This window comes from Sorangium sp. So ce119 (assembly GCF_051524405.1).
GTDB lineage: Bacteria > Myxococcota_A > Polyangia > Polyangiales > Polyangiaceae > Sorangium > Sorangium cellulosum_G.
This window is the reverse complement of record NZ_CP150310.1, coordinates 8,926,738-9,157,423: the sequence shown is the minus strand read 5'-3', so window position 1 is coordinate 9,157,423 and position 230,686 is coordinate 8,926,738. Positions and strand designations below refer to the sequence as shown.

General features: G+C 71.8%; 167 protein-coding genes and 1 pseudogene (2 of these 168 running past the window's edge). 74 read left to right on the top strand and 94 right to left on the bottom strand.

Translation table 11 applies throughout. The features are described 5' to 3' along the window. A protein-coding gene (locus tag WME76_RS34540; RefSeq protein WP_437956463.1) for a hypothetical protein crosses the window boundary here: on the top strand, nucleotides 1-493 show its 3' portion. 134 nt of this gene lie to the left of the window's left edge; only the last 493 of its 627 coding nucleotides appear in the window; its start codon lies beyond the left edge, outside the window; its stop codon occupies nucleotides 491-493. A gap of 90 nt (nucleotides 494-583) precedes the next feature. Here the strand turns inward: WME76_RS34540 and WME76_RS34535 are convergent, their stop codons facing one another. Next, nucleotides 584-1,138, bottom strand: coding sequence for a DUF4142 domain-containing protein (locus tag WME76_RS34535; protein ID WP_437956462.1), 555 nt, complete (start codon nucleotides 1,136-1,138; stop codon nucleotides 584-586). Nucleotides 1,139-1,386: 248 nt separating this feature from the next. Between WME76_RS34535 and WME76_RS34530 the strand changes: the two genes are divergently transcribed. Continuing rightward, on the top strand, nucleotides 1,387-1,662 hold the full coding sequence (locus tag WME76_RS34530) for a hypothetical protein (RefSeq protein ID WP_437956461.1): 276 nt from the start codon (nucleotides 1,387-1,389) through the stop codon (nucleotides 1,660-1,662). A gap of 40 nt (nucleotides 1,663-1,702) precedes the next feature. Here WME76_RS34530 and WME76_RS34525 read toward each other — a convergent pair whose 3' ends face one another. From WME76_RS34525 to WME76_RS34495, 7 genes and pseudogenes are all read right to left on the bottom strand, one after another. After that, on the bottom strand, nucleotides 1,703-2,059 hold the full coding sequence (locus WME76_RS34525) for a 2Fe-2S iron-sulfur cluster-binding protein (protein ID WP_437956460.1): 357 nt from the start codon (nucleotides 2,057-2,059) through the stop codon (nucleotides 1,703-1,705). Next, the gene (gene hscA / locus WME76_RS34520) at nucleotides 2,059-4,080 is read right to left on the bottom strand and encodes a Fe-S protein assembly chaperone HscA (protein ID WP_437956459.1); all 2,022 of its coding nucleotides are present in this window, start codon (nucleotides 4,078-4,080) and stop codon (nucleotides 2,059-2,061) included. The genes WME76_RS34525 and hscA overlap by 1 nt, the downstream gene beginning before the upstream one ends. Next, the gene (gene hscB, locus WME76_RS34515; protein WP_437956458.1) at nucleotides 4,077-4,613 is read right to left on the bottom strand and encodes a Fe-S protein assembly co-chaperone HscB; all 537 of its coding nucleotides are present in this window, start codon (nucleotides 4,611-4,613) and stop codon (nucleotides 4,077-4,079) included. Before hscB ends, hscA begins: the two co-directional genes overlap by 4 nt. Before the next feature lie 55 nt (nucleotides 4,614-4,668). Then, on the bottom strand, nucleotides 4,669-5,148 hold the full coding sequence (locus tag WME76_RS34510) for a HesB/IscA family protein (RefSeq protein WP_437956457.1): 480 nt from the start codon (nucleotides 5,146-5,148) through the stop codon (nucleotides 4,669-4,671). Nucleotides 5,149-5,271: 123 nt separating this feature from the next. Then, nucleotides 5,272-5,655: pseudogene (iscU, locus tag WME76_RS34505) on the bottom strand (Fe-S cluster assembly scaffold IscU); the annotation flags it as partial. Nucleotides 5,656-5,727: 72 nt separating this feature from the next. Beyond that, on the bottom strand, nucleotides 5,728-6,945 hold the full coding sequence (locus WME76_RS34500; RefSeq protein WP_437962188.1) for an IscS subfamily cysteine desulfurase: 1,218 nt from the start codon (nucleotides 6,943-6,945) through the stop codon (nucleotides 5,728-5,730). A 17-nt stretch (nucleotides 6,946-6,962) separates the two neighbouring features. Further along, complete coding sequence (locus tag WME76_RS34495) at nucleotides 6,963-7,589, bottom strand: MerR family transcriptional regulator (RefSeq protein WP_437956456.1); 627 nt, start codon at nucleotides 7,587-7,589, stop codon at nucleotides 6,963-6,965. Between the two features lie 631 nt (nucleotides 7,590-8,220). Between WME76_RS34495 and WME76_RS34490 the strand changes: the two genes are divergently transcribed. From WME76_RS34490 to WME76_RS34480, 3 genes are all read left to right on the top strand, one after another. Next, nucleotides 8,221-8,685, top strand: coding sequence for a serine O-acetyltransferase (locus tag WME76_RS34490; protein ID WP_437956455.1), 465 nt, complete (start codon nucleotides 8,221-8,223; stop codon nucleotides 8,683-8,685). 606 nt (nucleotides 8,686-9,291) lie between these two features. After that, on the top strand, nucleotides 9,292-10,869 hold the full coding sequence (locus tag WME76_RS34485; RefSeq protein WP_437956454.1) for a glycosyltransferase family 4 protein: 1,578 nt from the start codon (nucleotides 9,292-9,294) through the stop codon (nucleotides 10,867-10,869). 56 nt (nucleotides 10,870-10,925) lie between these two features. Next, nucleotides 10,926-11,672 (top strand): class I SAM-dependent methyltransferase, encoded by a 747-nt coding sequence (locus WME76_RS34480; protein ID WP_437956453.1) that lies wholly within the window; start codon nucleotides 10,926-10,928, stop codon nucleotides 11,670-11,672. Between the two features lie 42 nt (nucleotides 11,673-11,714). On the opposite strand, the gene WME76_RS34475 is transcribed toward WME76_RS34480, so the two are convergent. Together WME76_RS34475 and WME76_RS34470 are read right to left on the bottom strand one after the other, a co-directional pair. After that, entirely contained in the window at nucleotides 11,715-13,250 is a 1,536-nt protein-coding gene (locus WME76_RS34475) for a heparinase II/III domain-containing protein (protein WP_437956452.1), read from the bottom strand. After that, nucleotides 13,247-14,512, bottom strand: coding sequence for a glycosyltransferase family 4 protein (locus WME76_RS34470; protein WP_437956451.1), 1,266 nt, complete (start codon nucleotides 14,510-14,512; stop codon nucleotides 13,247-13,249). The genes WME76_RS34475 and WME76_RS34470 overlap by 4 nt, the downstream gene beginning before the upstream one ends. 89 nt (nucleotides 14,513-14,601) lie before the next feature. On the opposite strand from WME76_RS34470, the gene WME76_RS34465 reads away from it, so the two are divergent. Further along, a complete protein-coding gene (locus tag WME76_RS34465; RefSeq protein WP_437956450.1) occupies nucleotides 14,602-15,837 on the top strand; it encodes a hypothetical protein in 1,236 nt (411 codons plus the stop codon). A 151-nt stretch (nucleotides 15,838-15,988) separates the two neighbouring features. Further along, on the top strand, nucleotides 15,989-17,092 hold the full coding sequence (locus WME76_RS34460) for a glycosyltransferase family 4 protein (RefSeq protein WP_437956449.1): 1,104 nt from the start codon (nucleotides 15,989-15,991) through the stop codon (nucleotides 17,090-17,092). A 207-nt stretch (nucleotides 17,093-17,299) separates the two neighbouring features. Here WME76_RS34460 and WME76_RS34455 read toward each other — a convergent pair whose 3' ends face one another. The 3 genes from WME76_RS34455 to WME76_RS34445 all read right to left on the bottom strand — a co-directional run bounded on the left by WME76_RS34455 (nucleotide 17,300) and on the right by WME76_RS34445 (nucleotide 22,140). Beyond that, nucleotides 17,300-18,154, bottom strand: a complete 855-nt coding sequence (locus WME76_RS34455; protein WP_437956448.1) for a hypothetical protein — start codon at nucleotides 18,152-18,154, stop codon at nucleotides 17,300-17,302. A 107-nt stretch (nucleotides 18,155-18,261) separates the two neighbouring features. After that, nucleotides 18,262-19,839 (bottom strand): O-antigen polysaccharide polymerase Wzy, encoded by a 1,578-nt coding sequence (wzy, locus tag WME76_RS34450; protein WP_437956447.1) that lies wholly within the window; start codon nucleotides 19,837-19,839, stop codon nucleotides 18,262-18,264. A gap of 12 nt (nucleotides 19,840-19,851) precedes the next feature. Next, entirely contained in the window at nucleotides 19,852-22,140 is a 2,289-nt protein-coding gene (locus WME76_RS34445) for a GumC family protein (RefSeq protein WP_437956446.1), read from the bottom strand. A 402-nt stretch (nucleotides 22,141-22,542) separates the two neighbouring features. Between WME76_RS34445 and WME76_RS34440 the strand changes: the two genes are divergently transcribed. After that, on the top strand, nucleotides 22,543-25,872 hold the full coding sequence (locus tag WME76_RS34440) for an FG-GAP-like repeat-containing protein (RefSeq protein WP_437956445.1): 3,330 nt from the start codon (nucleotides 22,543-22,545) through the stop codon (nucleotides 25,870-25,872). Here WME76_RS34440 and WME76_RS34435 read toward each other — a convergent pair. Next, complete coding sequence (locus WME76_RS34435; RefSeq protein WP_437956444.1) at nucleotides 25,869-27,134, bottom strand: hypothetical protein; 1,266 nt, start codon at nucleotides 27,132-27,134, stop codon at nucleotides 25,869-25,871. The two genes, WME76_RS34440 and WME76_RS34435, sit on opposite strands and share 4 nt — an antisense overlap. A 57-nt stretch (nucleotides 27,135-27,191) precedes the next feature. Beyond that, entirely contained in the window at nucleotides 27,192-29,930 is a 2,739-nt protein-coding gene (locus WME76_RS34430) for an O-antigen ligase family protein (RefSeq protein WP_437956443.1), read from the bottom strand. Between the two features lie 64 nt (nucleotides 29,931-29,994). Between WME76_RS34430 and WME76_RS34425 the strand changes: the two genes are divergently transcribed. Then, entirely contained in the window at nucleotides 29,995-31,323 is a 1,329-nt protein-coding gene (locus tag WME76_RS34425) for a phage head spike fiber domain-containing protein (RefSeq protein ID WP_437956442.1), read from the top strand. A 40-nt stretch (nucleotides 31,324-31,363) separates the two neighbouring features. Then, nucleotides 31,364-31,999, top strand: a complete 636-nt coding sequence (locus WME76_RS34420) for a phenylalanine--tRNA ligase beta subunit-related protein (RefSeq protein WP_437956441.1) — start codon at nucleotides 31,364-31,366, stop codon at nucleotides 31,997-31,999. A 93-nt stretch (nucleotides 32,000-32,092) separates the two neighbouring features. Here the strand turns inward: WME76_RS34420 and WME76_RS34415 are convergent, their stop codons facing one another. Both WME76_RS34415 and metK read right to left on the bottom strand, forming a co-directional pair. Continuing rightward, nucleotides 32,093-33,373, bottom strand: a complete 1,281-nt coding sequence (locus WME76_RS34415) for a hypothetical protein (RefSeq protein ID WP_437956440.1) — start codon at nucleotides 33,371-33,373, stop codon at nucleotides 32,093-32,095. A gap of 322 nt (nucleotides 33,374-33,695) precedes the next feature. Next, on the bottom strand, nucleotides 33,696-34,943 hold the full coding sequence (metK, locus tag WME76_RS34410; RefSeq protein ID WP_061610635.1) for a methionine adenosyltransferase: 1,248 nt from the start codon (nucleotides 34,941-34,943) through the stop codon (nucleotides 33,696-33,698). Nucleotides 34,944-35,320: 377 nt separating this feature from the next. Here metK and WME76_RS34405 point away from each other — a divergent pair, with 377 nt between their 5' ends. Continuing rightward, nucleotides 35,321-35,716, top strand: a complete 396-nt coding sequence (locus tag WME76_RS34405; protein ID WP_061618585.1) for a YbjN domain-containing protein — start codon at nucleotides 35,321-35,323, stop codon at nucleotides 35,714-35,716. 21 nt (nucleotides 35,717-35,737) lie between these two features. Here WME76_RS34405 and WME76_RS34400 read toward each other — a convergent pair whose 3' ends face one another. After that, the gene (locus WME76_RS34400; RefSeq protein ID WP_437956439.1) at nucleotides 35,738-36,106 is read right to left on the bottom strand and encodes a PDZ domain-containing protein; all 369 of its coding nucleotides are present in this window, start codon (nucleotides 36,104-36,106) and stop codon (nucleotides 35,738-35,740) included. Between the two features lie 243 nt (nucleotides 36,107-36,349). Between WME76_RS34400 and WME76_RS34395 the strand changes: the two genes are divergently transcribed. Continuing rightward, nucleotides 36,350-36,925, top strand: coding sequence for a CDP-alcohol phosphatidyltransferase family protein (locus WME76_RS34395; RefSeq protein WP_437956438.1), 576 nt, complete (start codon nucleotides 36,350-36,352; stop codon nucleotides 36,923-36,925). Here the strand turns inward: WME76_RS34395 and WME76_RS34390 are convergent. Then, the gene (locus WME76_RS34390; RefSeq protein ID WP_437962187.1) at nucleotides 36,819-37,232 is read right to left on the bottom strand and encodes a thiamine pyrophosphate-dependent enzyme; all 414 of its coding nucleotides are present in this window, start codon (nucleotides 37,230-37,232) and stop codon (nucleotides 36,819-36,821) included. The two genes, WME76_RS34395 and WME76_RS34390, sit on opposite strands and share 107 nt — an antisense overlap. A gap of 322 nt (nucleotides 37,233-37,554) precedes the next feature. Beyond that, on the bottom strand, nucleotides 37,555-37,875 hold the full coding sequence (locus WME76_RS34385; protein WP_061618582.1) for a 2Fe-2S iron-sulfur cluster-binding protein: 321 nt from the start codon (nucleotides 37,873-37,875) through the stop codon (nucleotides 37,555-37,557). 59 nt (nucleotides 37,876-37,934) lie between these two features. Here WME76_RS34385 and WME76_RS34380 point away from each other — a divergent pair, with 59 nt between their 5' ends. After that, a complete protein-coding gene (locus WME76_RS34380) occupies nucleotides 37,935-39,218 on the top strand; it encodes an NAD(P)/FAD-dependent oxidoreductase (RefSeq protein WP_061618581.1) in 1,284 nt (427 codons plus the stop codon). 35 nt (nucleotides 39,219-39,253) lie between these two features. Here the strand turns inward: WME76_RS34380 and WME76_RS34375 are convergent, their stop codons facing one another. The 4 genes from WME76_RS34375 to purQ all read right to left on the bottom strand — a co-directional run bounded on the left by WME76_RS34375 (nucleotide 39,254) and on the right by purQ (nucleotide 42,597). Next, nucleotides 39,254-39,610 carry a hypothetical protein gene (locus WME76_RS34375; protein ID WP_061618580.1) on the bottom strand — a complete coding sequence of 119 codons (357 nt, stop codon included), beginning with the start codon at nucleotides 39,608-39,610 and terminating at the stop codon, nucleotides 39,254-39,256. 110 nt (nucleotides 39,611-39,720) lie between these two features. Continuing rightward, the gene (locus WME76_RS34370; RefSeq protein WP_437956437.1) at nucleotides 39,721-41,100 is read right to left on the bottom strand and encodes a DNA methyltransferase; all 1,380 of its coding nucleotides are present in this window, start codon (nucleotides 41,098-41,100) and stop codon (nucleotides 39,721-39,723) included. Then, on the bottom strand, nucleotides 41,078-41,878 hold the full coding sequence (locus WME76_RS34365) for a zinc ribbon domain-containing protein (protein WP_437956436.1): 801 nt from the start codon (nucleotides 41,876-41,878) through the stop codon (nucleotides 41,078-41,080). The genes WME76_RS34370 and WME76_RS34365 overlap by 23 nt, the downstream gene beginning before the upstream one ends. Continuing rightward, nucleotides 41,875-42,597 (bottom strand): phosphoribosylformylglycinamidine synthase subunit PurQ, encoded by a 723-nt coding sequence (purQ, locus tag WME76_RS34360; RefSeq protein WP_061613707.1) that lies wholly within the window; start codon nucleotides 42,595-42,597, stop codon nucleotides 41,875-41,877. The genes WME76_RS34365 and purQ overlap by 4 nt, the downstream gene beginning before the upstream one ends. A gap of 93 nt (nucleotides 42,598-42,690) precedes the next feature. Here purQ and WME76_RS34355 point away from each other — a divergent pair, with 93 nt between their 5' ends. Beyond that, entirely contained in the window at nucleotides 42,691-43,287 is a 597-nt protein-coding gene (locus WME76_RS34355) for a CPBP family intramembrane glutamic endopeptidase (RefSeq protein ID WP_061613708.1), read from the top strand. A 76-nt stretch (nucleotides 43,288-43,363) separates the two neighbouring features. Here the strand turns inward: WME76_RS34355 and WME76_RS34350 are convergent, their stop codons facing one another. Continuing rightward, nucleotides 43,364-44,701, bottom strand: coding sequence for a response regulator (locus WME76_RS34350; protein WP_437956435.1), 1,338 nt, complete (start codon nucleotides 44,699-44,701; stop codon nucleotides 43,364-43,366). Between the two features lie 187 nt (nucleotides 44,702-44,888). On the opposite strand from WME76_RS34350, the gene mnmA reads away from it, so the two are divergent. The 7 genes from mnmA to ftsH all read left to right on the top strand — a co-directional run bounded on the left by mnmA (nucleotide 44,889) and on the right by ftsH (nucleotide 53,942). Further along, on the top strand, nucleotides 44,889-46,016 hold the full coding sequence (gene mnmA / locus WME76_RS34345) for a tRNA 2-thiouridine(34) synthase MnmA (protein ID WP_061617876.1): 1,128 nt from the start codon (nucleotides 44,889-44,891) through the stop codon (nucleotides 46,014-46,016). Beyond that, the gene (locus WME76_RS34340; RefSeq protein WP_061617875.1) at nucleotides 46,013-46,666 is read left to right on the top strand and encodes a hypothetical protein; all 654 of its coding nucleotides are present in this window, start codon (nucleotides 46,013-46,015) and stop codon (nucleotides 46,664-46,666) included. Before mnmA ends, WME76_RS34340 begins: the two co-directional genes overlap by 4 nt. Nucleotides 46,667-46,856: 190 nt before the next feature. Beyond that, a complete protein-coding gene (locus WME76_RS34335; RefSeq protein WP_437956434.1) occupies nucleotides 46,857-49,103 on the top strand; it encodes a protein kinase domain-containing protein in 2,247 nt (748 codons plus the stop codon). Beyond that, nucleotides 49,100-50,497, top strand: coding sequence for a class I SAM-dependent RNA methyltransferase (locus WME76_RS34330; protein WP_437956433.1), 1,398 nt, complete (start codon nucleotides 49,100-49,102; stop codon nucleotides 50,495-50,497). Before WME76_RS34335 ends, WME76_RS34330 begins: the two co-directional genes overlap by 4 nt. Nucleotides 50,498-50,574: 77 nt before the next feature. Further along, entirely contained in the window at nucleotides 50,575-50,832 is a 258-nt protein-coding gene (locus WME76_RS34325) for a hypothetical protein (protein ID WP_061613583.1), read from the top strand. Next, nucleotides 50,829-51,830 (top strand): tRNA lysidine(34) synthetase TilS, encoded by a 1,002-nt coding sequence (tilS, locus tag WME76_RS34320; RefSeq protein WP_437956432.1) that lies wholly within the window; start codon nucleotides 50,829-50,831, stop codon nucleotides 51,828-51,830. The genes WME76_RS34325 and tilS overlap by 4 nt, the downstream gene beginning before the upstream one ends. Before the next feature lie 165 nt (nucleotides 51,831-51,995). Then, nucleotides 51,996-53,942, top strand: a complete 1,947-nt coding sequence (ftsH, locus tag WME76_RS34315; protein WP_061614758.1) for an ATP-dependent zinc metalloprotease FtsH — start codon at nucleotides 51,996-51,998, stop codon at nucleotides 53,940-53,942. 146 nt (nucleotides 53,943-54,088) lie between these two features. On the opposite strand, the gene WME76_RS34310 is transcribed toward ftsH, so the two are convergent. From WME76_RS34310 to WME76_RS34300, 3 genes are all read right to left on the bottom strand, one after another. Beyond that, nucleotides 54,089-55,546 carry an alginate export family protein gene (locus WME76_RS34310; RefSeq protein WP_437956431.1) on the bottom strand — a complete coding sequence of 486 codons (1,458 nt, stop codon included), beginning with the start codon at nucleotides 55,544-55,546 and terminating at the stop codon, nucleotides 54,089-54,091. 185 nt (nucleotides 55,547-55,731) lie between these two features. Further along, nucleotides 55,732-56,580, bottom strand: coding sequence for a hypothetical protein (locus WME76_RS34305; RefSeq protein ID WP_061614760.1), 849 nt, complete (start codon nucleotides 56,578-56,580; stop codon nucleotides 55,732-55,734). Beyond that, nucleotides 56,577-59,510: a GYF domain-containing protein gene (locus WME76_RS34300; protein WP_437956430.1), complete on the bottom strand. Its 2,934-nt coding sequence runs from the start codon at nucleotides 59,508-59,510 to the stop codon at nucleotides 56,577-56,579. Before WME76_RS34300 ends, WME76_RS34305 begins: the two co-directional genes overlap by 4 nt. Before the next feature lie 329 nt (nucleotides 59,511-59,839). Between WME76_RS34300 and WME76_RS34295 the strand changes: the two genes are divergently transcribed. The 3 genes from WME76_RS34295 to WME76_RS34285 all read left to right on the top strand — a co-directional run bounded on the left by WME76_RS34295 (nucleotide 59,840) and on the right by WME76_RS34285 (nucleotide 63,371). Continuing rightward, nucleotides 59,840-60,400 (top strand): ComF family protein, encoded by a 561-nt coding sequence (locus WME76_RS34295; protein WP_437956429.1) that lies wholly within the window; start codon nucleotides 59,840-59,842, stop codon nucleotides 60,398-60,400. Nucleotides 60,401-61,463: 1,063 nt separating this feature from the next. After that, entirely contained in the window at nucleotides 61,464-62,468 is a 1,005-nt protein-coding gene (locus WME76_RS34290; RefSeq protein WP_437956428.1) for a polysaccharide deacetylase family protein, read from the top strand. Between the two features lie 189 nt (nucleotides 62,469-62,657). Beyond that, entirely contained in the window at nucleotides 62,658-63,371 is a 714-nt protein-coding gene (locus WME76_RS34285) for a hypothetical protein (RefSeq protein WP_437956427.1), read from the top strand. Nucleotides 63,372-63,449: 78 nt separating this feature from the next. Here the strand turns inward: WME76_RS34285 and WME76_RS34280 are convergent, their stop codons facing one another. Beyond that, nucleotides 63,450-64,463: an endonuclease/exonuclease/phosphatase family protein gene (locus tag WME76_RS34280; RefSeq protein ID WP_437956426.1), complete on the bottom strand. Its 1,014-nt coding sequence runs from the start codon at nucleotides 64,461-64,463 to the stop codon at nucleotides 63,450-63,452. Nucleotides 64,464-64,528: 65 nt separating this feature from the next. On the opposite strand from WME76_RS34280, the gene WME76_RS34275 reads away from it, so the two are divergent. Then, nucleotides 64,529-64,978 (top strand): hypothetical protein, encoded by a 450-nt coding sequence (locus tag WME76_RS34275; RefSeq protein ID WP_061620544.1) that lies wholly within the window; start codon nucleotides 64,529-64,531, stop codon nucleotides 64,976-64,978. Between the two features lie 64 nt (nucleotides 64,979-65,042). Here the strand turns inward: WME76_RS34275 and WME76_RS34270 are convergent, their stop codons facing one another. Continuing rightward, nucleotides 65,043-66,404, bottom strand: a complete 1,362-nt coding sequence (locus WME76_RS34270) for a hypothetical protein (RefSeq protein WP_437956425.1) — start codon at nucleotides 66,402-66,404, stop codon at nucleotides 65,043-65,045. A gap of 178 nt (nucleotides 66,405-66,582) precedes the next feature. Here WME76_RS34270 and WME76_RS34265 point away from each other — a divergent pair, with 178 nt between their 5' ends. Next, a complete protein-coding gene (locus WME76_RS34265) occupies nucleotides 66,583-67,626 on the top strand; it encodes a hypothetical protein (RefSeq protein ID WP_437956424.1) in 1,044 nt (347 codons plus the stop codon). A 44-nt stretch (nucleotides 67,627-67,670) separates the two neighbouring features. Here WME76_RS34265 and WME76_RS34260 read toward each other — a convergent pair whose 3' ends face one another. Further along, complete coding sequence (locus tag WME76_RS34260; RefSeq protein ID WP_437956423.1) at nucleotides 67,671-69,083, bottom strand: DUF4331 domain-containing protein; 1,413 nt, start codon at nucleotides 69,081-69,083, stop codon at nucleotides 67,671-67,673. 32 nt (nucleotides 69,084-69,115) lie between these two features. Then, nucleotides 69,116-70,198 (bottom strand): hypothetical protein, encoded by a 1,083-nt coding sequence (locus tag WME76_RS34255; protein ID WP_437956422.1) that lies wholly within the window; start codon nucleotides 70,196-70,198, stop codon nucleotides 69,116-69,118. 282 nt (nucleotides 70,199-70,480) lie between these two features. Here WME76_RS34255 and kbl point away from each other — a divergent pair, with 282 nt between their 5' ends. Further along, nucleotides 70,481-71,671: a glycine C-acetyltransferase gene (kbl, locus tag WME76_RS34250; protein WP_437956421.1), complete on the top strand. Its 1,191-nt coding sequence runs from the start codon at nucleotides 70,481-70,483 to the stop codon at nucleotides 71,669-71,671. Between the two features lie 5 nt (nucleotides 71,672-71,676). Here kbl and WME76_RS34245 read toward each other — a convergent pair whose 3' ends face one another. The 4 genes from WME76_RS34245 to WME76_RS34230 form a co-directional block, all read right to left on the bottom strand. Further along, nucleotides 71,677-72,846 carry a zinc-binding dehydrogenase gene (locus WME76_RS34245; protein ID WP_437956420.1) on the bottom strand — a complete coding sequence of 390 codons (1,170 nt, stop codon included), beginning with the start codon at nucleotides 72,844-72,846 and terminating at the stop codon, nucleotides 71,677-71,679. Between the two features lie 117 nt (nucleotides 72,847-72,963). Further along, nucleotides 72,964-73,641, bottom strand: coding sequence for a hypothetical protein (locus tag WME76_RS34240; protein ID WP_437956419.1), 678 nt, complete (start codon nucleotides 73,639-73,641; stop codon nucleotides 72,964-72,966). 182 nt (nucleotides 73,642-73,823) lie between these two features. Next, entirely contained in the window at nucleotides 73,824-75,278 is a 1,455-nt protein-coding gene (gene lepB / locus WME76_RS34235; RefSeq protein ID WP_437956418.1) for a signal peptidase I, read from the bottom strand. Between the two features lie 221 nt (nucleotides 75,279-75,499). Then, nucleotides 75,500-76,573, bottom strand: a complete 1,074-nt coding sequence (locus WME76_RS34230) for a hypothetical protein (protein ID WP_437956417.1) — start codon at nucleotides 76,571-76,573, stop codon at nucleotides 75,500-75,502. Between the two features lie 107 nt (nucleotides 76,574-76,680). Here WME76_RS34230 and WME76_RS34225 point away from each other — a divergent pair, with 107 nt between their 5' ends. The 4 genes from WME76_RS34225 to WME76_RS34210 all read left to right on the top strand — a co-directional run bounded on the left by WME76_RS34225 (nucleotide 76,681) and on the right by WME76_RS34210 (nucleotide 83,264). Next, complete coding sequence (locus WME76_RS34225; protein WP_437956416.1) at nucleotides 76,681-77,679, top strand: NAD(P)H-dependent glycerol-3-phosphate dehydrogenase; 999 nt, start codon at nucleotides 76,681-76,683, stop codon at nucleotides 77,677-77,679. Nucleotides 77,680-77,762: 83 nt separating this feature from the next. Then, nucleotides 77,763-78,812 carry a hypothetical protein gene (locus WME76_RS34220; RefSeq protein ID WP_437956415.1) on the top strand — a complete coding sequence of 350 codons (1,050 nt, stop codon included), beginning with the start codon at nucleotides 77,763-77,765 and terminating at the stop codon, nucleotides 78,810-78,812. 49 nt (nucleotides 78,813-78,861) lie between these two features. After that, complete coding sequence (locus tag WME76_RS34215) at nucleotides 78,862-80,808, top strand: sigma 54-interacting transcriptional regulator (RefSeq protein WP_437956414.1); 1,947 nt, start codon at nucleotides 78,862-78,864, stop codon at nucleotides 80,806-80,808. After that, nucleotides 80,808-83,264: an endonuclease MutS2 gene (locus WME76_RS34210; RefSeq protein ID WP_437956413.1), complete on the top strand. Its 2,457-nt coding sequence runs from the start codon at nucleotides 80,808-80,810 to the stop codon at nucleotides 83,262-83,264. The genes WME76_RS34215 and WME76_RS34210 overlap by 1 nt, the downstream gene beginning before the upstream one ends. 54 nt (nucleotides 83,265-83,318) lie before the next feature. Here WME76_RS34210 and nusB read toward each other — a convergent pair whose 3' ends face one another. The 8 genes from nusB to WME76_RS34170 form a co-directional block, all read right to left on the bottom strand. Beyond that, nucleotides 83,319-83,741: a transcription antitermination factor NusB gene (gene nusB, locus WME76_RS34205; protein ID WP_061608535.1), complete on the bottom strand. Its 423-nt coding sequence runs from the start codon at nucleotides 83,739-83,741 to the stop codon at nucleotides 83,319-83,321. Nucleotides 83,742-83,757: 16 nt separating this feature from the next. Next, nucleotides 83,758-84,267 carry a 6,7-dimethyl-8-ribityllumazine synthase gene (ribH, locus tag WME76_RS34200; protein ID WP_437286392.1) on the bottom strand — a complete coding sequence of 170 codons (510 nt, stop codon included), beginning with the start codon at nucleotides 84,265-84,267 and terminating at the stop codon, nucleotides 83,758-83,760. Between the two features lie 104 nt (nucleotides 84,268-84,371). Then, nucleotides 84,372-85,559, bottom strand: a complete 1,188-nt coding sequence (gene ribB / locus WME76_RS34195; RefSeq protein ID WP_437956412.1) for a 3,4-dihydroxy-2-butanone-4-phosphate synthase — start codon at nucleotides 85,557-85,559, stop codon at nucleotides 84,372-84,374. 37 nt (nucleotides 85,560-85,596) lie between these two features. Next, the gene (locus WME76_RS34190; RefSeq protein WP_437956411.1) at nucleotides 85,597-86,340 is read right to left on the bottom strand and encodes a riboflavin synthase; all 744 of its coding nucleotides are present in this window, start codon (nucleotides 86,338-86,340) and stop codon (nucleotides 85,597-85,599) included. A 17-nt stretch (nucleotides 86,341-86,357) separates the two neighbouring features. After that, nucleotides 86,358-86,729: a PilZ domain-containing protein gene (locus WME76_RS34185; protein WP_061616482.1), complete on the bottom strand. Its 372-nt coding sequence runs from the start codon at nucleotides 86,727-86,729 to the stop codon at nucleotides 86,358-86,360. A 6-nt stretch (nucleotides 86,730-86,735) separates the two neighbouring features. Then, nucleotides 86,736-89,378, bottom strand: a complete 2,643-nt coding sequence (locus tag WME76_RS34180; protein ID WP_437956410.1) for an Rne/Rng family ribonuclease — start codon at nucleotides 89,376-89,378, stop codon at nucleotides 86,736-86,738. Between the two features lie 468 nt (nucleotides 89,379-89,846). Next, on the bottom strand, nucleotides 89,847-90,398 hold the full coding sequence (locus WME76_RS34175) for a hypothetical protein (protein ID WP_437962186.1): 552 nt from the start codon (nucleotides 90,396-90,398) through the stop codon (nucleotides 89,847-89,849). 307 nt (nucleotides 90,399-90,705) lie between these two features. Beyond that, nucleotides 90,706-92,271, bottom strand: a complete 1,566-nt coding sequence (locus tag WME76_RS34170; RefSeq protein ID WP_437956409.1) for an acyl-CoA carboxylase subunit beta — start codon at nucleotides 92,269-92,271, stop codon at nucleotides 90,706-90,708. A gap of 704 nt (nucleotides 92,272-92,975) precedes the next feature. Here WME76_RS34170 and WME76_RS34165 point away from each other — a divergent pair. Next, the gene (locus tag WME76_RS34165; protein WP_437956408.1) at nucleotides 92,976-95,636 is read left to right on the top strand and encodes a protein kinase domain-containing protein; all 2,661 of its coding nucleotides are present in this window, start codon (nucleotides 92,976-92,978) and stop codon (nucleotides 95,634-95,636) included. A 9-nt stretch (nucleotides 95,637-95,645) separates the two neighbouring features. Here WME76_RS34165 and WME76_RS34160 read toward each other — a convergent pair whose 3' ends face one another. The 3 genes from WME76_RS34160 to pyrH form a co-directional block, all read right to left on the bottom strand. Then, nucleotides 95,646-96,884 carry a KamA family radical SAM protein gene (locus tag WME76_RS34160; protein ID WP_437956407.1) on the bottom strand — a complete coding sequence of 413 codons (1,239 nt, stop codon included), beginning with the start codon at nucleotides 96,882-96,884 and terminating at the stop codon, nucleotides 95,646-95,648. After that, entirely contained in the window at nucleotides 96,871-97,932 is a 1,062-nt protein-coding gene (locus WME76_RS34155; RefSeq protein WP_437956406.1) for a peptidylprolyl isomerase, read from the bottom strand. Before WME76_RS34155 ends, WME76_RS34160 begins: the two co-directional genes overlap by 14 nt. 128 nt (nucleotides 97,933-98,060) lie before the next feature. Then, nucleotides 98,061-98,822: a UMP kinase gene (pyrH, locus tag WME76_RS34150; RefSeq protein ID WP_437286382.1), complete on the bottom strand. Its 762-nt coding sequence runs from the start codon at nucleotides 98,820-98,822 to the stop codon at nucleotides 98,061-98,063. A gap of 181 nt (nucleotides 98,823-99,003) precedes the next feature. On the opposite strand from pyrH, the gene rpoZ reads away from it, so the two are divergent. Together rpoZ and WME76_RS34140 are read left to right on the top strand one after the other, a co-directional pair. Then, the gene (rpoZ, locus tag WME76_RS34145; RefSeq protein ID WP_437956405.1) at nucleotides 99,004-99,246 is read left to right on the top strand and encodes a DNA-directed RNA polymerase subunit omega; all 243 of its coding nucleotides are present in this window, start codon (nucleotides 99,004-99,006) and stop codon (nucleotides 99,244-99,246) included. 114 nt (nucleotides 99,247-99,360) lie between these two features. Beyond that, nucleotides 99,361-100,236, top strand: coding sequence for a class I SAM-dependent methyltransferase (locus tag WME76_RS34140; RefSeq protein ID WP_437956404.1), 876 nt, complete (start codon nucleotides 99,361-99,363; stop codon nucleotides 100,234-100,236). A 175-nt stretch (nucleotides 100,237-100,411) separates the two neighbouring features. On the opposite strand, the gene WME76_RS34135 is transcribed toward WME76_RS34140, so the two are convergent. Then, a complete protein-coding gene (locus tag WME76_RS34135; RefSeq protein ID WP_061611099.1) occupies nucleotides 100,412-101,149 on the bottom strand; it encodes a metallophosphoesterase family protein in 738 nt (245 codons plus the stop codon). A 322-nt stretch (nucleotides 101,150-101,471) separates the two neighbouring features. Here WME76_RS34135 and WME76_RS34130 point away from each other — a divergent pair, with 322 nt between their 5' ends. Together WME76_RS34130 and tssM are read left to right on the top strand one after the other, a co-directional pair. Continuing rightward, nucleotides 101,472-102,155 (top strand): hypothetical protein, encoded by a 684-nt coding sequence (locus WME76_RS34130; RefSeq protein WP_437956403.1) that lies wholly within the window; start codon nucleotides 101,472-101,474, stop codon nucleotides 102,153-102,155. A 120-nt stretch (nucleotides 102,156-102,275) separates the two neighbouring features. Further along, nucleotides 102,276-105,188, top strand: coding sequence for a type VI secretion system membrane subunit TssM (gene tssM, locus WME76_RS34125; RefSeq protein WP_437956402.1), 2,913 nt, complete (start codon nucleotides 102,276-102,278; stop codon nucleotides 105,186-105,188). Between the two features lie 15 nt (nucleotides 105,189-105,203). On the opposite strand, the gene rimI is transcribed toward tssM, so the two are convergent. The 6 genes from rimI to WME76_RS34095 all read right to left on the bottom strand — a co-directional run bounded on the left by rimI (nucleotide 105,204) and on the right by WME76_RS34095 (nucleotide 110,394). Beyond that, nucleotides 105,204-105,728 carry a ribosomal protein S18-alanine N-acetyltransferase gene (gene rimI, locus WME76_RS34120; protein WP_437956401.1) on the bottom strand — a complete coding sequence of 175 codons (525 nt, stop codon included), beginning with the start codon at nucleotides 105,726-105,728 and terminating at the stop codon, nucleotides 105,204-105,206. Then, complete coding sequence (locus WME76_RS34115) at nucleotides 105,725-106,918, bottom strand: vWA domain-containing protein (RefSeq protein WP_437956400.1); 1,194 nt, start codon at nucleotides 106,916-106,918, stop codon at nucleotides 105,725-105,727. The genes rimI and WME76_RS34115 overlap by 4 nt, the downstream gene beginning before the upstream one ends. A gap of 69 nt (nucleotides 106,919-106,987) precedes the next feature. Beyond that, on the bottom strand, nucleotides 106,988-108,268 hold the full coding sequence (gene alr / locus WME76_RS34110; protein WP_437956399.1) for an alanine racemase: 1,281 nt from the start codon (nucleotides 108,266-108,268) through the stop codon (nucleotides 106,988-106,990). Between the two features lie 96 nt (nucleotides 108,269-108,364). Then, entirely contained in the window at nucleotides 108,365-108,919 is a 555-nt protein-coding gene (locus tag WME76_RS34105) for a hypothetical protein (protein ID WP_437956398.1), read from the bottom strand. 390 nt (nucleotides 108,920-109,309) lie between these two features. Continuing rightward, nucleotides 109,310-109,900, bottom strand: coding sequence for a GTP-binding protein (locus WME76_RS34100; protein ID WP_012239857.1), 591 nt, complete (start codon nucleotides 109,898-109,900; stop codon nucleotides 109,310-109,312). 11 nt (nucleotides 109,901-109,911) lie between these two features. Continuing rightward, nucleotides 109,912-110,394 (bottom strand): roadblock/LC7 domain-containing protein, encoded by a 483-nt coding sequence (locus tag WME76_RS34095; protein WP_012239856.1) that lies wholly within the window; start codon nucleotides 110,392-110,394, stop codon nucleotides 109,912-109,914. A gap of 755 nt (nucleotides 110,395-111,149) precedes the next feature. Between WME76_RS34095 and WME76_RS34090 the strand changes: the two genes are divergently transcribed. The 4 genes from WME76_RS34090 to WME76_RS34075 all read left to right on the top strand — a co-directional run bounded on the left by WME76_RS34090 (nucleotide 111,150) and on the right by WME76_RS34075 (nucleotide 118,627). Continuing rightward, on the top strand, nucleotides 111,150-114,962 hold the full coding sequence (locus WME76_RS34090) for a DUF3857 domain-containing protein (protein ID WP_437956397.1): 3,813 nt from the start codon (nucleotides 111,150-111,152) through the stop codon (nucleotides 114,960-114,962). A gap of 163 nt (nucleotides 114,963-115,125) precedes the next feature. Further along, nucleotides 115,126-115,323: a 50S ribosomal protein L35 gene (gene rpmI, locus WME76_RS34085; RefSeq protein ID WP_437481252.1), complete on the top strand. Its 198-nt coding sequence runs from the start codon at nucleotides 115,126-115,128 to the stop codon at nucleotides 115,321-115,323. Between the two features lie 26 nt (nucleotides 115,324-115,349). Further along, on the top strand, nucleotides 115,350-115,712 hold the full coding sequence (gene rplT / locus WME76_RS34080; protein ID WP_061611106.1) for a 50S ribosomal protein L20: 363 nt from the start codon (nucleotides 115,350-115,352) through the stop codon (nucleotides 115,710-115,712). Nucleotides 115,713-116,689: 977 nt separating this feature from the next. Next, on the top strand, nucleotides 116,690-118,627 hold the full coding sequence (locus WME76_RS34075; protein ID WP_437956396.1) for a sigma-70 family RNA polymerase sigma factor: 1,938 nt from the start codon (nucleotides 116,690-116,692) through the stop codon (nucleotides 118,625-118,627). A 149-nt stretch (nucleotides 118,628-118,776) separates the two neighbouring features. On the opposite strand, the gene dacB is transcribed toward WME76_RS34075, so the two are convergent. After that, entirely contained in the window at nucleotides 118,777-120,369 is a 1,593-nt protein-coding gene (gene dacB / locus WME76_RS34070; protein ID WP_437956395.1) for a D-alanyl-D-alanine carboxypeptidase/D-alanyl-D-alanine endopeptidase, read from the bottom strand. 148 nt (nucleotides 120,370-120,517) lie between these two features. Between dacB and WME76_RS34065 the strand changes: the two genes are divergently transcribed. Both WME76_RS34065 and WME76_RS34060 read left to right on the top strand, forming a co-directional pair. Next, nucleotides 120,518-121,036, top strand: a complete 519-nt coding sequence (locus WME76_RS34065) for a hypothetical protein (RefSeq protein ID WP_437956394.1) — start codon at nucleotides 120,518-120,520, stop codon at nucleotides 121,034-121,036. Then, nucleotides 121,033-121,515 carry a hypothetical protein gene (locus WME76_RS34060; protein WP_437956393.1) on the top strand — a complete coding sequence of 161 codons (483 nt, stop codon included), beginning with the start codon at nucleotides 121,033-121,035 and terminating at the stop codon, nucleotides 121,513-121,515. Before WME76_RS34065 ends, WME76_RS34060 begins: the two co-directional genes overlap by 4 nt. Nucleotides 121,516-121,552: 37 nt before the next feature. Here WME76_RS34060 and WME76_RS34055 read toward each other — a convergent pair whose 3' ends face one another. Beyond that, complete coding sequence (locus WME76_RS34055) at nucleotides 121,553-122,452, bottom strand: fumarylacetoacetate hydrolase family protein (protein ID WP_437956392.1); 900 nt, start codon at nucleotides 122,450-122,452, stop codon at nucleotides 121,553-121,555. 474 nt (nucleotides 122,453-122,926) lie between these two features. On the opposite strand from WME76_RS34055, the gene WME76_RS34050 reads away from it, so the two are divergent. Then, a complete protein-coding gene (locus WME76_RS34050; protein WP_061617703.1) occupies nucleotides 122,927-124,612 on the top strand; it encodes a CTP synthase in 1,686 nt (561 codons plus the stop codon). 162 nt (nucleotides 124,613-124,774) lie between these two features. On the opposite strand, the gene WME76_RS34045 is transcribed toward WME76_RS34050, so the two are convergent. After that, on the bottom strand, nucleotides 124,775-125,737 hold the full coding sequence (locus WME76_RS34045; RefSeq protein WP_437956391.1) for an acyl-CoA desaturase: 963 nt from the start codon (nucleotides 125,735-125,737) through the stop codon (nucleotides 124,775-124,777). 119 nt (nucleotides 125,738-125,856) lie between these two features. Beyond that, nucleotides 125,857-126,846, bottom strand: coding sequence for a diacylglycerol/lipid kinase family protein (locus tag WME76_RS34040; RefSeq protein ID WP_437956390.1), 990 nt, complete (start codon nucleotides 126,844-126,846; stop codon nucleotides 125,857-125,859). Nucleotides 126,847-126,943: 97 nt separating this feature from the next. Between WME76_RS34040 and WME76_RS34035 the strand changes: the two genes are divergently transcribed. Beyond that, nucleotides 126,944-128,266 carry a hypothetical protein gene (locus WME76_RS34035; protein ID WP_437956389.1) on the top strand — a complete coding sequence of 441 codons (1,323 nt, stop codon included), beginning with the start codon at nucleotides 126,944-126,946 and terminating at the stop codon, nucleotides 128,264-128,266. Between the two features lie 42 nt (nucleotides 128,267-128,308). Here WME76_RS34035 and WME76_RS34030 read toward each other — a convergent pair whose 3' ends face one another. The 3 genes from WME76_RS34030 to WME76_RS34020 form a co-directional block, all read right to left on the bottom strand. Continuing rightward, nucleotides 128,309-130,324, bottom strand: a complete 2,016-nt coding sequence (locus WME76_RS34030) for a DUF6029 family protein (protein ID WP_437956388.1) — start codon at nucleotides 130,322-130,324, stop codon at nucleotides 128,309-128,311. 104 nt (nucleotides 130,325-130,428) lie between these two features. Beyond that, the gene (locus WME76_RS34025) at nucleotides 130,429-130,953 is read right to left on the bottom strand and encodes a TlpA disulfide reductase family protein (protein ID WP_061617698.1); all 525 of its coding nucleotides are present in this window, start codon (nucleotides 130,951-130,953) and stop codon (nucleotides 130,429-130,431) included. Nucleotides 130,954-131,096: 143 nt separating this feature from the next. Next, nucleotides 131,097-131,624, bottom strand: a complete 528-nt coding sequence (locus WME76_RS34020) for a TlpA family protein disulfide reductase (RefSeq protein ID WP_437956387.1) — start codon at nucleotides 131,622-131,624, stop codon at nucleotides 131,097-131,099. A gap of 350 nt (nucleotides 131,625-131,974) precedes the next feature. Here WME76_RS34020 and WME76_RS34015 point away from each other — a divergent pair, with 350 nt between their 5' ends. The 3 genes from WME76_RS34015 (at nucleotide 131,975) to WME76_RS34005 (ending at nucleotide 136,749) form a co-directional block, all read left to right on the top strand. After that, entirely contained in the window at nucleotides 131,975-133,306 is a 1,332-nt protein-coding gene (locus WME76_RS34015; RefSeq protein ID WP_437956386.1) for a hypothetical protein, read from the top strand. Between the two features lie 150 nt (nucleotides 133,307-133,456). Continuing rightward, complete coding sequence (locus tag WME76_RS34010) at nucleotides 133,457-134,557, top strand: Mrp/NBP35 family ATP-binding protein (RefSeq protein ID WP_437956385.1); 1,101 nt, start codon at nucleotides 133,457-133,459, stop codon at nucleotides 134,555-134,557. A 128-nt stretch (nucleotides 134,558-134,685) separates the two neighbouring features. After that, nucleotides 134,686-136,749, top strand: coding sequence for a S1 RNA-binding domain-containing protein (locus WME76_RS34005; protein WP_437956384.1), 2,064 nt, complete (start codon nucleotides 134,686-134,688; stop codon nucleotides 136,747-136,749). A gap of 82 nt (nucleotides 136,750-136,831) precedes the next feature. Here WME76_RS34005 and WME76_RS34000 read toward each other — a convergent pair whose 3' ends face one another. From WME76_RS34000 to WME76_RS33985, 4 genes are read right to left on the bottom strand one after another with little or no spacing between them, the layout of a single operon-like run. Next, nucleotides 136,832-138,064, bottom strand: a complete 1,233-nt coding sequence (locus WME76_RS34000) for an ABC transporter permease (RefSeq protein WP_061620998.1) — start codon at nucleotides 138,062-138,064, stop codon at nucleotides 136,832-136,834. Continuing rightward, nucleotides 138,061-139,281 (bottom strand): ABC transporter permease, encoded by a 1,221-nt coding sequence (locus WME76_RS33995; RefSeq protein WP_437956383.1) that lies wholly within the window; start codon nucleotides 139,279-139,281, stop codon nucleotides 138,061-138,063. The genes WME76_RS34000 and WME76_RS33995 overlap by 4 nt, the downstream gene beginning before the upstream one ends. Beyond that, the gene (locus WME76_RS33990; RefSeq protein WP_061611120.1) at nucleotides 139,278-140,075 is read right to left on the bottom strand and encodes an ABC transporter ATP-binding protein; all 798 of its coding nucleotides are present in this window, start codon (nucleotides 140,073-140,075) and stop codon (nucleotides 139,278-139,280) included. The genes WME76_RS33995 and WME76_RS33990 overlap by 4 nt, the downstream gene beginning before the upstream one ends. 6 nt (nucleotides 140,076-140,081) lie before the next feature. Next, nucleotides 140,082-141,302, bottom strand: coding sequence for an efflux RND transporter periplasmic adaptor subunit (locus tag WME76_RS33985; protein WP_437956382.1), 1,221 nt, complete (start codon nucleotides 141,300-141,302; stop codon nucleotides 140,082-140,084). A 324-nt stretch (nucleotides 141,303-141,626) separates the two neighbouring features. On the opposite strand from WME76_RS33985, the gene WME76_RS33980 reads away from it, so the two are divergent. The 7 genes from WME76_RS33980 (at nucleotide 141,627) to WME76_RS33950 (ending at nucleotide 146,084) form a co-directional block, all read left to right on the top strand. Beyond that, complete coding sequence (locus WME76_RS33980) at nucleotides 141,627-142,226, top strand: FKBP-type peptidyl-prolyl cis-trans isomerase (protein WP_437956381.1); 600 nt, start codon at nucleotides 141,627-141,629, stop codon at nucleotides 142,224-142,226. Between the two features lie 41 nt (nucleotides 142,227-142,267). Next, complete coding sequence (locus WME76_RS33975; RefSeq protein ID WP_061611123.1) at nucleotides 142,268-142,498, top strand: hypothetical protein; 231 nt, start codon at nucleotides 142,268-142,270, stop codon at nucleotides 142,496-142,498. After that, nucleotides 142,495-142,797, top strand: coding sequence for a DUF1844 domain-containing protein (locus WME76_RS33970; protein WP_437956380.1), 303 nt, complete (start codon nucleotides 142,495-142,497; stop codon nucleotides 142,795-142,797). The genes WME76_RS33975 and WME76_RS33970 overlap by 4 nt, the downstream gene beginning before the upstream one ends. Then, complete coding sequence (locus tag WME76_RS33965; RefSeq protein ID WP_437956379.1) at nucleotides 142,794-143,945, top strand: S1C family serine protease; 1,152 nt, start codon at nucleotides 142,794-142,796, stop codon at nucleotides 143,943-143,945. The genes WME76_RS33970 and WME76_RS33965 overlap by 4 nt, the downstream gene beginning before the upstream one ends. A 254-nt stretch (nucleotides 143,946-144,199) precedes the next feature. Continuing rightward, nucleotides 144,200-144,865, top strand: coding sequence for a sigma-70 family RNA polymerase sigma factor (locus WME76_RS33960; protein WP_437962185.1), 666 nt, complete (start codon nucleotides 144,200-144,202; stop codon nucleotides 144,863-144,865). Next, nucleotides 144,862-145,566 (top strand): anti-sigma factor family protein, encoded by a 705-nt coding sequence (locus tag WME76_RS33955; RefSeq protein ID WP_437956378.1) that lies wholly within the window; start codon nucleotides 144,862-144,864, stop codon nucleotides 145,564-145,566. The genes WME76_RS33960 and WME76_RS33955 overlap by 4 nt, the downstream gene beginning before the upstream one ends. Continuing rightward, nucleotides 145,566-146,084, top strand: coding sequence for a hypothetical protein (locus WME76_RS33950; RefSeq protein WP_437956377.1), 519 nt, complete (start codon nucleotides 145,566-145,568; stop codon nucleotides 146,082-146,084). Before WME76_RS33955 ends, WME76_RS33950 begins: the two co-directional genes overlap by 1 nt. Nucleotides 146,085-146,149: 65 nt before the next feature. Here the strand turns inward: WME76_RS33950 and WME76_RS33945 are convergent, their stop codons facing one another. The 7 genes from WME76_RS33945 to WME76_RS33915 form a co-directional block, all read right to left on the bottom strand. Further along, nucleotides 146,150-147,349, bottom strand: coding sequence for a sensor histidine kinase (locus tag WME76_RS33945; RefSeq protein ID WP_437956376.1), 1,200 nt, complete (start codon nucleotides 147,347-147,349; stop codon nucleotides 146,150-146,152). Beyond that, on the bottom strand, nucleotides 147,346-149,373 hold the full coding sequence (locus WME76_RS33940) for a PAS domain S-box protein (protein WP_437956375.1): 2,028 nt from the start codon (nucleotides 149,371-149,373) through the stop codon (nucleotides 147,346-147,348). Before WME76_RS33940 ends, WME76_RS33945 begins: the two co-directional genes overlap by 4 nt. 103 nt (nucleotides 149,374-149,476) lie before the next feature. Continuing rightward, nucleotides 149,477-150,499 carry a Holliday junction branch migration DNA helicase RuvB gene (ruvB, locus tag WME76_RS33935; RefSeq protein ID WP_437956374.1) on the bottom strand — a complete coding sequence of 341 codons (1,023 nt, stop codon included), beginning with the start codon at nucleotides 150,497-150,499 and terminating at the stop codon, nucleotides 149,477-149,479. Between the two features lie 92 nt (nucleotides 150,500-150,591). Continuing rightward, entirely contained in the window at nucleotides 150,592-152,514 is a 1,923-nt protein-coding gene (locus WME76_RS33930) for a sensor histidine kinase (protein WP_437956373.1), read from the bottom strand. Further along, nucleotides 152,511-154,067, bottom strand: a complete 1,557-nt coding sequence (locus tag WME76_RS33925; RefSeq protein WP_437956372.1) for a sensor histidine kinase — start codon at nucleotides 154,065-154,067, stop codon at nucleotides 152,511-152,513. The genes WME76_RS33930 and WME76_RS33925 overlap by 4 nt, the downstream gene beginning before the upstream one ends. 87 nt (nucleotides 154,068-154,154) lie before the next feature. Continuing rightward, a complete protein-coding gene (locus WME76_RS33920) occupies nucleotides 154,155-154,730 on the bottom strand; it encodes a GNAT family N-acetyltransferase (protein ID WP_437286346.1) in 576 nt (191 codons plus the stop codon). A gap of 4 nt (nucleotides 154,731-154,734) precedes the next feature. Continuing rightward, nucleotides 154,735-157,452, bottom strand: coding sequence for a protein kinase domain-containing protein (locus tag WME76_RS33915; protein WP_437956371.1), 2,718 nt, complete (start codon nucleotides 157,450-157,452; stop codon nucleotides 154,735-154,737). A 636-nt stretch (nucleotides 157,453-158,088) separates the two neighbouring features. On the opposite strand from WME76_RS33915, the gene WME76_RS33910 reads away from it, so the two are divergent. The 3 genes from WME76_RS33910 to WME76_RS33900 all read left to right on the top strand — a co-directional run bounded on the left by WME76_RS33910 (nucleotide 158,089) and on the right by WME76_RS33900 (nucleotide 161,416). Next, nucleotides 158,089-158,427 carry a P-II family nitrogen regulator gene (locus tag WME76_RS33910; protein WP_012239819.1) on the top strand — a complete coding sequence of 113 codons (339 nt, stop codon included), beginning with the start codon at nucleotides 158,089-158,091 and terminating at the stop codon, nucleotides 158,425-158,427. A 154-nt stretch (nucleotides 158,428-158,581) separates the two neighbouring features. Beyond that, complete coding sequence (gene glnA / locus WME76_RS33905; RefSeq protein ID WP_437956370.1) at nucleotides 158,582-159,994, top strand: type I glutamate--ammonia ligase; 1,413 nt, start codon at nucleotides 158,582-158,584, stop codon at nucleotides 159,992-159,994. 339 nt (nucleotides 159,995-160,333) lie between these two features. Then, nucleotides 160,334-161,416 carry a serine/threonine-protein kinase gene (locus WME76_RS33900; protein ID WP_437956369.1) on the top strand — a complete coding sequence of 361 codons (1,083 nt, stop codon included), beginning with the start codon at nucleotides 160,334-160,336 and terminating at the stop codon, nucleotides 161,414-161,416. A gap of 58 nt (nucleotides 161,417-161,474) precedes the next feature. On the opposite strand, the gene WME76_RS33895 is transcribed toward WME76_RS33900, so the two are convergent. Both WME76_RS33895 and WME76_RS33890 read right to left on the bottom strand, forming a co-directional pair. Further along, nucleotides 161,475-163,409, bottom strand: coding sequence for a permease (locus tag WME76_RS33895; RefSeq protein ID WP_437956368.1), 1,935 nt, complete (start codon nucleotides 163,407-163,409; stop codon nucleotides 161,475-161,477). 219 nt (nucleotides 163,410-163,628) lie between these two features. Beyond that, on the bottom strand, nucleotides 163,629-164,081 hold the full coding sequence (locus tag WME76_RS33890) for a Fur family transcriptional regulator (protein ID WP_437956367.1): 453 nt from the start codon (nucleotides 164,079-164,081) through the stop codon (nucleotides 163,629-163,631). Between the two features lie 759 nt (nucleotides 164,082-164,840). Here WME76_RS33890 and WME76_RS33885 point away from each other — a divergent pair. After that, entirely contained in the window at nucleotides 164,841-165,749 is a 909-nt protein-coding gene (locus WME76_RS33885) for a zinc metalloprotease (protein ID WP_437956366.1), read from the top strand. A 102-nt stretch (nucleotides 165,750-165,851) separates the two neighbouring features. Here the strand turns inward: WME76_RS33885 and WME76_RS33880 are convergent, their stop codons facing one another. The 6 genes from WME76_RS33880 to WME76_RS33855 form a co-directional block, all read right to left on the bottom strand. Further along, nucleotides 165,852-166,643 (bottom strand): hypothetical protein, encoded by a 792-nt coding sequence (locus tag WME76_RS33880; protein ID WP_437956365.1) that lies wholly within the window; start codon nucleotides 166,641-166,643, stop codon nucleotides 165,852-165,854. Nucleotides 166,644-167,047: 404 nt separating this feature from the next. Further along, complete coding sequence (locus WME76_RS33875; RefSeq protein ID WP_437956364.1) at nucleotides 167,048-167,884, bottom strand: type II CAAX prenyl endopeptidase Rce1 family protein; 837 nt, start codon at nucleotides 167,882-167,884, stop codon at nucleotides 167,048-167,050. Beyond that, the gene (locus tag WME76_RS33870; protein WP_437956363.1) at nucleotides 167,866-169,014 is read right to left on the bottom strand and encodes a peptidase MA family metallohydrolase; all 1,149 of its coding nucleotides are present in this window, start codon (nucleotides 169,012-169,014) and stop codon (nucleotides 167,866-167,868) included. Before WME76_RS33870 ends, WME76_RS33875 begins: the two co-directional genes overlap by 19 nt. Beyond that, on the bottom strand, nucleotides 169,011-169,901 hold the full coding sequence (locus WME76_RS33865; RefSeq protein WP_437956362.1) for a hypothetical protein: 891 nt from the start codon (nucleotides 169,899-169,901) through the stop codon (nucleotides 169,011-169,013). The genes WME76_RS33870 and WME76_RS33865 overlap by 4 nt, the downstream gene beginning before the upstream one ends. Nucleotides 169,902-170,019: 118 nt before the next feature. Then, nucleotides 170,020-171,009, bottom strand: coding sequence for an NAD-dependent epimerase/dehydratase family protein (locus WME76_RS33860; RefSeq protein WP_437956361.1), 990 nt, complete (start codon nucleotides 171,007-171,009; stop codon nucleotides 170,020-170,022). A gap of 124 nt (nucleotides 171,010-171,133) precedes the next feature. After that, nucleotides 171,134-172,270, bottom strand: a complete 1,137-nt coding sequence (locus WME76_RS33855) for a hypothetical protein (RefSeq protein WP_437956360.1) — start codon at nucleotides 172,268-172,270, stop codon at nucleotides 171,134-171,136. 152 nt (nucleotides 172,271-172,422) lie between these two features. Here WME76_RS33855 and WME76_RS33850 point away from each other — a divergent pair, with 152 nt between their 5' ends. Beyond that, entirely contained in the window at nucleotides 172,423-174,666 is a 2,244-nt protein-coding gene (locus WME76_RS33850) for a cyclic nucleotide-binding domain-containing protein (RefSeq protein WP_437956359.1), read from the top strand. Between the two features lie 66 nt (nucleotides 174,667-174,732). Here WME76_RS33850 and WME76_RS33845 read toward each other — a convergent pair whose 3' ends face one another. After that, a complete protein-coding gene (locus WME76_RS33845) occupies nucleotides 174,733-176,385 on the bottom strand; it encodes a serine/threonine protein kinase (RefSeq protein ID WP_437956358.1) in 1,653 nt (550 codons plus the stop codon). 149 nt (nucleotides 176,386-176,534) lie between these two features. Next, the gene (locus WME76_RS33840) at nucleotides 176,535-177,524 is read right to left on the bottom strand and encodes a serine/threonine-protein kinase (RefSeq protein WP_437956357.1); all 990 of its coding nucleotides are present in this window, start codon (nucleotides 177,522-177,524) and stop codon (nucleotides 176,535-176,537) included. A 418-nt stretch (nucleotides 177,525-177,942) separates the two neighbouring features. Here WME76_RS33840 and WME76_RS33835 point away from each other — a divergent pair, with 418 nt between their 5' ends. Beyond that, nucleotides 177,943-178,659, top strand: a complete 717-nt coding sequence (locus WME76_RS33835; protein WP_437956356.1) for a helix-turn-helix domain-containing protein — start codon at nucleotides 177,943-177,945, stop codon at nucleotides 178,657-178,659. Between the two features lie 110 nt (nucleotides 178,660-178,769). Here WME76_RS33835 and WME76_RS33830 read toward each other — a convergent pair whose 3' ends face one another. Further along, the gene (locus WME76_RS33830) at nucleotides 178,770-179,288 is read right to left on the bottom strand and encodes a hypothetical protein (RefSeq protein WP_437956355.1); all 519 of its coding nucleotides are present in this window, start codon (nucleotides 179,286-179,288) and stop codon (nucleotides 178,770-178,772) included. A 744-nt stretch (nucleotides 179,289-180,032) separates the two neighbouring features. Here WME76_RS33830 and WME76_RS33825 point away from each other — a divergent pair. After that, nucleotides 180,033-181,520: a hypothetical protein gene (locus tag WME76_RS33825; protein ID WP_437956354.1), complete on the top strand. Its 1,488-nt coding sequence runs from the start codon at nucleotides 180,033-180,035 to the stop codon at nucleotides 181,518-181,520. A 23-nt stretch (nucleotides 181,521-181,543) separates the two neighbouring features. On the opposite strand, the gene WME76_RS33820 is transcribed toward WME76_RS33825, so the two are convergent. Continuing rightward, the gene (locus tag WME76_RS33820) at nucleotides 181,544-183,373 is read right to left on the bottom strand and encodes a PE-PGRS family protein (RefSeq protein WP_437956353.1); all 1,830 of its coding nucleotides are present in this window, start codon (nucleotides 183,371-183,373) and stop codon (nucleotides 181,544-181,546) included. Nucleotides 183,374-183,818: 445 nt separating this feature from the next. On the opposite strand from WME76_RS33820, the gene WME76_RS33815 reads away from it, so the two are divergent. After that, nucleotides 183,819-184,799, top strand: a complete 981-nt coding sequence (locus WME76_RS33815) for a vWA domain-containing protein (RefSeq protein ID WP_437956352.1) — start codon at nucleotides 183,819-183,821, stop codon at nucleotides 184,797-184,799. A gap of 289 nt (nucleotides 184,800-185,088) precedes the next feature. Continuing rightward, nucleotides 185,089-187,410: a hypothetical protein gene (locus WME76_RS33810; RefSeq protein ID WP_437956351.1), complete on the top strand. Its 2,322-nt coding sequence runs from the start codon at nucleotides 185,089-185,091 to the stop codon at nucleotides 187,408-187,410. A 108-nt stretch (nucleotides 187,411-187,518) separates the two neighbouring features. Here the strand turns inward: WME76_RS33810 and WME76_RS33805 are convergent, their stop codons facing one another. Continuing rightward, on the bottom strand, nucleotides 187,519-188,040 hold the full coding sequence (locus WME76_RS33805) for a hypothetical protein (protein ID WP_437956350.1): 522 nt from the start codon (nucleotides 188,038-188,040) through the stop codon (nucleotides 187,519-187,521). A gap of 616 nt (nucleotides 188,041-188,656) precedes the next feature. Between WME76_RS33805 and WME76_RS33800 the strand changes: the two genes are divergently transcribed. The 5 genes from WME76_RS33800 (at nucleotide 188,657) to WME76_RS33780 (ending at nucleotide 194,991) form a co-directional block, all read left to right on the top strand. Continuing rightward, nucleotides 188,657-192,766, top strand: coding sequence for a hypothetical protein (locus tag WME76_RS33800; RefSeq protein WP_437956349.1), 4,110 nt, complete (start codon nucleotides 188,657-188,659; stop codon nucleotides 192,764-192,766). A 92-nt stretch (nucleotides 192,767-192,858) separates the two neighbouring features. Continuing rightward, nucleotides 192,859-193,599 (top strand): Crp/Fnr family transcriptional regulator, encoded by a 741-nt coding sequence (locus WME76_RS33795; protein WP_437956348.1) that lies wholly within the window; start codon nucleotides 192,859-192,861, stop codon nucleotides 193,597-193,599. An 82-nt stretch (nucleotides 193,600-193,681) separates the two neighbouring features. Next, nucleotides 193,682-193,993 (top strand): hypothetical protein, encoded by a 312-nt coding sequence (locus WME76_RS33790; protein WP_061618613.1) that lies wholly within the window; start codon nucleotides 193,682-193,684, stop codon nucleotides 193,991-193,993. Between the two features lie 120 nt (nucleotides 193,994-194,113). Further along, complete coding sequence (locus WME76_RS33785) at nucleotides 194,114-194,494, top strand: dihydroneopterin aldolase (protein WP_061618612.1); 381 nt, start codon at nucleotides 194,114-194,116, stop codon at nucleotides 194,492-194,494. 107 nt (nucleotides 194,495-194,601) lie between these two features. Next, nucleotides 194,602-194,991, top strand: coding sequence for a YidH family protein (locus WME76_RS33780; RefSeq protein ID WP_437956347.1), 390 nt, complete (start codon nucleotides 194,602-194,604; stop codon nucleotides 194,989-194,991). 34 nt (nucleotides 194,992-195,025) lie between these two features. Here WME76_RS33780 and WME76_RS33775 read toward each other — a convergent pair whose 3' ends face one another. The 5 genes from WME76_RS33775 to WME76_RS33755 form a co-directional block, all read right to left on the bottom strand. Further along, nucleotides 195,026-198,889 carry an AAA family ATPase gene (locus tag WME76_RS33775; protein WP_437956346.1) on the bottom strand — a complete coding sequence of 1,288 codons (3,864 nt, stop codon included), beginning with the start codon at nucleotides 198,887-198,889 and terminating at the stop codon, nucleotides 195,026-195,028. A gap of 116 nt (nucleotides 198,890-199,005) precedes the next feature. Continuing rightward, nucleotides 199,006-200,040: an MvdD family ATP-grasp ribosomal peptide maturase gene (locus tag WME76_RS33770; RefSeq protein WP_437956345.1), complete on the bottom strand. Its 1,035-nt coding sequence runs from the start codon at nucleotides 200,038-200,040 to the stop codon at nucleotides 199,006-199,008. Then, nucleotides 200,037-201,035 (bottom strand): MvdC family ATP-grasp ribosomal peptide maturase, encoded by a 999-nt coding sequence (locus WME76_RS33765; protein ID WP_437956344.1) that lies wholly within the window; start codon nucleotides 201,033-201,035, stop codon nucleotides 200,037-200,039. Before WME76_RS33765 ends, WME76_RS33770 begins: the two co-directional genes overlap by 4 nt. A gap of 45 nt (nucleotides 201,036-201,080) precedes the next feature. Next, a complete protein-coding gene (locus tag WME76_RS33760; RefSeq protein ID WP_437956343.1) occupies nucleotides 201,081-201,314 on the bottom strand; it encodes a microviridin/marinostatin family tricyclic proteinase inhibitor in 234 nt (77 codons plus the stop codon). Between the two features lie 290 nt (nucleotides 201,315-201,604). Next, nucleotides 201,605-201,823 (bottom strand): microviridin/marinostatin family tricyclic proteinase inhibitor, encoded by a 219-nt coding sequence (locus WME76_RS33755; RefSeq protein ID WP_437956342.1) that lies wholly within the window; start codon nucleotides 201,821-201,823, stop codon nucleotides 201,605-201,607. A gap of 166 nt (nucleotides 201,824-201,989) precedes the next feature. On the opposite strand from WME76_RS33755, the gene WME76_RS33750 reads away from it, so the two are divergent. Genes WME76_RS33750 through WME76_RS33740 form a run of 3 tightly spaced genes read left to right on the top strand, consistent with a single transcriptional unit; the run spans nucleotide 201,990 to nucleotide 208,260 of the window. Then, on the top strand, nucleotides 201,990-203,156 hold the full coding sequence (locus WME76_RS33750) for an HlyD family secretion protein (protein ID WP_437956341.1): 1,167 nt from the start codon (nucleotides 201,990-201,992) through the stop codon (nucleotides 203,154-203,156). Further along, the gene (locus WME76_RS33745; RefSeq protein ID WP_437956340.1) at nucleotides 203,153-206,035 is read left to right on the top strand and encodes an ATP-binding cassette domain-containing protein; all 2,883 of its coding nucleotides are present in this window, start codon (nucleotides 203,153-203,155) and stop codon (nucleotides 206,033-206,035) included. The genes WME76_RS33750 and WME76_RS33745 overlap by 4 nt, the downstream gene beginning before the upstream one ends. Next, nucleotides 206,032-208,260 carry an ATP-binding cassette domain-containing protein gene (locus tag WME76_RS33740; protein ID WP_437956339.1) on the top strand — a complete coding sequence of 743 codons (2,229 nt, stop codon included), beginning with the start codon at nucleotides 206,032-206,034 and terminating at the stop codon, nucleotides 208,258-208,260. Before WME76_RS33745 ends, WME76_RS33740 begins: the two co-directional genes overlap by 4 nt. 47 nt (nucleotides 208,261-208,307) lie before the next feature. On the opposite strand, the gene WME76_RS33735 is transcribed toward WME76_RS33740, so the two are convergent. Together WME76_RS33735 and WME76_RS33730 are read right to left on the bottom strand one after the other, a co-directional pair. Then, on the bottom strand, nucleotides 208,308-208,781 hold the full coding sequence (locus tag WME76_RS33735) for a hypothetical protein (RefSeq protein WP_437956338.1): 474 nt from the start codon (nucleotides 208,779-208,781) through the stop codon (nucleotides 208,308-208,310). Nucleotides 208,782-208,893: 112 nt separating this feature from the next. Beyond that, nucleotides 208,894-209,310: a hypothetical protein gene (locus WME76_RS33730; protein WP_437956337.1), complete on the bottom strand. Its 417-nt coding sequence runs from the start codon at nucleotides 209,308-209,310 to the stop codon at nucleotides 208,894-208,896. 621 nt (nucleotides 209,311-209,931) lie between these two features. Between WME76_RS33730 and treZ the strand changes: the two genes are divergently transcribed. Together treZ and WME76_RS33720 are read left to right on the top strand one after the other, a co-directional pair. Next, nucleotides 209,932-211,878: a malto-oligosyltrehalose trehalohydrolase gene (gene treZ, locus WME76_RS33725; protein WP_437956336.1), complete on the top strand. Its 1,947-nt coding sequence runs from the start codon at nucleotides 209,932-209,934 to the stop codon at nucleotides 211,876-211,878. Next, the gene (locus tag WME76_RS33720; RefSeq protein ID WP_437956335.1) at nucleotides 211,868-213,940 is read left to right on the top strand and encodes an amylo-alpha-1,6-glucosidase; all 2,073 of its coding nucleotides are present in this window, start codon (nucleotides 211,868-211,870) and stop codon (nucleotides 213,938-213,940) included. The genes treZ and WME76_RS33720 overlap by 11 nt, the downstream gene beginning before the upstream one ends. A 24-nt stretch (nucleotides 213,941-213,964) precedes the next feature. On the opposite strand, the gene WME76_RS33715 is transcribed toward WME76_RS33720, so the two are convergent. Continuing rightward, a complete protein-coding gene (locus WME76_RS33715; RefSeq protein WP_433929482.1) occupies nucleotides 213,965-215,224 on the bottom strand; it encodes a metallophosphoesterase family protein in 1,260 nt (419 codons plus the stop codon). Between the two features lie 313 nt (nucleotides 215,225-215,537). Between WME76_RS33715 and WME76_RS33710 the strand changes: the two genes are divergently transcribed. Beyond that, entirely contained in the window at nucleotides 215,538-216,827 is a 1,290-nt protein-coding gene (locus WME76_RS33710; RefSeq protein WP_437956334.1) for an NTP/NDP exchange transporter, read from the top strand. 57 nt (nucleotides 216,828-216,884) lie between these two features. Here the strand turns inward: WME76_RS33710 and WME76_RS33705 are convergent, their stop codons facing one another. Next, nucleotides 216,885-230,686: the 3' portion of a protein kinase domain-containing protein gene (locus tag WME76_RS33705; protein WP_437956333.1), read on the bottom strand. 4,066 nt of this gene lie beyond the right edge of the window; the window shows 13,802 of its 17,868 coding nt (coding positions 4,067-17,868); its start codon lies off the right edge, out of view — the gene reads right to left on this strand; it ends in the stop codon at nucleotides 216,885-216,887.

Below are 230,686 nucleotides of genomic sequence, written 5' to 3'. Positions count from 1 at the left end.
GGGGCAGATCACGCTCGTCCAGGAGAAGGAGCAGAGCCGGCTCAAGGGCGCGGCGCCGAGCAGCGCCCCCGAGGCCCACGAGGCCCTGCGCCAGGGCAAGCTCCCCTCGCAGGCGCGCGTCCGCGTCACCCGCGGCGAGCTCGAGTATGCCTTCCTCTTCAACGCCGACGCGTTCGCGCTCTCCGGCGTCAAGATCCCGAGCGTCGTCAAGGACGCCGCCGACGAGCAGTTCTACGAGCGCATGTACCTCATCGAGGAGCTCGAGACGCTCTTCACCGCGCTTTACGGCGAGTTCCTCGCCCTGCGCCTCTCGACCTCGTGGGAGCCCGCGGTGGCGCCGTTCCTCCGCGCCTGGGTCCGGGGCGAGCCGGTCGACGTCGCCGCCTACCAGAAGCTCAAGGCCAGGCTCGCGCCCGTCCGCGGCGCGGCGAGGTCGAGGACGACCCCGCCGCCCGCGGAGGCGCCTCAGCGCGCGGCGCGCGGCGTCGCCTGAGCCTGAGCCCGTCGGCGCCGCGCGCGGCGAAGCCGGCGGGCGGCCGGCGCTCGGGCCGGCTCGCCGCGCGCCACCGGCGCCCTCGCGCCGCTATTTCCCCTTCGCCTTGTCGTGGATCTGCCTCGCCTGCGCGAGGTGCTCCCGGAGCTTCGGGAGCGTCCCGGCGGCGAAGCTCTTCAGGTCGGCGTCCTTCGCCTCCTTCGACGCCTTCTCGAACGCCTTGATGTCATTCTCGTGGTCGTCGACCATCTCGCTCGTGTACGCGCGGTCGAAATCGGCCCCTGCCTTCTTGGACAGCTCGTCGACCTTCTCGCGGTGCTTCTGATCGAGCTCCTTGGGCACGAGCACGCCCTTGCGCTGCGCGAGCTCCGCGAGCCGCTTGTTCACGGCCGAGTGGTCGTCGATCATCCGCTGTCCGAAGCTCTTCACGTCCGGGCTCCCGGCCCGCTGCTGCGCGAGCTGCCCGAGCCGCACCTCCACGAGCCCTCCCAGCGCCGCCTCCTCGACGAACTCCCGATCCGCCTTGCTGAGCGTGGCCTTGCCGGCCTGGGTGGTTTGCCCTCCCGTCGCGTCCTGCCCCTGCGCCGCCGTCGCGGCCGACAGGAACGCTGCGAGCATCGTCGTCAATAGAACAGGCTTGACCATGTCACTCCCCTCCTTGTCTCGAGCGGGCGATCGCGCCGATCCTGCGGCGGAGCCGGGGCGATCGGCCTCTGCGGCCAGGCGCCTCCACCCGAACCGCGCGCTTCGTTTGTCGTGAGCCCCCCGCGCGCCGGCAAGGGGTGAAGAGCATGGGGCGGTCCGGCCGCGCAGCGCGCTTTGCGGTCCAGCGCGTGCGCTTGAATACCCGAGAACTGGGCCCCGGCCGCGCGCACCCTCTACCCTCGGCGCCTGTGGTCGGCGATTTCTTCAAGCGCCTCACGAACGGCGTCGTGTTCCTCCTCGCCGCCCTGACCTTCTTCCTCGTCCCCATCGGCAGGAAGACGGCCGCGCAGCACCTCGTCGCGATCTTCTCGACGCCGCCGGCCAGGGAGGCCGCCTCCGCCTTCGCCCACATCGCCCGCCGCATCACCACGGAGGCGCGCACCGAGCTCGACAAGCTCCGCAATCCGCCGCCCGCGCCGCGCGAGCCGAAGCCGCCGACGGCGAAGGTGAGGCCGCCGTCCTAGGCCGGCGCGCCCAGCCCGCTCGGGCGGGCGCGCGGACGGCTCAGGCCTTGCGCGGATCCTTCACGTTCGGGTGCTCGTTGTAGAACGCGTCGAGGCTCTCCCGGGAGACCTCCGCCTCGATGTCGCCGTCTCTCAGGATCTTCGCCTGACAGCCGAGGCGGCTGGTCGATCGCACGTCGAAGGCCTTGTCGAGGATGTCCTCCTCGTCCTCCTCGGCCTCGCTGAGGAGCTCGCGCCCCTTGGTGACGTAGACGTGGCACGTGGAGCACGCGCAGACGCCGCCGCACGCGTCGCCCTCGGGGGCGCCCACGGCCTTCGAGGCCTGGAGGACGGTCGAGCCCACCGGGACCTCGCTCTCCCACGCCCGGCCATGCGCCAGAAAACGGACCTTGGCCATCAGCTCCTCCTCGCCTCCACGCCCGCCGATGGCTGGCTCACGCCGCCCGCCTCGGCCGGCGCGCGGCTCGCGTCGTTCCCTGCGTGCTCGGCCAGGTGCGCGTCCACGCCCCTCGCCGCGGCGACCGTCGCCTCGACGTCCTCGACCTGCTTGCCCGCGATCGCCCGGGCCACCGCGCGGTCCATCCGCCGCCCCGCCCACGCGCGCGTCGCCTCGTCGAGCGCCTCCGTGCGCGCCTGGATCAGCCCCGGCCTGTCCCCGCGGATCGCCGCGTCGAGCGCGCTCAGCGCGCCCTCGATCGCCTCGCGCTCGCCCGGCCCGAGCAGGTCGGCGTCGGCGGAGAGCGCCTTGCGCGTCGCCATCGACACGCGCTCGCCCTCGACCCGCGCCTCGACGAGCCGCCGCTTGAGCAGGTCCTCCTCCCCGTGATCCAGCGCCGCGAGGAGCATGTTCTCCACCTCCTCGTCGGTCAGCCCGTAGCTCGGCTTGACCTCGACCTTCTGCTCGACCCCGGTGGTCAGCTCGCGCGCGGTCACCCCGAGCAGGCCGTCGGCGTCGACGCGGAACGTCACCTCGAGCCGCGCCATGCCCGCCGGCATCGGCGGGATCCCCTTCAGCACGAAGCGCGCGAGCGACCGGCAGTCGACGGCGAGCTCCCGCTCGCCCTGCACGATGTGCAGGTCGAACCCGGTCTGGTTGTCCGCGTAGGTCGTGAAGACCTGCCGCGCCCCCGCCGGGATCGTCGTGTTCCGCGGCAAGATCTTCTCGGCGACGCCGCCCATCGTCTCGATGCCGAGCGACAGCGGCAGCACGTCGAGCAGCAGCACCTCGTCCGCGCGCTCCATCGAGCCGGCCAGGATGTCGGCCTGGATGGCCGCGCCCAGCGCGACGACCTCCTCCGGATCGATGTCCTTGAGCGGCTCCTTGCCGAACAGCTTCGCCACGTACTCGCGCACGTACGGCACGCGCGTCGCGCCGCCCACGAGGATCACGCCGTCGACGTCCCGCGCCTCCACGCCCGCGTCGCGCAGCGCGCGGCGGCAGGCGACGCCGGTGCGCTCCAGCAGCGGCGCGATCAGCGCGTCGAGCTCGTCGCGCGTGACGGTGACGACCTTCGACGCCGCGCCGCCCGTCGCCCCGGCCTCGCCGTGGCCGCCTGATTGCACAGGCAGCTCGATCTCCACCCGCTCCGCGTCGGTCAGCGCGTGCTTGATGCTGCGGGCCGTGTCGAGCGCGAGCCGCACCACCTCGGGCGTGCGCCGGGTCGCCCCCATCTCCGCGAGCAGCCGCTCCGCGAGCGCCCGGTCCATGTCGTCGCCGCCGAGCGCGCTGTCGCCCCCGGTCGACTTCACCTGGAACACCCCGTTGTCGAGCAGGAGGACGGTGATGTCGAACGTCCCGCCGCCGAGGTCGTACACCGTGAACAGCCCGTTCTGCTGCTTGTCGAGCCCGTACGCGAGCGCCGCGGCCGTCGGCTCGTTGAGCAGGCGCAGCACCTCCAGCCCGGCCAGCCGGCCGGCGTCCTTCGTCGCCTGCCGCTGCGCGTCGTCGAAGTAGGCCGGCACCGTGATCACCGCGCCGCCCACGGACCGGAGCTCGCGCTCGGCCGAGGTGCGGAGCTCTTTCAAGATCTCCGCCGACACCTCGACGGGCGTCACGACCTGCTCGCGCACCTTGAAGCGCACGCTCTTCGCGTCCTCGGCGCCCTTCGGCTCCACGAACTCGTACGGCCCGAGCCGCCGCGTCTCCGGGTCGTTCGCGCCGCGGCCCATGAAGCGCTTCACGCTGACGATCGTCTCGCGGGGGTGGCCCTGCGCGAGCCGCCGCGCGCTGTGGCCCACGATGGCGTTGCCGCGCTCGTCGTAGTGCACCACCGACGGCACGAGGCGCTCTCCGTTGCAGTCGTCGATGACCATCGGGCGGCCGTCACGCACGCGGGCGACGAGCGAGTTCGTCGTCCCGAGATCGATGCCGATCGGGCTTGGCCTGGCCTTGGGGTCGAAAATCTCGAGGAGGGTCATGTCTGAACCGTGAGTTCTTCTTCGATTGCGCTCACTTCATCGAGGAAGCGCCGGATGTAGCGGAGCTCGCTCAGCAAGGCGAGCACGCCCTTCAGCTTGTCGGGATCGCCCCCTGCGGCCGCGAAGGCGCCCTGGATCGCGGCGAGGCTCGCCTGCTCGCGCGCCCGCATCGCCTCGCCGAGGCGCGCGATCCGCGCGCTGTCGCTCCGCTTCGCCGCCTCCGAGAGCTCCTCGCGCGACTCCATCATCTCCATGAGCAGGGCGGGGGAGGCCTTCTGCCCGGCCTCCTCGCCCCGCGCGAGCCCCGCGCGCTGGAGCAGCGCCTCGGCCCGGCGGATCGGATCCCTGAGCACGCGCAGCGCGTCGTTCGCCTCGATCGCGCGCCCCAGCGCGAGCCGCCGCTCGGCCGCGGGCGCGCCCGCGTAGCGATCCGGGTGGAGCGCGCGCGAGAGATCGCGGTGGCGCTGCTCCAGCGCGCGCAGGTCGAGGTCGAACCGAGGCTCGACGCCCAGGGTATCGAAGGGATCGGTCATGACGTGCTCGGGGGAGGCGCCTCGGCGGCGGGGGCGGGCGCGAGCGGCGGCCGGCTCAGGCCACCGTGAACGAGTGCCCGCAGCCGCAGCGCGTCGCCTCTTGCGGGTTCTTGAACTTGAAGCCCTGGTACATGAGCGTCTTCTCCCAGTCGAGCACCGAGCCGCTCAGGTAGATGATGCTCTTCTTGTCGCAGAGGACGCGCACCGTGGCCTTGCCCGGCTCCGCGAACTCCAGCACGAGATCGCCGGACCGGGGTGGCCGGTCGTCGAACTCGATGACGTAGGAGAACCCGGAGCAGCCGCCGCCGCGGATGCCGACCCGGATGGCGCCCTCGGGCGTGCCGCGCTTGGCGAGCTGGCCCCGGATGGCCTCGACCGCGGCGTCGCTCACCGCGAGCGTCCGCTTCGCCTTGGCCTCTGCCCCGCCCGGCGCGCCGCCGTCGTGCGCGTGCCCGGCGTCCGCCGTCGCGACCGGCGCGGGGTAGCTCCCGCTGTCCGCCGCCGTGGTCGTGGTCGTCTCCTCGTTGCTCTGCATCGCGTTGCTCCTCTCCGGTGCCGTGGGCGGCCTCCGCCCGGAGGACCGGCGCTGTTACTCCGCGCTCGCCGTCGCGGCGCTCTCCGGGCTCCCCGTGGTCGCCGTCGCGCCGGAGATCGCCTTCTTCGCCTGCTGCTTGGCCCGGAAGTCGGCGATCGCGCTCTTGATGGCGTCCTCGGCGAGGACCGAGCAGTGGATCTTCACCGGCGGCAGGTGGAGCTCCTCGGCGATCATGCTGTTCTTGATCGTCTCCGCCTCATCGATCGTCTTGCCCTTCAGCCACTCCGTGGCGAGCGACGACGACGCGATGGCCGATCCGCAGCCGAACGTCTTGAACTTCGCGTCCTCGATGACGCCGCCCTCGCCGACCTTGATCTGCAAGCGCATGACGTCGCCGCAGGCCGGAGCGCCGACGAGCCCGGTGCCGACGTGGTCGTCGTTCTTGTCGAGCGTCCCGACGTTCTGCGGGTTCTCGTAGTGCTCGATGACCTTGTTGCTGTATGCCATGGCTCTCTCCTCGACCGTTCCCTTCTTCTCTTGAAACCTTGACCTGACGGAGGGGCGCCTGCGCGCCGCTCGTCAGTGGGCCGCCCACTGCACGCTGTTGATGTCGATCCCCTCTTTGTGCATCTCGTAGAGCGGCGACATGTCGCGCAGCTTGTTCACCTTCCGGATCACGAGGTCGGCGACGTAGTCGACCTCCTCCTCGGTGGTGAAGCGCCCGAGCCCGAAGCGGATGGAGGAGTGGGCGAGGTCGTCGCCGATCCCCATCGCGTGGAGGACGTACGAGGGCTCCAGGCTGGCGCTCGTGCACGCCGAGCCGCTGGAGACCGCCACGTCCTTGATCGCCATCATCATGGCCTCGCCCTCGACGAAGCTGAACGACACGTTGAGGTTGCCCGGCAGCCGTCGATCGGGCGAGCCGTTGAGCTGGATGGCGTCGAGCTCGGTCCAGAGCCGATTCCGGAGCCGCTCGCGCAGCGAGAGGATGCGCGCCGACTCGGCCTCGCCCTCCTGGAGGAGGATCTCGGCCGCCCTGGCGAACCCGACGATGCCGGGCACGTTGAGCGTCCCGGATCGCATGCCGAACTCGTGTCCCCCGCCGTCCATCTGCGAGGTGATGCGGACGCGCGGCTTCGACCGGCGCACGTACAGGCAGCCGATGCCCTTCGGGCCGTAGATCTTGTGGGCCGTCACCGACGCGAGGTCGACCCCCATCTGCTCGACGTTGAACGGGATCTTGCCGACCCCCTGCACCGCGTCGCTGTGGAGGAGGATGCCCTTCGCTTTCGTGATCTTGCCGATCTCCGCGATGGGCTGGATCGTGCCGACCTCGTTGTTGGCGAGCATGATCGAGACGAGGATCGTCTTGTCGGTGATCGCCCTGGCGACGTCGTCCGGATCGACCATCCCGTACTTGTCGACCTTGAGGTAGGTGACCTCGTAGCCCTGCTTCTCGAGCCGCTTGCAGGTGTCGAGCACCGCCTTGTGCTCGATGACGCTCGTGATGATGTGGTTGCCCTTGTCCTTGTAGAACTCGGCGACCCCTTTGATCGCGATGTTGTCGCTCTCGGTCGCGCCCGAGGTGAAGATGATCTCCTTGGGGTTCGAGGCGCCGATGAACCTGGCGAGCGTCTCGCGCGCGTGGGTCACCGCCTCCTCGGCCGTCCACCCGAAGACGTGGCTCCGGCTCGCGGCGTTGCCGAACTTGCTGTTGAAGTACGGCAGCATGGCGTCGAGGACACGCGGATCGACCGGCGTCGTCGCGTGATAATCCATGTAGATCGGAAGTTGGATACCCATGGTGTTCTCGTTCAGCGGTGATTCGAGCCCTGGCGGCAATGCCCATTGCCGCCGCGGATCCCGGCGACGAGCTCAGGCTCGGCCTGGCTCTTGTCGTGGAGGTTACAGTGCGTGCAGGCGGCCACGAGCTCTGCCGGATCGCACGTCTCGCAGGTGTCCAGGTAGGCCAGGCTCGCGATGAGCTCGTGCTCGAGGGTCTCGAGGTGCGCGATCTGCTCTCGCACCTCCTCGAGCTTCTGCTGGTAGACGTCCCGGATCCGCGACATCGCGCCGGGGGCCGACGAGGACGACTCCCACGTCGAGACGATCTGCTGGATCTGGCTCAGCGACAGGCCGAGGTCGTGGAGCTTGCCGATCCACCGGACCCGCGTGAGGGCCGCGTTGTCGTAGAGCCGGTAGCGCCCCTTGGAGCGGGCGTGCGGCCTGAGCAGCCCGACCTCCTCGTAGTGGTGGATGGCCCGCACCGTCTTCCCGGTCGCCTTGGCGATGTCCCCCACCTGAAGGAGGCGGTCCTCCTCCTCGGCGGGGTCGGGCGCCCCCAGCGGTGCGTCCGCTCGGGACGTGCTGGACGCGAAGGGCCCACCGATGCTTTGCTCGCGGGCCTCGTGGGCGACGGGGAGATGGTGCCGGATTGTCATCGCGGGGACCCTGACCCTTACGTATGCGTTAGGGTTGGGGACCTTGTAGGGCGCCGGGCCAAGCCTGTCAACCAGGTTGTACGGGGGCCTGCGTGACACAGCGGAAGGAGGCGGAATCGGGCGCGGCTCGACATGCTGGAGGAGCGTCCTTTCCGCGGCGAGCTCTGCAGTTATCGGGAGCGCTCCCTCCGTCGAGGTGTCATCCGGGGGTCGATGGCGCCGGCCGCGGGGTCCGCAAGCGCTCCGACGTCCGCGGTCCTCCGCGGTGACCGAGCGAGCTCGCGTGTCAAGGGCTCGCGTAGGAAGGGGCGCAGCGGTGGGCGTCGGGGCCCAAGCTTGCTGGAGAGAACCGCGTAGATGTATGTTGTTGCTCGGAAATGACGGATAAGAAGCGACTCCTGTTCGTCGGCTCGTTCACCCCCCCGGCGGACGGGAGGATCGGTGGGCAGCACGTTGCTTGTCGCTCTCTGATCGAGGGCGATCGGAAGCACGACTTCGATTTCCTGCTCGTCGACTCCTCCCTCCACGCTGTGGCTCCGGGAGTCCTCGCGCCGCTCGGTCGAGCGGTTGAAGCAGGCCAACCGGCTCTGGACGACGCGATCACCAGGTTCAGACCGCTGCTGTCGACGCCATGAAGAACCCGTCTGTCTTGCTGTACCGGATCGGTAATTTCTTCTACCGGAACAAGCTGTCCCTCGTGGCCAGGCTGATCACGTGGCTGAACCGCTTCCTGTTCTCGGTCTACATCCCGTCGTCGGCCACGATCGGGGCGAATTTCAGGCTGGGTTACTGGGGGCTGGGGGTGGTGATCCATGCCCGGGCGGTCATCGGCGACAACTGCCTCGTCGGACAGAACGTCACGATAGGCAGGAACTTCGGGAGCCAGGGTGTCCCGCGGCTGGGCAACGACGTCTATGTGGGGGCGGGGAGCGCCGTCTTCGGCGACATCACCATCGGGGACAACGTGATCATCGGCGCGAACAGCGTCGTGAACAAGGACGTGCCCTCCAACACCGTGGTGGCAGGCAATCCGTTCAGGATCCTCGCATCCGGCAGGACGCAGAAGTACTACGAGCTGGACGACCCGGACGCCTGACCCGAACGCGGCCGCGCTCGCGCCGACCCGGCCCGCTCTCGCCCTCGGATCCCGCGCGCTGCCCCGTCCACCCGCGCTGCGCCCGGGCCGGTCCGCCCCCGCTGCCTTGCTGTGGGTGCCCGACGCACGCGGCCTGGTCCCCGCGCCGAACCCGTCACGCCCCCCTACATCTTCTGCCTCGCCGAAACAATGGATGTCGCGGACTCGTCACACATGGAATCGGCGGTCGGGGGGTGTCGCGTCAGGAACAGCATGACTGCTTGAGGAAACTCACTACGTGCACCAGTCCAAGCGCCGTAGTGACGCTCGGAGCACCGGCGAGGCAGGCCAGATCCCCAGGGCTGAGCAGATGAAGCCCACGCCGGTCTCGCGATAGGCCCGCAGGCCCGGATCGGCGGAGTTTGGCAGCCAACGTCCCCGGGACGGCTCAGCGCACTCTCCTAGCGGTGCAGTTCTTACAGCCGTACTGTAAATTGATGGGGGCGATGACGATGCGTGCGGGTTACAGAGCGGTTTTCTGGCCCGTCCTCAGGTTGTCCGGGGCGCTTACTTGGGGTAGTAGGGACGCACCAACGACGGGCTTGCCTGCATGTTGACGAGCTATGAATGTCGCGCGCCGCGCCGCATCTTAGCCAGGGTGCGGGAGTCCCCGAGGAGGATGAGGAACGAGCGATGGTAAGTACGCTCACGGCGGTAATTCTTGCGCTGGTGATTTCGTGGGCGGCGACGCCATTCGTGCGTCGTCTCGCGGTCACCATCGGCGCGGTCGACGAGCCGACCGCGCGGCGCGTGCACACCCGGCGCATCCCGCGCCTGGGCGGGCTCGCGATCGTGGCCGGCTTCATGCTGCCGCTGTTCATCCTGGTCGCGATGGGGACCCAGATCGGGCTGATGTGGTTCTCGCAGCACGCGCTCGTGGTGGGGCTGCTCCTGGGCGGGCTGGTGATCGCGGCGGCGGGCGCCTGGGACGACACCCGGGGAATGCGCGCGCGACACAAGCTGCTTGCGCAGATCCTCGCCGCGTCGATCGCCTGGGGCTTCGGGCTTCGCCTCGAGTGCGTGACGCTGCCGTACTTCGGGCACGTGTCGTTCTGGCCGCTCTCGTTCCTGGTCACGATTCCGTGGTTCGTCGCGATCATCAACGCGGTCAACCTGATCGACGGCCTCGACGGGCTCGCGGCGGGCGTGGGCTTCTTCGCCTGCGTCGCCAACTTCATCACCGCGTACCTCGGCGGCTACCCCGGCAACCTGGTGATCTGCCTCCTCGCGGCGACGCTCGCGGGCGCCATCGTGGGGTTCCTGTTCCACAACTTCCACCCCGCGACGATCTTCATGGGCGACACCGGGAGCATGTTCCTCGGGTTCATGCTGGCCGCGATCCCGCTCTTCGGCGTGGGCACGCACAAGGGCGGCACCGCGCTCGCCGTCCTCGTGCCGCTGCTCGCGCTCGGCCTGCCGATCTTCGACATGATCTCGGCGATGGTCCGGCGCTACGTCGCTCGCCGGCCGATCTTCTCGGCCGATCGTTCGCACATCCATCACAAGCTGCTCGACAAGGGCCACTCGCATCGCAGCGCGGTGCTGATCCTGTACGGGCTCAGCCTCGTGTTCACCGTGGTCGCGCTGGTGGCCTATGTCGGCCGCTCGCACGAGATCGGCCTTGCGCTCGTGGCCTGCAGCCTGGTGCTGTTCATCGTGGTGCGCACGGCGGGCTCCTTCCCGTTCTTCGGGGCGCAGCGGAGCGACGCTCGTCGCGTGCGCGAGGCCACGGTGGAGGCGCTGCGCCGCGCCGTGCCGCGAGCGCTGCTCGAGCTCGAGACCGCGAGCGGGGCGGAGAGGCTGCGCGTGGTCCTCGAGCGCTTCGCCGAGGAGGCGAAGCTCATCGCCCTCGAGGTGAGCTCCGCGGGCGCCAACGGCAGCGCGCGCGTGAAGCCCTGGAGCTGGATGCACGAGACGGCGACGCCGCAGCGGCTCCGCGAGTCGGTGATCGCGGTGTTCACGTTCCAGCAAGCGAGCGAGACGGTGGAGCTGCGCTTCCGGTGGGACAGCGAGGAGTGCGCGGTCAACCCGCAGGCGGAGATGCTGCTCCAGCTCATCGTGGACTCCGCCGAGCGCCTGCTGCTGCGCCGGCCGCCGGCGCTCACGCTCGAGCGGCGCTCGCAGGGGAGCCTCTCGGTGATGTGAGGCCCTCCTCCCGCCGCTGACGTCCTCGCGCCGCCGGGAGTCACCAAGGAGACATCGTGGGACTTGCCCGCCGGATCGTTGGCTTCAATGAGAAGACAAACGAGTGGTATTCTCGCTTCAGCGGCCACGCGCATTACTGGGAGATCTACCAGGGCATCGTGGACGAGGCGGTCACACCGGCGAAGGTCATCATCCACCTCGGCTGTGGGGCGCTGTGGTTCGGACAGGTCGCGACGGTGTCGCTCGAGGGCAAGACCATCTACGCGGTCGATCCGGACGAGGAGGCGCTCTCGCGCAACCCGGCGCCGCACCGGCTCTGCGCGGTTGGCGAGTCGATCCCGCTGCCGGACGGCTGCGCCGATGTGATCGTCGCGGACCATCTCTTCGAGCACCTCGAGGAGCCCGAGGCGCTGCTGCACGAGGCGCACCGGCTCCTGCGCCCGGGCGGTCGATTCGTGTTCACGTCGCTGAACCTCTTCTCGTATTCGGGGCTCGCGACGCACCTGACACCGCATTGGTTTCACACGTTCACCATGGGCCTGCTGCGCGCCTCGTCGGGTAGCAGCAACGCCAGGCCGTGCCCGACCTACTTCCGCATGAACACCCTGTGGACCGTGGAGCGCATCGCCAAGGCGACGGGCTTCCGCGTGGAGAAGATCCATACCGGGATGGATCACCCGTGCTCCACGGCGCTCTTTCCGGGGTTGCACCAGGCGTTCATGGCGCTGCACCTGGTGCTCGAGAAGGTCGAGGCGCTCGCGCCGTTCCGCATCACGCTCACCGGCACCCTCGTGCGCGAGTGAGCCGGTCTGGCGAGCGCCGCGCGGGCCCGGCGCGGCGACTGGCTACCAGCGCAGGCGAAAGCCGCCGCGCCAGCCGTCGCGCACCTCGCCGCGGCCGGAGAACACGACGGCCGCGCGCGGCTGCCGGAAGCAGGGGTGCCAATCACCCGCGCTCCGCTCCGGCGCGAGCTGGATGCCGTCGATCGAGATCGACCGGCGCTGCAAGGCCGCCTCGTCGAGCCTGAGCCGCGAGCACGCGCTCGTCCTGCCGCCCACGATCTCGTCGCGGATCACGAGCTCCCGCTCGGAGAGCTCGAGCGCCCGTCGATGGAGGGGGGCTCCCGGGAGAAAGCGGTATCCATCGTGCTCGGCCTCCACGGCGAGGTGCGAGGGAGACCGGTCGATCCGGCGCACCTGGGCGCGAGCCCGGCGGCCGACGCGGAAGGCGCTCCAGACCTCGCTGGAGTCCACGCCGCCGAGCTCGACCGTGTTGTGCGCGCGCGTGGCCCGGGTCTCCTCCCGGTCCCGGTCCGCGATGTAGCTGGATACGCCGTGATCGACGACGGCGCGCTCGCCCTCGATCCACAGCTCGAACGTGAGCGCGTCCGCGTGCACGTGCCCGGGCTGGTACGCGGCGCCGTCCATCCCCGCGTCCAACGCGAGCCACGCGCGCTCGCCGGATCGGAGGATCACCCAGCCGGTCGCGGCGAGGTGCAGGAGCGCCTGCGGCCCGTCCGGCGTCGATCCAGGCGTCTCGCCGGCGTCGTGGAGGCCGAGCGCGGCGCCGAGGGCGAGGACCTGATCGATCTCGGGCGCTGCGTCGAGGGCAGCATCGTTGAAGAGGGGATAGGTCCCGTCCGGCGCGCGGACGGCGGCGGCCCAGGCCAGCGCCTTCTGCGCCGTGACCCGCCAGAGCTCGGGCACCTCGCGCCCCGCCGCCTGCGCGAGCTCGACCGCCTCGAGCAGCCCGGCGGCGAGCGCGAGGTGGTACGAGGCGGAGAGCTCGAAGTGGCCGCCATCCTCGAGGAACTGCTCCGGGAGCTGCCACGACAGGAGCCTCGATCCGAGCCGCCACCAGGCCTCGGCCTCGAGCCCGCGCGCCACCGCGCCGCCGCACACGAGGCCGATCGCGTTCTCGAGCAGGTGGTTGCCCAGCAGGTGCAGCTCGAGCCCGAGCGCGATGGCCCGGCACGCGCGCGCCAGCTCGGCCGCGAGCCCCGGGCGGCCGAGCCGCGCCGCGACCGCGAGCCTGCGGGCGCGCACCGAGGCAGGAAACGGGTGTGACGCGACAGGGCCCTCCCACGCCCCCGGGACAGGGACGGTCGGATCGGCCCCGAGCTCGTAGCCATAGGCGCTCTCGTACGCGTGGAGCAGCGAGCCCTCGGGGATGGCGGCCAGGCGCGCGCGCCCGCGCGCCCGCTCGGCGTCGGCGAAGGCGACGAACGCCGCGCTCGGCGGGGCGAAGTCGGACCGGACGCGCGGAGGCTGCGCCGCGGTCGGCCCCCGGCCGAGCGCGCGCCCCCCCAGCGCGATCGGCCGGGCGAGCACCTGCAGCGGGTGAAGCTGCGCCAGCGTGCGAGCGACCCGCGGCAGGTTCATCTCGCGCCCCCGCCGCCGTCTCCGCGGGGCGCCGCGCGGCGGAGCACGCGCTCCAGCACGTCGAGATACTCGTGCGCGAGCGTATCGCGGTCGAACGAGCGGATCACATGGGCACGCCCCGCCTCCCCCATTCGCCGCCGCCTGTCCGGATCGGCGGCGAGATCGAGGATGGCCCGCGTCATGGACGGTACGTCCTCGGGGGGAGCGAACAGGCCGGCGTTCGCCTCCTCGACGATCGACCGCGCCTCGCCGTCGACCGAGATCACGATCGGCCGTTCCATGGCGAGGATCTCGAAGATCTTGGAGGGGATGACCGTCTGGAAGAGCTCTGTCTTGCGCAGGGGAACGAGGCAGATGTCGGCGGTGGCGTACACCTCGTTCATCGCGTCGCGCGGGCGCGCGCCGAGGAACGTCACGTTGGACAGCCCGAGCTCCCGCGCGCGCGCCTCCAGGCTCGCCCGCTCGGCCCCCTCGCCGACGAACAGGAAGCGGATGTCGTCGCGAGAGAGGAGCCCATGCGCCACGTCGAGCACCGCGGAGAGGCCGTGCGCCATGCCGTGCGTGCCGACGTAGGCCACGACAAGGCGATCTCCGAAGCCGAGCTCCGCCCGCAGCGGCGTGTCGCGTGAGGACGGCTTGAAACGGCCGAGGTCGACGCCGTTGCGGATGACGTCGATCTTGGCTTCGGGCACGCCCCGCTCGACGAGCCGCTCGCGGAAGCTCCGCGTGACGACGACGATCTCATCGGCCGCGCGGTAGAGGTGCTCCTCGACGACCGTGAGCCCTCGTACGACCGCGTGCCCCTCGGGGAGGGCGCCCACCGCCACGATCGACTCGGGCCAGAGATCGCGCACCTCGAACACGAACGGCGTCCCGCGGAGCCTGGCGATGCCGTAGCCGGCGACCGCCGTGAGGAACTGGGGGCTCGTCGCGATGAGCACGTCGGCCGCCGGCAGATCGCGCTGCGCCAGCGTGAGCGCGGACAGGGCGAACGACCCGTATGCGAGCGAGCGGCGCACCTTGCCCCGGTTGGCGGCGGCGTAGATCCAGGTGCGGAGGACGCGCACGCCGTGAAAGTCCTCCTCGACGCGGAGCCGACCCCGGTATTCGGGCGGGATTACCCCCGTCGGGTGGTTCGGCATGCCCGTGAGGACCGTGACCTCGTGTCCGGCGCGCCGCCAGGCTCGGGCGAGCTCGGACACCCGCGCGGCCGGGGCCCCTGGCTCGGGCGGGAAATAAGGAGAGACGTAGAGGATGCGCATGGGCCGCGTGGCTCCGGGGGGAGTCGCTTGGGCCGGCACAATGGCTGGCTGGCGCGCGCGACGTCAACTCCTTTCGCCCACCGGGAATCATGGTATTCCCGTCAAGCACCATGCGCTTCCTGGCGAAACACGGGGCGTTCTTCGGCCTCTTTGCCGCCCTGCAGCTCCCCGCGCTGCAGCCCTTCGCCAAGTTCGCGCCGGCGCCAGGGATCGCTGTTCCAGCCTTTCTGCTGGCCGCGGCCATCGGCCTGTGGCTGCTGCTCGACCCCCCGGAGCGCCTGCGACGGTGGCTCGACACCGCGTGGCCCAGCGTGTCTCTGGTGGGGCTCCTGGCGCTCGTGGCGGTGTTCATCTACCCCATGGCCGACGGCCTCAAGCAGCGCGGCGCCGGCTCCGACGCCGACGATGCCATGATCCTGGCAGGGCGGGCGCTGGCCGAGCTGCACAACCCTTATGCGTCGACGACGTACCTGGGAAACCCGTTCAGCCCCGGTCCCGGGTGGGTGGCGCTCTGGGCGCCGCTCTCGGCGCTCGGCGCCTATGCGTTGATCTCCGCGCTGGCCCTGGCGGCCACCGTCCTCGCGCTGCGGTTCACCCAGCATGGTTGGTCCCAGATCAACACCTTCGTCCTCGCCCTGTTCAGCTGCGTGCTGCTCTGGGAGCTCGCGGCGATAGGCAACGATCTGCCGGCCTGGGGGCTGCTCGTGCTCTGTGCGGCGCTGGTCCTGGAGCAGCCCCGCGTGTCAAAAGGCTTGCTCGTCGCGCTCACCGCGCTGCTCGGGTGCCTGGCCACCGCGCGGATCGCCTTTTCTCATGTGCCGCTGCTGATCGGCCTCAGCCTGCTCCCGGTGAAGCCGCGACGCGCCCTGGTCGTGGCCGTCGGAGGGACGGCGATAGCCCTGCTCCTTCATGCCGTCTTCTGGGGGATGAACCCGCGATGGTATCCGCCACTTCACCTGATGGGCCAGGCGCGGTGGCTGCTGTCCGGCCCGTCTCTGTTCATCGCGCTGGGCTTCCTCGGCGCCGTGGCGGCGTGGATGCTCCGCCGCTGGCGCGCCTGGCCGCCGCCGCTGCACCTGGCCTGGGGCCTCGGGGCGCCCATGCTCGTGCTCGCGGCGGCCGATCTGCTCCAGCGCGGGAGCCTGCCGCGCTGGAAGGGGGCGACGTACCTGGTGACGAGCCTGCCGGTCGTGGCGTATGCGCTGCTCGGTCGCATCCGGCGCGACCACCCGCGTGCGGCGACGGCCGGCGCGACGCCTGCAGGGCAGATCCCGTCGCCGACCGGCCGAGATGCGCCGCGTGCTGCACCGGCCGACCGTGGTTGACAGGTGCTCGTGTGATGCAAGCGGCAAATGACAGCGGAGCTGGATTTCGCCGCCGCGGCTCCTCCAGGCGAGGCGCCGGACCGCACGGGGAGGGATAGCTACCCAGCGCGGCGCGAGAGTGGTACGGTCGCCGCGGGCGGAATTGAACGACATGGCTGAAAAGAAGCGAATTCTGTTCGTGGGCTCATTCAAGCCCCCGGCCGACGGGAGGATAGGCGGCCAGTACTTTGCCTGCCGCTCTCTGATCGACAGTGGCCTGGGAGATGAGTTCGACTTCCTGCTCGTCGACTCCACCATTGACTCGATCCGGGTCCGGTCGCCGCTCCACAGGATGCACACCGCCGTGCCGAGGGTGCTCCGGTGCATCAAGGACCTCCTGTTCTCGCGGGTAGATGCCGTCCTCCTGTTCTCGAGCTCCGGGATGAGCTTCGTGGAGAAGGGCTCGGTCGGGCTCCTGGGCAAGCTGCTCGGGAAGAAGGTCGTCATCTTCCCGCGCTCGGGGCCTATCGTCGATAACGTGGCCAGGAACAAACTCTATCGAGAGTATCTGAGCCTCGTCGTCAGGTCCTGCGATGTGGTGATATGCCAGAGCGAGCACTGGCGGAGCTTCTTCTCGAGCTTTGTGCCCGAGGAGCGCGGCGTCGAGCTGCTCGTCATAGAGAACTGGCTGCCCGATTCGTATTTCGCCAGAGGTGCGGCGAAGAGCTATCCCCAGAACATGGATAGACCCCTGAAGGTCCTCTACTACAACCGTATCGAGAGGAGAAAGGGCATCTATGATTTTCTGGAAGCCATGCTCCTCTTGCAGAGCGAGAATGCTTCGGTCGAGGCCAGGATCTACGGGGACGGGAGCGAGCTGGACAACGTCAAGGCGTTCATCCGCGAGCGCGGCCTCAGGAACACCGAGTATGCGGGCTGGCTCTCCACGGACAAGATGGATGTGATCCCTTCCTTTGACCTGTGCGTGTTCGCCTCCCACAGCGAAGGGTTCCCGAACGCGCTGCTGGAGGTCATGGCGCTGGGCGTGCCGGCCGTGGCCAGCAGGGTTGGCGCCGTCAACGACCTGATCGCCTCCGGTGTCAACGGTATCCTGGTGGACGTCGGCCGCCCGGCACAAATCGCCGAGGCCGTCCGTACAGTGCTCCGCGAGCCAGCGTTGCTGGAGCAGTTCTCGCGTCGCTCGCTCGAACGGACCAGCCAGAACAGCGTCAACCATGCTGTGAGCAAATTCATGTCGATGCTGTCGGAGCTATGAAGTCCCCGGCCGCGCTGGGCTACCGATCCCGCTGAACCACCGCGCGCTCGGGAAGATGACCTCGACGCTCACGTTCGACGATCGCCGCGCGCGGGAGGCGCTCGGGCGGCGCCCGTCGCGGGGCGCGACTGCGCCGCGGAGCTCGTCGCATGAAGCGAGGGAGGTCTCCGCGTGCGTGGGGGGGCGCTCTCGAGGAAAACGGCGGATTCAGCAGCTCAGGACGAGCGGTCGGATCTCCGTTCCACCATGGATGCTGTCGATGTGCCGGAAGCCGCTCTCCGTGCGCGCGAACAGCGAGGCTCTCTCGATGTCGCGGTTGTCGATCACGAGGAGCAGCCCGTCGGGCGCGAGGGCGCGCCAGAAGTTGCTGATGGCCTGGCGGAGCTGGTCGTCGGAGAAGTAGGCGCGATTCAGCAGGTTCGCCGCCTTGATGACCGTCGGCGCAGGGCCGTCCCATGGCTGGAAGATGTCGTGGGTCCTCAGGACCACGCGCGCGTCGCGGCGCGCGAGCTCCTGGAGGCGCGGCTGGACGAGGGACACCTCCGGGGACGCGGGGTCGTACGGCGGGATGCCGCCCTGCAGCCAGGATGACGCCCAGCGCGGCAGCCTTCGCAGACCTTCCGCTGCCGGATAGAACAGCAGCCGCGGGGTGGCCGCGAGGACGCAGGCGCCGTCGGCGTCGTAGAAGAAAGCGCGCCCGCGGTCGTCGGTGCGCACGCGCAGCGAGAGCGCCCTGTCGGTGACGAAGTAGGACGCGAAGGCGTCGCCGAGCGTGGTCAGGAGATCGAGCGCCGTGCTGCCGTCGGAGGCCCCGACGTCGAGGATGACGGGGCGCTGCTGCCCGAGCGCCTTCACGAGGAGAGCATCGCTCTGCCGGTGCCTGCCGGGCCGCGTCGTCTTGCGGGTGCCGCTGAGCAAGAGGATGGAGACCCGCTCCGAGAAGATCTCGGGCGCGGCGATCTGCTCGGGCCGGAGCAGGTCCCGCGGGTCCGGAAAGCAGATCCTGCGCGGCAGCCCCAGCGAGGGCCAGCCTGCTCGGTTCAGACGAAGGGGGATTCTCATGGTGAGGGGGGTCTAGCCTTTCCCGTGGTTGAGGGCCTTTTAACGCCGCGCCGCGCCGCACGGTACATCCTCGACGTCGCTCGGGGGGCTCGGGGCCCCACACGCGGCTACGGCCGGCGCGACGCCTGCAGGGCCGAGCCCGCCGGCGTCCGGCCGAGATGCGCCGCGCGCTGGCCCCGGGCAGGTCGCCCCGGCGCTGGCTGCCGGTTGATGAGCCACTGGCGGAGCAGCTTGAACACCGAGGTGAGCAGGACGATCCCGACCACGCCTACCCCCAGGGAGACCGCGATCTTGAGCAGCGCGGTGAGCTCGCCCCGAAACTGGTTGTAGGCAAATGCGGAGAGGGTTGCGGCGGACGCGCGGACGAGGGGGGTCGCGTCGCGCGCGCCCGCCATGAGGAGCGGCAGCATGAAGAAGAGCCCGCTCATGACCCCGACCTGGATCGCCGCGCCGAGGAGGCCGAGGTTGAGGTAGCCCTCGGCGGCGGCGCTCATCGCGAAGCCGGCGCCGTGGCGCGCCATATCGGGTGCCTTCCACCACGCATACCGCTGTCCAAGGCTGAGCGGCCGATCGCTCCAGAGCGGCCTTGGAATCAGGATGAGGAACGCGTTGATCCAGCTCTCCCCGGCGTAGGTGACGATGGGCGGCCGCTCGTTCACGATGTTGACGAGGTTGGAGTGAATCATCCTGAGCTCGCCGATCTCCAGCGGGTTCTCGATCGTCTCGAGGCGGCTCATCGCCGACGTGATCTGCGCGTCGAACCCGTGGCCCTGGCGGGCCCGGGCGCCCTCGACGGCGATGCCGTAGAAGAGGATGCACACCATGCCGGCGGCCAGCCACATGCGCCGGATCTGGATCCCGTAGGCGTGCAGGGTGAGCCCGATGGCGAGGACGGTCCAGACGAGCGGCCCACGCCGCCCCATGATCGTGGTGAGGAGGAGGGTCGCGAAGAAGAATGACCCGGCGATGAGGAGCGTCTTCGGGACGGGGAGGCCTGCCTTGCGGACCGAAGCGACCCTGAGGAAGAGATACGCGACCACGAGCTTGACCGGATACCAGCCCGAGGTCAGCAGGCCCTTGCCGTCCTCCACGAGGTGGTTCGAGGCGTAGTCCATCGTGAAGAACTGCCCCACGCCGATCGAGGCGATCCACCCGATGACGAGCGCGAACCCGAACAGCCCGACGAGGATCGCCGCCCAGTCCCGGTCCAGCATCGCCGTCGGCCTGTGCACCGGGACCACCCGCTCCAGGTTCGGGCTCTCCGGCAGGCGGCTCAACGCCGTGCACGCGAGGGCGCAGCCGATCGCGCCGGCATAGCTCACCTCCATGGCTGCCGCGTCGTAGCTCGGCAGGTGGAACCCATAGGACGTCAGCAGCTTCAGGATGGGCGTGTAGCCGACGGTGAGGAAGTAAGCCGCCGGGATGTAGGTCTCCGGATCCAGCGGATGGAAGCGGGGACCGCCGGCGCGCGCGAGCGACGGCGCCACGAGCAGCAGCAGGAGACCTATCGTCCACCCGCGCCCGTCGCCCAGCGAGCTTTCCAGGATCGGGCCGACCGTGGCCAGCGTCGCGACGAGGAACACCGCCACGAGCCGGCCCCGCGGCACCATCTTCCGCTTCCTGGTCGGGGCTGGCTGGGCAGCGCGGCGGGCGCCGCCCGCGGGGGGGAGTCTCGGGGACAGCAACGGCGGAGCTCCTCAGTTCGGCAGGGGAGGCGGTGGGGCGTCCGCGTCGTCGGGCGGCGCGACCTCGGTCGTCGCGGGGTAGTACCCGTCCTTCTTGTCTCCGTAGTAGCGGTACGCGCCGTACTCCCGGCGGTTCAGGTCGGCGGCGTTCAGCACGACGCCCACGGTCTGGCCACCGACGTCGAGCAACGCCCGGATCCCGTGGCGCGCGAAGTCGTGCGTCGTGGCCGCGGCGCGTACGACGAGCACGGTGCCGTCCACCAGCGTCGACAGCACGGCGCCGTCGGTGACGGCGCCGATGGGCGGGCTGTCGATGATCACCCGGTCGAAGCGGCCCTGGAGCTTGCGGAGCAGCGCCTTGAATCGATCGCTGTGCAAGAGCTCCGCCGGGTTCGGCGGAATGGGGCCGGCAGGGATGACGTAGAGGTTGTCCACCTCGGTCTTCAGCGCGTTCTCGTCGTCGATCACGGAGTCATCGAGCAGCGCGCTCGTCACGCCGATCTCCGGTCCCTTGTCGAAGATGGCGTGGAGGCGCGGCCTGCGGAGGTCGCAATCCATGAGGACGACCCGCTGCCCGGCCTGCGCCATGGCGACGGCGATGCAGCAGCCCACCGTCGTCTTGCCCTCGGCGGGGCCGGCGCTCGCGATGAGGAGCGTCTTGTAGGGCTGGTCGGGCGACATGAAGAGCAGGTTCGTCCGGATCGCCCTGGCTGCCTCCGCGATCCCGCTCTTCGGCTGCTCGTGGACGATGAGCTCGGGCCGGCTCGCCGAGACAGCGAGCTTGCCCCGGCGGCGCGCCTTGCCGGAGAGAGCCTCGGCCCTGTCCTTCCGGTCGAACTCCGGCAGGAGGCCCAGGAAGGGCAGCCCGAGCTCCCGCTCGACCTCGTCCGGCGTCCTCATCGTGCGATCGAGCATCGCCCGCGCCAGCGCCGCGCCGATCCCGAGGAGCAGCCCGGCGAGGATGCCGATCGCGATGTTGAGCGCGACGCGGGGCCGGATCGCCTCGAGCGGCAGGTTCGGCCTGTCGAGGACACGGATGTTGTTCACCCGCATCATCCGCTGGAGATCGCTCTCCTTCGTGCGCTCCAGGACGATCTGATAGAGCTTCTCCGTGTTCTCCTTCGTCCTCCGGAGCCGGTCGTACTCGATCTTGAGGGAGTTCAGCTCGAAGGCCTGCTTCTTGGCGCCCTCGAGCAGCCCCGCGAGGCCCGTCTCCTGGCGTCTCACGATGGCGAGATCGCGGTTCACGGCGCCCTGAACATTCTTGATCTCGGCGATCAGCGAGTTCCTGTTGGCGGCCACCCGCTCGGTCGCGGCGCGGACGTCGGGGTGGTTCTCCCCCTTGCCGGAGCCGATGAGCGCGTCGCGCTCACGGACGCACTCCTCGTGGCGAGCGCGCAGCGTCTGGAGCACCGGGCTCTGGATGAGCTCGGAGGCGGGGAGCTCGAGCGGGTTGTTCGGATCGACCTTCGCCAGCTCCTGGCTGCGCGCGGCGAACTCCTCGCGCCTCGTGCGCACGGCCGTGAGGGCGTCGTTGATCTGCTTCATCTCCTCGCGGAGGAGGTTCGTCTTGTCCTCGAAATCGATGTCGAGGATGTTGTTGCTCTTCTTGTACTCGTGCAGCGACGTCTCGCTGGTCTCGAGATCGTTCTTCAGCTTGTCGAGCTGCGTCCGGAGCCAGTCGACGGCAGAGTTCGTCGAGGTGAGCGCGTCGTCGAGGTTCTGCTCGATGTAGACGTCCATCAACATGGAGAGGACGCGCTGCGCCCGCTCGCGATCGGCGTCGTTGAAGCGGATGATGGCGAGGCGGCTGTCCTTCACCGGCTCGACCACGAGCCGCTCGCGGAGCTCCTCGGCCGCCTCCTCCGGGCTCACGCTCATCGGCGCGGGGGCCGCGGCGTCCCTCGGTAGATCCTTCAGAAAATACGCGTCGTTATGGAGGTTGAGCTGGGCGACGACCGCCAGCGCCACCCGCATCGACCGCATGACCTTGTACTGGGTCTCGTAGTACTCGCGGTTGTTCCAGTACGAGCCGGCGCCCATGTCGACGACGGTCTCGACACCGCGGCCGAGGGGCCGCGGCGGGTTCGGATCGAACTGCAATGTCGACGTCGACTGGTAAATCTTCTTCTGCCCGAGCGTGTAGAACGTGACGCTGAGGGCGACGAAGATCATCGTCGTCAACGCGATGGCCCAGTGCTTGCTGACCGTTCGCCAGGTGGCGACGAGGTCGATGGCGCGCTCGCCAGGGGCGTCGGAGCGGGCGGCGGTCGTGGGAGGAGCTCTGAGTTCGTCAGCCATAAGTCATGCGCTCGAGGCGCTACCATCCAGATAGGGGTGCGGCGGAGGGCTAAGGTGCCCGCCAGGCCCCCAAAATTCAAGCTGGCCCGCGGAAGGGGGGGACGATGTGGTGCGGTGTGCGCCGCTGGTGTGGCCGCTCACGGCCCGACCGCGGTACGGCCAGGTGCAGCGGGCTGTGCGCGATGCTACCTCGGTGACGATCGCGTACGCTGCCGCCGAGCGGCTGACAGCGCGCCCTTCGGGAAGTTCAGCATGGAACGATCGTCCTCCGTAAGGCGCCGTGCGGTAGCGAGCGCGGTTTGCTCCGCGCTCCTGCTCCACGGAACCCTGGCCGCCGGCGACTGGGCTTCTGCGCGGCACGATCCGCAGCGCACGGGCGCCACGCAGTCCACGAGCAATATCGTGAAGCCCGCGCCCTACTGGCGGGCATACCTCGGCGGCGTGCTCTCGCCGAACAAGATGCTCGCCGACGACGTGAACCAGGATGGCGAGCTCGACATGCTCTTCGTGGCCGGCGGGCGCCTGGTGCTGTCCGATCCGCAAGGGTTCATCCACTGGAGCACCCCTTCCCTGGGGTTCCAGGCGCTGCACGCGCTCGACGATCTCGACGGCGACGGGCGGCTCGAGGCGGTCGTGCTCAGCGGGGCGGGAGCGGCCGTCGTGGCCGGCGACAGCGGGGCCGTCCTCTGGCGCGAGGAGGCCTCGGAGCTCGGGACGCTCGGCTCCGCGCGCCTCGCCGATCTCGACGGCGACGGCCACCTCGATCTCTTCCTCGACGAGTGCGGATGCTGCGGCGTGCGCACGGACAGCCCCGGGGTGATCTACAGCTTCGCGCGCGGGTTCGACGCGGTGGAGAGGCTGCCCGCGCCCCCGCAGCGCTTCCACTGTGGCGCGACGGTCAACACGGTGGGCGACTGGGATGGCAACGGCATCGCGGACCTCCTGGTCTCCTCGCACGATCGGCTGTTCTTCGTCTCGGGAACGGGGACCGTGTTCGCGGAGTCGGCGAGCATCGCCGGGTACATCGGCGGCGCGCTGTGCGAGGCGGTGAGCCTGGGCGACCCTTCCACACCTGGCCAGCACGCGCTCTGCTTCCAGAACCGCGTCATCTCCCAGCAGGGCGCGCGCGAGGTCACCCTGCTCGCGTACAGGCCGGGCGAGAGCCCCTCGCTCGCCGTCGTGTGGCGCAAGACGCTCGCCCCCAACGAGGGCGGAGACGCCCGCGCCCCGACGCAGCTCGCGTGGGATCTCGACGGCGACGGCGCGCTCGAGGTGGTGGTGAGCAGCAGCGTCGGGGACACGTGGACGTCCTTCGTGTTCGACGCGGCCACGGGCGACGAGCTCGCCGTCATCCCGGACGAGATCGCGCGGGGCGCGGTCGCGGGGAGCTCCGGCGCCGAGCGGTGGATCCTCACGTCGCGCGAGGAGCGCGTGTCGGCCTTCCGGTTCAGCCGCCAGGGCGGCGGAGGGGTCGAGCTGCTCTGGTCGCTCGACGGAGAGCAGATCCGCACGCGCACGGACTGGGCGAGGGCGCGCAGGACGGGCCTCATCTACTCGCTGGTCACCCAGGATCTCACCGGGGACGGGCGCGACGATCTCGTGCTCGAGTCGACCTCGGAGCCCGTGGCGGTCACCGCCTACGAGCTGTTCGAGGGGGGGCCGTCGTCGGCCGCCATCCATCCCATCGAGCGCGGCGTCGACGTCGCGGCGTTCGATGTCCTGCCAGAGACGTCTCCGGGGTCACCGCGGCTCGTCGTCTCCCGCGACGACGGGTTCGTCACGCTGCTCGACGCCTCGCTCGCGCCCACGAACCTCGTGCAGGAGGGGCGGGACATCCTGCCCGGGCTGCGCGTCGGCGGCTACAGCACCGGTCCGGGCGCTTACGTCGACTTCGGCCGGGCTCCGCTCGCGGCGAGGCTCGCCCCCGGCGACACGGCCGACAGCGTCGTCGTGGTCGACAGCCGGGGTGACCTCATCCGGATCGACTCCGAGGGGGCGAGCAACGTCGCGCCCGCCAAGGCGGCCTGGCGCGTGATGGATGCGTTCGGCGCCTCCATCGCGCCCGCCGAGGGCGGCGCGCCGGCGACCCTCGCGTGCTTCAGGCGGCAGCACCCGATCACCGAGCCGGCGCGGTACTCGGTCGCGATGCTCGACGAGGGCGGCAGGCAGAGGCTCGAGGTCCCGCTGGAGAGGCCGCCGAAGTGGGACGTGCTGCACGGCGATCTCGACGGCGACGGCGCGCCCGAGCTCGTGGCGCTGACGGTCGACCACAACATGCGTACCGACCTCCTCGCGATCGAGCGGAGCGGCGGGGTGCGCTGGACCCAGCGCATCGCCGCGCGGGACGGGACCCAGGCCGCCGCGATCGCGGACTGGAACGGCGACGGGGCGCAGGACGTCGCGCTGGCCATCAACAAGGCCCGGGTGTTCTCGGGCCGGGACGGCAGCTCCCTCGGCGAGAACGCCGAGGTGATCTCCTACTTCATGCCGATCCTCGCCGACGTGTCGGGCGATCCGCAGCTCGAAATGACGCTGCACGGCGGGTTCCTCCCTGCGCGGACGCTGTCGCACGACCTTCGCGCCGCGCTCTGGAGGGGGACGGAGGACAACCGCCCGTATCCGCACGGCGCGATCGCCACGTGCGAGGGCCGGTCGATCCTCGTCGAGGGCTCGTTCATGCAGCCGGCGCGCCTCACGTTCACCGAGCTAGACGCCCCCCTGGCCGGGCGGACGAGCTCGATCGTCCTCGCGGGCGACGCCGTGTTCGCGGACGAGCAGGCCGCGCGGCAGGCGGACGCCGCCATGGGCCAGCTCGGCGACGTGGCGGTCTCACGGAGCATCACGGGCCTCTCGCCCGCCGGGAGCTCCGTCGTGGTCGGCTCCACCAACGGCTTCCTCTATGCCGTCGACACGTGCTCGCGACGCCTCCTCTGGTCCCATCATTTCGGCAGTCCCGTCGGCGCGCCGATCCTCGCGGACACGGACGGCGACGGGAACGACGACATCGTGGTGAGCGTCGCGGATGGCTACCTCTACAACCTGCGGCACGAGATCCTGCCGGCGCCCGAGTTCGTGTGGGATGCCGACCCGAGCAACCCCGGCGCGGGCGAGGACGTCGACGAGATCATCACCAGAGACACGCTCCACGTGAGATGGTCGAAGGTGCCGTCGGCCACCTCGTATCAGGTGGCGGTCGTGGGCCAGGGGGATTACCTCGGCTCGCCGGCATGGCGGGACGTCGGCGACGTCTCCGAGGCATCGATCGGCAGGCTGCCGCTGCTCGACGGGGCGAAGTATTATGTCGGCGTACGCGCGGTCTCGGCCGCCGGGCTCTCCCCGGATCGCGCGTCGGACGGCGTGATCGTGAGGATGCCGCAGGGCGAAGGGGGCGGCGGGGCCGGAGGGACCGGTGGAAGCGGCGGCGGGGCTGGCGGAAGCGGCGGCGGGGTCGGTGGAAGCGGGGGCGGGGCCGGTGGAAGCGGCGGCGGGGGCGGCGCCGGCGGCGGGGGCGCTGGCGGCGGTGTTGCCGGGGGCGCACCAGAGCTGGACGACACGCTCCTTTACGGTCGCGGCTGCGCTTGCACCGAGGCGCCGGGGCAGCCCGGGACCCCGTGGGCGGCCGGCCTCGGAGCGATCGCCGCCGCGCTCCTCGTCGAGGCGCGCGCCCGCGCCAGGGCGGTCGCTCGGGCGAGCCGCCGTGGCGTGCCGCGTGCGCGCGACGCGCGCCGCTAGACGCCCACGCCTCGCCCCAGCGCCAGCGCGAGTCCGAACGCCGAGACCAGCAGGAACAACGTTCCCAGCGCGTACCGCCGCACGGGCGCGTCGGTCAGGAAGGCGAGCCGCGCCATGCTGACGAGCGCGGACGGGCCGAACACCCCGAAGTGCCGGACCAGGGGCTCGGGCGCCAGCAGCAGAACGCCGGCCACGCACGCGCTGCTCACCACGCTGCCGATCGGGAGCACGCGGCGGGACCGCGGGCCGCTGAAGTAAATGCACATGGCGTCGGTGAGGATCGGACACACCCCCGAGACCAGCATGGTCAGCGTCATCGCCTCGCGCGCGGCGCCGGCGAAGGGGAGCCAGGGGATCGGGACGGCGAAGAGCGCGAAGATGATCGCGCCGACGACCGAGAGCGCCGCCCCCGCGGGCAGCCAGGCGCGTATGGCGCGCGCGTACCAGTCGGCCTCGCCGCCCCCCGACGCGAGCGCGTTCGTCACGGCGCGCGCGGCGAACGTCTGCGAAAGCTGCGAGAGGGCCGCGAAGAACGACCAGTAGAGCACCTGCTGCCCGACGCGATGATCGCCGAGGAGCGGCTGGCAGGCGCTGAGCGAGAGCGGGTAGACGACGACCGTCGAGAAGCTCGCGAGCGAATAGGGGAATGAGTGCCGGACGACGAGCAACGCGTACCGCGCAGCGCGCTGGATCTGGATGGGGCGCACGAGGAGCATCGCGGGCGCGGCGCTGGCGAGCCCGAGCGCGACGGCCACTGCGGCGGGGCTGCCCGCCAGCGCGGCCGCCATGGCGGCGCAAGGCGAGAAGAAGACGACCGCCGCGAGCACCTGCAGGAGGCGCCCCTGGAGCTGCCAGATCGGCAGGACGCTCTTCGACGCGGCGGCGAAGAGCGAGCACGCGCTGAAGAACGCGGTGACCAGCGCCGCCACGACGCCGAGCCCCGACCCTAGCTCGTGGGCGAGCGTGACGCTGAAGGCGACGGAGGCGATCATCGCGATCGCGCCGCCGGCGAGCGCGCGCCCGGCCCTGGTCGTCATCGCGCGCGCCCGGCGCGTCAGGGTCGGCGGAAGTCCGCCGGAGACGAGCGCGACGACGACGACGCCTCGGTACATGTAGTTGGCGAGGGCGGCGAGCTCCGCCGGCCCGGCCACGAGCGCGAGCGCCCACTGGGCGGCGAACGAGGCGACGCGCGGCAGCATGACGGCGGCCGCGAGACCCATGCCCCCGCGCGTCAGGGCGCGCAGCAACGAGGACAGCTTCACGAACCGCTTCGCTCGAGGGAACTGGACGCGCGCAGGGGCACGAGGGGCACAGTCTACCTACGGCGCCAGCGGCGACGCCAGCGCCTTCGCCTTCTCCTCGACGACCCGCTTGCGCAGCTCGGGATCGTCGCCGCCGCGCCGCTGCAGGAGGCGCTCCAGCGCGTTCGACGCCTCGACGTGCGCGCCCGCCTGGCTCGCGGTGTCGGCCAGCTTGAGGAGCCGCTCCTCGGTGGGCTCGTCCTGCGCCGCGCGGGCGTAGTAGGTCACGGCCGACGGGTAGTCCTTCCGCGCCACGAGCAGGTCGCCGGCCCACGTCGCCGCCGACGCGCACGCCGCGAGCGAGCTGCACGACGCGGAGAGCAGCTCGCGCGCCGCGGGGGCGAACCGCTCGGGAGAGGCCATCTGCGCCGCGGCCTGGACCCGCAGGCGGAGGCAGCCCACCCGGTTGTCCAGCCGCTCGCAGCGCTCCGCGAGGAGCTGCTCCGCCTCGGCGATCTTCCTGTGCAGCAGGAGGAGCCGCGCCCGCAGCTGGACCGCGAAGAACGAGCTCTCCTGCTGCTGCTCGATCGCCGCGGCGTGCGCCTGGATCTGCCGCTCGCAGTCGGCGCGCCTCTCCTCGCCGCCCTCCGGGCCGCCGCAGCGCGGTGAGCTCGGATCCTCCAGCAGCGTGAGCAGCACGTCGCCCGCGGCCCAGCGGGCGGCGACGCGCTCGGGGGCGCGCGCGATCGCCTCCTCCGCGCAGCGCAGCCGCAGCTCCAGCGCGTCCCGGCGGTCGCCCGCGGTGGCCATCCGCTCGAGCATCTCGGCGCCGGCCTCGCCGTCCGGCACCGCGCGCGCGATCTCGTCGAAGCTGTCGGTCCACTGCCGCGCGAGGAGGGCCGCGGCGCCGGTCACGCCGCGGTCGTCCTCCACCGCGAGCCGGAGGCTCAGCAACGCCTGCTCCCTGGCGCCGCGCGACGCCAGCACCTCCGCGAGCAGCAGGTGGGCGCGGCCGTGGCGGCGCGAGCGCTCCAGCGTCCGCTGCAGCCACGGGATCGGGCTCTCGCTCCGGCCTTGCAGCGCCACGACCGCGCCGAGCAGCGGGAAATAGGGCTCTCCCGGGTGGCGGAGCATCGCCGCGCGGAGCTCTGCGCGGAAGCTCGGCCAGCCGGCGCCCGTCGCCGCGCCTGCCTCGCTCAGCGCGCGCAGCGACCGGCGGTCGTGATCGACGTCGCGCCAGCCGAAGCGCAGCATCAGGGCGACCAGCGCGAGCCCGGACGCCGCGGCGTACGCGGCGAGCCGCCACGCGCGGCGCCCCTCGGCGCTCGCGCCGTCCGCCGGGGCCTCGTGCAGCGGCCGCTCGTGGTAGGCCTCGCCCCAGAGCGCGCCGAGCGTCGCCGTGAGCGCGATCGCGACGCCGGGCACCTCGAGCCCGAGGTCGAGCAGGTTCTGGGCGAGGAGCACCACGCTGCCGACCCAGGCGCCGACCGCCGCCGTGCTCCCCTTCAGGGCGATCTTGCCGGGCCGGAACGCGACGCCGAGCGCGATGAGCGCCGCCGCCGCCGCCGGGATGCCCCACTCGGCCGCCCACTGGATCACGAAGTTCTCCGCGTGCGTGAACACGATGTTCCCCGGCGACTGGCGGTAGGCAGGGAACACCGTCTCGAACGCGCCGCGCCCGACGCCGAGCAGCCAGTGGTCCGCGAGCATCGGGAGCGTCGAGCGGAACAGCGACAGCTTGTCGAGGTTGTCGTCCGCGATCTCGGTGAGCGTGCGGTTCGTGGCGGCGAGCGCGGCGAGGAGCGCGCCGCCGCCGATCGCGACCGTGAGCAGCCAGGCCGCCGGGCCCTGGCTGCGGCCGCCCGGGCGGTGCTTGCCGCGCCGCCACCGCGAGAGCAGCGCGAAGAGGGCGAGGCCGAGCGGCAGCACGAGCAGCCCTCCGCGGGACGACGAGATGATGCTGACGCCCACGATCGTGGCGAGCCCGACGCCGGTGACCCAGGACGGCAGGAGCGGCCTGCTCGTGAGCAGCAGACCGACGCCGGAGAGGACGCCGAGGTTCAGGTAGCCGGCGAGGTTGTTCGGGTTGAGCAGCGGCCCGACGTGCCAGGGCGCGACCGAGAACCGCGGCTGGTACAGGCCGAAGACCTCCTTCGCGCCGAGCAGCCCGTGGGTGATCGTCGTGAGGGCGGCGAGGAACGCGCTGCTGAAGACGAGGGTGATGACGAGCCTCGCGCCGCGCCGCGCTCCGACGAAGGCGGCTGTGACGAACACGCCGGCATACGTGAGCCATTTCGTGGCCTCGACCAGCGTGGCCCCCGGGTCGAGCGAGATGCTGGCGTAGCGCGGCGCCGCCTCGCCGAGCGGCATCAGGGCGCGCGACCAGACGTCGGCGCTCGCCGGCGAGAGGAGCTCGAGCCATGAGAGCGGGAGCGGCGCGGCCTGCAGCAGCGTATACGCCGTCAAGCCGAGCAGCGTGAGCATCGGGAGCGATCTCAGGTGAGACTCCCGATCCGCGAGCGCGCTCGCGCGGAGAGCGAGCGCGGCGGCGACCGCCGTGATCGACGACACGAGGGCCAGCGTGGGCGTATGGACCGCGCCGATCGCGAGCACGGACCCGGCGATCGCCGCCGCGAGCAGCCACGGGATCGCGCGCTCGGCGAGCGGCGCGGCCCGCGCCGGGCGGCTCCGCGCCGCGGCGCCCATCGGGCGACGGCGCTCCCCCGGCGACCTCGGCTTCAGGCGTGTGTAGTCCCGCTCCACGGCCAGCCAGGGTAGTCGATCTTCGTCGCCTGGGGACGGGATAGCTAAGGGCATCAGCGAATCGATCTGCGCACTCCCGGCGTTGACAGGGGGAGTGTGGGAGGACAAACATCCGGCGATGAAAGCCGCAGCTCGCCGCTTCGCATTAACGGACCTTCCGTTGGTGATCCTCGCGGCGAGCGCGGCGTCGACATGCACGCTCGATTTGCAGGGAACGGGCGAGCGGAGCCGCGAGGGCGGGACTCGGTCGGACGGCGACGGCGATGGCGGTTCCGGCGCCGAAGGGGGCGTCGACGGCCTGCCGAACGGGATGCTCACCCGGTGGGCCGCGGGCGCCCCGGCGCAGCCGGGGATCTACGAGCTTCCGCGCTGGCTGACGCTGGAGAGCCCCACGCCGGACAAGACCGTGCAGATCGGCGAGAGCGCCGTCGTGAGCGGGATACCGGCGGATGTTCCCCGCGCGCGCCGGACCGGCGACGACAGGCCCTGGGGGCTCAGCCTCGAGGGCGCGCGCGAGAACCGGATTCCGCTCTCGACGCCGGGACAGCGGCCCTGGCGCGTGATCTACGACGCCAGCCTCGCGGCGGCGCGCGGGCCGGATGGAACGATGTCCGCCGGGCGTGTCTCCGATGAGGACACGGAGCAGGCGTCGGCGGCTTATGTCCCGGTCGACCGCAGCGACGGATCGACATCGACCCTCTCCGGGTGGGTGGGCGACATCGACGGAGAGAAGGGCGATTTCGCGTGGATACGGGCCTTTGCGTTCGATGATGCCGCGCAGGCCGACGCGCGCACGAAGGTGCTCGCGCCGGCGCGCGCGTGGCGCCGCATCGACTTCACCGGCGTCGAGACCGATCGCGCCGGGCAGATCTGGCTCTATCCCGCGGCGGGCGAGGCGCCGCGGTTGAGCGCGGCGAGCTTCGCGTTCCTGAACCTCGAGTCGGCGCGATACCCGTCGTCGGCCATCCCGACCACGGGCAGCGCGCGGCGGCGCGAGGCGGACGTGCTGTACGCGAACAACGCCGAATGGCTGATCTGGAAGGGGTGGTTCAAGGCGCTCATCGAGCTCGCGCCCAGCTACGCCTCTGGCGAGCAGCTCGCCGATCACGACCTCCTCTACATCGATCCCGGAAACAGGGTGTTTCTGCGGGCCTCGGACGGCGCGCTCGTGATGACCGCGACGGGCCCCCGCGGCGCCGCGACCCTGGCCACAGAGGGCCTCTCGTGGGAGCGCGAGCAGGCCCTCCTCGTCGAGATCTCGAGCTCGCCCGCCGGGCTGTCGCTGCAGGTCGCCCTCGATGGGGAGCAGGAGATCTCGGTCGACGCACCGGCGGCGGTGGGCGCCATCTCCGTCCCCGGGTCGGGTCGCATCCACATCCTGGGAGACCCAGGCGGCAGCCAGGAGTGCGCGGATCTACGCCGCGTCGAGTTCTACGAGGTCCACTGACGCCGTCGCGCGGCCCCGCCGGTGGTGTAGAGTGCGCCGCGTGCTCACGATCTCGGCACATCCTCTGCTCGACGCCGCCGCCTTCGTCACCACCTTCCCCGCGCCGCTCGGCGAGCTGCCGGCGAGCGAGGCGCTGCGCGGCCTCCTGTCCGACAAGGCCGCGGCCCCGTTCCGCTCGGACGACGCCGTGCGCGCGGCCGTCCGCGACCTCCTCCGGCACGGCGGGTACAAGCCGACAGGCCGGGGCAAGCCGGCCTCCGAGTACCTCATCCGCGCCGCCGCGGACGGCTCGCTCGGGCCCATCAACGCGGCCGTGGACGCGTGCAACGCCGTGTCGCTGCACTCCGGGCTGCCCATCAGCGTCATCGACCTCGACCGCGCGATCCCGCCGCTCCGCATCGGCGTGGCGCCCGCGGGCGCCCGCTACGTGTTCAACGCCTCGGGGCAGGAGATCGACCTCGAGGGGCTCCTCTGCGTCTTCGACGCGGAGGGCCCGTGCGCGAACGCCGTGAAGGACTCGCAGCGGACCAAGACGCACGCCGGGACGAAGCGCACGCTCTCGGTGCTCTGGGGCAGCCGCGCGCTGCCGGGCCGCGCCGCCGAGGCGGCCGCCTGGTACAGGGAGCTGCTCGCCGGCGTCGGCGCGGCGACCTCGGACGCGCCGATCGTCCCCTGAGCCGCTCGGCGCGGCGGCGGCGCGCGACGCCGCTGCGCGCCCGCCGCCGCCCGCCCCGAGCGCGCTGCCGGCGCGACGCGCGCCAGCGCCTCGTCAGAGCGCGGGCCGGTCCGCCACCGTCACGACGCGCACGCCCTCCTCGGTGAGCCACCGCCAGTTGTCGACGAGCCCTGTCGAGTCGAGCTCGTGATCTCCGGCGTCGTACGCTCCCCACCGGATCTTGATCTCCTGGTTCGGCTCCACGGGCGCCGAGGTGAGGAGCCAGCTCGTCCCGGCGCGGTTCTCGAACCCCGTCCCGAGCAGCTCCAGCGTCCCGCGGTCGCAGTCGTACTGCACGCCGTCGATGTTGCAGGGCCGCTCGCCCTCGCAGGTACAGACGTCGATGAACGCGTTGTTGATGCTCATCGCGTTGTTCTGGGCGTCGAACAGGATGTGGCCGTCGATGAGATCAGGCGGCCGCGGCGAGAGCAAGGCGATGAAGTAATCGTTGAAATCGGTGCACGCATACGGCCAGTCGAACGTGGCGTAATTGACGTGGAACGAGAAGCCGTGGACGTTCGACGGGACCCGGATCGTGATCTCGATGGCGGTCGGATCGGACGGCTTCGCGGGCACGAGATCGCCGCACTCCCGGGGGTGCTTCGGGAAGCCGGCGGGAAAGTCGCTCTCGTACTTCTTGTCGAAGCCTTGCGGGCTCTCGTACCCCTCGTCCTGCTGCTGCCGCGCCGCGCCGCTCGAGAGGGCGAGCAGGCGCGCGCCCCCCCTCGGCGTCACGTTGGGCCCGAACCCGGGCAGGAGGCCGTGGCCGCGGTGGAAGTTGGCGCGCAGCTCCTCGCCTTCCGGGGGCGGCGAGCCGTCGACCATGACCCACTTCGCGGAGACCACGCCCCAGTCGCCGGGCCCGGACGACATCTTGCACAGCTCGACCGCCTTCGCGGCCTTGTACGGATCGTCGTCGTCGAGCAGGAGCCCGTCGTCGCAGATCTCGGGCACGTAGTCGTCGGGCATGCCGCTGCAGTCGTCATCCACGGGCTCCGGCGCGGCGCCCCCATCCCCGCTGACGGTCGGGGGGTCGATGGCATTCGGGTTGACCGCCGCGTTGCAGTCGTCGCAGTCGCCCTGGAGCTCCGAGAAGCCGTCGCCGTCCGCGTCGTCGTCCGGCAAGCCGCTGCAGCCGACGCTCCCCGTCGCTGTGGACGTGCTGATGGCCGCGTCGGCCGTCGTGGGCGCGCCGCCGCCGCTGCCGACGCCGGAGCCGCCGCCCGTGCCGCTGCTCCCGGTGTCCCCGCCGACGAGGTCGAGCACCGGCCCGATGTTCCCGGTGCAGGCCACGCCCAGACACCCGGCCGCTGCCATGACGCTCAAGAAATTCAACCAAGCTCTCATCGGTGCTCCTCGAGGTCGCATGGAACCGAGGGAGGTTCAGATCGATCCGCGATACGGGAGTCGTCGATGATTTTATCAGCAGAAGCGGCAGCAACAGTCAGCCCATCCCGGCGAAGGGCGGTGCTTTTTTGTGAGTCCGGGGCCCACATCGTGCACCGGCTTCCCGGTCCGGGCCGGCGTCCGCGGCGCTCGAGGCGGGGAGCGCCGCGTCGACAAAACGCCGAGCGCCGGCGCTTCCACAGCGCCGGCGCTCTCGACCCCTCGCGGGGGTGCCTGGTCCGCCCCGATCGCGTCGGGGCGTTCTGGACGATCAGGCCTCGGCGCCCACTTCCTTCTTGCCCTTGCGCTTCGGCTCCTTCTTGGCGGAGCCGTTCACTTTCTGGGGCACCGCCGAGAGCGTCGGGCGCAGCAGATCCTCGGCCATCTTGGCCGCGCGGTTCGTCTTCTCCCAGCTGAACTCGTCGCGCCCGAAGTGGCCGTACGCGGCCGTCTTGCGGTAGATCGGCTTGAGCAGATCGAGCTGCTCGATGATCGCCTTCGGCCGCATGTCGAAGTTCTGCATGATGTACTTCTCGAGCACCTCGTCGCCCACGCGGCCGGTGCCGAACGTGTTGACGTGCACGCCGACGGGCTGCGCGACGCCGATGGCGTACGCGATCTGCACCTCGCAGCGCGCGGCGAGCTTCGACGCGACGACGTTCTTCGCGACGTAGCGCGCGTAGTAGCAGGCGGAGCGATCGACCTTCGTCGGGTCCTTGCCGCTGAAGGCGCCGCCGCCGTGCCGGCCCATGCCGCCGTAGGTGTCGACGATGATCTTGCGGCCGGTGAGGCCGGCGTCGCCGAAGGGGCCGCCGACGACGAAGCGGCCGGTGGGGTTCACATAGATCTTCGTGTTCCGGTCCATCAGCTTGGCCGGGACGCACTTCTCGATGATCATGCTCCGCACCGCGTCGACGATCGTCTTGTGCTTGACCTCGGGGCCGTGCTGCGTCGACACGACGACCGCGCTCACGCGCACGGGCGTGTGCTCCTCGTACTCGATCGTGACCTGGGTCTTGCCGTCGGGGCGCAGCCAATCGAGCTTCTTCGACTTGCGGAGATCGGCGAGCTTGCGCGCGAGGCGGTGGGCGAAGCTGATCGGGGCGGGCATCAGCTCGGGCGTCTCGTCCGTCGCGAAGCCGAACATGAGCCCCTGATCGCCGGCGCCCTGCTCCTTGAAGAGGCCCTCGCCCTCGGTGACGCCGCGGGAGATATCGGGCGACTGCTTCTCGATCGCCGTGAGCACCGCGCACGTCTCGTAATCGAAGCCCATCGAGGCGTCGGTGTAGCCGATGTCCTTGATCGTGTTGCGCACCACGACCGGCATGTCCACCCACGCCGAGGTCGTGATCTCGCCGGCCACGACGGCCATGCCCGTCTTCACCAGGGTCTCGCAGGCGACGCGGGCCGTCGGGTCCTTCTCGATGATCCCATCGAGGATGGCGTCGGAGATCTGGTCGCACACCTTGTCGGGGTGTCCTTCGGTGACGGACTCGGATGTGAACTGATAACGGCGCATGAATCGCTCCTTCGGCGGACTCGAAATACGGACCCGTACGCATAGTTCGAGCGCGAGGCACCGTCAACGCGAGCCGCGGCCTCGCGCGGACAAAAGCGCCGGCCGGACGAGCTGCTGTCAGGTCGGGTTCCTCCGCGTGTGTCTCCCTTCGGCGCGTGGTCGGCCTTCCTTCCCGCGCCGCCCCGCGCGCCTTCCTTCCCGCGCCCGCGGGCTCCCGCCCCGCGCGGCGTCCCGCGCCCGCGCGCGACCTTCGCGCGCGTTCCCGCGCGGCCTTCGCTCCTCGTCGAGGGCCGCCCCCCAGACCGGACGAGCGCGGCGCGAGGTTCCGATCGGGCGCACTCCCGGAGGCGCGTCTTCAGCGGCTATGATGCCGCGCCATGACGTTCGACGAGATCAGGACCTGCCTCGAGCGCGAGGGCTGGGCTGTGGAGGTCGTGTCCAGCGACACGATGCGCAGCGACTTTCAGGGAGCCGAGCGCCTCTTCCCCCTGTTCGTGCGGCTCTCGCCCCCCTTCGTCGTGTTCGCGGTGATCCCGTTCGTGCGGCTCCCGATGGAACCCGAGGAGGGCGAGGCGATCGTGCGGCGCCTCCTCCGGCTGAACCGCGAGATCAACATGGCCAAGCTCTCGGCCGACGAGGAGGGCGACGTGATCCTGAGTGTCGAGTACCGCCTTGAGGACCTCGACCCCAGCGAGGTGCGCGACGCCGTCGACGTGCTCTCGTTCTATGCGAACAAGCATTATGCCGAGCTGCAGGAGCTCGCGGCGCCGTGAGGCCCGCCTCACGACCGGCCATCACGGCAGGATCCGCTCTTCTCTCGGCTTGATCCCTTCCAGCGCCTTCAGCGCGCCGCGCACGACCCGGACGCGCCGCACGTCGCGCCCGCGGACGACCGTGAGCTCGACGGCGCTGCCGACGTCGCCGCGGAGCCGATCGCGCACCTCGGCCGAGGAGAGATCCCGGACATAGACGCCATCGATCATGAGGACCTCGTCGCCGGGGATCAGCCCGGCGCGCTCGGCGGCGAGGCCCGGCGGCACGTCGCGCACGTAGAGCGCCTCCGACTCGTTGTCTCTCCCCAGGACGGCCCCGATGGAGCCCACGCTCGCGCTGCAACCGGCGGCGATGAGCAGGAGCGCCGCGCTCCAGGACGTGCTTGCCACGGCGACACCATAGCGCCCCGGGCGCCTGACAGGGCGCGAAGCGTCCTTCTCGGCGTGGCCTCCGGAGCGCATGCGACCACGCGGTTCTTCGACGGCCCGCAGCGGACGTCTGCGCCCCGCACGGCGCTGCGCCCGGGGGCTCGAGCGTGCAAGACGACGGCGCGCCTCGGGAGGCCGCCCGCGCGCTCACGATCCAGTCGGGCTCCGGGGGAGGCTGCTCTGGATTCCGGGCCGGAACCGCCGATGTCTGCGCCGTGCGCTGCCACCGAGAGCTCGACGCCTGCCGCTCAGTCCGGCGGCGTGCCCGGAGGCCGGAAGATGCGCATGGAGGATCCGCTCAATCGCTATTACCGGTACACGATCGCGCGCTGGATCGTGCGGGCGCTGATGAGGACGCCGGTCACCCCCGACCAGGTGACGCTGGTCCAACCGCTCTTCGCGGCGCTCGCCGGATACCTGGTGATGTTCGATGATCCGCGCGCCCTCGTCGCCGGCGCGCTCGCGTTCGAGCTCCGCTCCATCCTGGACTGCGTGGACGGCGCGCTGGCGCGGGCGAAGAGCATGGTGAGCCCGGCCGGGCACGCCATTGACGCCCTGGCGGACTGGCTCGGTGTGACCTTCCTTTGCGCGGGCATCTTCTGGCACTTTCCCCTTCACCCGCCGCCGGGGGCCCGTGGAGCGCCGGCGCGGCCCGCGGCGAGCAGGATCGCCCTCATCGGCGCGCCTCCGCCGCGAAGCGGGCGGCGAGCTCCGGCGGGGTCTCGGCGACGCGGCCGATGCCCTTCACGGCGCCGCCGTCGACCAGGGCGAGGACCATGACCGGGCCGGGCTGCACGAGCGCGGCGCGCAGCGACGCGTCGAACGAGTCGACGGAGTCGGCCCGGTGCGTGGCGCGGTAGCCGACCGCGCTCGCCACCGACTCGAGCTTCACGTCGCCCGAGATCGTCCGCTGCCCGCCCGTCGAGGCGTGGGACCGGTCGTCGAGGACGACGTGCACGAGGTTCACCGGCCGCTCGCTCCCGACGCTGGCGAGGGCGTTCATGCCCATGAGGACGTTGCCGTCGCCGTCGAGCACGAAGACCCGCTTGCGCGGCTGCGCGAGCGCGAGGCCGAGGCCGATCGACAGGCCGAGCCCCCGAACTCGGGCGCGTACGATTTGCCTGAACCGTGGGACATCGGCTCACTCCTTGATCAGCGCCCAGGCGCGACGGTAGTCCTCGAACGTGTCGATCACGAGCCACCGCTTGTAGACGTCGATCGCCTGCACGTCCGCGCCGCGATCGATGAGCTCCTGGAGCACGTCGGTGAACGTCGCGCTGCGGAGCGACTCGGCCTCGTGGAAGCGCGCACGACCGCGACGTCCTCGACGCGCTCGAGCGGCGCGACCTCGTCGTCGACGCCGCCGGTGTACATCGATCGAAGAGCCGGGCCTCAGGGCGTGGCGAGCCTTAACACCGTTCTCCAGTTCCGCCAATGACGCTGCGCAGCCGGATCAGCCCGGGGCCGGCGCGGAGCACGGCCTTGCACGCGAGGCGGAGCCGCGGCGGGGCGCCGAGGCGATCGAGCAGATCGCGCTCGCCGCGCGCGGGCGGATCGAGGAGCTGTTCGCCCTCGACGACCTCGACGCGGCAGGTGGCGCAGCGCGCGTCGCGGCACGAGAACGCGACCGGCGCGCGTGCGTCGTCGCAGATATCGATGAGCCTGCCAGCCCCGGCCTCCGCGGTGACGGCGGGGCCGAGCGCGCTGGCCTCGAACACGACCGTGGGCATCGCCGCTTCCTCCTGGAGCGCATTTTCTCGGGCGTCCTCACGCACTATACGACGGGCTCATGACGGATCGCTGGGACGCAATCATCCTCGGCGGAGGGCCGGGGGGATCCACGCTCGCCGCCTCGCTGGCGAGGCTCGGCCGCAGGGCGCTCGTGCTCGAGCGCGAGAGGTTCCCTCGCTTTCACATCGGGGAGTCGCTGCTGCCTCACTCCCGCGAGGTGTTCTCGCGGCTCGGGCTCGAGGAGAAGCTCGACGCGCGCTTCCTGCGCAAATACGGCGCCCGGTTCCTGTGCTCGTCGACGGGGCGGACGCGGACGTACAGCTTTGCCGACGCGTTCGACCCGAGGTTCGAGTTCGCCTACCAGGTGCAGCGCGACGCCTTCGACGAGCTGCTGCTCCGGCACGCGGCGGAGCTCGGGGCGGAGGTGCGCGAGTCGTGGGAGGCCGTCGAGGTGGTGTTCGAGGGCTCGCGCGCGGTCGGGGTGCGCGCGCGGCCTCGCGCGCGATCCGGCGACGCCGCGCCGGGGGAGGCCGCGCGCGCCGACGCGGGCGACGTCGTCGAGCTCCGGGCGCCGGTGATCGTGGACGCGACGGGGCGGGACACGCTGCTCGCGTCGAGGATGCGGCGCAAGGCGCAGCTCGCCGAGCTCGACAAGACCGCGCTCTTCGCCCACTACGAGGGCGTGGTGCGCGAGGAGGGGATCCTCGAGGGCAACATCCAGCTGGTGATCTTCGAGCACGGCTGGTTCTGGTTCATCCCGTTCCGCGGCGCGCTGACGAGCGTCGGGGCGGTGGTCTCCTCGAGCTGGATCCGGGGCCGCAGGAAGGGCGAGAGCCTGGACGATCTCTTCGATCGCACGGTCGCGCAGAGCGGCTGGGCGCGGGAGTTCCTCGCGAACGCGCGGCGCACGAGGCCCGTGGGGGCGCTCGCCGACTTCTCCTACCGGATCGATCAGCTCGCCGGCGACGGCTGGCTCTTCGTGGGGGACGCCGGCGGCTTCCTCGACCCGCTCTTCTCCACGGGCGCGCACCTCGCCGTCAAGGGCGCCGATCTCGCGGCCACGGCGATCCACCGCGCGCTCGAGTCCGGGGACACCTCGCGCGCCGCGTTCGCGGGCTACGAGGCGGAGGTCCGCTACGCGGTCGACCTGTTCCTCGGCGTCGTGCAGGGCTTCTACAAGGGCCACTTCCGCGAGATCCTCTTCGAACAGAACCAGCGGCCCACGATGCGCAAGCTCATCACGAGCATGCTCGCGGGCGACGTGTTCCATTCCGAGCGGCGGCCGCAGTGGGCGTCGTTCCTGCGGCAGCAGTACCCGCCGGACCTGCCCGACTTCGCGTGACGCGCGCCGGGCGCGCCCTGTCGATCCGCCGATCCTCAGCCGCCGCACGGGGCGCGGTCCAGGACCGCGTCGCGCATCTGCTTGCAGGCGGCCTCGAGGGCGCCGCGCGCCTCCGCCCGCGCGTCGCCCTCGAGCGCGTCGTCGTCGGCCTCCGCCCTGGCGGCGAGCGCGTCGCGCGCGATCGAGATGGCGGCGTCCTGGCTCTCCCGGGTCTCGGCCGGCAGCTTGCCGGCGCAGGCGACCATCGCGGCCAGGTAGCCGTCGCACGCGTCGACCCCTGTGCTCTCGAGGCCTGCTCGCCCCGCGTTTCCGCCGGCCTTGCCGCAGCCGAGCACGGCCGAGCCGCACAGCAGCCCGCACAGCAGGAGACGTGGAAGGAGAGCTCTCGCCATTCGTCGCGCGCCCGGGGCGTCGCCGGCGGCCACTGCCGGCCGCCGCGCGCGCCCTGAACGACGCCGTCGACCCTGCCACAGGCCGGCGTCGCGGGGCAATTTTCGGCGGGTCAGCCGCGGATCAGCAGGATGGCGTGCTCGTGGCGCGGGCGGCGCTGGAAGGCGCGCGCGGTGGGGCGGTGGAAGTGGGGGCGCGGCTGCGATGCGACAGCGCGGACCGCGAAGCGCGCGCCGGGCGCGCCGGACGCCGCCGCCCGGACCACGTCGACCGCGTAGACCGGCGCGCCGGCCACCACGCTGTCGGCGATGAGCAGCACGAGCGGCGCGCCGCTGCGGAGGACGCGCGCGAGCGAGCCGAGCACGCCGCCGAGCTCCTCGCGCCAGCGCGCGCGGCCGGCCTCGGGGCCGAGCGGATCGAGGTGACGGCGGGCGCCGATCTCGTCCTGCTCGAAGCGCGCGCTGCGGAGCCGGAGCCAGCGCAGCCTCGCCTCGTGGTGGGCGAGGTAGTCGTACACGCCCGGGTAGGGCGGCGACGTGACCGCGAGGTGGACCGAGCCGGGGTCGACACCGCGGAGCACGCGCGCGTCGCCCTCCTCGACGATCGCCGGCGGGCTCGCGGCGAGCGGCGCCGCGACGTCGGCGAGGCGCTGGGCGAGCTCCTCGGCCTTGCGGACGAAGAGCCTCGCCGGGTAGCCGGCGGCGATGCGCCGCGGCAGCTCGTGCTCCGACGTGTCGGACGCGCGGCGGCTGAGCTTCGTGAGGATGGACGAGAGGACGAGCTCGAGGTCCTCGCGCAGCGCCTCGGCGCCGTGGCCGGTGAGGCGATCGAGGCCGACGCGGAGCCCGTCGAGCTCGAGCAGCACGTGCGGCTCGAACAGGGCGACGTCCTCGGGCCCGTACCGGCGGCTCGGACCGGCGCGCGCCTTGCGGCGCTCGTCGGCCGCGGCCGCGACCTCGCGGGCGGCGGCGACGAGCCGCTCGCGCTCGCCCGGGGTGCTGCCCTGCACCTTGAGCCGGGCCAGGCGCACGGCGAGCGGGTTCGCGTCGACGCCGATCGCCGCCCGGCCCGCGAGGCGGGCCTCGACGAGGACGGTGCCGCTGCCGCAGAACGGGTCGAGCACGCGCTCGCCCGGGCGCGAGAGCCCCTCGATGAGGCGGCGGGCCGTGTCCGGGTGCATCCGGGCCGGGTAGCTGTGGAACCCGTGCACGTGGGCGCGGGCCGCTTCTTCCGCCGTGCTCGAGCTGGCCACGTCGAGCGCGTGGGAGAGCATCGCGGCGGCGGCCGGATCGCCCTCGAGCACCGTCGCGCCGCCGACGTTGGTCAGGGCGCGGCGCTCCGGTGGAGCGGCCGCGGCGCGGCGCTCCGGCGGCGCAGGCCGGACCGCGTCCGCCTTGTGCCGCAGCCCCTGCTGCGGCGGCCCCTGCCGCGAGGGGCCCTGCCGCGAGGGGCCCGGCTTCCGCTTGGGATCAGCGCTTCGTGGGGTCGACATGGGCGGTCCGTTGCGCCAGCGGCTCGGCGGCCTGTCCGGCGGCGAAGGCTTCCTCCTCGGCGAGCGCGTGCGCCGCGGCCTCGGTCTCGCCCGCCGGCGCCGCGCCGACGCGCAGCTTCGGCGCGTAGCCGAACTCGCCCGCGGGGCTCACCGCGCCGCGCACGACGTCGTTGACCTCGAGCAGCGCGAGCAGCTCCTCGGCCTGCGGCTCGCCGATGCGGAGCGTCGAGGCGAGCCCGCCGGCGGTGAGCGGGCGCTCGGTCTGCCGGGCGACGTCGGACGCGACGGAGACCCAGGCGGCGTCGAGCGCGGGCGCGACGTCCTGGCCCCGCGACTTCGCCCGCCGGAACGCCCAGAGCGCGAAGAGGGCGACGGGCGCCATGGTGAGCAGGCCCGCGGTGAACAGCCCCACGCTCGCGCTGAGGATGAGCAGCAGCACGGCGAACAGGAGCAGCTCGAAGCCGAAGAGCGCGCTGGCCGCGATCCCTGCGGCGCGCCAGACCGAGCGCGCCGAGGCCGCCGCGCGCGCCTTCTGGAGCAGCGGCACCTCGCGGCCGGACCGCTTGACGCGGGCGTCGGCGACGGGGACGCGCGGGCCGCCGCAGACGTCGCACCGGAAGCGCAGCTCCGGGTGCGCCGAGACGCCGGCCACGCCGCCGCAGTGCGGGCACGCCTCGGCGCGCTGGTCCGCGCCGCACTGCGGGCAGCGATCGCTCCCCGGCGCGAGCGCCGCGGCGCACACGCGGCAGCGGGCGGCGCCGGACGCCGTCTGGCTCACGGCGCGCTCGCGGCGGCGGACGCCGCGCGGGAGCCGCTCACGCTGCGCAGCATGGCGTCGAACAGGGCGCGCCCGTCCGCGCAGCCCTGGAAGGCCTCGCTCATCCGCTCGGGGTGCGGCATCAGCCCGAGCACGTTGCGCCGGGGCCCGCCGTAGATGCCGGCGATGTCCATGGCCGAACCGTTGGGGTTCGCGTCCCCGCCGACCAGCCCCTCCCGGTCGCAGTACTGGAGGGCGATGGCGCGCTCCTCGACGAGCTTCTCGAGCGTCTCCGGATCGGCCTGATACCGCCCCTCGGCGTGGGCGATCGGCAGGCGGAGCACCCGGGGCAGGCCGCTCGTGAACGGCCCGTCCGCGCGCGGCGTCACGAAGATGTCGCGGCACTCGAAGCGGAGGTGCGCGTTGCGGGTGAGGGCGCCGGGCAGGAGCCCCGCCTCGGTGAGGATCTGGAACCCGTTGCAGACGCCGAGCACCAGCCCGCCGCGCTCCGCGTGCCGCCGGATGGCCGGGACGATCTGGCTCGTGCGCGCGATCGCGCCGCAGCGCAGGTAGTCGCCGTAGGAGAACCCGCCGGGGATCGCGACGAGGTCGGTGCCTGCGGGGAGCTCGGCGTCGCGGTGCCAGGCGGTCGACGTGCGCACCTGCAGCACGTTGCGGAGGGTATGGATCATTTCGGCATCGGCGTTGGAGCCCGGGAAGATGACCACGGTCGCGTGCATGGCCGTCCACGTAGTCCGGTTGCCGGCGGTCGGCCAGGGGTCCTGACGCCGCGCGCCGCTTCACCGGCTTCCGGCGGCGTGCCATCATGGGGCATGGCGTCGCGATGGGCGCGGACCGGCCGAACCGACGCGACGTTGCGGGTCGCGTCCGGCTACCTCGTCCTCGCGGCGCTGGCGACCGCGCTGGCCGTGGGCCTGCAGGATGGATGGCCCTGGATCCACCCGAGCCCGTGGCTGTCCCTGCGCCCGCCTGCCGCGCTGCTGGTGAGCGCCGCGCTCGGCCTGACGCTGGCGGCCGGCGTCGTCGTGATGACGCGCGTCGCCGTGGCCCGGTTCGACTGGGCGCGCCGCCTGCACGCCGATCTCCGCCCGGTCGCGCGGGAGCTCTCGCTCGGCCAGATCCTGCTCCTCGCCGGCCTATCGAGCCTCGGTGAGGAGCTGCTCTTCCGCGGGCTGCTGACGCCGCTCCTCGGCGTATCGCTGAGCGCGCTCGTCTTCGGCCTGGTGCACCAGATGCGCGGCCCGAGCCGCTGGGTGTGGGTGGGCTGGGCCGTGGCTGTCGGCGCGGGCCTCGGCGCCATCTTCGCCGCGACGGGCTCGCTCGTCGGGCCGCTCCTCTCGCACGCCCTCGTGAACGCCGTGAACCTGAGCTACCTGCGCGACCACGACCCGGACCACGTGGAAGCCTGACTGGGCGCCGGCTGTCCGTGCAGCCCGTCGGCCGTTCGCGCGGCTCGCGCGGCTCGCGCGGCTGCCCGCTTCCCGCTCAGCGCTTCTTCGTCTCCGGCCGTGGCGGCCTGGGCGGCACCGGCCGTGGCGGCTGCGGGGCGGCGCTCGTCCGCTGCCCGCCGTCCCGGCTCGCCGGCCGGGTGGCCGGGGGGGCGAGGGTCCCGCGGGAGGGGGCTTCCATCTCGGCCATCTCCGGCTGGCCCTCGCGTCCGGGCGAGGCCGGCGGCGCGGTCGCCCGGCCGGACGGAGGTCGTGAGGACGAGGCGGAGGTCTGGCCCGGGCCGCGCGGCACCGTGGGCGGCTCGCTCTCCGGGCCGCGCTCCGGGCCGCGCCGGCTCGACGGCGGCTTGGCCATGCGGGCCAGCGAGCGCAGCGTGGGCGGCGTCACCGGCGGCGCCGCCTCGAGCTCGAAGCTCAGCTCGAGCGACGGCGGCCCATCGGAGATCGTCACCGCGCCGTCGGACGCCCGTCGCGGCGCGACGCCCGGCCCGAAGCGCAGGCGCTCCTCGAGCGGCGCGCGCGACGACGGCGGCGCCACGTCGTCCAGGATGGACGACGGCCCGCCGAGCGCCGTCGTCCCGATCCGGGGCTCCGTGCGGCGCCGCGACGGCGGGAGCTCCAGCTCGACGCGGGTGCTCTCGTCTTCCAGCCGGGTCGCCTCGAGCAGGTAGGCGGCGATCGACTTTCGCTCCGACGGCACCGGGCGGCTGCCCGGGATGAACGCGAACCGCCCGACCTTCCAGCTCAGCATGGTGCGGAGCGCGGCGAGCGCCGAGACGCGCGTGCCCCCCACGGTCCCCTGGACGATGCACCCCTCGGCGATGTCGAGCTGCGCGCGCCGCTTCTTGCTGGTCACCTCGAACACGCCCGACCGCCGCTCCATCTCCAGGACGGTGAGGACGGTCGCGATCGACATCTGGCTGAGGTCGCCCTCGATCGCGGTCTGGTCGACGGAGGCCGGGATGGACATGAGGCTGTCCCGCCGCTGGCGCAAGCGCGACGCCATCTGCACGAGCGCGCCGATCTGGGCGACGACCTCGCCGACCCGGAACGGCTTGGTCATGTAGACGTCGGCCCCCACGTGGAAGCCTTCGAGGCGGGACTGCTGGTCGTCGAGCGCGGAGAGGAACAGGAACGGGGTCACCGACACCCGCGACGGCTGGGTGCGCACGTTGCGCGCGACCCAGTAGCCGTCGTGGTCGGGCAGGCCGATGTCGCAGACGATGCACTCGGGCTCCAGGGTGCAGGCGGTCGAGAGCCCGGCCTCCGCGGTGGAGCAGAAGATGACCTCGTAACCCGCCTCGCGGATCGAGGTGGCGAGCAGGTCCGCGACATACTCTTCGTCCTCGATCACGAGCACGACCCCGCTCGGCATCTGGCAGACGGTACACGCGCGCCGCGGGGGTGGCCAAGGGTGAATGGCGGAGAGCCGGTCTGATCATCAGAGCCCGCTTTGCCTCCGGCGCGACCCCGCCCGCGCTTTCGCCCGCGGCGCCCGACCGCGGCCGGGGATTCACGCTATAAGAACGGAAATGGCAAGTCCTGTCCGAGAGGCCGACGGCATGGTGCGGCCCGGCGAGCGGGCCTCCCCGGGGGCTCGCGTCTTCATCGCGATGAGCGGCGGAGTCGACTCCTCCGTCGCCGCGGCGCGCCTCTGCGACGCTGGCTACGAGGTCGTCGGCGTGACGCTGCACCTCTGGGACTACCCCGACGACGGCAGCGTCAAGAGCCGCTGCTGCGCGCCCGAGGATCAGCACGACGCGCGCCGGGTCGCCGACCACCTCGGGATTCCGCACTACACGTTCGACCGCCGCGCCCTGTTCCGCGAGCACGTCGTCGATCCGTTCGTCGACGCCTACCTCGCGGGCGAGACCCCGAGCCCGTGCGTCGCCTGCAACCGCTCGGTCAAGCTCCGGGAGCTGTTCCCGCTGGCGGAGCGGCTGGGCGTCTCGTGGGTCGCGACGGGCCACTACGCGCGCGTCGTCGTGGAGGAGGGCGAGGCCCGCCTCTACCGCGGCCGCGACCGGCACAAGGATCAGAGCTACTTCCTCCACATGCTCCGGTCGGACGAGCTGTCGCGGCTCCTCTTCCCCCTGGGCGACTCGACCAAGGACGAGGTGCGCGCCGAGGCGATCGCCCGCGGGCTCCCGGGCGCCGACAAGGGCGAGAGCCAGGAGCTCTGCTTCATCCCCTCCGGCCGCTATGCGCCCTTCGTGGCCGAGCGCGCCGCGGACCGGCTCCGGCCCGGCCCCATCGTCGATCGGGACGGCCGCGTCGTCGGCTCGCACGGCGGCGTGCACGGCTTCACGGTGGGCCAGCGCAAGGGCATCGGCGTCTCGCTCGGCCGCCCCGCGTTCGTCGTGGGCCTCGACGCGGCGTCGGGCGCGGTGCGCCTCGGCGACGAGGGCGATCTCTACGCCGCGGGCGCCGAGATCACCGACGCGGTGTGGTGCGACGACGCGGTCTTCCCGCTGGAGGCCGAGGTCCGGGTGCGCGCGCGGCACGAGGCCGCGCCCGGCGTCGTCGAGCGGCGGCGCGACCCTGCGACGGGCGCGGAGCGCTTCGTGGCGCGGTTCGCCAGCCCCGTGCGCGCCGTCTCCCCCGGCCAGATGGCGGTCGTCTACCGGGGCGACCGCGTGCTCGGCGGCGGCCGCATCACGGCCGCCCTTCGCCCGGAGGCGCTGTCGTGAGGGCTCGCGCGCTCGCGCCGCTCGCGTGCGCCGTCACGCTGGGCTGCTCGCTCGGGCAGGGCGAGGGCGAGGTCTACAGCTCGCGGCTGCGCGCGGCGAACTGCTGGGACGACAGCTACGACATGCGCCCCGACTTCTTCGCCGCGGTCCCCTACCGCTCCACGCTCCAGATCCGGGTGCAGCGGGGCAGCGATCTGCAGGAGGTCTCCGACGGCCTCACGGTCCTGATCGACGACGTCAACGCCATCCGCGGGGACGGGGACGTGAACAAGCTCGACGTCGATCTGAGCGTCGGGCTCCCGCCCGGCGTCGAGCTGCCCGGCTCGCCGCCCCCGACGCCGAAGCCGGCGGGGCTCGCGCCGCTCGTGCACATGGCGCTGTACCTCCAGCGGTCCTGCCACAACCAGAATGTCGTGCTCTACGCCGTGGACGGGACCATCAAGTTCCAGGCGTTGTTCAGCGGCGATCCGAACGAGACGGACGCGGCCGACAAGTACACGGACGCGACGTTCGACGTCTGGGTCGGCGACCCGCGCGACGCCGGGCTCGGCAATCCAGCGGACGCCATCCCACAGGAGCTCCTCTCGCGGGTCACCGGGGCTTTCCGCTTCTACTTCGAGCGGGGTCAACCCGGTCAACCGTTCCCTTGAGCTCGCCGCTGCTCCGTCCTGGGTCTCTGGTCGTGTCCTACCTGTCAGGACAACAACCTTCAGCGCCCCTGTGGATTGAAGCTGACCATCTGCCCGGTCTCTCGGCCGAGACGACATGGCAAAGCGCCGCGAACTCGCGGTAAAGTAGTGACCGCTCATGCCCCAACCGCCGCCTCGACCCGCATCACGAATGGGCGGACCTCCAAGCCCCGGGTCGACCAATTCATCGCCTGACGCACGCGCGAAGGAGCCCGAGAAGCAGCAGGGGACCTACTTCCTGGGCCGTTACCGCGTGGTCGACGAGATCGGGGTGGGCGGAATGGCGAGCGTCCACCTCGCTCGCATGGATGGCCCGGGCGGCTTTCAAAAGTGGGTCGCGATCAAGCGGATCCACCCTCATCTGGTCGAGGACGATCAGTTCGTCGACATGTTCCTCGACGAGGCGCGTATCGCGGCTGGCATCAACCACGCCAACGTCGCGCAGGTGTTCGATCTCGGGAAGGACGACAACACTTACTGGATCGCCATGGAGTACCTCCACGGCGAGCCGCTCCGGGAGGTGATGCGCCGCGCGGAGGAGCGACGGCTGCGCATCTCGCCCGAGCTCGCTGCGCGCATCTGCTCCGATGCCGCAGAGGGCCTCCACGCTGCCCACGAGCTGCGTGGGAAGAACGGCCAGCTGCTGGGTCTGGTGCACCGCGACGTGACCCCGCACAACCTGTTCCTGACCTACGACGGCTACACGAAGGTCGTCGATTTCGGCATCGCCAAGGTGGCCGATCGGCTGTCGTCGACCCGGGCGGGAACGCTGAAAGGCAAGTTGGCCTACATGTCTCCCGAGCAGGTGCGCGGCAACGACGTCGATCGCACGACCGACGTCTTCGCGCTCGGGGTCGTCCTCTGGGAGCTCACGACGAACCAGCGTCTCTTCCGGATGGATACGGATCTCGACACCCTCGAGAAGGTCCAGGCCTGCGTCGTCCCGCCGCCGTCCACGATCGTGCCCGACTATCCGATCGAGCTGGAGAGCGTCGTCATGAAGGCGCTCGCCAAGCACAGGCACGATCGCTTCCAGACAGCGCGCGAGTTCTCCCGGGCGCTGCAGAGCTTCCTGATGAGGAGCGGCGTGTTCGTCGGCTCCGAGGAGGTCGCTCAGTTCGTGCAGCAGGTGTTTGCCGACCGCATCCAGAAGCGCGAGGCCCACCTCGCGTGGGCGGCGGAGGTGACGTCCACCATCAACGTCGAGCAGGTGCGCGGGCGCCTGTCGACGACGGCCACGGACAGCGTCGGGCTCCGCAGCCGCGGCCGGGACCCCGAGCCGCAGCGGCTCACGCCGCCGCAGCTCCTGCGGCACCACGCCGCGCCGGCGAGCGGGATCGCGCCGGTCGGGCGCGCCCAGCCGAGGGACGCCGCCGACAAGCAGATGGTGGCCACGTCGCTGATGGACGACGACGAGGACGTCCCGACGACGGTCGCGACCCGCGAGCACGCCGAGCCGGCGCGGCCCCCTCTGCACGAGCGCCCGACGGTGCGTCCGGCGGCCGGCATGACGTCCGGGCCGGCGGCCGTGACGCCCCCTCCTCTCGCCGTCCAGCCCGCCCCGGCGGGGCGGCCCGATGCTCCGCCGCCTTATCCGCAGGCCCCGGCGCGCGCGCAGGGCGGTCACAGCCCTCGCGCGCAGGGCGGTCACAGCCCGCCCTCGCTGCCGCAGCCGTCGACCCCGTTCCCGCCTCCGCTCGATCTCGACACGGGCGAGCTCGCGCCGCTCCCCCCGCGGGGGCTCCTCGACAGGGGGATGGACAGCCCGCTCGCGTCCACGCTCGCGCTGCCGCCGCAGGCCTCGCCCCCGGCCGCTCCGGTGTCCAAGGCGGTGAGCGAGGCTTCGCGTCACGCGCACGCGAACAGGGCGCTGGCCTACGGCGCATCGCCGCACGGGCATGGCGCCGCGCCGTCGTACGCGCTCCCGCGGAACGGCCAGGGCTATGCGCCGGCGCCTCCGCTGCCTGGCGCCCCGCCGGCGCCGGCGTTCCCGCCGCCGCCCTCGACGACCCTGGCGCAGGCTCAGCCGTTCACGGCCGCCGCGCCGGCGCAGCCACCCCAGTCGCAGATCGAGACAGCGCTCTCGCTGCCGCGCCCCGACCCAGCGGCCATCTGGGCCGCCACGCAGGACGCGGCGTCCAAGGGGAACGGCAGGAACACGCTCGTGCTGGTGGCCGTCATCGCCCTCACCGCGCTGTGCGTCATCGGCATCGGCGCGCTGATCTACATGAAGACGAGGACCGTGCTGCCCTTCCCGGCCCACGGGGGCGACGTGCTCCCCGCGCCGGCCCCGGCGACCGGCGCGGCGACCACGGGCGAGCTGCATTCCGGCGTGCGCACGTGGACCGCGGGGCCACCCCGGCCAGACGAGCCTGCGCGCGGTACGATGAGAGGATGAAGGCTGTTCACCGCCGCTCGAGCGGCCCCGGGGCGCGGCCCCGGACCGGCGAGCGAGCTCAGCTACGTATCGACGCGCTGGCCGCAGGCGGCGCGGGGGTCGGCAGGATCGCGGGCGAGGTCGTCTTCGTGCCCGCGACGGCGCCGGGGGACCTCGTCGAGGTCGAGCTCGACCGGAGCGCGCGCCCGGCGAGGGGCAGGCTCCTCCGGGTCGTCGAGCCGAGCGCCGACCGCGTCGCTCCGCCCTGCCGCTTCGCGGACACCTGCGGCGGCTGCGACTGGATGCACGTCCGCCTCGAGGCCCAGCAGGCCGCGCACGAGCAGATCCTCCGGCAAGCGATCGCGCGGGCGACCTCGCTCGCCGAGGCCGATCTGCCGCCGATCCAGGTCCATCCGGCGCCCCTGCCGCTCGGCTACCGGTCGCGGGCGCGGCTGTTCGCGCGCGCCGAGCGCGGCGAGGTGCGCGTGGGCTACCGCGCGCCGAGGACGCACGCCGTCGTGGCTGTCGATCGCTGCCTCGTGCTGGGCGACGCGATCGCGCCGCTCTCCGGCGAGCTGCCCGGCGTGCTCCGCGGGGCCGTGGGGGAGGGCGATGTCCTGATCTCGCACGGCGCCTCGGGCCGCCCTGTCGTCGAGATCCAGTGGCGCGGCCAGCTCCCGCCGGCCGCGTGGAAGCAGCTCGACGAGCGCACGGCGCGCGGCGCGTGGGCCGGCGCCCGGGTCACGCTCGACGGCGCCCGCGAGGCCGCTTCGTTCGGGGATCCGCGGACGACGATCCTGGGCGCGGACGGCGTGCCCCTGCTCCTTCCGCCGGGCGGCTTCGGGCAGCCGTCCGAGGAGGGCGCCGCCGTCCTCGCCCGCCGCGCTGCCGAGCTCGCGCACCTCGACTCCACCCGGCCGCCGCACCTCGTCGAGCTGTTCGCCGGCAGCGGGACGCTCTCGGTGCTCCTCGCGCGCGGCGCGCCGCGCTCTGCCGCGGTGGCCGGCCCCGTCGATTCCGCCGCCCCGTCCGCCTCGGGGCTCGCCTCGTTCACGGCCGTCGAGCTCTCGCCCGAGGCGGTCGCCTGCCTGCGCCAGAACCTCGCCGCCCGCGGCCTCGCCGGCAAGGTCATCGAGGCGGACGCCGATCAGCAGCCGCTCCCGGCGCGCGCCGACGTCGTGGTGCTGGACCCTCCGCGCAGCGGGGCGCCCGGCGCGGCGCGCGCGATCGCGGCCTCGGGCGCGCGCGTGGTCGTCTACGTCTCGTGCGACCCGGCCACGCTGGCGCGCGACCTCGGCGTCATCCTCCGCGGCGGCTTCGAGATCACGGACATCGAGGCGGTCGAGCTCTTCCCGCAGACGAGCCATATCGAGTCGATCGTCCGCCTCTCGCGCGCCCGGCGGCCTTCGCGCTGAGCGGCCCCGGGCGCGGCCGGAGGACCGCGCGTGCCGCGCGGGATCTCCGCCCGGCGGCTTGCGCTACGCTGCCGGGGATGATTCACCCCCTCGACGATCGTCTCCGCGAAGAGGCGCGGCGGTATCGTCTCGTGTTCGCCTGCCCCGACTGCGCCTCGTTCGATCCGGCAGACGCTGGCGAGGGCGGTGATCGGGACGAGCGCGACGCTCGCGGCGCCGCGCCCCCCGGCCGCGCGCCGCGCTGCTCGCTCGGCTACCCGGTCGCGCCGCACGTGAGCCGGTCCCTCGACGATCGCGACGAGGTCATCTTCTGCAAGGCGTTCGAGCTCCGATGAGCCCTTCCCCCGGGCCCCTCCCGCCGCCCCGGCGGGGCCGATCGCACCCCCCGTCGCTGATCCGCCTGGCCGAGCGGCTGATCCGGGACGAGCGGCTGCTCTCGCGCGGCGACGTGGTCCTGTGCGCCTGCTCTGGCGGCCCCGACTCGAGCGCGCTGCTGCACGTCCTCGCGGTGCTCCGGCGCCGGATCGGCCACGAGGTCGTCGCGCACGGCGTCGATCACGGCCTCCGCGCCGCGGCAGCGGCCGAGCTCTCGCTGGCGCGCGAGCTGGCCGAGCGGCTCGGCGTCCCGTTCTCGACGACCCGCGTGAATGTCGCGCCCGGCGCGAACCTCCAGGCGAGGGCGCGCGCCGCCCGGTTCGCCGCGCTGGCGGCGGCCGCGGCGGCGCACGGCGCCCGCGCGATCGCGACCGGCCACACCGCGGACGACCGAGCCGAGACGCTGCTCCTGCGCTTGCTGCGGGGCGCCGGGCCGCGGGGCCTGGCCGTCCTGCCGCCGCGCGCGCCGCTCCCGCGCGCGGCCGCCGCCGCGGCGCGCGGCGGAGAAGCGCCGGGCCCGGCAGCGCAGATCGAGCTCCTCCGCCCGCTGCTCCTGGCTCGCCGCGTCGACGTCCTGGCCCACCTCGACCGACACCGGCTGGCGTTCGCGGAAGACCCCAGCAACACCGACCCACGCTTCACCCGCGTCCGCGTCCGCCGCGAGCTGCTCCCGCTGCTCGAGGACCTGTCACCGGCGATCGTCGAGCACCTCTGCGCGCTCTCGGACATGCTCGTCGCCGGCCGAGAGCGCCCGTCGGACGACGATCCGGCCGTCCTCGACGGCGGCGAGCCGCTCTCGATTCCGCTCGGTCGGGCGCAGCGCTTCGCGATCGAGCGGGCTCGCAAGCTCGGGCGTCCGCTGCGCGTCCGCGTTCGCGGCGGCGGGGAGATCGCGCTGGGCTTTCCAGAGGAGTCCAGCGTGCTTATCGAGGACAGGCCCACACGTCGCGGGGCCTGACCGCATGCACCCCCACCCGCGGCCGCTGTCGAGATCCCCTTTTTTCGCTGTGTCACCGCGGGGAGTACCTGCGGTCGACGACCGAGCTGACGGGTGGCATGCTGACCGGAACACGCGTACAATTTCGGTACACGCCGGCTCGCCGCGCGAGCCTAGAGGGTCCTCGTGAAGCAATCGCACAAGACGCTGCTGCTCTGGGTTCTGCTGATCATGATGTTCTTGGCGATCTGGCAGTTCTTGAGCCCGGATCGCCCGCCCGCCACGCCTGTCGCGTTCAGCGAGTTCATGGCCCAGGTCCAGGTCGAGGCCAAGGACAAGGATCCGCACGTCGAGTCGGTCACGATCAAGGACCGCGAGTACACCTTCTGGGTCAAGGACCCGAAGAGCGGAGCCAAGACCAAGAAGGTCACGATCGGGCCTGACAACGCCGACGAGATCACGAAGACGATCGTCGACAACAAGGTCGCCGTGTACTTCGAGAAGGAGGAGGCGTCGCCCTTCTGGCCGGGGGCGATCATGTACCTCCTGCCGACGATCTTCCTGCTCGTGATGTTCTACCTGTTCATGCGCCAGCTCCAGGCCGGCGGGGGCAAGGCGATGAGCTTCGGCAAGTCGCGCGCCCGGCTGCTCAGCGAGGCGCAGAACAAGGTGACGTTCGCCGACGTCGCGGGCATCGACGAGGCGAAGGACGAGCTCGAGGAGATCATCGCGTTCCTCAAGGACCCGAAGAAGTTCCAGAAGCTCGGCGGCCGGATCCCGAAGGGCGTGCTCATGATGGGCCCCCCCGGGACGGGCAAGACGCTCCTCGCGCGCGCGATCGCCGGCGAGGCGGGCGTGCCGTTCTTCTCGATCTCCGGCTCGGATTTCGTCGAGATGTTCGTCGGCGTCGGCGCGAGCCGGGTGCGCGACCTGTTCGAGCAGGGCAAGAAGCACGCGCCGTGCATCATCTTCATCGATGAGATCGACGCGGTCGGCCGCCACCGCGGCGCGGGCCTCGGCGGTGGTCACGACGAGCGCGAGCAGACGCTGAACCAGCTCCTCGTCGAGATGGACGGCTTCGAGTCGAACGAGGGCGTGATCATCGTCGCCGCGACGAACCGCCCCGACGTCCTCGACCCGGCGATCCTGCGGCCTGGCCGCTTCGACCGCCGCATCGTCGTGAACCGCCCCGACGTGCGCGGCCGCGAGGGCATCCTCCGGGTGCACACGAAGAAGGTCCCGCTCGGCACGGACGTCGACATGGAGATCCTGGCGCGCGGCACGCCCGGCTTCGTGGGCGCCGACATCGAGAACCTGGTCAACGAGGCGGCTTTGCTCGCGGCGCGTCAGGACAAGGACGTCGTCACGATGGTCGACTTCGAGATGGCCAAGGACAAGGTGCTGATGGGCGCCGAGCGCCGCAGCATGGTCATCAGCGACGAGGAGAAGCGGACCACGGCCTACCACGAGGCCGGGCACGCGCTGGTCGCGAAGCTGCTCGAGAAGTTCTCGGATCCGGTCCACAAGGTGACGATCATCCCGCGCGGGCCGGCGCTGGGCCTCACGCAGCAGCTCCCGAAGGAGGACCGGCTCAGCATGTCGCGCGACTTCGCCAAGGCGCGCCTGTCGGTCCTGATGGGCGGCCGCGTGGCGGAGGAGATCGTGTTCGGCCAGTTCACGACGGGCGCGGGCAACGACATCAAGCAGGCGTCGAACCTGGCGCGGCGCATGGTGACCGAGTTCGGCATGAGCGACGTCATCGGGCCGATCTCGTACGGCGCGGACGAGGAGAGCGTCTTCCTCGGGCGCGACTTCACGAGCCGGCGCCGCGACTACTCGGAGACGATCGCCAACCAGATCGACGACGAGGTGCGGCGGTTCATCCTCGACGCCCACGCCGAGGCGCGGCAGCTCCTCACCGACAACCGCGAGATCCTCGAGCGGCTCGCCACGGCGCTCCTGGAGCGCGAGACGCTGGACGCCGAGGAGGTCGACGCCATCGTCTCCGGCCGCGAGCTGCCGCAGCGCCAGCGCGTCGTGATCCCGAGCTACAGCGATCGCGATCGGGCCGCCAAGGAGAAGCGCCGCGCGGCCAGCATCTTCGGCACCCCGAAGCCCGCCCCGAGCACCTGAGCCCGGGAAGCGCGGGGGCAGCGCCCGACCTCGGGCAAGAGCCCCCGCGCCGCCGGCGCCGCGCGCACGGCGCGGCGCACGAGACGCCTCGAATCCTCCTCCCATCAGAGCAGCGATGCGCGCGGCCTGCGCGCCCCCGGTTCGTCTCAGGGGGCGCGCAGGGTCGCCTGCAGGAACGCCCAGTGCTGCAGGTCCGCTGGGCGGCCGTCCTCGTGGGCGCGGTTCGCGCTCCTGAAGATCGCCTGGGCGCCGTCGCCGAAGAGGAACAGGCCGTAGCCGACCGTGAAGCGCGCCGGCTCCCACGGCTGGAGCGAGAGGGAGACGTCGATCTCGTGGCCCAGCGTCCGGCTCTCGTTGTCCTCGGCGGCGCCGACGGGGAGGAGGCGCGAGGTCACCCACCTGCCCCCCGGCGAGGCGAGGCCGACGAACGCATATCCGGCGGCGATGGTCATCGTGTCGAACGGCGCGGCGCGGACGCCGCCGCCCGCCTCGATCACGTTCGACCACGCGTAGAGCCCCATCGGGCCGTGGTTGGCCTGCGCGTCGGGCAGGATCGGATCGAAGCGGCGCTGCGTCTCGCCCACCTCGAGCGCGCCATCGTCGCCCGTGGCGTAGGCGCCGCGGGCGTTGAAGGTGAGGTGGGCGGGGAGGGCCGTCTCGAGCTCGGCGCGCGCGGCGGCCGCGAACCCGCCGAGCGGGCGGTCGGCCGAGAACGTGGAGACGCGGCCGAGCTCGTAAGCCCCTTCGACCGCGTAGCGAAAGCCCCGGCGGTCGCCGGAGACGCGCGCGTCGAGGACGACGGTGTCTCCGGGCGTGAGCCAGCTCGGGCGCGGCTCCCGCGCGATGCGCGCGAGCGCCGTGGCCTCGAGGTGGAGCAGGGGAGCGACGTGCCAGATCGCGTTCAGGCCGTAGAGCTGGGTCCCCGTCCCGGCGGAGATGGGCTTGCGCGTCCCGCCCACCTCGGGCGGGGCGCCGCCCGGCGCGGCCAGGAGCACGGCGATCGCCTCGAGGTCGACGTTGCCGAGCTGCACCCCCGCGCGCACCCCGTCGAGCGAGCGCGCGGCGAGCGTCTCGTCGTTCGCCCCGAGCAGCCGACCATCGCCCCACGCGATCCGCTGCCGGCCCAGCCGCACGAAGGCGCGGCGTCCGGAGCGCGTGTGCAGATCGATGTAGGCCTCGTAGGGCGCCGTCTCCGGGAGGGCCGGCTCGCCCGCCCCGACGAAGATCGCGTCGTCGCTCCCCCAGAGCCGCGCGTCCTGCAGCGTGAGGACGCCCGTGATGGGCCCGTGATCGACGGCCAGCCCGAGGCGCGCGCGCTGGGCGACGAACCACTGGGTCCTGACGACGTTGCCGGTGTCGAGGAGCGGCGGCAGCGCGCCCCCGAAGCCCTCGGCGAGCACCGCGTTCGAGCTGTAGATGTCGCCGCCCGTGTCCACCGGGTACCGGCGGAATTCGCTGCGCAGCCGGAGCTCCACCGACGGACGGAGCGTGAACGCGCCGAGGGGCACGCCTTCCGACTGCGGCGACGCCTGGGCCGCCGCGGTCCGGGGCGCGAGGAGCGCCGATCCCAGAGCGATGGAGGCGAACGACAGGGATCGGATCATCAGCAGGGAGGGCCGGAGCGCGGGGTCGTCGAACGGCAGGTGTGCGGTCTGGCGCGCGGTGTTCAGGCGGGCCGCGCTCGCGGAGGATAGGCGTCCGGGCGCTCGTCGGACAAGTGGGGAAGCGGCGCTGCTCCTGTCCGACGGCGCCTGATCCTGACGGGGCGACCCCTTGCGCCGCGCCGGCGTCAGGGATCGAAATCGTCCCCGCCGGGCGAGGGTGGGGGCGGCGGATTCGGCGGCCTGGGCGCATTCCCTCCGCTGCTCCTGCGCACCGGCGGCGCCTTCGCGCTGCCGGCGGGCTGCCTCGTCGGCGGTCGGCTGGTCGAGCCGCGCCGCGCGGGCGCAGCGCCCGCGTCGATCGCGAGCACCAGATCGAGCGCGAGCTTCGACGCCCTGCCGGCGTGCCGCTCTGCGACGGCGCTCGCCTCGGCGAGCACGCGCTCGGCCGCCTCGAGCTCGCGCTTCACCTCGCGGCGCCGCGGGTCGCCCGCGAGCGCATCGGCCGACCCGGCCGCGAGCGACGCCCGCTTCTTCTCGAGCTCCGCGGCGCGCCGCGACAGCTCGCCGAGCTGCTTCGACGTCGCGACGGAGCTCTTCAAGGAGGCCTCGACGGCCTCGACGAGCTTCCTGTCGTCCGCGTCGAGCGAGCGTCCGCCGCGGGCGTTCACGAGCCGCGCTTCCGGCGCGAGCTCGACCCGGAACAGCACGCCCGACGCGCGGAGCTCGGCGGTGCGCGCGCGCGCCGCTTCGAGCACCGCGTCGTCCGTCGACCTCGGATCGAGCCCCACCGCGCGCGCGAGGTCGGCGCGCGCCGCGCGCGCGAGCTCCTCGGCCTTCAGCGATTCCTCGCGGACCTCCCGCGTGGCCTCGAAGAGCTCGTCATAGGGCTGCTTGCCCGTGCGGAGGGCTCGCCCTTGCTCGATCTGCGACGGCTGCGCAGCGCACGCGGCGAGCAGGGGCGCGTGCGCCGCGACGAGCAGCAGCGCGAGCGCGGCCGCGCGGAGGCGGCCCGCGCGATCCGCGGTCCTCGTCATCCACATTGGAGGATGACCCCCCAGAGCTCGTAGCTCGCGGCGGGCTTCGAGAGGAACACCACGCCCACGTAGCCCGATCGCGGCGCGACGCCGAGCACGCCCTGCCCGAAGTTCCCGGCCGGGGGAGAGAGCGCGATCGGATCCCCGATCGGGGCGAGGCTGGAGGAGAGCGTCTGCGCGCGCATGGCGCGGCTCCCCGGGGGGCCTTCGGTCCACACGAGGAGCCAGCGCCCGTCGCTGAGCCCCGCGATGTCCGGCGCGAACGCGTCGCCCCCGGGGCCCCCGGAGGGCAGCGGGATCACCTCGGTCGACGTGGGGATGGTGCCCGCGGGGGCCTGACCGGCGCGGATCTCCCATCGCCCATCGGCCGGTCGGTCCGCGAACACGACGGCGAGATCGCGCTCGTTCCAGCCGAGCGACGGCTTGCCGACCGCCCCTCCGGAGCCCGCCACCCGGCCGAGCTCACCGACGGGCTTGCGCTCGGCGTCGAGCCAGCCTGCCCACACGGCCTTCTCGCGGCGGAACGCGACCGCGTGACCGCGCGACCCGGCCGCGATCGCGCGCGGCGCCTCGAGCGGCTCGTCGCCCTGCACCGGCCACAGCGTGAGGGGCGCGGCGGAGGGGTTGTCGGCGGCCACGACGGCGCCGTCCGCCAGGCCGACGACGAACGGGCTTGGCCCCGGGACGTTGACCGGCGAGCGGATGGCCTGCTGCGCTGCCGTGAGCACGGTGAAGCTGTCCTCGACGGGCGAGATGCTCACGATGTCGGCGGCCTCTCGGTTCGAGAAGCGCTCGTTCCGCTCTCCGGTCGCGGGATCGATCTCGAGGCCGACGGCCTCCAGGGAGCTCTTGGCGTAGCCCACGACGAGCTTGCCGCCCTTCGTCGCCGTGACCTCGAAGGGGATGCTCTTCGCCACGAGCGGCGCCCATTGCTGCGGCTGGCGCGCCACCCAGCAGGGCTTCGGCGGGGCGGGGATCGCGGCGCGCGCGGCGTCCTGCGCGGCGCCGAGCGCGGCGCGCGCGGTGCCGACCGGCGCGCCCCGGGTGGAGGCGACGGAGTGTCGGCCCGCGAAGAAGGCGACGATGCTCATGAGCAACGCGACCCCGCCGAGGCCGACGAGCGAGGAGACCGGCACGGGTACCGCCGCGGAGAACGGCTTACCGTTGCCCTGCGCAAGCGAGCTCGGACCGCCGGTGCGCGCGGGCTGAGCGCGCCGCGCCGCGAGCGCGCGGGGGTCGAGCGCTCGCGGGCCGTTGCTCGATCCCGTGCCGGCGCTGCGATCGTCTCGCTGGCCCGGCGTCGGGGGGGCATCGGCGCCTGCCGCGTCGCGCTGCGGGCCCTGGAGCCCGGGCAGCAAGCCCGGCCACGATCGCGCCGCCGAGCGCGGCTGCGGTGCGCCTGCGCCGATGCCGGCCGACGGGATCGTCGCGTACTCGCGGCGCCCCTCGGCGCTCTCCGCGGTCACGGGGGCGCCGGGCAGCGGCGAGCGCTTCGTCTCGTCGGGCGCGGCGGGGCGCTCCCTGGTCTCGCTGTGCTGCACCGTGGTCGACGCCGGGCCCGCGCCGAGCGCACGGCTCGCCGACGGATCCCGGGCGTCGCTCGCCGTCGTGTCCTCGGCGCTGCGGGGCAGGGGACCGTCGGCGGGCGGCGCGGGGCTCGCGGGTCGAGGTCCAGGGGACGCGACCGCCGTGGCAGCGGCGCTCGAGGTGTGTGCTGCATCGGATGGGGGCGCCGGGGCGGTCAGGGGAGGCGCCGGGACGGGCTGCGGCGTCGCGCGGGGAGCCTCCGCAGGGGGGCGCGGCGGCGGCGCGGGCAGCGTCCCGAGGCGGACGAGGGCCTTTGCGCCGGCCGCCACCTGTGTCGGGGTTTCAGGCGCGCGCGCGACCGCCGGCTTCTTCGCTGTCACCGCGGGGAACCGTACCGGAACGGGTGGCGGCGGCACCGAGCGCCCCGCCGCGGGCGCGGGTCGTCTCGTCGCCCCGCTGGAGCTCGATGGCGGCGTCGGAGCGGGCTTGCCGGCGCCTTGCTCCGCGCCGCCCGTCGCGCCGTCGCGTCCGATGTTGCTCGGTGCAGCGCCGGCGGGCGCCGCATCGCGACCGGGGAGGGGCGGGGGCTGGGGGGGTCTCGCCGCGGCGCGCGACGCCAGGCTGCCGGCGGCCCTCGGCGGCGCGCCCGGCCTGCTGGGCGCGGCTGCGCCTGGAGCCCGCACCGGCGCAGGTCCGTCGTCTGCCGTCGCGCCGGCGCCGCCCGCGGCGATGCCGGCGTCCGCGGCCGGACGATCGCCGGCCGAGGTCTCCTCGCGTTCTTCTGACTCCGAGGGGAGCTTCGGCGCGCGGGGGATCACGGGGGCCCCCTGGTCGCCCGCGGAGGTGCTGTCGTAGCGGGGGAGCTGCGTGATCGCGCGGGCGACGCCCGCGTCGAACGTCCCCCCGGCCGACGGCACGACGATCGGCGCGCTCGGTCCGCTGGCCGGCGCGTCGGCCGGCGCATCGACACCCGTGAGCGTCCTCATGGACTCGCGCTTGCGCGGCGGTGGGGGCGGCGGGTGAGGTCGCGACGTCGCCCGGCCCGGCCGCGTCGTCGGCTTCCGCTCGTTCGCGGGGGCTGGGCCGACGCGCTGAGCGCCGCGGGCGGGCGCCGGCCCCAGCTCCTCGACGAACTCGAGATCCAGCTCCACGCCGCTCTCGCGAGCGGCCTCCTTCAGGGAGGCCGGCTTCTCGGGGGCAGCGGCGCCCGCCTCGGGTTTGCGCCGGAGCTGCGCGGCGTCGGCGAGCTCCGGCTGCCTGGACGCAGGCGCCCACGCATCCATGCCCTGGCGCCACACCAGCGTGGAGCCCGGGATGACCCCGGCAGCCAGCGCGCTGCGCAGCTCAGCGGTGCTCACGAGCCGCTGGACGCCGCGCTCGTCCGTCCACCTCCACGCGCTCAACGGGAGCCCCTCCTCCAACGGCGGGAGCGCCGGAATTCCAGGACGTGATCCACGACGCGGCGATCGTACCGCGCGTCGTTTGCAAAGAGATCTTCTTTCGTCCGCTCACGCAACTGTGCCCCCGCGTCCGACGAAGATCGCGCTCGTAGCCCATGAGCCCCGCCCGTGTCGTCGTCGCCGCAGCCCGCGTCTTGGCCGCCGTCGCTGCGCGCGCGCTCAGCCCGTCGTCCTGCGCCGGCTGTGACGCCCCTGTCGCGGGTGCCGCGGTGTTTTGCTGTGACTGCGCGCGTACCGCCGTGCCTTACGCGGAGCGCGCGTCACAGGGGGCGGTGGGCTCTGGCGCCGCCGACGGCCCTCTCATCGCGTTCGCCCCGTTCCGCGGGGCGCTGGCGGACGGAATCCGGCGTTTCAAGTACGGGGATCGGCCGGATCTCGCGCGTCCGTTCGGCCGGCTGTTGCTCTGCGCGGCGCGCGATGCAGGGCTGCGCGCGGACCTCGTGGTCCCGGTCCCGCTTCATCCGCGCCGCCTGGCCGAGCGCGGCTACAACCAGGCTGCATTGCTGGCCGCGCATGTGGCTGACGGACTCGCGGCTTCGTTTGCTCCGCGGGCCCTCTGTCGTATCCGGTCCACGGCGCAGCAAGCGCAGCTCCCGCGCGACCGTCGCCTGGAGAACGTGGCGGGGGCGTTCCGCGCTCGCGTGCCGGAGCGCGTCCACCGGCGGAGCGTCGTGCTCATCGACGACGTGGCCACGACGGGCGCCACGCTCGCGGCGTGCCGTGACGCGCTCCTCGGCGCGGGAGCTGCTTCGGTGACCTACCTCGTCCTGGCTGCGGCCGAGAGCGGAGCGGACGAGCTCAGAAGCTTTCCTCCGTCAGCGCGCCGCACTTGACGCGCACGCTCCTGCCCTCGACGAGCCACCGCGTGCCGTTGGGCGTCGGCTCGCCGACGCGTACGAAAAAACGTCCGCACCGCACCTCGATGGGCTGGTTGCTGGGGCCTACTGCAACGCCCATGACATAGACGGTCGCATCCCGAGCGAAGTTGAGCCTGAGAAGGCCGCGTCCGCTCCGCGGGGACGGGGGAGCGGGGGCGGCAGCCTGGGCGACGGGTTGCGGTGGGGGGGGCGGGGGAGCCTCGGCGGGTGGGGGAGCGGGCGAGGGAGCAGCCTCGGCGGGTGGGGGAGCGGGCGAGGGAGCAGCCTCAGGGTCTGACGGCGGGGAGGCGCCTTGCGTCGCCTGCGTTCCGTCCTGGGGCGCACTCGCCGGGGGCGGAGTTGCTGTCTGCACAGGAACGGTCCTTTGCCTCGACAAGGCCGCGGCGGTGCTCGTAGGTCCACCGGTCGCCGAAGTCGCTGGCAGAGCTTGTCGGCCGGATGCCGCCAGTCCGGGCAGGGCTGTCTCGATTGTGCGGATCCCCAGTGCAAACACGACGGTGGCCGTCGTGAGCGCAATCCCGATGGTGCTCAACGGCGAGAGCGGTTTCGACGGAGGGTCCTGCGCCAGCCCAGGTTGAGGCGCGGCCGCCGACCCGGTTTGGGGCTCGGGCGGCACCGACCCAGGTTGGGGCTCGGGCGGCACCGACCCAGGTTGGGGCTCGGGCGGCACCGACCCAGGTTGGGGCTCGGGCGGCACCGACCCAGGTTGGGGCTCGGGCGGCACCGACCCAGGTTGGGGCGCGGCCGCCGACCCAGGTTGGGGCTCGGGCGGCACCAACCCAGGTTGAGGCGCGTCCGCGTCCGTCGAGAACATCGGCCGTCAGTCTAGCGGCATCGCCCCCCTGCTGAAGCGGGCTCTCCCGCTCGGCGGCCCACCAGAGCGTTCCTGCCGGATCCACGCTCGAAGCAAGCGCAAACCACATCCGTGTGCTGGAATACATTCGTGTACGTCGTCGCACATCCACTGACGTGGATTCGCAGGAGATCGCCGCTCGGTCGTCGTGCGTTGGCCGCCGCCATGCTTGACACCCTCGGGCTCCTGGACCGGTTCCTGTGGCTGCGCGCGAAGCTCCGGCTGCCCGTGCTCTCCGTGTTCACCTACCACCGCATCGCGGAGCCCTCGGACGTCGCCGAGCTCGATCCCGGCGTCGCCGAGGTGAGCCCACGCGAGTTCGAGGAGCAGCTCGCGGTCATCAAGACGCACTGCACCGTGGTTTCGCTCCGGGATGTGCGCCTCCTCGCCAAGGGCCGCAAGCCCCCGCCGAACCCCGTCATGGTCGCGTTCGACGACGGCTACCAGGACAACCACGACGTCGCGCTGCCCATCCTGAAGCGCGCAGGCGTCACGGCCACCTTCTTCATCGCCACCGACTACCCCGACAGCGGCCGCCTCTACTGGTGGGATCGCGTCGCCCTCCTCATGCACCGGTGCCGGCGCCCGCGCGTCGACATCGCCTACCCCGCGACGCTCCTGCTCGAGCCCGTGCGCGACCCCATCGGCTCGGCGACGCGGGTCTGCCAGGCCATCAAGCGCACCTCCGGCCTCGACCTCGAGCGCCTGTGGGATGAGCTCGAGCGCGCCACCGGGGTGTCGATCGACCTCTGCGAGGAGCGCGCGCTCGCGGCCAGGACGATCATGGACTGGAAGCAGATCGCGGCGCTGCGGCGGGCCGGCATGGACGTGCAGTCGCACTCGCACAGGCACCGTGTCCTTCAGACGCTGTCGCCCGAGGAGGCCACGCGCGATCTCGCGCGCTCCCGCCGCGTGCTCTCCGAGGCCCTGAACGAGGCCGTACACGCGGTCGCGTACCCCGTCGGATACAGCCTGTGCGGCGCGTTCCATCGCGCCGTGAGGGACGCGGGCTTCGAGCTCGGCTTCACCAACAACTCCGGCCTTTGCATGCTCTCGTCCTTCGACCCCCTGAATTTCCCGCGCGTCGCGATGGACCGCGGGCAGATCGGCGCGCTCTTCAAGCTGAAGCTGCTCATCGGCCAGCGGCCCGGCTCCCGCGCCGCCCGCTGACCGAGCAGCGCCCGCGCAGCGCCGGGCGCCGCGCTCGCCGGGCGCCGCCGCTCGCTCGCGGCTGCCCCGCCCGACGCGCTCGTGGCCTGGGCTGTGCACGTGCACCGTCGCTGGGCCGGCTCTGCACGCGCATGGCGTCGATGGGCCCGGAAAACCTGCTCCGCAGCCTGTTCGACGAAGGAGGCTCTCGTGAAACGCACGATCCGTGGTCCCAGCTTCCACGCCGCCGCCTGCAGGCGCGGCGTGGCCTCGCTGATCGCCGCAGCCCTCGCTTCCGGATGCGGCGGCTCGCCGCCGCCCGCGGCCTCCGCGAAGGCGCCCGCGCGGCCCGCCCCGGCGGCCCGCGACGGGCAGGGGGCGCGGACGGCGGCCGTCGAGCAGCGCGAGCAACGCGAGGCGCAGCGCGCGTGGTGCGTGTACCTCGAGGAGCTCTACGAGCGGGCCTCCGAGCAGGCGAACGGCTGGCCGAAGTTCGAGGAGTGCACCCAGCGGACGACGATGGCCTCGCCGAGGATGCTCCGCGCCACCTCGGAGTGCTCGCTGGCAGCGCTGCGGCGGTTCGAGGGCGATCCCTTCACCCCGGCCTACGCGGAGGAGGTGAGCCGCTGCGGCGCCGAGGCGATGACGGCCACCACGCTCCCCCGCTCCGATCTCGCGCCGTACATGGCCGTCCTCTGCGGCCGCCTCGCCGGCTGCGGCGACCTCGACTACGCCACGTGCCGGCAGAGCCTCGAGGACGGGCTCGGCCCGCAGCTCGAGCGGGCGATCGGCGCGATGAACAACCGCGGCCGGCAAGAGGTACGCGCCTGCTTCGGCAAGCTCGCGTGCGGCGGCGACCTCGGGCCTCAGATCTCCGCGTGCCTCGAGCCCATCATGGACGACCTGCTCTGGCTGCCGGGGTGAGCGGCCCGCGCCGCGCGGCGCGGCGATGGACCCGAACACGGCGCCCAGCCGAGCGCGGCGGGCGACCCGAACGCGGCGTCAGCCCGAGCTGCCCGGCAGGCGGCAGCGCGCGATCAAGGGGACGTGATCCGACAGCCCGGCGAAATCGCCCTTGTGCCCGAACGGGTGCGTGCCCGTGAAGTCGATCCACTGGAGCCGCTCGGACGAGTACACGTGGTCGAGGTGCATGCGGAGGTTCATGAAGCCGGCCGTCGGGAAGGAGCGCGCCTCGCTCGCGGAGAGGCAGCGCACCTTGGCGAACGCGTCCACGAAGCCGATCTCCTCGCGCAGGAAGCGGTCGACCGGCGAGCCCGGCAGCGAGTTGAAATCGCCGACCACGACGAAGTTGTCGCTCCGCCGCTCGCGGCCGACGAAGTCGGCGAGCACCCTGGCCTCCTCGAGCTGGTTCGGCCCGAACCCCATCCGCGCCTCGCCGGTCCAGAACTCGCGCGAGAACACGCTCGGCAGGCTGAGGTGCGTGTTGAACACATCGAAGCTCTGCCCGCTCTCGTGCTCGAACGACACGTGCGCGCAGATGCGCGTCTGCTTCAGGCTCTTGACCCTCCGCCGGTGGGTGATGTCCTGCGGGCGCTCCGCGTTGTGGTGCCCGATGCGGAACGTGTCGCGCGCGATCACCGCGAGCCCGGTCGTGTAGATGTTCGTCCGCGATGTGAGCCGGTACGTGTGCGCGGGGAAGTAGTAGGCGACGTAGCGCTCGCGCCGCTGTCGCTGCGCCAGCGCCGCGTGCAGCTCGGTCATCAGGCGATCGAGCTGCGTCTCCTCGGGGTGCCACCGCCGGTTCATCGTCGAGGAGCGCAGCGACTGCGTCTCCACCTCCTGGAGGCACACGAGATCGGGCAGCGGCGACAGCCGCGCCAGCGTCGTCGCGATCCGCGTGATCGCGGCGCTGGTCGACGCGATGCCCCGCGTGCCGTGCCCGAAGTAGCGGACGTTATAGGTGATGATCCGGAGCGGCGTGGCGACGCCGTCCGGCGGCTCCGCGCTCTGGCGAGCGCCCGGCGCCGCGCTCGTGGAGGCGCGTCCGGGCGTCATATGCTCGGGTGTTGGGCCGTTCGAACCAGGTGGGAGGCGCCGCTCGGTCATGTATCCTCTCGCCCATGGGCAAGAACATCATCGTTTCCGAGGATACCATTCGTGACCTGCTGGAAGCGCATGCCTCCCTCTCCGCCTGGTACTACGAGCTCTGGTCGGCGCTGCGCGTCGCGAAGGCCTCGGCGACCGCCCCGGATGATGCGGCCCGTGCAGCGTTTGTCGAGCGGATGGCCACGAGCTTCCCGGAGGTCGCCTCGATCGCCCGCTCCATCCGCGTACCACGGATGTTCGTCCCACCCCCGCCCGCGGTGAGCGTCCCCCCCGTCGCGACCCCGGAGGCCATGGAAGAGGCCCCTACAGCGGTCGAGCCCGCTCCCGCCCGCCTCCGGGAGCTCCAGGCGCCCAGGAGCCAGCCGGGCGTGGACCCCGCCGACGAGCCCCCTCCCGCGCCCTCGCAACCGGCGATCGTTCCTCCACCTCTGGTGGTCCCATCGACGGTGAAATACGACACCTAGCGCGTATCGAGCCGACTCGCGAGCTCAGCAATGAGCCGTATCGCGGGCCGCCCCGCGACGCTGGTCAGCGAGCCGAGCCGAGAGGGCGCTTGCGCCGCGTCAGGAGCTGCTCGGCCTCGGCGGCTCCTGTCATGTCGAACCTGGGGTTCAGCTCCAGCGCGGCCCGCACGAGCCGCTCACCTTCCTTCAGGTCCCCGAGGGCGATGCGGATGGCCCCCGCGTGGTAGAGCAGGCGCGCATCGCGGGTGCCGAGCGCCAGCGCCCTGTCGCTCGCGGCGCGCGCGTCCGTCAGCTTGCCGGCGCGGTACAGGGCCCAGGCGTGCGCGTCCTCGGTGTAGATGTCGGCGCGCAGCGCGCTCTCCTCGGCGGCCAGCCGCAGCGCTTCCTCGCGCTCCAGGCCCTTGGTCGCGTAGAACAGCGCGAGCGTCCCGCGGTCCGACCGGCGCCCCGCGTCGACCACGCTGGCGTACGCCTGCGCCGCGCCGGCGTGATCGCCTGCGGCCGTCCTGGCGTCGCCGAGCAGCCACGCGGTCGTCGGCTCCGGGCTCTGCCGGTGGGCCCGCTCGAGGAGCTCGATCGCGCGCCCCCACGCGCCGCGGGCCAGCGCGACGCGCGCCCTGCCGGCGAGCGCAGGCGGATACTCGCTCGCCGCGGCGAGCGCCCGCTCGAAGCCCCGGTCCGCGGCCTCGTGGTCGCCCTCGTGCCAGCCCATCGTGGCCGCCTGCGTCAGCGTCCACGCGAGCGCCTCGGGCTCGCGCGGGTCGCCGGCGCCGATCGCGAGGCCGATGAACCGCTGCGCGGTCGTCGCGTCGCCCTGGAGCCAGCGCAGGTGCGCGGCCCGCGCGTAGGACGGGAGGCCGGGCCGCAGATCGACCATCCGCTGCGCCGCCGCGGCCGCGGCCTGGAACAGGCCGAGCTCCAGCGCGGCGTCGCTGAGGGTCCCGAGCGCGAGCGCGTCGCCCTCGTCCCGCGCGAGGATCTGCTCGGCGAGGTCGCGCGCCTCGGCGAACCTGCGATCGTGGAGCAGCACGAGGCCGCGCAGGTTGAGCGACGCGCGATCGCCGTCCGCCAGCGCGAGCGCGATGTCAGCGCACGCGCCCGCGCGGGCGTGGAGCGACGGGTCCCCCGAGGCGCGCGCCTTTCTGATCCAGGCGTAGCCCAGCGCGCTCCACAGATGGGCGGCCCCGGGCGCCTTCTCGAGCCGCCGCGACAGCGCCGCGATCTCGCGGTCCACGGCGCCTGCGCCCGCCGGGGCCGCGAGCGCGAGCCGGCGCGCGGCGTCGAGGCTCGGCGGCGACGGCGCGGCGGTGGCGCGCGCGGTCGCCGCGGGCGCGGCCGGGCCGGGCTCGGAGCGCGAGCGCTCCGAGCAGCCGGGGCTTCCGCTCAGGGCAGCGCAGGCGAAGAGGCAACCCGTTCGTCGCAGCATCGGAGCGATGACCTCGTGGCGCGCTGGATCTCCGCCCGGGGCGCGCCGCGCTCCTCGCCGAGGCGCCGCGTGCGCGATCCGAGCGCGAAAGAGCTTGCCGCGTCGGTCAGCGCCGGCAAGCTCGCCGCTCCAGCGCCTCGCTCGAAGAACAGCAGCGCGCAGCGCGGAGGGGATCGCATTGCCTGTCTCGACGGATGGCGACCGCCTGCGGCGGCTCTGCGCCGCGGCGCTGGTGCTGCAGCTCGGCGCCGCGTGCTCGCGCGCGCAGCGAAGCTCGTCGGACGCCGGCGCGACCGCGGCGTCCGACGAGGATGCCGGCGCGACCGCGGCGTCCGGCGAGGGTGCCGGCGCGACCGCGGCGTCCTCCCCGGCATCTGCCGGCGACGGCCCGGCCGGCGACGTGATCGCCCCCGTCTACCCGAAGGCCGACGGCGCCCCGGAGCCGCTCGCGGCGCGGCTGTGCGACGCGCTGCACGCGCTGCCCGCGCGGCGCAAGGCGGCGTGCTGCGGCGGCCGCGCGGGCTTCCACGCCGCGGCGGAGTGCGCGCGCGCGCTGAGCTCCGCGGCGCGCGCGAAGGCGGTGACGCTCGCGCCCGACGACGTCGGCCGCTGCGTCGAGGCCATGGAGCGATCGCTCGAGGGGTGCGACTGGGTCGCGCCGCTCGCCGCCCCGGCTCCGCCCGCGTGCGAGGGGATCGTGCGGGGCGCGCTCGGCGAGGGGGCGCGGTGCCGGTCGTCGCTCGAGTGCGCGGACGGGCTGCGCTGCGACGGCGCCGGCCCCACCGACGCGGGCATCTGCCGCGCCCCGCGCGCCGCGGGCCCCTGCGGCCACTCCGTCGATGGGCTGGCCGCTGTCACCCGCCAGACGCGCCTCGCCGACGCGCACCCCGAGTGCCGCGGCTACTGCGCCGGGCGCGCGTGCGCGGACGACGTCCCGCTCGGCGGTCGCTGCGAGGCCCACGCCGCCTGCGGGCGGGGCCGCCGCTGCGTCGACGGGCGCTGCAGCGATGCGCCGCTCCCTCCGGCCGGCGCCGCCTGCCTCGGCGGGCTCTGCGCGCCCGGCGCGCGCTGCGTGGACGGTCGCTGCGCGACCCCGAAGGCCGAGGGCGAGGCCTGCGCGCGCGACGGCGAGTGCCGCGCAGCGTGCGTTCGTCCTGACGGGCGCGCGGCGGCCTCCGGCGGCTCGGCCGGCGTGTGCGGGAAGCGGTGCGCGGCGCCGTGACCGGCGAAGGGCGCGCCGCGCCCCCGCCGCGCCTGTCCAGCGTCTCAGGGCCTGAAGTGGCCCTGCGTCGCGCCCTCCCAGGCCGTCGCCAGGTAGGGAAAGGCCGGGAGGAACCGCGCGTCGTTCGCGGCGACCCCGTCGCCCGCCGTCGCGCCGGCCGCGCCGGTCAGGATCAGCGTCAGCACGGCATCCGTGACGTCGGTCTGCTCGTGATCCGCGCCGGCGACGAGCGCGCGCCCGTTCGGAAAGCCCGACGGCATGCCCAGATCGATCCGGAGCACGTCGCCCACGGTCTCGAGGTTGTGCCCCCCGAGGCTCGATGGCTTCAGGTTGAACGTGTCGATGAGGTCGGTCCGGCTCTGCTTCAGCGCCTCCGGATCGAAGGCGGCGAGCGGCTGGCCGGCCCGGTAGAGGCCCGCGAACTCGGCGTCGCGCACCAGGATCGGGTTCAGGAAGTAGGCCCCGAAGTTGGCGAGATCGTCGCGCGGGTGCGCGCGGTTGTACTTGTCCTTGTCCTGCAGGCCGATGATCCAGGTGTTGATGAGCGGCAGGCCGACCCGCGAGACCTGGACCCAGGGACCGAGGCCGTCCTCCTTGCCGTTCGCGCGCAGGATCCGCACCTTGCGGCGGCTCGCCGAGGCCCAGATGCCGAGCGTCTGCTGGTCGCTCGGCCCCGGCGTCGGCTCCGACCCGCCGTTGACAACGGCGAGCGGGATCTCGAGCGCGAGCGTGTGGACGTTGTAGCCGGCGAGGTTGTCGCGCGCGACGCACGAAGGGTTCGGCGCGGAGAGGAGCGGGCACAGCCCCGCGAGATCGAACCCGTGGCCGAGGTCCGCATAGAAGCCGTCGTCGCGCGGCCCGGCCCAGGCGCGCCCCTCGCCGCCGGCCATCTGCTTGAGGAACTTGGAGGACGTCGCGAAGGCCGGGTAGCCGCCGCCGGAGATCTGGTACGCGAGCTGGTTCGTCCTCCTCCCGATGTTCGGCGGCGCGACAGGTGCGTCGGTCAGGATGGCGGTCGACGCGCCGCCCTCGACCTTCGTGATCGTGTACGTCTGCTCCGCGCCCGCGAGCTGCGAGAAGAACTCGTTGCCGCCGCTCGGCGCCGGCGCGAGCCCCGCCGGATCCGCCGCCCGGTACGGCGTCGTCGCGAACCGGAACTGGTACGTCAGCGCGTCCTCGAGGCTCGACGGCCCGCGCGCGATGTGCACCTCGTAGAGCACGTCGTCCGAGAAGCCGTGGAAGTTCGGACCGCCGGCGGGCTCCTCGAGCGGGATGTAGCTCGCGAGGATGACGAGGTTTCCGCCTTGCACCCACGCGTACAGATCGGTGTTGTCGGCGGCCGGGTCCCTCGCGATGGCGGGCGCCTCGCGGTGGCTCGACGCAGCAGCAAGGCCGGATGCGCTGAGCGCGACGCACGCCGCGAAGGCGGCGGCGGCGCGCGACGGTCGGTGGATCATGCGTGCGGGTCCTCCCATCGCTCCTCTGCGGCTCACTGGCTGAGCAGGAACACCGAGCCCTGCTCCTGGGCTCCGTCATCGACGAACGCATCGACGAACGCGAAGACGTCGGCGGCCTTCGCCCTGTGCATGCCGCCGGGCTCGCCGTGGCCCGCCGCGCCGGTGGCCACCGTCGAGCGCGCCCCGGTCGCCACCTCGATCCGCACGACCTCCGCCGCGCCCCGGGTCGGGTCGCGCGTGAGCACGAGCAGCGCCGCGTCGTCGCGCGTGAGCGCCAGGCCGCACGGATAGCCGGCGCGGAGCCCGGTCGCGAACGGGCTCACGAAGCCGTCCTCGATCCTGAAGATGGTCGCCGCGCCGTCGGGGCTCGCGAGGGTGTCGCACACGAAGACGTCGCCCCCGCCGGCGACCGCGACGCCGCTCGGATCGACGAGCGGGCTCCCCGTCGCGATCGCGGAGGCCTCGCCGCCGCGCGCCGGCAGGGCGAACACGCCGGGCTGGCCGCCCTCGCGATCGCGCCCGGAGAACACGAGCTGCTCCTCGCCGTCCGCGCCGCGGACCACCTCGAGGCCCCGCGCGCGGAGCCCCTCGCCGCCGCGGACGGGCGCGAGGGCGCCGCCGGGCAGGTCGATCGCGAAGAGGGCGCCGGCGTCGTCGAGCGCCGAGCTGCCCGCGCCCGGATCGGCCACGAAGAGGCGGCCGCCGTCCGCGCTCGCCGCGATCCCGAGCGGCGCGACAAGCGGCGGGCCGGCCGCGATCTCGGCCGCGCTCGCCCCGCCGCGCGCGCTGACCCGGAAGACGCCGGCCCTGCCGCCCGCGTCGACGCCGGTGAAGTACACGTACGCCGCGCGCGCGTCCGGCGTCGCGTCGAGCGCGATCGCCGGGGCGAGGGGCGTGATCGCATAGGCAGCGTCGCCCCCCGCGCCGCCCCCGCCGCCCGTCGTCCCGCCCGCCGCGGCGGCGCCGCCCGTCCCGCTGGCGGAGGTCGCGGTCACGGTCTGTCCAGGCGCCTCCTTCGCGCGGCTGCAACCCGGGTTGCCCGCGGCGGCCGCGAGCGACGCGACAGCGCACAGCACACCGGCGCTCCGCCGGAAGTCGCCCCTGGCTTCCGTCATGCCTGCTCCTCCCCGGCGGCGCTCGCGCGGCCCCGCGGCTCGCTCGCTGGCCGCGCCGGATGAGCCGAGCGCGCGCGCTGCGCCGGACGCGACCCGTTGTGCCATGGCCCTCCCGGATCGAGTAGGCCGCGGCCGCGCCTCGCGCGAAGAAAGCCGCGCGCACCCTGCCTCCCGTGTCCGGCGGAGCCCGCCGGCGCTCGGGCCCTGGACCAGCGCCGCACGGCAGGGCCGGAAGACCTTCCCCCGTCGACCCGCCGACAACCCCGTTTTATAAAGACATCCATGTTCGATGTCGCTCGGTCACTGTACGCACGGGCGCTGGAGGACATCCGCGCGGCGGGTCTCTACAAGGAAGAGCGGATCCTCGCGACGCCGCAGGGGCCCGCGATCCGGACCGAGGGCGGCGCCGAGGTCCTCAACTTCTGCGCGAACAACTACCTCGGCCTCTCGTCCAACCTGGTCGTCATCGCCGCCGCGAAGGAGGCGATCGACTCGCACGGCTTCGGCCTCTCGAGCGTCCGGTTCATCTGCGGCACGCAGGACCTGCACCGGCGGCTGGAGTCCAGGATCGCCCGCTTCTTCGGCACCGAGGACGCGATCCTCTATTCGTCCTGCTTCGACGCGAACGGCGGTCTGTTCGAGACGCTCCTCGGCGAGGAGGACGCCGTCATCTCGGACGCGCTCAACCACGCCTCGATCATCGACGGCATCCGCCTGTGCAAGGCCGAGCGGCACCGTTACCCGAACGGGGACATGGCCGCGCTCGAGGGCATCCTCCGCAAGACGTCCGGCAAGCGGCTCCGGCTCATCGCCACCGACGGCGTGTTCTCGATGGATGGCTACCTGGCGAAGCTCGACACCATCTGCGATCTCGCCGACAAGTACCGCGCGATGGTGATGGTCGACGACTCGCACGCGACCGGGTTCATCGGCCCGACGGGGCGCGGGACCGCGGAGCTCTGCGGGGTCATGCACCGGGTCGACGTGATCACCTCCACCCTCGGCAAGGCGCTCGGCGGGGCGAGCGGCGGCTTCACGACCGGCCGGCAGGAGATCGTCGACCTGCTCCGGCAGCGATCGAGGCCGTACCTGTTCTCCAACACCCTCGCCCCCGCGATCGCCGGCGCCTCGATCGCCGTGTTCGACCTCATCGACGCCGAGCCCTCGCTGCGCGAGCGGGTGATGGAGAACGCGCGCCGGTTCCGGCAGGGGATGACGCAGGCCGGGTTCACCATCAAGCCGGGCATCCACCCGATCGTGCCGATCATGCTGGGCGAGGCGCGGCTCGCGGGCGACATGGCGAAGGCGCTGCTCGCCGAGGGCATCTACGTGATCGGCTTCTCGTACCCCGTCGTGCCGAAGGGCGAGGCCCGCATCCGGGTCCAGCTCTCCGCCGCGCACGAGCCCGCGCACGTCGATCAGGCGATCGACGCCTTCCGCAAGGTCGGCCGGCAGCTCGGCGTCGTCGGCTGATCGGATCAGTACCGGATGATCACCTTCGGGTGGCTCGAGATCGCCTCCTGGAAGGTCGCCGGATCGTAGTCCTCGAAGTCGAACACCGTCCCCTGGCCCCGGTTCAGGATGACCTCCCAGATGAGGTCGTGGATGTTCGGGTCGCGCGACTCGAGCAGGTGGCGCGTGATGTGCCACGTCTCGAAGATGCGGCGGCCGATCACGCTGTGCAGGCTGATGCCGTCCACGATGAGGCGATCGAAGTTCTCGATCACCGCGTCGCCGCTCTTCAGGCCGAAGAGGATGACGTCGCCCCCGCGCCGCGCCGCGTGGATCGCGTTGTTGACGCTGCTGTTCACGCCGCTCATCTCGAGCACCACGTCGACGCCGACGCCGTCGGTCAGCTTCCGCACGCGCTCCGTCAGCTCGGGATCGCTCGCGTGGGGCCGCTCGGGGCTCGTCTGGTGCGGGCGCAGGACGACGTCGGCGCCCAGGCGGCGGGCCATCTCGGCGTTCCGCTCCGCCGGCTCGACGCCGATGATGTAGATGGCCCCCATCGCGCGCGCGATCGCGACCGCGAACAGGCCGATGGTGCCGCAGCCGAAGATGGCCACGCGCTTGCCGCGCAGGTTCACCTTGGTGCACGCGTGCACGGCGTTGCCGAACGGCTCCTGCACCGCGGCGACCTCGGGCCGGATCCGGGCGATGTCGGTGCGCCACAGGTTCTTCGCGGGCAGCTTCACGAGCTCGGCGAAGCAGCCGTCCTCGCTGATCCCGATGATCTTGTCGTCGGCGCACACGTGGGTGTCGCCGACGCGGCACTGGTAGCAGGCGCCGCAGGCGATGTGGCTCTCGGTCGAGACGATGTCGCCGATCTCCAGCCCGAAGGTCCGGCGCGCGTCGGTCCCGAGATCGACGACGCGGCCGAGCAGCTCGTGGCCGATCGTGCGCGTCACCTTCCGGTCGCGATCGAGCGACTTGAAGATCATGTCCTTGAAGGCGCTGCGGAACCAGATGCCGCGATCGGAGCCGCAGAACCCCGTCATGATCGGCTTGACGAGGACGCTCGCGCGGTCGTGGTAGTCCTTGGCCTCGTTGATGGCCGGGCGCTCGACCTCATCCCTGGACAGCCCGACGGTGGACTCCCACGGTTGCTTCTCGCGGTTGTACGTCAGCGCCCACATCGCGTCGCTCATGCACCTGGCTCCTGTTCGGGGTTCGAGGCGCACCGAGCTGCCGCACGGGCGCCTCAGGCGCGTGTAGCGTGGCGCGTGAACGGGCGAGCGCCCATCAGAAAATTGCGCTCCCGCTGCTCACTTCTTCTCCAGCAGCTTCTTCAGATCGATCTTTCGCCGCCCCGTACCGCCGTCCGCCGCGCCCGCGTCGGCGCCTGCGCCCGTGCCGGTCGTCCCCGCGTCGGCGCCAGCGCCCGTGCCGGTCGTCCCCGCGTCAGCGCCAGCGCCCGTGCCGGTCGTCCCCGCGTCGGCGCCTGCGCCCGTGCCGGTCGTCCCCGCGTCGGCGCCGGTCGCGGCCGGGGCGCCCGCGTCGCCGGTCTTGGGTGCAGGGGTCGCCTGACGCGCCTCGGCGTCGGTCGCGAGCGTCGCGCGGCTGTCGTTGGTCTTGAGCTCGATCCACCCCAGCGTGGGCTGGCCTCCGCTCTGGAAGGCGACGAGCATCCAGTCCTGGTAGCTCGCCTTGAGGTCGACGATCGCGCCGTTGTCGAGCCGCGCGAGCTCCTTCGACTTGGCGTCCGCCGCCTGGTAGACGGCGAACTGCTGCAGCAGGCGGCGGCGCCCCGGCTGGGGCTCCATGGTCGGGTACGTGGCCACGTACCCCGCGAGATCCTGCGTGGCCGGCTCCACCGGCGGGGGCGCCGAGGCCGAAGCCGACGCCGCTGCGCTCGTCGGCGAGGCTTCCTCCCTGCTGCACCCCGCTCCGGCGAGCAAGCTGCCCGCGAGCACCAGGCTCCACATCTCGACCGTACGTGCCATCGTCTCCTCCGTCGCCTCGGGCCGGGGGACTCGCTACGTCGACCGCGAGGCGAGGGCACCGTACACGAGCGCCACGGGGAGCGCACCCCGCGTGCGTGCTGGCCAACACAGGCTGCAGCGCAGCCGGTCCGCGCATGGCGAGCTGATCAGCACACGGCGTCGGTCAGCGCAGGGCGCGCCAGTCAGCGCTTCGACGACGCGCGCGCGGGCGCCGGCGGCGGGGTCGTCTCGGAGACGGGCGGCCGCTCGCGCAGGCACTTGTCGAGGCCTTCCTGCAGGGCCGCCTCGTGGGCGCCGGGGAGTTTCGGGCGGCCCATCACGTTCACGAAGAGCCGATCGTGCGCGAAGCCGCCGCCCGGCCCGAGGCTCATCCACACGAACATCGCGCGCCCCTTGATGTTCTCGAAGGGCACGCCGGCGCCGAGCTTGCCGCGCCACTCGCGCGAGTCGTGGCTGTTGTCGCGGTTGTCGCCCATCACCCACACCTCGTCGTTGGCCACCTTGAAGGGGCCGCGAGGCACGCCGCACACGCCGCCGCGACAGCTCAGGCCCGGCGTGCAGTCCTCGCTGTCGACGCACATCGTCTTGTCGGGGTTCGTGTCGTAGAGCGTGAAGTACGACCTGTCCCCGAGGTACTCGAGGAACAGCTCGGCCTGGCGCCCCTCGTAGCGGTACGGGCCGACGTGACAGTGGGGGGCGAGCCAGCCGTTGAGGATCGGCCGGCCGTTGATCACCTCCAGCGTGTCGCCCGGGACGGCGATCACCCGCTTGATGAAGTCCTGCTCCTTGTTCTCGGGGAACTTGAACACCATCACGTCGCCGCGCGCCGGCGGCAGGCGGGAGAAGAGGCGCTGGTCGGTCCAGGGGATGAGCGGACCGTAGGTGAACTTGCTGACGAAGATGTGGTCGCCGACCATCAGGGTCGGGATCATCGAGCCGCTCGGGATCTTGAACGCCTCGACGACGAAGGCGCGCAGGATGAGCGCCACCGCGACGGCGATGCCGATCGACTCCGCGTACTCGCGCATCTCGCCCTTGCGCCAGCGGCCGAGGTGCTCGCCGACCACGCGATCGGCGCGGCTGTGGGCGGCGTCGAACTCGTCGGCGTCGAACGTCTCGGCGCTCATCGCGCGCTCGAGCGCCGCGATCGCCTGCGTCACCTGCTCGCGCTCGCCGCTCGTCAGCTCCCGCTCGACCTCGCGCTTGCGGCCGCGCAGGATCCGGTGGGCCTCCTCGAGGAGCGCGGCGGCGTCCTCGAAGCGGGCGCGCGCCTTCGGCGGGATGTCCCGGCGGCCGCCGACGCCGATCGCCGACGCGAACGGCAGATCGTGGCGGAACCGCCAGAGGATCATCGCGAAGATCGTGAAGAGCACGATGCCCGCCGGGATCTGCTGCTCGCCGACGAACACGCGGAGCGGCTGGGTGCTGTCGCCCGGGGACGACGGCGTGAGCAGCCAGACGTTCAGGACCGCGAGCGCGAAGGGCACGAGGCAGATCCACACGAGGTGGAACAGGAAGCGCAGCAGTCGACCCTCCCTGCCTCCCGGCGGAGGAGCGCTGCCGGCCGAGCGCGGGTCCGCTCCGCCGGCCGGCTTGGCCGCGCTGACGCGGGGCTCCGGGGTCGCGCTCCCCCTCATCGAGGGTCTGAACTCCGAGCTCGAGGGCCGATTGGCCGCGACCGACGGTACGCTCTGGGGTTGATCATCGGGGCGCGGCGGCAAGAGAGAGCTTATGTATACGTCGACCCCCGCCGCGGCAAGTGCGCAGGCGCGGGGGCCGATCCGCCGTCCGTCGCCGGCATCCACGTTGTCCGCGCAGTCCGCGCGGCGTCGTCACGGCGCGTCCCCGACGCCGGCCGTCACGGCGCGTCCCCGATCTCGACGGCGTAGCTCACGAGGGCGGCCCGGTCGTCGCGGGCGTATGTCGTCGGCTGCGTCCGCCCAGCGGCGCTCGTGTTGTCGATGACCAGGTAGTACTGCCCCTCGGGCAGCGGCACCGTCCGCCGCCACGGGGCGCCCGAGTACACCGGCTCGTCCAGGAGCGGCGCCGCCACGAGCGGCGCCGGCGCGGGCTGCGTCAGGTACGCCTGGAGCCACGGCTCCCCGCTGCCTCGCGGCACGACGATCACGTCCACGCCCGGCGCTCCATCGACGGCGATCGTGAGCGTCATCGCCTCGCCGCTGCCCGTGATCTCCAGCGGGCCGATGTAGTCGCGCTGGTCCTGGTGCACCTCGGTCCGCTCGTTCGCCAGGAGCAGCTTGCCGTTGTCGCGGCGCTGGTAGGGGGCGCGGGGCCGCTGGCCCTTCTCGACGATGCCGAGCCCGAACTGCGCCGCGCCGTCGTCGTCGCGGATCACCGTGAAGCCGCGGGCGAGCTCGGTCTTCACGAGCTGCGCGCCGAGCGCGTTCGCGTACGCGCTGCCCTGCGCGAGCGACACCCCGCCGAGCGAGATCGCGGCGGGCTGCTCGATGAGCCTGGTCGTGAAGCTCGCGGCCGTGGTCGAGCGCTGACGGAAGTACACGTACATCGTGTCTCCATCCATCAGGAAGTCGTGCTCGTACTCGACCGCGGCGCTCGCGTCGAAGCTCATGCGCTTCGTCAGGTTCGTCCAGATGACGCCGCTCCCTCCGAACTGGAGGAAGAGGTTCCCGTTCGCGAGCTCCTGGGCGACGCACGAGCCCGGGTAGAACCGGCCCGTCACCGGGTCGTCGTCGCGGAGGCGCAGCGGCACGCTCCGCTTCCGCATCTCGCTGCAGAGCTGGCTCGTCGCGAAGGACAGGATGGCCCTGCGGAGGGACAGGTTGCCCGGATCGTTGACGACGCCCGGCATGACGCCGAGCGCGCCCTGGCCGCACGCGCCGCACACCGTCCCGATCAGGGAGAGGCAGAGCGCGAGGCCGAGCGCGCGCAGCGCGACGGTGCGGAAGAGCATGGGCGCAGCATAATCGAAACACCGGCGGATCGAGCGGCGCGCCGCGTCGCGCCGCGCGGGGCACGTCGCTTTCGGTCCGGCGCGCCGGTGGTGGTAGGGTCGCCGCCATGGCGAACGTCGCGGTGATCGGGGCCGGCGCGTGGGGCACGGCGCTGGCGAAGCTGCTGGCGGACAAGGGCAACCCCACCGCGCTGTGGGCGCACCAGGGGGAGCTCGCCGACCGGATCGGCGCCGAGCGGCAGAACCACCGGTACCTGCCGGGCGTCGAGCTGCCCGCGAGCCTGCGCGCGACGAGCGATCTCGAGGACGCGCTCCGCGGCGCGGAGCTCGCGCTCGTCGTCGTGCCATCGCACGCGCTGCGCGAGGTGGTCCGCGAGGCCGGCCCTCACATCCCGCGCGACGCGCTCGTCTGCAGCGCGACGAAGGGGATCGAGAACGACTCGCTGATGCTGATGAGCGAGGTGCTCGTCGACGAGCTCGGTCGCGACGCCGAGCCGCGGCTCACGTACCTGTCGGGCCCGAGCTTCGCGCGGGAGGTCGCGGCCGGTCAGCCGACCACGGTCGTGGTGGCGGGCAGGAGCGAGCGGGAGACGCACGCGGTGCAGCGGATGCTCGCGACCGATCGCTTCCGGGTCTACTCGTCCGATGACGTCGTGGGCGTGGAGGTGGGCGGCGCCCTCAAGAACGTCGTCGCCATCGCGGCCGGCATCTGCGACGGCCTCGGCCTTGGCCACAACGCGCGCGCCGGGCTCATCACGCGCGGGCTCGCGGAGATGGCCCGCATGGCGGCGGCCAAGGGCGCGAACCTGCTCACGCTGGCGGGGCTCTCCGGGATGGGCGACCTCGTGCTCACGTGCACGGGCGAGCTGTCGCGCAACCGCACCGTCGGGATCGAGATGGGCAGGGGACGGAAGCTCGACGAGATCCTCGCGGGCCTCGGCCACGTCGCCGAGGGGGTGAAGACGGCGAAGAGCGCGTACGAGCTCGCGAACCAGCTGGGCGTGAGCGCGCCGATCGCGGTCGAGGTGTACCGGATGCTCTACGAGGGAAAGCCGCCGCAGCAGGCCGTGGTCGACCTGATGACCCGCGCCCTGACGAAGGAGTGAGGCGCGGAGCCCGCTCGCGGGAAGGCGCTTTCTCGCGCGGCGCGCGCGCCGCGCCTTTCGCGAGCGTGTAGAGTGGCGGCGCGATGAACACACGACCTCTCGTGAGTCTCCTCTCCGCGTTCCTCGTGTCGAGCGTCGGCTGGACAGCCTCGGCCCAGTACGGCGCGCCGCCCTACGGCGGCCAGCCCGGCGGCGCGTACGGGGCTCCATACGGCCAGCCTCCCGGCCCGTACGGCGGCTACGCGTACCCGCAGCAGAAAGCGCAGCCCAAATCGACGCCGCTCGAGGTCGGCTACCTCTACGCCACGTCCGTGGCTTACGGCGTCGGGACCGGCATCTGGTTCGACGCGCTCGTCGGCATCGACGACCCCGGCGTGCAGTTCATCGCGCCCGCCGTCCTCGGCGTGGCGGCGCCCGTGGGCGTCTACTTCCTCGACTCGCCGCCGATGCCGCGCGGCCTGCCCTCCGCGATCGCCACGGGCATGGTGATCGGCGCGGGCGAGGGGCTCGGCATCGCCTCTTACCAGTACGTCTCCGCGCGGGAGGGCAAGGAGTGGGGCTTCCTCGGGCTCGCGACCGCCGAGGTGATCGGCTCCACCGTCGGCGGCGCGGCGGGCCTCGGGTTTTACTACCTGCTCCGGCCGAAGCCGCAGACCAACATGTTCCTCGCCTCGGCCGCGGTGTGGGGCTCGCTCATCGGCAGCGAGTTCGGGGCCGCCGCCAGCAATGGAAGCTGGAGAGAGTCGAACGACAGCGTCTCGCTCGGCGGCCTGATCGGGTTCAACGTCGCGACCGCGGGCGCGGTCGGCCTGTCCATCGCCTGGACGCCCTCGTGGAACCAGCTCGCGTGGATGTGGGGCGGCCTCGGCATCGGCACGGTCGTGTCGTTGCCCATCTACCTCGCGTACATCGGCAGCGATCACGACCCGCGCCGCGGCCTCATCGCCCAGGGCGCGGCGGGCACCCTCGGCCTCGTGGCCGGCGCCCTGTTCCTCGGCTCACCGGACCGCAGCGGCGAGCTCGCCGCGGACGAGGAGGACCGCGGCCGCCCCGCGTTCGCGCGCGTGCTCGGCGGAAGCCTCGTACCCTACCGCGGCGGCATGGGCGCGGTCGTCCTCGGAGAGCTCTGGTAGCCGCGGCGCGCCGGGCAACACGGCTGCGTGGGGCCGCGGCGCGCCTGCTATGCTCCTCTCGATGCCGACCCTGAAGTATTTTGTCTCCGAGGGCGCGCCACGCCTGTACAGCGTCCACAAGCCCGTCACGACGATCGGCAAGGCGCTCGGAAACGACGTCGCGGTCACGGGGGCCGGGGTGCTGGAGCATCACGCGCAGATCGTGTTCGACGGTCGCGATTTCGTGCTCGAGGAGTGCGAGCGCGACGGCGAGATCGCGATCAACGGCAAGAAGAAGCGGCGCGCCCGCCTGGTGCACGGCGACCGGCTCCAGCTCGGCGCGGTCGAGATCGGGTTCTCGATGTTCGCCGAGGCGCCGACCGCCCAGGAGCGGCTCCCGGCGGGCGACGACGGGGCGGAGCGGCCCGCGTCGCCGCAGGTCTCCTCGGAGCTCGCCGGCGTCCGCAAGCTGTTCGCCTTCAGCGAGAAGCTCATCAACCGGCGCAGCGTCGACGAGCTCCTCGAGGCGATGCTCGACGACGTCATCGAGCTGACCCACGCCGACAAGGGGTTCCTGCTGCTCCTGGAGGGCGCGGAGGCGGCGGCCGACACGGCGGTGCGCGGCGGCACCCTGGCCGCGCCGACGGCGGGCGGCGACCGCAAGCTCGCGGTGCGCGCGTCGCGCAACGTCCGCAAGGAGGCGATCACCGACGCGGCCGGGGGCATCTCGGACAGCATCGTGCGGCAGGTGATCGCCTCGGGCCGCCCCGTCATCGTCTCCGACGCGCTCGCCGACACGCTGTTCGGCCGGAGCGACAGCGTCATCGCGATGAAGCTCTCCAGCGTGATGTGCGCGCCGCTGCTGTCGCAGGGCCAGATCATCGGCGCGCTCTACGTCGGCAACGACAAGATCAAGCACCTCTTCGACCGCGCCCAGCTCGATCTGCTCAGCATCTTCGCGTCGCAGGCCTCGCTCATCCTCCAGAACGCGATGCTCCTGAACGCCCTCCGGGCCGACAAGGCGAAGCTCGTCGCCGAGCTGCACGACAAGAAATTCGGCGAGATCATCGGCGCTTGTCCGTCGATGGTCGAGGTGTTCCGCAAGCTCCAGAAGGTCGCGGCGACCGACATCAGCGTGCTCATCACCGGCGAGACGGGCACCGGCAAGGAGCTCATCGCGCGGGAGCTGCACCGGCGCAGCCAGCGCGAGGGCGGCCCCTTCATCACCATCAACTGCGGCGCGATCCCCGAGAACCTCATCGAGAGCGAGCTCTTCGGCCACGTGAAGGGCGCCTTCACCGGCGCCATCGCGAGCCGCCCGGGCAAATTCCAGATCGCCGACAAGGGCACGCTGTTCCTCGACGAGATCGGCGAGCTCCCGCTGAACCTCCAGGTGAAGCTCCTCCGCGCGCTCCAGGAGCGGGTCGTCTTCCGCGTCGGCGACTCGAAGCCCGAGAAGGTCGACATCCGCATCGTCGCGGCCACGAACCGGAACCTCGAGGAGGAGATCCGCACCGGCAACTTCCGGGAGGACCTCTACTACCGCCTCAACGTCGTGAACCTGTGGCTCCCGCCGCTCCGCGACCGGGGCGACGACGTGCTGATCATCGCCAAGGTGCTGCTCTCGAAGTACGCGGATGAGCTCGGCAGCGCCGTGCGCGGCTTCAGCCCGGCCGCGCTCGCCGCCATCAAGAAGTACTCCTGGCCGGGCAACATCCGGCAGCTCGAGAACCGCATCAAGAAGGCGCTGGTCCTCTGCGATCAGGCGCTCCTCGCCGCGGAGGACCTCGACCTCGGCCCCGGCGCCGAGACGGCCATCATGCCGCTCGAGAAGGCGAAGGAGGAGTTCCAGCGGCGTTACGTGCTCGAGGCGCTCGAGCGCAACAACGGCAACCGCACGCAGACGGCCCGCGACCTCGGCGTCGACCCGCGCACCATCTTCCGCTACCTCGAGAAGGAGCAGAACCCGATGCCGAGCGGGGCCGGCGGCGTGGCCCGCGATCCGACCGAAGCGTGATGGACTACAACCCCCAAGGGCCCTTCGCAGACCCCTGTCCGACCAAGACCCGCGCCGATCTGGAGTGGGACCGCATCCTCGAGGCGCTCGCCGAGCGCTGCGCGTCGCGCGCCGGCAAGCGGCTCGCCCGGGCCCTGCCGTTCGCGTCCACGCGCGCCGAGGCGCTCACCATGCTCGCGGAGGTGCGCGAGGCGTTCGAGCTCGCCCGGGCGGGGGAGCCGCTGCCGTCGCGCGACGTCGCCGAGCTCGAGGACGCGCTCGACCGGGCGCGCATCGGCGCCTCGCTCGCGAACGAGGAGCTCCGCGCCGTGCTCGGCCTGCTCGAGGCCGCGCGCACCTCGCGCCAGTACCTGCAGGGCCGGCGGCAGATCGCGCCCACGCTCTTCGCCGCGTGCGCCACCAACCCGGAGCTCGACGCCGTCGCGCGCGAGCTCGCGGCGGCCTTCGATCCGGACGGCTCGCTCTCGGATCGCGCCTCGCCCCGCCTCGAGGCGCTCCGCGCCGAGCGGCGCGCCGTGCGCGATCGGCTCGTCCGCCGCCTCGAGGACCTGATCCAGAAGCACGAGGACATCCTCCAGGACCGCTACTGGACCGAGCGCGACGGGCGCTACGTGCTCCCGGTGCGCTCCGACGCGCACGAGCGCTTCCCCGGCATCGTCCACGCGACCAGCGCGAGCGGCGCCACCGTGTTCGTCGAGCCCCGGGTGCTCGTCGAGACGGGCAACCGGATGAAGATGGTCGACGCCGAGGTCGCGCGCGAGGAGCAGGCCATCTACGCGGCGCTCACCGCCCGCGTCGCCGAGGACATCGAGAGCGTCGCGGCCGCCGCTCGCGCGCTGGCGCACGCCGACGTGCGGGCCGCCGCCGCGCGCCTCGCGCGGGACCTCGATCTCACCTTCCCGGACGTCCCCGAGGACGCCTTCGCCGATCGCGGCGCCTCGGACGGCGCGCCGCGACCGACCTCGATCGTCCTCAACGGCGGCCGCCACCCGCTCCTCGCGCTCGACGGCGTGAAGGTGGTCCCGAGCGACCTCGCGATGAGCGCGGGCCGCGCGATGATCGTCTCCGGCCCGAACGCCGGCGGCAAGACGGTGGCCCTGAAGACGCTCGGCCTCGCGGCGCTGATGGTCCGCGCCGGCCTGCCGATCGCCGCGCGCGAGGGCTCGCGCGTCGCGCTCTTCGACGTCGTGCTGACCGACGTCGGCGACGAGCAGAACCTCCACAAGAACCTGTCGACCTTCAGCGCCCACGTGCAGAACCTGGGGCAGATCCTCGGCGAGACGCGCCCCGGCGCCCTCGTCCTGCTCGACGAGCTCGCCGGCGGCACCGACCCGCGCGAGGGCGAGGCGCTCGCCGCGGCCGTGCTCGACTCGCTCTGCGCGCGCGGCGGCACCGTCGTCTGCACCACGCACTACGAGGGCCTCAAGGCGCTCGCGCTCGGCGACCCGCGCTTCGAGAACGCCTCGGTCGGCTTCGATCTCGCCACCATGGCCCCGACCTTCCGGCTCGTGATCGGCGTGCCCGGCGCCTCGAGCGCGCTCGCCGTCGCGCGGCGCTTCGGCATCCCCGGCGCCGTGCTCGAGCGGGCCGAGCGCTTCCTCACGAAGGAGGCGGTCACCTTCGAGCAGATGGTCGAGAAGCTCTCCGCCGAGCGCCGCGCGCTCGAGCTCGCGCGCGAGGACGCCGAACGCGAGGCGGCCGCCGCCCGCGCGAAGCGGCGGGAGCTCGACGGCGAGATCGGGCGGCTCCGGGAGAAGGAGCGCGGCGTGATCACGCGCGAGGGCGAGGCGCTGCTCGCGAGCCTCCGGCGCGCGCGCGAGGACCTCAAGGCGGCGCAGTCGCGCCTGCGCGGCAAGCCCACCGAGGAGGACGTGCGGGCGGCCGCGCGCGTCATGGACGCGGTGGGGCAGAAGACGTCGATCGGCGGCGAGCTCGAGCTGCGCCCGAAGGACGAGCCGCCGGCGCGCCCGGCCGTCGATCCGGCCGCGATCCGCGTCGGCAGCCGCGTCTACGTGCCCCGCCTGCGGGCCGAGGCCGAGGTGGTCGAGGTCCTCTCGGGCGGCCAGCTCCGGGTCGCCGCCGGCGCGCTCAAGCTCACGACCTCGATCGCCGAGCTGCGCGGCACCGGCGCGCCGCCGCCCGCCGCGGCGCCGCCGCAGCGCCGCGTCGACCTCGACGCCGCGGCCGATCCGGACGTCCCGATCCAGACGGCGGACAACACCGTCGATCTCCGCGGCCTGCGCGCGCACGAGGCGGTCGCGATGGCCGAGCAGTTCCTCGACCGCTCGCTCGGCGCGGGCCGCAGGGTCACGTTCTTCGTCCACGGGCACGGCACGGGCGCGCTGCGCGACGCCGTCCGCGAGGCGCTGCGCGCGAGCCCCTACGTGGCGCGCCTCCGCCCGGGCGGCCCCAGCGAGGGCGGCGACGGCGTCACGGTCGCGTGGCTGAAGTGGTGAGCGCGAGCGCCGCGTGGTGAGCGCGCGCGCTGCGCGCGGCGGCGCTCAGCGCGCTCAGCGATCCCGATCGACGCGGCCGAGGTTCTCGGCGACCCGGTCGAGCACGCCGTTCACGAAGGCGCCGCTCTCCTCGCTGCCGTAGCGCTTCGCGAGCTCCACCGCCTCGTCGAGGATGACCGCGCGCGGCACCTCCGGGTGGTTCATGAGCTCCCACGCGCCGAGCCGGAGGACGTTCCGGTCGACGCGCGCCATCCGCTCGAGGCGCCAGTTCGTGCTCGCCTTGCGGATCGCCTCGTCCACGGCCGCGAGGTCCTTCGCGACGCCGAGCACCACCTCGTCCGCGTAGGCGCGCCCCTCCGGGTCACCCGGCGTCTCGCGCCAGAACGTCGCGACCACGCGCGGCGCCGAGTTCCCGCCAGCTTCCACCGCGAACAGCATCTGCAAGGCCGCTTCGCGGCCGGTCGAGCGCGCACCCATCTCTCACAACCTTCGTCTACAGGCCAGCAGCGTCCAGCGACGCGCCGAGCGCGAGCATCTCGATCGCGCTGACGGCGGCCTCCCACCCCTTATTGCCATGCTTCGTGCCCGCCCGCTCGACCGCCTGCTCGATCGAGTCGGTCGTCAGGACCCCGAACGTGACCGGCACCCCGGTCTGGAGCGACACGGTCGCGATCCCCTTCGTGACCTCGGCCGCCACGTAGTCGAAATGGGGCGTCGAGCCCCGGATCACGGCGCCCAGCGTGATGATCGCGTCGACGCTCTTCTTGTGCGCGATCCTCCCCACGATGGTGGGCATCTCCCACGCGCCCGGGACGCGCACGATCGACGTCCGCTCCAGCGCGCCGCCGTGCCGCGCGATGGCGTCGAGCGCGCCCTCGACCAGGCGGTCGACGATGAAGTGGTTGAAGCGGCTCGCCACGACCGCGAAGCGCGCCCCCGGCGGGACCACCAGGTTGCCCTCGATCACCCTCGCCTGTGCCTGCCCGACCGCCTGCTCTGCCATCCGCCGTTCCTCTCTCCTGCCGCGCGGGGTGCGCGGTCGCTGCGCCCGCGATCGCGTGCGAGCGTATTTCTACATGCGCACGCGCGCGCCTGCGCGCCCGCGCGTCAGGCCTCGCCCTTCATCGAGACGAGCGGCACCCGCTCGGCCACGGTGAGCCCGAACCCGGTGATCCCCGCGATCTTCGGCTGGCTGTTCGTGAGCAGCCGGATCTGGTGCACGCCGAGGTCCGCCAGGACCTGCGCGCCGAGGCCGAACTCCCGCAGCGTCCACGGCTGCTGCGTCTTCACCACGGGGCTGCTGTCGTCGGCGCCCTGGCCCCTCAGCAGCTCCAGCTCGCGGCCCAGGTCCCCTCGCGAGGGGATGTACACGACCACGCCGACGCCGGCGCTCTCGATCGCGAGGAGCGCCTCGCGCAGGTTCGTGCCGCCGTCGAAGGGCGTCGAGCTGAAGAGGTCCGCGATGGTCGAGCCCGAGTGCACGCGGCAGAGGATGGGCTCCTGCGTTGCGACGGCGCCCCTCGTCAGCGCGAGGAACTGCCTCGGCTCGTTGATGACCTCGTAGACATAGGCGGTCCACTCCGTGCCCGTGAGGTCGAGGCGCAGCGGCCGCTCGCTCACGCGGCGGACCAGCCGCTCGGTCTGGAGCCGGTACTGGATGAGGTCCGCGACCGTCACGACCAGCAGGCCGTGCTTCGCGGCGAACACCTCGAGGTCCGGCATGCGGGCCATGCTGCCGTCGTCGTTCATGATCTCGCAGATCACGCCCGCGGGCCGCAGCCCGGCGAGCCGCGCGAGGTCCACGGACCCCTCGGTCTGCCCCGTCCGCACGAGCACGCCCCCGCGGCGCGCCTTCAGCGGGAAGACGTGCCCCGGCGTGACGAGATCCTCGGGCCTCGCGTCGCGCGCGCTCGCGACCCGGATCGTGTGCGCCCGATCGGCGGCGCTGATCCCGGTCGTCACCCCGGTGCGCGCCTCGATGCTCACGGTGAAGGCGGTGCCGAGCGGCGGACCGTTCCGGCCTGGCGCCGACATCATCGGCAGCTCGAGGCGCGCGACCTGCTCCTCGTCCAGGGCGAGGCAGATGAGGCCGCGCCCGTGCATCGCCATGAAGTTGATCGCCTCGGGGGTCACCGCCTCCGCCGCCATGCAGAGGTCGCCCTCGTTCTCGCGATCCTCGTCGTCGACGAGGATCACCATCTTGCCCGCGCGGATGTGGTCCAGCGCGGTGTTGACCCGATCGAGCACCGCCTTGTCGATGGTCAGCCGGTGAGGCATCGGACCCCCGGAGGTCATGTCCTGGTCGAGCTTGCCGCTCGAGGCTGACAGAGCCTCACCAGAATCCCCCCGCGCGCAGCTTTGCGAGGAGTCGTTCGTCGTGATCCGCATTCTCTCCCGTATTTCCACGCTCGCCGTCGCGCTGGACCGGAGCGTCGCCGTCGCGCGTCTCCGTGCTGGAGAGGCTCCGCAGGCCAGCGAGCGACGCGACCTCGAGCGTTCGCGCCACGTAGCGCGCGAGCACGTCAACTTCAAGGTTGACGGTCGCGCCCGGACGGAGCTCGCCGAGGAGCGTCCGCTCGATGGTGTGCGGGACCAGCATCACCTCGAACCACGTCTCCGCAGAGCTCGCCGTGGACACGGCGTTGAGCGTGAGGCTCGCGCCGTCGATGGCGATCGAGCCCTTGGGCGCCAGGAACCGCGCGAGCTCGGCCGGCGCGCTCACCGCGAGGCGGATCGCGTCGCCCGATCGCGACTGCTCCTTCACGCGGCCGAGCCCGTCGACGTGCCCCAGGACCACGTGCCCGCCCATGCGCGCGCCGAGCGGCGTCGCCCGCTCGAGGTGGACGCGCGCGCCGACCTGCAGCGCGCCGAGCGTGGTGCGGCCGAGGGTCTCCGAGGACATGTCGCACTCGAAGCCGCCGGGCGCGATGCGGTCGACGGTGAGGCAGGCGCCGTTGACGCTCACGGACTCGCCGAGCGTCAGCGGCCCGAGGCTCGCCTCGATGAGCGCGCGGGCCACGGGGCCGCCGCTGCGGCGGCGGAGGACCCCGATCGTCTCGACAAGCCCGGTGAACATCGCCGAAGCCCCTCTGCCTAGTCCTTCGGGGCGCGGTGACCCTGGCTGGTCAGGAGCTTGTCGATGAGCCCTTGCGAGTAGCTCGACAGCTCGGTGAAGACGACCCCCATCCCCTGCGGATCGTCGTGCACGCGCACGACCTCGCCGACGCCCTCGATCGTCTCGATGTCATCCATGATCACGGTGAACCTGAGGTTCACCTTCGTCCCGACGGCGAGCGGCGTCTTCGACCGCACGAACACGCCGGTCCGCGAGATGTTCGTCACGTACTCGTTGATGAACGCGTCATACGACTCGAACTCCTTGTTGATGGTGACGCGCTCTTCCTTGCGTCCCGTCTTCAACGACTCGCCTTCGCTGCTCTCCGGAGAACCCTGATCGTCCGCCATGGCGCCTTACCTGCCTTGCAGATCGAACTGCTCGAGGTGGTACTCCTTCCGGGGTACGAGATCGATCCGGCGCTGGAACAGCCGCTCCGCCTCTTGCACGGCGATGCGCTCGTCGTTCTTCAGGAGGTCGATCACCGCCGGATGCGCGTTCACCACGACCGAGTAGCCGGGCAGGTTCATCCGCTCGCGCCGTATCTGCCTCAGGATCTCGTAGGCGACGGTCTGCTTCGACTGTAGCTGGCCCGTCCCGTCGCAGTAGAAGCACGGCTCGAGGATCGTGCGCCCGAGGCTCTCGCGCGTGCGCTTCCGGGTCATCTCGATCAGGCCCAGATCGGAGATCCGGTTCAGCGTGGTCTTCGCCTTGTCCCTGCCGAGCAGCTCCTCGAGGCGGCGCCGCACCTTCTCCCGGTTCTGGGCGCGCTCCATGTCGATGAGGTCGAGGATGATCAGCCCGCCGATGTTGCGGAAGCGGAGCTGATAGGCGATCTCCTCGACCGCCTCCAGGTTCGTGGTCAGGATCGTCTCCTCGAGATCCTTCGAGCCCTTGCCGACGAACCGGCCCGTGTTCACGTCGATCGCGGTGAGCGCCTCGGCCTGATCGATGATCAGGTGGCCGCCCGACGGGAGCGGGACCTTCCGCGACAGCGCGCGCTGGATCTCGTCCTCGATCCCGTACGCGTCGAAGATCGGCTCCGTCCCCTCGTAGAGCTCCACCGCGTCGGCGCGCTCGGGCATGAACATCTCGACGAAGCGCCGCAGGCGGATGTACTCCTCGCGGTCGTCGATCACGATCTTCTCGATGTCGTCGGTGAAGAGGTCGCGCGCGGTCTTCAGCACGAGATCGAGCTCGGTGTAGAGCACCGCCGGCGCCCTCACGCCGCTCTCGCGCTTCTTCGCCACCTCGCCCCAGAGGCGCACGAGGTAGCCGACGTCGGCCTTGAGCTGCTTCTTCGTGAGGCCCTCGGCGAGGGTGCGCACGATGAGCCCGCCCTGCGGGGGCTTCATCGCCTCGATCGCGTCCCGCAGCCGGGAGCGCTCCTTCTCCGAGCCGATGCGCTTGGAGATCCCGATGTGATCGACCGTCGGGAGGTACACGACGTAGCGGCCGGGCAGCGAGATGTGGCTCGTGACCCGGGCGCCCTTCGTCCCGATCGGCTCCTTCGAGATCTGGACGATGACCTCCTGCCCTTCGCGGACGACCTCGCGGATCGGCGTCGACTTGGAGATGCGCGGCGGCTCGTTCTGCCAGTTGCGCGAGCCCTGCTGGCCGCGCGCGGCGCCCTTGCCCTTGCCTTCCCGCGGCTGCTCGCGCCCGCGCTCTCGCGCCCGCTGGTCGCGCCCGCCCCGGTCGCGCCCCTCGCGCCCGCCCTGCTGCCCTCGTCCGCCCCGGTCGCGCCCTTCGCGCGGCGCCTCGCGGCCCTCGCGCGGCGTCTCGCGGGCTTCACGCCCTTCGCGCGGCGCCTCGCGGGCTTCACGCCCTTCGCGCGGCTCGCGGCCTTGGCGCGGCTCGCGGCCCTCGCGCGGCGTCTCGCGTGCTTCCGCGGGAGCCGCCCCCTCGGGCGCGGCGCTGCCGTCTTCCAGGTTGGCGCGCCGATCGCGCGTCCGCCCCGACCGGCGCACCCGCGCGTCCCGCCGCCCGCGCGTGCGCCCGCTGCGCGCCCGCGCCGCCGGCGGCACCTCGTCGCCCGCCGCGTCCGCCGCGGCGGCGCCCTCGGCGGCGACGGCGTGCGCGGCAGGCTGGTCCGGCGTGCTTCCCGCCAGCGTCTCCGTCGCGTCGCTGGCCGCGGCGTCGCTCGGCGCCTCCGGGCGCTCGGCGGCGGCGCTCCACACGTCGGCCGCTCCTTCCGGCTGCGGGGAGGCCGGCTCGACGTCGTAGGCGGGCGCGTCGAGCTCGTCGTCCTCCTCGGAGCTCGCTTCGTCCGCCCCCGCCTCGTCGGCGCTCGCCTCGTCGACGTCGCTGCCTCCGCCGGGCGCGACGAGCTCCTCGTCGTCGTCGTCCTCTGCGCTGTCCTGCTCGGGCTCGCCGTCGATCTCCGGCTCCGGGATGTCGTCGGCCTCATCGAGCGCCACCATCGAGCCCACGCCGGTGAACGCCTGCCCGGAGGGGCTCTCGAGCACGTCGAGCGCCGTGGGCAGGTCGATCGGGACGTCGCTGGTCTCTTCGAGCGAGCCGTCCGCCCCGAGCGCGCCCTCGGCTTCGAGCCCTTCCTCGGCGCCGAAGTCGGCGCCTTCGTGCGCCTCGTGGTGTTCGGCGGCCGCGCCGGGGCTCTCGGGCGCGGCCTCCGCGCCGGCGAGCTCGTGCACCTCGCTTTCTTCGGGCCCGGGCGCCTCGCTGGCGCGCGCGGCGCGACCTCGCGAGGAGGCGCGTTCCTCCTCCGCGGGGCGGCGGTGCCCGGCCAGGTACGCCTCGAAGTCGTCGGGCCGGATGAGATCCTCGACGTGCAGGAAGGCTGCTCGCTCGAGCCCCACGTCGATGAACGCGGCCTGCATCCCGGGCAAAACGCGGCTGACCTTGCCGAGGTAGATGTTTCCGAGCGTCCCCTTGGAGCTCTCCCGCTCGAGATGCAGCTCAGCGATGATCCCGTTTTCGATCAGCGCGACGCGTGTCTCGCGGATGTCCACATTGATGACGAGAAGGTTCTTTCCCATGTCGGATGCCGCACATCGGCGGCGCCGCCAAGCGTTACCACGGGTTGCCCGGGCCATGAAGGCGCAACGCGGCGCGCGCTGCGCGATTGAGGGTGCGGGGCCGGAGGTCGACGAGCCGGGCCGGCCGGCACCTCGTGAGCTACCTCGCGCGTTTCGCCGCGCCGCCCCGAGGAACGGCCGCGCCTGGGCCGGGGTCACCCCGGGGGCGGCCCGTGTCGCGGCGGGGCAGGGTGGGGCAGGGACGAGGCGCCTCCGTGGAGCCTCTGGAGCTCGCTGCGGAGCCCCCGGCGGTGCCCGGCGACCTGCACGGGCACCGCCGAGCGTGCGCCCCCCGGGTGCAGCCACAGCAGATCCCGCGGGGGTAGCGGAGCCCGGACGACAGCCGTCCTGGCAGGGAGCGCACAAAGCGCCGGAGGGGGCGACGCTCCGTCGCCCCCTCCAGGCATGACCTGCGGTGAGCTCAGCGCCTCACTGCTGGCACAGCGGCTCATCGGCCGCACCGCAGCTCTCGGCGCACTCCTGGCAGACAGTGCACTTGGCGATGGCGTCGTAGGCTTCGACAGCATCCGCGTTCGCGGTGCGGCACTCTTCGGTGCACGCGGCCGGATCGCTGTCCTCGGAGCAGCCATCGAGGCAGCTCGCCAGCTTGAAACAGGGGCCATCCTTGTCCTTCACGCAGGCATCGATGATCTCTTTGCAAGGCCCGGTGGCGGCGCACTTGTAGCAGCCCGTATACGTGTCGCGGCCGCAGGTATCCTCGGTGTCTTCACAGGTCGGGGTCCCGGTCGAGGAAGAGCTCGTGGTGCTCGCGCCACCTTCGCCGCCGTTGCCGCCGTTGCCGCCGCCGTTGCCGCCGTTGCCGCCGCCGTTGCCGCCGTCGCCGCCGGAGCTGGTGCTCCCGCTGCTGGTGGTGGAGCCGTTGCTCGGCGGGTCGGTGCTGTTGTCACCGCATGCCACGAGGGCGCAACCGGAAACCAAAAACGCAGCGAATACCCAAGATTTCATGCTCAATACCTCCACAGAACCCAACCGACCCTTCATTCGTCTACTCGGCGCCCCCCAACGCTCGGCGTGCCCGCCAAACCACCCGCTTTCCTGCGCCGGCCCCCGGGTGCACCTGTGCAGATCGTTGGTCAGAGAGAAGCATCGCGCGCGGAGAGAGAAGAGAGAAAAACAGCCGCGCAAGTGGTTTCTACACGCTTGGGATCGGCCGCGCAACGGCGTCGCTCGCCCCGGCACGCTCCTGCGCACGCGCTCTAAGCAGTTTCGCTGGCCGATCTCTCGCTGCGCATGATTCACGCGGGCGCCGCGCCGTCCCAAAATTCTGCTAAAGCGGGATGTTTCCGTGTTTCTTCGGCGGGTTCTTGTCCCGTTTGCCGCGCAGGAGGTGGAGCGCCCGTGCCAGCCGACTGCGGAGCATGCGAGGGTAGATCACCTCGTCAATGAAGCCGAGCTCGGCCGCCTTGTACGGGTTGGCGAATTTCGCCTTGTAGTCCTCGACGAAGCGTGCGCGGGCGGCGGCCGGGTCGGCCGCTTGCTGGATCTCCCGGCGGTACACGATATTCACCGCGCCCGCCGGCCCCGTGACGGCGATCTCGGCGGTCGGGAACGCGAGGTTGTAATCGGCGCGGATGTGCTTGGACGCCATGACGTCGTAGGCGCCGCCGTAGGCCTTGCGGGTGATCACCGTCACCTTGGGCACCGTGGCCTCGGCGAAGGCATAGAGGAGCTTCGCGCCGTGAGCGATGATCCCGCCGTATTCCTGGTCGATCCCGGGGAGGAAGCCGGGCACGTCCACGAACGTGACGAGCGGGATATTGAAGCAGTCGCAAAAACGGACGAACCGCGCCGCCTTGACGCTCGCCTTGATGTCCAGGCAGCCGGCGAGCACCTGAGGCTGGTTCGCGACCACCCCGATGGGCGCGCCCCCGATCCGGGCGAACCCGACCACGATATTCTGCGCAAAGCGCTCGTGGATTTCGAAGAGACGGCCGTCGTCGACCACGGCGCGCACGACCTGCTTGGCGTCGTACGGCTCCGACGACTCCGCGGGGACCATCGCGTCGAGCTCGGGCACCTCGCGGTCCTCGGGATCGGTCACGGGGCGACGCGGCGGATCCTCGGTGTTGTTCGAGGGCAGGAACGAGAGCAGCTCACGGAGCTGCGCGAGCGACGCACGGTCGTCAGGTGCGATGAGGTGGCATACGCCGCTCCTGGAGGCGTGGGTGGCGGCGCCGCCGAGGTCCTCCTTGGTGACGTCGTCGTTGGTGACCGTCTTGATGACCTCCGGGCCGGTGATGAACATGTAGCTCGTCCGCTCGGTCATCAGGATGAAGTCGGTGATGGCGGGCGAGTAGGCGGCCCCGCCCGCGCACGGCCCGAGGATCGCGCTGATCTGGGGGACGACGCCGCTCGCGAGCGTGTTGCGGAGGAAGATGTCGGCGTAGCCGGCGAGCGACTCGACCCCCTCCTGGATCCGGGCGCCGCCCGAGTCGTTCAGCCCGATGACGGGGGCGCCGACCTTCATCGCGAGATCCATCACCTTGCAGATCTTCGAGGCGTACGCGCCGGAGAGCGAGCCGCCGATGACGGTGAAGTCCTGCGCGAACACCACGACCTTGCGCCCGTCGATGAGCCCCCAGCCGGTCACGACGCCGTCGCCGAGGACCTTCTGCTTGTCCATGCCGAAGTCGGCGCACCGGTGGACGACGAACCGGTCGATCTCGACGAACGACCCCGGGTCGAGGAGCAGGTCGATGCGCTCCCGCGCGGAGAGCTTGCCCGCCTCGTGCTGCCTGGCGAGGCGGTCTTTTCCGCCCCCATTTAGCGCGCGGCCGTTCATGGCGTCGAGGCGGGCGAGCGCTGGACGTCTCGGGGCCGTCGGATCAGCCATGCCCGCGCCCTACCACGGACCCCCGCGAGGATCGAAACCCCGCCGCGCGCGGCGCCGCGAGCCTGAGGCAGGCCGATGTCGCGGCCAGCGGGGCGGGCCAGCGACGACAGCGGGGCGAGGTCAGCGGAAACGTGGGAGGCGCGAGGGCCGCGCGGGCGGCGCGAGGCGCGCCAGCGCGCGAAGGGCGCGCGCACGCCCGGGGGCGCGACGAAAAATGACCGCGCTCCGGGGCGGCCTCCACCCTACTCTCTTGCACACGCGCGGGGACACCACGTACCCTGATCGGCGCTCATTGCCGCTGGTAAATGCAGGAATTTCCGACACGTAGACCCTCTGAAGACGGGGACGCCGGGGCTGCCTCCGCCGCTCGGGCCCTGCCGCGCCGCGGCTCCGGCGCGGGCAGCCCGAGCCGGTGTGGCAGCAGCGCGGTCGCCAGCCACGGCACCTGACGTGTGGCGTCTCGTGAGATGCGCACGGAGCAGCGTCACCGGCAGCCCTGGAGCGCTCGCGGGAGCGCGCTGCCCCTCCGTCTCGCGCCGCCCTGGGGTCGGCGGTCCCAGCGCGGCCTTCCGCCTCGCATCGCACGGTGAGATCGTTTCGGACGAGAGGTCGCTCGGGTGAAGCTCGCTCAGACGCGTGAGGCTCGTGCCCTGGCCGTCGCCGCCGTGGCGCGAGGGATCATCGAGCCCAACGCTCTTTGGGACATGGCCTGCCGATGGACCCTCGGCGGCGCCTCGACGCCCCAGGAGCTGTTCGAGGGGATCCTCACGCCGGAGCAGCTCGCCGCGCTGCCGGAGCTGCTCGCGCAGGAGGCGCGCCCCCCGCACGTCGCGCGCGCCCTCTCGCCGCAGATCGAGGATCCGGACGCGCTGCGCTTCGACACGCAGCGGGAGATCGACCTGCCCGAAGAGGACGCCGTGGCCGATTTCCCCACGCTCGCGACCTCCGCCACGCGCGCCGTGAACACCGGCGGCAGCCGCTACGAGGTCGGGGAGGCGCTCGGCGCGGGGGGCGCGGGCAAGGTGGTGAAGGCGCGCGATCGGGAGATCGGGCGCGTGGTGGCGCTGAAGACGCTGAAGCCGGGGGCCGAGGCGGACTCCGCGGTCGGCAACCGCTTCCTGACGGAGGCGCGCATCACGGCGCAGCTCGAGCACCCGAACATCATCCCGGTCTACGACCTGGGCACGCTGCCGAACGGGCAGCCCTACTACTCGATGCGGGTCGTCAAGCGGCAGAGCCTGCAGAACGTGCTGACGAACCCCGAGCTCCGCAGGCAGTGGCCCCTCGTCCGGCTCATCGGCGCGTTCGTGCAGATCTCGCGGGCGCTGGCCTACGCGCACCGGCGCGGCGTCGTGCACCGCGACATCAAGCCGGAGAACGTGCTGCTCGGCGACTACGGCGAGGTGTACCTGGGCGACTGGGGCAACGCGAAGCTGCTCTCGAGGACGGAGGTGAGCGAGCCGATCACCATCGATCCGAGCGGGCAGGACTTCGGCCGGAAGCGGCACGAGGCGCTCGCGAGCGCGCTGTCGGGCACGCCCGGGTACATCGCCCCGGAGCAGATCCGGGGGGATCACAAGCGGATCGATCACCGCGCGGACATCTTCGCGCTCGGCGTGGTGCTCTACGAGATCCTCACCGGCGAGCACCCGTTCGACGCGCCGACGGTGCTCGCCGTGATCCTCGCGACGCAGACGCGCGACCCCAAGCCGCCGCGCTCGATCGCGCCGAGCTGCCCGCTGCTGCTCGAGGATCTCTGCCTGGCGATGCTCGCGAAGGACCCGGACCAGCGGCCGCCGACCGCCGACCGCGTCGCGGCGGAGGCCGAGGCGTTCCTCGAGGGCGCCAAGGAGCGGATGCGCCGGCGCGAGGAGGCGATCAAGCTCTGCGAGCTCGCCAAGGCCCCGCTCGAGCGCGATCGGCGGCTCGACAGCGAGCGCGAGCGGCTCGTCGAGGAGGCGCGGCGGCTGCTCAAGGACGTGAAGGAGTACGAGCCGATCGAGCGCAAGCGGGCGGGCTGGCAGCTCGAGGACAGGGCCGCCGGGGTGGAGCGCGAGCAGGCGCGCGCCGCGGCCGAGGCGATCGATCTCTACACGAAGGCGCTCGCGTACGATCCGGATCTGGTCGAGGCGCGCTCCGGGCTCGCGGATCTCTACTGGTCGCGCGCGGTGCGGGCGGACCAGGAGCACCAGCACGCGGCGCGCATCTACCACGAGGCGCTCGTGGCGGAGTTCGACGTGGGGCGCTACGCCGCGCTGCTCACCGCCGACTCCGTCCTCTCGATCGACTCATCGCCGCCCGGCGCGAGCGTCGTCGCGTACCGCTATGTCGAGAAGGATCGCATCCTCGTGGCCAGCGAGGAGCGCTCGCTCGGCCGCACGCCGCTGCGCGAGGTGCACCTCAAGCCGGGCAGCTACCTCTTCGTCCTGAAGCGCGCCGGCTACCGGGACGTGCGGTACCCGCTGCTGCTCAAGCGGGGCACCCACCACCGCGCCGAGGTGAACCTCTACACCGACGCGGAGATCGGCGAAGGGTTCGTCTACATCCCTGGGGGCTCTTTGATCGCGGGCGGCGACGCGCAGGCCTACGATCCGCTCCGGCGCGCCGAGCTCCACGTCCCCGACTTCGCGATCGCGAAGTTCCCGGTCACCTTCCGCGAGTACTGCGAGTTCCTGAACGAGCTCGAGGCGCACGATCTCGATCTCGCGCTGAAGCGCGCCCCGCACGGGACGCGCGGCTCCGAGGGCTACGTCGCGCGGCCCGCCAGCAGCGGCGGCTGGGAGCCCTTGCCCACCGTGGTCGAGGGCGACGCGCTGAAGCGGTTCCCGGTGGAGGAGGGGCACCTCTGGAACCTCCCCGTCATCCTCATCGACTGGTTCGACGCCGTGGCCTACTGCCGTTTCCGGAGCGAGCGCGACGGCCTCGATGTCCGCCTCCCCACCGAGCTGGAGTGGGAGAAAGCGGCGCGCGGGACCGACGGCCGGTTCTACCCGTGGGGGGATCATTTCGATCCGACGTTCTGCCTGATGCGCTCGTCGCGCCCCTTCCTGGCGCAGCCGGAGCCGGTCGGGACCTTCCCCATCGACACCTCGCCCTATGGCGTGCGCGACATGGCGGGCGGCGTGCGCGAGTGGGTCGCCGACGTGAGCGGCGAGCGTTCGTGGGCGGAGACGTCGCGCGAGATCGAGTCGGCGGTCGACGCCGGCGGGGACGCGCCGCCGTGGCGCATCGCCCGCTCGGGGAGCTGGTCCGCGGACTCGCAGCAGTGCAGGAGCGCGTCGCGCACCCGCTTCTTCGGGATCACGCGGGCCCTGAACCTGTCGTTCCGGATCGCGAAGCCGCTCTCGCGCGGCCCGGCTCGCTGAGCCGGAAGCTCAGCCGCCGGGCGGCGGCGGCGGGGGGTCGACGTACTCGACCTCGACGCCGCGGTGGGTCCGGAGGACGGTCCGCCCTGGCCGGCGATCGACGATGTACTCGGGGCCGACGGGCACCTTCCCCATCCCTCCGGGCGTATCCACGATCAGCTTCGGCAGCGCGATGCCGGTGAGCCGGCCCTGGAGCTGCTCCATGAGCGAGACGCCGGTCGCGAGCGGCGTGCGCAGGTGCGCGGTGCCGCGCACCGGGTCCATCTGGAGCAGGTAGTACGGGCGCACGCGCCAGCGCACGAGCCCCCGGAAGAGCGCCGCCAGCGTCGCGGCGTCGTCGTTGATGCCGCGCAGCAGCACCGTCTGGTTCATCACGGGGAAGCCGTGGTCCACGAGCCGCTTGCACGCGCGCTCGGCGGCGGGCGTGAGCTCCTTCGGGTGGTTGAAGTGCGTCATCACCCAGAGCGGGTGGTGCGGCTTCAGCGCGCGCACGAGCTCCGTGGTGATCCGCTGCGGCAGCGTGACCGGCACGCGCGTGGCGATGCGGATCGTCTCGACGCTCGGCACCTGCCGCAGCCGGGCGATGAGCCGCACGACGCGGTCCGTCGAGACGGCCAGCGGATCGCCGCCGCTGACGATGACGTCGCGCACCTCCGGGTGCGCCTCGAGGTAGGCCATGGCGGGCGCGAGCCGATCGAGCGCCACCGCGCCGCCGCCGTCGCCGACCATGCGCGAGCGGGTGCAGAAGCGGCAGTAGACGGCGCAGCGGTCGGTCGCGAGCAGCAGCGCGCGATCCGGGTAGCGCTGCACCAGGTGCGGCGCGACCTCGTGCGCGACCTCGCCGAGCGGGTCGACCAGGTCGCCGGGCACCTCGGCGGCCTCGTCGGCGAGCGGCACGCACTGCCGTCGGATCGGGCATGCCGGATCGCCCTTGTCGCAGAGGCTCAGGTAGTAGGGGGTGACGCGGATGGGCAGCCCGGCCTTCTCGGCGCGCCGCGCGCCTGCGAGCTCCTCCGGCGTCAGCGACAGCGCCCGGTGGAGGTCGTCGGCGCTCGAGAGCGCGCGGCGAAGCTGCCACGTCCAGTCGCGCTTCCGCGTCCTCGCGCGATCCGGCCGCGTCTCCTGCTGCGCGCTCGCTGCGAGCGGCGCCGGGGGCTCCGGCGGCGCGACGGCGCGGACCTCCGCGCCCTCCTTGCCGGGCCGGCGGGCGAGCTGCGCGGCGGCGACGAGCTCGCTACTTGCCCGCATCGCTCGCCGGTGCCGCGACATCTCCGGACTTCTCCGGCCGCGGCGCGCTGGGCTTCGTGGGATCGGGCTGCGGCGCGCTCGGGGGCGCCGCGAGCTGCTCCGGCAGCTTCACCGAGGCGAGCGCCGCGTCGTTGATCTCGACGGGGAACTTCTTTCGCAGCTCCTCCTCGAGGGCGCGCTCCTGATCCTGCATTTTCTGCTGGAGGATCGCGACGCGGATGGAGCGCTCGGCCTCGGCGAGCTCGCGCCGGTGTCCGCCTGTCAGCCCGCTCAGGCGGACGATGTAGAATCGGCCGTCGGCCTCGACGAGCGTGTCGCTGACCGCTCCGACGCCGCCGATCTGGAACGCGGCCGCGCGGACGGGCTCTGGCACCTGGGGGTGAGCGCCGCGCGGATCGCCGGGAGGGCTGACGATCCCGAGCTCCCCTGCGAGGTCGAGCGGCGGGCTCGCGCTCTTGTCCCTCGGCGCCGTGAGCGAGTGCTTGAGGAAGAGCTCTCCCCATGCGCTGCTGCTCCCGGCCTTCTGCGCCTCCTTGAGGACCTTCTCGCCGAGCGCCCTGTCGCCGACCACGATGGCGGCGACGCGCCTCCGCTCGGGCTCGCTGAACTTGTCGGCGTTCGCCTCGTAGTACGCGCGCACCTCGGACGCGGGGATGTCGGCGGGCGCGGGCAGGCCTTTCCGCGCCTGCGCGATCATCGCCTCGCGGAGGAGCTGCCGGGTCGCGTCCTCGACCGCGGAGTCCTTGTCGAGGCCCCGGCGCCTGGCCTCCAGCGCGAGCAGCTCCGCGTCGATGATCTCGCTGAGCAGCTCGCGGCGCCGCTCCTTCGTCTGGTACCGGAGCCGATCGAACTGATCCATCCGCTCCAGCGTCCTGCCGAAGTCGCCGAGCGTGATCACCCGGTCGCCGACCTTCGCGAGCACGCGCGCCGACTGCTCGGCGGTCAGCCCGAACACCGGGTCGCCCGCGTCGGCCGGGACCTGGAGGGCGGGTTCATCGCAGCCTGCGACGAGCGCGGCGAGCGAGATGGCGAGCAGGGGGCGGCGCACCGGAGCTCGGGTCATTGCTGGCTCGGGGTGTAGCACGGTTTCCTCGCGGCTCGAGGGCGTGCCGGCCGCGTTCCTGTCGGCGCGCCGGCGGGTGCCCCGCCGCGACGAGCGCACAAACGCGCTCGCGCTCAGTCGACGATCGTGCCGATCTCCTCGCCCCTGCAGACGCGGAGGATGTTGCCGCGGGTCGTGAGCTTGAACACCCGGATCGGCATCTTGTTCTCGCGGCAGAGCGTGACCGCCGTGGAGTCCATGACGCCGATCCGGTCCGCGAGGAAGCGGTCGTAGCTCAGGTGCGCGAACATCTGCGCGCCCTCGTGGCGCACCGGATCGCGGTCGTAGATGCCCTCGACCTTGGTCGCCTTGAACAGCGCCTGCGCCTGGATCTCCATGGCCCGCAGCGCCGCTGCCGTGTCGGTCGAGAAGAACGGGTTGCCGGTGCCCGCGGCGAAGATGACGATGCTGCCCTTCTCGAGGTGGCGCATCGCCCGGCGGCGGATGTACGGCTCGGCGACCTGCCGGATCTCGATCGCGGTCATCACGCGCGTCGGCACGCCGGTCTTCTCGAGCGCGTCCTGCAGGGCCAGCGCGTTGATCACCGTGGCGAGCATGCCCATGTAGTCGCTCTGGGAGCGGTCCATCCCCGCGCTCGCGCCCTTCAGCCCGCGGAAGATGTTGCCGCCGCCCACGACGATCGCGATCTGCACCCCCATGCGCTGGAGCTCGGCGATCTCGGCGGCCACGTGGTGGAGCGTCTCGGGACGTATGCCGAACCCGCCCTCTTCGCCGCAGAGCGCCTCACCGCTCAGCTTCAGCACGATGCGGCGGTACTTCAGCCCGGGGGCCGGGCGGGGGGGAGGGGGTAGAAGGGAGTCCTGCTCAGCGGCCACGGTCGCATCTCGTAGTCGGGACGTGCGCGGAGGGCAATGTGCAACGCGTCATGTCGACCGGATGAGGCCGCAGCGCCACGCCCGACGGAACACGCCCAGCCGACGGCAGACCAGCCGACCCGACCGCCGGGCGGCATGCGCCTTGCGGTCTCTGGACGAGGGCGCTACTCTCGGCGCCCCTATGGCACGTGTAACTGTGGAAGACTGCCTCGAGCGCGAGGAAAACCGGTTCGCTCTCGTCGTGCTCGCGGCCAGCCGGACGCGGCAGCTCATGAAGGGCGCGGACACCCTCGTGAAGACGAAGAACAAGCCTGCCGTGACGAGCCTTCGAGAGATCGCGGCGGGCAAGGTGCACTTCCACCGGAGCTCCCACGAGGTCGTGTCCGAGTGGCTCCAGCAGATGAACGCTGGCGGCCAGCGTTGATGGCGGATGGCGCGCCGCACGAGCGTGCCCCGGTGATGCACGCCTCCGCGAGCGCCCCACCGCAGAGCTCGCGCTCGTCGTCGTGCCAGCGCTGCGCTTGAGCCGTCGCTTCTCATGAAAGGGGCAGCCTCGACGAGGTCCAGGCGCGCTTCGAGCTCCGTCCAGCGCCGCGATCCGGAGCTCGAAGCGGGGACGTCGGCCCACTACGAGGATCCGGCGTACTACGCAAAGACCTACGCGCGGCGTACGGACGACGTCCGTTACTACGTCGACCTCGCCGTGGCATCCGCGGGGCCGGTGCTGGAGTACGGCTGTGGCAACGGGCGCATCACGCTACCCGTCGCGAGGGCGGGGGTCCGGATCACGGGCGTGGATCTGTCGGCGCCGATGCTCGGCGATCTGCGCGCGCAGCTCGGGCGAGAGCCGCGCGACGTTGCCTCCCGCGTGAGCCTCCGGCGCGGCGACATGCGTTCGCTGCGGCTCGGGCGCCGCTTTCCGCTCGTGGTTTGCCCGTTCAACGCCTTCCTGCACCTCTACACGCGCGCGGACGTGGAGCGCTTCCTCGCGCGAGCCCGCGAGCACCTGACGCCGCGGGGCGAGCTCGTCTTCGACGTCTCCATGCCCGAGCCGGCCGAGCTCGCGCGCGACCCGGATCGCGCCTACGCCACGCCGCGCTTCCGGTATCCCGCGAAGGACGGCCCAGGCGAGGTCGTCCGGTACACGGAGCGGTTCGACTACGACAAGGTCCGGCAGATCCTGTTCGTTTCCATGGAGTTCTCGCCCGTCACCGGCGGCGAGCGCTGGATGACGCCGCTCGCGCACCGGCAGTTCTACCCGCAGGAGCTCGAGGCTTTGCTCCACTACAACGGCTTCGAGCTCACGGAGCTCCGCAGCGATTTCTCCGCAGCGCCGCCCGACAACCAGACGAGCATGCTGCTCTACCACTGCCGCCCGCGGCGAACAGCGCGAGCTGGCCGCCGCCAGGGCTGACCGCACGGCGCGCGGCCGGCTTCCGGGAGCCGCGGAACGAACGCAGGGCTCCGGGCGAAGCCTCTGGCGAGCCACACCCGGTCGGTAACCGAAACGCCGGCGCGGGATCGTCGCCGAAGCCGCGGCGGAACGCGCCGACCAGGCGCCGCGCCGAGCGCGGCTGCGACGTGGAGGCTCAGACCCCGATGTAGAGCCGGTGGGCGAAGTTGCGCTCGAGCTTGGCGCGCAGCACCTTCTCCGCCGCCGTCTCGATGTCGTACTCGACGCGCTTGAACTCGAAGCGCTTCGTGTCGCTGTCGTAGATCGTGTAGCTCGCGCGGTTGTCGTAGTCCCGCGGCTGTCCCACCGACCCGACGCTCACGATGTACTTGCGGCCCTGCTCGAGCTGGAAGTCCACCGCGGGGAGCTCCTCGACGCTGGTCGGCGTCAGGGCGAACACCTTGCAGAGGTGGGAGTGGCCGATCAGCGTGATGTGACCGAGCTCGTTCCACATGGGGAGGCACTCGCGCGCCTGCTCGGGGGCGAAGATGTACTCGAACTCCTCGAGGCGGACGGGCGAGCCGTGGCAGAGGTCGACGTTGATGTCCGTCAACTTCTCCTGGTACGTCAGGCTCCGAAGCCAGGCCGCGTTCTCCGAGGAGAGCATTGCAGCGTGCGTGTCAAGCGCCTGCCGAGCGGCCTCGTAGTAGTACGAGTAGTCCATCCTCCCCGCGACCGCTGCGTCATGGTTGCCGAGGATCGTCTTCTTGGCGACCTTGCGGACGAGATCGGCGCACTCGTTTGGCGAACCGCCGTAGCCGACCGTGTCCCCGAGGCAGTAGTACACGTCGATGCGTTCGTGGCGGTACGACTCGAGCACAGCGCTAAGCGCCTCGTAGTTGGCGTGGGTATCGCTGAAGATCCCGAGTCTCATTTCGACGCGAGGGCGGAGCTTAGCACGAAGGCCTCGACTTCCGTTAGGAATTCAAATCCGAATCCACAGCCGGGCCGGTCGGGCCGGAGCTGGGAGCTTGTGATCCCGGATCCCCGGATCCCCGCTCCTCGGAGAACGTCCGGTGGCCCATACTTCCGCTGCACCCGGGACCTCGTTGAGGCCCCGAGACCGGCCGCTCGTCTTGGCGATCTCGTCGACCTTGTCGCGCTGGTCGATGTTGCCGAGCTTGCGGAGACGCTCCCAGCACCATCGCGATGATGACGAGCGGCCACCCGCACCGGAGAAGGATAGCGTGGAGCCCATGAATACCAAACAGAACGGTGCAGGTTCCTCTCCGATTTCTGCGGAGCGGTCGGCCACGTCTGCTCTGTCCGCCGCGGCTGTCGCGCCGCCGCCGCCCGTCGTGGAGGATCTCGCCGAGGGGTGCGTGCGGTTTGTGGAGCGCGCGCTCGGCGTACGGCTTGACTATCGGCCGGAGACCTTGCCCGTGCTCGACCACTACCTCGAGCAGGCGCGTAGGGCGACGTCGGAAAAGGTCGAGGCGTTGCCGGTGGTCGCGCACATGGCCGGCGTCTATTTCGGCGAGGTCATCCGACGCCGGTACCCGTCGTGGTGGCGGATGGACGGCGAAGATCCGACGTACTGGCAGGTCGAGTTCGGGTCGGTGTACCTCGCGTTCAGCCCCGTGCTCTTCGTCCGCGAGGCGCTCACGCGGGAGCCTGGCGCCGAGGCCGCGCGGGATCCGGCGGAGGATCCCCTGAGCGGCGATCCTGCGGCGCTCGAGCTGGAGGACGACGACCGCGAGGCGGTCGCGGCCAGGCTGGCCGAGCTGCCGCCGGTCTCGGAGGACGAGTACTACGCGCCGTCGACGCGGCTCGAGGTGATCGACATCGCCGTGGACGCGATCCGCTCGCGCCGGCTCGCCGCCGGGGACGAGACCGACGTCGCGCTCGAGCCGGGCGACTACCAGCGCGACGGCGACTGAGCCGGGGGCCGCTGCGCGCAAGCGCATCGCGCGCTCCGCGGCGCCGCGCGCCACGCACCAGATCGCCGCGCCGCGCGTGGACGTGCTCCGGCGGCGTCGACCGGTGATATCGTCGCGGGCGTGTTGTGGGTCTTCTTCGGGCTACTGCTCCTCATCTCTTGGGCGGCGTACTTCACGTTCGAGCTGTCCACCGCGATCCCGATCGCGGCGACCGTCGTCATCGCGCTCGCCGCGGTCGCGCTCTTCGTGTTCCGCCGCGTCAAGGCGGGCCGCGCCGCGTCTGCGCTCGAGCGGGCGATCGTCCAGCAGGGCGTGCAGCAGGCGCTCAACGCGCGGCCCGAGCGCCGCGCCGAGATCCAGGAGCTTCAGCGGCAGGTCCAGGGCGGCATCAGCGCGCTGAAGACCTCGAAGCTCGGCAAGGGGAAGAAGCACGGCAGCGCGGCGCTCTACTCGCTGCCCTGGTACGTCATCATCGGCCCGCCCGGGGCGGGGAAGACGACCGCGCTGAAGCACTCGGGCCTGGTCTTCCCGTATGCGCACCCGAGCAACGGCGGCGGCGTGCGCGGCGTCGGCGGCACGCGGAACTGCGACTGGTGGTTCACGAACGAGGCGATCCTCCTCGACACAGCGGGGCGCTACACGACCGAGCAGGACGACCACGAGGAGTGGATCGCGTTCCTGCAGATGCTCCTCAGGCATCGCGCCCGGCGCCCGCTCAACGGCATCCTCGTCGCCGTGAGCGTGGCGGATCTCATCGACGCGAGCGAGCAGCAGGTCGAGCAGATGGGGAAGAAGCTCCGGGCGCGCATCGACGAGGTGATGACGCAGCTCCACATGGTGCTGCCCGTCTACCTCCTGTTCACGAAGTGCGATCTCATCGCGGGCTTCTCGGAGTTCTTCGGCGACATGCGCAGGAGCGACCGCGCCCAGGCGTGGGGCGCGACGTTCAAGCTGAGCGCAGACAAGACCGATCCGGGCAGGCTGTTCGACGCCGAGTTCGACGCCCTGGCCAAGCAGATCCACGGCCGCGCGCTGAAGCGGCTCGTGATGGAGCGCAGCCGGGAGGTGCGCGAGCGCGTCTACCAGTTCCCGCTCGAGTTCTCGGGCATTCGTCGGAACCTGTCCGATCTCGTCTCGACCGTCTTCATGGTGAACGCGTTCCAGGGGACGCCCATCTTCCGGGGCTTTTACTTCACGAGCGGCACGCAGGAGGGCAGGCCGCTCGACCGTGTCCTCCAGCGCATGGGCCACGCGATGGGGATCCGAACGCACGAGGCGGTGGCTCAGCAGAACGTCGAGTCGAAGAGCTATTTCCTCCACGACGTGTTCATGAACGTCGTCTTCCCTGACGGGGACATCGCCGCGAGGAGCGCGAGCGAGATCCGGCGCCAGCGGATCATGCGCGGCGCGATCAGCGCAGCGGCCGCGACGCTCGGGGTCATCCTCGCGATCCCGAGCTTCGTGTCGTTCAGCAACAACCGCGAGTTCCTCCGCGACGCCGAGGCAGACGCGCGCGCCGTCAGCGCGATCCGATGGGAGGACACGCGACCCGTCTCGGACAAACTCGCGGCGCTGCGGCCTGCGCTGAGCCGGCTCCTCGAGATAGACAAGGCGCGCGAGGACGGACCGCCGGACGGGATGGGCTGGACGATGTTCCAGGGAGAGACGGTCTACCCTCCGCTGGTGCACGTCTACGTCGCGAGCCTCCAGAACGGCTTCGTGATTCCGTGCAAACAGCGGCTCGAGGATCGCCTCAAGCTCGCGAAGGGAGAGCACTACCTGCGCGAGCGGAACGAGCTCAAGCTGTACCTGATGCTGAGCGACGTCGAGCACCTCGACGTCGACTGGGCCACGGACAGGTTCACCTCGCTCTGGGCCGAGGTGCTCCGGCCGACGTCGAACCTCGGTGAGAGCGAGCTGACGAAGCAGCTCGAGCCGCACGTCGCGTACTACCTGTCGCTCATCAAGCAGAAGCGGGTCACGCCGGTCGGGCGCAAGGAGGACCTGGTCACGAGCGTGCGCGCGACGCTGCAGGCGGTGCCGGTGCGGAAGCGCTACTACGACTTCTTCGTCAACTCGATCGTCGAGGAGAAGTACGACCCGACGGGCGACAACAGCCGCGCGAACCGCAAGTATCCTCCGCACACGCTGGGCGACATGTTCGCCGACCGCCCCGACGTGCTGAAGGTCATCGGCAGCAAGCTGTACGCGAAGGAGAAGCGCTGGAAGGAGGTCGACGGCCCGTACACCGAGAAGGGGCACCTCGCCGTGCTCGAGAAGCTCGAGGAGGGCGCGGAGAGCTTGCTGGCGGAGCGCTGGGTCGTGGATCTAGCGCCCGGCGAGGAGACCTCGATCAACAAGAACCTGGACGGCCTCGCGGCCGACTACGACGCCCGCTACATCGCGCAGTGGACCGACTGGATGGCGGATCTCACCGTGCGGACCCCGGCCAACCTGAAGGAGGCGAAGGAGATCTACATGGAGCTCGCCAAGCCGGACTACCCGTACCTCCGCATCATCCGCGCCCTCGAGGACAACACGCAGTGGAAGCGGGATCGCAGCGCGCTCGAGGACTCGGGCCTGATGAAGCGCGGGAAGGAGCACCTCGAGCGGAAGATCGAGCAGAAGACGAGGTTGAAGATCCCTCTCAACGTGAAGCTCATCAGAAACCGGCCGAGCTCGGTCCCGGACGAGTTCAAGCGGACCGTCGAGTTCGGAGTCCCCGCCGCGCCGAGCGGCTCGGCGCCGGTCACGGACACGCCCCTGGCGCGGTACATCTCGCTGCTCAGCTCCCTGCGCGACGAGATCCAGCGGCTCGAGGACCTGAACCCGAACGTCGACGCGCGCCTCATGGCCGAGCGGCTGATCGAGGCGACACGGCAGGCCGACGCGCTCCTCCAGCCCTTCGACGAGCGAGCCAAGACGCTGCTCCGGCCGCTCTTGCTGACCCCCCTGCAGGTCGTGGCGGCGCGGCTCCCGCCGCTCGCGGCGGTCTCCCGCTTTCCCTCCGCGGCCGCCGCTGGCCCGCGCTGAGCAGCGCGGCGCGGGTCAGACCTCGATGCGGATCTCGTCGCGGCCTGGCTGCACCGCGCCCGTCGTCGGATCGAGCGTGAGCACCATCTCCACCGCATCCTCGCCGTTGTCGCTGTAGTACCGGGGGCGCACGCCCATCGCCGTGAAGCCGAGCTTCCGGTAGAGCCGGATCGCTGCCCGGTTCGAGCGGCGCACCTCGAGCAGGAGCAGCCGCACCTGCTGCTGCTGCGCGTACTCGAGCGAGCGGCGCATCAGCGCCGTCGCGAGCCCGCGCCGACGCGCGGTCGGGCAGGTGGCGATGTTGAGCACGTGCAGCTCGTCGGCCACGTGCCACGCGATGAGGAAAGCGAGCGCCTGCCGTCCCTCGCGCGCGACCCAGCAGCGCGTCCACGGGCGGTGCAGCTCTTCTCGCGCGGAGAACTGCGGTACGTCGAAGGCCGCGGCCGCGACCGCGTCGACCTCGTCGAGCGCCGCGTCGTCGGCGGCGTCGGCCGTGAGCTGGAGCAGCGAGACCGAGCCCGGCGTCCCTTCTCGCTTCACCGCGCCACCTCCGTGGGGCAGCCGGACACGATCTGGACCTGACCCACCCGCCCGCTCTTCAGCTTCTGGCACGCCTCTCCGAGGAGCTCGACGGCGGCGGGAGACTTCCAGCGCCAGCCGTTCTCCGGGTCGTACGGAACGAGCTCCTCATCCAGGTAGACGTTGGTCTGCCCGTCCTCCGGAGGCGGGTCGGCGAGATCGAACTCGCACGAGACGACGATGCTGGCGATCCTCGAGAGCACGTTCCCCAGCGTGTCGAGGCTGTCCACCTTGAAGTAGAAGGGGCTCACGAACTGCGCTGCGCCGCCGGCGAGCGCCATCTGGTCGAGGACATCGCCGTAGAACTCGCTCCCGGGGATGCCGACGACATAGACGTCGATGCCGCTCGCCGCGAGCCGCGCGATCGCGGCGACCGTGTCGTCGCGGTCGAGGCACCCACCCGGCCCCGAGGCCCCATAAGGCGCGCAGCAGTTCTCCTCGGGGCATTGTTGCTCGATGTTGGCGATGCACTCCTCGGCGCTGCACGTCGCGGCGCTGTTGCAGTTTGGACCCCCGTCGGTCGCGAGCACGACGATCGTCTTGCCCGGGAGCTCCACGAGCCTCGGCGTGAGCGCGGTGAGCGTCGCCGCGGTCGGCGTCCCGCCGAGCGGCACCACGCGCGTCGCCGAGCGGAACCTCGAGGTGGTCGGGCGCCCCTCCTGGCCGTCCGAGAAGGGATCTCCCGGCGTGACAGGGAACACCTCGCCGCCGGGCCGACACGGCGCATCGGCGGTCGCCTCGAGCGGAAACACGGCGGCTCCGACGTTGATCAGAGGACCCAGGTTGCGCACGAGATCGACTGCGGCCTCGTGCACTCGGTCGTAGCGGGTCGCGCTCGACGACGCGGCGCTGAGCATGCTGCCCGACGCGTCGAGGACGAAGTAGAGGTTCGGCGCCTCGGCGATCTCTACCTGATGGATCTGGTTGCCGCAGAGCCCACCCGCGTCCACGGGCGGTGGTCCGCTCGAGCCTCCGGGCCCCGGGTTGAACCCGTCCTCGGGCTCCTGCGCCCCCTGGCCGACGCCGCTTCGTGGACGCTGCTTCGTGTCGTCGTCCGCGCACGCGGACAGCGCCGCCCCGAGCGCGAGCGCGGCACCGAGGCAGTAGATCATGCCGCAGACGCCGGCCCGCTGCTTCACGGCCGTCTTCATGACGAGCAGCGTACCACGCTCGTTCGCACCGGCGCCCAGGCGCTGCCGGCGAGCGCCGCCCGCGCGAGCTCAGGGTTCGCGGTAGAACCTGGGCACGCGGCGCGAGATGCTCGTCAGCACTTCCCAGGCGATCGTCCCGGTGAGCCCGGCGATCTCCTCGGCGCTGATCGTCGCGCGCCCGAGCGGCCCGTCCTGTGTTCCAAGGAACACCGCCTCGTCGCCCACGCGCGCCCCCGGGATGTCCGTCACGTCGAGCATCGTGAGATCCATGGACACGGCGCCGGCGATCGGCGCGCGCTGGCCGCGCACGAGTCCGGCCCCGCGGTTCGACAGCTGGCGGCTCAGGCCGTCGGCGTACCCCATCGGCACGGTGGCCACGACGCTCTCCCGCGACGCCTGCCAGGTGTGGCCGTAGCCGATCCTGTCGCCCTTCGCGATCGTCCGCAGCGCGACGATCTCGCTGCGCACGCGGATGACCGGCTTGAGATCGGGCGCGAGCCCTGCGCACGGCGAGATGCCGAAGAGCGCGACCCCGGGTCGAACGACGTCGAGCCACGCGGCCGGCAGGCGCAGCATGGCCGCGCTGTTCGAGGCGTGCCGCACCCGCGGCGTGAGGCCGAAGCGCTTCGCCCGCTGCTCGATCTCCTCGAAGCGCTCCATCTGCTCGATCGTGACGCCGAGGTCGTCGGCGTCCGCGCAGGCGAGGTGCGTCATGAGCCCGTCGAGCCTCACCTCCGGGTGCCTGGCGAGCGCCGCGAACACCGCCTCGAGCTCGGAGCTCGCGGCGCCGAGCCGTCCCATGCCGGTGTCGACCTTGAGATGGACGCCGACGCGACCGCGCTGCTCGAGCCGCACCACGGTCGCGAGGCGCTCGATCTGTCCAGCGTCGTAGACGACGGGCACGAGATCGCGCGCGATGATCTCCTCGAACCCCTCGCGGCGCGGGCCGTAGTAGCCGCCCATGACGAGGATGGGCAGCCGGATGCCGGCGTCCCGCAGCTCGACGGCCTCCTCCAGCAGCGCGACGCAGAGCCCGGGGATGCCGGTCCGCTCGAGCGTCCGCGCGACGGCCGGCGCGCCGTGCCCGTACGCATCGGCCTTGAGCACACCCCAGATCTGCGGCCTGTGGGTGCCGCTCATCGCTCGCTCGAGGACGCGCAGGTTGTGCCGCAGGTGCGCGAGGTTCACCTCCGCGCGGGTCGGGCGAACTGCGTCCGCCGGCGCCGCGCGCCGTGGCCGCAGCACCCGCACCGGGCCGGCGCTCGATCCGAGCCCTTCGACGGCCGACGCCGTGCCGTTGCGATCCGAGACCGTGGTGCTGAGCTCAGTGGGCGCGTGCGAGGCGGACATCGTGTACGCGGATAGTCCTACGCTCGATCGCGGGTCAAGATTCCGGGCCATGTTGGTGCGACAAGGTGAGGCATGTCCGCAGAGCGCGGACCTCGCTCAGAAGCAGCGACGCATGCACCGCGTGTACTTGTCGGAGCACCCTTTTTCGCACACGGCGGACTTGCAGTCCTGCCGGCACTCGTTCCAGCTCGTTTGGCACGCCGCGCTGCACTCCGAGCCCGGCGGCGCCGCGTCCTCGACGTCGCTCAGCGGCGCGTCGGGGGCCCCCGCGTCCGCCTCTCCGGCGGGCGCAGGCGCGTCGGCGTTCAGGAGCATGGGCGGCGGCGCGAGCGCGCTCGTCGGCTCCGGAACGGCGGGCGCTCGGCTGCTGGGCGGGCTCCAGTCGCCTTCGTCGAAGTCGCTCGCGCGGCTGAGCTGCCTCTCCCGGAGCGTCGCGTACTCCACGCGGTCACGCGTCTGGCCGAACGTGTAGAACTGGAGCCACTCGTCCCAGCACGCGCGCCGCAGCGTCGGCTTGATCTCGGGCATCGAGTCGAGCGCCATGCAGTGCTCGAAGCGTACGTCCCCCTCGTACACCGCGTTGATGCTCGCGCCGCACGCGGTCGCGGTCACCGAGGCGGCGGCCAGGAAGAGGAGGGGTCTGAACCGCACGAGATTCCAACACCGATAGCAGAAAAGCTCGACCCTGGTGCCGTACCCGGCTCATCGTCGCGGGAACCTGTCCGCGTGCCAGGTCGAGATGCTCTCCGGTTGAATTTTGCCCTGCGATGCCGTAGGTTGCCGCCCCTTCGCACCGACAGCGGCGGCACGACGCCGCCGCGTCGGGCGCCTCAACGGAGCCTGTCCATGTTTCTCATGCTGTCGAAAGGTCCTCGAAAGACCACGCGCTCCAAGTCGAAGCGCCACCGGTCCAAGCTGAAGGCGAAGAACCGCAACCGGCGGAACCGCATCTACCAGCGCACCTGATCGCGGCGGCGGGCGCGAGCGAGTCCTCGGTCTCGCTCGCCGCGCCGCCCTTCGTTTCCGGGCTGCCCCTCGATGCTAGGGGCCGCCTTTCTTCAGCTCGGTCAGCACCAGCTTGGCGACCGCCTTCAGCGTGTCGAACACGCCGACGCCGGTCCGTGCGACGCCCTCGAAGTCGGGGACGTTCGTCGGGTTGAGCAGCGACCGGAGCTCCTCGACCGTGCCGATCTCCGGCAGATCCCGCTTGTTGTACTGGATGACGTACGGGATCTTGTCGAGCGAGTAGCCCTGCTCGGCCAGGTTCGTGCGGAGGTTCTCCACCGACTCCTGGTTCGCCTCGATGCGGCCGAGCTGCGAGTCCGCCACGAAGACGACGCCGTCGACGCCCTTCAGGATGAGCTTGCGGCTCGCGTCGTAGAAGACCTGCCCCGGCACCGTGTACAGGTGGAACCGCGTCTTGAAGCCGCGGATCTCGCCCAGCGCGAGCGGGAGGAAGTCGAAGAAGAGTGTCCGGTCGGTCTCCGTGGCGAGGGAGATCATCTTCCCCTTCGCGTCCGGATTGGTGCGCTCATAGATGTACTGCAGGTTCGTCGTCTTCCCGCAGAGACCCGGGCCGTAATAGACGATCTTGCAGTTGATCTCGCGCGCCATGTAATTGATGAAGCTCATCGACCGCGCTCCTAGTCGTTGAAGAGGTTGTCGATGTCCTCGTCGGTGATCTCGGCGAACGGCGAGTCAGCGCCCGGCTCCTGCACCTTCTTGAGCAGCGCCTCGAAGATGTGGTTGAGCTCCTCGCTCGCCTTTCGCACCCGGAGCCTCACCAACCCGAGGCTCGACTTTGAGTCGAAGATCACCACGAGGATGACGCGGTTCCCGACCAGCTGGATGTGGATGTTCGCCTTCTCACCCTCGTGGAACTGCGTGGCGAACTCGTTCTCCTTGAGGAGCTTCGCCATCCCGCCCGTGGCGGCGATGTTCCCCGCCGTCAGCGAGGCGAGCGAGGTGGTGTCGAGGTTGTCGACGTCTCCGCTCGCGGCGATCAATTGCCCGTTCTTGTCAACGATGAAGACGACCTTCGCATTGGCGTCCTTGACGAGGCGATCCACCACGCTCTGGATCTGGTTGAATTCCTCCTCGTACATCACCATCTGAGGGTTGACCATCGTTCCTCCGCCAGCGCTCTCGCGATGGGGCCCTGGGCATTGCGGGCTCTGTAGCCCTTGTCATCACCGGGCGCCGCACGTGCGGTCCCCGACCATCATCCAACCGGCTCCCCGCTGGTGCGGGCATGCCTTACCACCGGTACCACACGTTCGCGGCGCCACGCTCGCTGCCTGGGGACTTGCATGACCGGTTCGCGGCGCGCAGTGCGACTGCTCCTCGACCGTGCGCCCGTACATCTTGGGACGTTTCTATCCGAAGCAGGTGCGGCGGAGCAAGGCGGCCCTTTCTGGAAGTTGGAGGATCGCGCAGCCGGGGCCCCTCCGACCCCTGCCTGAGCTCGACCGAGGTCGCTCCCACCCCCGACCCCATGGGCCTGGCCCCGGCGCTTCCCCGGCACCGCTCCGCGCCTGTGGGCGAACTGGGTCGTTTCTATAAATGTACGTATTTATTAACGATTTTGAGCCGTTGTTCGTGCCGGTGCGCTCAGGCTGGGCCTCCTCGGGGCGCGCTGCTCGGGGAACGCGGCGGGGGCAGCGCCGCTGTGTGCCGGGCAGAAGCTCGAGAGCGCCTGGGAAATCGCGGGCGACGCGGCGGTCTCATGCGCGAGCTGCTCGACGGGCGAGGCCCTGCACCGTCTCTGTGATGCGCGTTTCACCGGCGCCGTGGTGTCACCGCTTGACCTGAGCCGCTGCGTTGATCTTGCGCGCGTGGCTTGCGCTTGACCGAGCGCTTCGGTCACGGGATAGCGCCTTGGATGCATGACGTGCTCAACCGGATCGAGCCCCGTGAGATCGAGCTCGACCCGGGGACGATGAGGAAGCGCTTCGGCTGCGTGCTCACCGCGGCGGCTGCGGCGTTCGTGTGCGCCACGTCGATCGCTTCGGATGCCGGCGCCGAGCTCGGCGCGGTTCACCCCGAGGTGCTCTCCGCGCACGCGGCGGTCCGTGCGGCGAGAGGTCCGGAGGTCTACGGCGCGCTGCGAGAGCTCTGGCGCACGTGGGACCGCGCGGATCCGGCGCAGGTCGAGGCGGCGATCGCGGCGGTCGCCGAGGGCGGTGCGACCAGCGCGCCAGCGCGGGTCTATGCGGAGCTCCTCTCGGCGTACGCGCGCAGGCGGCGAGGTGATCTCGACGGAGCGGTAGCGAAGATCCAGAAGCTCGGGTTCATCGGTCGCTGGGCCACGATCGGCCCGTTCGACAACGAGAACAAGGGGGGCTTCGATCGCGCGTTTGGGCCCGAGGAGGAGCTCGACCAGCCGATCGCAGCGGGCAGGACGTACGACGGTAAAGCGCGGGCGGTCCGCTGGCGCGTGCCGCCCGAGGCGCCGCAGTACGGGTGGTTCGATTTCGGCGATTTCATCCGTCCGGTCGAGGGCGTCTGCGGCTACGCGACGACGTTCGTCCGGGCGAAGGCCGGGACGCGCGCGTCCCGGCCGATCTCCCTCTGGGTCGGGGCGGACGGCGCGTTCAAGCTGTTCTGGAACGGCGAGAAGGTCCTGGCCGATCCGGGGTATCGCGAGCTCGACATCGATCGGTTCGCCGCGGCCGTGTCGCTCAAGCCCGGCTACAACCGGCTGACGATCAAGGTCTGCGGCGGTGCATCGGCGCCCAAGTTCGCGCTGCGCATCGGCAACGAGAAGGGGGCTCCGGATCTCGATCTGGACGTGACCTCCGACATCGGGACGCAGGTGACGGCGCCGCAGGGGGAGCCCGCCAGCGCGAAGCGCGCGGGTGAGGCGCGGGCGCAGGCCGGCGGGCCGCGCACAGGCGTGAAGGTCGCCGCGCGCGCGGGAGCCATCGAGGGCCCGATGCAGGCGTTCGAGCGCGCTGCGAGCGCCGAGCGGCCGTCACCAGCCGTCCTGGAGGCGTTCGCGCGCTACCTCGTGCTCACCGGCGGCGATGCGGAGGGCGAGCACAGAGCGCGCGATCTCGCGCGTCGCTCCGCGGAGGCCGAGCCGAGCGTGCGTCGCTACGTGCTCGCAGGCCAGCTCTCCGAGGACAGAAACCAGCAGCGCGCGTGGATCGAGCGCGCCGCTGGGCTCGTGGGCCGTGGCCGCGAGGACATCGACGTGCTGCTCGCCCAGGCGCGGCTCGCGCAGACGAGCCCGAACTGGCGGGAAGCTGCCCCGATCTACGAGCGCATCCTGGCCTCCGACCCCGATCACGTCATCGCTACCCTGGGGCTCGTCGACCTCTACGTGGAGGCGGGGCTGAAGCGCACCGCCCTCGCCACGTTGGAGCGTGCGCTCTCGAGGCAGCCGAACAGCGTCTCGCTGCTCCGCGCTTCAGCGTCGCAGCTCCGCGCCCTCGGCCGCGACACCGAGGCCGCCGAGATGGAGGCGCGGTACGCGGCGCTGCGCTTCGACGACTCGAGCTTCTTGCACCAGCAGGTCGACCTCGCGGTGGCGCGCCGCGACCCTGCCGGCGCCGAGCGCTGGCTCGATCGCTTCCTCCGCAGCGAGCCTGACTCCGTCTGGGCCCGCTCCGTCGCGGCGCGCACGTACCGCGCGCTCGGCCATGGCGATCGCGCCCTCGCGGCGCATCAGCGCGCGCTCGCCATGGCGCCCGAGGACATCGGCACGCTGCGCGCTCTCTCCGATCTCTACGGCGAGGAGGGCAACCGAGAGGCGCAGCTCGAGATGCTGCAGCAGATCCTGGCGATCAGCCCCCAGGTGAAGGACGTGCGCGAGTACATCGAGCACATCGAGCCGCCGAAGCCGCGCGCGGACGAGGCCTACGCCTGGGCGCCCGACCGCTTCCTCCCGATGCGGCGCAGCGCTGACCGACAGTATCCCAAGCGCACGCTCCGCAGCCTGACGGTCACCACCGTGTTCCCGAACGGCCTGGCCAGCCGCTTCCGGCAGGTCGTCTTCCAGCCGCTCACGGACGAGGCTGCGGCGAGCGCCCGGCAGTACGCCTTCGAGTACCAGGCCGATCGCCAGACCGTGAGCCTCCGGGCCGCGAAGGTCTACCGGGCAGACGGCAAGGTCGACGGGGCGATCGAGAGCGGGGAAGCAGGGGCGAACAACCCAGCGCTCGCGATGTACACCTCAGGGCGCACGTTCTACGTCAGCTTCCCGCGGCTCAACGCCGGCGACGTCGTCGAGTTGCGGTACCGCGTCGATGACGTCAGCCCGCGCAACGAGATCGCCGATCACTTCGGCGAGATCGAGTACCTCCAGGGGGATGAGCCGATCGCCAGCAGCGAGTACGTGCTGATCACCCCCAAGGCGAAGCCGTTCCACATCTTCGCGTCCAATCTCCCTGGCCTCGTGCGCGAGACGAAGGAGGACGCCGACCGGCGCATCTACCGCTTCGCCGCCGCCTCCGTCCCCCCCGTCGCGCCCGAGCCGGCGATGCCGCCGTGGTCCGAGATCCTGGCGCATGTCCACGTCTCGACCTTCAAGAGCTGGGACGAGGTTGGCTCCTGGTACTGGGGCCTCGCGCGAGAGCAGTTCGATGTCGACGACGAGGTGCGCAAGCGAGTGCGCGAGATCACGAAGAACCTCACCGACGATCTGAGCAAGGTCCGCGCGATCTACAAGTACGCGACCGAGACGCGCTACGTGGCGCTCGAGTTCGGCATCGAGGGGATCCGTCCGAGGAGGTGCGCCCAGACGCTCGCTCGCGGCTGGGGCGACTGCAAGGACAAGGCGACGCTGATCGTCACGATGCTCCGCGAGCTAGGCATCCCGTCGACGATCGTGCTCGTGCGCACCCGCATGCGCGGCGGCATCGAAACGGAGCCCGCGAGCCTCGCGCCGTTCGACCACGCGATCGCGTACGTGCCTTCGCTCGACCTCTACCTCGACGGAACGGCAGAACACTCGGGCTCGACCGAGCTACCCGTCATGGATCGCGGCGCGATGGCGCTTCAGATCAACGAGGGCAAGCCGAAGCTGGTTCGCCTCCCCGAGCCCTCGCCGGAGGCTTCCGTCATGTATCGCACCGTCGACATCGCGCTCAGCGCGGATGGTTCGGCGCAGCTCGGGGTCGACATCCAGGTGGCCGGCGCCTTCGCTCCGGAGTGGCGCACCCGCTACATGGCAGAGGGGACGCGCCGGGATCGAGCGGGCCGGGATCTCGCCGCGGACTTCGGCACGGTCGAGCTGGCTGCCGGCAGGGCGGGGGTCGAAGTGAACGACCTTGAGGACCTCGAGCAACCGGTGAAGCTGCGGGCTCGAGGGAAGGCCGTCGCGCTCGCGCGCAAGGAGGGCGACAGCCTGTCGATCCCCGCGGTGCCCACGCAGCGCCTCGCGACCGACTTCGCCTCCCTCTCGACGCGCACGCGCGACGTGATCATCCCCGCGCTCACGACGCGCCGGGATGAGTGGTCCATCCGCGTCCCGCAGGGATGGCGCGTGACCAGGGCGCCGCTTCCGCAGGAGCTGGACACCCCGTTCGGCAAGTTCTCCATCTCGGTCGAGCAGTCCGCCGGGAAGGTGGTCGTCCGCAGCCAGATCGCGCTCACGAGGTCCCGGATCAAGCCGTCCGAGTACATGGCCTTCAGAACGTTCTGCGAGACGGCGGACCGCGCTTTCGGTCAGCGGGTCGTGCTCGGGAAGTGAGCGAGGACCAGAGCCCTGCCCATCCGGCGCTCCTCCGACCTTGACAACCTTGCGCCGGCTCGCCATAAAGCGCCCCCTCTACGCATCCCTGCGGCACGGAACAGCCTCTCCGGTGGTTCGGAGGGTGGCCGCCGGGAGCGTAGGTACCCGGATCGAGGGCGTCATGCCGAAGATGAAGACCAACCGCGCCGCGGCCAAGCGGTTCAAAGTGACCGGTTCAGGCCGGATTCGCCGCAGCAAGTGCGGGCTCAACCACTGCATGCAGGAGAAGAGCAAGAAGCGCCTGCGTCGTCTCCGCAAGAACGACATGGTCGACTCGGCGATGGAGAAGCGGGTCAAGCTGCTTCTTCCTTACGGCTGACCCTGGAACCGGTGAGGTAAGCTCCGATGCCGCGTGTAAAAAGAGGGTTCAAGGCTCGCCGCCGACGCAACCGCGTCCTCAACCAGACCGAGGGCTACTTCCTCGGCCGAAAGAATCGCTTCCGCCAGGCGGTCGAGGTTCTGCGCCACGCGTGGGAGTACGGCTACATCAGCCGTAAGCTCAAGAAGCGGGATTTCCGTCGTCTCTGGATTACCCGGATCAACGCTGCCGCGCGCCTCAACGGGACGACCTACTCCCGCCTGGTCAGCGGCCTCAAGAAGGCCGGCGTCGCGCTCGACCGGAAGATCCTCTCCGAGATCGCCATCCACGACCCTGCATCCTTCGGCGCCGTGGCGAAGCTCGTCTCCTCCTCCGCTGCAGCGAAGTGACCGCTCCGGGCGGTCATCTCGACCGCTCGGCCATCAGCTCCCTGCCCCGGCGAACTCGGCCGGGACCGCCCGGTACATATCGCTTTGGCGAACGATGATCTTCGTTCGAACCAGCTCCGCTCTGCGCCTACGACGGCATGCTGCGCAGCCAAGCCGCGGACGAGTACGTCCGGGTACGTCCCTGTGAGCGCTGTGGGTTGCTGCTCCATCGCTCACTGGAGGACATACCATCGATGTGCCCAGTGGGGCGAATGGGTACCAAACAAATGCACAGTGTGCATTCCCTGCACGCTCGGAACCGCATCTTTGATGGCACCCTATGACCCTGGTGCCAGGGTGAGTTCCGACCCGGCCTGAAGAGCCCGGCCGCTCTGTCGCCCAGACGCACCTCCCTTGTGAGGTGCGAGCGCACATTCGAGGCCTGACGAGCGTAGGGCCCTTCCTGGTCGATCTCCACGGAATCGTCCCCCTGCCGCAGCTTCTGTCGAGCCTGAGTTAACGGCTGGAAATACTAACTTTCCAGGCCGATCTCTCGCGAAAAATAACCTTCTCCGCCTTTGGCCGTCGGGTGAGGGCTCGACATCGCCGTCGGGAGGCCCAGGTTCAGGAAACATCGAAGGTCACTGAGAGAGCGGCCTCAGCAGTCAGGTTCAGCACCCTACACGCTGGAAAGTATTACGGATTCCCCTGCCCGCGCTGCGAGGGCGGCTCCACCGAGGCGTGGGCGCTGGCGGAATCGAGGTGCTCCCATGGAGGACAGGTTGCCGATGTTGTTGCGTCCACGAAAGCGTCCCCAGCCAAGCAGTTCGGCTCGGTCACAGCGAAACAGTTCGCTCGACATGACGCGGACTGCGCCTCCCGGTCTACATACCGCACCCAGGTCGAGCTCTCAAACGGGAGAAGCCGGAACGCACGCCAAAAAAGGCACTGTTTTTGCTTCAAGAATCGGGCTGCCACCGGGAGCTGGCTCGAGAACGTTGTTCTGCAAGAGCAAGCCCGCCTCTGGCGGGAAGAGTTCGACCGGAATCAAAAGAAAGCACCAGCGGTTGCCAGTTTCAACAGGAGCTCCTTCGGTCAGCTCCAGCTCCCTGTTTGGCACGAAATCGCCTCGCCTGCCGTCAAAAGATGGCGAGGCATTTCAATCTCGCAAGGTCAGCCGTTTAGAAGTGAACGCCGACACAAAGACCAAGATGAGCACGTCGACCGCCCGCCGTCCAGAAACTGCGCGGAGAAACGCCAAAGCCTCCGCTGTGGGTACCTCTGCGCGGCTCGCGGCATCCAAGAGCTCGCAGGGAGCCGAGACAGCATCGGCTTCCCGGCGGGCGGCATCGCAGACCACCGATTCGGGGGTCTCCGAGGTCGAAGAATTCGGGGACAGCCAGTCGCCGCGCTCGCACTTTCAAGGAGCTACCACCGTGGAGGGAGCCGCCATGAGGTCGACCAAGAGCAACGCCACTGTAGTGAAGGGCGACCCGCTCGCTCAGGGTGGGACAGCCACGCCGGAAATCGCAGCCCTCGGCCTTCTGGAAGACGACCAGGCGGAGGAGACCGCCGTGCGACCCCGCCCGGCGGAGATCCTCGATGAGGATCGAGCGGCTGACTTCATCGATCTGGACCTCGGACCGCTGGAGCGGCTGCCGCAGCCCGAGCGGGCGAGGAACCAGGATCGGGAGCTGAAGGATGTCGAGGACGGTGGCGGCGATTCGATGCTCGCCCGCTACTTCCGCGACATGGCGCTGCATCCCGTGATGGGGCCCGACGAGGAGCTCGACACCGCTCGGGCGGTCGAGCGCACGGAGGTGGAGCACTGGGTGGCCTTGCTCTCGTACCTGCCTGCGGCCGAGTACATCCTCACCGCCCTTGAGGAGGATGTCGCCAAGGCTGGCGAGGATGAGGTGAAGGCTCCGCAGCTCGCGGAGATGCAGAAGCTCGTCCGCGCAGCGAAGAAGCAGAAGGGGAAGCTTCTGCCCGAGCAGGAAAAGCCGTGGACCCAGCTCTCCGAGGAGCTCGCGGCGGCTGTCCGCCTGCCGGACTCGGATCGCCTCTGGATGGCGCGCGCCTTCACCATCGCGCGTGATCTCGTGCGCGAGCCGGACTTCGAGGACGACGTGAGCGATCCCGAGGAGACCCGCCCCACGCGGCCGAGGCTCCCCCTGTCCAGCTCGTACCGCCGTTACCTCGATCGGGTGGAGCGGACCTTCCAGGCGCAGCACGACGCGAAGAACCGCTTCGTGAAGGCCAACCTGCGGCTCGTTGTCTCGATCGCGCGCCGCTACAACCGTGGGCGCCTGCCGCTGATCGATCTGATCCAGGAAGGCAACATCGGGCTGATGAAGGCGGTCGAGCGCTTCGACCACAGCCGTGGCTACCGCTTCTCGACCTACGCGTCCTGGTGGATCAGGCATGCGATCAGCCGCGCCCTGGCGGACAAGGGGCGGGCGGTTCGCATCCCGGTCCACATGCTCGACACGTACAACCGCGTGGCGCGGGCGACGCAGGCGATCATCGCGCGCACGGGGCACGAGCCGACGATCGAGGAGCTCGAGAAGGAGACGGGCGTCCCGCGCGAGAAGCTCGACAAGGTGAAGGACTTCTACGCGGAGACGCCGTTCTCCCTCGATCGGCCGGTCGGCGACGAGGACGGGCGCAAGTTCATCGACTTCCTCCAGGAGGAGAACGCGCTGTCGCCGTTCGATCACCTGGCGAACAGGAAGTGGAGCGACGAGGTCCGCCGGCTTCTGACCACCCTCACGCCGATCGAGTCGCGGATCATCCGCTGGCGCTTCGGCCTCGACGATGAAGACGAGCTCACGCTGAAGGAGATCGGCGACAAGTACAACCTGTCGCGCGAGCGCATCCGTCAGCTCCAGGAGCAGGCGCTCGGCAAGATCCGCAAGCAGATGCGCGACTACTGAGCGACGGACGCAACAGACGCGATGACGCGGCCGCGCGGCGTAACGCCGCGCGGCCGCGTTGCTTTCGCCTCGCGCGCAATCTGCCGCGGGGCGCGCGCAGGAGGATGCTCATCGCGCGCGATGGCCGTCGCCCTGGGCCGCTCGTGCCTTCAAGGCGAGCGCGCTCCCTTCCAGAGCTCGTCAGCGAGCGCGCCGACGAAGTCGTCGATGGCCCTTCGTACCGGCTCGATCTTCCCGGGGACGTCGGAGGCCAGCACTGCGAAGGCGATCGGGGACCGGCCGGGCGGCGGGAGGATGTAGCCGGAGAGGGCCGCGACGGAGGCGAGTGTTCCTGTTTTGGCGCGGATGGCGCGCTCCTTCGACCAGCCGCGGAAGCGGCCGCGCAAGGTCCCGTCCACGCCGCCGATCGCGAGTTGCGCGGTGAAGTCAGCGCCGAGCGCGGGATCGAGGAGCGCGGCACGGAGCAACCGGACGATGGCCTCCGGCGACGCGCGAGCCGCGTCGAACAGGCCGGAGCCGTTCCGCAGGACGACGCCCTCCTGGGTGGCGCCGAGCTCGCGGATGGTCTCGCCGACCAGCTCCGCCGCAGCCTCGGCCGTGCCGGGGCGACCGCGCCTCTCTGCGGCGAGCGTCTTGAAGATCGTCTCTGCGTAGAAGTTGTCGCTGTCCTTCCCGAGCGCAGGGAGCAACTCGCCGAGAGGCGCCGAGCGGTGGGCCCCGAGCAACCGCTTCTGGTGCTCGCCGCCAAGCCGCACCTCACCGGAGATCTCGACGCCGACCTCCTGAAGCATCTCCCTGAGCGCATACGCAGCGACGAGGCGAGGATCATCGACGCGCCTCGCCAGGCTCACTGCGCGGCCGCCTTCCGGGATGCTGCCGCTGAGGTGCACGACGAGGCGCTGGCCGTTTGGTTCCAGTCGGATTCCGATCTTCTCCGGTGTGCCGCGCTTCGCGGTGGCCACCTTCCCACGGAGCACCGTCAAGCCAGGGGGATCGATCGCCACGGATGCGGCCTCGCCCGCCTTCGACGGCCGCACCGTGAGGAGCACCGCGTTCGCGTTCAGCGACGCCGCCGCGACCGGGGCGCGGAAGGCCGCCCACTCCTCCGGCTGCTGCTCGAAGGCTGGAGGCACGTAGCGCGCGTCGAAGTAGCCCTGGTCGACCGCGATCGCTGCGACCTTGCGGACGCCACTCGCGCGCAGATCGCGCGCCATCTCCCAGAGATCGCGCGTCCTGAGCGACGGGTCGCCCGAGCCCCGGAGCACGAGCTCGGCGACGGCTCCGTTCGATGCCTCCCCGTAAAGCCCAGTCAGGTACCGGTAGCTCGGCCCGAGCAGGCGCAGCGCGGCCGCGGCCGTGAACAGCTTCGCGTTCGATGCGGGATTGTACAGGCCGCGCTCATCGAAGGCGGCGAGCGTCGCTCCGCTGCCGACGTCGAGCGCGAGCACGCCGACCCGCCCCCCCCAGCGATGCACGTCGGCGGTGAGCTTCTCGAGCTGCGCCCGCGCGCGGCCCGGGACGACGCGATGAGGTCCGGGAGCGGCGACGGTCGACGGGGGCGCGCTCGCGCCTCCGGACGATTCCTGCGTCGGTTTCGCGGCGCCGGTCCGCTCCGCGGCACGCGCGTCGCCGTCGCTCGGCTGTGAGCCGCCCGGGCGGGCGAGGGTCGACGAGAGCACAAGCGCGACCACGGAGACGGTCCAGCGGGAGCTGCGGGGCATAACTGCTCTCCGGCTGTACAACGTCTCCGCCGCCGGCGCCTCATCCGGTAGACCGCTCGGCGCCGCTCGCCAGCGCTCCCGGGACGCGCGCTCGGGGTTGTCCTCGCAAAGGAGAGCTTGCTAGGGTGCGCGCAGACACTTTTCACGCTCTGTTCGAAGGGAGGACACCGTGTCCCAGCAGCACTCGACCCGCGCGCTCTTGCCGCTCATCATCCTCGCGGCGGCGGCATGCTCGGGCGCCAAGCCCAAGCAGGCAGGTGAAGACTACAACTTCGAGCAGGCATACTCCGACGAGGCGGCGCCAGCGCCCGCCGAGGCGGACAGCTCCGAAGCGGAGGCAAGCGCGTCGCAGGACAGCGGCGGCGGTCTCAACGCCGATCAGAAAAAGCAGATGGAGATCGCGCTGAGGCGCGGGGGAGACAAGGCGTCGAACTGCGCCGACGTCGTGCCCAACGCGCCGACCGGCGAGGGAGAGGTCAAGGTCGTCTTCGACGGGCAGAAGGGGCGCGTGACCGACGTGCTGGTGGGACCGCCATTCGCAGGGACGCCCGCCGAGGCCTGCGTCAAGCGCGCCTTCGTCGGGGAGATCGTGCTGCCGTTCGATGGCGATCCCCTCGAGGTCCCCTACACCGTGAAGCTGCCGGCCAAGAAGGCCGGCTCCGCGTCGTCCAGCACGAAGAAGCCATGAAGAGCCCGGCCTTCGCTCTCGCCGCTGCGCTCGCGTTGACCGCTGCTTCCGCCGGCGCGGAGGAGCAGACGGCGCCTCCGCGGTACCCGCCGTCGTCGGTGCGCCCGAAGCTCATCGTCGGCGGGGTGGCCGTGACGGCGCTCGCTTACGGTGCAGGGTTCCTCGCCGCGACCTCGTGGCCTGACGTGCCCGGGTCGAGCGAGCTGAAGATCCCGATCGCGGGCCCCTGGATGGCGCTCGCCAAGAACGGCTGCGCCGCGGACGATCCGGACTGTGGAGCGAAGCTGTACGTGCGCGGAGCGCTCACCGTCGTGGGGGGGCTCGCGCAGCTCGCTGGCCTCGCGCTCGTCGGTGAGGGCATCTTCATGACCACGGAAGGGCGCCCGGCGCAGCCTCCGAGCACGTCGGCGCTGACGGTGCTGGCGGCTCCGGTCATCACCGCGACGGGCATGGGCATCGGCGTCGTCGGCACCTTCTGAGCCGCCGAGGACCACGCGCCCGGCGCGCTGCTCACGCTCACGGTCGGCGCCACGGCAACGAGGCGGGGCCGCGGACCGGCTTGCCGGTCAGGCGCCCGACGCGCTCGATCATCAGCTCCACGCTGGCGCCGTACGGCACGCGCCGCCCAGCGTTCCCGCCGAAGACCCGGCCCGCTCCCACGACGTCGCCTGCGCGCAGCTCGACCTGGTTGCTGATGTACGCGACGGATTCCGGCAGCGTGAAGGTCCACTCGCCGATGCGCGAGCAGGAGCGCGTCTCGGCGTCGACACGGACCTGGGTCCGCAGCACCTCGACGGGGCCGAGCTCGTCAGGCGTGACGAGCACCGGGCCTAGCTGCGTCGCGAAGTCCTTCGCCTCTGAAGGTGGCAGCCCGCGCGCCAGCGACCGCGCCTCCAGGCTGCGCGCCGTCCAGTCGTTCAGCACGGTGTAGCCCGCGATCGCTCGCTCCACTTCCTCCGGGGGGGCGCGCCGCAGATCCTCGCAAAGGAGCGCCGCGAGGTTCAGCTCGTAGTCGGGCTCGTCCTCGAGCGCAGGGAAGGGGATCGCTGCGGCGTGTCCGAGCAGCGCGCGGCTGTTGCCGAACCGGTACCAGGGGAGCGCTGCGTCGCGCGTGTAGGGGCCGAGCTGGATGTACGCTGCGCGGTCGGTGGCGCAGGGCGGTAGCCACAGGATGGCGTCCAGGTGAAGCTGCGCGGCGGCGGGCCGATCTCCGCTGAGCAGCCGGTCGTCCAGCGCGTGAAGACCGGCGCAGCGAAGCGCCACCACGCGCGTGTGAAAGTCCGACACGCCGGGGATGTCAGCGAGCTTCGTTCCGAACTGGCGTTCGAGCTCCGCGACATCGTACAGCGCGCCGTCGCGTTCCAGCGCGACGATCGGGGTGGACGTCGCGAGCTGAAGAACGTGGGCGATTCTCATGGTGTCGCTGAGCGCTAGCGGAGCGTACCACCCCGGTCCGCCGAAGCTCCCGAGGGGACGGGAAGGCCCGCGGCGCTCTGCCGCGGCAGCGGTCCGCGGCCCGCCCCCGCTCCCGGACGCCGCCCGGGCTCCCGCGAGACTCGGCCCGGTGCGAGATCGGATTGTCCTTTGCATTGACGCGCCGGGAGAGCGGCCTAGAATGCCGGCGGATTCAGAGCGGCATCACGTCGCGCAGGCTTGCCGTGGGCCCATCCGATTGCAGACGGGCTCGTACGGCAGGTCAGGTTCTGTTGCCGGTGCGGGACCCCTCCTCGCGGGGGGTCCTCCGGCTTCGGTCCTGTTGACGGGGCCGTGCGGCTTGTAAGCCGGGCAAGGTATTTGCCGTGGAGAGCCGAACCTCGGCGGCCTCACCTCTTGAGCGCCGGTCGGGGAACTGGTTACAGGCGCGCACACGGCGCAGCGGAGCGATGGGTCATGAGCAAGCGGACCAAATTCGTCTTCGTCACAGGCGGAGTCGTATCGTCGATCGGCAAGGGACTGGCCGCAGCCTCGATCGGGGCGTTGATGGAGTCCCGTGGGTTGAAGGTCACCCACCTCAAGCTGGACCCGTACATCAATGTCGATCCCGGCACGATGTCCCCGTACCAGCACGGCGAGGTCTTCGTCACCGACGACGGCGCGGAGACCGATCTGGATCTCGGGCACTACGAGCGCTTCACGCTCGCCCGGATGACGAGGCAGAACAACTTCACGACCGGCCGCGTCTACGAGGCGGTCATCTCCAAGGAGCGCCGCGGCGAGTACCTCGGGGCGACGGTGCAGGTGATCCCGCACGTCACGGACGAGATCAAGCTGCGCATCCGCTCTGCCGCGGACGGGGCCGACGTGGCGATCGTCGAGGTCGGCGGCACCGTGGGTGACATCGAGTCGCTCCCGTTCATCGAGGCGATCCGCCAGCTCAAGGTGGAGTCGGGCGCGCAGAACGCGATCTCGGTGCACGTCACGCTCGTGCCGTTCATCGCGACGGCGGGCGAGCTGAAGACGAAGCCCACCCAGCACTCGGTGAAGGAGATGCGCGAGATCGGCATCCAGCCGGACATCCTCCTCTGCCGTTGCGATCGGCCGCTCCCGCGCAGCATGAAGGAGAAGATCTCCCTGTTCTCGAACGTCGCCGTCGACTGCGTGATCGCGGCCGTCGACGTCGACTGCATCTACGACCTCCCGCTGGTCCTCCATGCAGAGGGCATCGACGAGAAGATCACGGAGCTGCTCAACATCTGGGCGAGGCAGCCGGACCTGTCGCCCTGGCAACGTATCGTCGAGCGGTTCAAGAAGCCGTCCCGCGGCATCGTGAAGATCGGCGTCGTCGGCAAGTACGTGCACCTGCGCGACTCGTACAAGTCGCTCCACGAGGCGCTCGTCCATGGCGGGCTCCACAACGACGTGCGGGTCGAGCTCGAGTACATCGACTCCGAGCAGATCGAGGCGCGAGGTGCGCCCGAGCTGCTGTCGAACCTCGACGCGATCCTGGTGCCCGGCGGCTTCGGCGATCGCGGGACCGAGGGGAAGATCGAGGCCATCCGCTACGCGCGCGAGGAGAAGATCCCGTTCTTCGGGATCTGCCTGGGCATGCAGCTCGCGGTCGTCGAGTTCGCGCGGCACGTCTGCGGCATGGCGGGGGCGAACTCGGTGGAGTTCGACCGCAACGCCGCCTACCCGGTGATCGATCTGATGCCCGATCAGAAGGGCGTCGTCGAGAAGGGTGGAACGATGCGCCTCGGCGCTTACCCGTGCGTGCTGGAGAAGGGGTCGATCGCCGCCGAGGCGTACGGGCAGACGAGCATCAGCGAGCGTCACCGGCACCGGTACGAGGTGGCGAACAAGTACCGCGAGGCGATGACGCAGAAGGGGCTCGTGCTGTCCGGGACGTCGCCGGATCAGCGGCTCGTCGAGATGATCGAGCTGCGCGAGCATCCGTACTTCGTGGGCTGTCAGTTCCACCCCGAGTTCAAGAGCCGGCCCCATAACGCGCACCCGCTCTTCGCGCGCTTCGTGCGCGCAGGTTTGGAGCGCCAGCGCGAGCGCAACAAGGCCGAGAAGCCGAAGCCCGGCGACTCCGCGGCCGCTCACAGCCAGCAAGCCGCTTCGTCGGTCAACTAGCGTCGCGGGCCAGGATCCTCAGGGATGCCTGGCCGCCACCTCGGCGGCGAGACGTGCGCGGGGTTGTCGCCGGTCGTGAAGCTTGCGTGCTGCAAGCGCCCACGGACGAGAGCTGCCCTGCAGCTTTCGTCCGTGGATCATCGCGGTTGAACGCTGCGGGGGTCAGACGTCGCCGAGGCTCGGCCGGCCCAGCGGCGGGGCGTCGAGGGGCTCGGCGGGCGCGGCTTGAGGCGCGAGGAGCGGCGAACGCTCGCCGACCTCCTTCAGCAGGTTTCGCTGGAGGACGTGCGCCGGTGCAGTCCGAAGGTCCCAGATCAGACCGAGCTTCTCCATGCCGCGCAGGATGTAGAAGCTGACGTCGATCTCCCACCAGAAGAAGCCCTGGTTCGCGCTGCTCATGTAGTGGTGGTGGTTGTTGTGCCAGCCCTCGCCGAGGGTGATCAGCGCCAGCCAGAAATTGTTGCGGCTCGTGTCGGTCGTCGCGTAACGCCGCGAGCCGAACACGTGCGCGAGGGAGTTGATCGTGAACGTGCCGTGCATGAGCGCGCACGTCGACACGACGTAGCCCCAGAGGAACGCGTCGTAGCCGCCGACCGCGAAGAGCAGCGCCATCATGCCGAGCGGCCCGACCACGTGGTAGCGGTCCAGCCAGCGGAGCTCGGGGAACCCGGCGAAGTCGGGGATGCGCTTCAGGTCGAGCTCCTCATGCTCGCGGCCGAGCCACCAGCCCATGTGCGCGTACCAGAACCCCTTGCGCAGCGGGCTGTGAACGTCGCGCTCCGTGTCCGAGTATTTGTGATGGACGCGGTGCGTGCCTCCCCACCACAGCGGGCCCTTCTGCGTCGCCGTCGTCCCGAGCAACGCGAGCAGGAACTGAAGGCCGCGGCTCGTCTTGTAGCTCCGGTGCGAGAAGTACCGGTGGTAGACCGCCGTGATCGCGAACATCCGGATGAAGTACGTGGCCGCGGCGAGCGCGGCGAGCTTCCAGGTGGCTCCCCGGAGGAAAGCGACCACCGTGCCCACGTGGATGGCGGTGATCCCCAGCACGTTGAAGAGCTGACCCCAGCCCGGGCCAGGCTTCGGTACGACGACTCGTGTAGGGCTCGATGGACGGGCTTGCGTCATGGTTTCCAAGGTGGATGGAGCATCGAGCATGCCCGTCACTGGGGTTCACGACGACAGTCACGATTCGGTCATCCAGCGCAGCGACGTCCCAGGCGCGCCTGACGGACGAGCGCGCGACGTCAGGAGCGCAGGGAGAGGACGTCGATGGGAGGCCCGGCGGAGATCCGGATCTCGCTCGCCCGGAGGGGATCTCCGTCGAGGATATAGGGGCCCTCGTCGGGCGAGGTCGCGCTGGCTCCGGCGCCGAACCGGACGGTGAAGTCGCGGACGAGGTCGTCGAAGTGGTCCTCGCCGCCGATCCGGCGGCCCGCGAGGACGAGCGGGGCACGCGGCCCCAGGGATCGAGGCGGCAGGGCGCTCGCGACCAGGTGCGGGCGATCGAGGTCCTCGCCGGCACGGTAGGTGACCCGCATGTGGAGACCGAGGTCGCGCACCGCGGACGAGCAGATCAGCGACCAGGCGCGAGGAGCGAGCTGCCGCCCCTCTACCTCGATCGTGCACGGTAGCGGGTCGAGGACGCGGCGCGCGCAGGCGCCGCCGTAAAAGGACTCGACGAACACCCGCGCCACGATGCGCGCCGCGGCGCCGTATCCATCGCCTCCGCGCTCGTAGTAGACATCGAAGAAGCTGGCCACGAGCCCGGTGCCGAAGATGAAGCCGATGCGCTCCTCGACGCCGGTGCGCGTCGTCGCGCGGGCGCGCAAGGTGGGCCGACGGATCGTTCCACGGACGGCGGCGCCGCCGCGGAGATCGCGGTGCTCGCGGACGATCCGCGCGAGGAGCACCGCGGGATCGCCGAGCATGCCCCAGTTGCGCGCGACGGTCGCCACGGTTCCGCCTGGCAACAGGGCAAGCGGCGGCAGTGAGCCCTCGCCGAACGCGCGGGCGAGGGCCGTGACGCCCGCCATGAAGCTGCCGTCTCCGCCGGAGAGCGCGACGAGCTCCGTGCCCCGCTGCGCGATCCGGTCACAGACCTCGGCGAGCTCCGCGACGCTCGCGGTGGGGTGGAGCTCTGCGGCGCCGGCGCAGGCGGCCGCCATGCGGTCGATGAGCGTGGGCCTCGCCCGGTACCGGCGCGCTGTGGTGTTGACGATGACGTCGATACGCATGGTGCCGGAACGCGAGCGCGCCGTATAAACCGGATTCCCCGGGTGGTCGAGCTGAAGGGGCTTCGAGCGCGAACATCGGCGCGCTAAGACGCGCCTCATGTACCGTGTGCTCCCCGGGGCGCTCCTCGCCGGCCTCCTCTCGCTCGCCGCGGTCACGGGCTGCGCGAGCTCGGCGTCGGTGCGCGCAGCCGAGGCGGGCAGGTTCGACGAGCTGCGCCGCTCCATGATCGACGAGCTGCGCCGCGGCGCGCTGGACAGCGACGACGCGCGCGCGATCGCCCGCGCCGTCGCCGAGGGGGAGATCGCCCGCGCGACGCCGCCGTCCGGGGTCGATCGGGTGCGCGAGCTCCGGACATGCGCGCGACCGCTGGAAGACGCCCTCGACGAGCGCGCCGCAGGCTCGGATGCCGTCGCGACGGCCGCAGCGATGATCCTCCTCGAGGCAGGGCTCACGGATCCGGAGAGCGCGAAGCGGTACGCGCGCGAGGCAGGGCCGGGGAGAGACCCTGCAAGGAGCGCAGCGCTCCGCGCGCTGGAGACGCGGGCGCTTGTCGCGGCCGAGGATGGCGCGCTACGTCGCGCTCGGATGCTGGATGGTGATCAGGAAGTGCGCCTGGCGGCGCTCCGCGCTGCCATCGCGGCACCAGACCCGAACGACCGGAGCGCGCTGCTCGAGGCGGCGCGGCTCGACCCGTACCCGCTCGCGCGGACGATCGCGGTCCGCGCCGCCGGCGCGCTCGGCGGGCGAGAGGTCGTGCTGGCCTTGCGGGATCTCTGGGTCCTCTCGGATGAACCGGGGCGCGAAGCGATCGCAGAGGCGTGGGCGGCCCCGCGCGCGATCGACGCCGGGGGCCGTGCGCAGCTCCTCTGGGCGATCTCCACCCAGCGCGGTGCGCCTGCGATCGCCGCCGCGCGGGCCCTGGTGCGCGCGGGAGGCGAGGGGGCCGGGGAAGCGGTCTCCATCCTCCTCGACGCCATCCGCACCAGCCAGAGCAGGGATCGCGTCTACGCCATCCGCTCCGCGCCGCTCGAGGACCCAGCGGTGCGGACCGCGCTCATCGAGGCGCAGGGTGATCCCGATGAGGCCGTGGTCTTCGCCGTCCATGCCCGCCACCTCGATGCCTCGCCGAGCATCGTCGCGGCGCGCGAGCGCGCCGCCGCGGTCGCATGGCTGATGAAGCTCGCCACGGGGACATCGACGCGCGCGGTGCTCGCGCGGGGAGCCCTCGCCCGTGCAGGCGTCCGTGCGGCGGTGGCGCTCCTCGAGCGCGATCTCCGGTCCCACGAGATCCCGGTGCGCGAGGCGGCCGGGACCGGCCTGGTCGAGCTCGGTGATCTCCCTCGCGCCGCCTTGCTCCTCGCCGACGTCGATCCCCAGGTCAGGACCTCGGTGGCCTGCGCCATCCTCGGCGCCTCGTGATCGCAGCCGGTGCCCCGGTCAAGGTCGAGGGCGCCAGGTCGATCAGAACCGTGAGACGAGCTCGAGCCGCGCGCCTTCGAACTGCGGAAAGGTGCGGCACACACCGGAGACGCACCGTAGGCCCCCGCGCCGCTGGCCGACGAAGAGGTTCACCGTGTCGACGACCTGGTCGAGCGTCGTTCTCCTCGACCCGGATTTCCACTGCAACCCGCCGTTGAAGAAGTGGCAAAACTCGCGGTCCTTGCCGGGCCCACATCCGGGCACGGACGTGTACTCGTAGCCGAAAATTGCAGCGAGATGGGGCGACCACTGGAGCGCGAGGTAGTTGTCCCCTTCGAGCCAGGATGATTCGAAGTTTTCCGGCCTGTAGCGGCGACGGCTGTTGCCCTGCACCTGGAGCGAGAACGCGCCCGTGAGGTGCTTCACGACGTCGTAGCGGACGTAGCCCTCGCTGTAGAAGACGTCGCCGGAGTCGGCCTCATCGGATTGCCGGACTCCAGCCCACGCGCGCACATGGGAGCGGCGACCGTCGAAATCGATCTCGGTGCCTGCCGCGGCGTCCCATGTGTCGGTCCGGTATGCTTCATCCGTGTTGCATTCGGGATTCGCCTGGTGCTCAGAGAAGCTCACATAGTGACCGAGCCAGGCGTAGATGGCCGCGCCCCGGTTGAAGCGGTAGTCGGCCCGCCCGCGCCCCCCTGTCACACAGACGTTCGGGGCCCCGATCGGCTCGACATAGACGGGCTCTGCCGTAGGAGGTTGATTGTACGCCACCCCCTCGAACTCCGGCGCGTTGAAGCCGGGGTTCGACAGCACCGAGACGTCGATGTTGGCCGACAGGGGGAAGAATCGCCGGTAGTGCTTGCCTTCGAGGGAGACCGCGAGCGGCCCGCTGCGTCCGTTCGCTGCCACGTAAACCGCATAGCCGGACAGGTCCTTTGCGGGCACGTTGTCCCGGCTGAGGTGACCGCCGCGGAGCTGCTGGCCGGCGACCTCGACGTAGAGGTCACCGCGCTGGGCGATGGACGGCACGCTCACCGAGCCGCTGAACGTCCGGATCGTGTCGTGCTGCCGCGCAGGCGGCGCGCTGACGACGTTGAACTCGGGGAACTGACCGCCGCACAGCCGCGGCGCGGCCTGCGGATCCGCGCCGCCCTCGCTCAGGCACCGGTTGAACTCCTCGGTGTACGACTTGCGCAGCAGCAGCGCGCCGTTCGCCGCGATCTCGACGCCCTTCACGCCTGCCTCCAGCCGCCCGCCGAGCACGGTGTCCTCCAGGTAGTTCGGCCGCGCCGCTTCGACCACCGCGCGGGAGCGGGGGTTTCCCTCCGCATCCAGCGTCGTCTCGTTCGTGACCAGGTCGTCGGCGCCAGGGAAGCCGAAGAAGAGCGGCGACCCGTCTCCATGAAGCCGCCGGCCGCTCGCGTCGTCCACGCGCAGCGGGTTCATCTGCCCGGCAATGGCGGTGGCCTCGATCCTGAGCGACCCGAAATCCTTGTCGAGCACGAGCCTGCCGCCTCTCAGGGTCGTGTCGATGGCCAGCTCGTCCATCTTGCGCACGCTGAAGACGAGGCCGCGTCCGAGCTGGGCGTAGAAGTCGCCCACCGTGGCCTCGACACCCGGATAGGTGTAGGTCAGCCACAGCTTCGCCGGATAGACCGTCGTCCGATACCGCGTGTGGAGCTCCCGCCTGGCGTCGTCCAGCGAGAACGAGACCTCGTCGTTCAGGACCTTTTGTTGCAGGTCGAGGCTCGTCGCCGATGGCCTGGCCACGTAAAAAGAAGCGTTGAGCCGCGTGCCGAGCTGCAGGCGCCACCAGTTGATCTGAGCGTCCAGTCGGTCGAGGATCTCTCCGTAGTTGTCGTCGAGGTATCGGGAGGGATAACGGGAGTCGTCGTTGCGGTTGTCGAAGTGGTAGGTGGCGGCCGCGGTGTTCACGACGTCGAGCGAGACCGGCTCACCCCCGATGTTCGGGAGCTCGACCGCCCCTGCCGGGTAAGCCGCGAGGACGAGCGTCGCTATCAGGCAAGGACGGACGACGTGGAGCTGGCTGCGCACCGTCAGGTTCCTACCACGGAGCCCTGGGCCGTGGAGCAGCGATCAAGCAGCCCATCGAGGCGCGGACGCGCGCCGGGCGGTCGCCCCGACGCGACGGCCCGGCGTCACTGGACGAGCGCCTTCTCGACCTGCTCGGTCAGGACGGCCTCGTCGCCGGGCTGGTACCCGCCGCGCTTGTGGAGGATCGAGCCGTCTCGGCCGATGAGCACGGAGAACGGGAGCTCGCGCTTCGGGTTGTACTTGGCGGCCACGGTGGTCTCCTCGTCGAGCAGCACCGGGAAGATCATCTCCCGATCGTGGACCGTGCTGCTCACCTGCGCGCGGGACTCCGGCCCATCGAGCGACACGGCGAGCACGACGAACCCCTTGTCCTTGTGCTTCTTGTAGAGCTCGACGAGGTGGGGCATCTCCGCCAGGCACGGATCGCAGGTGGTCGACCAGAAATCGATCAAGACGACGCTCTTGCCGGCATAATCCGAGAGCCTGACCGTCTTGCCGTCGAGGGCGGGGAGAGCGAAGTCTGGCGCCGGGCTCGCCGATGAGCCGCCCGAGGCTGCTCCGCACGAGGTGGCCGCGAGGCCGAGGACAGTGAACGCGAGCGAGAGCGCGCAGCGGGTGGTTCGGTTCATCGGGACTTTCCTGGCGAATGAGCCGGCCTGAGCGGCCGACGGATAGGAGGCTCAACGTCGCGGGCGCCTGTCGCGGCGCCCTGGCAGGGTGTTCCACTCGGCGTGTCGTCCGGCGGCTCGACGACGCGCGCACGGCGATCCGTTCAGATCTCGCCGTTCATGATCTTCTCGAAGGTTCGCCAGAAATTGCTGTCCTCCGCGGGCACGCCGGCGACGACCTCGATGATGGTCATGTCCTGGGTCCTGACGAGCATGTTCGCCGGGAACGCGTCAGCCTGGAAGAGCGCTCCGAGCTTGTACGAAGGGTCGATCGCCGACGGGTACTTCACAACGTACTGGGTCGTCCAGCGGCGCAGGTCGAGCGCCACCGCCGGCTCGCCCGGATTCCTCCCGTCCGCGAGCTGCATCAGGAACTCGCCGCCCAGCGGCTGATACTTCTCGTAGAGCCCGGGCAGGACTGACTCCGCCTCGATCTTGCAGGGGCCGCACCATACGGACGAGACGTCGATCAGCAGCACCTTCGGCTTCGGCTCGCCAGCGCCGTACTGCGAGCCCTCGGGAAATACCTCCGTCCCGGTCGGGTTGTAGAAGTCGGCGAGCTGAATCGGCTGCATCGTGTCGTTGTTTGCGTCGGCGTTGGCGTACCCGACGAACTGATAGTTCGCGATCACCCGGCCAGGGTTGACCCCGTAGGGACCCGCCGGGTAGCGAGCAGCGTTGGCCGCAGGCTGTCCCGTCCCCTCAGGAAAATCAGGAGCCGGTATGGGATCCTCTTCTCCCGCGCAGCCGACGAGCCCCAGGGCCGCCAGGGCGCCAAGGGCCATCCCACCGAGAACTGCGTCCATTCGCATGATGCCACCGCCTGAAGTATGGTGTAGGAGTGCTCATTCTTCTGGGCGGCACGGGGGGCGTCAAGGGCAACCTTGTCGCGCCCGTTCGGCTCGGGGGGGTGCTTTCCGCAATCTCCGGCCAGGCCCGCCGTGCCTGCCCCATCCGCGGGAATTCCCCGCGTTGAGGTCCTATGCAGCAGGTTGTCGCCTCTCAGGGCGCCCATCGGCCCCGCTTCCGTCGTATCCACGCGTTCCTGATGCTCGGCTGCCTGGCGATGGGGGCTGCCAGCGCGAGCGGGGCTTGCTCGTCGTCGAGCACTCCGCGGGATGAATGTTTCGGCGGGGTCGTCGTGAACGGCGTCTGCGAGGGCAAGTGCGAGCCCGAGCTCTGCCTGGAGGGCAACACCTGCGTGGGCAACCGCTGCGTGCTCAAGTGCAGCAGCCACCTCGAATGCGTCCCTGGTCTCCAGGACTGTATGCCGGCCGAGGAAGACGACACGAACGCCGAGATTTCCGTTTGTCGGTCGAACGGGAAGCTTGTGGGCTTCGGAGCGCCCTGTCCGTTCGGCAGCGAGTGCGGCCAGTTCGGGCGTTGCCCCGACAACTCGCCGTGCAACCCGATGCAGTGCAACGGCAACCCCGGCGAGTGCCAGCGCGACACGGCGGCATGCGGCGACGACCCCGCCTGCAACGCCGGGAAGTGCGCCGACGGCAGCGACTGCTTCATTCCGACGTGCGCTCCCGCTGAGTGCACCTCCCTTGGCCTGGAGTGCCTCGGCAAGGGGGAGGGTGACGCGGAGGCCTACTGCACGCAGCCGCACTGCGCGGGCGACGCGGACTGCCCCGGCGGCTACGAGTGCACGGTGACCCGCGATCCTCACGCGATCTGCGGCACGGAGAAGGGGGATAACAGCTTCTGCGGCGAGACGACCGAGGAGTGCATCGACCCCGCCACGTTCGGCGACGGCAACTCCTATGTCGAGGGGTCCCTGTGCCTGCTGCGCACGAACTGCGTCAAGCGCGCCCAGTGCGCGCCGTGCAGCTCCGATCTCGACTGCTCGCTCGTCCCAGGGCAGCGCTGCGTCACGATCGGGGGCGAGAGCCGGTGCGCCCGGGCGTGCAGCGAGGACTCCGACTGCGACCTCGACTACCAGTGCGAGAGCGAGGTGTGCACGCCGCGGTTCGGCGCCTGCGTCGGGGGGGGCAACTTCTGCGAGCCGTGCCGCAACGACACCGACTGCGGCGACGCAGGCTCCACCATGGAGTGCACCACGACGTTGCGCGGCCAGCGCGCGTGCCTGGATGCGGCGTTGCCCGTCCGGTGCACCATGGACGACCCGACCACGCCGCTGAACGAGAGCAACGCGGAGGACGTCTGCCCGAAGTCGCCCGGCGGGCTCGCCGGGGAGTGCGTGTGCGTCGAGACGAACGACCTCAGGGAATGCGTGGACTCGCGCTGCTACCTGCCGTCGCGTCGGCTCGACCCCACGGACAAGGACTCGAAGGTCGCCACCTGCTGGTGACGAGGCCGGCCGGGCGCAGGGCAGGGCGCGGAGACGCGCAGGGACGACCGATGTCGCCCTGCGCCCGGCCGCCTGGAGAAGCGAGCGGCCGCGAGCCCGCTGCGCTCGCCGGTTGACGGGAATCCGGAGCAGTCCTAACTCCTCCGACCCATGGCCATCACGAAGGACGCCGCGCTCGGTGCGCTGGCAAAGGTCGTCGCTCCGGACCTACAGCGCCCGCTCACGGAGCTCGATCGCGTCCGGGATCTCTCGGTCGATAACGGCGCGGTGTCCCTCACCGTCGAGCTGACCAGCTACTTCAAGCAGCGGCTCGCGGCGGACATCGAGGCCGCCCTCAAGGGCGCCGGCGCGAAGGACGTCCGGATCGCCTGGGAGGTCAGCATCCCGACGCGCACCATCCTTCCGGACGATCCGTCGCCGCGCGTGAAGAACATCGTCCTCGTGATGAGCGGCAAGGGCGGCGTCGGCAAGAGCACGGTCGCCGCCAACCTGACCCTGGCGCTCAGCCGCGAGGGGGCGAAGGTCGGCCTGCTCGACGCGGACATGTACGGGCCCAGCGTTCCGACCATGCTCGGCGTGATGGGGCGCCCGACCTCCGCCGACGGACAGAAGTTCCTGCCGCTCGAGCGCTTCGGCGTGAAGCTCATGTCCATCGGCTTCCTGCTGGAAGATCCGAGGTCGGCGGTCGTCTGGCGCGGACCGATGCTCCAGAACGCCCTCATCCAGTTCATGCGCGATGTGGAATGGGGTGAGCTTGATTACCTCGTGCTGGACCTGCCGCCCGGGACCGGGGACATCGCGCTGACGATCTCCCAGAAGATGAGGACCACGGGGGCGATCGTCGTGACGACGCCGCAGGAGGTGGCCCTCCAGGACGTGTACAAATCGGTCTCCATGGCCCAGAAAGTCGGGATCGCCCTGCTCGGCGTGGTCGAGAACGAGAGCTACTTCGTGTGCGACGGGTGCAGCAAGCGGCACGAGCTCTTCGGTGCCGGCGGCGGGCAGAAGATCGCCGAGTTCGCCGAGGCGCCGCTGCTCGGCCAGATCCCCATGGACGCCGCCATCCGGGAGTGGGGCGACGCCGGCACCCCGGTCGTTCAGGCTGCCCCGGGCAGCCCGATCTCGCGGGCCTTCGTGGATGTGGCGGAGCGGCTGGCCGCCCAGGTCAGCGCCCACGACCTCGCGAGCGGGGGCGGCCTGCGCATCGACCGGAGCGGCGGGACGAACAAGCACCTGCCCATCATGCGGTAGGCTCTCGCGTAAACGTCCCGGGTACGATATGGTTCCGGCCCCTTCCCCCCAATCAAACCGAGGGGGCCGCTGGAGAGAACGCGAGCACGTTTCGCCCCCATCGGCATGCGTTGTCGCGCGAGGCGCGGATGAATACCCACGAAAATACCACCACGCCGGCGGACGCGCCGGCAGCTCCGGCCGACCAGGGCGGCCCGCTCGAGTCGTCGAACGCTGCGCCCGAACAGGCAGCCCAAGCTCACGAGGCGGGGTCCACCTTCCCGCCGGAAGCGAGCGACGAATCTGGCGGAGAAACATCGCCGCAGGCGAGCTCTACCCAGTCCGAGGCAACCCCCGCCGCAGCGGCAGCCGCCGCCCAGGCGAGCTCTGCCGACGACGACGACTGGGAAGAGCAGCCGGGCGACAACATCGGCAACCGCGTTCCGGGTCTACCGCGGGATGACATCGGCAACCGCAGGCCGGGCGCTCCGGGCAGGCGGAGCCCTCCGGCGGCCGCGAAGCCCGCGCAAGCCAGCAAGCCTGCGCAGGCCGCGAAGCCGGCGCCGGCTGGCGAGGCTGGCGCGGCCGCGCCGGCGGAGGGGGGCGCTGGAAAGAAGCGCCGCCGTCGCCGCCGTCGCAAGGGCGGGGAGGAGGCGGGCCAACCCGGGGCCGAGGCTGCCGAGGCGGCCGGAGCCGCGGCCGAGGCGGGCGACGCCGAGGCGTCCGACGCTGCAGAGGACGAGGGCGAGGAGGAGCTGGCGGCCGACGAGGCAGGGGGACAGCCCCAGCCCGGAGGAGGCGAGAAACGCAAGCGGCGCAAGGGTCAAGGTGCGCCGCCGCCGCGCGAGCGCCCGGCCTTCAGCATCGGCGAGGAAGTGTTCGGCAAGGTCAGCAAGATCACTGACCACGCCATCTGGATCGACATCGCTGGCAAGGCCACAGGGCTGTTCGACCGGCGCGAGATCCTCGATGAAGAGCCGCCCGTCGATGGCGACCAGTTCATCGCGACGGTGGCGAGCACCGGGGTGCGCGGGGGCATGCTCCTCCTGTCGAGGGCGCCGGTGCAGCTCGATCAGGCGCGCGCGCGCGCCGAAGCGGCGCTCCAGAGCGGCGAGGCGATCGAGGGGTTCGTGACCGGAGCGGTCAAGGGCGGGCTCGAGGTCGACCTCGGCGGCCTCCGCGCGTTCGCGCCGGCGTCGCACGTCGACCTGCGCCACGGGGCCGACCTCAACTACCTCGTGGGCCAGCGGCTCGACTTCATCGTGACGCAGTTCGCGAAGAAGGGGCGCGACATCGTCGTGTCCCGCCGCAAGATGCTCGAGGAGGAGAGCCGGAAGGCGCGCACCGAGGCGCTCACGTCGATCGAGCCCGGCTCGCTGCACAAGGGCGTCGTGCGCAAGGTCGTCGCCTGGGGCGTGTTCGTCGCGCTCCCTGACGCCGGCGGCGTCGAGGGGCTGGTCCACATGAGCGAGGCGAGCCACGACCGCGGCGCCAAGCTGGCCGACCTGTTCAAGCCGGGCGCCGAGATCGACGTGAAGGTCCTGCGCGTCGACGACAAGGGCAAGCTCTGGCTGAGCCGCAAGGCCGCCACGGTCGACCCCTGGGACGCGGTGAAGGACAAGTACGCGGTCGGGACGCGCCACAAGGGCAAGGTCGCTCGGCTGCAGCCGTTCGGCGCCTTCGTCGAGCTCGAGCCGGGCATCGATGGGCTCATCCACACGGCCGACCTGTCGATGAAGCCGATCCAGCACCCGAACGAGGTGGTGAAGGTCGGCGACGACATCGACGTGGTGGTCGCGAGCTGCGACGCCGCGGCCCGGCGGATCGGGCTTCACCCCGCCCCGCCCGAGGGCGAGGAGAGCGAGCCGCGCCAGCGCGTGCAGCAGGGCAGGGCGGTGAAGGTCGCCGTCACGCAGGTGACGGAAGGGGGGCTCGTCGTCCGGGTGCTCGGCGCCACGGGGCGGGCGGCCCGCGGCTTCATCCCGGCCGGCCACACGGGCACGCAGCGCGGCACCGACCTCCGCAAGGAGTTCCCCATCGGGACCCAGCTCGACGCGAAGATCATCGAGGTGGATCCGCGCCGGGGAGAGGCGAAGCTGTCGATCCGCGCCCTCAAGGAGGACGCCGAGAAGCAGGCGTACCAGCAGTACCGCGCCGGCGTCGCGCGCGAAGCCAAGTTCGGCACGTTCGCCGATCTGATGAAGAAGAGCTGAGCGTGGAGATGGAGGCGCGCGCCGCCCGCGCGGCCGCGCCTCCGCCTCCCCGGGTCGCCTCGGCGGCCCAGGGGAACGCGCGCTACTCGCGTCCGAGCGCGTTCACCGGATCCATGCGCGCGGCCCGACGCGCCGGGAAGAACCCGAAGACGATCCCGATCGCCGTGCTCACCCCGAGCGCGACGCCGAGCGCCACGGGCTCGAGCTTCATCGGCCAGCCGAGGGCGCTCGAGAAGCCGAGGATGACGCCGTACCCGAGCGCGCTGCCGACCAGGCCGCCCAGCGTGGCGAGCACGAGCGCCTCGAGCAGGAACTGCAGCAGGATGTCGATCTCCCGGGCGCCGATGGCCATCCGGATGCCGATCTCCCGGGTGCGCTCCGTGACCGACACCAGCATGATGTTCATGACGCCGATGCCGCCGACGACGAGCGACACCGCCGCGATGCTGACGAGCAACGCGGAGAGCGCCGCGAAGATCGCGTCCTGCATGGCCTGGAACTCCGCCTGGCTCCGGACGGCGAAGTCGTCCTCGTCGCCCTCGCCGATGCGGTGCCGCTGCCGGAGGATCGCCTCGGCCTGCTGCCTGGCGCGCTCGGACGTCTCGGCCGACGTCGAGCTCAGCAAGATCGCGTGCACCTCTCCCGGCCGCGTGGCGACGACGTGCGACCGCATCGTGGTGATGGGCATCAGCACGATGTCGTCCTGGCTCTGCCCGAAGGGCGACGCCCCCTTCTCCTCGAGCACGCCGAGCACGCGGTAGGCCTGTCGGCCGACCCGCACCATGCGGCCGATCGGGTCGAGCGATCCGAACAGATCCCGCGCGGTCTGCGCGCCGATCACGACGACCTTCTCGGAGAGGTTCTCCGAGGCGGGGCTCCACGCCTCTCCCTGGGCCACCTTCCAGCTCCGGATCTCGAAGTAGCTGAGGCGCGTGCCTACGAGCGTCGGGCTCGAGTTCTGGCCCTCGTAGATGACCTGGGCGCTCGACCTGAGGAAGGGCGCCGCGAGCCGGATGCTCGTCGACTCGCGCAGGAGCGCCTGGCCGTCGAGCTCCGAGAGCTTCGCGCCCGTGGTGCTGCGGACGCCCGAGGCGCGGGCGGAGCGCGCGAAGACGATGAGCGAGTTGGAGCCGAGGTTCGAGATCTGCGCGTTGACGTTGGCGCGCGCGCCGCTCGCCAGCGCGGTGACGGTGACCACGGCCGCGACGCCGATGGTGATGCCGAGGATCGTGAGCCCCGCGCGGAGCTTGTTCCGGCGGACGGCGCGCAGCGCGATCACGACCGCGGAGAAGACGCGGGTGAGCGCCGCGATCATTCGTGCCTCAGGGCGGTGATGGGATCCTGACGCGCGGCGCGGCGCGCCGGGAAGAACCCGAAGACGACCCCGATCGTGGCGCTCGTCCCCACCGCGACGACGACCGCGCTGACCGGCAACGTCATGCTCCAGCCGAGCGCTGCGGCGAAGATCTGGATGAGGCCGAGCCCGGCGCCGAGCCCCATCAGGCCGCCGATGAGCGACAGGGTGATCGCCTCGACCAGGAACTGGACCAGGATGTCGCCCTCCGAGGCGCCGATCGCCATGCGGATTCCGATCTCGCGCGTCCGCTCGGTGACGCTGACCAGCATGATGTTCATGACGCCGATCCCGCCGACGAGGAGCGAGACCGCTGCGATCGAGGACAGGAGCATCGTCAAGGTGTCGATGATCCGCTCCTGGGAGGCCCGGAACTCCGCCTGCGTGCGGATCACGAAGTCCGGTTCGTCGTCGGGCGCGATCTCGCGGCGCTGCCGGAGGATGCGGTCGATCTGCTCCACCGCGCGGTCGACGGTCCGCTCGCTGGTCGCGGCCGCGATGAGCATCTGCACCCTGCCCGGCGCGCTCGGAACGACGCGCGACCGGAAGCTGCCGATCGGCATGAGCAGCCGATCGTCCTGGTCCTCCCCGAACGGAGATTGCCCCTTCTTCGCGAGCACCCCGATCACCCGGAACGGGTGCTTGCCGATCCGGACGTACTGCCCCACCGCCTCGCCCGAGCCGAACAGGTTCTCGCGGACGGTCTCGCCGATGACGCAGACCTTCGTCTTGAGCTGCTCGTCTGCCTCGGTCCAGCCGTCGCCCTTGTCGACGCGATACGACAGGATCTCGAGGTAGCTCCGCGTCACGCCCATGATCTGCGTCGCGACGTTGGCCTCTCCGGCCACGATCTGCATCGAGGTCGAGCTGAACGGGCTCAGCGCGGCCACGCTGATCGACTCCTTCAGGATCGCGGCCCCGTCGGCCTCCGACATCCGCACGCTATCGCGGCGCTTCAGCCCCGACGCCTGCGTCGACTGCGGGAAGACGTAGATCGAGCTCGCGCCCAGGCCCGAGATCTCGCCCAGGATGCGGTTGCGCACGCCCGTCCCGAGCGCCACGACGACCACCACGGCCGCGACCCCGATGAGGATGCCGAGCACCGTCAGGGCGGCGCGGAGCTTCGAGCGGACGATGGCGCGCAGCGCGATCCGGATGGCGGCGAAGTACCCCCTCACGGCGCCTGCTCGTGGGCCTCCGCCTCGGGGCGCGGCAGCGCGGCCAGCGCCTCGGCCGCGTCGACGGGGCGGTCGTTCCTGAGATCGCTGCGGACCTCGCCGTCGCGCATCGTGATCACGCGGCTCGCGCAGGCGGCGATGTCCGGCTCGTGCGTGACGAGGACGATGGTGATCCCGTCCAGGTTGAGCCGCTGCAGGAGCCCGAGCACCTCGAAGCTCGTGCGGGTGTCGAGGTTGCCCGTGGGCTCATCGGCGAGGAGCAGCGGCGGCGAGGTGACGAGCGCCCTCGCGATGGCGACGCGCTGCTGCTGGCCGCCCGAGAGCTGGTTCGGCGTGTGGTGCAGGCGCTCGGCCAGCCCCACCGCGCCGAGCGCGTCGAGCGCCCGCTTGCGCCGCTCCGCGGCGCCGATGCCCCGGTAGACGAGCGGCAGCTCCACGTTCTCGAGCGCCGTGGTCCGCGGCAGCAGGTTGAACCCCTGGAAGACGAACCCGATCAGGCGGTTCCTCACGATGGCGCGCGCGTCGTTGCTGCGCCGGGTGACGTCGAGCCCGTCGAGCCGGTACGTGCCCCGCGTCGGCCGGTCCAGGCACCCGATGATGTTCATCAAGGTGCTCTTGCCCGAGCCGCTCTGCCCGACGATCGCGACGAAATCACCGTGCTGGATCGTCAGATCCACGTGGCGAAGCGCCCTCACGACGACGGCCTCCGTCGTGTAGTCCTTGCCGACGCTCGAGAGCTCGATGAGCGGCTCGTCTCGGAGCACCGCGGCGACGCCCTGGCTCTGCGGCAGCATCGCGCCTCAGAACAGCCGGGGGCCGCGCCCCCTGCCGCCCGACGACGGACCATCGTTCTCGTCGGTGACGACCTTGACCGGCCCGAGATCGGTCGCGAGCGCGGTGAAGATGCCGTCGGTGATCCCGACATCGACGACGCGCGGCTCGATCTTCTCCGCGCCCGGCGTCGCGTCGGTCAGCACGTAGACGCGGCCCTTCTTCGGCGGGAGCGGCTCGAGGGGCGGCCCCTTGATCTCCTTGCCGTCCTTGTCCCGCTCCGGCGCCGGCTTGAACCGGAGCGCCGCGTTCGGCAGCCGCCGCACCCCCCTGGCCTCGGCGGACCGGATGCTCACCGTCGCCGTCATCCCCGGCCGCAGCTTGACGTCGGGGTTGTCGACCTCGACGACCGCCGCGTACGTCACCACGCCCGACTGGTTCAGGGGGCTGTAGCGCACCTGGCTCACCGTCCCCCGGAACGTCTCGCCCGGGAACGCGTCGACGCTGACGTCGGCTTCCATGGCCTCGCGGAGCCGCCCGACGTCCGCCTCGTCGATGTCGGCGAGCACGCGCATCTTGCGGAGATCCTGGGCGATCACGAAGAGCGTGGGCGCCTGGAAGCTCGCCGCCACGGTCTGCCCGGGATCGATCGCGCGGCTGATGACGACGCCGTCGATGGGCGAGAAGATGCGCGTGTACTGGAGGTTCGTCGTCGAGGAGCGGAGCACCGCCCTGAGCTGGGCCACCTGCGCCTTCGAGGCCGCGAGATCGGCGAGCGCCACGTCGTAGGCGCCCTGCGCCGTGTCCAGGTCGGCCTGCGAGCCGACCCCCTCCGCGACCATCTTCTTCGCGCGTTCGAGCCGCTGCTTGGCCGTCCCGAGCGACGCCTCGGCGCGCACGACGCTCGCGTTCGCCGCCTCGAGCTGCGCCTGGTTCGAGTCGATCTGCGCCCCGAACAGCGTCGGATCGATCTCGGCGAGCACGTCGCCGGCCTTCACGATGCTGTTGAAGTCCACGTAAACCTTGGTGATTCGCCCGGAGACCTGCGCGCCGACCTGCACCTCGGTGAGCGGCTTCACCTGCCCCGTCGACTGCACCACCTCGACCACGTCGCCCGTGGTGACGTCGCCCGTGACGTAGCGCGGCGGCGGCGGCGGCCTCGTCTGGATGCGCCACACCACGACCGCCGCCACGATCGCGGCGATCGCCGCGAGGACGCCCAGCCGCCCGAGCCAGCGCTTCGTGCCCACCCGGGAGAGCTCCTGCTCCAGGCTCTCTCGCCCGCGTGGGAGGGGCGGCGCCCCCCCGTGCGGGCCGCGGGGCGACGCGCCGCCATGGGATCCGTGAGGCGCAGGGGCGGCCGAGGTCGGTCGCGCCGCGCCCGGCGGCGCATCGCTGGGGCGAGCGCGCTTCGCTTCCGGACCGACCTGCGCGGCCGGGTCCGACGCGTCGAGAGGGTCGCGACCGGTCGCCCGAGCCATGGAATCGGCCATCGGACGTCCTCATAGCATGCCGCCCGGGCCGGCGCGGCTCGCTTGAAACCGCGGAACCGCCGTGGCACACCAACGCCGCCTATGGAGTCGCTGCCCATCGCAACGGACACGGTCGTCACGCTGTCCTACGTCCTCTTCAACGAGAAAGGCGAGGCGGTCGACCAGGCGCCCGCCGCGGAGCCGCTCATCTACGTTCACGGATACGCTCAGATCGTGCCCGGTCTGGAGCGCGCCCTCGAGGGGCTGCGCGCCGGCGAGCAGCGCGAGATCACCGTCGAGCCGGAAGACGCCTTCGGCGAGCGCGAGGACTCCGGCATCTTCGAGGTCGACAAGGCCGATTTCCCCGACGCGGGTGAGGTCGAGGTCGGCGACGAGTTCGTCGCCCAGGGGCCGGACGGAGAGCCGGTCGCGCTCCGGGTCGTCGACATCCTCCCCGATGGCTTCCGGGTCGACACGAACCACCCGCTGGCTGGCCAGACGGTGCGCTTTCAGGTCCAGGTCAGCGACGTGCGCGCCGCCAGCGAGGAGGAGATCGCGCAGGCTCAGGCCGAGCTCGAGGAGCGCATCGAGGAGTCCGATAGCGGCGGGTGCTGCGGTCACGATCACGACCATGACCACGGGCACAGCCACGATCACGAGCACGGGGAACCGCTCGTGACGCTCTCGAAGAAGTCGTCATAAGCCCGCCGCGAACTGGCGGGTCTGTTCGAGGAGATCACAACATGACCGTGGGTGAGAAGGGCAAGCTGACGGAGCTGGACCTCGATCGCCGGGTGCGCGAGCGCCTGCTGGCGAGCGGGACGCTCAGCGCCGCGACCATCGAGTCGCACCTCGCGAGCTTGCAGGATGTGGAGGAGCAATCCGAGATGATCGCCGTCGATCAGCCGGCGCTCGGCGCGTCGACGCATGGACCGCGGGTCGAGCCTGAGCTCGACGACGAAGGGACAGAGTGAGCGACGCGACGGATCAGGAGGACCTCCCTCCGCTCGGGAATCCTCCGGAGCTGCCGACGCTCGACTTCTCGACGTTCGTGCTGTCGATCATCGGCTCCGCCTACGTGCACCTGGGCGACGCGCCCAACCCTGAGGGCAACGAAGAGCGGAACCTGGTCCTCGCGCATCAGGACATCGACCTGCTCACCCTGCTCCAGGAGAAGACCAAGGGGAACCTCACCGGCGACGAGGAACGGCTGCTCGAAACGGCGCTCTACGATCTGCGGATGCGCTACCTCGAGGTCTCGAAGCGGTCGTGACCGCCGGCGCCAGGGCTCTCTCGTGGGTCCTCCTCGCCGGGCTGGTCGCCGCGTGCAGCAAGGCCGCCCCTGGCCACACCTCGAGCGCCAGCAGCTCCTCGGTCCCCTCGGGCGCCGTGCCCGTGGTGGCCACCCCGCCGCCTCCCCCCGCCCCGCCGCCTCCTCCCATCGTCCGCTCCGAGGGCATGCCCGGCTCCTTCGCGCCGCTCGCGCGCCGGGCCGACCCGGCGGTCGCGACGGTCAAGGCCCGCGTCGAGCGGCAGCAGCAGCCGGGCGGCCGTCGCCGCACGGTCGCCGAGGGCCTCGGGACCGCCTTCGTCTACGACCCCGAGGGCTACCTGCTGACGAACAACCACGTCATCGAGGGCGCGACCGACATCCTCGTGAGCTTCGTCGACGGCCGCGACATCAAGGCCACCGTCGTGGGCCGCGACAAGCACACGGACGTCGCCGTGCTGAAGGTCGATGAGAAGGGGCTCCCGTCGCTTCCTCTGGGCGACTCGGACTTCATCGAGGTCGGCGACTGGGTCGTGGCGATCGGCAATCCGTTCGGCCTCTCCCACACGGTCTCGGCGGGCATCCTCTCCGCCAAGGGCCGCACCCGGGATGACGTGAAGGGGCTCGATCCGAGCGGCTATTTCAATTTCCTCCAGACGGACGCGAGCATCAACCCGGGCAACTCCGGCGGCCCGCTCCTGAACCTCAAGGGCGAGGTGGTCGGCATCAACGCGGCCGTGCGCGCCAACGCCAACAACATCGGCTTCGCGATCCCGATCAACATGGTGCGGCAGCTCCTGCCGATGCTGCTGCGCGACGGGAAGATCCGGCGGAGCCAGGTCGGGGTGATCGTCGACGTCCTCAACTCGATCGAGGCGGGGCGGCTCAAGCGTCCCGATCGCAAGGGGGCCTGGGTGAAGACGGTGGTGGCGGGGGGGCCCGCGGAGCGGGCCGGGATCGCGCCGGACGACGTGATCATCGGCTTCGAAGGCAAGACGATTTCCGACCCGAACGAGCTGCGGTGGATGGCGAGCATCGCGGGCGTGAGCAAGACCGTTACGCTCCGCGTCGCCCGGCTCGAGCGGGTCTTCGATGTGCGCCTCACGCTCGGCGAGCTCCCCGAGATCAACGAAGAGCCCGATGAGCCGTGAGCCGGGCGGTCCCTGTCTCCTGTCCGGCGCGCCCGCCGGCCGCCGCGGGTCTCACGAGGCAACCTGCGTCGCGGTGTTCCTTGTCCCCCGGCCTCCTCAGGTAAGCTGACCCCGTGGCCTCTGCACCTGCCCCCCCGGACGAGCTTGAGCGGGTCGCGCCCCCCGGCGACCCCGGCGACGATCCGGGAGAACCGGAAGGCGACGACCCGTCCGCGGACGGCGACCGCCGTGACGCAAAGCAGCTTCACGCGCGCCTGAATAGCGCTTCGGCCCGTGCGTCCAATCGCGAGGCACGACGGCGAGAGGCGGAGGAGGATCGTGAGCTCATCGAGCGGGCGCAGCAGGGTGACCAGGCGGCATTCCGCTCGCTCGTGGAACGGCACCAGCGCAGGGCCTTCGCGATCGCCATGGGGCTCGTGCGCGACGAGAACGACGCGCGCGAGCTGGTGCAGGACGCCTTTCTCCGGGTCTACAAGGGCCTCGGCTCCTTTCAGGGCGGCTCCTCGTTCTTCACCTGGCTCTACCGGATCGTCACGAACCTGGCGATCGACCTCATGCGGAAGCCGGGGCGCCGCGACCTCGAGTTCCAGGAAAACCAGGCAGCCGAAGAGCAGTCCGATTTCCCGCTCGTCGCTCGGATCGACGGCGCCGATCCCCTCAACGTCGTCCGGCGCCGGGAGATCGCCGGGCGCATTCAGGCCGCGCTCGACGCGCTGCCGCCTTACCACCGGGGGGTCATCCTGATGCGCGAGGTCGAGGGGATGTCGTACGAGGAGATGGCTCAGGCCATGGGGGTCTCGAAGGGGACGATCATGAGCCGCCTGTTCCATGCTCGTCAGAAGCTTCAGCGTGCCCTCGCTGACTGTTACGCGGAGGAAGAGGGCAAGGGCCCCGCAGCGGACCCGGAGGAGATCGCGTGAGTACCGCCAACAGCAGCAAGGCGAACCACGGGGAGGCGAGCGCCCCGCCGACGGACCTGGAGCTGATGCTCTACGTCGACGGTGAGCTCGATGAAGCGAGGCACCGGCAGGTGGAGGACTACGTGCTCCACGACCCGCGCTGCCGCGCGAAGGTCGCAGGGCTCGTCACCGCGTCCGACATGATCCGGGACAGCGCGCTGGCCTCCAGCGCGGCGGACAGCATCGCCGATGCGGTGATGGCGAAGATCGGCGAGGGATCGGGCGCGGTCGCGAAGAACGACGGCGGCGCCGCCGCGCGGCCGCTCGCCGTGTCGCCGTCGGGCGAGCCACCTCGCAGCCCGGCGCGCCTCCGCGGATCGCCGGCCAACGACAACGCGCGCGGGATCTTCGCGCTGACGGCGCTCGCGGTGGCCGCGGCCGCCGCGCTGATGGTCTGGGGGCGGATGGACGTCGAGGCGCCCACCGCGGCGCTGCCGGCGCGGACGGTCCCCGAGGCGCTCGCCCCTGCGCCCGCGGCGCCGCCGAGCGAGCCCGCCGCCGCGCCGAGCGCCGAGGGCGAGATCGAGCCCGGCGTCGAGATCGCCGCGGTCGACTTCGGGGCGCGCATGGGCACCATCTTCTACGTTCCGCGGGAGGCCGTGGCCTCTGGCCCGACGACCACGGTGGTTTGGCTCTCCGATGACGGTCCGGGAGGACAGTGATGAGATTTCTTGCGAGTGCGATCACCGCGATGATGGTCCTGGCGCTCGGCGCGAGCCCTTCCCTTGCCGTCGCGCAGGAGAAGACGCCGGCCCCCGCTCCGGCGGCGCCGTCCGAGGCCGCGGTGACGTCCGAGGTCGTGGTCCTCCACGCGACGAACGACGGGACCGGCATCGATCCGAAGATCGGCAAGATGCCCGAGCTCGGGAAGCCGCCGTTCTCGGCGTACAACAGCTACAAGCTCCTCGATCGGCTGAAGATCAGCCTGCAGAAGGGCAAGCCGACGACCACCAAGCTGCCGAACGGCAGCGTCCTCATGGTGTCGCTGAAGGACGTCGTGGCCGCGAAGAAGCAGGACGAGCCGAAGCGCTTCGTCATCAGCGCGAGCATCCAGAAGCCCGGCGGCAACACGTTCCTGCCGCTGCTCGAGGTGAACGCCAAGGCCGGCGAGAACTTCTTCGTGGCGGGTCAGCAGCACCTGGGCGGCGTGCTCGTGCTCGGCGTCAAGGTCGCGCCCTGAGCGCAATCTGAGCCCGAGGAGCGCCCGGCGCTCAGCGGCGCCCGGCGCTCAGCGGCGCCCGGCGCTCAGCGGCGCCCCGAGGACGGCAGCGCGATCGGCAGGTCCAGGTAGAAGACCGTCCCCCGCGGCGCGCGCGCGGCCGCGCGGATGGCGCCGCCGTGCGAGGCGACGATGTTCCGCACGATGCTCAGGCCGAGCCCGGTACCGGTGCCGTCGGTCTTGGTCGTGAAGAACGGGTCGAAGATCCTCGGCAGGTGGTCGGCCTCGATCCCGTGCCCTTCGTCCTGGATGGTCACCGTGATGTAGCCGTCGTTCGGTGACATCGCGGTCGCGATGTCAAGGCAGCCGCCGCGCTCGTGCATCGCGTGCGCCGCGTTCGTGAACAGGTTCACGAACACCTGCGTCAGCGGGTCGATGACGCCGTGCACGGGCGGTATCTCGCCGAAGCACTTCTCCACGGTGACGCCCGTCTGATCGAGGAGGTGCTCGCAGAAGACGAGCGCGCGCTCGATGATGTCATGGAGGGAGACGGCGCCCGGCTTCTCCGTGGACGGCCGCGAGTAGGCGATCAGATCGCGCGTGAAGCGGCGGATGCGATCCGCGGCCTCGTTGATCCTCGCGAGCCGCTCGATGTCCGAGGGATCGAAGCCGCTGCGCTCGCCCTTGCGGCGCAGGTACTCGGAGTAGGCGAGGATCGAGGTGAGCGGGTTGTTGAGCTCGTGCACGACGCCGGCGGCCATCTTCCCGAGGGAGGCCAGCTTCTCGGCCTGGATGATCTGATCGCGCAGCGACTGCTGCGCGCGCGCCTCTCGGATCGTGATCCGCAGGGCGAGCGCGAGCCGGTCGATCAGCGCTCCGATCGGCGCGCTGTCGAGGTACCCCGCGTCGTCGGCCGCGATGTGCACGCTCGAGCGACCGTCGGGCTCGATGGCCGCCACGCGCTCGAACGCGAATTCGGGCAGGAGCCGCGCCGGATCGCGGGCGTCGTCACGGCGCGCGCGCGGCGACACCCGGACGACCACCTGCGCGCCGGCCGCGCCGGGGATGCAGACGCCGAGCCCGCAGCCCGCGAGCGCCCTCTCGGCCGCGCCGAGCAGCGCCAAGGCGCGCTGCTCGACGGAGGCGGAGGGATCGAGCTCGCTCGCTGCGAGCAGCAGGTTGTCGATCCACTCGAGCGGGATGTCCCGGGTGAGCGGCTTCCGGAGCGTGACGGGAGCGTCGGACGACGGCTGCTCCCCCAGGTGCTCCGCGGTCCTTCCGCTCACCCGATCACCCTGCTCGGATCGTCGCCGCTCGACCGATCGAGATCGATGATCTTCGCGGCGCCGACGTAGGACTTCGTCTCGTAGCGGGTGATCTTGCCGATCTTGCGGACGATCTCCGCCATCCGCTCGGCCTCGCTGCGGATCGTCGCCGCCGCGCCCTTGATGGGGGACGCGTCGTCGATCCGACGGCAGATCAGCTCGGCGTAGCCGAGCACGCTGGTGAGCGGCTGGTTCAGCTCGTGCGCGGCGGCGCCCGCGAGCTCGGCGATGAGGGCCTGCTTCTCGCGAGAGCGCAGCTCCTCCTGCGCCTCGGTGAGGCGGGCTTCCATCCGCATCCGCTCGCGCAGGTCGGTGAAGATGCCGACGGAGCCGACGGGCACGCCGTTCTCGAAGATGAGCGCCGCGGAGAGGTGCACCGGGATGCGCGACCCGTCCTTGGCCAGGACCTCGGTCCGGTAGCCCTCGAGCCGGCCGGGGCCGCCGTGCTCCTTCGCGTGGATGAGCCTCATGATCTGCTCGGCGTTGTGGTCGGGGTACAGCGCGCGGACGTTCATCGCGCCGACGACCTCCTTCGCGTCGTAGCCGTAGATCCGCTCGGCGGCGCGGTTGAAGAGCAGGACGACCCCCTCCATGTTGGCCGAGACGATCGCGTCGACGGAGCTCTCGATGACCCGCTCGAGGAACTCCTTCGTCTTGGTGAGCTCCGCCTCGGTGGCGCGCTCCGTGGTGACGTCGCGGAAGCTGACCAGGACGGCGCCGCTCTCCTCTCGGAGGACGCTGCTGAAGCTGAAGCTCAGGATGAGCTTCTCCTGCTCGGGCTCGCCGCGCCGCACGGTGAAGTCCACCATGTGCGGGAACGACCCCTTCGCGAAGCCAGCCCGGATCTCCTCGAGGAGCGGGAGCTCGCGCGCGTCGACGAGGTCGGCGAGCTTGGCCTTCTCGAGGTCCTCGGCCGTGCGCCCGGTGATCGCCTGCGCGCGCGGGTTGGAGAAGAGGATGTGGCCGTCGGGATCGACGACGATGATGCCGTCCGCCGTCGAGTGGAAGAAGTCGGCGTAGCGCTGGAGCGCCTTCAGCCGGCGCTCCGCCTCGAACCGGGCGAAGGTGCTCTGCTGCGTCTGATCGCGCAGCGACTGCAGGATGCGCGCGTTGCGCAGGGCGATCGCGGTGGCGCTCGCGACGGTGCGGGCGAGCGAGAGCTCGTGGGCGTGGGGGGCGACGGGCTGCCGGCCGCGCAGGAAGAGCACGCCGAGCGGCTTGTCCTCGAACAGGATGGGCAGGAGCGCGAGCGAGCGGAACGCGTTCTCCGGGAGCTCCGCGCGCACGATGTCGAAGAGCGGGTGCGCCTTCGCGTCGTCGATCACGAGCACGTCGCCCGTGCGCATGACCCGCTGGATCTCCGGGTATTTCCCGAGGTCGATCGGCAGATCCCGGAGCTCCTTGTCGTCGCTCGCGGCGACCACGTAGCCGACGTCGCCCTGATCGCGCACGAGCACGATGCTGCAGCGGTCGACGCGGGCCACCTCGGCGATGCGCCGCACGACCGTGAAGAGGATGTTCCGGAAGTCGAGCGTCGACGAGAGCGCCTGCGTGAGCTCGAGGACCACCTTCGCGTCGTGCTCTTTGCGCGCGAGCGCGTCGACGTAGTCGCGGATCCGGAGCTGCCCGCGGATGCGGGCGATGAGCTCCGCCGGGCGGAACGGCTTGCGGATGAAGTCGTCCGCGCCGAGCTCGAAGGCGCGGGCGACCTCCTCGTCGGCGTCGAGCGCCGTCAGCACGACGACGGGGACGTCCTTCGTCCGGGGGTCGTCCCGCACGGCGCTGAGGACGACGTACCCGTCCGGGGGCGGCATCACGAGGTCGAGCAGCACGAGCGCGGGGACGCTCGCCTTGAGCCAGACGAGCGCCTCCGCGCCGGAGGTGACGGCGATGGTCTCGATGCCCGCGTCGGCCAGCGCGCGCAGCAACATCTGCCGGCTGACGGCATCGTCATCGACGACGAGCACAGGATCGCGGCGAGACACACCGCAAGCTTATCGATTCCGCGCTGCGACGATGAGAGAATTTCCCAGGAGGGCGCGATCGCAGCGCAGACGCTCGACCCCGGCGCATCGGCGCCGCGCAGGGCTACGAGAAGAGATCCCCCTGCTTCGCCGCCGGCGCGTCGAGGCCCAGGTGCTCGTACGCGCGGCGGGTCGCGATCCTGCCCCGCGGCGTGCGGCCGAGGAAGCCCTGCTGCAGCAGGAACGGCTCGTACACGTCCTCGATGGTGTCGCGCGGCTCACTGAGCGCCGCCGCGAGCGTGTCGACGCCCACCGGGCCGCCGTCGTAGTGGTCGATGATGACGCGCAGCAGCCTGCGGTCCATTTCATCGAGGCCGGCCGGGTCGATCTCGAGCCGCTCCGCGGTCTTGCGCGCGATCGCCATCGTGATCGCGCCGTCGCCGAGCACCTCGGCGAAGTCGCGGACGCGGCGCAGGAGGCGGTTGGCGACGCGCGGGGTGCCCCGCGCACGCGCCGCGATCTCGCGCGCCCCGCCGGCGTCGATCGGCACGTCGATCAGACCGGCGCTGCGCTGCACGATGCGCTCGAGCTCCTCGACCGGGTAGAAGTCGAGGCGGACGACGTGGCCGAAGCGCGACAGCAGCGGCGCGGTGAGCAGCCCGGTGCGGGTCGTCGCGCCGACGAGCGTGAACGGCTTGAGCGCGAGCTGGATCGTGGTCGCGTACGGGCCGTCGCCGGTCATGATGTCGATCTTGAACGACTCGATCGCGGGGTAGAGGCTCTCCTCGACCGCCGGCGTGAGCCGGTGGATCTCGTCGATGAACAGGACGTCGTTGCGCTCCAGCTTCGTCAGCAGCCCGGCCAGCGCGCCCTTGTGCTCGATCGCCGGCCCGCTCGTGACGTGGAGGGTCACGCCCATCTCGCGGGCGAGGATGTGGGCGAGCGTGGTCTTGCCGAGCCCGGGCGGGCCGCAGAAGAGCATGTGGTCCAGCGGCTCGCGCCGCCGGCGCGCGGCCTCCACGAAGACCTTGAGGTTCTCCGTGTGCTTGTCCTGGCCGACGTACTCGGCGAGCGAGGCAGGCCGGAAGAGGCGATCGAAGCGATCGTCGTCGCCTGTCTCGGCAGGAGAGAGCGCCCGTTCAGGCATGCCACGGGAGTACCGCGGGAAGACGGCGAAGGGAAGCGATGGGAGCCGATCCGCGCGGCGGCAACGCGCCGTTCGCGCGGCCGCGGGCGGGGTCAGCCGAGCGCGGGGACCGACGACAGGCGGGGACGCCGCGGGGGCGGGACGCGCGGCAGACGGGCGCGGCAGAGCGGGCGGCCGTCGGGGGCGCCGTCCACCTCGAGCGAGCCGCCGTGGAGCTCGATCACCGAGCGCGCGTGGCTGAGGCCGAGCGTCAGGCCGCGCCCGCGCGCGGTGGTCTGCCGGCTGAACAGGGCCTCCAGCTCCTCCGGCGGCACGTCGCGGCTGCCGTACTCGACGTCGATGCGGACCTCGCTGTTGAACTCACCGGCCATCGTCGCGGTGAGGCGCACGAGGCGCGCGGACGGGTCGGCCGCGCCGGTCCTGAGCGCGTGCGCCACGATGACCGCGAGCGCCCGCGTCGCGTACGCCTGATCGACCGGGATCAGCGGCAGGGTGTCGCCGACCTCCACGACGACCTCTCCGTCGGCGTCGCTCGCGAGCTCGCGCGCCTTGCGGATCGCGCCCGCGATGAGCGAGCCGACGGACGTCGGCTGCGGCTCGAGCGTGAGCTGCCCGGCCTCGACGCGGGCGGCGTCGAGGATCGACTCGATGAGGCCGAGGAGCTCCCGGCCGCGCGTCGAGATGAGCTCGAGGCTCTCGCGCTGCGCGTCGGTCAGATCCTCCTGGCCCACGAGATCAGCGAACCCGAGGATCGCGTTCAGCGGGCTCTTGAGGTCGTGGCTCACGCTGGCGAACAGGAGGCCGCGCATGCGCTGCGCGGCCTCGCGGGCCTCGAGCGCGCGCTCCTGGGCCGCGGCGAAGACGCGGAAGCGCTCGGCGAGATCCTCGATCGCGTGCCCGAGCCGGGCGACGACGGCGAACCGGGCGGGGCGCGCGATCTGCGTGGCGCCGCGGAGCACGCTGTCCGTGCCGAGCAGGCGCACCTGCTTCGTGGCGTGCACGAGATCCGCCGCGAGCACGCGGCCGAAGAGGTTTCCGAGCGCGCCGGCGACGAGCACCGCGAGCAACGCGACGAGCGCGCCCAAGATCGCGGCGGAGGGCTCGAGGTCCGCGGAGAACCGGATGTTGACGCAGCCCCCCTTGTCGAGCGGCGTGATCACCGCGATCTGCCCGTCGGCCTCGCGGCCGAAGGAGGGCTCCGCGTCCACGCAGTCCTGCTCCACGCGCGCGAGGAACCCGAACTCCGCCGCGGCGGCCACGACGTCGTTGCGCTCGGCCTCCTCGATGGCCCCGAGCGCCGGGTCGAGCGCCGTGCGCGCGACGAGCGCCGCGGTGGCGCGGCGGCTCCGCTCGATGAACGTCTGGAGGTGCGCGTTCGCGATGAGCACCGCCCCGACGCCGACGAGCAGCACCGGCGCGGCGACGGACAGGAGCAGCTTGTAGGTCACCCGCCGGCGCGGCGTCTGGTACAGCTCGGCCGTCTCCAGCAGGGCGCCGATCGCCTCGGCCGGGCTGATCTCGAAGAGGCTGAACGTCGTGGCGCGCGTCAGCACGTAGTGCGGGATCGCGGACGCGCTGAGGATCGTGATCGCGAGGATGAGCAGGCTCACCGCGCGGCCGTCGTCGAGCTTCTCCGGCCTGATCCCCGGGATCATCATGAGGCTCGAGATCGTCGAGCTCGCCAGCACGAAGCGCACCGCCAGCGACGGCGGCAGCTCGGCGAAGCGCTCGAGCTCCTCGTGATCGATGTCGCGCGCGCCGATCATGAGCGAGCGCAGCAGGTCCCGGTGGGTGCGCAGCCGGAGCAGGGTCAGCAACGTGGTCGCGCCGATCGCGGCGAGGGCGATCTTCGCGCCGACCGAGAGCACGCTCGTCGCGACGCCCTGCTCCAGGATGAGCAGCTTCGGCGCGAGCGCCGCGATCGCGCCGAACGCGGCGACGCCGACCAGCGCCTGGCGGACGAGCACGCGCCGCGCGAAGTGGATCGCGTCGTTCCTGATGCGCTCCTCCGTCACGCGATCCTCCCCCCTGGGCGGCCGCCGCCGGCCTCGCCCGGCGGCGGCGACGCGTCGGACGCGGGCTGGGCCAGCGAGGGCGCGCGGTTGGGATCCAGCCAGATCGGCAGCGTGATCGTGAAGGTCGAGCCCCGCCCGAGCTCGCTCTCGAGCTGGATCGTCCCGCCGTGCATCAGCACGAGGCGCCGCGCGATCGAGAGCCCGAGCCCCGTGCCGGCCCGGCGTGAGCGCACGTCGCCGGTCTGCCGGTACTCCTCGAAGACCGCCGACGTCTCCTCCGGCGGGATGCCGGGGCCGGTGTCCTGGACGACGATCGCCGCGTAGCGGCCGCGCCCCGCGATGTGGACCGTCACCGAGCCGCGCGCCGTGAACTTGACGGCGTTCGAGACGAGGTTCGTCAGGATCTGCCGCACCCTGCGCGGATCGGCGTGCGCGAGCAGGCCGTGGTCGCCGGTGACGCGGAGCTGGACGGGCTTGTCGCGGGCCGCCGCGGACGCCTCCCGCATCACCTGATCGACGAGGGCGCGCAGGTTCACGGCGCGGCGGGAGAGCTGCAGCTTGCCCGTCTCGAGCGCCGAGAGATCGAGGATGTCGTCGATGAGCGTGCGCAGGTGCTCGCCGCTCTGCCGGATGACGGAGAGCGCCTCGCGCGCGTCCTGGCTGAGCGGCCCGTCGACCTCGCTCTCGAGGACGTGCGCGAACCCGAGGATGGCGTTGAGGGGCGTGCGCAGCTCGTGGCTGAGCCCCGCGAGGAACGCCGAGCGCTCGCGGTCCATCGCGGACGCCTGCTGGAGATCCGCCCGGTAGGTGCGCTCCGCCGCGGCGAAGCGGGTGATCAGCAGGTTGAACGCCGCCGTCAGCAGGCCGACCTGATCGAGCGATCTGATCGGCACGGGCTCGACCGGGATCACGTCCGCGTTCGTCGCGCCCGGGCCATGACCGCGCGCCATCGCCGTGATGCGCTCGCGCAGGTAGTCGACGTCGTCGCGCGCCGCCTTGGTGAAGGAGAGCGCGACCGCGACCGCCACGCCGAGCAGCAGCGTCGTGAGCGCCGCGACGGCGTTGCCGAGGGCGATCGAGTGGGGCGGCGGGCTCGGCGCCGAGACGAACGTGATCACCGTCAGGTTGGAGAGCGGCGGGTGCAGCGGGCGCGCCGCGAACCGCACGCGGCCGAGCGAGGTCGTCGCCTCGCCCTTGCCCTGGGTGAGCATCTGGAAGATGTCGGCCTTGGCCGGGGCGCCGAAGCTCTCGTTGACCAGCACCTGCCCGCTCTGCTCGACGAGCAGGATCTCCGCCGTAGCCCGCCGCGCCGCCATCCCCAGGAACTCCGCCCGCTCGCCCTCCGGCGTCCCGCGGAGCCGCGCCACGAGCGTCGCAGACAGCACCTCCGCGCGCAGGCTCGCGGCCTGATCGCTCATGCTCGCGAGCTGGCGAATACCGATCACCGCGATCGCCACCGCTGTGGCGATCCCCACGGCGATCACGATCGCGGGCGCGAGCGGCACCAGCGGCATCGTGCCGCGGGGCCAGCGGAGGAGGCGACGACGGGCCACGGCGAAGGGTGCGATGCTAGCGCGCTTCGCCCGGCGCACGTGCGGCATCCCGCGCGCGCGGTCTCCCACGTCCCGCGCGGGCGCCGCTCACCTGGGATCGGTCGCCAGGAGCGCGAAGACGGAGTGATCGAGCCAGCGGCCGTCGCACCACTCGGCCTGCCGGGCGATGCCCTCGAAGCGGAAGCCGAGCCGGCCGATGACCGCGAGCGAGGCGTGGTTGTCCGTCGCGGCTGCAACCCGCACCCGGTGTGCGCCCATGTGGTTGAACGCGAACCCGAGCGCCGCCTTCGCCGCCTCGGTCATGAGCCCGCGTCCGGTCGCCTCCTTGCGCAGCCAGTACCCGAGCTCGCAGGAGCGGTGCAGGTGCACGCACGCCTCGAGGCCGACCACGCCGGCGAGCGAGCGGTGCGCGCGCTCGCGGATGACGAAGCGCAGCGCCCTGCCATGATCCCAGTCGGCGGCGCACGCCTCGGCGAAGCGGACGCTCGCGGCCGGGTCGGTGTGGAACTGCACCCACGGCAGCCAGCGCTGGAGGGTCGGGCGTGAGCCGCTGACCGCAAGCCAGAGCTCGGGGCCGTCGGACGGGTCGATCGGCACGAGGATCAGCCGCTCGGTCTCGATCGGACGGGCGCGGACCTCGCTTCGAGGTGGGAGGATGAGCATGGGGTCACCGGCACTGGATGCGAGCGGCGTACGGCTCGAGATGACCCGCCTCGTAGTCAAGCCAGGCGACATACCATTCTCCGGGCCTCGCGCCGGGGCTGATCGAGGGCGCCGGCTGGTCGCCGCTGACGCGGGCGAATTTCGTGGGGGCGCCGATGCCGTCACGGTTCATCGACGCGGTGAGGAGGCGGCCCTGCTCGAACCAGACGAGCTGAGCCTGGCCCGTCGGCGCGATCGCGACCGCCGGGCGACCGCCGGCCTTCGAGAACCGCTTGCGCCAGAGCGGCTGGCCCTTGGCGGGGTCGATGTAGGCCGCGGAGGCGCCCCCGATCGGCGGCTCGCCGTGCCAGACGACGAAGCAGCTCCCCGCGCCGCACGCGAGCGACGGGCTGTCGCTGCGCGCACGGTCGCTGTTCACGAGCGACAGCTCGCCGAGCGCGCGGTCGGCGCGCTTGCCGGGGCTGGCCGGCGGGAGCCCCTTGTCCACGCTCGCGAGCGGGAGGCGCATGTACTGGATGATGCGCGTCGGCTCGCGATCGAAGCGGAAGGCGAGGTGCATCACGTCGCTCATCACCGCCACGGACGGGAAGCGGACGCGCGGCTTCGAGGGGCCCGTCGGGGTGACGTCCGTCAGCCGGATGATCTCGCCGACCGGATCGAGGTTCGGCGAGAGGCGGCGCATGAAGAGGTCCTCGGAGGAGGCGTTGTCGCCGTCGTCCGACCACGTGATGACGAACCCCTCGGCGGTGCGCGCGAGCGAGGGCCACGAGTTCCCGCCGCGGGGGAAGCGGGAGACCATCATCGCGGGGCCGTCGATCCGGCCGTCGCCGTCGAGCCAGCGAACCTGCACGCCGGCCTCCGGCCCCTTGCCGTCCCAGTACGTGAGCACCAGCCGCTCGCCGGCGGCGGTGAGCTCGGGGCGCCCGATGGCGCGGCCCTCGGGCGTCACGTCGAGCGCCGGCGACGACGGGCGCATCGCGCTGTCGAGCGCCGCCGTGTAGGCGTGCTCGGTGCCCTCGTGCGAGTCGGTCCAGGTGACGACCGCGCCGCGCGGCCCGAGCGCGATCGAGGGCCGGCTGGCCCCGATGGCGCGGCCGCCCTCGCGCACGAGATCGTGCGTGCGCGGCCTGGCGAGGCCGGTGAGCTGGCAAGGCGCCTTGCCGCTCGCGTCCTTCAGGGCGACCTGCACGTGCTCGATCAGCGTCCGCGGCACGGGGTGGTTGCCCTTCTCCTGGGCGTCCCTCAGCAGCCTGATCGCGGCCTTGAGATCGCCCGCGGCGATCGACTCCTGCGCCTGCGCGACGAGCGGCGGCCAGGGCAGGCCGGGCTGCTCGACCGGGGCCTCGGCGCGCGCCGGCACGTTGGTGACCGCGGAGGACGACGGCGCGCTGGGCGACGGCGGCCCCGCGGAGCTCGACAAGACCGGCGGCAGGGCCGTCGGCTTGAGGAACTGGCGGTAGCCGGCGTACGCGCCGCCCGCGGCGAGCGCGAGCACGCCAAAGAGGACGAGCGCGCGGCCGGCGCCGCCGCGCCTCGGCGCCGATCGATGCGCGAGCGCGTCGGGGAGCGAAGCGTCGCCCGAGCCGCCGGAGAACGTGATCTGCTGCCCGATGCCCTGGCTCATGCGCCCGGCCGTCGCGGCGCCCGGCGCGCCGGAGAGATCGAGCGCGCCGAGCGGATCTCCCCCGCGCTCCGCCGGGCCCGAGGGCACGGTCCGCCGCGCCTCGTTGGGGGTCACACGGACGACGCCCGGCGGGTCGAACGTCACGTCGGGCGGCGGGTCGCTGTTCGTGGGGAGGAGCCCGACCTGGGACGGCTCCGCGCCGCGCGGCTGCGCGACGCCGAGCGCGACCGAGAGCTCGTCGGCGAACTCCTTCGCGGTCTGGAAGCGCCGGTCGATCGCGCGGTCGAGCGCCTTCTCGAACCACGCGGTGAAGCTCGGCGGCAGGTCGGGACGGAGCGCCGCGGGCTGCGGCAGCGGCGCGTTCGCGATCTGCGCGAACGTCATCGCGACGCCCTGCTCGGTCTGCCAGACGGTGCGGCCGGTGAGGCACTCGTACGTGATGCAGCCGAGCGCCCAGAGATCCGCGCGGTGATCGACCGCGCCCTGGCCGCGCACCTGCTCCGGGCTCATGTACGCCGGCGTCCCGAAGACCGCGCCCTCGCGCGTGAGGCGCGCCTGCGCGTCGCCCCCGTCGACCGGCGCGTAGAACTTCGCGAGGCCGAAATCGAGGATCTTCGCGCAGAGCCGGCCCTCCTCGTCCTTCGTGAGGAAGATGTTCTCCGGCTTGAGGTCGCGGTGGACGATCGAGGCCGCGTGCGCCTTGGTGAGCCCTCGGCAGACCTGCGACATCACGGCGACGGTGGTCTCGGGGTCGAGGTACCTGATCACCGTCATGCGCTCGTACAGCGACTCGCCTTCGAGGAGCTCGAGCACCAGGAAGGGCCGCCCGTCGTCGAGCTTGCCGGAGTCGTAGACGTCGCAGATGAACGGGCTGCGGATCGACGCCGCCGCCCGGGCCTCGCGGAGGAAGCGCTCGACCACGACCGCCGACGTCGTCAGCTCCTGGGCAAGCACCTTGATCGCCACCCGCTTGCCGATGTCGATGTGCTCGGCCTCGTACACGGCAGCCATGCCGCCGCGTCCGATCTCGCGTGTGATGCGGTATTTTCCGGCGAGGACCGTGCCTACCGGGATCTTCGCTTTGTTCGGCAAAGCCATCAGGCAGGGCTGTCCCGCGACTGGATTCGCCAGCGCAGACTATTCGAGCCGCGTCACCAGGACAAGGCGAGCGCGCCGTGGTCGTCAGCTGGGGCGGCGCGACCCCCTCGAGAGGCCGGGAAACGGGCTCTTCCGTACGGGGAGGAGCCGGCAGAGCGGGCCCATCCACGGGGGGCCGTGGGGTAGGGGGACGTGGTCAAAGCGAGCCCCACCCCCCGGCGGGTCCGGGGAGCGCGGGCTCCACCCCCGGGTCCGGCGCCCTGAAAAAAGTAAGCTGGCTCCGATTTTCAGACGCCGGATCCACTTTTCTCACGCACGTACGGTGCGCGAAACATTCCGGAAACATGAGCTTGGGTACACCAGCGTGGACCTCCGGACGCTGCGCCAGCGGCCGGGGCGAGGGGTCGCCGATCCGGCTCTGTCGGACGGGTCCCTGAGTCATTGACAGCGGCGGGGCAATGCCCGGTGGACCGGGCGGACCCCGTCACGGATCGGAGCCGGGCGGCGCCCGGCACATCGACGGGAGGCCGCCGGCGGAGGCGTCCACCCTTTACCGGCTCTGCTCCGGCGGGGCTTTTCGGGTGAGCGTGCGGGTTTTTTACCCCGGCGGTCACCCGGTCACCACAGGCGTGCGCAATGAAAAAGGTCGAGGCGATCATCAAGCCGTTCAAGCTCGACGAGGTCAAGGACGCCCTCGCCGAGGTCGGGATTCAGGGCATGACGGTGACCGAGGTAAAGGGCTTCGGTCGGACCGGCGGCAAGAAGGAAGTCTATCGGGGGTCGGCCTATGTCGTCGACTTCGTCCCGAAGGTGAAGGTCGACATCGTCGTGCCGGACAGCATGGTCAGCGACGTGATCGACGCCATCGAGAAGAGCGCCAAGACGGGCCGGATCGGCGACGGAAAGATCTTCGTCGTCCCCGTCGAGGAGGCCGTGCGGATCCGTACGGGGGAGCGCGGCGAGGACGCCATCTAGGCGAGCCGCGGGCAGAGCGTCACAGGGCATCGCGACGGGTCACAGGCTCGAGAGCCGAGCAAGCAGAAGCGAGAGAGCAGCAGCGAGCACGATCCCGCGCGTCTTCGAATCACATCCAGCGAGAGCAGCGAGTCAGCGAGGTAGAGGAAGAATCATGAAGCCGAAAGATGTCGTCGCGTTTGCGAAGGAAAACGACGTTAAATTTGTCGATCTCAAGTTCATCGACCTGCCCGGCATCTGGCAGCACACGACGATCCCGGCGTCCCGCCTGAACGAGGACATCTTCGAGGAGGGGATCGGCTTCGACGGCTCGTCGGTGCGCGGATGGCAGCCGATCAACGCGAGCGACATGCTGATGACGCCCGACGCGTCGACGGCGAAGCTCGACCCCTTCCACGCCCAGAAGACGCTCAGCATGGTCTGCAAGATCAGCGACCCGGTGACCGGCCAGCCGTACGGCCGCGACCCGCGCTACATCGCGCAGAAGGCCGAGAACCACCTGCGCGCGAGCGGCATCGCGGACACGACCTACTTCGGGCCCGAGGCCGAGTTCTTCGTCTTCGACTCGGTCCGGTACGAGAGCTCCCCGCGCGGCGCCTTCTACGAGATCGACAGCGAGGAGGCGTCCTGGAACTCCGGCAAGGCCGGCGTGAACCTCGGGCACAAGATCCGGCAGAAGGAGGGGTACTTCCCCGTCGCGCCGACCGACACGCTCGGCGACCTGCGCGCGGACATGATGTCGACGCTCATCGAGACCGGCATCCCAGTCGAGGTCGGCCACCACGAGGTGGCGTCGGCCGGCCAGTGTGAGATCGGCATCAAGTTCTCGACGCTGACGTCGATGGCCGACAACCTGATGTGGTTCAAGTACGTCATCAAGAACGTCGGCCGCAAGCACGGCAAGTCGGTGACGTTCATGCCGAAGCCGGTCTTCGGCGACAACGGCAGCGGCATGCACTGCCACCAGTCGCTCTGGAAGGAGGGCAAGCCGCTCTTCGCCGGCGACGGCTACGCGGGCCTCTCCGACACGGGCCTCTGGTACATCGGCGGCATCCTGAAGCACGCGAAGGCGCTCGCCGCGCTCACCAACCCGACGACGAACAGCTACCGCCGGCTCGTCCCGGGCTACGAGGCGCCCGTGAACCTCGCGTACTCGAGCCGCAACCGCTCGGCGTCGATCCGCATCCCGCTGGCCCCCGGCAACAGCCCGAAGGGTCGCCGCATCGAGGTCCGCTTCCCGGACGCGAGCTGCAACCCGTACCTCGCCTTCGCCGCCATGATGATGGCCGGCCTCGACGGCGTCCAGAACCGGATCGACCCGGGCGACCCGCTCGACAAGGACATCTACGCGCTCTCGCCCGAGGAGCTGAAGGAAGTGCCGCACATGCCGGGCTCGCTCGACGAGGCGCTCTCCGCCCTCGAGCGCGATCACGAGTTCCTGCTCCGCGGCGACGTCTTCACCCGCGACATCCTCAAGACCTGGATCGACTACAAGCGCGAGCGCGAGGTCGACGCGATCCGGCTCCGCCCGGTCCCGCACGAGTTCTTCCTCTACTACGACGTCTGATCGACCCCACCCGAGCGGCGCAGGGTCCAGCGCACGAGAAAATTGCGCTGTGACCCTCGCGCCCCCTCTCCTTCACCCCTCGCCGTCGAGCGCGTGAAGCGCGCGTGGCGCCGTCGCGCCGTGAACTGCTCCAGGGCTGGCTTCGCGCTCGCGCCGGCGGCGCGGAGGAGGGGAGGCGCGCTGTCGCTTCCCCGGCTCGCGAACTTTTGCTTGCTGCTGGAGATGACGCCGCGCGGTACCGCTCGCCGGTGCGTCGGGTTATCCTCCGCCCCGTCGCAGACGTGGGTCGGGGGTAAGGCATCCTCTCCCCCGCTCCCTCAGAGACACCTCGGCGCAGCAGTGAACCCCGGCGATCTCATCCAGTCTCGCTACCGGCTCGTGAAGCTCCTGGGCCGAGGCGCCAGCGGGTCGGTGTGGGCCGCGAAGAACGAGCTCATCGATCGCGACGTGGCGCTCAAGGTGATGCGCCCCGAGGTGGCCGAGGACGCCGTCGCGCTCCAGCGCTTCTTCAACGAGGCGAAGGCGAGCGGGCGCGTGCGCAGCCCCAGCATCGTCGAGATCCTCGATCTCGGTCAGGCCGAGGACGGCTCGCCGTTCCTCGTGTTCGAGCTGCTCGTCGGCGAGGGGCTCGACGAGTGGCTGCGGCGCGAGGGCACCATCGAGCCGGAGACGCTGGTCGAGATCTTCACCGGCCTCGCGCGGGCGCTCGACATGGCCCATCAGCAGGGGATCATCCACCGCGACCTGAAGCCCGCCAACATCTACGTGCATCGCAACCACCTGGGCGAGCTCGTGGGGAAGATCCTGGACTTCGGGATCAGCAAGGTGCTCGAGAAGGAGCACAACTTCGCGCTGACCCACACGGGTTGCGTCGTCGGGTCGCCAGCGTACATGGCGCCGGAGCAGGCCGCGGGGCGCGAGGATCTCGACGGCCGCGCCGACCTCTGGTCGCTGGGCGTCGTCATGTACGAGGCGCTGACCGGGACGCTGCCGCACCAGGCGCCGAACTACAACGCGCTGATGGTCCGCATCCTGAGCAAGGATTGCGACCCGATCGCCTCGCGCCGGCCGGGGCTGCCGCCGCGCCTCTGCCACATCGTCGACGCCTGTCTCGAGCGCGAGCCCGACGCCCGGATCGCATCGGCGGGCCTGCTCGCGAAGGAGCTCGAGGCCGTGCTGCGGGAGCTGCGCGCGGCGCGATTCAGAGGGCAGAAGGGGCGGCGCGCCTCGGACGTCGGCCTCGGCGACAAGCTCCGCCTCGCGCCGGAGAGCGTCGGGCTGCGCGGCGGGTCGGTCGGCGCGCTCGGCCGCCTCGTGCAGCACGGGAGGCGGCAGCCGCCGGCCATGCTCGTCGCGGCGGGTCTCGCGGTGGTGTTCTGGGCGATGGTGCTGGTGCTGCTCGGCAGGTACTGGATCCGCTGAACGACGGCCGCTGCCGAGCGCGCGGCGCCTGCCGGGACGAGCCTCCGTGAGTCGTGCGTCAGGCGCGCGGCGCGCTGGCGAACGGGACGGGGGTGCGGTCGACGTGATCGGCCGGCGCGCCGAGCGGGGGCGCGTGCGCGGCGCACGAGGGCGCGTGCGGCGCCGCTTCCGCCGAGGCGGGGGCGTCGGCATGGCCGCCCATGTGGCCGAACCACGCGCGCGGCCCGAGCCTCGTGAAGCTCGCGAGCAGGAGCGCGCCGAGCGCCGCCGCGCAGACCCACTCGACGACCGCGTGCTCGTGCGCCGCGAGCGCGTGGAGCTCCGGGACCGACGCGCCGGGGACGAGGGCGTTCGCGGCGAGGCCGACCGCGACGGCGAGAGCGACGCTGGAGATCGCGAGCGCGGCGGCGGCGCGCGCGCCGAGCGAGCGCTTCAGCACGGCGAGCACCGCGACGTTGGTCGCGGGCCCTGCCAGGAGGAACGCGAGCGCCGCGCCGATGGAGAACCCCTTGTGGATCATCACCGCGGCGAGCGCCGTCGCGCCCTGCGCGCACACGTGGACGGCCACGGCGGCGAGCGCGCTCACCACGACGTCGGCCGGCGCGCCGATCGCGCGCGCCGCGGCTGGATCGATCGTCGCCTCGAGCACGGCGGCGAGCACGAGGCCCACGAGGTACCAGGCGGCCACCTGGTCGAGCGCCGGCCCGACGGCCTCGACGACGGCGGCGCGGAGCCGCGTCGCCAGCGGCGCGGCGGCCCCGGCGCCGGCAGGCGGCTCGCTGGATCGCGGCGGCGCGATCGAGGCCGGCGCGCTGGCCGTCCCGGCGGCGGATCCGGGCGAGCCAGAGGCCCCGGCGACGGAGCGCGAGGCGCCGACCACCCTGGCGACGAGGAGCGCGACCAGCACGGCGAGGAGCGCGCCGCCCGCGAGGCGCGCGGCGGTGAGCGGCAGGCCGAGCAGCCGCAGCGAGAGCAGCGCGCTGCCCACGTCGAGCGCTGACGCGCCGAGGGTGACGACCGCGGCGACCGGAGCGCCCGCGCGCAGGAGCCGCCGCAGCAGCGCCGAGACGCCGCGCGAGCCGGCGGGGAGCGGCAGCCCGAGCGCCGCGCCGCGGGCGGCCCGGGACAGCGCGGCGCCGCCGCGCGGCGATCCTGCGAATCCGGCGAGGTGACGGGGGAGGTACGCGCGCGCGAGCCCCGCCGCGGCGAGCCCGGCGAGCACGGCGGGCGCGGTCTCGACGAACAGCGGGCCGAGCGACTCGGCGATCGGCAGCTCGGTCGGGTGGGCGTGCGAGAAGAAGCTCTCCGGGCTGGGGAGCGCGAGCGCGACGCAGAGCCCGGAGGCGAAGGCGACGGCGCTCGCCGTCCGCGCCGCCCGGCTCCGCGGCGGGGCGTCGTGCGTGTGGACCACGATCCGGAGGAGGACGCCGAGGCCGAAGGCGATGAACACCTCGAACGACTCGTGCGGGAGGCTCTCCATGAGGCGCTGACCGAGCAGGGCGCCGAGCAGCGTGAGCAACCCGAGGAGCCCGAGGCGCACGGCGAGCTGCCGCCACCCCCAGGCGGGCAGGAAGCGCGCGGCGAGCGACAGCCCCTCCGGGAGGCGGTGCACGAGGACGGCGACCGCGAAGAGCGCGCCGTCTGCGCTGCCGTCAGCGGCGGCCGCGGCCAGCGCGAGCCCGGCGCCGTCGAGCAGCCCGTGCACGGCGAGCGCCGAGAACGCGACCTCCCGCCCCACCACCTCGCCCGCGCCGCGCCGCCGGTGCTCCGTGAGCCAGAGCGCCGCGTAGCCGAGCGCCGCCCAGAGGACCGCCTGCGCGCCGATCTCCTCGACCGCGTGCGGCAGGTGACGCGAGAGGACCAGGGCGGGGACGAGGCCGAGCGTCAGCCCGTCGAGCGCGGACGTCGGCAGCGTCCGGCGCCGGCCGAGCGCCACGAGGAGCGGCCCGGCGGCGAGACCGGCGAGCGACAGGGCGACGACGAGCGCGAGCATGGGCGCGGGAGGCTATGCCCGAGCGTCCGACCACGATCAACATCAAGTTGAAGCTGCAATCGAGATGCAGCGACGGCCCTGCCTCTCGCCCGACGGCGCTTTTTTACAGGCGGCTCCGGGCTGGCCGGCGGCCCAAGGTCACGGCGGCTCCCGCTGCCCCGCGGCTCAGGGCTGCCCCACGGCTCAGGGCTGCCCCGCGGCTCAGGGCTGCCCCGCGGCTCAGGGCTGCACGCACCGGTCGCAGCGGCCCTTGATCTGGATCTGCAGACCCTTGCGCCGCAGCGCGCGGGGCGCGCCGCGCGCCGGCTTGATCTCGATGCTCTCGTCGGGGAGGCAGAGCACATCACCGCACGTGTCGCACATGAAGTGCGGGTGTTCGCCCGTCGCGTGCTCTCCGGTGCCCTCGCGCAGCTCGAACCGCCAGAGGTGGTCGCCCATGTCGGTGCGGCGCACGAGCCCCGCGTTGGTCAGATCGATGAGGTTCCGGTAGATGGTGGCGCGATCCCAGCCCTTCGGAGCGAGCTCGGCCGCGAGCTCGGCGTGGCTGACGGGCGTCCGCGAGCGGCCGAGGCTCTGCAGCACCGCGATCCGCGGTGAGGTGGCTCGCAGGCCGGCCGCCCTGATCTGCTCGCGGAGCTGCTCCGCGGACTGACCTGCTTTCGAACGCGCCATGCGAGACATCTACCGTCGCCCCGACGGTACTGCAATCAGGATGCACGGAGCTCGCCGGACGCGCGGCGCGGCGCGGTTGCTCGACGCGCCGCGCGCCGGGATGAGTGAGATCGCTCGAGCGCCGCCGGGCTCGCCGTGCCTCGCCGCCCGCGGCGGGAACGCCGCCGCGCGGTCGCCGGGCGGGCGCGATGTCGATCTCGCGCGCGTACGCGGGGCCCGCTCGCGCGGCGCGGCCCTGCGCGACCCGAGGAGAAAGGAGCAGGGCCCACACTCGGAAGGTGGCAGATGGCGAGTCGGGCAACCGAGTGCGCCCTTATTCAAGCGTGGCTTGAACTCCACAAACCAGGCGGATGCGTTGCGCACGGACTCATCAGGAATGGTCCCAGAAACCTGGAGGAGCTCCAGGGGGAGCGTCGGGGATGAGACGCTGAAACATGGAACAGGCGGAACGGTCGACCCGCGATCGCCGCGTGGATTCGAGTCGAGGGTCGCTCGATAAAAAGCCGAGGCTCGCGTGCTCCATAATGGAGCGATCGCTCCAAGTTGGAGCAGCAAGCGTCTCCGCTCCGCGCACGTCATTGCGCCGCGTCATCGCGCCCGCCGATCCAGCCGGCGGTCGACCGAAAGGCGCAAGACGACCAAGACGTGGAATCTTACCTTGTCGCCTTGAGCGGAATCGGTCTTTTGGAATTGAACCGATTGTCACGGTGGATATATATTCCTGCTTCCTTTGCGGGGCCTGAACCAAGGAGAATGTCCATGCGAGCTCGGACGTGTGCGGAGGTACTTGCCTTAGTCGTGATCGCTGGCTTGAGCGCCGCGTGCAACAGCGACCCCTCGACCCCCGCGGAGGAAGCGCCGGCCGTCGCCGATGTCGATCCCGAGCAGGTGGAGGCGGCCCCGGCTCCGCTGCGACGTAGCTGCGGGACCGTCGAGCTGAGCGACACGGAGAAGGAGGAGGTCGAACTGCTCGTCCGCAGCCGGGTGCCGGCCGGGTTCACCGCGGGCACGTCGGTCGTGATCCCCGTGCACGTCCACGTCATCAACAAGGGGGCGGGTGTCTCGAATGGCGACGTGCCTGATGAGGTGATCAAGCGGCAGATCGATGTGCTCAACGCCGCTTACGCGGGCACTCGTTTCCAGTTCAATCTGGCCTCGACCGATCGGACCACGAACGCGACCTGGTACACGATGGGGCAGGGCTCCACGGCCGAGCGGAACGCCAAGAATGCGCTCCGTCAGGGTGGGCCCGACCACCTCAATCTCTACACGGCCAACCTGGGCGGCGGGCTACTCGGCTGGGCCACGTTCCCCTCGGACTATGCGAGGAGCCCGAAGATGGACGGGGTCGTGGTGCTCCAATCCTCGCTGCCCGGCGGCCGCGCAGCGCCGTACAACGAGGGAGATACGGCGACGCACGAGGTCGGTCACTGGCTCGGCCTCTACCACACGTTCCAGGGCGGCTGCTCGAAGACCGGGGACTATGTCGACGACACGGCGAGCGAGAGGGCGCCCGCGTACGGTTGCCCGAGCGGCGAGGACACCTGCAGGGGAGGCGGGCTCGACCCGATCGAAAACTACATGGATTACACCGACGATTCCTGCATGGATGCGTTCACCGCAGGGCAGGCCGATCGCATGTCGGCGATGTGGGACTCGTACCGTTGAGGGGGGGCTGACGGAGATGGGCGGCTGACCGGAGCTCGCTGCCGGCCGGCGGGCGGCGGGCAGCTCCGCCGCTCGCCAGCGGGCGAGTGCGTCAGCGATCGATCACGTCGACTTGACCTGCGCGCGGCGCTCGAAGCTCTGGCTCGAGCCGAGGACCCGGGACACGGGCCTGGCCGGGGCCGCAGGGGCATCGCCCGCGTCCCCGTCGCCCTGCGCGAGGCGCTGCTGGCGGCGGGTGCCGGCCTGCACGCCGAAATACACGCCGAGGAACGTCACGAGGCCCCATCCGAGCAGGCCGAGGGCGACGAGGCCGGTCTGGCGCGAGGCGTCGCCCCCGAGCCGGCTCACCTCCTCCATCGGCGCCGACAGCTTGCTCACCTCCTGCATCGGCTCGCGCAGCGTCGCGACCTGCTCCATCGGCTGCTTCAGCCCGGCGACGTCGCGCATCGGGGCGTTCAGGGCGGCGACGTCGCGCATCGGGGCGTTCAGGGCAGCCACGTCGGCGAGCGGACCCCGGATGCCCGCGAGGCTCTCGTTCATCGCGGCGATCGTCGCCTTCATCTCGCTCAGCCGATCCATCGACTGCTCGAGGCTCGCGGTCTCGCGCAGGCTCTGCTGCATCGCGTCCATCGACCCCTTGAGCTCGGCGAGCCGATCCATCGCCTCCTGCATCTCGGCGACCTTCTCCATCGGCTGCCGCAGCTCGGCGAGGCGCTCGATGCCGCGCTGCGATTCCCGCAGCGTCGCATTCGACTCCTCGATCATCGCGCGCATGCGCCGCATCTCCTCCGTGGTCGCCTGGATGGAGCGCGTGTTCGTGTCCACCATCGTCGCCATGCCGCAGCCCGTCGAGGTGACGACGAGCAGCGCCACCGGCGCAATCTGACGGATCATTTCCCAATGCATGCACGATCGTTGATGCCTCGAAGGCAACGCGTCAACGTGCATTTGACGCGGTGCGCTGGAATATGACATAGCCGTGTCCGGGGGGTGAGGCGCTGTGGGACGTTTGGGCGCGTCGCGCCGCGATCTGCGCGGTGGGGCCCCTGTTCGCACGGCGCTGTGAAATGCCGGTGTCGAACCGGAGGACGTTGACGCGCCGCTCGCGAAATCGAGGCGTCGAGTCGGTCGCAATGGCCGACGCGATGAACACGGCATCTCCCGGGGCCGCGACTTGCAGCTGTCGACGCGAGGCTGCCGCGCCTCGCGAGGACGCGAGGTTCACCGGACGCCGGGGCGGCGGGGAACGTGGGGGAAGGTGAGGGAGGCGCGCGGCCGCAGCGCGCGGGCGGCGACGCTCAGGGCGCGGGTCGATCGGGGCGCGACGCGCCGGCGCGGAGGACGAGCGCGGCGAGGATCGCGAGCGCCGCCGCGGCGAGCCAGGCCGGCGGGCCGAAGGCGCGGGTGCCGGCGGCGAGCGCGCCGTCGACCCACGTGACGTCGAGCAGGGAGCCGCGCAGGCCCGCGCCCGTGAGCGCGGTGAAGCTCGCGTGGGCGGCGACCGCGGCGAACGCGCCGCGGCCGTGGCGGAACAGCGCCGCGGTGAGCGCGCCGAGCGCGGCGGCGAGGGCGAAGCTCGACGCTGTCGCGCCCGGGGCGAGGCCGAGCGCGGCGCCGTGGGCGAGGACGGAGAAGGCCACCGCCCAGCGGCTCGAGAGCCCGGCGCGCGCCGCGGTGGCGAGCGGGATGCCCGAGAGCAGGAGCTCGTCGCGGACGGCGAGGGCGACCGCGCGCGCCAGCGCGAAGGCGAAGCTCAACGACGGCGCGCCGGCCTCGACGGTCGCCCAGCCGAGGGCCAGGGAAGCGCCGAGCGCGAGCGCCACGGCGAGCGCGCCGAGCGCGGCGCCGAGGCCGACGCGGCGGGCCAGGCGCGCGCGGTGGCCCGGGGCCTCCCGCTCCAGCGGATCGGTCCACTGCACGCCGGCCCGTACCGCGACGAGGTCGGCGACGACGGCGCCGGCGAGCGCCGCGGCGAGCGGGCTCGACCCGAGGAGCGCGGAGAGGATCTGCAAGGCCGCGGCGAGGCCGACGAGCCAGGCGGCGCCGAGCGCGAGATCGATGAGGCGGCGCTGCTGCCGCGCGCGATCGGGCACGGGCCCGCCGCCCTCGGCCGCGTTCAGTGGAGCGTGTGCCACTGGCCGTTGTGCTCCACCTTCGGGATGCCCGTGTCGCCGTCCGCCTCGCCGCGGTGGCGCGCGCCCAGGGTGGCCACGAGCTGGGCCGTGGACGCGCGCGCGGGCCGGTGGCGCGTCTCCGGCGCCGCGCGGAGCCGCCGGTGCGGCGCGGGAGGCGCCGCCGGCTTGCGGACGCGGAGCCGCCGCACGCCCTGCGCGCCCGCGACGATCAGCCCGAGCAAGAGCAGCGAGCCGACCAGCACCGGGAAGAAGCCGTAGCGGCGCGCGACGTCGTCGCGCCAGGCGAGCTCGAGGTCGTGGCGGGTCGAGGCGTAGGCGGCGTCGAGCGCGTCCGCGAGCGGCGCGCCGGCGCGCACCGCGTCGAGGGCGAGCGAGAAGCTCTGCCGCCGCTCGCCCTCGATGAGGAAGCGGAGGACGTCGGCCGACTGCGCGTGGGCCACCGACGCGGCTGGATCCGCGGCGCCCGCGAGGCTCGCCTCGAGGTCGTCGAGCGGGAGCAGGTGCCCGCGGAGCGCGGCGACGGAGAGCCGCTGCGCGCGGCGCGCGGCGCGCTCGCCCGCCGCATGGACGGCGAAGCCCTCGTGGAACCAGCGCGGGAGCGGGGCGCCGCCCGTGGCCTCGTCGAGCGCGAGGTGCGCGAGCTCGTGGCGGAAGGCGCTCTCGAGATCGGGCGCGTCGACGCCCGGCCGCGGGGAGGCGCTCAGGACAGCGAGCCGCAGCGCGCCGAACGACGCGGCGGTCGTCGGGCCCGCGAGCTCCCCGGGGACGAGGTTGTCGAGCTCGGCGGGGACGGCGGCGATCCGGACCTTCACGGGGGCGACCAGCGCCGGGCGGCCGAGCAGGGCGCTGAGCTCGGCGCGGATGGCGCCGGCATGGACGATCAGCGGGCGGACGCGATCGCGGGTCGACGGGCGGTAGGCGAACTCGATCCAGCCGAGGTCCTCGGTGTGGTACTCCGGCGGGGGCGGCGGGACGGCGAGCGTGGCCTTGCCGTCGAGCGTCGCGGCGGGCGCGTCGTAGATGCGGGGCGCGGCGGCGGCGGGCCCGGGCGCGGCGGCCATCGCGAGGCACAGGAGCGCCGCGAGCCTGTGGCCCACCGCCGCCGGGCCGCGCCGGGTGGGTCGCGTCATGGCGCGATCCGACCGCGGAGGTGAACCGTGCCGCCGTCGTCGCCCCCCGTCTGGGCGAGCACCAGCACCGCGATGCCCGTCACGGCGACGCCCGCGAGCGGCCCCCAGAACCAGGGCGAGCTCCACACCGAGCGCCGCCCGGACGAGCCCTGGTCGCCCTCCGCGGCCTTCGAGGTCAGATCGACGCCCGCGCGCGCGTCGCCGCGGAGCGGCCCGCTGCGCGCCGCTGCGCGCGCGGGCGGCGCCGCCGGGCGAGCCGCGGCGCCTTCGTCTCGCGCGTCGCCGGCGAGCAGCGCGCGGACGGCCGCGGCCGCGCCCGGCCAGTCGAAGGTCGCAGCGGCGGTCGCGTCCTCCTCGGTCCGCTGGATCGTCGCGCCGAGCTCGAGCGGTGCGTAGCTCGCGCCGGCGACGCGGAGCACGCGCGCCACGGGGTGGCCCTGCGCCGTGGTCACCGCCACGACGAGCGCCGCGCCGGCGTCCGCGCCGAGCGACGCGAGCAGCCGGCGCGCGACCGGCTCGGACTCGGCGCGCCCGGCCGAGCGACGCACCACCGCGAGCTCCTTCACGACGGCCGGCGCGTCCGGCGCGAGGGGCTCGCCGGCGAGCGCCTGCGCCGACGCCTCGTCGATGGGCGGACGAAGCGCGGGGTCGCGGTAGATCGAGCGGGCGAGCGAGCGAGCCGCCTCGACGCTCGCGTCGTCCACCGCCACAACGACGGCGCCGCGCAGCGCCGATCGAGGCGCGTCGCCGCCCGCGCGCGGGGCGCCTGCCGCTGCGTCGCCGCCCGCGCGCGGGGCGTCCGCCGCTGCGTCGCCGCCCGCGCGCGGGGCGTCCGCCGCTGCGTCGCCGCGGGGCGGCGCCTCGGCCTGCGCGGGCGCGGACGTCAAGCCGAGCGCTACCGCAACGAGGGCCGGAGCTGCCGACGTACAGCGGGACATGTGTTTACGGTACGGAGCCCGCGGGCGAGCGTCAAACGGCGCGCGGCGCGGCGCCACGTGCGCCACGTCAGAGCCAGCCGTGCTCTCGGTACCAGGCGACCGCGCGGCGCGTCCCCTCGGCCCAGCTCACCTGGGGCTCCCAGCCGAGCTCCCGGCGCGCCTCGCCGGAGTCGCACACCCAGTGCGACGCGGAGAGCTCGTTCAGCTTGTCGCGCGTCAGCATCACGGGCTTGCCGGTGAGGCGGCTCATCCCCTCGCTCGCGAGCGCGGCGCCGCGCATGAGGGAGAAGGGCACGCCGACCCGGACGAACGCCCGCGCGCCGATCGCCGACTCCACGTCCGCCAGCATGTCGCGCCACACGTACACGCGACCGTCGTCGATGAAATACGCCCGGCCGCTCGGCACGTCGCTCTCGAGCGCCCGGATGCACGCGGCGGCGGCGTCGGAGGCGTAGATGACGCTCAGCGTGTTCTTGCCGTCGCCGAGCATCGGGAGGAAGCGGCGCGCGACGCTCTGGAAGAACGCGAACGACTCCTGATCGCGCGGGCCGTAGATCATCGGGGGGCGCAGGACGACCACGGGCAGCGCGTCCTTCTCGGCGAGGACCAGCCGCTCCGCCTCGAGCTTCGAGCGCCCGTAGCGCGTCACCGGGGCCGGGCGCGCGTCGGGCGCGACGGGGCGGCCGTCGAGGCTCGGGCCGATGGCGGCGAGGCTCGAGACGAACACGAAGCGCTTCATGGAAGGCGCCGCCTTCGCCGCGTCGAGCATGTTCCGCGTGCCGCCGACGTTGACCCGGAAGAACTCCGCCTCGTCGCGCGCCTTGACCAGCCCGGCCGAGTGCACGATCGCGTCGACGCCCGCGTCGACCACCGCGCGTCGGACGCTCTCCGCGTCCTCGATGGCGCCGTACGCGAGCTCGACGCCGCGCAGCGACGACAGGAACTTCGTGCTCGACGAGCGCCGCACCAGGGCGACGACGCCGTGCCCCTTCTGCACGAGCTGCTCGGCGACGTGCGAGCCGAGGAACCCGCTCGCGCCCGTGACCAGCACCTTCATCGATCCGCTCCCTCCTCCAGCTCCCCGCTGCGTCGGCCGCGCCCGCTGGCGCCGCCGCCCTCGAGCTTCGCGCGCGCGTTCGCGTCGGCCCCCAAGTCGGCCCCCAAGTCGGCCCCCAAGTCGATCAGAGCGCCCGCTCGTAGACCCGGTACTTCTTGTAGATCCGGCCGCCCATCAGCCGGATGCCCGCGTTGATGGCGGCGTTGTCCTCCAGCGTCCACCCGAGCTCGCCGCCCTTCATGCCGAGCAGGTGCGCCGCCCGGTTCATCTCGACGTACAGGAACGCGCTGAGCCCGGCGTAGCGCCGCACGTGGCGCCACTTCTTGCGGATGCCGAGCACGACGAGGCGCCCGCTCTTCGGGCCGCGCACGCGCAGCCGCCACAGCAGCTTGAGGACGCCGGTCGGGAGGAGCTTGCCGTGCAAGCCGCGGATCAGCTCGTTGAGATCGGGCAGCCCGAGCGACACGGCGGCCGGCTCGCCGTCGATGAACGTGAGCTTCGTCAGCTCGGGCATGAGGATGAGCCGCACGTCCTTCGCCCACTTGATGAGCTCCTTCTCGGTCATCGGGACGAAGCCCCAGTTGTCGCTCCAGGCGTCGTTGAAGACGTCCATGAGGATGCGGATGTCGCGGAGCAGGTTCTTCGGGTCGCCGCAGCGCGTGTGCACCTCCGGCATCGCCTGGATCTCGGCGTGCGCCTTCTGCGCCCGCACGGGGATGTCGCCGACCTCGTAGCGCCACCCGTAGAGGTCCTTCACCTTCTCGAGCCCCGCCTGCTCGATGAGCCGGCCCTGGTGCGGCCGGTGGTAGGGCAACATGATCACCGGCGGGCGATCGAAGCCCTCGACGAGACAGCCGATCTCCTCGTTGATGGAGAGCGAGTAAGGGCCCCGCATGCGCTTCATCCCGCGGGCGCGCAGCCAGCCCGCGGCCTCCGCGAGCAGCGCCTGCGCCGTCTCGGCGTCGTCGACCGTGTCGAGGAAGCCGAACAGGCCTGTCTCGTCGCGGTGGTGTCTCAGGTGCTCGTGATCGACCTGCGCCGTGATCCGACCCGCCGGCCGGCCGTCCTTGTACGCCACCCACGCCGTCCCCTCGGCGTGCTCGAAGAAGGGGTTCTTCTTCTTGTCGAGCCGATCGGCGATGTCCAGGTCGAGCGGGCGGATATAGTTGGGCTCACCCTCGTAGATCGTGTCGACCACGTTCAGGAAGTCTTTGAGGACCTTCCTGTCGCCGTTCCTAAGCTCGCGGAGCTCGATAGCCATAGGGGGCAAGCCCGTACCTTCCGGGACGCGGCGCCGCAAGGGGCTCGCGCGGCGCCTGGCCCGGCGCTGATCGGGAAACGCGGCGCCCGCGGAGCCGGTAAGCTCTCGCCGAGGGCGGCTGTCCGGCCCCCGGCAAATCAGGTGGACGCAGGATGATGACCCCGAAGGAGTTCCAGAGGCAGTTCAAGCGGCTGCTGATGAGCCGCGTCGATGGCATGGACTGGGAGGACAAGCTCGCCCGGGTCCGCCAGTACCTGCGCCAGCTCGAGCAGCGCCAGAGCCCGGAGGAAGAGTCGGCCGAGCTCTCGCCGTCGCTGGAGCTCATCCCGTTCGAGCCCGGCAAGCGGCCCGTCGACGAGGCGCTCTACCCGGGGCACGGGTGCAGCGAGCGCGTCGGCTGCATCAACACGTCGGGCGACCCGGCGGAGCTCGGCGACGAGGTGTGGCTGCTCTACCGGCTGCGCGACCTCTACGCGTTCGTCGCGCCGTTCGAGCGGCCGTTCGAGGTGACCCTGTCGGCGTGGTTCCTCCCCGCGAGCCCCGGCGACGGCGAGCCGTGCCCGGTGCCCGGCATCCTCGACCTGCCGCTCAGCCCCCAGATCGTCTCGACGTCGTCCTACCCCGTCCCGATGCTCGAGCCCGCCCCGTGGAACTCGTTCCACCAGACGGTCTACGTCGCCACCATCGCGCCAGCGAAGCAGCTCATGCCGCACCCGCCCGGCGAGGAGACCGGCGGCGGCTACCACTGGCTCGACCTGCCCGCGTCGTTCCGCGAGCGCATCCCGGACGGCGCCGATCCCTTCACGCTCGCGAGCCTGTTCCGGCAGCAGCTCCGGGTCGAGATCCGGCTCAGCGAGGCGGGCAGGACGGTCTGCTCCGAGTCGACGGACGTCGAGATCTTCGACACCGGCCGCTTCGGCTCGCTCTACGCGCGCCTGCTCGACCGGCTCGTCAAGGCGGACACGGAGGCCCAGCAGCGCGCGCTCGGGATCGACGAGCTCCACGTCGGCTACCACCCGTGGTTCCCGGTGCTGACGATCGGCATGGACAAGGCCCTGCTGTACCTCCGCGCCATCCACCAGGACCTCGAGCAGCACCGGCGCAACCTGCCCGATCCCCGCTGGCTGCTCCGGGTGGGGCTCTACCTCGAGCTCCTCACGTGCCTCGGCATCTTCGAGGCCGTGAAGCACGAGTACCCGGACATGCTCTCGCCGGAGGAGCGCGAGGCGTTCGAGGAGGGCGCGTCGTTCGCGCCCATCCGCGCGGCGCTCGACGTCGCGGCGTGGCGCCAGGTCTGGGACATGCGGCACATCGCGCCGCGGGCGGCCGGCTTCTTCGCGGCGGGGCCCGTGAGCCTGACGAACCTGATGCGCAAACAGAAGGCCACGCTCGCGTTCCTGCACGCCCACCACGCGGACCTGCAGCGGGCGATCGAGCTCGCCGGGCCCAACCTGTGGAACGCGCAGGAGACGTGGCACCGGGTGTTCCGCGACGCAGAGCGCGCGGTGCTCAAGAACAGCGCGCTCGCGTTCCCGGAGCTCGCGCACCTCGACCCGCGCTGGCGCGAGTTCGCGCTGTGGCACCAGCGCGGCGACGTGCGCTTCTTCGGGCTCAGCCTCATGCCCGAGGCGCTGACGGCGCTGTTCGGCGATCAGGACGGCATCTTCCCCGCGGCGTGCCGGCAGTACCGGAAGTCGATGAACGACGTCGCGCGGTGGGCGTCCGAGCGGCAGCTCATGGACTACACGGGCGACGAGTGCATCCCGCGGAACGCGAGCCTGCTCGAGGCGTACATGGAGAAGAACGCGCAGCTGCTCGCCGCGCTGCAGCGGCGCGACGGCTACGGGGCCGCGCAGTCGATCGATCTCGACGAGCCGAGCAAGGCCCCGCGCGAGGCGAGCGCCGAGGACCTCGTGACGCTGCTCCGGCGGACGCCGGTGTTCAAGCCGCTGCTCGATCGCGAGCTCCGCAAGCTCGCCACGAAGGCGCGCCGGGTCGAGTACGGCCCGCTCGACCGGATCGTGCTGCAGGGGCAGCGGGACTCGTCGATGTTCCTGGTCGCCTCCGGCGCCGTCGAGGTCCTGGTGCGGCACCCCGACGGGCAGGACTCGACGGTCGCCGCGCTCGAGAAGGGCGCCGTCTTCGGCGAGTTCGCGCTGCTCACGGGCGAGGAGCGCACCGCGACGGTGCGCGCCGTCGACGAGGTGGTGCTCTACGAGATCACGAAGGAGGCGCTGCAGCCGATCATCGAGGCGCGCCCGCAGCTCGTGATCGAGCTCAGCCTGCTGATGGCCTCGCGCCAGGCCCACCTGCGCGACGCGGCCGAGCGCTACAACGAGGCCGAGGAGAAGGTGCGGAGCCTCGCCGGGCGCATCCGCCGGTTCGTGCTCGGCTGAGCGCGCCGCGCCCCCCGCGCGCGGCCGTGCCCCCGGGGCTCGGCGGGCGCGCGCCGGGGGGCGCGCTCAGCCCTTCAGGAGCCACGCGATCGCGTCGGCCTCCGACGTGAAGAACGAGTACTCGGGCAGCCCCATGGCGGCCGACAGCCGCGAGATCTGCATCTTCGACAGCGCGCTGTGCACGAGGTTCGCCGCCCTGCGCATGTCGTGCTCGACCGCGTAGGCCATGGTCTGCCCGACATAGGGGCTCACGTCCGGCTTCTGCGGCGGGAAATCCGCGATGTCCGCGAGCACGTACCAGGGCCTGCCGAGGTGGAGCAGCGCCGAGGCCTTCTGGCGGAAATCGTCGAGGTACGCCTTGGCCTCGTCGACGTCCCAGAACCCCCAGACCTTCACGTGGAGGATCCCCGTCGCCATGTCGGCCCTGATCTGGAACCGCCGCTGCGAGGCGCGCTCGCGCCGCGACGTGGGATCGGTCCTCCTCGACGGCTCGCCCGTGGAGGAGGTCGTCCGGCTGGACGTCTCGAGCGACGACGGCCGGGGCCGCGTCTCCGGGGGCTTCGAGGTGGGCGGCAGCGACTCCGGGGAGCGGCGCGACGACGTGGGCGTCTTGCCCGGCTCGGAGGGCGTCCTGCCCGGCTCGGAGGGCGTCCTGCCCGGCTCGGACGTCCTGGCCAGCTCGGGTACGGTGACGGTCGGGATGTCGGCGAAGCCCGGCGACACGCCGGGCCGCGAGGGCTGCGTCGGATCGGTCGGGCTCGGGCTGGGAGGGCCGGGCGGCGACGGGTCGGGCAGCAGCACGACGCGCGACGCCCGCGGCAGCGCGACCCCGAGCGCGTCGGCGAGCGCGCTCACCGCGACGGACGCGCGCTCGAAGCGGTCCTCGGCCCTGAGCGCCGTCGCCTTGAAGAACCACCCGTCGAACGCGCCCGGCAGCGAGGCGGAGCGCCGGCGCGCCGCGCGGGCGCTGGGCGCCTCCGTCGCGCCGCGCAGGAGCTCCGACGCGAGCAGGTAAGGCGACGGGATGACCTCGGCCTCCTGGGACCAGTACGTCTCGCCGACGAGGAGCGCGTACGCGACCTGCCCGAGGGCGTAGATGTCGACGCGCGGGCCGATGTTGCGCTCGGCCCGGATCTGCTCGGGCGCCATGTACACGGGCGTGCCGAGCATCTGCCGCGTGAGCGTCGAGGCGTGGTGCTGCTCGATGACCTTGGCGATGCCGAAGTCGAGGATCTTCACGCACGGCGAGCCGTCGTCGCGGACGGTGACGAACAGGTTGTCCGGCTTGAGGTCGCGGTGGACGATGCCCGCGGCGTGCGTCTTGTCGAGCGCGAGCGCCGCCTGGAACAGGTAGATCGCGACGTCCTCGGCGGGCAGGGCGCCGCGCTTCTTGACGAGGCTGCCGAGCTCCTCGCCGCGGAGCAGCTCCATGACGATGAACGGCGTGCCGGTCTCGTCGTCGACGCCGGCGTCCGAGGTCCTGACGATGTGATCGCTCTCGATGATGCCGGTGATGCGCGCCTCGAGGGCGAAGCGGGCGCGCAGCTCCTCGCTGTCGAGGAGGCTGGGCAGCATCACCTTGAGCGCGCGGCGCGTCGCGGTGACGTCGTCCATCACCTCGTAGACGGCGCCCATGCCGCCCGCCTTGATGACGCGCAGGACCTGATAGCGGTCGCGGAACCGCGTATTCGGCTGCAGCAGGCCGGGCGAGGTGCTCATCCAGCGGCCCTCGATTCAGACATGGTCCGGAACACGCTATCTCAGCGGCTTCCCGCGTCGCAAGGCGCTCGGGTGGGGGAACGTGCTCCGGGCTGGACTGCGTCGCTCCCGGCGGCGTTTTCGCCCTCGTCTCGTCCTCATCATCATCATCATCCTACCCGCGCGCGGAGGAGCGGCTCCAGCGCGGCCCAGAGCGCGCGGACGTCCTGGAAGCGCTCCTCGGGGGTGACGGCGAGCGCCCGGGCCACCCAGGCGTCCACCTCGGGCGGCAGGTCGGGGCGGAAGGCGTGCAGGCTCGGCCGGGGGCCGCGGGCGGCGGCGATCAGGATGTCGACCCGGCTCGCGCCGGTGAACGGCACGCGCCCCGCGAGCACGCGGAAGAGCACCGCGCCGAGCGAGTAGATGTCGATCCGGTGGTCGATCTCCTGGGGCCGGCCCTTCCAGACCTCGGGCGCGATGTAGCTGGGCGATCCGGGGATCGCGCCCTCGCGGGTGAGGGGGTCGGCCTGCATGACCTTGACAAGCCCGAAGTCGAGCAACCGCACGCCGCCGCGCGGCGCGGCGCCGGACGGCGCGCCGGCGTCCGCGAGGCGCGCCGGCTCGCCCGCGGGGCGGGCGCGATCGGCGGGGGTCCGGGGTGGATCATCGCCCGGGTGAGCCGGGGAGGACGGATCCTTCGCGTCGCCCTCGAGGACGAAGATGTTGGCGGGCTTCAGGTCGCGGTGGACGATGCCGCGCGCGTGCGCGGCGTCGAGGGTGTCGATGATCGGACGGAACAGCGCGTGGAGTCGGTCGATCGGGAGCCGCTGGTTCCGCGTCTCCAGGCGGCGCAGCGTCGTCTCGAGATCGCTGCCGTTCAGGAACTCCATCACGATGTAGAGCGTGCCGTCGGGCGCCTCGCTGAAGGCGAAGACCTGCGTGGCGCTGGTGCCGGCCAGGGCGCCCATGGCGCCGGCCTCGCGCCGCATGCGGGCCTTCAAGCCGGCGTCGCTGGCGAACTCGGGGTGGAGGCACTTGACGGCGACGTGGGCGCCGGTTTGCTGGTCGAGGGCGCGGAAGACGCTGCCGTGCCCTCCCCGACCGACCACCTCGAGCAGCTTGTACCGGCCGTCGATCACGTCGTCGATGTCGTGGGCCATCGGCAAGTCCTCGCTGTCCCGAGCGCGCTGCGGCGGCCAGCCCGCGCGAGACGCGCCCTGGTTGTAGCCGCTCCGCCGCTCCGGCGGTAGGGACGGGTGGAGGCTGCGCCGGGCAGGCGGCCGGGCGCGCGGGGGGGCGCCGCGCGGCAAGGCAGAGAGCGAGCCTGCTGGCGGGGGCGAGCGCGGAAGGAGCGACCCCGCCTGCCGGGAGGGCGAGCGCGGGAGGGAGCGGCGAGCTCGCCAGGAGGGCCATCGCGGGAGAGGGAGAGACGCTGCGGAGACACCCAGCGCCGGGCTCAGGCGTCATCCTAGGAGTGACGGAAATTACCTGATGATTGCTTACATTTGTTACATCGAGGTGGCGAATTTGGCTGTGTTGCCGGCCTCGTGATCCAGTGTAGAGTGCCGCCCACCTCCTATGAGATCGGTTCGCCAGAACAGCGACCTTCCCGCTGCGAGCAGCACAGTGCCGATAGCGCTCAACGTGCAACAGGCCAGGCCGGTGGGGCAGGCGCAGGAGGTGGATGAGGACGAGGCGTGGACGTACGAGGTGGCTCACCCCGACGCGCCCTCGGATCTCACGGCGGTCGTCGGGGAGAACCTCCGGCGGCTCCGCACGCGGCGCGGGCTCTCGCTGGAGCGGCTCTCGAAGGTCTCCGGCGTCAGCCGCGCCATGCTCGGACAGATCGAGCTCGGCCGTAGCGCGCCCACGATCAACGTGGTGTGGAAGATCGCCCGCGCGCTCGACGTGCCGTTCTCGGCGCTCGTCAGCAATCGCTCTTCCGGCGGGCCGATGCTGCTGCGCGGCGACCGCGCGAAGCGGCTGACCTCTCATGACGGAAAATTCACGTCGCGCGCGCTCTTCCCGTTCGATTCGCCAAGAACGGTCGAGTTCTACGAGCTGCACCTGGCGCCGCTCGGCATCGAGAACGCGGACCCGCATCCGCCCGGCACGTCCGAGAACATCGTGGTGAGCCAGGGGACGGTCGAGATCAGCGTCGACGGACAGCGCTTCCTGCTGGCCACGGGCGACGCGCTCGTGTTTCAGGCGGACGTCCCCCACGTCTACCGCAATCCGGCGAACGTCGACTCGCTGATGTATCTCGTGATGACCTACTCGCTGTCGGCGCCCTGAGGAGGGCGCGCTCTCCCCGCGGGGAGCAGGGGACGGCGAGCCGGGAGGCGAAATGCAAGAACGCCGGCGTTCGCCGGCGTTCTGTCGTTCCAAGAAGGCTCTGGGGCGGGCTACTTGGTCATCGTGGACATGCCCATCATCATGGGCATGCCGCCGCACATCATCATCATCGGCATCCCGGACGCCATCATCTTCGTCATCATGTCGCAGCGCTCCTTGAGCATGTCCATCGACATGCCCTCGGGCGGCATCATCTTGCAGGTCATCCCGTCCTTGGTCATCTCACAGGACATCTTGCACATCATCGGCATGCCCATGCCCATCATGTTGGGCATCATTCCCATCATGCTCATCATGTTCATCATGTTGGGCATCATGCCCATCATGCCGGGCATCATCGGCATGCCCATGCCCATCATGTTGGGCATCATGCCCATCATGCCGGGCATCATCGGCATGCCCATGCCCATGCCCATCATGCCGGGCATCATCGGCATGCCCATGCCCATCATGCCGGGCATCATGCCCATCCCCATGCCGGGCATCATTGATCCGCCGGCGGTCATCTCCGGCGACGTCATGGGGTTCATCGTCTGCGGCATCATGGGCATCTGCATCGCGGTGGTCATGGGGGGCCTTCCTGTCTTCGGCGCTCGTCGCGTCCGAGAGCCGTTGTAGCCGGTCGGCGTGCGCCAGCAACGCGTTCACACGGACGCCCATCGCTTTGCTCCAGTCTAGCGGAGGCGCCTCCACGCGCTTGGACGCGCCGGCGTCCCGAGCGGACGAACGTCCAGCATCGCGACGGCCGCCCCGTCCGGACCAGGCTCCCGAGCCGCGTCCGGGCGAGACCGGGGTCGTGCTGCGGCCCTGGACGCGCGGCCGGCGCCCAGCGGGCTCCTGCGGGGGAGCACAGCCGGCTCGGCCTGCTCCAGCGCCGGCGACCCCCCTCGACGGCGCCGACTCGCCGCCGCGGCTGGTCCACCGCCAGCTTGCTCCACACTTCACACCTGCGCCCGCAGGGGCAACGAGATCAGATCCGGACCACTCGTACACCCCAGCACCGCGCCGCCTCTCGTCAGCAGGGGAGCTCGCCCAGGCCGCCGGTCAGGTCGAAGCGGCTATGCGCCGCACGCGCTTGCCGCGCGCGAGCACGCCAATCGCCGCATGAAGCTGCTGCGAGCGCTCCAGCCAGTCCACGGAATGCGAAGCTGCCCTCCCGGCGTCCGGTGGAGGTGTCGCGCGGCGCGGGCTGGCGGGGCGAACGAACAGAGCTGCTGTGTGTCATGGTTCACCCTTGACGGCTGTGCACGCCTGGGGCCTCATGTACCACCATGCGCAGCGCTCCGCCTTCTCCCATCGTTTGTGCCACCCGCGTGTTCGCTCTCGGCGTCCTCCTGGGCACGGCCTCGTGCGCTCAGGTCCTGGGCCTCGACGAGTTCGAGGACTGCGCTGCGGACTCGTGCTCAGGAGCGCTCTGGGCGAAGAGCTTCGGGAGTCATGAGTTCGTCTTTCCCGAGAGCGCCCGGTTCGACTCGAAGGGGAACATCCTCCTCTCAGGATTCTTTCGAGGTACCACCGATTTCGGCGGTTCGCCGCTGATATCGTCTCACAACGCTTTCTTCCTGGCCAAGCTGAAGCCGGACGGCAGCCATGCTGTGAGTCGGCCGCTGCTGGTAGAAGGTTTGGATGGCGCCATGGGATCGCGCCTTTCGGTGCTGCCAGACGATAGCGTTGTCTTGTCGGGCTGCTACGAGGAATCAATCGACTTCGGTTCCGGCGATCCAATCACGGTGCCCGGTCCCGACGAGGACGCTGACTTCGTGGCCAGGTTCTCGTCCGATAGCGAGCTGATCTGGGCGCGCAACCTGTTCACAGGGACGGGTCGCCTCCGTGTCCTGGACTCGGCGGCTACGCTGGACGGTGACGTGGTCCTGGTAGGATCGTTCGACCGCGAGGTGAGCCTGGGCACGTCGACCCTGACGACCGCGTCGGAGGACGCTTTCATCGCGAGGTTGGACGGCGAGACGGGGCAGGAGCTGTGGAGCCTTCAGCTGGGCGATCCTGAAGACACCTCAGCGGAGACGACCATCGAGGCCACCGCGGTGGCGGTGGGCCCCGACGGTAACATCATCGTAGGGGGCCGGTTCACGGGATTCACCGAGTTCGGCTTCGACGACCGCTCCGGGCCGAGCCCATCCGGCGCCGGTGCCTTCCTTCTCAACCTCGTGGGCACCGGGAGGCGGGATTGGACCGCTCTCATCCAAGGGGAAGGCGACGCCCGGGTGAGCGACATCGACATTGATGCACGAGGGAACGTCATTGCGGCTGGGGCTTTCGCGGGAGCGATCTCGATCCTGACGCGAGGGGTTCTGGGCGCTCATCAGACCAGCGGACCGGCCGACTCGGATGTCTTGCTCGTGAAGCTCTCGTCCGCGGGGAACCACCTGTGGTCGTTAAGTTTCGGGGATGATTCGGCCCAGCTCGACGGCTGGAGCTCTGGCTCCAATCGTATCGTCCCTGGGCCCTCCATCGCGGTCGACGTCGCCGGAGACATCGTGCTCGGCACCGGGGTCGCTGGCGACGTCGACCTCGGGGGCGGGTTGCTTGGTGGGCGACAGGACCACGACTGGGCACTTGCAAAGCTGAGCGCCGGCGGGGAGCACCTCTGGAGCGATCGCTTCGGCGATCCGGCAGCAGCGCAAGGCGTGATCGCCATCGACACGGATCCGAGCACGAATGCCATTGCGGTCACCGGGGCCAACGATGGAGTGCTGGATTTTGGAAACGGGATGACGGTCGGGGAGGCCGGCAAGCTCAGCGCCGTTGTGGTAAAGATCGACCCTGAACGGGTCGGGAGATAGCTCCACGAGCGGCGCGCGGCCGGTCAGTTGATCTGCAGGTTCGCCGCGGCGGTGCCGTTCCGCCCCGCGCCCGCAGCGCCGCCGCCGGGGTTCGTGCCGCCCGTGCCGCCGAAGCCAGGGGTGCCGGTCGTGCAGCTATTGTCCGCGAACGTGAAGGTGACGCTGCCGGAACGCGCCAGGCAGGCGCTCGGGCCGCCCCCGCCGCCCGCGCCGGGACCGCCGGCGCCGCCGTCGCCGCCCTTTCCGCCGGCGCCGCCCCCGCCGGAGTCCTCCCGGCCCGGGCCGCCGACGCCCCCGTTCCCTCCGAGCTGCCCCCGACCACCGTCACCGCCTCGGCCGCCGGTACCGCCCGTGCCGGTCGTGATGACGTTGCCGGAGACGACTACCCGTCCGGCCGCCGTGAAGATACCGAAGCTCCCGCCTCCACCTCGGCCGCCCTGCCCGCCGCGTCCGCCAAGCCCGCCGCACCCGCCGCTACCTCCGCCGCCGCCGCGATCCGCGTTGCACCAGCAGATGCCGATATCGTCACACTCGGCGCCGCCGCCGCCCCCGCCACCGCCGCCGCCGCCGCGGCCTATCGCCCCGTTCTGCCCGTTGGTGCCGCTCGCCGGCTGATAGATGCCTGAGGCGATGGCGCCCAGGCTTGCTCCCCCCGCGCCAGGAGTCCCCTGCAACCCAGGAGCGCCCGCCATGCCGGTTCCACCTCCCCCGCCGTCGGCAGGGCACACGCGTGGCGCAGCGCCTCCCGGGCCGCCTGCCGCGCCGCCGCTCCCCGGCGAACCCGCGACGCCAGCGTAGTTGTCGTATGCGCCCCTGCCTCCCGCGCCGCCGAACTCGGTGCACGTGGTCCGCGCGCCCCCGTATCCACCGCTGCTGCAAGCGTCACAGCCGGCCTCGCCCGCATTCCCCGCCGACGCCGTCCCTGTCGAGGGCGCCGCCCCGTGCGTGCCGGCGGCGCCGTCCCGCCCGTCCTCCACATCGATCTGGTTGTACCGCACGAAGAGCTGCGCGAGCCCCCCGCCGAGGCGCACTCCATAGGTGCTCGACCCCGGCGACGGCGAGCTCAGCGCCTCGATCGTGATGCCCTCGATGTGCGTCGGCTGCTCGATCGAGGGCGCATGGAACACCGTGCCTGTGGCGCGAACGGTGGTGGTCACCGACGGAGTCCTCCGGAACTTGAAGTCAGGGTCGTTCTCATCGAACCCGCCATAGATGCTGATGCCGGACACGACCGTGACCGCCTCCTCGTACAGCTCGCCGGAGAGGCACACCGCCGGGACCGCGCTCTCCCGCGCCACCTGGATGGCCGTCGCGATCGTCTCCACCGGGGCGTTGCGCGTGCCGGGGTTCGCGTCGTCCCCCGTGGCCGCGGAGACGTACACGCACTGCTCCACGAGCCCGTCGCCGCCATCGCAGTTGTCGTCGACGAAGTCGCCGTCGATCGGATCCTCGCTCGCCGAGGTCGGCGTACACGCGTACTCACAGCCGCACTCGCCCGTGAGCGGGTTGCCGTCGACGTCGTGCGTGCCCGGGAGACACCCCATCGCGCAGGGATCGACCACGACCTCACCGCCGGCGCCACCCTCGCCGTCGCCCCCCTCGCCGGTGCCCCCGTCTCCACCCGAGCCGCCGTCGCCCCCGGCCGCGCTGCTCGATCCGCTCGTGCCGGCCCCGCTGCCGCTCGATGACGTTGTCGTGGCGCTGCTCGCGGAGGGCGCGCCGCCCGCTCCGGACCCTCCTCCCGTGCCCGAGACCGGCCCGATGGGGCCGTCGATCGAGCTGCTCTCGGCGCAGCCGAGCGCGGAGAGCATCGCAAACAGAGAAGCCGTTCCGAGGAGCAATCGCACGCGCATGATCAGAATTCTGCACCTTCGCGCGTTCTTCGGAAAGACTTTGTCACGCCGCACGTAATCGCCCTGTACGGCGCGCCGCGTACGGCGCAACCGTGGCGATGACGCCGCGCCGCCGTCATGACGAGGACGCCGTGCCGCGCTGCGCCGCGCATTCGCGAGCCAGCTCACCCTTCATCGATTCGCCCCTCGCGCCTGCCACCGACTCCGGTAGTCTTCCTCTGCACCCCTTCCCGGCAGCCGCGCCGCCCAGCTGCCCGCCCGTACGTCCATGCGCCTTGACCCGCTCCGCCGCTTTTCGCTCGCCACCCTGCTCGGGCTCGCCGCCGCCGCCGGCTTCCACAGCGCCTGTGCCCCGGATTCGGGGTTCGGCTCCCTTTCGTCCTCATCGGAAGGAGCCTCGGAGGGAGCGGGCTCAGGCGGGAGCGTCGAGCCGGATGGTGGGCTGTTGGGCGACGCGCCCATCGATATTCCCCCCGACCCGGACGCCGCGTGCGGGCTCGTCACGGAGGAGGCGGTCGTCGTCCCGCTCAATCTCTACATCATGATGGATAAATCGTCCTCGATGGAGGGAGACGACCCGACGGTGGAGAGCAAGTGGGAGAGCGCGAAGGCCGGCCTGACGGCGTTCGTCAACAGCGCGCGGTTCGCGGGCGTGCGCGTGGCGCTGCGCTTCTTCCCCCGCGAGGCGGACGGCGTGCCGGCGTGCGACCAGAACGCCTACAAGACGCCGCTCGTCCCGTTCGGCCCGCTTCCGGGGAACGCGGGCGCGATCGTCGACGCCATCGCGGCCGAGGCGCCGGATGGCCTGAGCACGCCCATCTATCCGGCGCTGGGCGGCGCGCTCCTCCAGGGCATCGAGACGGCGCAGAACCACCCCGACGAGGCGTCCGCGGTGCTGCTCGTCACCGACGGCAAGCCGCAGGGGCCCGCGGCCCAGTGCGGCGGCGCGAACCCGGAGGACCCGGCGGCCATCGCGGCGCTCGCGGCGGCGGGCGCGCGCTACCGCCCTCCGGTGCGCACCTTCGTCATCGGGCTCCCGGGCGTCGACCAGAACATCGCCAACCAGATCGCGGCCGCGGGCGGTACGGACGCCGCGGTCCTCGTCGCGTCGACCAACATCGCCCGCGAGTTCGAGCGCGCGCTCGCGAAGGTGACGGGTGAGGCGCTCCCGTGCGAGGTCGAGGTCCCCGCCCAGGTGGCCGGCGGGCAGGTCGCCTTCAACGACGTCAACGTCCTGTTCGGGCTCGACGGCGCGCCGCAGGACATCCTGCCGCAGAGCCCCGGCTGCGACGGCCCGGGCTGGCGCTACGACGACCCGAGCGCCCCGAAGGCGCTCGTGCTGTGCCCCGACACATGCAACGCGGCGAGGGACGCCTCCGTGGCGAAGATCCAGATCCTCCTCGGCTGCGAGACCGTGATCCGCTGATCGCCCCGCGCGCGGCCCGGCCTCGGGCCCACCGGCGCGCGGCTCGGGTCGCGGCTCGCCGGGGCGCGGGTCGTCGGGGCGCGGCTCGCCGGAGCGCGGCTCGGGGTCGCGGCGCGCCGGAGCCACGCTGGTGTGCTGGATCTCACGTCGCGAGCGACGAAGGGCGCCCTGGCAGGAGACGCGGAGCGTCATCGGCGCGGGACGGGGCCCGGCGCGGCGGGCGCAGCCTTGCAACTCTGCACTGCGCTTTGTGGACTCCCGGGCCCTCGCGCCGTAAGAGGACGGAACCATGACGACGGAGTCCTCCCTCGCCGCCGCCGGCTCGCCGCGGCACGCCGCCCCCGCCGCGCTGCACCCTGCCCTGGTGCTGAGCGCCTACCTCGAGCCGCTCGTGCGCGGCCGGCGGGTCGCGGTCCTGGGTGACGCCACGATCGGCCTCGCCGACCGGCTGCTCCAGCGCGGAGCCCGCCTCGTCCACGCCTACGACCCCGACGCCGCGCGCGTCGCGGAGATGCTCGCGCGGTCGGCGGCCACGCGGCAGCCGCACCCGAGCTTCGCCGTGTTCGACGGCGACCTCGGCGTGCGCGACGGCGCCTTCGACACCCTCATCATCCCCGACCTCTCGATCTTCAGCGAGCCGGCCGAGATCCTCCGGCGCGCCCGCCGCCTCACGGCCGCGAGCGGCGCCGCCGTCATCGCGTCGCCGAACCCCGACGTCGGCCGGGGCCTGCTGCCGGCCGGCGCGCGGCGCGGCGGGGCGCCCGGCTACTACGCGCTCTACGACCTCGTCGCGCTCCAGTTCAAGCAGGTGCGGATGATCGGCCAGGCGCCGTTCGTCGGCTACACGGTCGCGGAGTTCGCGCCGAAGGGCGAGCCCGACGTCAGCGTCGACACGTCGATCCTGGACGGCTCCGAGGAGCCGGAGTGGTTCATCGCGGTGGCCGGCGAGCGGCTGCCGCGGCTCGACGCGTTCGCCGTGATCGAGCTGCCGTTCGCCGGCTTCCCGGTCGCGAGCGCGGGCCCGTCGCCCGAGGCGCTCAGCGAGGCCGAGGGCCGCGCGGCGCGGCTCGGGGGCGAGCTCGCGGAGCTGCGCACCCGGCACCAGCGCGACCGCGAGGACGCGGGGGCCCGCGCCGAGAGCGCGGTCGCCACGGCCGCGCGCCTCGCCGAGGTCGAGGCCGAGCTCGAGGCGAGGGCGGCGCGCCTCCGCGAGGTCGAGGCCCGGGCGGGCGACACCCACGTCCGCGCCGAGCGCCTGGCGCACCAGATCCGCGACATGGAGGAGGAGCTCCGCAGCCAGCGCGACCGCGCGACCCGGCTCACGAAGCAGCTCGACGATGAGAAGCGGCTGCGGACCAAGGTCGAGCTCGAGCTCGGCATGATCCGCAACCGGCCGGAGATCGCCGGCGCCCGCGACCGCCTCGACGCCGCGACGACCGAGCTCGATGCTGCGCGCGCGCGGATCGCCGAGCTCGAGGCGCGGCCGGCGGCGGCGCCCGATCCGGCGCTCGCGGCGCGCGTGGAGGAGCTCGAGGCCGCCGCCGCGGCGACGCGGCGGGAGCTGGCGAAGGCGGCGGCGGATCGGGACACCGCGCGGCGGCGCGCGCAGGAGGGCGAGCGCGCGCTGGAGGAGGCGCAGCGCGCGCGGCGCGAGGCGGCGGCGAAGCTCGACGAGCTCGCGCGGGAGCGCGATCGGCTGGAGGAGCGGGCGAGCCGGCTCGATCGGGAGAACCGCGGGCTGGAGGAGGAGCGGAGCGCGCTCGACGCGCGCAGGCTGCTGCTCGAGGCGCGGATCGTGGAGCTCGAGGAGCGCGTCGCCGCGCAGGAGCAGCGGATCGCCGAGCTCGAGAAGCGCGACCTGGGCGAGGCGGCGGCCGCGGAGATCGCGGGCCTGGAGGAGGCGCTCCGCGACCGGGGCCACGTCATCGCGACGCTCAAGGCGCAGCTCCGCGAGAGCGAGCGCGTGGGCAAGGAGCTCGTCGACGAGCTCGGGACTGTCTTCGAGGCGTCGGCCGCCGGACGCGGCGGTCCGGGCGACGCGGCGGGCGGCGGCGGGCCGGGCGGGGTGCTCCCGGGGTCTGGCCAGGGCGACGCCGCGGAGGCGCTGCGGCAGCAGCTCGACGCGCTGGCGCGGAGCGCCGCCTCGAGCGAGGCCGACGTGCGCGCGGCGGGCTGGAAGATCGCGCAGCTCGAGCGCGAGCTCGCCGAGGCGCGCGCCACGGCTGGATCGCCGCAGGCGCTCCACGACGAGCTCGAGCAGGCGCTGATCGCCGCGCAGGCGGAGATCGCGGCGCTGCGCCGGGCTGCGGAGCGCGAGGAGGCCGGCGCGCGGCGCGAGGACGCGGGCGCCGAGGGCGAGCAGGTGAGCGCCGAGGGCGAGCAGGTGAGCGCCGAGGGCGAGCAGGGGAGCGCGAAGGGCGAGCAGGGGAGCGCCGAGGGCCAGCAGGAGAGCGCGGGGCGCGAGCACGTCGTCGGTGCGGTTGGCGAGGACGTGACGGCGGCGCGCGAGGATGTGAGCGCGGCGCGTGATGACCTGGGCGTGCCGCCCGAGGTGATCGAGCAAGCGGTGCTCCTCCAGCAGGTCACCAGCGCCGTGGAGGTTGGCGTCTGAGCGGCGACCCGGGACCGGGGCCGGCCGGCCCCGGTTCAGGGGGCGATCCGCGAGCGTCGCGTCGGAAGGTCTCGCGCACCCGCCGGAAGCCGTAGGGTGTGGGGTGGGTTACTCCACGACGGTGGCGTCGATGTCGTCGACGGGCCCGGCGGGGGTGGCGGGCGCGGACGGAGCCTTGCGCTGGGGCGCCTTGCGGTTCGCGAGGCCGAGCCGGATGAGGTAGCCCCGCTTCTCGACGACCGCGCGCGCGGTGGTCGACCACTCGTCGAACCAGCCGCGCAGCCTCGCGAGCGCCTCGCGCCGGCGCGCGGCCTCCGGGAGCTCGGTCGCCGCGGGCAGGACGGACGTCGGGCCGAGCGCCGTGTCGACGAGCCCCTTCAGGCGCTTGCGCTCGGCCCTTGTCGAGGCCGCGGGTCGCGAGGAAGGCGACCGCCTTCTTGTCGCTCTGCTTCGTCCCGGCGCGGTCCGGATCAGCGCCGCTCTCGAGGGCGTCGAGCCGCGCGAGGAAGGTGGCCACTCCCTGGACAGCGGCGGTGCCGGTCGAGGGCGAGAGATCCTTGAAGATGTACGCGTGCACGTCGTGGAAACGTCGGCGGAGCGAGGCGCCATGACGGGCGAAGTTGGGTTCATCCCACTGATCGAGCTCCGTGGTCGCGGCGCGCTGCGCCCGCGCGTCGTCGGTATCTGGCGCTGCGCCGATCTTCCGGGGAGCGGCGAGGACGTCGAGGAGGAGCGTGCGGCCCTCCAGGATATCGTCATCGGTCATCCCCGCGTCGGCCATCAACGTGCGAATCGCGGCGACTGCGCCCATCCCCGTGAGGAACTTGGTGGCGCGCTCCGGCGCGGCCTCCCTGCGCGTGCGCGTTCCCATGCTCCCTCCGGTGCAGTCCACCGTGCCTCTCCGCCAAGGATGGAGCGAAGATGGCTCGCGGCGTGCTCCTCGGCCGCGCAGTATCCTATCGCCCCCCGTGTGGAGGCTTGCAGCCTGAGAACGATTCCTCGAAGGGCATGCGCCCTTCGGGCGTCAGCGGCGAGCGCCGGTGGACCCCAGCTCACGTCGGTGTCCAACATTCAATTCTGTGCGCGGCATCCACGAGGAATGCTGATCTGGCCTGCCTCCAGCCGGTGGAGCGGGGAGCACCCAGCGACCCCAGGGAAACCGCGGCCCCCGGCGCGACGCGGTCGAACCGGAAGGGCGCGCGCGCCACCTGTGCGCACGCTGTCCGCCGCGCTAAGGACCGAGCCGATGCGCGCTCCTCGACCCCTCTCGGCGCTCCTCCGGCTCGCCGGCGCCGCCACCCTGGCCCTCGCGCTCGGCGCGTGCAGCGCGGTCACCGCGCAACGCGCGCCCGACCCCATCGCCTCGCTCCGCGACGCGGGCGCGCACTCGACCGACGGCGAGGTGGTCGGCCGCTGGCTGCTCGGTGAGCTCCTCGTGCCGGGCGGCACGCCGGCAGGGGTCAAGGCGGCGCGCAAGCGCCTCGACGGGATCGGCGCAAAGACGATGCTCGCGTCGCTCGGACGCGCGATCGACGACGAGGAGCACGGCCGCAACGCGCGCGCGGCGGCGGCCTACCTCGAGGCAGTGGACGCCGCGCGCGTGAGCACGCACCCGGACGCGCCGCTCGTGGGCTGGCTCGCCGCGAACCGGCTGCTCGGGCTGCGATCCAGCGTCGTGGGCCTCTGGAAGAAGTCCCGCGAGGTCGTCCTGCGCGCGATCGATCACCCCGGCAACCTCGGGTGGCGCGCGCGCGGCGAGCTCGTCGAGTGGTGGAGCATCGAGGGACTCCCGGACGAGGCCGCCGCCGCGGCGCGCGCCGCCGGGACCGGCAGCGCCGCGACCGGCAATGCCGGGAGCAGCGCCTCCGGGAGCAGCGCCTCCGGGAGCAGCGCCGCCAGGGCCGCGCCGGCCGTGCCGCTCGTCGACCTCGCGGCGCGCCGGTACGGGTGCATCGAGAACGCACGCTTCGCCGGGCCGTTCGGGCGCAACGCGGAGAGCGACCACCGCGTGCGGTACGAGGCGGAGCGCGCCGGGCCGTGGCCGCCCGTGTTCCCGCGCGACCCGCGGCGCGCCGACCCGCCGCGCGTGCTCGGCGCCGAGCGCCGCGGGTGCCAGCTCTCCGCCGTCGCGCCGGAGGGGGCGCCGGGCGCCACGGCGCGGGGAGGCATCTTCTACGTCGAGACGTTCGTCGACCTGCCGGCCGAACGGGAGATGATCGTCGCCGTCCAGGGCGCGTTCGCCATCCTCGTCGACGACGTCGAGGTGCTGACCCGCGACACGAAGCAGTGGGGCATCTGGCCGCGCTTCGGCGCGCGCCTGCGCCTCGGGCCCGGCCGGCACCGCATCCTCGCCCGCGTCGGCAGCGGCGACACCTCCATCCGGCTGCTCGCGCCGAACGGCACCCCCCTCGGCCTGACAACGTCCGCCGACCCGACGCCGCCGTACGCGCTCTTCCCGCCCGAGGTCCTCCCCGACCCGAACCCGATCGAGCCGTTCCTCAACGCCCTCGGCGTGCCGCCGCAGCCCGCGCCCAGGGTGGCCCGCGCGCGCGGGCTGCGCGGCGCGCCCCAGCCCGAGCGCGACGTGAACGATCCGATCGCCAGGTTCCTCGCCGCCCACATCGCCCACCTCGAGGGGCAGGACGACGTGAGCGCGGTGCTGATCGAGCCGCTCGTGGCCGACCCGGCCCGCGCCACCGGGCCCGCGCTCGCGGCGCAGGCGGTCTTCCTCGAGAAAGACCCGATCTTCCCGGCGTCCGACGGGCGCGACCTCGTGAAGGACGTGCGCGCGCGCGCCGCAGAGAAGGACCCGGAGCTCTGGTACCCGCGCTTCTGGCTCGCCCTCGAGGAGGCCGACAAGGCCGGCCTGCCCGAGGTCACCCGCACGATCGAGGCGCTCGCCGACAGGTTCCGGGAGGTGCCCGACATCCTGAAGACGCTCGCGGCCATGTACTCGCGGCTCGGCTGGCGCGTCGAGCACGTCCGCACCGTGAAGGAGGCCGCCGCGCGCTTCCCGGACGACGTCGAGGTGCTCGGCGCGCTCCTCCGCATCCACGACAGCGACGGGCACATCGCCGAGGCCGACCGGATCGCCGCCCGCATCCGGGAGATCGAGCCCGACGCGGAGATCGAGCTGGAGAGGGCCATCGACCGGCGCGACTACGCGGCCGCCATCAAGGAGCTCGGGCGCATCGGCGCGGTCCGCAGGGACCGCAAGGACATCGCGCTGCGCATCGCCGACCTGCTGACCCGCGCCGGCAAGCGCGCCGAGTCGCTCGAGCAGCTCGAGCGCGCCCTCGCCAAGGCGCCGGACGACGCGGACGCGCGCCTCGCGCTCGCCGACGCGCGCTTCGCGCGGGGGGAGCGCGACGCGCTCCAGAAGGCGCTCATCGAGGCGATCCGCACCGGCGCCGACACCTCGGAGCTGCGCGACGCGATCGAGCTGCTCGACGGCACGACGGAGCTCAGCCCGTACCGGCAGGACTCGAAGAAGGTGATCGCCGAGCACGAGGCCTCGGGCGAGGCCATGCCCGGCACCGCGGCGCGCGTGCTCGACTACGCCGCCCTGTGGGTCCACGAGGACGGCTCGGCGCGGATGCTCCAGCACGAGATCATCCGGATCCAGTCGCGCGAGGCGATCCAGGAGCACGCCGAGCAGCGCGTGCCCGAGGGGCTCGTGCTGAAGCTCCGCACCGTCAAGCGCGACGGGTCGATCCACGAGCCGGAGTTCATCGAGGACAAGCCGACCGTGACGATGCCGCACCTGGAGGTGGGCGACTACATCGAGGTCGAGAACCTGTTCATCCTGCGCGGCGACGGCCAGGGCGGCCTCACGTTCCAGGGGCCGCGGTGGTTCTTCCGCGAGGAGAAGGTCCCCTACTGGCGCAGCGAGTTCATCATCGTCTCGCCGAAGAGCCGCCCGCTCGACGTGGAGACCTCCGGCCCGGTCCCCGCGCCGGAGATCACCGAGTCCGGCGCGCTCGTCACCCGCCGCTACCGCGTCGACAAGAGCCCGGCGCTGCCGGAGGAGCCGGCCAGCGCGCCCGCGGCGGAGTTCCTGCCGAACGTCCGCGTCGGCTGGGGCATCCGCCTGGAGAGCACGATCGCGCGCATGGTCGACGCGGCCGCCGACGAGACGCCGCGCGACCCGCGGCTCGTGCGCATCGCGCGGGCGATCGCGCTCAAGCCGGCGCCGGGCGGCGCGGCCGCGGGCGCCGGCAAGGGCGGCGCGGGCGGCGACGCGGCCGCCGGCGCCGGCAAGGGGGCGCACCCCGCGGCGGGCGAGGGCGGCGAGGCGGCGCCGTCGAAGGACGAGCAGGCGCGCCGGATCTACCGGTGGGTGCTCGCCAACGTGGAGGAGGGGCGCGAGAGCGACGGCCGCCGCGTCGTCATCGGCAAGAGCGGCAACCGGACGGAGGCGTTCCTCTACCTGTGCCGCCTGCTCGGGATCGACGCGGGCTACGGTGTGGTGAGCGACCGGCTCACCGCGCCGCCGCGCGGGCCGATGAGCGAGGCGGAGACGTTCAACGCGATCGCCTTGCGCCTCGACACGGGCGACAAGCCCGGCGCGGGCGCGGTCCGCTGGATGTTCGTGCGCGACAAGTTCGCGCCGTACGGCTACCTGCCGAGCTCGCTGCGCGGGCAGCCGGCGATCGTGCTGCGGCCCGGGGCGCCGCGCGAGGTGACGCCCTCGTCCGGCGCGCACGACGGCGTGGTCACCGAGGGCGTCGCCGAGGTGGCCAGGGACGGCTCGGCATCGCTCGTGATCGAGCAGCGCTACGAGGGCAAGCTCGCCATCGCCCTGCGCTCGGCGCTGGAGTCGCTGCCCGACGCGCAGCTCAGGGACGCCGTCGAGTCGCGCCTGCTGCCGCAGATGGTGCCGGGGGCGCGGCTCCAGGAGATCCAGGTCAAGGAGATGACCGAGATCGACCGGCCGCTCACCCTGAAGATGAAGATCGCTGTCGCGAGCTTCGCGCGCGCGCAGGGCCCGGAGCTCGTCCTGTCGCCGCCCTTCGGCGTGCGCGTGGCGAGCCTCGCCAGCCTGCCGGTCCGGGAGACGCCGCTCTACCTGTCGGAGCAGATCGCGACCCGCTCGGAGGTGCGCCTCCGGATCAAGCTCCCCCAGGGCGCGCGCGTGACAACGAGGCTCGATCCATTCAAGGCGGAGAATGATGGACGCACCGTGCGGGTGAGCGATCGCGTCGACGGGGGCGCGCTGCTCCTCGATCGCTTCCTCGACCTGCCCGCGGGCCGCGTGCAGCCCGACGCCTACCCGCGCTTCCAGCAGTTCGCGCGGGCGGCGGACGGCGCGCTCGACCGGGACATCGTCGTCGCGCTCGATCGCGGCGGGCGCTGATCGCGGCGCCCGGCCGCCCCTCGGCGCAGGTGCGCCGAGGGTGTTCGTGTGTGCCAACCTACGCAAGATGGATTACGCTCCCGCTCCCTACCGTGAGCGACCTGGACTCGCAGTACGCGCCGGATGCCGGGCGCCCGGCGGCTGATCCCGCGAAGGCGCGGGTGGCGCGCGCCTTCCGGCTCTCCTCGCTGTTCGCGCAGGCGGACCGCCCGGTGCGGGAGGCGGTCACCGAGGCGGCCGTGCTCGAGGTGGTGGAGTCCGACACGGCGATCTTCGAGCAGGGCGCGCCCGCGGACTCGCTCGTGGTGCTCGGCCGTGGGCGGGCGCGCGTCGAGCGGGTGAACGCGGCGGGGGCCTCGTTCCCGCTCAGCTACCGCGGCACGGGCGACGTGCTCGGCGAGTCGTGCCTCGGCGGGCTGGAGACGCGGACCGAGCGCGCTGTCGCGATGGACGAGGCCGAGGTGGTCCGGGTGCCGCTCGCGCTCGTCCGCGAGCTCTGCGCCCAGCACCCGGGGTTCGGGGCCGCGGTGTTCGCGCTGCTCGTCGCGCGGCAGCGGGAGACCGAGGACCGGATCGAGTCGATGCTGTTCAAGAACGTGGGAGGACGGCTGGCCGAGTTCCTCCTGAACGCGGCGGAGCGGTGGGGCGTGCCGACGCCGCGCGGGACGCTGATCTCGGCGCCGATCACGCACGCGGAGATCGCGCAGGTGATCGGCTCGACCCGGGAGACGGTGACGCTGACGCTCGGGGCCTTCCGGAAAGAGGGCGTGCTCGACGCGGCGGGCCGGCGGCTCATCGTGAAGGACCGCGAGGCGCTCGCCCGCAAGCGGTAGGAGCGCGCGCGGTTCCCTGTTGACGTGACGCACGGAGCGCCGATACGCCTTTCGCGGGTCGACCCGCAGGAAAGGACCGCTCATGCCGAAGCTCAGCTCCGGAACAGCCATCGCCGTCGCGTTTCTCTTCGGTTGCTCCGCGTCGTACGTCGCGCCGCGCTTCCTGGTGCCGCCGGTGCACGCGGGGACCGATCCGCCCCGCTGGGAGGTGCGGTGCGTGGACGCCGAGACGGCGCGCGTGGGCGACAGCCAGGCGCTCGAGGTGACCAACGCCACCGGATGGAACCCGGTGCTCAAGCGCTTCGGACAGGAGGGGTGGGAGCCGGTGCAGTTCCTGCGCAGCGAGATGACCGCGAAGATCGACGCGGTGTGCTTCAAGCGGCCCCTCCTCTGAGGCGGCGTGCGCGCGGCCGCCGCGGCCGGCGCGCCGGGGAGCGCCGCCGCGAGCGGGCGAGCTGACCAGGCCACCTCCTTGCGGCGGATGCCGGCCGGAAGGCGTGCTACGGGGGCGGCGATGGAGTCTGTGATCCAGAGTTACCGGATCCGCCTCGACGGCATCCGCTTTCGCGCCAAGCACGGCGTTTCCCGCGCCGAGCGCGACCTGCCCCAGGACTTCGTTGTGTGCCTGGAGGTGGAGCTCCCGATCGCCCTGCTGCCCCGCACCGACACGCGGGCGCGGGTGTTCGACTACGACCGGCTCGCGAGCCTCGTGGTCGAGGCGGGCACGAGCGCCTCGTACAAGCTGCTCGAGACGCTCGCCGAGCGGATCATCGGGCGCGTCCTCGAGGACACGCCGGCCCTCTGCGTCACGGTCCAGGTGAAGAAGTTCGGCCCGCCGACCTCGGTGTCGGTGGACGCGGCGTCGGTCGAGCTCTCGGGCAAGAAGCGCGGGTGAGCCCGGGCTTGCAGGCGCGGGGGGACGTCTCCAGGGTTCGACGACCGGTTCAGCCGGGCGTGAGCCGGGGGTAGGCGCGCGGCGTGCGCGAGGAGGGCGGCCCACCGATGCCCGGCGACGAGAACGCGAAGCGGACCGAGGCCTACGCGAGGGAGCACCTGGCGAACGAGCGGACGCACCTCGCCTACGTGCGCACGGCGATCGCGCTGCTCAGCTTCGGCATCACGCTCAATCGGTTCAGCCTGTATTTCCTCGAGGCGGGGCCCGGGGCCGCGCAGGTCGGGTCGCGGTCGCTGCTGCGCGAGGTCGTCGGCCTGGGCGCGGGGATGGTCCTGCTCGGGATGGCGATGATCGCGTGGGCCGCGGTGCGGTACCTGCGCGCGTACAGCGATATCGAGCGGGGGGCTTACCGGCCCGACCGGACGGCGATCCTGGTGTTCACGGCGGCGCTCTTCGTGTTCGGCGCGGCGAGCATCGCCTGGCTGTTCGCGTCATGAGCAGAGCTCGACGCAAGGGGGCGCAAGGGCGCCTTCACCGCAGCCGGTGCTCGCGGAGGACCTCGGCCGGCAGCGCCTCCCGCGCGAGCTCGCAGAGGCGCGCGTGGTGCGTGAAGAACAGGACCTGCGTCGTCGCCGTCAGCTCGCCGAGCACCGCGAGGGCAGCCCGGGCGCGGTCGTCGTCGAAGTGGATCAGGAGATCGTCCAGGATGAGCGGCATCGGCTCGCCCGTCCGGGCGTGGTGCTCGAGGCTCGCGAGCCGCAGCGCGAGGTAGAGCTGGTCGCGCGTGCCGTCGCTCAGGCCGCTCACGTCCACCTCGCGCAGCACGGGGGCCTTCGCGGGCTCCGCCGCGGCGCCGTCGGGCGCGGGCGACGGCGCCGCGGCGGAGCCCGCGCCCGTGGCCGGGGGGGCCGCGCGGACGCAGCGGAGGACCGCCTGCTCGCTCTCGTCGTAGCCCACCCGCAGGCCCGCGAAGGCGCCCAGCGTCAGGCGGTGGAAGAGCGCGCTCGCGCGCGCCAGGATCGGGCCCTGGTTGCGCTCCCGGTACCGCTCGATCTCCCGCTCGAGCAGCACCGCGGCGAGGCGCGCCCGCGCGTAACGGCGCACCTCGCCGCGCAGGTGCGACAGGCAGATCTGCGCCTCGACGGCCGCCTCCGCGGCGCCCACCGTCGCCCGGAGCTGCTCGCGCTCCTGCTCGAGGCTCCCGAGCGCCCTGTCGATCCGGCGCCGCTCGTCCTCGAGCGCCGCGAGGCGCTCCTCCGTGCGGTCGAGCTCCAGCGCGAGCGCGTCCCGCTCCACCCCCGCGGTCTCCTGCTCCAGCGCGGCGACGCCGGCGCCCTCGCCCGCCTCGAGGAGCTTGCCCTCGTTCTCGACGAGCTCGCGATCGAGGCGGCGCGCCTCGCGCGAGCGCTCCTCCGCCACGGAGAGCGCGGCGAGGTCGGCCGCGGCGTCGCCGGTGCGCGCGACGGCCGCCGCCTCGAGGAGCTTCGCGAGGCGCGCCTCGGCGGCCGCGCGGCGCGCCTGCTGCTGGTCGAGCTCGCGGCGCTTGTCGGCGAGGCTGCGCGCGATCTCGCCGCGCTCGCGGAGGTCGGCGCGCGCCTTGTGGTGGCGCTTGACGAGCTGGTCGGCGGCCTGGTCCGCGGGCAGCGCGGCGAGGTCCGGCGCGTGCCGGGACGCGAGCTCCGCGACGTCCGCCGCGAACGCGAGGGCGTCGCGCTCCATGCCGCGCACGCGCCGGCGCTCGTGGGCCGCGCTGTCGGCCTTGCGGAACAGCGCGCCGAGCTCGTCGAGGATCGCCGTGGCCTCGTCCGTGGACGCGTCGCCGGGCAGGCCGAGCAGCCGCACGCTGTCCGCCCACTCGGCCCGCCACGCCTCGAGCGCGCGCGCGTGCTCCGCGCGCTCGCGCTCGAGGTCCTCGAGCTCGCGCTCGAGCTCCTTGCGCTCCCGGAGCAGCTCGCGTCGCTCGCGGGCGGCGAGCTCGATCGCCGCGAGCTCCTGCTCCGCGGCCTCGACGAGCGCCGGGAGGCGCGCGGCCGCGTCGTCCGGCGCGCCGGTCAGGGGCAGGCCGGCGCGCGCGCCCTGGATCGCGGCGTGGAGCTCGGCCGCGTGCGCCTGCATCCGGGCCCGCAGCGCCTCGGCCTCCGCCTCCGCGGCGCGCAGGCGGTCGACCGTGGCGGTCAGGCCCGCGTAGCGGCCGAGCCAGCCGCGCATCTCCTCGGGCGAGCGCGGCGCGACCCCCGCGGGCCGCCACAGCTCGACCCACGCGGCCTCGGCCTCCTCGGCGCGGCGCGCGAGGGCGGCGCGCTCGGCGGCGAGCTGCGCCTGATCGGCCTCGGCCCGCGCCTTGTCCGCGAGCAGCCGCGCGAGGCGCGCGACCCGGTCGGCCTCGCGGCGCAGCCGGTCGGCGAGGGTGTCGGCGACCCGCACCAGCTCGGCGTACTCGTCGGCCTTGCCGCGCGCGGCCGCCGCGGACGGCTCGCCCGGCGCGGCGAGCGGCGGCCGCCGCCCCGCGCCGGGCGAGGCGGGCGCGTCCTTGCCGAGGTCGAAGAGCGAGGCGGTGTGGATGGCCGCCGCCGCGGCGCGGGCGCTCCCCTTCGACTGGAGGGCGCGCAGCAGCGCCTTGAAGGCGGCGTCCCGGCGCTCGCGCGCCTCGGTGAGGTCGGCCTCGGTGGGCACGGCGCCGGCGCGCTGGAGGGCGTCGATCTCGCGCGCGCTCTCGCGCAGGCGCGCCTCGATCTCCGCGGCGCGCTCGCCGAGCCGCTCGCGCTCGCGGGCGAGGGCGCCCCACTGCGCGGCCGCCTGGTCGACGGTCTCGGGCAGCGGGACGGGCAGGGCGCTCGCCTCGGCGGCGGACAGCGGCCGCTGCGCGGGGGAGCCGGCGGCGTCTCCGACGTCGAGGCGCGCCCGCGGGGCGGCCTCGCTGGCGGCGCCGAGGCCGAGCCGGTCGCGCTGCGCGTCGGCCTCGCGGGCGAGCCGCGCCGCGGCGGCGGTGGCGTCGCGCAGGCGCTGCTCGAGGTCGCCCTGCTTCTGCGCGCGCGAGAGCGCGCCGCGGAGCGGGGCCGGGTCCTCGCCCGGCGGCAGCTCGGCCAGCCGGCGCGCGCAGGCGTCGCGCCGGGCGCGGTGCGCGGCGAGCAACCGCTCGACCTCGCGCGGCTTGGCCTCGACCGCGCCGCGCTCGCGGGCGAGCCGCTTGATGCGCGCCTCGGTCGCGACGTCGACGCGCATCGCCTCGAGCCCCGCGGGCTCGGCGCCGTCGACGAGCGAGGCGTCGCGCCCGAGCCGGCGGAGGATCGCGCGCGCCTCTTCTTCCAGGCCGTGGAGCTCCGCCCGGACGCGCGGCAGGTCGACGGCGGCCTTGCGGTGGCTCCCGAGCCGGGTGACGAGGCCGTCGATCACGCCCGGGTCGAGCTCGGCGAGCGACGCGGGGACGTGCAGCGCGGCGTGGCGGGCCTCGAGCTCCTCGATGTCGGCGCGGAGCCGCTCGGCCTGGGCGGCCGCGTCGGCGGCGCGGTCCTGCGCGTCCTCGCGGTCGCGCTGCGCGCCCTCGGGCAGGAGCACGACGTCGCCGAGCGCGGCGCGCCGGCCGAGGGTCGCGCGCCGCGCCTCCAGCAGCGGGAGCACGCGCAGCGCGCGCCGCAGCCGCTTGTCGGTCGCGCGGAGGGCGCGCAGCTCGGCGTCGACGCGCTCCTGCGCGGCCCGGGCCTCGTCGATCTCCTGCCGCTTGCGCGTCCAGTCCGCGGGCGGCCGCGCGGCGCTCTTCGCCTTGTTGCGGGCCTCCTCGAACGCCTTGATCGCCTCGTTGAGCGGGCGGGTCCTCGCCTGGGGCGTGAAGATCTCGTCCGCCTCCTGGCGCAGCGTGGTGAGGAGCTGCTGGAGCCCCGGCCCGCCGAGGCCGGCGCCGAACAGGCTCTGCCCGACGTCGCCCTTGCCCTGGAGCAGCGCCTCGGCGCCCTGCCGGAGCGTGTCGTGATCCAGGCCGAAGGAGGTGCGGAACAGCTCCTCGGTGACGCCGCCGAGCACCGGCGCGAGCGCGGCGTCGTCGAGGGGGTTGTCGTCCGGGTCGCGGAGCGTCTTCACGCGGCCCTTGCGCCGGACGAGCGCGAGCGCCGTGTCGCCCCGGCCCGCGAGCCGGCCGCCGACGCGCAGATCGGTGTTGTGGTGGACGTGGGCGTCCGGGGTGATGTGCGGGATGCCGTAGAGCAGGCCGCGGATCGCCCGCAGCGCGGTGCTCTTGCCGGCCTCGTTGGGGCCGTAGATGAGGTGGAGGCCCGGCGACGGGGCGGAGAAGTCGAGCCGGAGATCCGTGAAGGGACCGAACGCGAGGAGGTGGAGCTCTAGGATCTTCACGAGGTCGCCGGCCGGGCGCAGGGGCGGTGCTCTCCCCTGAACGGATAGCAAGTGCGAAACCTCCGCGCGTTGTCAAGGCGCTCTTGGCGGCGCTGACGCTGTCCGTTCGCTCGAGATGGCGGGCGGGCCGTGCTGGATTCGGCAGGCGGGCGGACCGTGCGCTCGGCTCAGCGGCGCTGCGTCGCCGCGGGGTGCAGGAAGGCGCTCCATGAGCCGCGGCGCGGCGCCTTGCCGAGCAGCACCTCGGCGAGCGCTTCGCTGATCGAGAGCCCGGGGGTCCTCTCCAGCCAGAAGAACTCGCCGGAAGGATTGACCTCGAGGAAGACGTGCCGTCCGTCCGGCGTGCGGAGGATGTCGATGGCGCCGTAGTTGAGGCCGAGCTGGTCCATGAGCCGGAGCACCCCGGCCTCGACGTCGGGCGGGAGCGCGTCTTTCCGCCACGTGTCGATGAGCTCGATCCCTTGCCGCCGCCAGTCGATCTCGGCGCCGGGCGCCGCCTGCGAGTCGACCGAGGCCGAGAAGACGCGCTCGCCGACGACCGTCACCCGCAGCTCGCGCGCCTTCGGGATCTTCTCCTGGAACGTCATCGGGCAGAGCGAGAGCCCGCGCATGTCCGCGAGGTCCTCGGCCCCGAGGGCGTTCGTGAAGACCACGTGCTCCTCGCCGCCGCGGTAGACGGCGAACGACGAGAGCATCTTGGCGATCACCCCGCCCGGGCAGGCGGCGGCGAAGGCCCGCGCAGCGTCGGCGTCGTTGGTGGTGAGCGTGCGCGGCGTGTCGAGCCCGACCTCGCGCGCGATGTCGAGCTGCACCTGCTTGTTCGACGCGAAGCGCACCGCCGGCAGGGGGTCGACCTGCGGGACGCGGAGCGCCGCCAGCATGCCCTCCACGGTCTGCTTCGCCTCCTGGATCGACGCGCTCCGGAGCTGCGGGTCCATCGACGTGGGCAGCCCGCTGCCGTGAGCGACCCGGCGGTACCAGACGGCGGTCACGTCGGCGAGATCGAGCTCGCCCGCCCCGGCGCCCGGCGCGCGCAGCGTGGAGCGGCCGGCGCCGGGCCCGGAGGCCAGCGCGAGCCGCGCCCCCTGCGGGAAAGCATCGGTGTCGAAGCGGAAGGCCCGGCCGCCCAGCCCGGCGATCGCGGCGGCGACGCGGTCGACGCACTCGTTGTCCTGGCTATGCGTGATGATGAGGACCGTCACGGGTTCTCCGTCGGAGCGAGCAGGGCCTCCGCCAGCGCATCGGCGATCGGCAGGCCGAGATCCCGCTCCAGCATGCCCCACTCGCCGGCGGGGTTGACCTCGAGAAAGACGTGCTCCCCGTCCGGCGTCCGGATGAGGTCGACGGCGCCGAAGACCAGGCCGAGCGCGCGCAGGAGCGCGCCGATCTGCGCCTCGACCGCGGGCGGGAGAGCGTCCTGCTCCCACCCGATGCCGGCGTCGATGACGTCCGGGTGGCGCCAGTCGACGGCGATCGACTCGTAGCGGGAGGCGTCGAGCGCGCCGGGGAAGCACCGGCCGTCGACGCAGACGACGCGCAGCTCGCGCGCCTTGGGGATGCGCTCCTGGAAGACCATGGGGCTCTGGCGCAGGCCGGAGAGGGCGTCGAGATCGGCCGCCGAGACGGCGTGCGTGAAGACGAAGGGCGCGCCGCCGGCGAGGCTCATCGAGAACGGCGTGAGCATCTTGGCGACGACGCGCCCGCCGAGGCGCGCGAAGAAGGCGCGGACCTCGGCCGCGTCGTTCGTCACGAGCGTCTCAGGGATGCGCAGGCCGACCGACGCGGCGACCGCGAGCTGGCGCAGCTTGTCCTGGGCGCGCTCCTCGGCCGCCGGCTCGTTGATCCACCGCCGCGCGGGCAGCCCGCGCAGCCAGCCGGTCAGCGCCGCCATCGACTCGCGCACGCAGGCGGCGCGGTATTCCTCGGGGATGCCCTCGCCGAGGCTCGGCGCCCAGAGGCGCCGGAGCCAGACGGCGGAGATCTCGTCTCCACCGACCGCAACCCCGGCGTCCTCCAGGCGGCGGCGTACGCCGCCGGCCCCGAGCGCCGTCGAGAGGGTGAGGTCGCGAGGAAACCGGTCGACGTCCAGGCGGACGGGGCGAGCGCCGCGCCCTCGCAGCGCGTCCGCCACGCGCCCGATCCCGAAGTCGTCCTGGGAATGCGAGACCAGGAGGACGCTTGCGCCCGCGGTCGTCACGTCAGGATGCCTCTCTCGCAAGGGCGCGGGCGGCTCATCCGGCGCTCAGGTCTCGTCGCCGTCCGACGGGTACTTCAGCGTGGTGGCGATGGGGTCACACCCGCCCCCGCCGCCGTCCTCGTTGTCCGAGGGGTACTTCAGCGTCGTGGCAGGCTTGCCGGCCTTGACGCCGGTCCGCACGCGCTTCTGATCTTCGAGGAAGCGAGCGAAGAAGGGCACCTCCTCGGCATTCTCTTCCTGCTCCTGCTGCTCGGGTTCACGGCGAACGACATCAGCCATAAGAAACCTCCAGATTGCTTCGGCGGACCTGCCGAAGAGAAGAGATCCTATTTAAATGCCAATCAGCCGGTGCGCAAGTCCGCGGACACGCTGGGTACGGCCTCGGCGGCACGATTCCGCTGTTGCGGCTGTCTTCCACAATCGCGGGTGTCCGGCTGTGTCTTGTCGGTTATGTTAAGTAACGTTGAGGAGGGATGCGCTTGGGCGCGTGTGGGCGCGTGTCGTTCCGTGGGGTCGCGTATCGTTGCGCTCCGCGGCGATCGAGCGCTCCGCGGCGCACTGTTCGCGGCTCACTTCACGTTCACGTCTTCGTCGCTGTCGGAGGGGTACTTGAGCGTGACGTGACCGCCGTTGCCATCCTCGTTGTCCGAGGGGTACTTCATCGTCACGGGGTCGCCGCCGGCTTTGACGCCGGTCCGGACGCGCTTCTGATCTTCCAGGAAGCGAGCGAAGAAGGGGACCTGCTCGGTTTGCTCGGTCTGCTCGGAATCACGATCGATATCAGACATGGGAACCTCCAGATGAATGGATTTGAATGCGGCGGAGCCGCCGAGGAAGGATTCATCGAGGTGACCCGCATTGCACGTTAAGTTTTGCTATGTTCGATGACGTCACCCGGGCGAGGGGCGTGACTTCCTGAGCCTGCTTCGCCCGTGGTACTTTGCGCGACCCCCCATGCCCGCCGGGTTCTCACGCTCGATCCACGCGATCGCAACCGACGGCCACCGCGGCTCGATCGCCGGCGCTGCGCTCGGGGCGCTCCTGCTCGGAGCCTGGCTCGCGTGGTTCTTCCTCGCCCGCGTCGGGCGGTACGAGGCGAGCGTGAGCGCGCGCCTCGAGGTGGGGCAGGCGGCGCACCGGGTCGAGGCGCCGCTCGACGGGAGGGTCGCCGCGGTCCACCTCGACCTCGGGGCCGAGATCGCCGCGGGCGACGTCCTGATCGAGCTCGACGTGGAGCCGCTCCGCCGCGAGATCGACGACAAGCAGGCCCGGCTCGCGGCGATCGCCGGGCAGGTGGGGCCGCTCCGGGCCGAGATCGCGGCGCGGGCGCGGGCGCTGCGCGACGGGGCAGAGGCGGCGCGCGCGCACGTCGACGAGGCGAAGGCGCGGATCCGGGAGGCCGAGGCGGGCGCGCGCTTCCAGGAGCTCGAGGCGGAGCGGGCCGTGCGCCTGCGGCAGGACGGGCTCGTGTCGGAGGCCGACGCGGCGCGGCTCGCGGCCGAGGCGCTGTCGAGGCGCTCGGCGACCGAGGCGCTGGACCGCGCCGCCGCCCGGGCCTACGTCGAGCGGCGCGCCGGGCAAGGCGAGCAGGAGGCCGAGCTCGCGCGGCTCGACCGCGAGGCCGCGTCGCTCGAGGGCGAGCGGCTCGTGCTGGAGGCGGCGATCAAGGGGCTGCTCGCCGAGATCGAGCGGCGCAAGATCCGATCGCCGATCGCCGGCCGCGTCGGCGAGATCACGGTGCTGCGGGCCGGCTCCTACGTGCGCGAAGGAGACGTCGTGGCCGCCGTCGTGCCGCCCGGCGAGCTCCGGGTGATCGCGGAGTTCCCGCCCTCGTCCGTCGGCCGGATCAGCGCGGGGCAGGAGGGACGCCTGCGCCTCGATGCGTTCCCCTGGACCGAGTACGGCACCCTGTCGACCACGGTCGAGCGCGTCGCCAGCGAGACGCAGGAGGGCCGCATCCGCGTGGAGCTCGGCGTGCGCCCCGATCCGGCGTCGCCGATCCCGATGCAGCACGGGCTCCCCGGCAGCGTCGTCATCGAGACGGAGCGCGTCTCGCCGGCCTCGCTCGTGCTGCGGGCCGCAGGGCAGATCGTGCGGGTCCGCGGCGGAGCGGGCGGGTGAAGCAAGGGACGACGGGCGCCGATCCCCGATCCGCGCCGGCCCAATCCGCGTCGGCCCAATCCGCGTCGGCCCAATCCGCGTCGGAGCGAGCGGCGCGCGCCGATCCCCATCGCCGAGCGTCGGGCCCACAGCGGAGGCTCCTCGCGCCCGAGGTCGTGCAGACGTCGGCGATGGACTGCGGGCCGGCCGCGCTCAAGTGCGTGCTCGAGGGCTTCGGCATCGGCGTGAGCTACGGGCGCCTGCGCGAGGCCTGCCAGACGGACGTCGACGGCACCTCCATCGACACGCTGGAGGACCTCGCGGAGCAGCTCGGGCTCGTGGCCCAGCAGATCCTCGTCCCGCTCGAGCACGTGCTGCTCGACGAGGCCCAGGCGCTGCCGGCGCTGGCGATCGTGCGGCAGTCGACCGGGCCGCTGCACATCGTGGTGATCTGGCGCCGGCACGGCGGCCTCGTGCAGGTCATGGACCCGGGCACGGGGCGGCGCTGGCTCACGCGACGGCAGCTCGAAGGCGAGCTCTACCAGCACGAGCTGCCCATGCCCGCGGCGGACTTCCGCGCCTGGGCGGCGAGCGACGGGTTCACGCGGCCGCTCGGGCGCCGGCTCGCGTGGCTCGGCGCGGGGACGCGGCCGCTCGAGGCGGCGCTCTCGGACCCGGGGTGGCGCGCGATCGCGGCGCTCGACGCCGGCGCGCGCCTGGTGACGTCGCTCGTGCGCTCCGGCGGCCTCGGCCGCGGTCGCGAGGCCGCGCGCGTGCTGGGCGCGCTGCTCGAGCAGGGGCCCGAGGCGGCAGGGGAGGAGAGGATCCCGCCCGCCTTCTGGACGGCGCGCCCAGGGCCGGCCGGCCCGCGCGGGGAGGAGCTCGTCGTCGCGCGGGGCGCCGTGCTCGTGCGGATCCGCGGGCGGCGCCCGGCCATCCACGCCAGCGCTCTGGCAGGCCGCGGCGGCGCGCCGCGGGCCGCCGCGCCCGCGCCGCCGCCCCCCGACGGGGCGGCCGCTCACGCCGGCGTGCGCCTCTCCCCCGACCTCGCCGCCGCCCTCGCGGAGCGAAAGGCCAGGCCCGGGCGCGAGCTCCTCCGGATGATCCGCGAGGACGGGCTGCTGACGCCCGCGGTGCTCGCCGGCGCGCTCGCGCTCAGCGTCGCGACGGTGGTGCTGGAGAGCCTCCTCTTCCGTGGGTTGCTCCAGATCTCCAACGATCTCGCGCTGTTCGAGCAGCGCCTCGCCGCCCTCGGCGCCCTCGCCATGTTCCTCGCGGTGGAGCTCGCCATCGATCTCTCGCTGACCACGGGGGTGATCCGGCTCGGGCGCCACCTCGAGGTCCGGCTGCGGATGGCGTTCCTCGCGAAGATCCCGCGCATCGGCGATCGCTACTTCCACAGCCGTCCGGCCTCGGACATGGCGCAGCGCGGCCACAGCCTGCACGTGCTCCGCGGCCTGCCGGCGTTCGGCGGCCAGCTCGCGCGCTCGGCGCTCGATCTCGCGGTCACCACGGCGGCGATCGCCTGGATCGATCCCGCGAGCGCGCGCCTCGCCGTGCCGTGCGCCGCGCTGGCGCTGGCGCTGCCGCTCGCGGGGAGCCGCGTGCTCGTCGAGCGCGACCTGCGCGTCCGCACCCACGCCGGCGCGCTCACGAGCTTCTACCTCGACGCGCTCCTCGGCCTCGTGCCGATCCGGGCGCACGCGGCGGAGCGGGCCGTGCGGCGCCAGCACGCGGGCCTGCTCGGGGAGTGGGCGCTCGCCGGCCGCGCGCTGCTCCGCGCGGCCCTCGCCGTCGACGGGGCGCAGGCGCTGCTCGGCTTCGCGCTCGCCGCGTGGATCCTCGGCGACTTCCTCGCCCGCGGGGGCGCGCTCTCGCGGGCGCTCCTGCTCTTCTACTGGGCCCTCGCGCTGCCGGCCATCGGGCAGGCGCTCGCGAGCACGCTGCTCCAGTACCCGGCGCACCGGAACACGGCGCTGCGCCTGCTCGAGCCGCTCGGCGCGCCGGAGGAGTCGCGCGCCGGCGACGCGCCCGGCGCGGCGCCGCCAGCGCAGGCCGGCGCCGGGGGCGCGGGCTGCGCGATCGCCTTCGAGCGCGTGCGCATCCAGGCCGCCGGGCACGTGATCCTCGACGGGGTGGATCTCGAGATCGCGGCGGGCAGCCACGTGGCGATCGTGGGGGCGTCGGGCGCGGGGAAGTCGAGCCTCGTCGGGGTCCTGCTCGGGTGGCACCGGGCGAGCGAGGGGAGGGTGCTCGTCGACGGCCGCCCGCTCGACGGCGAGCGGCTGCGCGCGCTGCGCGAGGAGACCGCGTGGGTCGATCCGGCGGTCCAGATCTGGAACCGGTCGTTCCTCGACAACCTTCGCTACGGCGCGCCCGACGACGCGGCCGACTTCGGCCCTGTCGTCGAGGAGGCCGAGCTGCGCGAGGTGCTGGAGCGGCTGCCGGAAGGGCAGAAGACCCTGCTCGGCGAGGGCGGAGGGCTCGTCTCCGGCGGCGAGGGGCAGCGCGTGCGCTTCGGCCGGGCGATGATGCGGAGCGAGGCGCGGCTCGCGATCCTCGACGAGCCGTTCCGCGGCCTCGACCGGGAGCGCCGCCGGGCGCTGCTCGCCCGGGCGCGGCGGCGCTTTCGTCGCGCGACGCTCCTGTGCGTCACCCACGACGTCGGCGAGACGCGCTCGTTCGAGCGCGTGCTGGTCGTGGACGGCGGGCGCGTCGTCGAGGACGGGGCGCCCGCCGAGCTCGCGGCGCGCCCCGGCTCGCGCTACCGGGCGCTGCTGGACGCCGAGGCGGCCGTGCAACGAGGGCTCTGGTCGAGCGGGGGGTGGCGCAGGCTGAAGGTCGTGCGCGGGCGGATCGCCGAGGGGGCGGCGGTGTCGGCCGAGGACGAGCGGGGATGACGGCGGACGCGCTGCGCGGATGGGGCGCCCGGCCGGACGAGGCGGTCGGCGCGCTCGGCGCGCTCGGTGCCCTCGAGTGGCCGGCCGAGCGCCTCGGCGACGCGCTCGAGGCGCTCGCGCTGCACGGCGGCCTCCGCCCGCGCGCCGTCGCGGCGCCCATCCCGACCGCCGGCCACCTCCGCAGCGCCGACGCGCTCGGGGCGTGGATCGAGCAGGCCGCGGGCTACCTCGGCGTCGAGGCGGAGCCGATCGCGGCGCGCTACGACGAGATCGACGCCGCGCTCCTCGGCGTCGCGCCCGCGCTCGTGTGGCTGCGCGGCGGCGAGGCGCCCCGCTTCCTCGCCGTCGCGGGGCGCAGGGGGCGGGACGTCCTGGTGCTCCGCGCCGACCGCTCCACGGCGCGCGTGCCCGTCGCGGCGATCGCCGGCCGCGTCTCCCGCCCGCTCGAGGCGCAGGTGCTCCCGGAGATCGATCGCGTCCTCGCGCGCGCCGGCGTGCGGCCGCGCCGGCTCGGGCGCGCGCGGCGGGCCCTGCTCCGCGAGCGCCTCGGGCCGGTGATCCTCGACGGCATCTGGAGCCTGCGCCTGCCGCCGGGCGCGTCGTTCCGGCGGCAGGTCGCGGCCGCGCGGATCCCGCGCCGCCTGCTCGGCCTGCTCGTCGCCCACGGCGCGGCCTACACGCTCTGGATCCTGGTGTGGATGACCGTGGGGCGCAGCATCCTCGACGACCACCTCGACGAGGGGTGGCTCGTCGCCGGCGCGCTGCTGCTCGCGACGGTGGTCCCGCTGCGCCAGCTCATGGCGTGGCTGTCCGGCGTGGCCGCGATCGACTCGAGCGCGCTGATCAAGCAGCGCCTGCTCGCGGGCGCGCTCGCGCTCGACGCCGAGGAGGTGCGCAGCGAGGGCGCAGGCCGCTTCCTCGGCCGCGTGATCGAGTCCGAGGCGATCGAGGCGCTCGCGATGGGCGGCGGCGTCGCGGCCGTCGCCTCGGCGTTCGAGCTCGCCGCGGCGGCGGTCGTGCTCGCCCAGGGGGCGGCCGGCGCGACCCACGCCCTCCTGCTCGTCGCCTGGGCGGCGCTGGTGCTCGCGCTCTGCGCGCGCTTCTACCGGCGGCGCGCGCGCTGGACCGCCGCGCGGCTCGCGATGACCCACGACCTCATCGAGCGCCTGGTCGGCCACCGGACCCGCCTCGCCCAGGAGCGCCACGGCCGCTGGCACCACGGCGAGGACGAGGCGCTCGCACAGTACCTGCTGCGATCGCGCGAGCTCGACCGGAGCCAGATCGAGATGGGCGCGCTGATGCCGCGGGGCTGGCTCATCGCAAGCATCGTCGGCCTGCTGCCGCCGTTCCTCGCGGGCTCCGGCTCCACCGCGGCGTACGCGGTGGCGCTGGGGGGCGTCCTGCTCGCGAGCCGCTCGCTCCAGGGCCTGTCGGCCGGCCTGTCGAGCCTCGCCAGCGCGGCGATCGCGTGGGAGCAGGTCTCCACGCTCTTCCAGGCCGCCTCCCGCGGCGGGACGCCGCCGCCGCCCCTGCCGCCCGACGCGGGGCGGTCGCCAGCCAGCGCGGCGGAGGTCGCGGCCGGCCCGGACAGCGCGGGAGACGTGGAGGTCCGCGCGCCCGTCCTGGAGGCGCACGAGCTGTCGTTCCGGCACAAGGGCAGGGCGCGCCCCGCCGTGACGGACGTCTCGCTGCGGATCGCGGCGGGCGATCGCGTCCTGCTCGAGGGGCCCTCGGGGGGAGGGAAGTCGACGCTGAGCGCGCTGCTCTCGGGGCTGCGCGCGCCCGACGCGGGGCTGCTCCTGCTGAACGGGCTCGACCGCCACATGCTGGGCGCCGCCGCGTGGCGCCGCCGCGTGGCGGCGGCGCCGCAGTTCCACGAGAACCACGTCCTCGCCGGGACGTTCGCGTACAATCTGCTGATGGGCAGGCGCTGGCCGCCGAGGCCCGTCGACCTCGCGGAGGCCGAGGAGCTCTGCCACGAGCTCGGCCTCGGCGAGCTGCTCGAGCGGATGCCGGGAGGGCTGGAGCAGCTCGTGGGCGAGACGGGGTGGCAGCTCTCGCACGGCGAGCGGAGCCGGCTCTACATCGCGCGCGCGCTGCTCCAGGGCGCGGAGGTCGTCGTGCTCGACGAGAGCTTCGCGGCGCTCGACCCCGAGACGCTGGAGCGCGCGCTGCGCTGCGTGCTCCGGCGCGCGCGCACGCTCGTGGTCATCGCCCACCCGTAGCGCGAGCTGGTCGAGAGAACGCGGAGCCAGCGCGCCTGGCGCGATCTCTACCCGTCTCGCGGCCACCATCCGTTGGGGCAGTCCTCCTCGGCGTCGGCGGCCTTCAATCGCAGAACACACCCGCACGTCGAGCGCCCCTGCTCCCTGTGGACCTCGAGCAGCTTGCCGCACGTGGAGACGTCGTCCCCGCGCATGACCACGAGGCCGCCGGGGCACCTGCGACATACATCCAGCCTGGCCTCGACCGCCCGACGCGGCAAGAGGCCCACTCCGAGAGACGTCCTGAGCGCGGACAGGGCCCCATGCGCCGTGGCCCGACCGCGCTCGATGGCCCGCGCGAACCGGCTCACCTCGACGTCCGTGTCCCACGGGATGCCGTGCGGGCACTCGAATTCGGCGGTGCCTCCCGGCACCTCGAAATCCCGCAGGACAGCCAGCCGGAACCCGCGCCCCTTCTCCGGATCGCGGCAGCGGCGGCAGTGCCCTCCAGATTGGCATGCTTCGGTATCAGCGTATCTCATGGGCGGTCCTCCGCGCTGGGTTCATGGTGGTGCGAAGGACGAGGACGCGGGGCGTCGTCGCGCTCCGGTCCTCGTCCTCCGCGCTGGCGCCGCCGTGCTCCTCGGAGAAGCGTCAGACGTTGTCCCTGAGGCCGACCGAGATCGTGTCCTGGGTCCCGGGCAAGAAGGTCAGATCGACCTTGACCGCCCCCTGGCTCTTCTGATCGCCCTGGAAGTGATCGTGCGGGATCGCGATCGTCGCGCTGGACGGCCTGTACCGCGGATCCGGCGCGTCGCCTCTCATGACCGTGAACGAGAGCTCGAAGTACCCCGTATCGGTGGCGCACAGGTCGCCGCCGGTCGACGTGTTCTTGTTTTCGATGTACCCGGCGCGGGTCTCGCCTTGCGGGAGCCTGACGTTGAAGGCGTCGATCCCCGGCGCGCCGGCGCCACCGGTGCTCTGCGGGTAGATGCAGTGCTTCCGCACCACCTCCACCTGGATGTCGTACTGTGAGAAGTTGTTGATTGTCATGTTGGCGCCATGTCCCATGGTGATCTCCTTGTGGTGAGCAACCGCTCGTGAACGGTCGACCCTCGTTCGTCGCGCGTCGACTCGCGCTGAGGATCGACTCTCGCCGAGAGTCGACTCGCGTTGAGCGTCGACTCGCGCCGAGAGCTGATTGCAGCGGGCGTGCCAGCGCCCTTTCACGGGCGGCGGAGCGCCGCGTTTCATCTCCTCTCCGCGGCCGCCGCCAGCACCGCTGCTGTGCGCGCCGCACGCGTCACAAGGAGCGCGCTGTGCGCGACAGCGGCCGCACAGTGTGCGCGACAGCGGCCGCACACTGTGCGCCACAGCGATCTGCTCACGCGATCCTCGCGCCGGACGAGGAACAACAGCTGCGAGCGCGGCGTATCCCCTCCTTTCGCGCCACCTGCTGGCGCGCGCCGCGAGGAGCCCCGACGCGGTGCGGCGCTTCCTGGCGCCGAACCAGACGGGATGCTGTCTGCGCTGGTCGTCGGCGCCCCGCTTCCACATCGGTGCACTCCTGATTGTGTTCGGGTCTTCCCGTAAGGCACGTCGCGGTCGACAACCGTGCACCAGCAGCCGTAGTGTGCCGACCCGGCGCATGGGTACTGGACGTCACCTGCGTTGGATCTAGAATTCATCCCAATGCGGGAAATCAAGACAGAGAGGCGGTTGCCTGTGGGCGCGGAGGTGGTCGCCGGCAAAGGGGTGCACTTCCGGGTCTGGGCCCCCGCCCGGCGCAAGGTTGAGGTCGTCCTCGAGGCAGGGCCCGGGAGCGGCGGGGCCGCCGCGCTGCGGGCCGAGGAGGGCGGTTACTTCTCGGGGCTGGTGCCCGCCGCCGCGAGCGGCACCCGCTACCGCTTCCGGCTCGACGACGACGAGAAGCTCTATCCCGACCCCGCGTCGCGCTCTCAGCCGGAAGGGCCGCACGGGCCCTCCGAGGTGGTCGACCCGGGCGCGTTCGCCTGGAGCGACGCCGGCTTCCGGGGCGCCCCGCTGAAGGGGCAAGTCGTCTACGAGATGCACATCGGCACCTTCACCCGGGAGGGCACCTGGGAGTCCGCCGCGCGCGAGCTGCCCGAGCTCGCCAGGATCGGCATCTCGTTGATCGAGGTGCTGCCGGTCAACGAGGTCCCCGGCCGCTTCAACTGGGGTTACGACGGGGTGAACCTCTTCGCGCCGACGCGCCTCTACGGCAGCCCCGACGATTTCCGCCGCTTCGTCGACGCGGCGCACCGCGCCGGGATCGCCGTGATCCTCGATGTCGTCTACAACCACCTCGGCCCGGACGGCAATTACCTCGGCGAGTTCTCCAAGGATTACTTCAGCGATCGGCACAAGACGGACTGGGGCGCCGCCATCAACTTCGACGGCCCGCGATCCGAGGCGGTGAGGGAGTACTTCGTCGCCAACGCCGGCTACTGGATCGACGAGTTCCACCTCGACGGGCTCCGGATCGACGCGACGCAGAACATCTACGACGGCTCGAAGGACCACATTCTCGCCGCGATCTCGCGCCGCGTCCGGGAGGCCGCGCGGGGCAAGGCGACGTTCATCGTGGCCGAGAACGAGTCGCAGGAAGAGTGGCTGATCCGCGACGCCGAGCGGGGCGGCTACGGGCTCGACGCCATGTGGAACGACGACTTCCACCACAGCGCCAAGGTGGCGCTCACCGGCCACAACGAGGCCTACTACACGGATCATGAGGGCTCGCCCCAGGAGTTCATCTCCGCCCTGAAATACGGGTTCCTCTTCCAGGGGCAGCGCTATGAATGGCAGAAGCAGCGGCGCGGCACGCCGGCGCTCGGCGTGGATCCCGCCCGCTTCGTCCTCTTCCTGGAGAACCACGATCAGGTCGCCAACACCGCGAAGGGGGAGCGGCTCTGCCACCTCACGGGAGCGGGCAAATTCCGGGCGATGTCGGCGCTCCTGCTCCTCGCCCCCGGGACGCCCATGCTCTTTCAAGGGCAGGAGTTCGGGTCGTCGGCGCCGTTCCTCTTCTTCGCGGATCACAACAAGGAGCTCGCGCCGCTCGTGCGCAAGGGCAGGGCGGAGTTCCTGGCGCAGTTTCCGTCGTGCGCCGCGCCCGAGGTGCGCGCGCGCCTCGACGACCCGGCCGACCCGGCGACGTTCGAGCGCTGCAAGCTCGATTTCTCCGAGCGCGAGCGCAACGCCGGCCTCTATGCCCTCCACGCGGACCTCATCGCGCTGCGCCGGCGCGATCCCGTGATCTCGGCCCAGCGCCCGCGCGGCGTGGACGGGGCGGTCCTCTCGGATCAGGCCTTCCTCCTCCGCTACTTCGGCGACGACGGCGACGACCGCCTGCTCCTCGTCAACTTCGGGCGGGACATCCATCGAGGGTCGTTGCCGGAGCCGCTCTTCGCCCCGCCGCCGGGGCGCCGCTGGGAGACGTCGTGGTCCAGCGAATCCCCCCGTTACGGGGGGCAAGGCAGTCCACCTGTCATCACCGAGGATGGCGTCCACATCCCGGGGGACGCGGCGATCCTCCTCCACCCCGTGGTCGGGAAGCCGGTGCCCGAGAAGACGAGCGCCAACCCTCGCCCTGAGGAGCCCAAGAAGAATGTACGCTGACGAGATCTGCCGGATGATGGTCTGGTCCCGGGGCACCGCCCCCGCCACGCACGACGACGCGGAGCACGGCTCGGATCCGCTCACGCGGGAGTGGCTCGTCACGAACGGCCTGGGCGGTTATGCGTCGGGCACCATCTCCGGCGCGGTGACCCGTCGGTTCCATGGACTGCTGATCTCCGCGCTTCCCGCGCCGCTCGGCCGCACCATGATGCTCAGCGATCTGAGCATCCGCGTCGTCACCTCGGACGGCAAGGCGTACCAGGTGGGCGGGCAGGAGCCGTGGCTCGACGCGACCTCGGCGGAGGTCATCGATCTCGCCGAGTTCCGCCTCGAGGCCGGCCTGCCGGTGTGGCGCTACGAGGGCGCGGGGATGGTCTTCGAGCGGCGGCTGCTCCTGCCCCACGGGCAGAACACGGTCCACGTCACGTACACGCTCCTCGAGGGGGCAGGGCCGGTGCGGATCGAGCTCCAGCCGTGGGTGAACTTCCGCCCCCACGAGGGCGCGCTCGATCGGCCGGTGGCGGGGCCCTATGCGCTGACCGTGGTGGAGGACCGCTACGAGCTCGCCTCGCCGAGCGACCTCCCGCCGCTCCGGCTCCAGGTCCAGGGCGCGCGCGCCGAGTTCAGGATCGAGAGCGCCCGGCTGCGCAACGTGCGCTACCGGATCGAGCAGAGCCGCGGATACGACGCGGTCGGCGAGTTCTACAGCCCGGGTCGATTCAGCCTCGAGCTCCCGGTCTCGGGCAGCGTGACCCTGGTCGCCTCCACCGAGGCGTGGGAGACGATCAACGCCCTCTCCACGGAGGAGGTGCAGCGCGCCGAGCGCAAGCGCCGGACGCGGCTCCTGCTCGCCGCGGCGCCCGAGGTCCGCTCCGGGCCGCCGGCGGAGCTCATCTTCGGCGCCGACCAGTTCCTCATCACGCCCGCCGGCCGCGTCGAGGACGCCGCCCGCGCCCGGGCCGGCGGCGACGAGGTGCGCACCGTCATCGCGGGCTACCACTGGTTCACCGACTGGGGCCGCGACACGATGATCAGCCTGGAGGGGCTGACGCTCGTCACCGGGCGCCACACCGAGGCGGGCTATATCCTGCGCACGTTCGCCCATTACGTGAAGCACGGGCTCATCCCCAACATGTTCCCGGAGGGCAAGAACGACGGGCTCTATCACACCGCCGACGCGACCCTCTGGTTCTTCCACGCGCTCGATCGGTACCTGACGTACACCGGCGATCGCGAGACGCTCCGGCTCATCCTCCCCACGCTGACCGATATCGTCGAGCACCACACCCGCGGGACGCGCTTCGGGATCGGCGTCGACCCGAAGGACGGCCTCGTCCGCCAGGGCGAGGAGGGCTACCAGCTCACCTGGATGGACGCGAAGGTCGGCGATTACGTGGTCACGCCCCGCCGGGGAAAGGCGGTGGAGATCAACGCGCTCTGGTACAACGCCCTCCGCCTGATGGAGCGCTGGGTGCGCGAGTCGGAGGGCGAGGGCGCGTCGCAGCGCTACAGCGCGGCGGCTGACAAAGCCAAGGCGTCGTTCAACCAGCGCTTCTGGAACGAGGAGAAGGGGTATCTCCACGATCTGATCGACGGTGAGCAGGGCACGGACGACGCCTTCCGGCCCAACCAGATCTTCTCGATCTCGCTGCCGAACCCGGTGCTCGATCCCGCCCGCTGGAGGGGGATCGTCGACCAGGTCAAGGAGCGGCTGTGGACGCCCGTTGGCCTCAGGTCGCTCGCCCCGGGGCACCCGGATTACAAGCCCAAGTATTTCGGCGACCTCCGCGCGCGGGACCTGGCCTATCACCAGGGCACCGTGTGGGGGTGGCTCATGGGGCCGTTCGTCGACGCCTGGCTGAAGGTGTATCCCGCCGATCTCGCGGGGGCGCGGAGCCTGCTCGCGGGCTTCCCGCCGCACCTCGACGAGGCCTGCGCCGGGTCGATCAGCGAGATCTTCGACGCGGAGCCGCCGTTCACGCCCCGCGGGTGCGTCGCCCAGGCGTGGAGCGTGGCCGAGGTGCTGCGCGCCTACGCCCGGACGGCCCGCTCGGCGGGCTGAGCGGGGTCCCCGATCGCGGGGCGATCAGGGCGACTCGCCGGCGCCGAGCAGCCGCGAGATCAGCGTGTGCTCCACGTCGTCGAGCGCCTCCCGCAGGAACGCGGGGTCGTCGAGGCGGATCGCGTCGTCGCCCTCGCGCGCCTCGGCGGGGAGCTTGTTCTTGAGGCTCGCGAACTCGCGCAGCAGCGAGGAGAGGCTCGCCTCGTCCTCGCGCAGCGCGCGCAGCGACCGCGTGAGCTGGCCGATGGCGTCGTCCCGCTCCTCGAGCGCGCCCACCTCGAGCGGGGCGAGCGTCCGGGAGAGCACGCGCTCGATCCAGAGCCCGCCGCCGAGGTCGTTGGCGATCGCGCGGATCTGCCCCGTCCAGCGCTCGAAATCGGCGCGCAGCGCGGCGTGGGCGGGGGTCGCGCCGCACAGGATCACCCGCGCGGCGAGCGTGCGCCCGTCCGCCTCGGCGAGGCGCTGCTCGAGCTGCTCCCGCGTGAGATCCACGATGTCGTCGGCGCTCGCGGCCGGGGAGAGATCGACCTCGCAGGCGCACCAGCGCACGACGTCGAGGGCGCGGTGCTCGACGGAGGTGATGCGGCCCTCGTCCGTCGTGACGAGGAGGGCGCCCTTCTCGCCGGTCTCGCGGGCGTGGCGGCCCTGGAGGTTGCCGGGAAAGGCGATGTACGGGTCCTCGGAGAGCACCTCTCGGGTGTGCACGTGGCCGAGCGCCCAGTAGTCGTATCGCTTGCCGACCAGGGTGTTCAGGCTGCAAGGAGCGTAGTTGTCGTGGCCCTCGCGGCCGCCCAGGCAGGTGTGGAGCATGCCGATGTTGAAGAGCCCGGTGTGCGCGTCCGGGTAGCCCGCCGCGAGATCGTCGGTGACGGCCTTGGTCGCGAAGCTCTGGCCGTGGACGGCGACGCCGAGCCGGTCGAACACGACCGACTCGGGGCGGCGGGGGTCGAGCCGACGGGCGTTCTCGGGGAGCTCCAGGTGACGGGTGATGTTGCTCTCGGCGTCGTGGTTGCCGTAGAGGAGCACGACCTCCACCCGGGCGGCGCGCAGGCGGGAGAGCTGCGAGGCGAAGAACAGGCCCGTGCTGTAGTCCTTCCAGTCGCCGTCGTAGATGTCGCCCGCGAGGAGCAGGAGGTCGACCTCCTCGGTGAGGCAGAGGCTCACGAGGTTCTCGAGCGCGCGGCGGGTGGCCCCGCGGATCTGCTCGACGGGGGCGCCCGGGTAACGGTCGAGCCCGCGGAGCGGGCTGTCGATGTGGAGGTCGGCGGCGTGGACGAACTTCATGGGCTGGCGCGGCCCGAGCTTAGCCGCTTCTCGCCGCGAGCGCTGCTCATCCGATGAGTACCGTGGTCGATGTCTCGCTGGCCGTCGCCGGGCTCGGGCGCGCGGGACGGCTCCGTGCAGCGCCACCCGAGCTCGCCCAGCCGGAGGGCGGGCGTCGTGTCGAGCAGCCCGCGCTCTCCCCGGCTCCCGCCGGCGGCGGTCGTCTTGACATGCGCGGCGCGCTGTCATGCAGTGTTCGGCCGATGCCGCGCCCGCCGCCTCGCCTCACGGAGCCCGCCCCGCGCGGCCTCGCCCCGGGAAGAGCGGTATCCCGTTGAGCTCGGCGACCGCGCTGCTCCGGCGGATCTGCGAGGTGAAGGACGGCGAGGCCGCAGCGCTGCTGTGGAGCTTCGCTTACTTCTTCTGTCTCCTGTTCAGCTACTACGTCATGCGCCCCGTGCGCGAGGAGATGGGCATCTCCGGCGGGATGGACAGGCTGCCCTGGCTGTTCACCGCCGTCTTCGCGACGATGCTCGCGGCCGTGCCCGCGTTCTCAGCGCTCGTGGCGCGCTTGCCGCGGCGGCGCTTCATCCCGATTGTCTATCACTTCTTTGCGTCGAACCTGCTCGTCTTCTTCGGGCTGCTCTCGCTCGGCGCGCCGCGCGCGGAGGTGGGCAAGGTCTTCTATGTCTGGCTGAGCGTCTTCAACCTGTTCGCCGTGTCCGTGTTCTGGGGGTTCATGGCGGACCTCTGGCGCAGCGAGCAGGGCAAGCGCCTCTTCGGCTTCGTCGCGGCCGGCGGCAGCGCCGGCGCGCTCGCCGGCTCGTTCATCACGGCCGCGCAGGCCAGGCAGATCGGGACAGCGAACCTCCTCCTCCTGTCGGCGGCGCTTCTCGAGCTCGCCGTGCTCTGCGTGGGGCGGCTGAACCGCCTCGCCGGTCAGCTCGGCGACGGGGCGCCGGGGCCCGGCGGGAGCGCGGCGGAGGATCGCATCGGCGGGGGCGCGCTCCGCGGGGTGACGCTCGTCCTGCGGTCGCCGTACCTGCTCGGGATCTGCGCGCAGACGCTCTTCCTGTCCGTGACCGCGACGGTGCTCTACTTCGAGCAGGCGCGGATCGTCTCCGCGCAATCGATGGATCCCGCGCGGCGGACCGCGATGTTCGCGTCCATCGATCTCACCGTGAACGTGATCACGATCCTCGTGCAGGTGCTCGTGACCGGGAGGCTCATGACGCGGGTGGGCCTCGGGGCCGCGCTCGCGGTCGTCCCTGTGGTCACGGGCGTCGGGTTCGCGGCGCTCGCGGCGCAGCCCACGATCTGGATGATCGCCGCGTTCCAGGGGCTCCGGCGGGCGATCCACTACGCGGTGGACCGGCCGGCGCGGGAGATCCTGTTCACGGTGGTCGCGCGCGAGGAGAAGTACAAGGCGAAGAGCTTCATCGACACCGTGGCGTTCCGCGGCGGGGACGCCGCGAGCGCGTGGGTGCTCTCGGGGCTGTCGGCGCTCGGGGTCAAGGCGGCGGGGCTGTCGCTGATGATGCTGCCGGTCGCGGGCGGGTGGGTCCTGCTGAGCCGTTACCTGGCGAGGCGGCAGGCGGAGCGCGCCCGCGGCGAGGGGCGCTGACGCGGGTCCGGGCGGCCGCGAAGCGGACGCGGGGTTCGGGGCGGAGCCCCGAGGGAGCTAGCGGACGCACGTGCAGGCGGAGTGCTCGTCGTCGGGCCCGTCTTTGCCCTGCTCGCCCCTGTCGACGACCTTCGCGTCCATGCCGAGCTGCTGCAGGAGCTCGGTGACGAGCGCGATGGCCTCCCGCTTGTCCGCCTGCGTGCGCGGAGAGGACCAGGCGCCGCTCTTCTCGACCAGCGTCCGCACCAGGGCGTCGATCGGCGGGGGGATGGGGACGTCGCCGTCGAGGGCAGCCGGCGCGTCGGTCGGTTGCGCGGCCGGCGCCTCGCGGGGCGTTTCGCGCGTCGCTACCGGCGTCGTGGCCTGTGCTGGCGTCGTGGCGAACCAGCTCCGGGTGGGGGCCGCATCGCTCACCTCGTCCATCAGCGAGCGCGTGCGGAGCTCCCAGAGCTGGCCCTGGATCTGGTTCATGAAGTCGGCATCCCGGGCGCCGTCGCTGTAGAGCTGACGGACGATGTCCACGAGCTTCTCGACCGTGCTCGGGTCGCGCGGCATCTCGTAGGCGGCGATCTTGGTCAGGCTGACGATCCCCAGGTCGTTCTTCAACGACTCCAGCGTCTTCCGGTCGCGCGCCGAGAGCTGATCGCCGGCCAACGCCTCGGTGTGCTCCAGGATCATCAGCCCGAAGCGCTTCGCGTCCTCGTTGATGCGCTGCTGCGCCCCGTCGATGCGCTTGCTCAGTCCGAAATCGGAGACGAGGTATTTCCCGTCCTTGACCAGGACGTTGTCGGCCTTGATGTCCTTGTGCAGGATTCCCGCCCTGTGCATCTCCGCATAGCTCCCCGCGAGGTCGTGGAAGATGCTGATGAGCTGCGTCCGGCTCGGCGGGTTCTTCTGCAGGTGGCTCTCGAGAGAGCCCTCGGCGGGATCGAGCACGATGTAGATCGAATCCCTGGCGACGAGCGCCTTCTGGAGCTTGACGACCACCGGCTCGGAGTCTTGATCCATGAGGTACATCTGGATCGCCGACTCGCGGAGGATGTTGTCGAGCTGCTCTCTCTCCTTGCCCGGCTCCAGCTTGATCTTCTTGACGACGACCTTCTGGGTCTGTCCCTGGCTCTGGTGCTCGGCCAGCGCGACGTTGCCCGAGATGCCTTTTCCGATGACCTTCTGCAGCGTGTAGTTCTCGAGCGGCAGCTTGCCCGCCTTGACCGGCCTCACGCCGCCGTCGGAGATGCGCACGGGGCCGGACTGCGCCGCATCGGCCACCCGGGACGTTATGCCGCCTTCCTGCAGGCGATCCTGTTGCGTCCCATCGATGAACTCGTCGATGAAGGCCTGCCTCGTGCTGATGGGCTCGTCGTCTTCCGCTGCCGCATCCGCGCTTTGCATGGGGGTGGCGGCCGACAGCGCGCCCATGGCCCTGGCCTTGATCGCGGCCGGGGCACGGTCCGATTGCTCGGCGTGCTGCAGGAGCTCCACCTGCATCGGGCTCAACGCGCTCAGCGTGCGCTCGTCACCGAGCCCGCTCTCCACGAGCTCATAGGAGAGGTTCTTCACCTGCTCGAAGAGCGCGTCGTAGCCCCGCGGCGCCGACGGCCCCGGCGTCGGCATGGGGCCCACGAAGAACCCGTGCGCCAGCGCTGTCTGCGCGGCTGAAGCCTGCTCCGCTGTGCCGTCTTCCGTCGACGCGAGGAGCTGCTGCGCCAGCTCCATCGCCCTCGGGATGTCTCTGCCCTTCAGGGCGAGCACGAGCGGCGACGGCTGTGACGCTGCGGGCTGCTCGCCGCTGGACGCGGGGGCGTGCTGTCCGCCTTCAAGCGGCGAATCCGGCAACGACCCCGCGTTGATCCCTTCGCGCAGGGCCCGGCTTCTCGCCTCGATAGCGCTCGCGTCATCATGATGGGCGTAGGCGTCCTTCACCGAAACGGTGTCGTTCTCTCCTGACCGGACCTCCACCTTAGTACCGGGCGCCTGATGCACCCATTGCGAGCCGTCCTTGACGAGCGTCCGCCCATCCTTGGTGATGGTCACGAGATCGTTGCGCCCCGTGATTCGCTCGACGAAGATCCCCTTCTTCTGGAGCTCGCCCATGAGCTCGCGCGCGAAGTCCGCGCTCTCGCACCCTTTGAGGCTCAGCGTCCCGAGCGCCTTCGCGCCGTTTTCCTTGAGGTGCGCCGCGAGCTCTGCCGGCGTCATGCCCCCGAATCGGCCGGTGCTGCCGTGTGCCACGATGGTGAGCTTGTCGCTCGCGCCGAGCTCGCCCAGCTGGTCGCTCGACACCGGTCTGTGCCCCTCTTTGCCGGCCAGGTTCCTGGCGTTGTCCAGGACCGCCTTGTCCGAGCCGAGCGCATAGACGCCGCCCGGGGTATCGCCCGTCTCGGCCGACGTCGTGGCGCGCGCTTGCTTGCCGGTGAACCAGCTCCGGGTGGGTGCCGCGTCGCTCAGCTCGTCCAACAGCGAGCGCGTGCGGACGTCCCAGAGCTGGTCCTGGATGCGCTTCATGAAGCCGGCATCCTTGGGGGCGGCCGGGTCCTTGCTGTAGAGCTGACGAACGATGTCCACGAGCTGGTCGACCGTGCTCGGGTCGCGCGGCATCGTGTAGGCGTCGATCTTGGTCAGGCTGAAGAACCCCATGTCGCTCTTCAACGACTCCAGCGTCTTCAGGTCACGCGCCGAGAGCTGACCGCGCGCCAGCGCCTCGGTGTGCTCCAGGATCATCTGCCCGAAGCGCCTCGTGTCCTCGTCGATGCGCTGCCCATCCCCGTCGATGCGCTTGCTCAATCCGAAATCGGAGATGAGGTACTTCTTGTCCTTCACCAGGACGTTATCCGCCTTGATATCCTTGTGCAGGATGCCCGCCTTGTGCATCTCTGCATAGCTCCCCGCGAGGTCGTGGAAGATGCTGATGAGCTGCGTGCGGCTCGGCGGATCCTTCTGCAGGTGGCTCTCCAGCGACCCATCGGCAGGCTCGAGCACGATGTAGATGGAGTCCTTGGCGACGAGCGCCTTCTGGAGCTTGACGACCACCGGCTCGGAGTCTCGATCCATGAGGTACATCTGGATCGCGGACTCGCGGAGGATGTTGTCGACCTGCTCTCTCTCCTTGCCCGGCTCCAGCTTGATCTTCTTGACGACGACCTTCTGGGTCTGTCCCTGGCTCTGGTGCTCGGCCAGCGCGACGTTGCCCGAGATGCCTTTTCCGATGATCTTCTGCAGCGTGTAGTTCTCGAGCGGCAGCTTGCCGGCCTTGACCGGCCTCACGCCGCTGTCAGAGATGCGCACGGGGCCGGACTGCGCTGCATCGGCCACCTGGGACGTTATCCCTCCGTCCTGCAGGCGAGCCTGTTGCGTCCCATCGATGAACTCGTCGATGAAGGCCTGCCTCGTGCTGATGGGCTCGTCGTCTTCCGCTTCCGCGCTGTGCACGGGGGTGGCGGTGGACAGCGCGCCCATGGCCCTGGCCTTGATCTCCGCCGGGGCAAGGTCCGACTGCTCGGCATGCTGCAGGAGCTCCATCTCCACCGGGCTCAACGCTCTCTGCGTGCGCTCGTCGCCGAGCCCGCTCTGCACGAGCTGATAGGAGAGGTCCTTCACCTGCTCGAACAGCGCGTCGTAGCCCCGCGGCGCCGACGGCCCCGGCGTCGGCATGGGGCCCACGAAGAACCCATGCGCCAGCTGTATCTGCGCTTCCGGCGCCAGCTCCGCTGTGCCGTCTCCCGCCGACGCGAGCAGCTGCTGCGCCAGCTGCATGGCTCTCGGGATGTCCTTGCCCTTCAACGCGACCACGAGCGGCGACGGCGGTGGCGCTGCGGGCTGCTGCTGATCGCCGTGGGGCTGCGGCAGCGCCGGCAACGCCCCCGCGTTGATCCCTTCGCGCAGGGCCCGGCTTCTCGCCTCGACAGCGCTCGCGTCATCATGATGGGCGTAGGCGTCCTTCACCGAAACGGTGTCGTTCTCTCCTGACCGGACCTCCACCTTGGTACCGGGCGCCTGATGCACCCATTGCGAGCCGTCCTTGACGAGCGTCCGCCCGTCCTTGGTGATGGTCACGAGATCGTTGCGCCCCGTGATTCGCTCGACGAAGATCCCCTGCTTCTGGAGCTCGCCCATGAGCTCGCGCGCGAAGTCCGCGCTCTCGCACCCTTTGAGGCTCAGCGTCCCGAGCGCCTTCGCGCCGTTTTCCTTGAGGTGCGCCGCGAGCTCTGCCGGCGTCATGCCGCCGAAGCGGCCGGTGCTGCCGTGTGCGACGATGGTGAGCTTGTCGCTCGCGCCGAGCTCGTCCAGCTGGTCGCTCGACACCGGCCTGTGCCCCTCTTTGCCGGCCAGGTTCCTGGCGTTGTCCAGGACCGCCTTGTCCGAGCCGAGCGCATAGACGCTGCCCGGGTTATCGCCCGTCTCGGCCGACGTCGTGGCGCGCGCTTGCTTGCCGGTGAACCAGCTCCGGGTGGGTGCCACGTCGCTCAGCTCGTCCATGAGCGAGCGGGTGCGGACGTCCCAGAGCTGGTCCTGAATGAGGTCCATGAAGCGGGCATCCTTGGGGGCGGCCGGGTCATCGCTGTAGAGCTGACGAACGATGTCCACGAACCGGTCGACCGTGCTCGGGTTGCGCGGCATCGTGTAGGCGGCGATCTTGGTCGGGCTGAAGAACCCCATGTCGCTCTTCAACGACTCCAGCGTCTTCAGGTCGCGCGCCGAGAACTCTCGCGCCTTCGGGTCGCGGGCCGAGAGTTGACCGCGCGCCAGCGCCTCGGTGTGCTCCAGGATCATCAGCCCGAAGCGCTTCGCGTCCTCGTTGATGCGTTGCTGGACCCCGTCGATGCGCTTGCTCAGCCCGAAATCGGAGATGAGGTATTTGCCGTCCTTGACCAGGACGTTGTCGGCCTTGATGTCCTTGTGCAGGATGCCCGCCTTGTGCATCTCTGCATAGCTTCCTGCCAGATCGTGGAAGATGCTGATGAGCTGTGTGCGGCTCGGCGGATCCTTCTGCAGGTGGCTCTCCAGAGACCCATCGGCAGGCTCGAGCACGATGTAGATGGAGTCCTTGGCGACGAGCGCCTTCTGGAGCTTGACGACCACGGGCTCGTCGCCCCGGTCCATGAGGTACATCTGGATCGCGGACTCGCGGAGGATGTTGTCGACCTGCTCTCGCTCCTTGCCCGGCTCCAGCCTGATCTTCTTGACGACGACCTTCTTCGTCTCTCCCTGGCTCTGGTGCTCGGCCAGCGCCACGTTGCCGGAGACGCCTTTTCCGATGATCTTCTGCAGCGTGTAGTTCTCGAGCGGCAGCTTGCCCGCCTTGACCGGCCTGACGCCGCCGTCGGAGATGCGCACGGGGCCGGACTGCGCTGCATCGGCCACCCGGGACGTCATGCCGCCTTCCTGCAGGCGAGCCTGCTGCGTCCCATCGATGAACTCGTCGATGAAGGCCTGCCTCGTGCTGATGGGCTCGTCGTCTTCCGCTGCCGCATCCGCGCTCTGCACGGGGGTGGCGGCCGACAGCGCGCCCATGGCCCTGGCCTTGATCTCCGCCGGGGCAAGGTCCGACTGCTCGGCGTGCTGCAGGAGCTCCATCTCCACCGAGCTCAACGCTCTCTGCGCGCGCTCGTCGCCGAGCCCGCTCTGCACGAGCTCATAGGAGAGAGTCTTCACCTGCTCGAACAGCGCGTCGTAGCCCGGCGGCGCCGACGGCCCCGGCGTCGGCATGGGGCCCACGAAGAACCCGTGCGCCAGCTGTGTTTGCGCGGCTGAAGCCTGCTCCGCTGTGCCGTCTTCCTCCGACGCGAGGAGCTGCTGCGCCAGATCCATCGCCCTCGGGATGTCTCTGCCCTTCAGGGCGAGCACGAGCGGCGACGGCTGTGACGCTGCGGGCTGCTCGCCGCTGGACGCGCGGTCTTGCTGTCCGCCTTCAGACGCCGACAGCGCGAGGGCCTCCCCCTGCTGAGCGCTCTCGTCCGTCGCATCGTGCGAGACAGCGGACGTCTCGGCCCGCGTTTCGCCCGTCGCTGCGGGCGCCGTGGTGAACCAGTTCCGGGTGGGTGCCGCGTCGCTCAGCTCGTCCATGAGCGAGCGCGTGCGGACGTCCCAGAGCTGGTCCTGAATGACGTCCATGAAGCCGGCATCCTTGGGGGCCGCCGGCCCATCGCTGTAGAGCTGACGAACGATGTCCACGAGCTGGTCGACCGTGCTCGGGTCCTCCGGCTTCTCGTAGGCGGCGACCTTGGTCGGGCTGAAGAACCCCATGTCGCTCTTCAACGAATCCAGCGTCTTCAGGTCGCGCGCCGAGAGCTGACCGCGCGCCAGCGCCTCGGTGTGCTCCAGGATCATCTGCCCGAAGCGCTTCGTGTCCTCGATGATGCGCTGCTGGACCCCGTCGATGCGCTTGCTCAGCCCGAAATCGGAGATGGGGTATTTGCCGTCCTTGACCAGGACGTTGTCGGCCTTGATGTCCTTGTGCAGGATGCCCGCCTTGTGCATCACTGCATAGCTCCCCGCGAGGTCGTGGAAGATGCTGATGAGCTGCGTGCGGCTCGGCGGATTCTTCTGCAGGTGGCTCTCGAGAGAGCCCTCGGCAGGCTCGAGCACGATGTAGATGGAGTCCTTGGCGACGAGCGCCTTCTGGAGCTTGACGACCACGGGCTCGTCGCCCTGGTCCATGAGGTACATCTGGATCGCGGACTCCCGGAGGATGTTGTCGAGCTGCTCTCTCTCCTTGCCCGCCTCCAGCTTGATCTTCTTGACGACGACCTTCTTCGTCTCTCCCTGGCTCTGGTGCTCGGCCAATGCCACGTTGCCCGAGATGCCCTTTCCGATGATCTTTTGCAGCGTGTAGTTCTCGAGCGGCAGCTTGCCTGCCCTGACCGGCCTCACGCCGCTGTCGGAGATGCGCACGGGCCCGGACTGCGCCGCGTCCGCCACCCGGGACGTCATGCCGTCGTCCTGCAGGCGAGCCTGTTGCGTCCCATCGATGAACTCGTCGATGAAGGCCTGCCTCGTGCTGATGGGCTGGTCGTCTTCCGCTTCCGCGCTCTGCACGGGGGTGGCGGTCGACAGCGCGCCCATGGCCCTGGCCTTGATCTCCGCCGGGGCAAGGTCCGACTGCTCGGCGTGCTGCAGGAGCTCCATCTCCACCGAGCTCAACGTTCTCCGCGTGCGCTCGTCGCCGAGCCCGCTCTGCACGAGCTCATGAGAGAGGTTCTTGACCTGCTCGAACAGCGCGCCGTAGCCCGGCGGCGCCGACGGCCCCGGCGCCGGCATGGGGCCCACGAAGAACCCGTGCGCCAGCTGCGTCTGCGCGTCCGGAGCCAGCTCCGCCGTGCCGTTGCCCGTCGCCGCGAGCAGCTGCTGTGCCAGCTGCATGGCTCTCGGGATGTCTTTGCCCTTCAGCGCGAGCACGAGCGGAGAGGGCTGTGGCGCTGCGGCCTGCCGCTGCTCGCGGCTGGACGCGGGGGCGTGCTGTCCTTCTTCAGACGTCGTTCCGTCGCTCGCGGGCGCGGCGACCATGAACCCGCTCTTGCCCACCGTGGGATCCTGGCTCGTGGGAGCGACCTGCGAGGGCGACTCCACGGCTGGAGACGTCTGCGGCCGGTGCCAGTTGCCGGTGAGGATGTGCGGGAAGTACTCGCCCATCCTGTCTCTGGGCACCGGGAGCCGGATGACCTTCCCGTAGGTCGAGAGCGGAACGACGTAGCCGTCCGCTCCGTCGGGGGTCCTGATCGTCTCGATAGGACCGGCGATCCTGACCTGGTGCAGCCCGCCGTCGCCCCTGGACGGGTCCCATGTGCCCCCGTTCGCGGCGGCGTTCACCGGCCCGGCGAGGACGATGCCGTGCACGAACGGCGCGCTGGCGTCGTCGTTGAGCAGGGCGTTGATCGCGTCGATGTCGTAGCCGCCTTTCGGAGCGGACATGACGTTGACCGCCGACGCGTCGAAGACATCCTCGAGGATGCCGGTGTAGGCCTCCTCGCTCATCGGGAAGTCGCCGCGCTTCAGGCGCGCGCCGCCTCCCTGGAGCTGGTCTCTCCCCTGGGCGAAGCCCTTGTCGAACTTCCGCTCGACGTCCTCGCGCCAGGCCTCGTACTTGTCGTTCGATCGGCTCTTCCAGAGCTTCGGCAGGGCACGAGCGAGCATGATATCGAGCCGCTTGTCGCCGTAGTCCTTGCCCGTGTGCCTGGACATGCTCTCGATCTGCTTGACCCTGCCGCCGAGCAGCACGTTGCGCTTCGGGTCCTTGCCCCGGGCCACCTCCTCCGGGCTGGGCGTGACGCCGATGGCTCCGCCGGACTCCAGCGGGAAGGGCGTCGCGTCGAACAGCGACCTGAAGACGTCGATCGCCTTCATGGGGTTGTTGTGCAGGGCCGCCTCGGCGATGGCCGTGAGCCCGCAGAAGGCGAAGTCCTGCTGCTCGATCCGCTCGGGGTGCTCGATCAGCTCCTTGGCCCTCTCCTTGAACCCGGAGGGCATCCCCTCGATGTCGTCGACAAGCGACGTGAGGTAGCTGTTCGGGTCCGGATCGCCGGTCGCGAGCGCGTGGCGCGTGTAGTCGTCGAGGGCGCTCCCCCGCAGCCCGCGCTTCATCCCCTTGTCGGTCAGCTCGGCGAGCGACGGGGCCGGCGATCCGGCAGGCGCCTGAGAGCCTTGCGCCGCGGGGTCGTCCGGCGTGGTCTGCGCGACGACGGAGCCGTCGGCCCTCGGGGGGGCGCTCTCCGCGCTGGGCGCCGGATCCCGAGCGCCCGTCGAGCCCGCGGCGAGCGGCGCGCCCCACATCGTCGCGGGGCCGCCCGGGGCCTCGCTCCCGGACGGCGCGCTCGCCCGGACATCCTTGATGAGCTCCAGCATCCCCTCGGCGAAGGCGTCGCGCTCGGGGGAGGTGTACTCATCTCTCACGCGCTCGTGGTACTGGCGGAGCGGCGAGTCCTCGTCGCGCAGCGAGACGAGGTAGTCCGCGATGTCCGCGTCCTTGCGCTGGAGCCCGGGGCTCGCGCCGCCGGGCAGCCAGCTCGAGAGATTGCCGCTGAGCGTCTCGCTGACGTTGTCGATGAGCGCGCGCTCGTCCGCGAACGCGCCCTTGTCAGCGAGCTCCGGGGCGCTCACCTGCTCCCTCGTGGCCCCGCCGCCGCCCTTCACGAAGGGCTTGCCCTGGCTCATCATCACGTTGGCGGTGTTGGGGCCTTCCAGCACGCCCATCATGTTCGTGTGGGAGAACAGGACCTCGAAGACGGCGGGCGGAGACCCGCCGAGCTGGAGGAGCAGAATCTGGTCCTTTCCCATGCCCGACATCGCCTCGATCGCGCCCTTGACGCTCTCCTCGGTGTCGTCGACGGTGATGCGGCGGAAGCGCTCCTCGAGGCCGAGCTCCTTCACGACGCCGGCGAACGCGCCGACCTTCCCGTCATCCCACCGATCGCCGCCCTTGCTGTCCGTGAGCACGCGGCGGCCCTCGCCGAGCGGATCGTGGATCAGGGCATCGAGATCCTGGTAGTGGGGCTCGTCGAGGTTCGCTGTCACCACGAGGGCCGCGCCCTCGGGGAACTTGTCGGGGCTCTGCTGCTGCGCCCTCGCCACGCCGGCGATGACGTTGAACAGCTCATGGGACGCCGGGGAGCTCTGCGCCTTCTCGGGGTGCCCGAGCCCGTAGAGCGAGATCACGGGCTTGTCCCGGTCGATCTCGCTCATGATGTGCTTGACCAGCTCCGCCTTCGCGCCGAGCTCCGGCAGGGCGTTCTCGAACGTCTCCTCGTCTGCGACGGCCCAGGTGTGCGCCTTCCCGTCCAGCGACGGCATCGGCTTGAAGTGCTTCTCTCGCAGCTCTTTCAGCAACGCCGTCCGAGCCGTCCTGAGCTTGCTCTTCTGGCTGGGGAGCGTCTTCTTGTCGTTCAGCTTGCTCTCGATCTCGGCGAGCCTTCCTCGATCCTCGTCGCTGAGAGCCGTCCAGATCCCCCGCGGGAGCTTCCAGCCGTAGGGCTGGAGCCTGAGGACGCGGTCGCTGCTCAGCCGCTCGGCGAGGTTGTCGCCCGGGTCGTAGCCGCCCGTGAACCCGAACCCGAACCGGGCGGGCGGAAGCTGCTTCGCCTGCGACTCGGGCGTGAAGACGACCTGGGTCGTACCGATCGTCACCGTCTGCTCGCCTGCGCCCGGGCTGGCGTCGAACCCCGGGACCAGGATCGCGAGCTTCTCCTCGATGGTCTTGTCGCCGAGGACGCTCCTCTCCGTCTTGTCGAGCGGCTCGCCTCTCGCCTGCTTCTGCTGGACGGCCGCGCGCTGCTTCAGGGTCTCGCCCGTGCCCGCGTCCTCGTAGATGACGCGGACGGTGCCCGGGTACTTGAACTGATCGGCGATCCTCCGGATCAGGTTGACCGTGGAGGACTGATGTCCAAACCCCGGCGCATGCGGGATGTACGCGCGTATCTCGGGCTGCCCGTTGATGAAGTCCGAGAGCTGGTCATGGACCCGTTGGCCGCTGTCGCCCGGCGTCCCGCTGGCGGGGGCGCCTGTCTGGGGCGCGGTGGCGAAGAACCCGCTCGTCTTGTCCTGGAGCTCTTGCGGCGGCTGGGTGCGCGGGCCGAGGAGCTCGGTGAGCGCGTCTTTGCCTCGTTGCTTCAGCTCTTGCTCGAACCTGTCGGCGCGATCCTTGAGGGTCTTGGCCCAGTCGCTCCCGAGCTTGCCGAGGTCGACGGTGCGGGCGTTCTTGGTGCTCTCGTCGCCGATCTTGTCCTGCTTGAGGCCGCCGACGCTGGAGATGGGGTTGGCTGTCTTCTCGGTGGAGCGCCAGTTGTGGACGTAGCCGACGGTGCTGGGCGCCCCGGGGCCGGTGGTCTCCATGCCGATCTGGAGCGCGCCGGGCCTGCCCGGCTTGGGCGGGCGGTAGCCGATGAACATGTGACCGTGGGCGCCGTCGGGCAGGATGACGTCGCCGTTGAAGTCCTTGAGTCCGAGGCCGCCGACGGCGAGGTTGATGCCGTAGAGCTCGGTGTCATCGAACTTGGTCTTGAGGGCGGCGAGCTGGCCGCCCTGCTCCTTGAACTTGCCATCTGCGAACGAGACGTGGTGGGTGCCGACGAGGCGCTTGAACACGCCGGGCATGGGATTGCCCTTGCTGTCGGTGATGCCGAGGTGCTCGGTGAGCGCGTACGGAGCGGTGCCCGCGGGGATCTGGACGTTGACGCGGCCGCCGTGGGACAGGAGCTTGGCGACGGGCACGTCCTGGAGCGGGACATGGCTCTTGGCGGCGCCGTCGTAGATCTCGGCGCCTGCCTGGAGCAGGTGGAAGATGTTCTTGAGCACCGTGAGCGACTGCCCGTGCCGCTTGACGACCTCGTCCTTCGAGAGCTTCTTGCCCTCGGTGAAGGTCAGGGAATTGAGGAGCGTCTTGGGAGCGAGCACGGCGCCCTTGTTGATGGCCGTGGTCGCCGCGTCGTTGGGCTCTGTGTACTCGAGGGTCTTCGACCATTCCTCGACGATACCCTGGTCGATGAGCCTCTTGAGCTCATCTCGCCTGGCCGGATCGGTCGTGTGCCTGGCCTCCATGGACAGGGCCAACGCCGCGGGCGGGGTGCCCTCGAAGCGCTTGCCGGCTTCGCCGCCCTTCATCTGCCGCGAGACGTAGCTGGCGAGGATGACCTTGCTCGCATTGTGGAGCTTGTGGAAGCCGCGGAACTGCTCGGGGTTGATGCTTCGGTCGTCCGACAGGTACTTCTCGACCTGCTCGTGGGTGAGCATGCCGGAGGCGTTGAGCCAGCTCTGCCCCTGGGGGGTGGAGGAGAGCTGCTCGAAGGCGCTCCACTCTGCGTCGCTGAGCAGCGGTCCCCTGGGGAAGCGTCCGTCGAGCCGCTCCTTGGCGGTCGTGGGGTCGGGGGGGAAGCCGCTGGCGCTCAGCGGGCCCTGGATCGCGAAGAGACCGTGCTTGGCCCTGTCGCGGCTGAGGGGGCCGGTGTCGGTGCGCCAGATGGTGTTCTTGACGGCCTTGTCGACGATCCAGGTCACCTCCTCGACGGGGGTAGACGTCGCCGGGTCCGGCGCTCTCTCCGACGGCGGCTCCGGCTCTTCCTGGATCTCGTCGGCTTGCGCTTGCGGATCGGCCGTCTCACCCCTGCTGTCCGACGCGGGGTCGTGCCCGGCCAGCCGCTCCGCCGGGGCCTCCTGGGGTGAAACTCGAGGCGCGTCGTCCCGCGACGTCTCCCCGTGCTGGCCCGGGTCGTTGCTCGCGGCAGGGTTGTAGCCGCTGGTGATGGCGCTCGCTGCGCTCCCCGTCGGCGGCTGGGTCCCGGCGCTCTGCTCGGCGTTCCGGGTGTTCTCGTTGATGCGTTGCCATCTCTCCCGCCCGCTGGTGACCAGGTCCGGGAGCTCGTTCTCGAAGAAGTCGCGCACCGCCTGGGTCAGTCGCGCCTTCGGCGCGGGGTCGGGGTCGTAGTAGGACGCGTAGGTCTCCGCGAACCACTCCGCGGGCGTGGAGAACTGGTAGTTGGAGACGGCGTTGTTGCGGGCGTCCTGGCGGTAGCTGACCCAGTTGTCGTACTGGTCGACGTGGTAGATGCGGCCGTCGACTTCCAGCTCCGACGCGCCGCCGTCGACCAGCGTCCAGGGCTGGGCCATGGCGATCTTGACGGCGCGGACGGCCTTTTCGAGCTTGTCCTTCAGGTCCGGGTTCTCGGAGGCGGCGTCGGCGGGAAACTCCTCCAGGGGAGTCATGTCCTCGCGCCGCGAGGGCGCATGGAGGAACGAAGCGAAGGTCTGGATCAGGGAGACGCCGTCGGTCTCGCGGTTCGCCTCATCGCCGGTGATGCCCGCCTTGGCGAGGATGGCGCGAGCGACGTCCTCGAAATCCCGCGTGTCGGAGTGCACCCTCCAGCCGCCGAACCGATCTTCCCCGGCGAGGCTCCTCCAGTCGACCAGCTTGTCGATGGAGTGGGCGACCTCGTGGCGCATCGTCCACTTGACCAGGTTGCCATGGGCGAGCACGTCGGACACGCCGCCCATGACCTTGCGGCGTCCCGTGATACCGAGCGCCTTGTCCTGCTCCTTGCTGATGCCGTCGTAGTCCGCCTTGGCGCCGCGATCCATGAGGTATCGCTGCCAGCTCACGCCCCGGTTGAGCCGGCTGTACAGCCAGCTGGGGACCTCGATGTTCTTGAGCTTGGGATTGACGATGTTGATGGTGTCGGTGAGCTCGTCGTACTCGCTGGCCGATCGCTCCGAGGAGATGTCGCGGATGATGCCCCGCAGCGTCGGATTGCCGGTGACGTGATCCGGCGGCAGCTCACCGAGCACCTTCTCGATGCGGTCGAGCATCTTGTGCGAGAAGTGCTTGCCGCCGGTCCCGTCGTCCGGTCCGACCTGCAGCGCGTACTGGTCCGCCAGCGCCTGCTCGCGCTCGGCGGCGCCCTTGTTGGCGAACAGCCCGCCGAGCCCGCGTCCCCCGGTGCCGAGCGCGTCGTCGCCCCCCGTGGTGAGCTGGGTCAACGCATTGTCCTTCGGCGGCTGGCTCCGGGCGGGGTCGTTGGCAGCCGGCGCTTGCGACGGGAGGTAGGTTCCGTACGTGAAGACCGGGAAGAGCGACGGCAACAGATCCTTCTTCACCTTGATGGAGAAGCTCTGCTGCCAGGTGTGCAACGGGACGACATAATGCTCGCCGTCCTCGGTGATCTTGCCATTGATGACGACCTGGTGCGCGCTGGACGTGTCGCTCGTGGCCGCCGTGTCGAACGGCCTGGCCGTCGTGGGATTCTTCGCGAACTCCGCCGCGCGCTCGACGAGCCCCTTGCCGTCGAGGAACGTGGCCAGGGCGAAGGGCGCCTGCTCGGGCCTCGCGAGCACGTCGTTGATGCGGTCGACGTCGTGATTGTCGCCGGCGATCATGGTCT

Coding starts and splice junctions, on each gene's coding strand:
- WME76_RS34535 (WP_437956462.1), bottom strand. CDS start 1,138: ATGGTCAAGCCTGTTCTATTGACGACGATGCTCGCAGCGTTCCTGTCG.
- WME76_RS34525 (WP_437956460.1), bottom strand. CDS start 2,059: ATGGCCAAGGTCCGTTTTCTGGCGCATGGCCGGGCGTGGGAGAGCGAG.
- hscA (WP_437956459.1), bottom strand. CDS start 4,080: ATGACCCTCCTCGAGATTTTCGACCCCAAGGCCAGGCCAAGCCCGATC.
- hscB (WP_437956458.1), bottom strand. CDS start 4,613: ATGACCGATCCCTTCGATACCCTGGGCGTCGAGCCTCGGTTCGACCTC.
- WME76_RS34510 (WP_437956457.1), bottom strand. CDS start 5,148: ATGCAGAGCAACGAGGAGACGACCACGACCACGGCGGCGGACAGCGGG.
- WME76_RS34495 (WP_437956456.1), bottom strand. CDS start 7,589: ATGACAATCCGGCACCATCTCCCCGTCGCCCACGAGGCCCGCGAGCAA.
- WME76_RS34490 (WP_437956455.1), top strand. CDS start 8,221: ATGAAGAACCCGTCTGTCTTGCTGTACCGGATCGGTAATTTCTTCTAC.
- WME76_RS34485 (WP_437956454.1), top strand. CDS start 9,292: ATGTCGCGCGCCGCGCCGCATCTTAGCCAGGGTGCGGGAGTCCCCGAG.
- WME76_RS34475 (WP_437956452.1), bottom strand. CDS start 13,250: ATGAACCTGCCGCGGGTCGCTCGCACGCTGGCGCAGCTTCACCCGCTG.
- WME76_RS34470 (WP_437956451.1), bottom strand. CDS start 14,512: ATGCGCATCCTCTACGTCTCTCCTTATTTCCCGCCCGAGCCAGGGGCC.
- WME76_RS34465 (WP_437956450.1), top strand. CDS start 14,602: ATGGTATTCCCGTCAAGCACCATGCGCTTCCTGGCGAAACACGGGGCG.
- WME76_RS34460 (WP_437956449.1), top strand. CDS start 15,989: ATGGCTGAAAAGAAGCGAATTCTGTTCGTGGGCTCATTCAAGCCCCCG.
- WME76_RS34455 (WP_437956448.1), bottom strand. CDS start 18,154: ATGAGAATCCCCCTTCGTCTGAACCGAGCAGGCTGGCCCTCGCTGGGG.
- WME76_RS34445 (WP_437956446.1), bottom strand. CDS start 22,140: ATGGCTGACGAACTCAGAGCTCCTCCCACGACCGCCGCCCGCTCCGAC.
- WME76_RS34430 (WP_437956443.1), bottom strand. CDS start 29,930: ATGCCCTTAGCTATCCCGTCCCCAGGCGACGAAGATCGACTACCCTGG.
- WME76_RS34425 (WP_437956442.1), top strand. CDS start 29,995: ATGAAAGCCGCAGCTCGCCGCTTCGCATTAACGGACCTTCCGTTGGTG.
- metK (WP_061610635.1), bottom strand. CDS start 34,943: ATGCGCCGTTATCAGTTCACATCCGAGTCCGTCACCGAAGGACACCCC.
- WME76_RS34405 (WP_061618585.1), top strand. CDS start 35,321: ATGACGTTCGACGAGATCAGGACCTGCCTCGAGCGCGAGGGCTGGGCT.
- WME76_RS34395 (WP_437956438.1), top strand. CDS start 36,350: ATGTCTGCGCCGTGCGCTGCCACCGAGAGCTCGACGCCTGCCGCTCAG.
- WME76_RS34385 (WP_061618582.1), bottom strand. CDS start 37,875: ATGCCCACGGTCGTGTTCGAGGCCAGCGCGCTCGGCCCCGCCGTCACC.
- WME76_RS34380 (WP_061618581.1), top strand. CDS start 37,935: ATGACGGATCGCTGGGACGCAATCATCCTCGGCGGAGGGCCGGGGGGA.
- WME76_RS34375 (WP_061618580.1), bottom strand. CDS start 39,610: ATGGCGAGAGCTCTCCTTCCACGTCTCCTGCTGTGCGGGCTGCTGTGC.
- WME76_RS34370 (WP_437956437.1), bottom strand. CDS start 41,100: ATGTCGACCCCACGAAGCGCTGATCCCAAGCGGAAGCCGGGCCCCTCG.
- purQ (WP_061613707.1), bottom strand. CDS start 42,597: ATGCACGCGACCGTGGTCATCTTCCCGGGCTCCAACGCCGATGCCGAA.
- WME76_RS34355 (WP_061613708.1), top strand. CDS start 42,691: ATGGCGTCGCGATGGGCGCGGACCGGCCGAACCGACGCGACGTTGCGG.
- WME76_RS34350 (WP_437956435.1), bottom strand. CDS start 44,701: ATGCCGAGCGGGGTCGTGCTCGTGATCGAGGACGAAGAGTATGTCGCG.
- mnmA (WP_061617876.1), top strand. CDS start 44,889: ATGGTGCGGCCCGGCGAGCGGGCCTCCCCGGGGGCTCGCGTCTTCATC.
- WME76_RS34335 (WP_437956434.1), top strand. CDS start 46,857: ATGGGCGGACCTCCAAGCCCCGGGTCGACCAATTCATCGCCTGACGCA.
- WME76_RS34330 (WP_437956433.1), top strand. CDS start 49,100: ATGAAGGCTGTTCACCGCCGCTCGAGCGGCCCCGGGGCGCGGCCCCGG.
- WME76_RS34325 (WP_061613583.1), top strand. CDS start 50,575: ATGATTCACCCCCTCGACGATCGTCTCCGCGAAGAGGCGCGGCGGTAT.
- tilS (WP_437956432.1), top strand. CDS start 50,829: ATGAGCCCTTCCCCCGGGCCCCTCCCGCCGCCCCGGCGGGGCCGATCG.
- WME76_RS34310 (WP_437956431.1), bottom strand. CDS start 55,546: ATGATCCGATCCCTGTCGTTCGCCTCCATCGCTCTGGGATCGGCGCTC.
- WME76_RS34305 (WP_061614760.1), bottom strand. CDS start 56,580: ATGACGAGGACCGCGGATCGCGCGGGCCGCCTCCGCGCGGCCGCGCTC.
- WME76_RS34290 (WP_437956428.1), top strand. CDS start 61,464: ATGCTTGACACCCTCGGGCTCCTGGACCGGTTCCTGTGGCTGCGCGCG.
- WME76_RS34280 (WP_437956426.1), bottom strand. CDS start 64,463: ATGACGCCCGGACGCGCCTCCACGAGCGCGGCGCCGGGCGCTCGCCAG.
- WME76_RS34275 (WP_061620544.1), top strand. CDS start 64,529: ATGGGCAAGAACATCATCGTTTCCGAGGATACCATTCGTGACCTGCTG.
- WME76_RS34270 (WP_437956425.1), bottom strand. CDS start 66,404: ATGCTGCGACGAACGGGTTGCCTCTTCGCCTGCGCTGCCCTGAGCGGA.
- WME76_RS34260 (WP_437956423.1), bottom strand. CDS start 69,083: ATGATCCACCGACCGTCGCGCGCCGCCGCCGCCTTCGCGGCGTGCGTC.
- WME76_RS34255 (WP_437956422.1), bottom strand. CDS start 70,198: ATGACGGAAGCCAGGGGCGACTTCCGGCGGAGCGCCGGTGTGCTGTGC.
- kbl (WP_437956421.1), top strand. CDS start 70,481: ATGTTCGATGTCGCTCGGTCACTGTACGCACGGGCGCTGGAGGACATC.
- WME76_RS34245 (WP_437956420.1), bottom strand. CDS start 72,846: ATGAGCGACGCGATGTGGGCGCTGACGTACAACCGCGAGAAGCAACCG.
- WME76_RS34240 (WP_437956419.1), bottom strand. CDS start 73,641: ATGGCACGTACGGTCGAGATGTGGAGCCTGGTGCTCGCGGGCAGCTTG.
- lepB (WP_437956418.1), bottom strand. CDS start 75,278: ATGAGGGGGAGCGCGACCCCGGAGCCCCGCGTCAGCGCGGCCAAGCCG.
- WME76_RS34230 (WP_437956417.1), bottom strand. CDS start 76,573: ATGCTCTTCCGCACCGTCGCGCTGCGCGCGCTCGGCCTCGCGCTCTGC.
- WME76_RS34225 (WP_437956416.1), top strand. CDS start 76,681: ATGGCGAACGTCGCGGTGATCGGGGCCGGCGCGTGGGGCACGGCGCTG.
- WME76_RS34220 (WP_437956415.1), top strand. CDS start 77,763: ATGAACACACGACCTCTCGTGAGTCTCCTCTCCGCGTTCCTCGTGTCG.
- WME76_RS34215 (WP_437956414.1), top strand. CDS start 78,862: ATGCTCCTCTCGATGCCGACCCTGAAGTATTTTGTCTCCGAGGGCGCG.
- WME76_RS34210 (WP_437956413.1), top strand. CDS start 80,808: ATGGACTACAACCCCCAAGGGCCCTTCGCAGACCCCTGTCCGACCAAG.
- nusB (WP_061608535.1), bottom strand. CDS start 83,741: ATGGGTGCGCGCTCGACCGGCCGCGAAGCGGCCTTGCAGATGCTGTTC.
- ribH (WP_437286392.1), bottom strand. CDS start 84,267: ATGGCAGAGCAGGCGGTCGGGCAGGCACAGGCGAGGGTGATCGAGGGC.
- ribB (WP_437956412.1), bottom strand. CDS start 85,559: ATGACCTCCGGGGGTCCGATGCCTCACCGGCTGACCATCGACAAGGCG.
- WME76_RS34190 (WP_437956411.1), bottom strand. CDS start 86,340: ATGTTCACCGGGCTTGTCGAGACGATCGGGGTCCTCCGCCGCCGCAGC.
- WME76_RS34185 (WP_061616482.1), bottom strand. CDS start 86,729: ATGGCGGACGATCAGGGTTCTCCGGAGAGCAGCGAAGGCGAGTCGTTG.
- WME76_RS34180 (WP_437956410.1), bottom strand. CDS start 89,378: ATGGGAAAGAACCTTCTCGTCATCAATGTGGACATCCGCGAGACACGC.
- WME76_RS34170 (WP_437956409.1), bottom strand. CDS start 92,271: ATGGCTGATCCGACGGCCCCGAGACGTCCAGCGCTCGCCCGCCTCGAC.
- WME76_RS34165 (WP_437956408.1), top strand. CDS start 92,976: ATGGCCTGCCGATGGACCCTCGGCGGCGCCTCGACGCCCCAGGAGCTG.
- WME76_RS34160 (WP_437956407.1), bottom strand. CDS start 96,884: ATGCGGGCAAGTAGCGAGCTCGTCGCCGCCGCGCAGCTCGCCCGCCGG.
- rpoZ (WP_437956405.1), top strand. CDS start 99,004: ATGGCACGTGTAACTGTGGAAGACTGCCTCGAGCGCGAGGAAAACCGG.
- WME76_RS34140 (WP_437956404.1), top strand. CDS start 99,361: ATGAAAGGGGCAGCCTCGACGAGGTCCAGGCGCGCTTCGAGCTCCGTC.
- WME76_RS34135 (WP_061611099.1), bottom strand. CDS start 101,149: ATGAGACTCGGGATCTTCAGCGATACCCACGCCAACTACGAGGCGCTT.
- WME76_RS34130 (WP_437956403.1), top strand. CDS start 101,472: ATGAATACCAAACAGAACGGTGCAGGTTCCTCTCCGATTTCTGCGGAG.
- WME76_RS34115 (WP_437956400.1), bottom strand. CDS start 106,918: ATGAAGACGGCCGTGAAGCAGCGGGCCGGCGTCTGCGGCATGATCTAC.
- alr (WP_437956399.1), bottom strand. CDS start 108,268: ATGTCCGCCTCGCACGCGCCCACTGAGCTCAGCACCACGGTCTCGGAT.
- WME76_RS34100 (WP_012239857.1), bottom strand. CDS start 109,900: ATGAGCTTCATCAATTACATGGCGCGCGAGATCAACTGCAAGATCGTC.
- WME76_RS34095 (WP_012239856.1), bottom strand. CDS start 110,394: ATGGTCAACCCTCAGATGGTGATGTACGAGGAGGAATTCAACCAGATC.
- WME76_RS34090 (WP_437956397.1), top strand. CDS start 111,150: ATGCATGACGTGCTCAACCGGATCGAGCCCCGTGAGATCGAGCTCGAC.
- rpmI (WP_437481252.1), top strand. CDS start 115,126: ATGCCGAAGATGAAGACCAACCGCGCCGCGGCCAAGCGGTTCAAAGTG.
- rplT (WP_061611106.1), top strand. CDS start 115,350: ATGCCGCGTGTAAAAAGAGGGTTCAAGGCTCGCCGCCGACGCAACCGC.
- WME76_RS34060 (WP_437956393.1), top strand. CDS start 121,033: ATGAAGAGCCCGGCCTTCGCTCTCGCCGCTGCGCTCGCGTTGACCGCT.
- WME76_RS34055 (WP_437956392.1), bottom strand. CDS start 122,452: ATGAGAATCGCCCACGTTCTTCAGCTCGCGACGTCCACCCCGATCGTC.
- WME76_RS34050 (WP_061617703.1), top strand. CDS start 122,927: ATGAGCAAGCGGACCAAATTCGTCTTCGTCACAGGCGGAGTCGTATCG.
- WME76_RS34045 (WP_437956391.1), bottom strand. CDS start 125,737: ATGACGCAAGCCCGTCCATCGAGCCCTACACGAGTCGTCGTACCGAAG.
- WME76_RS34040 (WP_437956390.1), bottom strand. CDS start 126,846: ATGCGTATCGACGTCATCGTCAACACCACAGCGCGCCGGTACCGGGCG.
- WME76_RS34035 (WP_437956389.1), top strand. CDS start 126,944: ATGTACCGTGTGCTCCCCGGGGCGCTCCTCGCCGGCCTCCTCTCGCTC.
- WME76_RS34025 (WP_061617698.1), bottom strand. CDS start 130,953: ATGAACCGAACCACCCGCTGCGCGCTCTCGCTCGCGTTCACTGTCCTC.
- WME76_RS34015 (WP_437956386.1), top strand. CDS start 131,975: ATGCAGCAGGTTGTCGCCTCTCAGGGCGCCCATCGGCCCCGCTTCCGT.
- WME76_RS34010 (WP_437956385.1), top strand. CDS start 133,457: ATGGCCATCACGAAGGACGCCGCGCTCGGTGCGCTGGCAAAGGTCGTC.
- WME76_RS34005 (WP_437956384.1), top strand. CDS start 134,686: ATGAATACCCACGAAAATACCACCACGCCGGCGGACGCGCCGGCAGCT.
- WME76_RS34000 (WP_061620998.1), bottom strand. CDS start 138,064: ATGATCGCGGCGCTCACCCGCGTCTTCTCCGCGGTCGTGATCGCGCTG.
- WME76_RS33990 (WP_061611120.1), bottom strand. CDS start 140,075: ATGCTGCCGCAGAGCCAGGGCGTCGCCGCGGTGCTCCGAGACGAGCCG.
- WME76_RS33980 (WP_437956381.1), top strand. CDS start 141,627: ATGGAGTCGCTGCCCATCGCAACGGACACGGTCGTCACGCTGTCCTAC.
- WME76_RS33975 (WP_061611123.1), top strand. CDS start 142,268: ATGACCGTGGGTGAGAAGGGCAAGCTGACGGAGCTGGACCTCGATCGC.
- WME76_RS33950 (WP_437956377.1), top strand. CDS start 145,566: ATGAGATTTCTTGCGAGTGCGATCACCGCGATGATGGTCCTGGCGCTC.
- ruvB (WP_437956374.1), bottom strand. CDS start 150,499: ATGCCTGAACGGGCGCTCTCTCCTGCCGAGACAGGCGACGACGATCGC.
- WME76_RS33920 (WP_437286346.1), bottom strand. CDS start 154,730: ATGCTCATCCTCCCACCTCGAAGCGAGGTCCGCGCCCGTCCGATCGAG.
- WME76_RS33915 (WP_437956371.1), bottom strand. CDS start 157,452: ATGGCTTTGCCGAACAAAGCGAAGATCCCGGTAGGCACGGTCCTCGCC.
- WME76_RS33910 (WP_012239819.1), top strand. CDS start 158,089: ATGAAAAAGGTCGAGGCGATCATCAAGCCGTTCAAGCTCGACGAGGTC.
- glnA (WP_437956370.1), top strand. CDS start 158,582: ATGAAGCCGAAAGATGTCGTCGCGTTTGCGAAGGAAAACGACGTTAAA.
- WME76_RS33895 (WP_437956368.1), bottom strand. CDS start 163,409: ATGCTCGCGCTCGTCGTCGCCCTGTCGCTCGCCGGTCTCGCCGCCGGG.
- WME76_RS33890 (WP_437956367.1), bottom strand. CDS start 164,081: ATGGCGCGTTCGAAAGCAGGTCAGTCCGCGGAGCAGCTCCGCGAGCAG.
- WME76_RS33885 (WP_437956366.1), top strand. CDS start 164,841: ATGCGAGCTCGGACGTGTGCGGAGGTACTTGCCTTAGTCGTGATCGCT.
- WME76_RS33880 (WP_437956365.1), bottom strand. CDS start 166,643: ATGATCCGTCAGATTGCGCCGGTGGCGCTGCTCGTCGTCACCTCGACG.
- WME76_RS33870 (WP_437956363.1), bottom strand. CDS start 169,014: ATGACGCGACCCACCCGGCGCGGCCCGGCGGCGGTGGGCCACAGGCTC.
- WME76_RS33860 (WP_437956361.1), bottom strand. CDS start 171,009: ATGAAGGTGCTGGTCACGGGCGCGAGCGGGTTCCTCGGCTCGCACGTC.
- WME76_RS33855 (WP_437956360.1), bottom strand. CDS start 172,270: ATGGCTATCGAGCTCCGCGAGCTTAGGAACGGCGACAGGAAGGTCCTC.
- WME76_RS33850 (WP_437956359.1), top strand. CDS start 172,423: ATGATGACCCCGAAGGAGTTCCAGAGGCAGTTCAAGCGGCTGCTGATG.
- WME76_RS33845 (WP_437956358.1), bottom strand. CDS start 176,385: ATGAGCACCTCGCCCGGCCTGCTGCAGCCGAATACGCGGTTCCGCGAC.
- WME76_RS33840 (WP_437956357.1), bottom strand. CDS start 177,524: ATGGCCCACGACATCGACGACGTGATCGACGGCCGGTACAAGCTGCTC.
- WME76_RS33835 (WP_437956356.1), top strand. CDS start 177,943: ATGAGATCGGTTCGCCAGAACAGCGACCTTCCCGCTGCGAGCAGCACA.
- WME76_RS33830 (WP_437956355.1), bottom strand. CDS start 179,288: ATGACCACCGCGATGCAGATGCCCATGATGCCGCAGACGATGAACCCC.
- WME76_RS33820 (WP_437956353.1), bottom strand. CDS start 183,373: ATGCGCGTGCGATTGCTCCTCGGAACGGCTTCTCTGTTTGCGATGCTC.
- WME76_RS33810 (WP_437956351.1), top strand. CDS start 185,089: ATGACGACGGAGTCCTCCCTCGCCGCCGCCGGCTCGCCGCGGCACGCC.
- WME76_RS33805 (WP_437956350.1), bottom strand. CDS start 188,040: ATGAACCCAACTTCGCCCGTCATGGCGCCTCGCTCCGCCGACGTTTCC.
- WME76_RS33800 (WP_437956349.1), top strand. CDS start 188,657: ATGCGCGCTCCTCGACCCCTCTCGGCGCTCCTCCGGCTCGCCGGCGCC.
- WME76_RS33790 (WP_061618613.1), top strand. CDS start 193,682: ATGCCGAAGCTCAGCTCCGGAACAGCCATCGCCGTCGCGTTTCTCTTC.
- WME76_RS33785 (WP_061618612.1), top strand. CDS start 194,114: ATGGAGTCTGTGATCCAGAGTTACCGGATCCGCCTCGACGGCATCCGC.
- WME76_RS33780 (WP_437956347.1), top strand. CDS start 194,602: ATGCCCGGCGACGAGAACGCGAAGCGGACCGAGGCCTACGCGAGGGAG.
- WME76_RS33760 (WP_437956343.1), bottom strand. CDS start 201,314: ATGGCTGATGTCGTTCGCCGTGAACCCGAGCAGCAGGAGCAGGAAGAG.
- WME76_RS33755 (WP_437956342.1), bottom strand. CDS start 201,823: ATGTCTGATATCGATCGTGATTCCGAGCAGACCGAGCAAACCGAGCAG.
- WME76_RS33750 (WP_437956341.1), top strand. CDS start 201,990: ATGCCCGCCGGGTTCTCACGCTCGATCCACGCGATCGCAACCGACGGC.
- WME76_RS33740 (WP_437956339.1), top strand. CDS start 206,032: ATGACGGCGGACGCGCTGCGCGGATGGGGCGCCCGGCCGGACGAGGCG.
- WME76_RS33735 (WP_437956338.1), bottom strand. CDS start 208,781: ATGAGATACGCTGATACCGAAGCATGCCAATCTGGAGGGCACTGCCGC.
- WME76_RS33730 (WP_437956337.1), bottom strand. CDS start 209,310: ATGGGACATGGCGCCAACATGACAATCAACAACTTCTCACAGTACGAC.
- treZ (WP_437956336.1), top strand. CDS start 209,932: ATGCGGGAAATCAAGACAGAGAGGCGGTTGCCTGTGGGCGCGGAGGTG.
- WME76_RS33720 (WP_437956335.1), top strand. CDS start 211,868: ATGTACGCTGACGAGATCTGCCGGATGATGGTCTGGTCCCGGGGCACC.
- WME76_RS33715 (WP_433929482.1), bottom strand. CDS start 215,224: ATGAAGTTCGTCCACGCCGCCGACCTCCACATCGACAGCCCGCTCCGC.